245 protein-coding genes, 6 tRNA genes, 1 other RNA gene, 4 pseudogenes, 2 riboswitches and 3 other annotated features (1 of these 261 cut by a window edge) are annotated in these 230,686 nt (G+C 36.9%); of the genes and pseudogenes, 210 read left to right on the top strand and 46 right to left on the bottom strand.

Translation table 11 applies throughout. From position 1 onward, the window contains the following. The 3 genes from clpX to yihA form a co-directional block, all read left to right on the top strand. Window positions 1-602, top strand: the 3' end of a protein-coding gene (clpX, locus tag BLP77_RS06110) for an ATP-dependent protease ATP-binding subunit ClpX (protein WP_093856236.1). It extends 676 nt beyond the left edge of the window; the window shows 602 of its 1,278 coding nt (coding positions 677-1,278); its start codon lies off the left edge, out of view; the stop codon is at window positions 600-602. A 211-nt stretch (window positions 603-813) separates the two neighbouring features. Further along, window positions 814-3,135, top strand: coding sequence for an endopeptidase La (lon, locus tag BLP77_RS06105; RefSeq protein WP_093856235.1), 2,322 nt, complete (start codon window positions 814-816; stop codon window positions 3,133-3,135). A 1-nt stretch (window position 3,136) separates the two neighbouring features. After that, window positions 3,137-3,718, top strand: a complete 582-nt coding sequence (yihA, locus tag BLP77_RS06100) for a ribosome biogenesis GTP-binding protein YihA/YsxC (protein ID WP_093856234.1) — start codon at window positions 3,137-3,139, stop codon at window positions 3,716-3,718. A gap of 66 nt (window positions 3,719-3,784) precedes the next feature. On the opposite strand, the gene BLP77_RS06095 is transcribed toward yihA, so the two are convergent. After that, the gene (locus tag BLP77_RS06095; RefSeq protein WP_093856233.1) at window positions 3,785-4,264 is read right to left on the bottom strand and encodes a LiaI-LiaF-like domain-containing protein; all 480 of its coding nucleotides are present in this window, start codon (window positions 4,262-4,264) and stop codon (window positions 3,785-3,787) included. 196 nt (window positions 4,265-4,460) lie between these two features. Between BLP77_RS06095 and hemA the strand changes: the two genes are divergently transcribed. The 7 genes from hemA (at window position 4,461) to BLP77_RS06060 (ending at window position 11,918) form a co-directional block, all read left to right on the top strand. Continuing rightward, a complete protein-coding gene (gene hemA, locus BLP77_RS06090) occupies window positions 4,461-5,831 on the top strand; it encodes a glutamyl-tRNA reductase (RefSeq protein WP_093856232.1) in 1,371 nt (456 codons plus the stop codon). Between the two features lie 17 nt (window positions 5,832-5,848). Continuing rightward, complete coding sequence (locus BLP77_RS06085; protein ID WP_093856231.1) at window positions 5,849-6,685, top strand: cytochrome C assembly family protein; 837 nt, start codon at window positions 5,849-5,851, stop codon at window positions 6,683-6,685. 2 nt (window positions 6,686-6,687) lie between these two features. Next, entirely contained in the window at window positions 6,688-7,620 is a 933-nt protein-coding gene (gene hemC / locus BLP77_RS06080) for a hydroxymethylbilane synthase (RefSeq protein ID WP_093856230.1), read from the top strand. After that, window positions 7,620-8,402, top strand: coding sequence for a uroporphyrinogen-III synthase (locus BLP77_RS06075; protein ID WP_093856229.1), 783 nt, complete (start codon window positions 7,620-7,622; stop codon window positions 8,400-8,402). The genes hemC and BLP77_RS06075 overlap by 1 nt, the downstream gene beginning before the upstream one ends. After that, on the top strand, window positions 8,395-9,372 hold the full coding sequence (gene hemB, locus BLP77_RS06070; protein WP_093856228.1) for a porphobilinogen synthase: 978 nt from the start codon (window positions 8,395-8,397) through the stop codon (window positions 9,370-9,372). The genes BLP77_RS06075 and hemB overlap by 8 nt, the downstream gene beginning before the upstream one ends. A 14-nt stretch (window positions 9,373-9,386) precedes the next feature. After that, a complete protein-coding gene (gene hemL / locus BLP77_RS06065; RefSeq protein ID WP_093856227.1) occupies window positions 9,387-10,676 on the top strand; it encodes a glutamate-1-semialdehyde 2,1-aminomutase in 1,290 nt (429 codons plus the stop codon). 153 nt (window positions 10,677-10,829) lie between these two features. Beyond that, the gene (locus tag BLP77_RS06060; protein ID WP_093856226.1) at window positions 10,830-11,918 is read left to right on the top strand and encodes a LysM peptidoglycan-binding domain-containing protein; all 1,089 of its coding nucleotides are present in this window, start codon (window positions 10,830-10,832) and stop codon (window positions 11,916-11,918) included. On the opposite strand, the gene BLP77_RS06055 is transcribed toward BLP77_RS06060, so the two are convergent. Further along, a complete protein-coding gene (locus BLP77_RS06055; protein ID WP_093856225.1) occupies window positions 11,915-12,103 on the bottom strand; it encodes a hypothetical protein in 189 nt (62 codons plus the stop codon). The genes BLP77_RS06060 and BLP77_RS06055 overlap by 4 nt on opposite strands. Before the next feature lie 179 nt (window positions 12,104-12,282). Further along, window positions 12,283-12,509: a binding site (T-box leader), on the top strand. Between the two features lie 61 nt (window positions 12,510-12,570). Here BLP77_RS06055 and BLP77_RS06050 point away from each other — a divergent pair. The 30 genes and pseudogenes from BLP77_RS06050 to yajC all read left to right on the top strand — a co-directional run bounded on the left by BLP77_RS06050 (window position 12,571) and on the right by yajC (window position 38,300). Further along, the gene (locus BLP77_RS06050; RefSeq protein WP_093856224.1) at window positions 12,571-15,219 is read left to right on the top strand and encodes a valine--tRNA ligase; all 2,649 of its coding nucleotides are present in this window, start codon (window positions 12,571-12,573) and stop codon (window positions 15,217-15,219) included. 59 nt (window positions 15,220-15,278) lie between these two features. Beyond that, entirely contained in the window at window positions 15,279-16,571 is a 1,293-nt protein-coding gene (locus BLP77_RS06045) for a bifunctional folylpolyglutamate synthase/dihydrofolate synthase (protein ID WP_093856223.1), read from the top strand. A 38-nt stretch (window positions 16,572-16,609) separates the two neighbouring features. Then, window positions 16,610-18,325 (top strand): sensor domain-containing diguanylate cyclase, encoded by a 1,716-nt coding sequence (locus tag BLP77_RS06040; RefSeq protein ID WP_093856222.1) that lies wholly within the window; start codon window positions 16,610-16,612, stop codon window positions 18,323-18,325. Window positions 18,326-18,451: 126 nt separating this feature from the next. Next, window positions 18,452-19,306 carry a hypothetical protein gene (locus tag BLP77_RS06035; RefSeq protein ID WP_093856221.1) on the top strand — a complete coding sequence of 285 codons (855 nt, stop codon included), beginning with the start codon at window positions 18,452-18,454 and terminating at the stop codon, window positions 19,304-19,306. 168 nt (window positions 19,307-19,474) lie between these two features. After that, a complete protein-coding gene (radC, locus tag BLP77_RS06030; protein ID WP_093856422.1) occupies window positions 19,475-20,152 on the top strand; it encodes a RadC family protein in 678 nt (225 codons plus the stop codon). A gap of 201 nt (window positions 20,153-20,353) precedes the next feature. Further along, window positions 20,354-21,388, top strand: coding sequence for a rod shape-determining protein (gene mreB, locus BLP77_RS06025; RefSeq protein WP_093856220.1), 1,035 nt, complete (start codon window positions 20,354-20,356; stop codon window positions 21,386-21,388). Window positions 21,389-21,405: 17 nt separating this feature from the next. Next, window positions 21,406-22,284 (top strand): rod shape-determining protein MreC, encoded by an 879-nt coding sequence (gene mreC / locus BLP77_RS06020; RefSeq protein WP_093856219.1) that lies wholly within the window; start codon window positions 21,406-21,408, stop codon window positions 22,282-22,284. Next, complete coding sequence (gene mreD, locus BLP77_RS06015) at window positions 22,284-22,814, top strand: rod shape-determining protein MreD (protein WP_176752976.1); 531 nt, start codon at window positions 22,284-22,286, stop codon at window positions 22,812-22,814. The genes mreC and mreD overlap by 1 nt, the downstream gene beginning before the upstream one ends. Window positions 22,815-22,850: 36 nt before the next feature. Then, complete coding sequence (minC, locus tag BLP77_RS06010; RefSeq protein WP_093856217.1) at window positions 22,851-23,522, top strand: septum site-determining protein MinC; 672 nt, start codon at window positions 22,851-22,853, stop codon at window positions 23,520-23,522. A 1-nt stretch (window position 23,523) separates the two neighbouring features. Then, window positions 23,524-24,321, top strand: a complete 798-nt coding sequence (gene minD / locus BLP77_RS06005) for a septum site-determining protein MinD (RefSeq protein WP_093856216.1) — start codon at window positions 23,524-23,526, stop codon at window positions 24,319-24,321. Between the two features lie 216 nt (window positions 24,322-24,537). Beyond that, entirely contained in the window at window positions 24,538-25,305 is a 768-nt protein-coding gene (locus BLP77_RS06000; RefSeq protein ID WP_093856215.1) for a M23 family metallopeptidase, read from the top strand. Beyond that, on the top strand, window positions 25,292-26,137 hold the full coding sequence (locus BLP77_RS05995; protein WP_093856214.1) for a M50 family metallopeptidase: 846 nt from the start codon (window positions 25,292-25,294) through the stop codon (window positions 26,135-26,137). Before BLP77_RS06000 ends, BLP77_RS05995 begins: the two co-directional genes overlap by 14 nt. 152 nt (window positions 26,138-26,289) lie before the next feature. After that, window positions 26,290-26,364: a sequence feature (ribosomal protein L21 leader region), on the top strand. A 14-nt stretch (window positions 26,365-26,378) separates the two neighbouring features. Beyond that, window positions 26,379-26,687, top strand: a complete 309-nt coding sequence (gene rplU / locus BLP77_RS05990) for a 50S ribosomal protein L21 (protein ID WP_093856213.1) — start codon at window positions 26,379-26,381, stop codon at window positions 26,685-26,687. 12 nt (window positions 26,688-26,699) lie between these two features. Next, window positions 26,700-27,029 (top strand): ribosomal-processing cysteine protease Prp, encoded by a 330-nt coding sequence (locus BLP77_RS05985; RefSeq protein ID WP_093856212.1) that lies wholly within the window; start codon window positions 26,700-26,702, stop codon window positions 27,027-27,029. Window positions 27,030-27,043: 14 nt separating this feature from the next. After that, window positions 27,044-27,334: a 50S ribosomal protein L27 gene (gene rpmA, locus BLP77_RS05980; protein ID WP_093856211.1), complete on the top strand. Its 291-nt coding sequence runs from the start codon at window positions 27,044-27,046 to the stop codon at window positions 27,332-27,334. Between the two features lie 141 nt (window positions 27,335-27,475). Then, window positions 27,476-27,985: a Spo0B domain-containing protein gene (locus BLP77_RS05975; protein WP_093856210.1), complete on the top strand. Its 510-nt coding sequence runs from the start codon at window positions 27,476-27,478 to the stop codon at window positions 27,983-27,985. 9 nt (window positions 27,986-27,994) lie between these two features. Next, on the top strand, window positions 27,995-29,284 hold the full coding sequence (obgE, locus tag BLP77_RS05970; RefSeq protein ID WP_093856209.1) for a GTPase ObgE: 1,290 nt from the start codon (window positions 27,995-27,997) through the stop codon (window positions 29,282-29,284). A gap of 169 nt (window positions 29,285-29,453) precedes the next feature. Then, window positions 29,454-29,930 carry a DUF2975 domain-containing protein gene (locus tag BLP77_RS05965; protein ID WP_093856208.1) on the top strand — a complete coding sequence of 159 codons (477 nt, stop codon included), beginning with the start codon at window positions 29,454-29,456 and terminating at the stop codon, window positions 29,928-29,930. A gap of 9 nt (window positions 29,931-29,939) precedes the next feature. Next, a pseudogene (locus BLP77_RS16250) lies at window positions 29,940-30,095 on the top strand (helix-turn-helix domain-containing protein). Between the two features lie 112 nt (window positions 30,096-30,207). Continuing rightward, a complete protein-coding gene (locus BLP77_RS05960) occupies window positions 30,208-30,945 on the top strand; it encodes a LysM peptidoglycan-binding domain-containing protein (RefSeq protein ID WP_093856207.1) in 738 nt (245 codons plus the stop codon). Window positions 30,946-31,012: 67 nt separating this feature from the next. Continuing rightward, on the top strand, window positions 31,013-31,771 hold the full coding sequence (gene nadE / locus BLP77_RS05955) for an NAD(+) synthase (protein ID WP_093856206.1): 759 nt from the start codon (window positions 31,013-31,015) through the stop codon (window positions 31,769-31,771). 52 nt (window positions 31,772-31,823) lie between these two features. Beyond that, window positions 31,824-32,333, top strand: a complete 510-nt coding sequence (locus BLP77_RS05950) for a YhcN/YlaJ family sporulation lipoprotein (protein ID WP_093856205.1) — start codon at window positions 31,824-31,826, stop codon at window positions 32,331-32,333. Between the two features lie 56 nt (window positions 32,334-32,389). Then, window positions 32,390-33,145 carry a (S)-benzoin forming benzil reductase gene (locus BLP77_RS05945; protein WP_093856204.1) on the top strand — a complete coding sequence of 252 codons (756 nt, stop codon included), beginning with the start codon at window positions 32,390-32,392 and terminating at the stop codon, window positions 33,143-33,145. A gap of 22 nt (window positions 33,146-33,167) precedes the next feature. Beyond that, window positions 33,168-33,887: a YebC/PmpR family DNA-binding transcriptional regulator gene (locus BLP77_RS05940; RefSeq protein ID WP_093856203.1), complete on the top strand. Its 720-nt coding sequence runs from the start codon at window positions 33,168-33,170 to the stop codon at window positions 33,885-33,887. A 108-nt stretch (window positions 33,888-33,995) separates the two neighbouring features. Beyond that, the gene (gene ruvA, locus BLP77_RS05935; RefSeq protein ID WP_093856202.1) at window positions 33,996-34,604 is read left to right on the top strand and encodes a Holliday junction branch migration protein RuvA; all 609 of its coding nucleotides are present in this window, start codon (window positions 33,996-33,998) and stop codon (window positions 34,602-34,604) included. Between the two features lie 16 nt (window positions 34,605-34,620). Beyond that, window positions 34,621-35,616, top strand: a complete 996-nt coding sequence (ruvB, locus tag BLP77_RS05930; protein ID WP_093856201.1) for a Holliday junction branch migration DNA helicase RuvB — start codon at window positions 34,621-34,623, stop codon at window positions 35,614-35,616. A gap of 2 nt (window positions 35,617-35,618) precedes the next feature. Next, on the top strand, window positions 35,619-35,819 hold the full coding sequence (locus BLP77_RS05925) for a DUF2905 domain-containing protein (protein ID WP_245686815.1): 201 nt from the start codon (window positions 35,619-35,621) through the stop codon (window positions 35,817-35,819). Window positions 35,820-35,836: 17 nt separating this feature from the next. After that, window positions 35,837-36,865 carry a tRNA preQ1(34) S-adenosylmethionine ribosyltransferase-isomerase QueA gene (queA, locus tag BLP77_RS05920; RefSeq protein ID WP_093856199.1) on the top strand — a complete coding sequence of 343 codons (1,029 nt, stop codon included), beginning with the start codon at window positions 35,837-35,839 and terminating at the stop codon, window positions 36,863-36,865. 16 nt (window positions 36,866-36,881) lie between these two features. Further along, window positions 36,882-38,021 (top strand): tRNA guanosine(34) transglycosylase Tgt, encoded by a 1,140-nt coding sequence (gene tgt / locus BLP77_RS05915; RefSeq protein ID WP_093856198.1) that lies wholly within the window; start codon window positions 36,882-36,884, stop codon window positions 38,019-38,021. Window positions 38,022-38,036: 15 nt separating this feature from the next. Then, window positions 38,037-38,300: a preprotein translocase subunit YajC gene (gene yajC / locus BLP77_RS05910; RefSeq protein ID WP_093856197.1), complete on the top strand. Its 264-nt coding sequence runs from the start codon at window positions 38,037-38,039 to the stop codon at window positions 38,298-38,300. Between the two features lie 46 nt (window positions 38,301-38,346). Here yajC and BLP77_RS05905 read toward each other — a convergent pair whose 3' ends face one another. Then, window positions 38,347-38,715 (bottom strand): TIGR04086 family membrane protein, encoded by a 369-nt coding sequence (locus BLP77_RS05905; protein WP_093856196.1) that lies wholly within the window; start codon window positions 38,713-38,715, stop codon window positions 38,347-38,349. 106 nt (window positions 38,716-38,821) lie between these two features. Here BLP77_RS05905 and BLP77_RS05900 point away from each other — a divergent pair, with 106 nt between their 5' ends. Both BLP77_RS05900 and BLP77_RS05895 read left to right on the top strand, forming a co-directional pair. Then, window positions 38,822-40,129 (top strand): ArsB/NhaD family transporter, encoded by a 1,308-nt coding sequence (locus tag BLP77_RS05900; RefSeq protein ID WP_342668918.1) that lies wholly within the window; start codon window positions 38,822-38,824, stop codon window positions 40,127-40,129. Between the two features lie 69 nt (window positions 40,130-40,198). Further along, the gene (locus BLP77_RS05895) at window positions 40,199-40,843 is read left to right on the top strand and encodes a DUF421 domain-containing protein (protein ID WP_093856194.1); all 645 of its coding nucleotides are present in this window, start codon (window positions 40,199-40,201) and stop codon (window positions 40,841-40,843) included. On the opposite strand, the gene spoVB is transcribed toward BLP77_RS05895, so the two are convergent. Beyond that, window positions 40,840-42,381 carry a stage V sporulation protein B gene (gene spoVB, locus BLP77_RS05890; protein ID WP_093856193.1) on the bottom strand — a complete coding sequence of 514 codons (1,542 nt, stop codon included), beginning with the start codon at window positions 42,379-42,381 and terminating at the stop codon, window positions 40,840-40,842. The two genes, BLP77_RS05895 and spoVB, sit on opposite strands and share 4 nt — an antisense overlap. A 120-nt stretch (window positions 42,382-42,501) precedes the next feature. On the opposite strand from spoVB, the gene BLP77_RS05885 reads away from it, so the two are divergent. The 10 genes from BLP77_RS05885 to ssrS all read left to right on the top strand — a co-directional run bounded on the left by BLP77_RS05885 (window position 42,502) and on the right by ssrS (window position 54,914). Continuing rightward, complete coding sequence (locus tag BLP77_RS05885) at window positions 42,502-42,789, top strand: post-transcriptional regulator (protein WP_093856421.1); 288 nt, start codon at window positions 42,502-42,504, stop codon at window positions 42,787-42,789. A gap of 37 nt (window positions 42,790-42,826) precedes the next feature. Then, a complete protein-coding gene (gene secDF, locus BLP77_RS05880) occupies window positions 42,827-45,103 on the top strand; it encodes a protein translocase subunit SecDF (RefSeq protein WP_093856192.1) in 2,277 nt (758 codons plus the stop codon). 117 nt (window positions 45,104-45,220) lie between these two features. After that, window positions 45,221-45,541: a LapA family protein gene (locus BLP77_RS05875; RefSeq protein WP_093856191.1), complete on the top strand. Its 321-nt coding sequence runs from the start codon at window positions 45,221-45,223 to the stop codon at window positions 45,539-45,541. 65 nt (window positions 45,542-45,606) lie between these two features. Beyond that, complete coding sequence (gene recJ, locus BLP77_RS05870; protein ID WP_093856190.1) at window positions 45,607-47,925, top strand: single-stranded-DNA-specific exonuclease RecJ; 2,319 nt, start codon at window positions 45,607-45,609, stop codon at window positions 47,923-47,925. Beyond that, window positions 47,915-48,427 (top strand): adenine phosphoribosyltransferase, encoded by a 513-nt coding sequence (locus BLP77_RS05865; RefSeq protein ID WP_093856189.1) that lies wholly within the window; start codon window positions 47,915-47,917, stop codon window positions 48,425-48,427. The genes recJ and BLP77_RS05865 overlap by 11 nt, the downstream gene beginning before the upstream one ends. Before the next feature lie 137 nt (window positions 48,428-48,564). Continuing rightward, window positions 48,565-50,760 carry a RelA/SpoT family protein gene (locus BLP77_RS05860; RefSeq protein WP_093856188.1) on the top strand — a complete coding sequence of 732 codons (2,196 nt, stop codon included), beginning with the start codon at window positions 48,565-48,567 and terminating at the stop codon, window positions 50,758-50,760. A gap of 15 nt (window positions 50,761-50,775) precedes the next feature. Next, a complete protein-coding gene (gene dtd / locus BLP77_RS05855) occupies window positions 50,776-51,219 on the top strand; it encodes a D-aminoacyl-tRNA deacylase (protein WP_093856187.1) in 444 nt (147 codons plus the stop codon). Between the two features lie 54 nt (window positions 51,220-51,273). After that, window positions 51,274-51,499, top strand: a binding site (T-box leader). Window positions 51,500-51,582: 83 nt separating this feature from the next. Next, window positions 51,583-52,851 carry a histidine--tRNA ligase gene (gene hisS, locus BLP77_RS05850; RefSeq protein WP_093856186.1) on the top strand — a complete coding sequence of 423 codons (1,269 nt, stop codon included), beginning with the start codon at window positions 51,583-51,585 and terminating at the stop codon, window positions 52,849-52,851. 15 nt (window positions 52,852-52,866) lie between these two features. Next, on the top strand, window positions 52,867-54,639 hold the full coding sequence (gene aspS, locus BLP77_RS05845) for an aspartate--tRNA ligase (protein WP_093856185.1): 1,773 nt from the start codon (window positions 52,867-52,869) through the stop codon (window positions 54,637-54,639). A 93-nt stretch (window positions 54,640-54,732) separates the two neighbouring features. Further along, a non-coding RNA gene (gene ssrS / locus BLP77_RS05840) (6S RNA) lies at window positions 54,733-54,914 on the top strand. A 65-nt stretch (window positions 54,915-54,979) separates the two neighbouring features. Here the strand turns inward: ssrS and BLP77_RS05835 are convergent. Then, entirely contained in the window at window positions 54,980-55,609 is a 630-nt protein-coding gene (locus tag BLP77_RS05835; protein ID WP_093856184.1) for an RsfA family transcriptional regulator, read from the bottom strand. Between the two features lie 163 nt (window positions 55,610-55,772). Here BLP77_RS05835 and BLP77_RS05830 point away from each other — a divergent pair, with 163 nt between their 5' ends. From BLP77_RS05830 to BLP77_RS05785, 11 genes are all read left to right on the top strand, one after another. Then, complete coding sequence (locus tag BLP77_RS05830) at window positions 55,773-57,065, top strand: replication-associated recombination protein A (protein ID WP_093856183.1); 1,293 nt, start codon at window positions 55,773-55,775, stop codon at window positions 57,063-57,065. Between the two features lie 93 nt (window positions 57,066-57,158). Then, window positions 57,159-57,578: a cysteine metabolism transcriptional regulator CymR gene (cymR, locus tag BLP77_RS05825; protein ID WP_093856182.1), complete on the top strand. Its 420-nt coding sequence runs from the start codon at window positions 57,159-57,161 to the stop codon at window positions 57,576-57,578. A 72-nt stretch (window positions 57,579-57,650) separates the two neighbouring features. Continuing rightward, on the top strand, window positions 57,651-58,805 hold the full coding sequence (locus BLP77_RS05820; protein WP_093856181.1) for a cysteine desulfurase family protein: 1,155 nt from the start codon (window positions 57,651-57,653) through the stop codon (window positions 58,803-58,805). A gap of 12 nt (window positions 58,806-58,817) precedes the next feature. Then, a complete protein-coding gene (gene mnmA / locus BLP77_RS05815; protein WP_093856180.1) occupies window positions 58,818-59,930 on the top strand; it encodes a tRNA 2-thiouridine(34) synthase MnmA in 1,113 nt (370 codons plus the stop codon). A gap of 87 nt (window positions 59,931-60,017) precedes the next feature. Beyond that, a complete protein-coding gene (locus BLP77_RS05810; RefSeq protein WP_093856179.1) occupies window positions 60,018-60,680 on the top strand; it encodes a tetratricopeptide repeat protein in 663 nt (220 codons plus the stop codon). 23 nt (window positions 60,681-60,703) lie between these two features. Further along, window positions 60,704-62,989, top strand: a complete 2,286-nt coding sequence (gene recD2, locus BLP77_RS05805; RefSeq protein ID WP_093856178.1) for an SF1B family DNA helicase RecD2 — start codon at window positions 60,704-60,706, stop codon at window positions 62,987-62,989. Window positions 62,990-63,103: 114 nt separating this feature from the next. Then, window positions 63,104-63,277, top strand: coding sequence for a hypothetical protein (locus BLP77_RS15790; RefSeq protein ID WP_176752975.1), 174 nt, complete (start codon window positions 63,104-63,106; stop codon window positions 63,275-63,277). 574 nt (window positions 63,278-63,851) lie between these two features. Continuing rightward, window positions 63,852-66,494: an alanine--tRNA ligase gene (alaS, locus tag BLP77_RS05800; protein ID WP_093856177.1), complete on the top strand. Its 2,643-nt coding sequence runs from the start codon at window positions 63,852-63,854 to the stop codon at window positions 66,492-66,494. Between the two features lie 45 nt (window positions 66,495-66,539). After that, entirely contained in the window at window positions 66,540-66,806 is a 267-nt protein-coding gene (locus BLP77_RS05795; RefSeq protein ID WP_093856176.1) for an IreB family regulatory phosphoprotein, read from the top strand. 2 nt (window positions 66,807-66,808) lie between these two features. Continuing rightward, the gene (ruvX, locus tag BLP77_RS05790; RefSeq protein WP_093856175.1) at window positions 66,809-67,225 is read left to right on the top strand and encodes a Holliday junction resolvase RuvX; all 417 of its coding nucleotides are present in this window, start codon (window positions 66,809-66,811) and stop codon (window positions 67,223-67,225) included. A gap of 10 nt (window positions 67,226-67,235) precedes the next feature. Further along, window positions 67,236-67,520, top strand: a complete 285-nt coding sequence (locus tag BLP77_RS05785) for a DUF1292 domain-containing protein (protein ID WP_093856174.1) — start codon at window positions 67,236-67,238, stop codon at window positions 67,518-67,520. Between the two features lie 32 nt (window positions 67,521-67,552). Here the strand turns inward: BLP77_RS05785 and BLP77_RS15785 are convergent, their stop codons facing one another. Beyond that, window positions 67,553-67,699, bottom strand: coding sequence for a hypothetical protein (locus BLP77_RS15785; RefSeq protein ID WP_176752974.1), 147 nt, complete (start codon window positions 67,697-67,699; stop codon window positions 67,553-67,555). Window positions 67,700-67,842: 143 nt separating this feature from the next. Between BLP77_RS15785 and mltG the strand changes: the two genes are divergently transcribed. The 6 genes from mltG to BLP77_RS05755 all read left to right on the top strand — a co-directional run bounded on the left by mltG (window position 67,843) and on the right by BLP77_RS05755 (window position 72,387). Further along, entirely contained in the window at window positions 67,843-68,964 is a 1,122-nt protein-coding gene (gene mltG, locus BLP77_RS05780; protein WP_093856173.1) for an endolytic transglycosylase MltG, read from the top strand. Window positions 68,965-69,076: 112 nt separating this feature from the next. Then, a complete protein-coding gene (locus BLP77_RS05775; protein WP_093856172.1) occupies window positions 69,077-69,706 on the top strand; it encodes an O-methyltransferase in 630 nt (209 codons plus the stop codon). A 5-nt stretch (window positions 69,707-69,711) separates the two neighbouring features. Then, the gene (gene udk / locus BLP77_RS05770) at window positions 69,712-70,341 is read left to right on the top strand and encodes a uridine kinase (protein ID WP_245686814.1); all 630 of its coding nucleotides are present in this window, start codon (window positions 69,712-69,714) and stop codon (window positions 70,339-70,341) included. A gap of 72 nt (window positions 70,342-70,413) precedes the next feature. Next, window positions 70,414-70,890: a transcription elongation factor GreA gene (greA, locus tag BLP77_RS05765; RefSeq protein WP_093856170.1), complete on the top strand. Its 477-nt coding sequence runs from the start codon at window positions 70,414-70,416 to the stop codon at window positions 70,888-70,890. A gap of 81 nt (window positions 70,891-70,971) precedes the next feature. Continuing rightward, window positions 70,972-71,673: a YrrS family protein gene (locus tag BLP77_RS05760; RefSeq protein ID WP_093856169.1), complete on the top strand. Its 702-nt coding sequence runs from the start codon at window positions 70,972-70,974 to the stop codon at window positions 71,671-71,673. A gap of 15 nt (window positions 71,674-71,688) precedes the next feature. Then, complete coding sequence (locus BLP77_RS05755; protein ID WP_093856168.1) at window positions 71,689-72,387, top strand: 5'-methylthioadenosine/adenosylhomocysteine nucleosidase; 699 nt, start codon at window positions 71,689-71,691, stop codon at window positions 72,385-72,387. Between the two features lie 275 nt (window positions 72,388-72,662). Here the strand turns inward: BLP77_RS05755 and sigK are convergent, their stop codons facing one another. The 8 genes from sigK to sda form a co-directional block, all read right to left on the bottom strand. Further along, entirely contained in the window at window positions 72,663-73,382 is a 720-nt protein-coding gene (sigK, locus tag BLP77_RS05750) for an RNA polymerase sporulation sigma factor SigK (RefSeq protein WP_093856167.1), read from the bottom strand. Between the two features lie 219 nt (window positions 73,383-73,601). Continuing rightward, window positions 73,602-73,943, bottom strand: a complete 342-nt coding sequence (gene mnhG, locus BLP77_RS05745; RefSeq protein ID WP_176752973.1) for a monovalent cation/H(+) antiporter subunit G — start codon at window positions 73,941-73,943, stop codon at window positions 73,602-73,604. Next, window positions 73,924-74,229: a monovalent cation/H+ antiporter complex subunit F gene (locus BLP77_RS05740; RefSeq protein WP_093856165.1), complete on the bottom strand. Its 306-nt coding sequence runs from the start codon at window positions 74,227-74,229 to the stop codon at window positions 73,924-73,926. The genes mnhG and BLP77_RS05740 overlap by 20 nt, the downstream gene beginning before the upstream one ends. Continuing rightward, window positions 74,229-74,705, bottom strand: a complete 477-nt coding sequence (locus tag BLP77_RS05735; RefSeq protein WP_093856164.1) for a Na+/H+ antiporter subunit E — start codon at window positions 74,703-74,705, stop codon at window positions 74,229-74,231. The genes BLP77_RS05740 and BLP77_RS05735 overlap by 1 nt, the downstream gene beginning before the upstream one ends. Before the next feature lie 6 nt (window positions 74,706-74,711). Continuing rightward, complete coding sequence (locus BLP77_RS05730; RefSeq protein ID WP_093856163.1) at window positions 74,712-76,199, bottom strand: Na+/H+ antiporter subunit D; 1,488 nt, start codon at window positions 76,197-76,199, stop codon at window positions 74,712-74,714. Then, on the bottom strand, window positions 76,192-76,530 hold the full coding sequence (locus tag BLP77_RS05725) for a Na(+)/H(+) antiporter subunit C (protein ID WP_093856162.1): 339 nt from the start codon (window positions 76,528-76,530) through the stop codon (window positions 76,192-76,194). The genes BLP77_RS05730 and BLP77_RS05725 overlap by 8 nt, the downstream gene beginning before the upstream one ends. After that, window positions 76,531-78,867 carry a Na+/H+ antiporter subunit A gene (locus BLP77_RS05720; protein ID WP_093856161.1) on the bottom strand — a complete coding sequence of 779 codons (2,337 nt, stop codon included), beginning with the start codon at window positions 78,865-78,867 and terminating at the stop codon, window positions 76,531-76,533. Between the two features lie 161 nt (window positions 78,868-79,028). Further along, a complete protein-coding gene (gene sda / locus BLP77_RS05715) occupies window positions 79,029-79,169 on the bottom strand; it encodes a sporulation histidine kinase inhibitor Sda (protein WP_093856160.1) in 141 nt (46 codons plus the stop codon). A gap of 363 nt (window positions 79,170-79,532) precedes the next feature. Here sda and BLP77_RS05710 point away from each other — a divergent pair, with 363 nt between their 5' ends. Genes BLP77_RS05710 through BLP77_RS05675 form a run of 8 tightly spaced genes read left to right on the top strand, consistent with a single transcriptional unit; the run spans window position 79,533 to window position 84,537 of the window. Beyond that, window positions 79,533-80,048, top strand: coding sequence for a YqeG family HAD IIIA-type phosphatase (locus tag BLP77_RS05710; protein ID WP_093856159.1), 516 nt, complete (start codon window positions 79,533-79,535; stop codon window positions 80,046-80,048). Window position 80,049: 1 nt separating this feature from the next. Continuing rightward, window positions 80,050-81,153, top strand: a complete 1,104-nt coding sequence (yqeH, locus tag BLP77_RS05705; protein WP_093856158.1) for a ribosome biogenesis GTPase YqeH — start codon at window positions 80,050-80,052, stop codon at window positions 81,151-81,153. 10 nt (window positions 81,154-81,163) lie between these two features. After that, on the top strand, window positions 81,164-81,970 hold the full coding sequence (aroE, locus tag BLP77_RS05700; RefSeq protein WP_093856157.1) for a shikimate dehydrogenase: 807 nt from the start codon (window positions 81,164-81,166) through the stop codon (window positions 81,968-81,970). A 20-nt stretch (window positions 81,971-81,990) separates the two neighbouring features. Next, a complete protein-coding gene (gene yhbY, locus BLP77_RS05695) occupies window positions 81,991-82,281 on the top strand; it encodes a ribosome assembly RNA-binding protein YhbY (RefSeq protein ID WP_093856156.1) in 291 nt (96 codons plus the stop codon). A gap of 12 nt (window positions 82,282-82,293) precedes the next feature. Next, complete coding sequence (locus BLP77_RS05690) at window positions 82,294-82,857, top strand: nicotinate-nucleotide adenylyltransferase (protein WP_093856155.1); 564 nt, start codon at window positions 82,294-82,296, stop codon at window positions 82,855-82,857. Next, entirely contained in the window at window positions 82,847-83,416 is a 570-nt protein-coding gene (gene yqeK, locus BLP77_RS05685) for a bis(5'-nucleosyl)-tetraphosphatase (symmetrical) YqeK (protein ID WP_093856154.1), read from the top strand. Before BLP77_RS05690 ends, yqeK begins: the two co-directional genes overlap by 11 nt. Window positions 83,417-83,432: 16 nt before the next feature. Further along, on the top strand, window positions 83,433-83,777 hold the full coding sequence (gene rsfS, locus BLP77_RS05680; protein ID WP_093856153.1) for a ribosome silencing factor: 345 nt from the start codon (window positions 83,433-83,435) through the stop codon (window positions 83,775-83,777). Window positions 83,778-83,796: 19 nt separating this feature from the next. Continuing rightward, complete coding sequence (locus tag BLP77_RS05675) at window positions 83,797-84,537, top strand: class I SAM-dependent DNA methyltransferase (protein WP_093856152.1); 741 nt, start codon at window positions 83,797-83,799, stop codon at window positions 84,535-84,537. A gap of 34 nt (window positions 84,538-84,571) precedes the next feature. On the opposite strand, the gene BLP77_RS05670 is transcribed toward BLP77_RS05675, so the two are convergent. Both BLP77_RS05670 and comER read right to left on the bottom strand, forming a co-directional pair. Next, entirely contained in the window at window positions 84,572-85,030 is a 459-nt protein-coding gene (locus BLP77_RS05670; protein ID WP_093856151.1) for a hypothetical protein, read from the bottom strand. Then, a complete protein-coding gene (gene comER, locus BLP77_RS05665; protein ID WP_093856150.1) occupies window positions 84,999-85,832 on the bottom strand; it encodes a late competence protein ComER in 834 nt (277 codons plus the stop codon). The genes BLP77_RS05670 and comER overlap by 32 nt, the downstream gene beginning before the upstream one ends. Window positions 85,833-85,913: 81 nt before the next feature. Here comER and BLP77_RS05660 point away from each other — a divergent pair, with 81 nt between their 5' ends. Genes BLP77_RS05660 through BLP77_RS05650 form a run of 3 tightly spaced genes read left to right on the top strand, consistent with a single transcriptional unit; the run spans window position 85,914 to window position 89,334 of the window. Next, window positions 85,914-86,489: a helix-hairpin-helix domain-containing protein gene (locus BLP77_RS05660; RefSeq protein ID WP_093856149.1), complete on the top strand. Its 576-nt coding sequence runs from the start codon at window positions 85,914-85,916 to the stop codon at window positions 86,487-86,489. Between the two features lie 45 nt (window positions 86,490-86,534). Further along, window positions 86,535-87,104, top strand: a complete 570-nt coding sequence (locus BLP77_RS05655) for a ComE operon protein 2 (RefSeq protein WP_093856148.1) — start codon at window positions 86,535-86,537, stop codon at window positions 87,102-87,104. Window positions 87,105-87,108: 4 nt separating this feature from the next. Then, window positions 87,109-89,334: a DNA internalization-related competence protein ComEC/Rec2 gene (locus BLP77_RS05650; protein ID WP_093856147.1), complete on the top strand. Its 2,226-nt coding sequence runs from the start codon at window positions 87,109-87,111 to the stop codon at window positions 89,332-89,334. An 83-nt stretch (window positions 89,335-89,417) separates the two neighbouring features. Here the strand turns inward: BLP77_RS05650 and BLP77_RS05645 are convergent, their stop codons facing one another. After that, window positions 89,418-89,552, bottom strand: coding sequence for a YqzM family protein (locus BLP77_RS05645; protein WP_093856146.1), 135 nt, complete (start codon window positions 89,550-89,552; stop codon window positions 89,418-89,420). A 317-nt stretch (window positions 89,553-89,869) separates the two neighbouring features. Between BLP77_RS05645 and holA the strand changes: the two genes are divergently transcribed. Further along, window positions 89,870-90,898 carry a DNA polymerase III subunit delta gene (holA, locus tag BLP77_RS05640; protein ID WP_176752972.1) on the top strand — a complete coding sequence of 343 codons (1,029 nt, stop codon included), beginning with the start codon at window positions 89,870-89,872 and terminating at the stop codon, window positions 90,896-90,898. A 58-nt stretch (window positions 90,899-90,956) separates the two neighbouring features. Here the strand turns inward: holA and rpsT are convergent, their stop codons facing one another. After that, the gene (rpsT, locus tag BLP77_RS05635; RefSeq protein ID WP_093856144.1) at window positions 90,957-91,223 is read right to left on the bottom strand and encodes a 30S ribosomal protein S20; all 267 of its coding nucleotides are present in this window, start codon (window positions 91,221-91,223) and stop codon (window positions 90,957-90,959) included. A gap of 204 nt (window positions 91,224-91,427) precedes the next feature. Here rpsT and gpr point away from each other — a divergent pair, with 204 nt between their 5' ends. From gpr to deoC, 13 genes are all read left to right on the top strand, one after another. Beyond that, a complete protein-coding gene (gene gpr, locus BLP77_RS05630; protein WP_093856143.1) occupies window positions 91,428-92,522 on the top strand; it encodes a GPR endopeptidase in 1,095 nt (364 codons plus the stop codon). Between the two features lie 69 nt (window positions 92,523-92,591). Next, window positions 92,592-93,713, top strand: coding sequence for a stage II sporulation protein P (gene spoIIP / locus BLP77_RS05625; protein WP_093856142.1), 1,122 nt, complete (start codon window positions 92,592-92,594; stop codon window positions 93,711-93,713). A 14-nt stretch (window positions 93,714-93,727) separates the two neighbouring features. Then, complete coding sequence (locus tag BLP77_RS05620) at window positions 93,728-94,024, top strand: hypothetical protein (protein WP_093856141.1); 297 nt, start codon at window positions 93,728-93,730, stop codon at window positions 94,022-94,024. A 97-nt stretch (window positions 94,025-94,121) separates the two neighbouring features. After that, on the top strand, window positions 94,122-95,939 hold the full coding sequence (gene lepA, locus BLP77_RS05615; RefSeq protein WP_093856140.1) for a translation elongation factor 4: 1,818 nt from the start codon (window positions 94,122-94,124) through the stop codon (window positions 95,937-95,939). Window positions 95,940-95,989: 50 nt separating this feature from the next. Next, window positions 95,990-97,153 (top strand): radical SAM family heme chaperone HemW, encoded by a 1,164-nt coding sequence (gene hemW, locus BLP77_RS05610; RefSeq protein WP_176752971.1) that lies wholly within the window; start codon window positions 95,990-95,992, stop codon window positions 97,151-97,153. Between the two features lie 76 nt (window positions 97,154-97,229). Continuing rightward, a complete protein-coding gene (gene hrcA / locus BLP77_RS05605) occupies window positions 97,230-98,261 on the top strand; it encodes a heat-inducible transcriptional repressor HrcA (protein WP_093856138.1) in 1,032 nt (343 codons plus the stop codon). A gap of 151 nt (window positions 98,262-98,412) precedes the next feature. Continuing rightward, entirely contained in the window at window positions 98,413-98,982 is a 570-nt protein-coding gene (grpE, locus tag BLP77_RS05600) for a nucleotide exchange factor GrpE (protein ID WP_245686813.1), read from the top strand. Between the two features lie 45 nt (window positions 98,983-99,027). Next, a complete protein-coding gene (dnaK, locus tag BLP77_RS05595; protein WP_093856137.1) occupies window positions 99,028-100,851 on the top strand; it encodes a molecular chaperone DnaK in 1,824 nt (607 codons plus the stop codon). A 154-nt stretch (window positions 100,852-101,005) separates the two neighbouring features. Beyond that, on the top strand, window positions 101,006-102,136 hold the full coding sequence (gene dnaJ, locus BLP77_RS05590; protein WP_093856136.1) for a molecular chaperone DnaJ: 1,131 nt from the start codon (window positions 101,006-101,008) through the stop codon (window positions 102,134-102,136). A 22-nt stretch (window positions 102,137-102,158) separates the two neighbouring features. Continuing rightward, window positions 102,159-103,100 (top strand): 50S ribosomal protein L11 methyltransferase, encoded by a 942-nt coding sequence (prmA, locus tag BLP77_RS05585; RefSeq protein WP_093856135.1) that lies wholly within the window; start codon window positions 102,159-102,161, stop codon window positions 103,098-103,100. 16 nt (window positions 103,101-103,116) lie between these two features. Further along, window positions 103,117-103,878 (top strand): 16S rRNA (uracil(1498)-N(3))-methyltransferase, encoded by a 762-nt coding sequence (locus tag BLP77_RS05580; RefSeq protein ID WP_093856134.1) that lies wholly within the window; start codon window positions 103,117-103,119, stop codon window positions 103,876-103,878. Then, the gene (gene mtaB / locus BLP77_RS05575) at window positions 103,875-105,227 is read left to right on the top strand and encodes a tRNA (N(6)-L-threonylcarbamoyladenosine(37)-C(2))-methylthiotransferase MtaB (protein ID WP_093856133.1); all 1,353 of its coding nucleotides are present in this window, start codon (window positions 103,875-103,877) and stop codon (window positions 105,225-105,227) included. The genes BLP77_RS05580 and mtaB overlap by 4 nt, the downstream gene beginning before the upstream one ends. A gap of 12 nt (window positions 105,228-105,239) precedes the next feature. Beyond that, window positions 105,240-105,914 (top strand): deoxyribose-phosphate aldolase, encoded by a 675-nt coding sequence (gene deoC / locus BLP77_RS05570; RefSeq protein ID WP_093856132.1) that lies wholly within the window; start codon window positions 105,240-105,242, stop codon window positions 105,912-105,914. Window positions 105,915-106,041: 127 nt separating this feature from the next. Here the strand turns inward: deoC and BLP77_RS05565 are convergent, their stop codons facing one another. Next, window positions 106,042-106,962: a Na/Pi symporter gene (locus tag BLP77_RS05565; RefSeq protein ID WP_093856131.1), complete on the bottom strand. Its 921-nt coding sequence runs from the start codon at window positions 106,960-106,962 to the stop codon at window positions 106,042-106,044. 160 nt (window positions 106,963-107,122) lie between these two features. Here BLP77_RS05565 and rpsU point away from each other — a divergent pair, with 160 nt between their 5' ends. The 24 genes from rpsU (at window position 107,123) to guaA (ending at window position 129,011) form a co-directional block, all read left to right on the top strand. Then, the gene (gene rpsU, locus BLP77_RS05560) at window positions 107,123-107,299 is read left to right on the top strand and encodes a 30S ribosomal protein S21 (RefSeq protein ID WP_093856130.1); all 177 of its coding nucleotides are present in this window, start codon (window positions 107,123-107,125) and stop codon (window positions 107,297-107,299) included. Between the two features lie 19 nt (window positions 107,300-107,318). After that, a complete protein-coding gene (locus BLP77_RS05555; protein WP_093856129.1) occupies window positions 107,319-107,762 on the top strand; it encodes a GatB/YqeY domain-containing protein in 444 nt (147 codons plus the stop codon). Window positions 107,763-107,948: 186 nt separating this feature from the next. Next, a complete protein-coding gene (locus BLP77_RS05550; protein WP_093856128.1) occupies window positions 107,949-109,271 on the top strand; it encodes an NfeD family protein in 1,323 nt (440 codons plus the stop codon). A gap of 22 nt (window positions 109,272-109,293) precedes the next feature. Continuing rightward, complete coding sequence (floA, locus tag BLP77_RS05545; protein ID WP_093856127.1) at window positions 109,294-110,292, top strand: flotillin-like protein FloA; 999 nt, start codon at window positions 109,294-109,296, stop codon at window positions 110,290-110,292. Between the two features lie 23 nt (window positions 110,293-110,315). Continuing rightward, entirely contained in the window at window positions 110,316-110,756 is a 441-nt protein-coding gene (locus BLP77_RS05540; protein WP_093856126.1) for a hypothetical protein, read from the top strand. Between the two features lie 119 nt (window positions 110,757-110,875). Next, window positions 110,876-111,163, top strand: a complete 288-nt coding sequence (gene yqfC / locus BLP77_RS05535) for a sporulation protein YqfC (RefSeq protein ID WP_093856125.1) — start codon at window positions 110,876-110,878, stop codon at window positions 111,161-111,163. Window positions 111,164-111,175: 12 nt separating this feature from the next. Continuing rightward, a complete protein-coding gene (yqfD, locus tag BLP77_RS05530) occupies window positions 111,176-112,336 on the top strand; it encodes a sporulation protein YqfD (RefSeq protein WP_093856124.1) in 1,161 nt (386 codons plus the stop codon). Between the two features lie 3 nt (window positions 112,337-112,339). Beyond that, window positions 112,340-113,293: a PhoH family protein gene (locus BLP77_RS05525; protein ID WP_093856123.1), complete on the top strand. Its 954-nt coding sequence runs from the start codon at window positions 112,340-112,342 to the stop codon at window positions 113,291-113,293. A 22-nt stretch (window positions 113,294-113,315) separates the two neighbouring features. Next, window positions 113,316-114,758: an HD family phosphohydrolase gene (locus BLP77_RS05520; RefSeq protein ID WP_093856122.1), complete on the top strand. Its 1,443-nt coding sequence runs from the start codon at window positions 113,316-113,318 to the stop codon at window positions 114,756-114,758. A gap of 5 nt (window positions 114,759-114,763) precedes the next feature. Further along, complete coding sequence (gene ybeY / locus BLP77_RS05515) at window positions 114,764-115,240, top strand: rRNA maturation RNase YbeY (RefSeq protein WP_093856121.1); 477 nt, start codon at window positions 114,764-114,766, stop codon at window positions 115,238-115,240. Continuing rightward, the gene (locus BLP77_RS05510) at window positions 115,227-115,583 is read left to right on the top strand and encodes a diacylglycerol kinase family protein (protein ID WP_093856120.1); all 357 of its coding nucleotides are present in this window, start codon (window positions 115,227-115,229) and stop codon (window positions 115,581-115,583) included. Before ybeY ends, BLP77_RS05510 begins: the two co-directional genes overlap by 14 nt. Window positions 115,584-115,704: 121 nt before the next feature. After that, window positions 115,705-116,610 (top strand): GTPase Era, encoded by a 906-nt coding sequence (gene era / locus BLP77_RS05505; protein WP_093856119.1) that lies wholly within the window; start codon window positions 115,705-115,707, stop codon window positions 116,608-116,610. Window positions 116,611-116,780: 170 nt separating this feature from the next. After that, window positions 116,781-116,930, top strand: coding sequence for a YqzL family protein (locus BLP77_RS05500; protein WP_143001402.1), 150 nt, complete (start codon window positions 116,781-116,783; stop codon window positions 116,928-116,930). Between the two features lie 26 nt (window positions 116,931-116,956). Next, on the top strand, window positions 116,957-117,706 hold the full coding sequence (recO, locus tag BLP77_RS05495; protein ID WP_093856117.1) for a DNA repair protein RecO: 750 nt from the start codon (window positions 116,957-116,959) through the stop codon (window positions 117,704-117,706). 109 nt (window positions 117,707-117,815) lie between these two features. Beyond that, on the top strand, window positions 117,816-118,442 hold the full coding sequence (gene ccpN, locus BLP77_RS05490; protein ID WP_093856116.1) for a transcriptional regulator CcpN: 627 nt from the start codon (window positions 117,816-117,818) through the stop codon (window positions 118,440-118,442). A gap of 13 nt (window positions 118,443-118,455) precedes the next feature. Further along, window positions 118,456-119,256, top strand: a complete 801-nt coding sequence (locus tag BLP77_RS05485) for a pyruvate, water dikinase regulatory protein (RefSeq protein WP_093856115.1) — start codon at window positions 118,456-118,458, stop codon at window positions 119,254-119,256. Window positions 119,257-119,574: 318 nt separating this feature from the next. Beyond that, window positions 119,575-121,395, top strand: a complete 1,821-nt coding sequence (gene dnaG, locus BLP77_RS05480; RefSeq protein ID WP_093856114.1) for a DNA primase — start codon at window positions 119,575-119,577, stop codon at window positions 121,393-121,395. Window positions 121,396-121,428: 33 nt separating this feature from the next. Further along, window positions 121,429-122,553, top strand: coding sequence for an RNA polymerase sigma factor RpoD (gene rpoD / locus BLP77_RS05475; RefSeq protein WP_093856113.1), 1,125 nt, complete (start codon window positions 121,429-121,431; stop codon window positions 122,551-122,553). A 23-nt stretch (window positions 122,554-122,576) separates the two neighbouring features. Next, entirely contained in the window at window positions 122,577-123,119 is a 543-nt protein-coding gene (locus BLP77_RS05470; RefSeq protein WP_093856112.1) for a hypothetical protein, read from the top strand. A 108-nt stretch (window positions 123,120-123,227) separates the two neighbouring features. After that, entirely contained in the window at window positions 123,228-123,593 is a 366-nt protein-coding gene (locus BLP77_RS05465; protein ID WP_093856111.1) for a c-type cytochrome, read from the top strand. Window positions 123,594-123,661: 68 nt separating this feature from the next. Next, window positions 123,662-124,375 (top strand): tRNA (adenine(22)-N(1))-methyltransferase, encoded by a 714-nt coding sequence (locus BLP77_RS05460; RefSeq protein ID WP_245686811.1) that lies wholly within the window; start codon window positions 123,662-123,664, stop codon window positions 124,373-124,375. Then, a complete protein-coding gene (locus BLP77_RS05455; protein ID WP_093856109.1) occupies window positions 124,356-125,468 on the top strand; it encodes a Nif3-like dinuclear metal center hexameric protein in 1,113 nt (370 codons plus the stop codon). Before BLP77_RS05460 ends, BLP77_RS05455 begins: the two co-directional genes overlap by 20 nt. A gap of 345 nt (window positions 125,469-125,813) precedes the next feature. Beyond that, window positions 125,814-127,280 carry an IMP dehydrogenase gene (gene guaB / locus BLP77_RS05450; protein WP_093856108.1) on the top strand — a complete coding sequence of 489 codons (1,467 nt, stop codon included), beginning with the start codon at window positions 125,814-125,816 and terminating at the stop codon, window positions 127,278-127,280. A gap of 16 nt (window positions 127,281-127,296) precedes the next feature. Further along, a riboswitch (purine riboswitch) is annotated at window positions 127,297-127,398 on the top strand. Window positions 127,399-127,472: 74 nt separating this feature from the next. Then, the gene (guaA, locus tag BLP77_RS05445; RefSeq protein ID WP_093856107.1) at window positions 127,473-129,011 is read left to right on the top strand and encodes a glutamine-hydrolyzing GMP synthase; all 1,539 of its coding nucleotides are present in this window, start codon (window positions 127,473-127,475) and stop codon (window positions 129,009-129,011) included. 31 nt (window positions 129,012-129,042) lie between these two features. Here the strand turns inward: guaA and BLP77_RS05440 are convergent, their stop codons facing one another. After that, entirely contained in the window at window positions 129,043-130,008 is a 966-nt protein-coding gene (locus BLP77_RS05440; RefSeq protein WP_093856106.1) for a 4-hydroxy-3-methylbut-2-enyl diphosphate reductase, read from the bottom strand. Window positions 130,009-130,151: 143 nt separating this feature from the next. Between BLP77_RS05440 and BLP77_RS05435 the strand changes: the two genes are divergently transcribed. Both BLP77_RS05435 and BLP77_RS05430 read left to right on the top strand, forming a co-directional pair. Beyond that, window positions 130,152-131,477, top strand: coding sequence for a DEAD/DEAH box helicase (locus tag BLP77_RS05435; RefSeq protein WP_093856105.1), 1,326 nt, complete (start codon window positions 130,152-130,154; stop codon window positions 131,475-131,477). Further along, complete coding sequence (locus tag BLP77_RS05430; RefSeq protein WP_093856104.1) at window positions 131,477-132,373, top strand: deoxyribonuclease IV; 897 nt, start codon at window positions 131,477-131,479, stop codon at window positions 132,371-132,373. Before BLP77_RS05435 ends, BLP77_RS05430 begins: the two co-directional genes overlap by 1 nt. Before the next feature lie 7 nt (window positions 132,374-132,380). Here BLP77_RS05430 and BLP77_RS05425 read toward each other — a convergent pair whose 3' ends face one another. Next, complete coding sequence (locus BLP77_RS05425) at window positions 132,381-132,653, bottom strand: DUF2624 family protein (RefSeq protein WP_176752970.1); 273 nt, start codon at window positions 132,651-132,653, stop codon at window positions 132,381-132,383. Between the two features lie 142 nt (window positions 132,654-132,795). On the opposite strand from BLP77_RS05425, the gene BLP77_RS05420 reads away from it, so the two are divergent. Beyond that, window positions 132,796-133,215, top strand: a complete 420-nt coding sequence (locus BLP77_RS05420; protein WP_143001401.1) for a hypothetical protein — start codon at window positions 132,796-132,798, stop codon at window positions 133,213-133,215. 43 nt (window positions 133,216-133,258) lie between these two features. Here BLP77_RS05420 and ispG read toward each other — a convergent pair whose 3' ends face one another. Continuing rightward, window positions 133,259-134,365 (bottom strand): flavodoxin-dependent (E)-4-hydroxy-3-methylbut-2-enyl-diphosphate synthase, encoded by a 1,107-nt coding sequence (ispG, locus tag BLP77_RS05415; protein ID WP_093856101.1) that lies wholly within the window; start codon window positions 134,363-134,365, stop codon window positions 133,259-133,261. A gap of 249 nt (window positions 134,366-134,614) precedes the next feature. Between ispG and BLP77_RS05410 the strand changes: the two genes are divergently transcribed. The 10 genes from BLP77_RS05410 (at window position 134,615) to BLP77_RS05365 (ending at window position 142,217) form a co-directional block, all read left to right on the top strand. Continuing rightward, window positions 134,615-135,244, top strand: coding sequence for an NfeD family protein (locus BLP77_RS05410; RefSeq protein WP_093856100.1), 630 nt, complete (start codon window positions 134,615-134,617; stop codon window positions 135,242-135,244). A 272-nt stretch (window positions 135,245-135,516) separates the two neighbouring features. Further along, complete coding sequence (locus BLP77_RS05405) at window positions 135,517-137,145, top strand: Na/Pi cotransporter family protein (RefSeq protein ID WP_093856099.1); 1,629 nt, start codon at window positions 135,517-135,519, stop codon at window positions 137,143-137,145. A 181-nt stretch (window positions 137,146-137,326) separates the two neighbouring features. Further along, window positions 137,327-137,401, top strand: a tRNA-Asn gene (locus BLP77_RS05400). A gap of 3 nt (window positions 137,402-137,404) precedes the next feature. Beyond that, a tRNA-Met gene (locus BLP77_RS05395) sits at window positions 137,405-137,478 on the top strand. A 78-nt stretch (window positions 137,479-137,556) separates the two neighbouring features. Then, window positions 137,557-137,632, top strand: a tRNA-His gene (locus BLP77_RS05390). Window positions 137,633-137,651: 19 nt separating this feature from the next. After that, window positions 137,652-137,728, top strand: a tRNA-Ile gene (locus tag BLP77_RS05385). 13 nt (window positions 137,729-137,741) lie between these two features. Continuing rightward, window positions 137,742-137,834 (top strand) — tRNA-Ser (locus tag BLP77_RS05380). Between the two features lie 198 nt (window positions 137,835-138,032). Further along, window positions 138,033-138,644, top strand: a complete 612-nt coding sequence (sodA, locus tag BLP77_RS05375) for a superoxide dismutase SodA (RefSeq protein WP_093856098.1) — start codon at window positions 138,033-138,035, stop codon at window positions 138,642-138,644. Between the two features lie 159 nt (window positions 138,645-138,803). Beyond that, window positions 138,804-140,024: an MFS transporter gene (locus BLP77_RS05370; RefSeq protein WP_093856097.1), complete on the top strand. Its 1,221-nt coding sequence runs from the start codon at window positions 138,804-138,806 to the stop codon at window positions 140,022-140,024. 66 nt (window positions 140,025-140,090) lie between these two features. Then, the gene (locus BLP77_RS05365; RefSeq protein WP_093856096.1) at window positions 140,091-142,217 is read left to right on the top strand and encodes a peptidoglycan D,D-transpeptidase FtsI family protein; all 2,127 of its coding nucleotides are present in this window, start codon (window positions 140,091-140,093) and stop codon (window positions 142,215-142,217) included. 31 nt (window positions 142,218-142,248) lie between these two features. Here the strand turns inward: BLP77_RS05365 and BLP77_RS05360 are convergent, their stop codons facing one another. Both BLP77_RS05360 and rpmG read right to left on the bottom strand, forming a co-directional pair. After that, window positions 142,249-142,821: a 5-formyltetrahydrofolate cyclo-ligase gene (locus BLP77_RS05360; protein ID WP_176752969.1), complete on the bottom strand. Its 573-nt coding sequence runs from the start codon at window positions 142,819-142,821 to the stop codon at window positions 142,249-142,251. A 61-nt stretch (window positions 142,822-142,882) separates the two neighbouring features. After that, the gene (gene rpmG / locus BLP77_RS05355) at window positions 142,883-143,032 is read right to left on the bottom strand and encodes a 50S ribosomal protein L33 (protein ID WP_093856094.1); all 150 of its coding nucleotides are present in this window, start codon (window positions 143,030-143,032) and stop codon (window positions 142,883-142,885) included. 171 nt (window positions 143,033-143,203) lie between these two features. Between rpmG and BLP77_RS15780 the strand changes: the two genes are divergently transcribed. The 7 genes from BLP77_RS15780 to BLP77_RS05320 all read left to right on the top strand — a co-directional run bounded on the left by BLP77_RS15780 (window position 143,204) and on the right by BLP77_RS05320 (window position 149,593). Next, complete coding sequence (locus BLP77_RS15780) at window positions 143,204-143,590, top strand: hypothetical protein (RefSeq protein ID WP_176752968.1); 387 nt, start codon at window positions 143,204-143,206, stop codon at window positions 143,588-143,590. A gap of 28 nt (window positions 143,591-143,618) precedes the next feature. Continuing rightward, window positions 143,619-144,170, top strand: coding sequence for a hypothetical protein (locus BLP77_RS05345; RefSeq protein WP_093856093.1), 552 nt, complete (start codon window positions 143,619-143,621; stop codon window positions 144,168-144,170). 61 nt (window positions 144,171-144,231) lie between these two features. Next, on the top strand, window positions 144,232-145,779 hold the full coding sequence (locus BLP77_RS05340; RefSeq protein WP_093856092.1) for a rhomboid family protein: 1,548 nt from the start codon (window positions 144,232-144,234) through the stop codon (window positions 145,777-145,779). 11 nt (window positions 145,780-145,790) lie between these two features. Continuing rightward, window positions 145,791-145,982 carry a YqgQ family protein gene (locus tag BLP77_RS05335; protein ID WP_093856091.1) on the top strand — a complete coding sequence of 64 codons (192 nt, stop codon included), beginning with the start codon at window positions 145,791-145,793 and terminating at the stop codon, window positions 145,980-145,982. A 134-nt stretch (window positions 145,983-146,116) separates the two neighbouring features. Beyond that, window positions 146,117-148,018 (top strand): LTA synthase family protein, encoded by a 1,902-nt coding sequence (locus BLP77_RS05330; RefSeq protein WP_093856090.1) that lies wholly within the window; start codon window positions 146,117-146,119, stop codon window positions 148,016-148,018. A gap of 85 nt (window positions 148,019-148,103) precedes the next feature. Further along, window positions 148,104-148,805: an ABC transporter ATP-binding protein gene (locus BLP77_RS05325; RefSeq protein ID WP_093856089.1), complete on the top strand. Its 702-nt coding sequence runs from the start codon at window positions 148,104-148,106 to the stop codon at window positions 148,803-148,805. 8 nt (window positions 148,806-148,813) lie between these two features. After that, window positions 148,814-149,593, top strand: a complete 780-nt coding sequence (locus BLP77_RS05320) for an ABC transporter permease (protein WP_093856088.1) — start codon at window positions 148,814-148,816, stop codon at window positions 149,591-149,593. Between the two features lie 28 nt (window positions 149,594-149,621). On the opposite strand, the gene BLP77_RS05315 is transcribed toward BLP77_RS05320, so the two are convergent. Next, complete coding sequence (locus BLP77_RS05315) at window positions 149,622-149,795, bottom strand: DUF2759 domain-containing protein (RefSeq protein ID WP_093856087.1); 174 nt, start codon at window positions 149,793-149,795, stop codon at window positions 149,622-149,624. A gap of 147 nt (window positions 149,796-149,942) precedes the next feature. Here BLP77_RS05315 and BLP77_RS05310 point away from each other — a divergent pair, with 147 nt between their 5' ends. Further along, on the top strand, window positions 149,943-150,563 hold the full coding sequence (locus BLP77_RS05310) for an MBL fold metallo-hydrolase (RefSeq protein WP_093856086.1): 621 nt from the start codon (window positions 149,943-149,945) through the stop codon (window positions 150,561-150,563). An 86-nt stretch (window positions 150,564-150,649) separates the two neighbouring features. On the opposite strand, the gene BLP77_RS05305 is transcribed toward BLP77_RS05310, so the two are convergent. The 9 genes from BLP77_RS05305 to comGA form a co-directional block, all read right to left on the bottom strand. Further along, window positions 150,650-150,892: a DUF2626 domain-containing protein gene (locus BLP77_RS05305; protein WP_093856085.1), complete on the bottom strand. Its 243-nt coding sequence runs from the start codon at window positions 150,890-150,892 to the stop codon at window positions 150,650-150,652. 121 nt (window positions 150,893-151,013) lie between these two features. Further along, window positions 151,014-151,085 (bottom strand) — tRNA-Gln (locus BLP77_RS05300). Between the two features lie 35 nt (window positions 151,086-151,120). Further along, window positions 151,121-151,519, bottom strand: a complete 399-nt coding sequence (locus BLP77_RS05295; protein WP_093856084.1) for a hypothetical protein — start codon at window positions 151,517-151,519, stop codon at window positions 151,121-151,123. Then, complete coding sequence (locus BLP77_RS15775; protein ID WP_176752967.1) at window positions 151,470-151,772, bottom strand: ComGF family competence protein; 303 nt, start codon at window positions 151,770-151,772, stop codon at window positions 151,470-151,472. The genes BLP77_RS05295 and BLP77_RS15775 overlap by 50 nt, the downstream gene beginning before the upstream one ends. 130 nt (window positions 151,773-151,902) lie before the next feature. Further along, window positions 151,903-152,214: a hypothetical protein gene (locus BLP77_RS05285; protein WP_093856082.1), complete on the bottom strand. Its 312-nt coding sequence runs from the start codon at window positions 152,212-152,214 to the stop codon at window positions 151,903-151,905. Between the two features lie 16 nt (window positions 152,215-152,230). Beyond that, window positions 152,231-152,671, bottom strand: a complete 441-nt coding sequence (comGD, locus tag BLP77_RS05280; RefSeq protein ID WP_176752966.1) for a competence type IV pilus minor pilin ComGD — start codon at window positions 152,669-152,671, stop codon at window positions 152,231-152,233. Next, entirely contained in the window at window positions 152,661-152,975 is a 315-nt protein-coding gene (gene comGC, locus BLP77_RS05275) for a competence type IV pilus major pilin ComGC (RefSeq protein ID WP_093856080.1), read from the bottom strand. The genes comGD and comGC overlap by 11 nt, the downstream gene beginning before the upstream one ends. A 14-nt stretch (window positions 152,976-152,989) precedes the next feature. Then, a complete protein-coding gene (locus tag BLP77_RS05270; protein WP_093856079.1) occupies window positions 152,990-154,027 on the bottom strand; it encodes a type II secretion system F family protein in 1,038 nt (345 codons plus the stop codon). Continuing rightward, window positions 153,996-155,000 (bottom strand): competence type IV pilus ATPase ComGA, encoded by a 1,005-nt coding sequence (comGA, locus tag BLP77_RS05265; RefSeq protein ID WP_245686810.1) that lies wholly within the window; start codon window positions 154,998-155,000, stop codon window positions 153,996-153,998. The genes BLP77_RS05270 and comGA overlap by 32 nt, the downstream gene beginning before the upstream one ends. Before the next feature lie 29 nt (window positions 155,001-155,029). Between comGA and BLP77_RS05260 the strand changes: the two genes are divergently transcribed. After that, a complete protein-coding gene (locus BLP77_RS05260) occupies window positions 155,030-155,530 on the top strand; it encodes a shikimate kinase (RefSeq protein ID WP_093856078.1) in 501 nt (166 codons plus the stop codon). A gap of 124 nt (window positions 155,531-155,654) precedes the next feature. Here the strand turns inward: BLP77_RS05260 and BLP77_RS05255 are convergent, their stop codons facing one another. Together BLP77_RS05255 and BLP77_RS05250 are read right to left on the bottom strand one after the other, a co-directional pair. Then, on the bottom strand, window positions 155,655-156,461 hold the full coding sequence (locus BLP77_RS05255) for a YqhG family protein (protein ID WP_093856077.1): 807 nt from the start codon (window positions 156,459-156,461) through the stop codon (window positions 155,655-155,657). Next, a complete protein-coding gene (locus tag BLP77_RS05250; RefSeq protein WP_093856076.1) occupies window positions 156,448-158,070 on the bottom strand; it encodes a DEAD/DEAH box helicase in 1,623 nt (540 codons plus the stop codon). Before BLP77_RS05250 ends, BLP77_RS05255 begins: the two co-directional genes overlap by 14 nt. Before the next feature lie 119 nt (window positions 158,071-158,189). Next, a riboswitch (glycine riboswitch) is annotated at window positions 158,190-158,283 on the top strand. Window positions 158,284-158,432: 149 nt separating this feature from the next. Between BLP77_RS05250 and gcvT the strand changes: the two genes are divergently transcribed. Genes gcvT through gcvPB form a run of 3 tightly spaced genes read left to right on the top strand, consistent with a single transcriptional unit; the run spans window position 158,433 to window position 162,362 of the window. Continuing rightward, window positions 158,433-159,536, top strand: a complete 1,104-nt coding sequence (gene gcvT, locus BLP77_RS05245; RefSeq protein ID WP_176752965.1) for a glycine cleavage system aminomethyltransferase GcvT — start codon at window positions 158,433-158,435, stop codon at window positions 159,534-159,536. A 14-nt stretch (window positions 159,537-159,550) separates the two neighbouring features. Further along, window positions 159,551-160,900 carry an aminomethyl-transferring glycine dehydrogenase subunit GcvPA gene (gene gcvPA, locus BLP77_RS05240; RefSeq protein ID WP_093856074.1) on the top strand — a complete coding sequence of 450 codons (1,350 nt, stop codon included), beginning with the start codon at window positions 159,551-159,553 and terminating at the stop codon, window positions 160,898-160,900. Beyond that, a complete protein-coding gene (gene gcvPB, locus BLP77_RS05235; RefSeq protein WP_093856073.1) occupies window positions 160,893-162,362 on the top strand; it encodes an aminomethyl-transferring glycine dehydrogenase subunit GcvPB in 1,470 nt (489 codons plus the stop codon). The genes gcvPA and gcvPB overlap by 8 nt, the downstream gene beginning before the upstream one ends. Before the next feature lie 94 nt (window positions 162,363-162,456). On the opposite strand, the gene BLP77_RS05230 is transcribed toward gcvPB, so the two are convergent. Then, window positions 162,457-162,849 (bottom strand): rhodanese-like domain-containing protein, encoded by a 393-nt coding sequence (locus tag BLP77_RS05230; protein WP_093856072.1) that lies wholly within the window; start codon window positions 162,847-162,849, stop codon window positions 162,457-162,459. 284 nt (window positions 162,850-163,133) lie between these two features. Between BLP77_RS05230 and BLP77_RS05225 the strand changes: the two genes are divergently transcribed. Next, entirely contained in the window at window positions 163,134-165,692 is a 2,559-nt protein-coding gene (locus BLP77_RS05225) for a vitamin B12-dependent ribonucleotide reductase (protein WP_093856071.1), read from the top strand. 114 nt (window positions 165,693-165,806) lie between these two features. Continuing rightward, complete coding sequence (locus BLP77_RS05220; protein ID WP_093856070.1) at window positions 165,807-166,694, top strand: patatin-like phospholipase family protein; 888 nt, start codon at window positions 165,807-165,809, stop codon at window positions 166,692-166,694. 34 nt (window positions 166,695-166,728) lie between these two features. Here BLP77_RS05220 and BLP77_RS05215 read toward each other — a convergent pair whose 3' ends face one another. Continuing rightward, the gene (locus BLP77_RS05215; protein ID WP_093856069.1) at window positions 166,729-167,070 is read right to left on the bottom strand and encodes an SA1362 family protein; all 342 of its coding nucleotides are present in this window, start codon (window positions 167,068-167,070) and stop codon (window positions 166,729-166,731) included. Window positions 167,071-167,240: 170 nt separating this feature from the next. Between BLP77_RS05215 and BLP77_RS05210 the strand changes: the two genes are divergently transcribed. The 27 genes from BLP77_RS05210 to spo0A all read left to right on the top strand — a co-directional run bounded on the left by BLP77_RS05210 (window position 167,241) and on the right by spo0A (window position 190,169). Further along, a complete protein-coding gene (locus tag BLP77_RS05210; RefSeq protein ID WP_093856068.1) occupies window positions 167,241-167,741 on the top strand; it encodes a YqhR family membrane protein in 501 nt (166 codons plus the stop codon). A 44-nt stretch (window positions 167,742-167,785) separates the two neighbouring features. Beyond that, window positions 167,786-168,235 carry a type II 3-dehydroquinate dehydratase gene (aroQ, locus tag BLP77_RS05205; protein WP_093856067.1) on the top strand — a complete coding sequence of 150 codons (450 nt, stop codon included), beginning with the start codon at window positions 167,786-167,788 and terminating at the stop codon, window positions 168,233-168,235. Between the two features lie 4 nt (window positions 168,236-168,239). Beyond that, on the top strand, window positions 168,240-169,301 hold the full coding sequence (locus BLP77_RS05200; protein WP_093856066.1) for a M24 family metallopeptidase: 1,062 nt from the start codon (window positions 168,240-168,242) through the stop codon (window positions 169,299-169,301). Between the two features lie 23 nt (window positions 169,302-169,324). Then, window positions 169,325-169,882, top strand: coding sequence for an elongation factor P (gene efp, locus BLP77_RS05195; RefSeq protein ID WP_093856065.1), 558 nt, complete (start codon window positions 169,325-169,327; stop codon window positions 169,880-169,882). A gap of 171 nt (window positions 169,883-170,053) precedes the next feature. Beyond that, entirely contained in the window at window positions 170,054-171,046 is a 993-nt protein-coding gene (gene spoIIIAA, locus BLP77_RS05190) for a stage III sporulation protein AA (RefSeq protein WP_093856064.1), read from the top strand. Beyond that, window positions 170,982-171,494, top strand: coding sequence for a stage III sporulation protein SpoIIIAB (gene spoIIIAB / locus BLP77_RS05185; RefSeq protein ID WP_093856063.1), 513 nt, complete (start codon window positions 170,982-170,984; stop codon window positions 171,492-171,494). Before spoIIIAA ends, spoIIIAB begins: the two co-directional genes overlap by 65 nt. 84 nt (window positions 171,495-171,578) lie before the next feature. Beyond that, window positions 171,579-171,803, top strand: coding sequence for a stage III sporulation protein AC (gene spoIIIAC, locus BLP77_RS05180; protein WP_093856062.1), 225 nt, complete (start codon window positions 171,579-171,581; stop codon window positions 171,801-171,803). Continuing rightward, the gene (spoIIIAD, locus tag BLP77_RS05175; RefSeq protein ID WP_093856061.1) at window positions 171,803-172,192 is read left to right on the top strand and encodes a stage III sporulation protein AD; all 390 of its coding nucleotides are present in this window, start codon (window positions 171,803-171,805) and stop codon (window positions 172,190-172,192) included. Before spoIIIAC ends, spoIIIAD begins: the two co-directional genes overlap by 1 nt. A 17-nt stretch (window positions 172,193-172,209) precedes the next feature. Then, window positions 172,210-173,379, top strand: coding sequence for a stage III sporulation protein AE (gene spoIIIAE / locus BLP77_RS05170; protein ID WP_093856060.1), 1,170 nt, complete (start codon window positions 172,210-172,212; stop codon window positions 173,377-173,379). 15 nt (window positions 173,380-173,394) lie between these two features. Then, window positions 173,395-174,006: a stage III sporulation protein AF gene (spoIIIAF, locus tag BLP77_RS05165; protein ID WP_176752964.1), complete on the top strand. Its 612-nt coding sequence runs from the start codon at window positions 173,395-173,397 to the stop codon at window positions 174,004-174,006. Between the two features lie 2 nt (window positions 174,007-174,008). Next, window positions 174,009-174,638, top strand: coding sequence for a stage III sporulation protein AG (gene spoIIIAG, locus BLP77_RS05160; RefSeq protein ID WP_176752963.1), 630 nt, complete (start codon window positions 174,009-174,011; stop codon window positions 174,636-174,638). Window positions 174,639-174,641: 3 nt separating this feature from the next. Further along, window positions 174,642-175,214, top strand: a complete 573-nt coding sequence (locus BLP77_RS05155; RefSeq protein ID WP_093856057.1) for a SpoIIIAH-like family protein — start codon at window positions 174,642-174,644, stop codon at window positions 175,212-175,214. Between the two features lie 195 nt (window positions 175,215-175,409). After that, a complete protein-coding gene (gene accB / locus BLP77_RS05150) occupies window positions 175,410-175,919 on the top strand; it encodes an acetyl-CoA carboxylase biotin carboxyl carrier protein (RefSeq protein WP_093856056.1) in 510 nt (169 codons plus the stop codon). A 14-nt stretch (window positions 175,920-175,933) separates the two neighbouring features. Beyond that, window positions 175,934-177,307 carry an acetyl-CoA carboxylase biotin carboxylase subunit gene (gene accC, locus BLP77_RS05145; RefSeq protein WP_093856055.1) on the top strand — a complete coding sequence of 458 codons (1,374 nt, stop codon included), beginning with the start codon at window positions 175,934-175,936 and terminating at the stop codon, window positions 177,305-177,307. Further along, on the top strand, window positions 177,308-177,706 hold the full coding sequence (locus tag BLP77_RS05140; RefSeq protein ID WP_093856054.1) for an Asp23/Gls24 family envelope stress response protein: 399 nt from the start codon (window positions 177,308-177,310) through the stop codon (window positions 177,704-177,706). A 221-nt stretch (window positions 177,707-177,927) separates the two neighbouring features. Further along, a complete protein-coding gene (nusB, locus tag BLP77_RS05135; RefSeq protein ID WP_093856053.1) occupies window positions 177,928-178,311 on the top strand; it encodes a transcription antitermination factor NusB in 384 nt (127 codons plus the stop codon). A gap of 12 nt (window positions 178,312-178,323) precedes the next feature. Further along, a complete protein-coding gene (gene folD / locus BLP77_RS05130) occupies window positions 178,324-179,172 on the top strand; it encodes a bifunctional methylenetetrahydrofolate dehydrogenase/methenyltetrahydrofolate cyclohydrolase FolD (protein WP_093856052.1) in 849 nt (282 codons plus the stop codon). A gap of 14 nt (window positions 179,173-179,186) precedes the next feature. Further along, a complete protein-coding gene (gene xseA / locus BLP77_RS05125; protein WP_093856051.1) occupies window positions 179,187-180,530 on the top strand; it encodes an exodeoxyribonuclease VII large subunit in 1,344 nt (447 codons plus the stop codon). 3 nt (window positions 180,531-180,533) lie between these two features. Further along, window positions 180,534-180,764: an exodeoxyribonuclease VII small subunit gene (gene xseB / locus BLP77_RS05120; protein WP_093856050.1), complete on the top strand. Its 231-nt coding sequence runs from the start codon at window positions 180,534-180,536 to the stop codon at window positions 180,762-180,764. A gap of 2 nt (window positions 180,765-180,766) precedes the next feature. Further along, window positions 180,767-181,645 (top strand): polyprenyl synthetase family protein, encoded by an 879-nt coding sequence (locus tag BLP77_RS05115; protein WP_245686809.1) that lies wholly within the window; start codon window positions 180,767-180,769, stop codon window positions 181,643-181,645. Between the two features lie 707 nt (window positions 181,646-182,352). Next, a complete protein-coding gene (locus BLP77_RS05110; protein ID WP_093856048.1) occupies window positions 182,353-182,943 on the top strand; it encodes a hypothetical protein in 591 nt (196 codons plus the stop codon). Between the two features lie 29 nt (window positions 182,944-182,972). Next, on the top strand, window positions 182,973-184,865 hold the full coding sequence (gene dxs / locus BLP77_RS05105) for a 1-deoxy-D-xylulose-5-phosphate synthase (RefSeq protein ID WP_093856047.1): 1,893 nt from the start codon (window positions 182,973-182,975) through the stop codon (window positions 184,863-184,865). 2 nt (window positions 184,866-184,867) lie between these two features. Then, entirely contained in the window at window positions 184,868-185,689 is an 822-nt protein-coding gene (locus BLP77_RS05100) for a TlyA family RNA methyltransferase (protein WP_093856046.1), read from the top strand. Between the two features lie 41 nt (window positions 185,690-185,730). Beyond that, window positions 185,731-186,183, top strand: coding sequence for a transcriptional regulator AhrC/ArgR (gene ahrC, locus BLP77_RS05095; protein WP_093856045.1), 453 nt, complete (start codon window positions 185,731-185,733; stop codon window positions 186,181-186,183). Window positions 186,184-186,197: 14 nt separating this feature from the next. Then, complete coding sequence (gene recN, locus BLP77_RS05090; protein WP_093856044.1) at window positions 186,198-187,913, top strand: DNA repair protein RecN; 1,716 nt, start codon at window positions 186,198-186,200, stop codon at window positions 187,911-187,913. Between the two features lie 169 nt (window positions 187,914-188,082). Further along, window positions 188,083-189,162: a SpoIVB peptidase gene (spoIVB, locus tag BLP77_RS05085; RefSeq protein WP_093856043.1), complete on the top strand. Its 1,080-nt coding sequence runs from the start codon at window positions 188,083-188,085 to the stop codon at window positions 189,160-189,162. Between the two features lie 221 nt (window positions 189,163-189,383). Continuing rightward, complete coding sequence (gene spo0A / locus BLP77_RS05080) at window positions 189,384-190,169, top strand: sporulation transcription factor Spo0A (protein ID WP_093856042.1); 786 nt, start codon at window positions 189,384-189,386, stop codon at window positions 190,167-190,169. A 93-nt stretch (window positions 190,170-190,262) separates the two neighbouring features. Here the strand turns inward: spo0A and BLP77_RS05075 are convergent, their stop codons facing one another. Both BLP77_RS05075 and BLP77_RS16115 read right to left on the bottom strand, forming a co-directional pair. Further along, complete coding sequence (locus tag BLP77_RS05075) at window positions 190,263-190,739, bottom strand: HD-GYP domain-containing protein (protein ID WP_245686808.1); 477 nt, start codon at window positions 190,737-190,739, stop codon at window positions 190,263-190,265. Window positions 190,740-190,749: 10 nt separating this feature from the next. Beyond that, window positions 190,750-190,884 (bottom strand): hypothetical protein, encoded by a 135-nt coding sequence (locus BLP77_RS16115; RefSeq protein WP_261753359.1) that lies wholly within the window; start codon window positions 190,882-190,884, stop codon window positions 190,750-190,752. Window positions 190,885-191,202: 318 nt separating this feature from the next. On the opposite strand from BLP77_RS16115, the gene BLP77_RS05070 reads away from it, so the two are divergent. The 3 genes from BLP77_RS05070 (at window position 191,203) to BLP77_RS05060 (ending at window position 195,286) form a co-directional block, all read left to right on the top strand. Next, window positions 191,203-192,561: an aspartate kinase gene (locus BLP77_RS05070; RefSeq protein WP_093856041.1), complete on the top strand. Its 1,359-nt coding sequence runs from the start codon at window positions 191,203-191,205 to the stop codon at window positions 192,559-192,561. Between the two features lie 182 nt (window positions 192,562-192,743). Then, window positions 192,744-194,261: a sodium/proline symporter PutP gene (gene putP / locus BLP77_RS05065; protein WP_176752962.1), complete on the top strand. Its 1,518-nt coding sequence runs from the start codon at window positions 192,744-192,746 to the stop codon at window positions 194,259-194,261. 77 nt (window positions 194,262-194,338) lie between these two features. After that, window positions 194,339-195,286: an agmatinase family protein gene (locus BLP77_RS05060; RefSeq protein ID WP_093856040.1), complete on the top strand. Its 948-nt coding sequence runs from the start codon at window positions 194,339-194,341 to the stop codon at window positions 195,284-195,286. 33 nt (window positions 195,287-195,319) lie between these two features. On the opposite strand, the gene BLP77_RS05055 is transcribed toward BLP77_RS05060, so the two are convergent. After that, window positions 195,320-195,559: a DUF2627 family protein gene (locus tag BLP77_RS05055; RefSeq protein ID WP_093856417.1), complete on the bottom strand. Its 240-nt coding sequence runs from the start codon at window positions 195,557-195,559 to the stop codon at window positions 195,320-195,322. A gap of 143 nt (window positions 195,560-195,702) precedes the next feature. Between BLP77_RS05055 and BLP77_RS05050 the strand changes: the two genes are divergently transcribed. The 14 genes and pseudogenes from BLP77_RS05050 (at window position 195,703) to BLP77_RS04985 (ending at window position 209,493) form a co-directional block, all read left to right on the top strand. After that, window positions 195,703-197,751 carry a sigma 54-interacting transcriptional regulator gene (locus BLP77_RS05050; protein WP_093856039.1) on the top strand — a complete coding sequence of 683 codons (2,049 nt, stop codon included), beginning with the start codon at window positions 195,703-195,705 and terminating at the stop codon, window positions 197,749-197,751. Between the two features lie 134 nt (window positions 197,752-197,885). Continuing rightward, the gene (locus BLP77_RS05045; protein ID WP_093856038.1) at window positions 197,886-198,983 is read left to right on the top strand and encodes a Leu/Phe/Val dehydrogenase; all 1,098 of its coding nucleotides are present in this window, start codon (window positions 197,886-197,888) and stop codon (window positions 198,981-198,983) included. Between the two features lie 75 nt (window positions 198,984-199,058). Then, on the top strand, window positions 199,059-200,480 hold the full coding sequence (lpdA, locus tag BLP77_RS05040; protein ID WP_093856037.1) for a dihydrolipoyl dehydrogenase: 1,422 nt from the start codon (window positions 199,059-199,061) through the stop codon (window positions 200,478-200,480). 20 nt (window positions 200,481-200,500) lie between these two features. Continuing rightward, on the top strand, window positions 200,501-201,505 hold the full coding sequence (locus BLP77_RS05035) for a thiamine pyrophosphate-dependent dehydrogenase E1 component subunit alpha (protein WP_093856036.1): 1,005 nt from the start codon (window positions 200,501-200,503) through the stop codon (window positions 201,503-201,505). Between the two features lie 3 nt (window positions 201,506-201,508). Then, on the top strand, window positions 201,509-202,492 hold the full coding sequence (locus BLP77_RS05030; protein WP_093856035.1) for an alpha-ketoacid dehydrogenase subunit beta: 984 nt from the start codon (window positions 201,509-201,511) through the stop codon (window positions 202,490-202,492). Between the two features lie 28 nt (window positions 202,493-202,520). Next, on the top strand, window positions 202,521-203,792 hold the full coding sequence (locus BLP77_RS05025; RefSeq protein WP_093856034.1) for a dihydrolipoamide acetyltransferase family protein: 1,272 nt from the start codon (window positions 202,521-202,523) through the stop codon (window positions 203,790-203,792). Between the two features lie 181 nt (window positions 203,793-203,973). Further along, the gene (locus BLP77_RS05020; protein ID WP_176752985.1) at window positions 203,974-204,411 is read left to right on the top strand and encodes a BrxA/BrxB family bacilliredoxin; all 438 of its coding nucleotides are present in this window, start codon (window positions 203,974-203,976) and stop codon (window positions 204,409-204,411) included. A gap of 98 nt (window positions 204,412-204,509) precedes the next feature. Continuing rightward, window positions 204,510-205,463 carry an aromatic acid exporter family protein gene (locus BLP77_RS05015; protein WP_093856032.1) on the top strand — a complete coding sequence of 318 codons (954 nt, stop codon included), beginning with the start codon at window positions 204,510-204,512 and terminating at the stop codon, window positions 205,461-205,463. Window positions 205,464-205,792: 329 nt separating this feature from the next. Further along, the gene (locus tag BLP77_RS05010) at window positions 205,793-207,037 is read left to right on the top strand and encodes an MDR family MFS transporter (RefSeq protein WP_093856031.1); all 1,245 of its coding nucleotides are present in this window, start codon (window positions 205,793-205,795) and stop codon (window positions 207,035-207,037) included. Window positions 207,038-207,455: 418 nt separating this feature from the next. Further along, the gene (locus BLP77_RS05005; protein ID WP_176752961.1) at window positions 207,456-207,626 is read left to right on the top strand and encodes an NUDIX hydrolase; all 171 of its coding nucleotides are present in this window, start codon (window positions 207,456-207,458) and stop codon (window positions 207,624-207,626) included. Next, window positions 207,614-207,808: pseudogene (locus BLP77_RS16000) on the top strand (class I SAM-dependent methyltransferase); the annotation flags it as partial. The gene BLP77_RS05005 and the pseudogene BLP77_RS16000, both read left to right, overlap by 13 nt. Before the next feature lie 135 nt (window positions 207,809-207,943). Further along, a complete protein-coding gene (locus BLP77_RS04995) occupies window positions 207,944-208,333 on the top strand; it encodes a hypothetical protein (protein WP_093856030.1) in 390 nt (129 codons plus the stop codon). A 70-nt stretch (window positions 208,334-208,403) separates the two neighbouring features. Then, on the top strand, window positions 208,404-208,910 hold the full coding sequence (locus tag BLP77_RS04990) for a GNAT family N-acetyltransferase (RefSeq protein ID WP_093856029.1): 507 nt from the start codon (window positions 208,404-208,406) through the stop codon (window positions 208,908-208,910). 43 nt (window positions 208,911-208,953) lie between these two features. After that, on the top strand, window positions 208,954-209,493 hold the full coding sequence (locus tag BLP77_RS04985) for a hypothetical protein (RefSeq protein ID WP_093856028.1): 540 nt from the start codon (window positions 208,954-208,956) through the stop codon (window positions 209,491-209,493). Between the two features lie 328 nt (window positions 209,494-209,821). On the opposite strand, the gene nadA is transcribed toward BLP77_RS04985, so the two are convergent. The 3 genes from nadA to nadB are packed head-to-tail and all read right to left on the bottom strand — an operon-like array spanning window position 209,822 to window position 213,324. Further along, on the bottom strand, window positions 209,822-210,922 hold the full coding sequence (gene nadA / locus BLP77_RS04975; protein ID WP_093856026.1) for a quinolinate synthase NadA: 1,101 nt from the start codon (window positions 210,920-210,922) through the stop codon (window positions 209,822-209,824). A 25-nt stretch (window positions 210,923-210,947) separates the two neighbouring features. Then, a complete protein-coding gene (nadC, locus tag BLP77_RS04970; RefSeq protein WP_093856025.1) occupies window positions 210,948-211,778 on the bottom strand; it encodes a carboxylating nicotinate-nucleotide diphosphorylase in 831 nt (276 codons plus the stop codon). Next, window positions 211,759-213,324 carry an L-aspartate oxidase gene (gene nadB / locus BLP77_RS04965; protein ID WP_093856024.1) on the bottom strand — a complete coding sequence of 522 codons (1,566 nt, stop codon included), beginning with the start codon at window positions 213,322-213,324 and terminating at the stop codon, window positions 211,759-211,761. The genes nadC and nadB overlap by 20 nt, the downstream gene beginning before the upstream one ends. 110 nt (window positions 213,325-213,434) lie before the next feature. Between nadB and BLP77_RS04960 the strand changes: the two genes are divergently transcribed. Together BLP77_RS04960 and BLP77_RS04955 are read left to right on the top strand one after the other, a co-directional pair. After that, window positions 213,435-214,574, top strand: coding sequence for an IscS subfamily cysteine desulfurase (locus BLP77_RS04960; protein ID WP_093856023.1), 1,140 nt, complete (start codon window positions 213,435-213,437; stop codon window positions 214,572-214,574). A 19-nt stretch (window positions 214,575-214,593) separates the two neighbouring features. Continuing rightward, window positions 214,594-215,121 (top strand): transcription repressor NadR, encoded by a 528-nt coding sequence (locus tag BLP77_RS04955; protein ID WP_093856416.1) that lies wholly within the window; start codon window positions 214,594-214,596, stop codon window positions 215,119-215,121. 29 nt (window positions 215,122-215,150) lie between these two features. On the opposite strand, the gene BLP77_RS04950 is transcribed toward BLP77_RS04955, so the two are convergent. Further along, window positions 215,151-215,300: a DUF4044 domain-containing protein gene (locus BLP77_RS04950; protein WP_093856022.1), complete on the bottom strand. Its 150-nt coding sequence runs from the start codon at window positions 215,298-215,300 to the stop codon at window positions 215,151-215,153. 163 nt (window positions 215,301-215,463) lie between these two features. On the opposite strand from BLP77_RS04950, the gene BLP77_RS04945 reads away from it, so the two are divergent. The 11 genes and pseudogenes from BLP77_RS04945 (at window position 215,464) to BLP77_RS04890 (ending at window position 224,560) form a co-directional block, all read left to right on the top strand. Beyond that, complete coding sequence (locus tag BLP77_RS04945; protein WP_093856021.1) at window positions 215,464-217,122, top strand: acyl-CoA mutase large subunit family protein; 1,659 nt, start codon at window positions 215,464-215,466, stop codon at window positions 217,120-217,122. Window positions 217,123-217,142: 20 nt separating this feature from the next. Then, window positions 217,143-217,954: pseudogene (mce, locus tag BLP77_RS16245) on the top strand (methylmalonyl-CoA epimerase). After that, window positions 217,955-219,502: an acyl-CoA carboxylase subunit beta gene (locus BLP77_RS04930; RefSeq protein WP_093856018.1), complete on the top strand. Its 1,548-nt coding sequence runs from the start codon at window positions 217,955-217,957 to the stop codon at window positions 219,500-219,502. 18 nt (window positions 219,503-219,520) lie between these two features. Continuing rightward, on the top strand, window positions 219,521-220,654 hold the full coding sequence (locus tag BLP77_RS04925; RefSeq protein ID WP_261753360.1) for a M20/M25/M40 family metallo-hydrolase: 1,134 nt from the start codon (window positions 219,521-219,523) through the stop codon (window positions 220,652-220,654). Window positions 220,655-220,708: 54 nt separating this feature from the next. After that, window positions 220,709-221,941, top strand: a complete 1,233-nt coding sequence (locus BLP77_RS04920; protein ID WP_093856017.1) for a DNA polymerase IV — start codon at window positions 220,709-220,711, stop codon at window positions 221,939-221,941. Between the two features lie 4 nt (window positions 221,942-221,945). Further along, window positions 221,946-222,128 carry a hypothetical protein gene (locus BLP77_RS04915; protein WP_093856016.1) on the top strand — a complete coding sequence of 61 codons (183 nt, stop codon included), beginning with the start codon at window positions 221,946-221,948 and terminating at the stop codon, window positions 222,126-222,128. A gap of 27 nt (window positions 222,129-222,155) precedes the next feature. Then, window positions 222,156-222,563, top strand: coding sequence for an NUDIX hydrolase (locus tag BLP77_RS04910; RefSeq protein ID WP_093856015.1), 408 nt, complete (start codon window positions 222,156-222,158; stop codon window positions 222,561-222,563). A 23-nt stretch (window positions 222,564-222,586) separates the two neighbouring features. Further along, window positions 222,587-222,892: a SurA N-terminal domain-containing protein gene (locus BLP77_RS04905; protein WP_093856014.1), complete on the top strand. Its 306-nt coding sequence runs from the start codon at window positions 222,587-222,589 to the stop codon at window positions 222,890-222,892. Window positions 222,893-222,950: 58 nt separating this feature from the next. Next, on the top strand, window positions 222,951-223,151 hold the full coding sequence (locus tag BLP77_RS04900) for a hypothetical protein (protein WP_093856013.1): 201 nt from the start codon (window positions 222,951-222,953) through the stop codon (window positions 223,149-223,151). Window positions 223,152-223,211: 60 nt separating this feature from the next. Beyond that, window positions 223,212-223,997 carry a class I SAM-dependent methyltransferase gene (locus BLP77_RS04895; protein ID WP_093856012.1) on the top strand — a complete coding sequence of 262 codons (786 nt, stop codon included), beginning with the start codon at window positions 223,212-223,214 and terminating at the stop codon, window positions 223,995-223,997. 20 nt (window positions 223,998-224,017) lie between these two features. Continuing rightward, the gene (locus tag BLP77_RS04890) at window positions 224,018-224,560 is read left to right on the top strand and encodes a hypothetical protein (protein WP_093856011.1); all 543 of its coding nucleotides are present in this window, start codon (window positions 224,018-224,020) and stop codon (window positions 224,558-224,560) included. Window positions 224,561-224,758: 198 nt separating this feature from the next. Here BLP77_RS04890 and BLP77_RS04885 read toward each other — a convergent pair whose 3' ends face one another. After that, on the bottom strand, window positions 224,759-225,133 hold the full coding sequence (locus tag BLP77_RS04885; protein WP_093856010.1) for a hypothetical protein: 375 nt from the start codon (window positions 225,131-225,133) through the stop codon (window positions 224,759-224,761). Window positions 225,134-225,454: 321 nt separating this feature from the next. On the opposite strand from BLP77_RS04885, the pseudogene BLP77_RS04880 reads away from it, so the two are divergent. The 8 genes and pseudogenes from BLP77_RS04880 to BLP77_RS04840 form a co-directional block, all read left to right on the top strand. Beyond that, window positions 225,455-225,963 (top strand): annotated as a pseudogene (locus BLP77_RS04880) (GrpB family protein). Window positions 225,964-226,081: 118 nt separating this feature from the next. Next, window positions 226,082-226,510 (top strand): hypothetical protein, encoded by a 429-nt coding sequence (locus BLP77_RS04875; protein ID WP_093856009.1) that lies wholly within the window; start codon window positions 226,082-226,084, stop codon window positions 226,508-226,510. Window positions 226,511-226,610: 100 nt separating this feature from the next. Then, window positions 226,611-226,802 carry a DUF4083 family protein gene (locus BLP77_RS04870; protein WP_093856008.1) on the top strand — a complete coding sequence of 64 codons (192 nt, stop codon included), beginning with the start codon at window positions 226,611-226,613 and terminating at the stop codon, window positions 226,800-226,802. Window positions 226,803-226,903: 101 nt separating this feature from the next. Beyond that, a complete protein-coding gene (gene cutA, locus BLP77_RS04865) occupies window positions 226,904-227,224 on the top strand; it encodes a divalent cation tolerance protein CutA (RefSeq protein ID WP_093856007.1) in 321 nt (106 codons plus the stop codon). A 179-nt stretch (window positions 227,225-227,403) separates the two neighbouring features. Further along, window positions 227,404-227,832, top strand: coding sequence for an NUDIX hydrolase (locus BLP77_RS04860; RefSeq protein ID WP_093856006.1), 429 nt, complete (start codon window positions 227,404-227,406; stop codon window positions 227,830-227,832). A gap of 790 nt (window positions 227,833-228,622) precedes the next feature. Next, window positions 228,623-229,726: a D-alanine--D-alanine ligase gene (ddlA, locus tag BLP77_RS04850; protein WP_093856004.1), complete on the top strand. Its 1,104-nt coding sequence runs from the start codon at window positions 228,623-228,625 to the stop codon at window positions 229,724-229,726. Between the two features lie 115 nt (window positions 229,727-229,841). Further along, a complete protein-coding gene (locus tag BLP77_RS04845; RefSeq protein WP_093856003.1) occupies window positions 229,842-230,312 on the top strand; it encodes a hypothetical protein in 471 nt (156 codons plus the stop codon). Window positions 230,313-230,409: 97 nt separating this feature from the next. Continuing rightward, window positions 230,410-230,686 (top strand): helix-turn-helix domain-containing protein (locus tag BLP77_RS04840; RefSeq protein WP_143001400.1); only part of this gene is annotated, 277 nt, incomplete at its 3' end.

The raw sequence follows: 230,686 nt of genomic DNA, 5'->3' as shown, positions 1-230,686 counted from the left end.
GTAAACATCCACATCAAGAATTCATCCAGATTGACACAACAAATGTTTTATTCATCGTCGGTGGTGCTTTTGACGGTATTGATCAAATTATAAAACGTCGTTTAGGTGAGAAGGTCATTGGTTTTGGTGCGGAAGCTAAAAATGCTGAAGTACAAGAAGAGGATTTATTAACTAAAGTTCTCCCTGAAGACTTATTACGATATGGCTTAATTCCAGAATTTATCGGTCGTTTACCGGTTATCGGCAGCCTAGAACAATTAGATGAAGACGCATTAGTTGAAATCTTAACGAAGCCTAAAAATGCATTAGTTAAACAATATGAGAAATTATTTGATATTGATGATGTTGAATTAGAGCTTGAGGAAGAGGCTTTACGCGAGGTTTCGAGAAAAGCCATCGAACGTAAAACAGGAGCTCGTGGTTTACGTTCGATTATTGAAGACATTATGTTAGATGTTATGTTTGAATTACCTTCACGTGATGACATTGAGAAATGTATCATTACACGTGATACGGTTAAGTTAGATAACGGTAAACCGAAGCTTGTGATGAAAGATGGTTCGGTTGTGGATCAAAACGAAGAGCCTAAAGAAAGTGCTTAATTTGAATGAATTGTGATTTCACTTAGAGCTCGCCATTTTTTTGGCGAGTTTCTTTATTTCTATAACAAATTTTGTACATACTAATGGTGTGATCTGATTTCATGGAGTATGATGAAATGAAGTCTTACATAAGGCTCACCATTATAACAATTTACAAGTTATTAGTAATTCTATATGATAAGGTTACGGAAAAATATGGAGGTGTTCACCTTTGGATAACGATAAGAAAACAGAAATCCCCCTCCTACCATTGCGTGGTGTTGTTGTCTATCCAGCAATGGTTATGCATTTAGATGTGGGAAGAGAAAAATCAGTTAAAGCATTAGAACAGGCCATGATGGATGACCATCATATACTTTTAGCAACTCAGAGTGAAACATCGTTGGATCATCCATCAAAGGATGACATATATTTAACGGGAACCGTTGCACATATCAAACAGATGGTCAAATTACCAAATGGTACAAGACGTATATTAGTTGAAGGCTTGAAGCGAGCAGAAGTGCAATCTTTCGAAAATGAAGATCCTTACTTTTCGGTTACTTATGAAGAGCTAGAAGAAGAGCATGGAGACGGAGTAGAAGAACAAGCTCTCATGCGGATGTTAATCGATGATTTTCATGAATTTACTAAAATATCTAAAAAGTTAAACCAAGATACTTATAATACCGTTAAGGATATCACCGAACCCGGTCATTTGACTGATATGGTGAGTTCACATTTATCATTAAAAATTCAGCATAAACAACGTATTTTGGAAATTGTATATGTTCCTGAGCGTTTAGACTATATCATGCATCTCATAAAAAATGAAAAAGAAGTTTTAAGCATGGAGAAAAAGCTTGGTCAACGTGTGAAGCGCTCCATGGAGAGAACACAACGTGAATATTACTTACGTGAGCAGCTTAAGGCGATTCAAAAGGAACTTGGTGAACGTGATGGAAAAACCGGTGAGGTAGCAGAGCTTAAAGATCAAATTGATCAAGCTAATATGCCAGAACGAATTGAAAATGTAGCGCTTAAAGAATTAGATCGTTATGAAAAGGTGCCGCAAACCTCAGCCGAGAGTTCTGTTATTCGAAACTATATCGAATGGTTGGTTTCGATTCCATGGACGAAGGAAACGACCGATAACTTGGATATTAATCGGGCGGAAAGAATATTAAATGAAGATCATTATGGATTAGATAAGGTAAAGGAACGGGTGTTAGAGTATCTCTCTGTTCAAAAACTGACTCAATCAATTAAAGGACCGATTTTATGTCTAGTTGGACCACCAGGTGTTGGTAAGACTTCACTTGCGAAATCCATTGCCCGGGCGATTAATCGTAATTTTGTCCGTATGTCATTAGGTGGTGTTAGAGATGAAGCTGAAATTAGAGGTCACCGCCGAACCTATGTCGGAGCGATGCCTGGACGAATCATTCAAGGAATGAAGAAGGCTGAAACGATTAATCCTGTTTTCTTATTAGATGAAATAGATAAAATGGCAAGTGATTTCCGCGGTGATCCATCCTCTGCTATGTTAGAGGTATTAGATCCTGAGCAAAATCACACCTATAGTGATCACTTTATTGAAGAGCCTTATGATCTTTCGAAGGTGATGTTTATTGCGACTGCTAATAATTTAGCAACAATCCCAGGACCATTATTAGACCGTATGGAAGTCATCTCTATTGCGGGATACACTGAAGTTGAAAAGCTTCATATATCGAAGGAACATCTTATCCAAAAACAACTTAAGGAAAACGGCTTAACAAAAGGGCAGCTTCAAATTCGAGATGACGCGATTTTAAAACTAATTAGAATGTATACGCGTGAAGCTGGAGTTCGTAACTTAGAGCGTCAATTTGCTTCACTGTGTCGTAAAGCAGCAAAAATCATTGTTTCTGAAAAACAGAAGCGCGTGGTGATTACGGAGAAGCGTTTAGAAGACTTATTAGGTAAACCTCGTTTCCGTTATGGACAAGCTGAGAAAGATCATCAAACTGGTGCGGCTACAGGGCTAGCCTATACACAGGCTGGTGGGGATACATTATCGATTGAAATCTCATTGGCTAAAGGTAAGGGTAAATTAACACTCACTGGTAAATTAGGGGATGTTATGAAGGAATCAGCTGAAGCGGCATTCAGTTATGTCCGTTCACGTACGGAGGAGCTTAATATCGATTCTGATTTTTATGAGAAATACGATGTTCATATTCACGTTCCAGAGGGGGCCACGCCAAAAGATGGTCCATCTGCCGGTATCACGATCGCAACAGCGCTCGTTTCTGCATTGACGAATCGCCCGGTACGTAAAGAGGTGGGAATGACAGGCGAGATTACATTACGTGGTCGCGTCCTACCGATTGGTGGACTAAAAGAAAAATCTTTAAGTGCGCATCGTGCTGGTTTAACAACAATTATTATACCAAAAGAGAATGACAAGGATTTAGAAGATATTCCTGAAAGTGTACGTGATGACTTAACCTTTATTAAAGTGAATCATCTCGATCAGGTGTTAGAACATGCCTTATTAGAGGAGAATTAGTATGAAAGTTAATCAAGCTGAAATCGTCATCAGTGCGGTTAGTCAAAAGCAATATCCTAATGAAAATCTGCCGGAGATTGCCTTGGCGGGTCGCTCGAATGTGGGGAAGTCTTCCTTTATAAATCGTATGATTCAGCGTAAAAGTTTAGCGAGAACATCTTCAAAGCCGGGAAAAACACAAACGCTCAATTTTTATAAAATCAATGATTCTTTCTTTTTTGTTGATGTACCTGGCTATGGCTATGCTAAAGTTTCCAAAAAAGAGCGTGAAGCATGGGGAAGAATGATGGAAGAATATTTTCAGTTACGTGAAACACTTGAAGCAACTGTCCTATTAACTGATATGCGTCACCCGCCTACCGAAGATGATATTATTATGTATGACTTCTTAAAGCACTTTGAGATACCTGTCTTAGTCGTGGCTACGAAAATGGATAAAGTTAAAAAAGGTAAACGTGACAAACATATTAAAATCATAAAGGAAGCATTAGATATCGAGCCGGAAGATCATCTAGTAACTTTCTCTGCTGAAACAGGAGAAGGTAAAGATGAGGCATGGAAATATATAAGGAAATTTCTTTAGGTAGAGAAGCTGATTCAATGATTGAATCAGCTTTTTCCATATATAATGGTTAATTACTCAAAAACCTTACTTTTTAAAGATTAAGACGGCACCGATGATGATTAAAAGTGCAGGCCAAAAACGTTCTAAATGATAAAAAGCATAATCGAACCAGTAAAACCAACCGGGCATAGCAATGGTTGTGATTGCAATAAATGATATAATTAAAAAAATGATACCGACTAATAGCCCTTGTTTCGTCTTTTGTGACTTCAATAAAAAAGCAAAACCGATAACGAGTGTATACATACCCCAATGATCAATCCACTTTGTACTATGTTCTAAGGCATGAAAATGAATTCCCAAACCTAATAAAATCACACCTGGAAAAATATGATCGTGCTGGTTATTACCATAACCATTGAATAAAAAGGCAATACCTAATATGATTAATATGGTCGGCCAAGTATCAAATCGTGATAAAAAGGGTATGGAATATTGTTGCAATAGAAAATAAATACCGATTCCAATTAGAATAATTCCTAGAAAAGATTTCTGTTGTTTCATTAACTCCGCTCCCAAATCAGTTTTCTTGAAGGCTCGACCTTGATGTGTTATCTTTACAATTAGTTATTAATAATAATTCTAATTTAATATTATCACAAATTTTCATATTATGTTCATGATTACGGGAGTAATAAAATAAGGTCTATTGGTATACTAACATTATAAAGAATGAACGTATAGATAAGGGGTGAAGGGTATGCATGTCATAGTTGTGAGTTTAAACTATCGGACAGCCCCAGTTGAGGTAAGGGAAAAGTTAGCCTTTCCAGAAAAACAAGTAAGTGATGCAATGGTCGCGTTAAATCAGGAAAAAAGCATTCTGGAAAACGTCATAGTATCAACATGTAATCGTACTGAAATATATGTTGTGGCAGACCAGTTACATACTGGTCGTTATTATGTGAAGCGTTTTATGGCTAACTGGTTTAATGAAGAAATTGATTTTGTCACCAATCATGTTGAAATTTTAGAGGATAAAGATGCAATCCAGCGATTATTCCATGTTTCTGCTGGATTAGATTCAATGGTATTGGGTGAAACGCAAATTCTAGGGCAGGTTAAGGATGCCTTTCAAACAGCTCAAGAATATGATGCATCTGGATTAATATTTAATCAATTATTTAAGCAAGTCATTACAACGGCAAAACGTTCCCATCGTGAAACGGAAATAGGAGAACACGCTGTTTCCATCAGTTATGCTGCTGTTGAATTATCGAAAACAATTTTCGATCAGCTTCAAGAACAACATGTCGTCATTCTTGGTGCTGGAAAAATGGGTGATTTGGCTGTTCAAAACTTATACGGCAGTGGTGTTGAGAAAATTACGGTAGTGAACCGTACGTACGCTAAAGCAGAGGAACTTGCCGCACGTTTTTCAGGCGATGCAAAATCATTAGATCAATTCGAAGAGGTCTTAGAAAATGCTGATATACTTATTGCCTCTGCTGGTGCCAATGATTTTGTATTAAATAAAGATCAAGTTGGTCGTGTGTTGAAAAAAAGACATGGCAAACCATTATTCCTTGTAGATATTGCTGTACCTCGTAATTTAGATCCTGAAATTGATGAGTTAGAAAATGTTTTCCTTTATGATATTGATGACCTACAAGGTATTGTCGATCAAAACTTAGAAGAACGTAAGAAAGCAGCGGCAGAAATTGAAACCATGATTTCAGAAGAGATAAAGGAATTTGAAGAGTGGCTAACGACACTGGGTGTTGTTCCAGTAATCTCAGCATTGAGAAATAAAGCGTTGGTGATTCAGGAACAAACAATGGCATCAATTGAGCGTAAAATGCCAGATTTAACCAATCGTGAACGCAAGGTGTTAAATAAACATACAAAAAGTATTATTAACCAAATGTTAAAAGAGCCTATTTTACAAGCAAAAGAAATGGCAGGAGAAGAGCACGCGGATGATATGCTGAAGTTGTTTATTCGAGTGTTTGGTATTGATGAAGAGGTGAAGCAAGAGTTAGAGAAGCAAAGTCAGAAACACCAAAGCCATGAAATGGTTCGACGCTCTCTTCCTGTTAAAAATTTAATTCAATCAATCCAACACAGTTAAGTTAAGGGGAAACTCCTATGAGTGCCTTTGAAGACTTTCGTATTTATGAATTAATCGTCATATTATATGCACTTAGTTTGATTATGTATTTTTATGACTTTGTTAAACAGGACCGGAAGGCAAATCAAATGGCCTTCTGGTTACTTTTATTGGTTTGGTTTTTACAGACCATTTTTTTATTTGGTAATATTTACGTAACAGGACAATTGCCTGTTTTTAGTATAATGGAGGGCTTATATTTTTACGCCTGGCTAATTCTATTAGTATCGATTGTTATTAACTATTTTTATAAGGTTGATTTTCTTGTATTTGTTATAAATGTCGTCGGATTCATTGTCATGATAATTTTCTTAGTGTCGCATTTGACGAATAGCGAAACATCAATAGGTGTTCAATTTATAGGTGAGATGCTCTTGGCTCATATTATTCTCGCGTTTTTAGCCTATACGCTTTACACGCTATCATTTGCCTTTTCAGTCTTGTATCTTTTTCAATTTAACATGCTGAAAAAGAAAAAATGGGGTCAAACATTAAAGCGATTAGGTAGATTGGGCCAAATGGAGAACTTATCGTACTTATTAATGGTATTATCAACTCCATTATTGTTTATTTCCTTGATTTTGGGGATAATTTGGGCATATTCGACAAACGATTTGTTTTATTGGTTAGATGCAAAGACAATCGGTTCGTTTATTGTCTTAGTGATCTATAGTATAATCTTGTATCGAAAAGCCACCAGGCAATCTGTCGGAAGAGATTATGCATTTTCAAATACCATTGCTTTTTCAATTTTGTTTTTAAATTATTTTTTATTCACTTTACTTTCCGATTTTCATTTTAAATTAGGAGGTTAACGATGCGAAAAATCGTGATAGGTTCAAGAAGAAGTAATCTAGCAATGACACAAACCGAGTGGGTGATTGACCAGCTAAAAAAACATACCGATCAATATGAATTCGAAATTAAAAAAATCGTAACAAAAGGTGATAAAATCCAAAACGTGACCTTATCCAAGGTTGGTGGGAAAGGCTTATTTGTAAAAGAAATCGAACAGGCGATGTATGGCCACGAGATTGATATGGCCGTGCATAGCATGAAGGATATGCCATCTCAGATGCCAGATGGTTTAAAGATTGCTTGTGTACCAGAGAGGGAAGATCATCGTGATGCGTTTATTTCAAACGATCATGTTAAATTAAAGGATTTACCGGATGGTGCCGTTATTGGAACGAGTAGTCTACGCCGTGGGGCGCAAATATTAGCTTATCGGCCAGATTTAAACATACAGTGGATTCGTGGAAATATCGAAACACGCCTGCGTAAATTAAAAGAAGAAAACTATGATGCTATTGTACTTGCAGCAGCTGGTATGAAACGTATGGGTTGGTCAACTGAGCTAGTGACTGAATTTTTAGAGCCAGAGGTTTGCTTACCCGCTGTTGGTCAAGGTGCGTTAGCGATTGAATGCCGTGAAGATGACCAAGAATTAGTTGATTTACTAAATGAAATTAATCATGAATATACGGAAACAACGGTAGCTGCTGAACGTAAGTTTCTCGGTATGTTAGAAGGTAGCTGTCAAGTACCGATTGCGGGATATGCGGTAAGAGAAGGTGATGAGATTGTACTAGATGCACTTGTATCATCACCTGATGGAAACGTTTTATTACAAACTCAAAAACGCTCTAAGGATCCAATTCAAGCTGGTGAAGATGCAGCTAATGAATTGATCAAACAAGGTGCTAAAGATTTAGTCGATGAAGCCAAAAGAGAATTGGATGAAAGATAATGTCGTTTCTATTAGATAAACATATTTTTCTTTCGCGGGATGAGGAGAAAGCTTCTGATTTTATTGACCTCCTAAATGAAAAGGATGCTAAAATTTCTGCGTTACCCTTAATTAAGTTTGAAAGTACAGATTTAGACGAGAGTCAAGCATTATTCAATCAATTGAGAGACTTTGATTGGATTGTGTTCACAAGTGCGAATGGTGTTGAGTATTTTTTTCATCACTTAGAGAATCATCGTTTGTCTATTGAACCGTTAAAGCAGCTAAAAATGGCAGTCGTGGGTACAAAGACAGAACAAACGCTTCAGCAGTTTGGTTTTAATGCTGATTTTATTCCTAGTCATTTTGATGCTGAACATTTTAGTCGGGAATTTACCGAACGCTATCACCCCCGTCATGTTTTAATGATTAAAGGTAACCTATCTCGTCGAGTCATTGATGAGGCCTTTGATCGTGTAGGTTGTCATTATGAAAATATGTATGTCTATCGAACGCTGACAAATGCCGAGATACAAAAGCCACTAAATCATTTAGTTGACCAGCAGGAGATTGATGCTTGGGTCTTTACATCACCATCATCAATTGAAGCGTTCTTTAAACTAATAAATCATCGAGGTGCAAGTGTGCTAGGAAAACCTTGTTTTTGTATTGGCCATACGACTGAGATCAAGGCTAAAGAATATCGTTTTAAACATACATTGGTTCCCGATGTTTTTACTCTAGAAGGTTTAGCCTATAAAGTCATAGAGTATTACGCTCGAAAGGAGTCTAAGAATGAGTGATTTACAGTTTGATCGTCACCGACGTTTAAGAATTTCAGAAAATATGCGCGCACTAGTTCGGGAAACACAGCTTCATACAGAAGATTTGATCTATCCGATTTTTGTTCTTGAGGAAGAGGGAAAGAGGAGTGAAGTGCCATCCATGCCAGGGATTTATCAATTATCATTAGATTTACTTCTTGAAGAAATCGAAGAAGTCGTTCAATTAGGCATTCGTTCTGTCTTACTTTTCGGTGTACCAAAGGAAAAGGATGCCGTTGGTTCTGAAGCTTATAATGATGATGGGATAATCCAACAGGCGACACGTTTGATTAAAGAACATTACCCTGATTTAATTGTTGTAGCTGATACTTGCCTTTGTGAATATACGGACCATGGACATTGTGGTGTCATTCACGAGCATTTTGTTGATAATGATGAATCGTTACCGTTATTAGTCCAAACCGCTATTTCACAAGCTAAAGCTGGGGCTGATATTATTGCTCCTTCTAACATGATGGATGGATTCGTAGCTGCTATCAGAAAAGGTCTTGATGATGCTGGATTTGAAAATATCCCAGTCATGTCATATGCGATCAAATACTCATCAGCATTTTATGGCCCGTTCCGTGATGCAGCAGGAAGTACGCCACAGTTTGGTGATCGTAAGACCTATCAAATGGACCCGGCTAATCGACTGGAAGCACAACGTGAAGCGGAATCAGATATTCAAGAAGGGGCAGATCTTCTCATTGTGAAGCCGGCGATGACATATTTAGATATTGTACGAGAAGTAAGAGATCGTTTTAATCTTCCAGTAGTGGCTTATAATGTTAGTGGTGAGTATTCGATGGTTAAGGCAGCCGCACAAAATGGTTGGATTGATGAAAAGGAAATCGTATTAGAAAAGTTGACATCGATGAAACGAGCAGGAGCAGACTTAATAATGACTTACTTTGCTAAAGATGTAGCAAGGTGGATTCAAAATTAAAGGAGGATAATCCGATGAGTAATCATGCAAAGTCTAGGGAATTATTTGATGAAGCTATTGATCTTTTCCCAGGTGGGGTAAACTCTCCTGTCCGTGCCTTTAAATCGGTTAATATGGATCCGATTTATATGAAGGAAGGTAAAGGCTCAAAAATTTATGATGTTGATGGGAATGAATATATTGACTATGTTCTTAGCTGGGGACCATTAATCCTGGGGCACGCTCATGAACAAGTGATCTCGACCTTAAAAAACGTGATGGAAAAAGGGACAAGCTTTGGCGCGAATGTAGAATATGAAAATAAGTTAGCCAAACTTGTTATAGACCGAGTACCGTCAATCGAAATGTTACGTATGGTCAACTCAGGTACCGAAGCAACGATGAGTGCATTACGTTTAGCACGCGGTTATACGGGTCGAGATAAAATCCTAAAATTTGAAGGAAACTACCATGGCCATGGTGATTCTCTATTAATCAAAGCTGGTTCTGGTGTTGCTACATTAGGTTTACCTGATAGCCCTGGCGTCCCATCATCTATTGCACAAAACACGATTACCGTTCCGTATAATGATCAGGATAGCGTGGCCTATGCATTTGAACAATATGGGGATGATATCGCGGCTGTAATTGTTGAACCTGTATCAGGAAACATGGGAGTTGTCCCGCCAATAAACGATTTCTTATCGTTCTTAAGAGACATGACGGAAAAGAACGGGTCACTATTAATTTTTGATGAAGTGATGACGGGCTTCCGTGTTGGATATCATTGTGCTCAGGGTCATTTTAATGTCACTCCCGATTTAACTTGTTTAGGTAAGGTTATTGGTGGAGGCCTACCTGTAGGTGCTTACGGTGGTAAACGTGAGATTATGGAAAAAATTGCGCCTACTGGAGATATTTATCAAGCTGGTACATTATCCGGTAACCCATTAGCTATGGCAGCAGGGTATGAAACGTTAAATCAATTAACTGAACAATCCTACAAAGATATCAGTCAAAAAGCAGATCGGTTAACAGAAGGCTATCAACATGCTGCTGAAAAACACGGTGTGCCACTACAGGTTAATCGAGCTGGTTCTATGTTAGGCTTCTTCTTTACTAATCAAGACGTGATAAATTTTGAAACGGCCCAAACGTCTGACGTTGATTGGTTCGCGAAATATTATCGTTCAATGGCTGATCAAGGCGTGTTTTTACCGCCATCACAGTTTGAAGGTGTATTCTTATCGACGGTTCATACAGGTGAGGATATTGAGCAAACAATTAAAGCCGCCGATCAGGCATTTAACTCATATAATGGATAAAGTTATGGACTCTCACATTTATGTAAGGTGTGGGAGTTTTTTGTACCGTTAATTAATGGTTTTCCTCCCTATGAGATTTCTATAATGAGTTCTTTTTCGATACAAGTTGTCATATATTTAGTGGTAAAAGGACAATTGTGAGGAGGAAGCGCATTGAGTACACAGGAAAACGAGCCAATGTTATTTGACCTGCACGAACAAATTACGTTTCGTCAAGGTGAAGAAATTGATGATTTGTACGGTATATCCATTCAGCCGGATGTTAACGTTATAAAAGAATCTAGTTACATCCAGTTGCGTGGTGTATTAATGGTTTCAGGTGACTATCAATCCTTACCCCGAGAAGAACCAATGCTATATGTTGACAATCATGAAGATGACGAAAATTATGTTCAGCAAGTAAAAGCACTCGATAACGGATTTACGACCTTCCAATATCCAATCCCTGTCGACATTACATTGCCAAGTAATCGTGTCGCTGAGATCAATGAACCTGATGTTGAGGTAGAATACTTTGATTATGAATTACCTGAACCAGGTAGTCTCCATGTTTATACTAAAATTCGATTAATCGGGGTTGAGGTGGCTAAGGAGGAAGCACGGCACGAAGAAACTCATCAAGAAACAGAGGTCAATTATGACTTTGAATTAAAAGAAGTACCTAGCTTTGAAGCTGAGGAGTTAGGTGCGAGTGAACTTGAAACAGATCTTGGTGAAGTACCGGAAGTGAATGTGGAAGAAGAACCAGCTGAAAACGAAGATAAAAAGGGACGTGATTTTTGGAAGAAAGAAAAGTCACAATCTCTAAATGAGTTTTTTAATAAAAAAGAAGATAAGAAGGATTTTAAAGAAGAATATAATGAAGAGTATGACAATGAACAGTATGAAAATGTAGAGTATCAAGATAATATGGATTATGAAGAAGAAGAATACGCTGAAAAAGACGATTATCATGAGCCTGAACAAGAGTATGAAGACGATGGTAAAGAGGATGGTGAAGAAAAGCCTAAGAAAAAGAAAGGCTTTGGTTTAGGCTATTTATCTAGTTTTTTCCGTGAAGATGAACCTGAAAGAGTAAGCGTTAAAATGCGTTTTGTACAAGAGAACGAAACTTTAGAATCGATTGCAAATGCATATGAAGTGTCGGTCTATAATTTAGAACGAATAAATGGACTTGAATCCGGAGACGAACTACACGCCGGGGATGTGTTATACGTTCCTTATGAAAAGAAAAGCAGTTAAATCCATTCTAAGTAAAAGCTAATAAATAATCCGACAAGTAAGCCGGTTAAAAATACATCAAGTGATGTTGGGAATAACAGGGTCCGTACCAATTGAAAAATCATGATTGGTAACGTACATTTTTCAATAATAAATATGCAATGTCTGGCCCAGGGTGGTAGGCGATAACGATAATACCTAGCCATTAGTCTCCTCCTCTCTATTACACGATATGAAGAAGAGGGAAGATGCGTGTTATATTTTAATCTTTTTTCTAAGGTGGATGACGTCAGTCCACCTTTTATTTTTTTAGCCTATTTTATTGAAAATAATTGACTTATTCAGTAAAATACGTATAGAATAAGAGAACAAATCCTATAATGTTTTTAAATGCTTGTAAGAGAGGAGTACAAGTTGGATTCCGACAGAAAGGGGAGCGTTTGCTGAGAGCTTCCTGGGTATGATGGCTTGGAAGGTCGCTCTGAATATGCAGATTCATTGAACGTGTTAGTAGATGAATCCGGGAAAACCGTTAATGTTACAAAGTGCGCAACCACAGCTGTGGTTTGCGAACAAAGGTGGTACCGCGAATACAATCTTTTCGTCCTTTTTCAAGGATGAAAAGATTTTTTTATTTATATGAAGTTAAATAAACGAATAAGGAGGATTTTATATGGCTGACCAGAAAACGTCGATGGCGCCAAAATATCATCCACAAGAAGTTGAAAAAGATCGCTATAATTTTTGGGTAGATGGCAAATTCTTTGAAGCTAAAAATGATCAATCGAAAAATCCGTTTACAATTGTTATTCCACCACCAAACGTAACCGGTCGTTTACACTTAGGTCATGCTTGGGACACCACGTTACAAGACATTATGACTCGTTATAAACGGATGCGCGGTTATGATGTATTATGGTTACCAGGAATGGACCATGCGGGAATTGCGACACAATCAAAGGTTGAAGCTAAATTAAAAGAAAATGGTCAAAACCGTTATGATTTAGGTCGTGAAAAATTTCTTGAGCAAGTATGGAATTGGAAGGAAGAATATGCATCCTTCATCCGTCAACAATGGGAAAAGCTTGGTTTAGGACTTGATTATTCCAAAGAGCGTTTCACATTAGATGATGGTCTGTCTAATGCTGTAAAAGAAGTATTTGTGACCCTTTATGAGAAAGATCTTATTTATCGTGGCGAATATATCATTAACTGGGATCCTAGTACACAAACAGCATTATCTGACATTGAAGTTATTTATAAAGATGTCAAAGGTGCCTTTTATCACATGCGGTATCCATTAAAAGACGGTTCAGGTCATATCGAGATAGCGACCACACGTCCAGAGACGATGCTCGGCGATACGGCTGTCGCTGTTCACCCAGAAGATGATCGTTACAAGCATTTAATTGGTAAAAAAGTCGTATTACCAATCGTCGGTCGCGAAATCGAAATCGTAGCTGATGATTATGTCGATATGGAATTTGGTTCTGGTGCTGTTAAAATCACACCTGCTCATGATCCAAATGACTTTGAGATTGGTAACCGTCACAATTTAGAACGAGTTCTCGTCATGAATGAAGATGGAACGATGAACGAAAATGCTGGTAAATATAAAAATATGGATCGATTTGAATGCCGGAAGCAAATCGTTCAAGATTTACAAGACGAAGGTGTTTTATTCGAAATTGAAGATCACGAGCATTCTGTTGGCCATTCAGAGCGTAGTAATGCTGTTGTTGAACCATATTTATCTACGCAATGGTTCGTCAAAATGGGGCCATTAGCAGAACAAGCGATTCACTTACAGCAAACCGATGATAAAGTTAATTTTGTTCCGGATCGCTTTGAAAAGACTTATCTCAACTGGATGGAAAATATTCGTGATTGGTGTATTTCGCGTCAACTATGGTGGGGGCATCGTATCCCGGCTTGGTATCATAAAGAAACTGGTGAAGTTTATGTTGGTCGTGAGGCACCTGAGGACATTGAGAACTGGAGACAGGATGATGATGTTCTAGATACATGGTTCTCATCTGCCTTATGGCCGTTTTCAACAATGGGCTGGCCAGATGAAAATAGCAAGGATTTTATGCGTTATTTCCCAACAGATGTTTTAGTGACAGGTTACGACATTATTTTCTTCTGGGTAGCACGAATGGTATTCCAATCTAAGGAGTTTACAAATCGTCGCCCATTTAAAGACGTACTCATTCACGGTTTAGTTCGTGATGCACAAGGACGCAAGATGAGTAAGTCACTTGGAAATGGTGTTGACCCAATGGATGTGATTGACCAATACGGTGCTGATTCCTTGCGTTACTTCTTAGCAACGGGTTCTTCACCAGGGCAGGATCTTCGTTTCCAATGGGATAAAGTTGAAGCAACCTGGAATTTCGCTAATAAGATTTGGAATGCATCACGCTTTGTCATTATGAATCTAGAGGACTTTAGATATGAAGACATTGATTTATCAAAAGAAAAATCGTTAGCGGATGAGTGGATTTTAACACGCCTGAATGAAACCGTTGAAAACGTGACTCGTAATATAGAACGATATGACTTCGGTGAAGCGGGCCGTCATTTATATAACTTTATATGGGATGAGTTTTGTGATTGGTATATTGAAATGGCGAAATTACCGCTATATGGAGAAGATGAAGAAGCTAAGCAAACTACGCGTTCCGTTTTAGTTGTCACGTTAGATAGCATTTTGCGAATGCTCCATCCGTTTATGCCGTTTATTACCGAGGAAATATGGCAGCATATTCCACATGAAGGAGAATCGATTGTAGAAACGGATTGGCCGGAAGTAATAAGTGAATATTCTAATGAACAATCGGCTAAAGAAATGCAACGTCTAGTATCCATTATTCGTTCCGTTCGAAATGTTCGTTCTGAAGTCGACACACCAATGTCGAAATCAATTAATATCATTATTAAAGCCCATGATGAATCCGTCGTGAGAGAGCTGCATACGAACCGACATTATTTAGATCGTTTCTGTAACCCAGAACAATTAACGATTGCAACAGATGTTGAGGTGCAAGAACAAGCTAAAAGTGCGGTCGTTACAGGTGCAGAAATTTTCTTCCCGCTAGAAGGTTTAATAAATATTGATGCAGAAATTGAACGTTTGAAACAAGAATTAGAGAAATGGAATAGCGAGGTTGAACGTGTTCAGAAAAAATTAGCAAACGAAAACTTTGTAAATAAAGCCCCTGAACATGTTGTACAAGAAGAACGCGATAAGGAGAAAGACTACCTTGAAAAACAGCGTTTAGTTCAAGAACGAATAAAAGAATTAGAAACGGTATCCTAACCTTTACAAATTGCCTGTCATACACAGGCAATTTGTATTTACATAATGAGGGATTTGAAATGAACGAATCACAAGCAATTGACTGGATTCATAAACAATTAAAATTTGGAATTAAGCCAGGACTCAAACGTGTTCAATGGCTACTGAGTGAGTTGGACAATCCAGATAAGCATTTGAAGATCGTCCATGTTGCGGGGACGAATGGGAAAGGCTCGACAGTCGCCTTTTTACGTCATATTTTACAAGAACACGGTTTTAGTGTTGGGACCTTTACATCACCCTATATTGAAGTTTTTAATGAACGAATAAGCATTAACGGGGAACCCATTAGTGGTGAGGATCTCGTTCAATACGTTACGATGATTAAACCGTTGTGTGAACAATTAGCCAAAACGGACTTGGGTTCGCCTACTGAGTTTGAAATCATTACGGTCATAGCCTTAAAGTATTTTCAAGAAATCGATGTAGAGTACGCCATTTTTGAAGTCGGTTTAGGTGGAAGGTTAGATTCAACGAATGTTATCGATCCGGTTCTATCAGTCATAACGACAATTGGGTTCGACCATACAGACATTTTAGGTGAAACAATTGAAGAAATAGCTTATGAAAAAGCAGGAATTATCAAACAGAAAAAGCCAGTGATGACGAATGTCGTCGATTATAAAGCCCTTAACATTATTGAAAAACAGGCTAAAAAAATGAATAGCCCATTGAGTCAATTAACAGTTGATTTTAACTATCAATGGTTGAAATCTCTTTATAATGGTGAAATATTTTCGTTCAGGTCTAAATGTTTAACCATCGACCGTATCACACTAAATATGAGTGGTCAGCATCAGGTTGAGAATGCGACCTTGGCAATATTTACCTTCAAAAAGTTGTCCGATTTAGAAGGATTTTCAATCTCGATAGAGAAAATAAAAGAAGGTATAAGGAAAACGACGTGGATCGGTCGGTATGAAATCGTTCAGGAAAACCCAACTATTATATTAGATGGTGCGCACAACATTGAAGCTTTAAAACCTTTATTAAAAACGTTGGGGCAACGTTATAGACATGAAAAAGTTGATGTTTTATTTTCAGCGGTTAAAGGAAAGCCTGTCGATCAAATGTTGCAGCTTCTTCAGCGACACTTTGAGACGATTCATTTAACAGCGTTTGACTTTTTTAAAAGTTATAGGCATGAAGAACTATTACAAAAGTTCAGAAAATATGGTATAATAGTATCAAAAAATTGGAAGAACGTTGTAGATGAATTTAATTGTAGTCAAGATTCAGATAGCGTTTTAGTGATAACCGGTTCGTTATATTTTGTATCTGAGGTTAGAAGTTATTTGACGCAGCAGAAATAATTAGAGTTTTTTGCGAGCGTTCACGAAGGGGCTTTTTTATGGCGAAATCAAAAGTATGGACACTATGGATCATTTGGTTGGTAACCTTCCCAGCATTAATGGCTTATTTATTTTTAGAGTTTAGTCCTGATTTTTCTGATTATTGGTTTGACCTACTGGCTTTTGCTATTGTTATTAGTGCAATAGCAATTTTTCCTATTAAAATAGGAAATATTACTGTTTTCTTCGTCAATGGTGTCAGTTTAGCAGCCTTTTTATATTTTGGACTTTTGGCGGAGGTTTTATTAACTCAAATTGCTTTAGTGGCTTTACTCGTTAAAGACAAACTTAAAAAAGATCAATCATATCGAATTGCATCAAACTCCACGATGTTGCTGCTAACATCAATTGCAGCAGCTGGTGTTTATTATGCTTTAGGTGGAGAACATGGTGAGCTAGCGTTTAATTCATTTGAAGAGACCGTACCTTTAATTGGTTATATTTTAAGCTATATCTTAGTTAACCAAATTTTTATTGCGATATTATCAGCTTATTTAAACGGGGAGAACTTGTTTAAATTACCGAGAACTTTATTTATCGATTCAGGAATTACATTACTCGGTTTCCCTTTAGGTTTGGTTTTATATTTAATGTATTTACAAATTGAATCAATCGCTGTCTTTATTGTTGGAATTCCATTTGTCCTGTTATCGACTGTATTTTCCTATTATCATAGTAGTCAACGGGTAAATCGATATTTACATGTAACGAGTGAAATTGGTCATGAGCTATCTAAAAGTTTAAATGTTAAAAGTGTGCTAGATACCTTTTTGAAAGAGGTTAAACAGTTAATACCAGCATCACATATCTATGTTTTTGATATTATACGTGATAGTCATACCATGAGTCTCATTAGGTACTTAGATGATCAAGGTTTAAATTTAAATAAAGATTCCCAACTACGTCGCGGACAAGGGTTTGCAGGTAAGGTATATGAAGAACAAAAAAGTATCATGATTACGCGTAAAAAGGATTTAGAGGAACTTAATCATGAATTACCTGCTAATGCCAAAAGCGCTCTAGGTGTTCCAATCCTAAGAAATAACAAAACCGTTGGCGTTCTATCCGTTGCCTCACGGGAATTTAATGCTTTTGAAAAATATCATTTAATGTTATTAGAAATATTAGCTAACTTTTTATCTGTTGCCGTTGAAAACGCGAGACATTATGAAACAGCTAAAAATCGTAGCCAGAAAGATCAGTTAACGGGTTTATACAATTATCGTTATTTTATCGAGCATATTCACGAATATGCTTCTGACTTAGAAGCAAAAGGTATTGAAGAAAATCTCTCAGTTATTATTTTGGACCTAGACTCATTTAAAGCGATTAATGATCAGTATGGTCATGAATCGGGTAACGAGGTTTTAGCAGAATTAGCAAAACGTTTAAAAAATTTAATAGGAGAACGTGGCACCATAGCACGTTATGGTGGGGAAGAATTCACGATACTAGTCAAAGGAATGACGCATGAAAAGGTTATTGATATGGCTGAAGAGGTTAGGGATGAGATTGCTAATGAGCCTTTTGTTTTATATAAAACGATTAATGGTAATGTCGAGGTTAAAGAAATTAATGTCACAGCAAGTATTGGTGTTGCGACTTATCCTGACCAATGTGAAACACCACAAGAATTAATTAGAAATGCCGATCGCTCTATGTATATAGGTGCTAAGAGAAATGGAAAGAATAAGGTAGCATCCTTAACAGTATAAGAAAACGCTTGAGAAAAACTCAAGCGTTTTTTGTTCGATTTTGACGAAGTCATCTGACAAGATTTAACTTATTTTGCGTTCACTTTGTGCTACGATTTAGTCATCCTAGCATAAGGTGGTTTGAAAATGGACGAGCATAAAAAAGTTCGAGTAACGATGAATCAACAATCGACGAATCATAAGAAAAATGACCTTGAATATTTTTTAACACCTAAATCTAGTAAAAATTCAAAACCTTCATTTTTTCGTGGTCGTTCTATGTACGGAAAAATGGTTAAGCCTGTTGTATTCGCTGTGATTTTAGGTGTTGTTTTTGGTGCAGGATTAATATACTTTTTTTCAGATCTGACTCCATCAGCTATTCCCGTAGCAAGTGTAGATGATGAAGAAAATCAGGCAGAAGAGGAAGGTAACGATGGTGAACAAAGTACGGAGAATCCGTTAGCCTTTAATATTCCAGGTAAGACGCATGATGTGATACAGTTTGGAGTTTTTTCATCAGCAGAAAATGCTCGTGAGTTCATTCAAACACTCTTATCACCTCATGCTATTCCCGCAGTGGTACAAGAAAATAATGGTCAATTTTTCATTATTAGTCACTTAATTTATTCAGAATCTGAGAAGAATCAAATTACTGAATGGCTAGAGTCTAAAGATTTAATTTATATGGAGGATTTTTTATATAAATCTTGGAGCTTTAATCCTGTGGAGGCACAAGTAAGTGAAGAGGAACAAGCGTGGTTAGAACAAGGGTTGGATTTAATTGAGGCCTATCAAAATTCGGATTCTATCGATAACTGGGTTGCCGATAGTTTAGCCTGGATTGATGAACGACCAGAAGCATATCGTAACAATCAAAAATTAATTCAAGCTCATGAGCTATTGGCTGATATACAAGGCGGATTAGATAGTCAACTACAGAACTTTTATACACATACAACCTTATTAAACCTTCAATTATTTTTTTCAAATATAGCCTAATTTAATTATCTCGTTGAAATCAAACCTAAATAATATAAAATTGACCCGAAATCACGGTTTTCCCTAGTGGAAAATCGTGTTTTTTGTGTTTTGTGTCAAACAATTTAAATGGATAAAATTAAATGTGACTACAAAATAATGAAAGGGGTTATTTAATTGGATTCAGAAATGATTTTCATTAAGGATGTTCCGAAAGATGATCGTCCTAGAGAACGCTTAATGCAAGCGGGGCCTCAAGCCTTATCAAATCAGGAGTTAATCGCCATTTTAATTGGGAGTGGTACGAAAGGAAATTCTGCTTTATCACTGGCCACACGTATTTTAGTTCACTTTGAAGGTTTATCGCTGTTAAAAGATTCTACTATTTCAGAGATGACATCTATTAAAGGGATTGGTGAAGCGAAGGCTGTGACGCTAATGGCTGCAATTGAGCTAGGTAAGCGGCTACATAGCTTTCGTGTAGGGGATCGTTATACAATTCGTAGCCCAGAAGATGGTGCTCATTTTTTAATGGAAGAAATGAAGGATTTAAAACAAGAGCATTTTGTTGCTTTATATCTCAATACGAAAAATCAAGTGATTCATCGGCAAACGATTTTTATTGGTGGTTTGAATTCCTCGATCGTCCATCCTCGCGAAATTTTTAAAGAAGCTATCAAACGCTCTGCTGCTTCTGTTATTTGTGCCCATAACCACCCTAGCGGCGATACGGCCCCATCCAATGAAGATATTCATGTCACGAAACGTCTATTTGAATCAGGTAAAGTTTTAGGAATTGAATTATTAGATCACTTAGTGATAGGTGATCATAAATTTACATCCCTAAAAGAGAAAGGGTATTTGTAGTGAAAATAGTTACAATATCTCATATTTTTGCTTCTATAAACTCTATCTATTTTTCTCTTTTTTTCGTATAATGAAATAAGAATAACTTTGAAGCGCCATAAGTCATTTTTTGGACAAAGTTGTGGCGCTTATTCATGTTTCATGATGCCATTACATATTTTTTAGTATACGAATGACAGACAGCAAAGAGAGGAGATTGTAATGGGTGCATCATTATTTAACAAGGATTTTGGAATTGATTTAGGAACTGCGAATACGTTAGTATTTGTTAAAGGAAAAGGCATTGTGTTACGTGAACCATCAGTCGTAGCTGTCAATAATCATACTGGAGAAATTACGGCAGTTGGCATTGAGGCCAAAAAAATGATTGGTAAAACACCGGAATCACTTTCGATTATACGTCCGATGAAGGATGGTGTTATTGCTGATTATGATACGACTTCTGCCATGATGAAATATTATATTGGAAAAATCCAACGTAAAACATGGTTTGGCAAACCGAATGTGATGGTTTGTGTCCCATCAGGTATTACAATGGTTGAGGAAAGAGCTGTGATTGATGCGACAAAACAAGCAGGCTCAAAGCATGTATTCCCTATTTCCGAACCGTTTGCCGCGGCTATTGGTGCTGGGTTATCCGTTTGGGAACCGCAAGGTAATATGGTCGTTGATATTGGTGGAGGGACAACAGAAGTAGCTATTGTTTCGCTTGGTGGAATCGTAACAAGTCAATCCCTAAGAATTGCTGGGGATAAATTAGATGAAGAAATCATGTATTATGTTAAAAAGCATAAGGGGTTAGTCATTGGGGAGTCAACAGCTGAGGATATTAAAATGCAGTTAGGTGCAGCGAAGAAAACAGATGACAAAGAAAGTATGGAAATTCGTGGACGAGATACTGTATTTGGTTTACCTAAAACTGTTGAAATTACAAGTGATGAAGTAGTCGATGCGATTTCAGATACGATTCAATCGATGATTGGTAAGATAATGGAAACGTTAGAGGCTACTCCTCCAGAGCTTTCTGCGGACATCATGGACCGCGGAATTGTTTTAACAGGTGGAGGAGCCATGTTACGTTATCTAGATGAATTGATTAAAGAGCAAACTAAAATACCTGTGTTCGTATCTGAACACCCTTTAGATTGCGTGGCAATCGGTACAGGAAAAGCATTAGATCATATAGAACACTTCAAAAATTCTCCTAACATTGCACGTCGAAATATATTGAACTAAGAGTAGGTGCTAATTTTATGCCTTCGTTTTTAAGAAAGAGAAAGCTAATCGTCTTTTTTACAACTATAATATTACTTGTAGCCATAATCGGATACTCATTAAGAGCAGACGAGCAGTCTAATATTGCAGTACAATTTATTCAAGATACGGTTGGTCTATTTCAAAATATCGTTTATCAACCAGTTAATTTTATTATTGATCTGACAGATAATATACAAGACATTCGTGATGTTTATTCACAAAATGAAGTTTTAAAGGAACAATTACAGGATTATAAATCATTGGCTTTTCAAGTAAATGAGTTGGAAAAGGAAAATGAAGAGCTACGAACAATTACCGAAATGGATAAGGCCATTAGTGATTATTCACCAATTAAGGCAACTGTTATCTCACGAAGCCCCGAGCAATGGTTCAATCAAGTTAAAATCAATAAAGGACGACAGCATGGAATTGAACCGAATATGGCAGTCTCGACTGCTGAGGGTATGATTGGAAAAGTGATCGGGGCTTCTCAGTTAACATCAACTGTTCAATTATTAACTGGATTTGATGTTGATAATCGTATTTCAGTCGTTGTGGATGGTCATGAAGATATTTTTGGATTAATTGAGGGATATGACGAAGAATCTGAGACGTTGCTATTTAGAGAATTGACAGATAGTGGTGATTTAGAAGAAGGACAAACCATTATAAGCTCTGGTATGGGAGGGGTCTTCCCTAGAGGACTATTAATCGGGGAAGTGTCTTCTGTAGAGTTAGATCAATATGGGTTAACTAAAATTGCCCATGTTAAACCGGCAGCTGATTTGTTAAATATTAATCATGTCATGGTCATTAATCGAGATATTTATTCACCCGTTCTTGACGACCAAGATCAATTAGAGGAGGAATCTTAGTGAGATCCCTCTATTTACCGCTTATTTCATTTATATTACTCGTGTTAGAAAGTGTTGCTGTAGGTTTTTTACCTGAAACGATTATGGCATCGGACTTATATTATATTCCTCACTGGATATTAGTATTTTCGTTATTAGTTCTACTTTTCTATGATCAAGAACATACCTACCATGGAATTGTGAACGGCGTCATCTTTGGTTTCCTATTTGAATTAGTATATACTGACTTACTAGGTATCTATATGTTAGCCTATGGCATTGTCTTGTATCTTATTCATCTCTTAATAAAGGTTTTACAACAAAACTTTGCAGTGACATTATTATTGGCTACAATAAGTATTATAGTAGCCGAACTTATTTTATATGCTTTATATTTGATGGTAGGACAAATTGACTTAGCAGTGACTGAATTTATACGATTACGGTTAATTCCTACTGTGTTAAGTAACATATTATTCTTATTAGTGATTTATCCTTTTTTTGCAAAACGTTTAGTCAAATGGCAGGAACAAGACCAGCAAATCAAGTAATCTGTATTTGGTAGAACAAAATCGGGGTGTACCTATATGTCAGAAATGAAACACTATATAACGATGAAGGGTACGAACAAAGGTATTGTAGTTTATTTAGATGATCAATGTTCATTTGAAATATTGCTTCAGGAACTAGAGGATAAAGTCAAAACGAGTGAGTCATCAGGAAAAACCGAGATAACAGTACATAGTCAATATCGCTATTTAACTGATGATCAACGAAAAGATATTGCACAGTTAATTGATCAATATAGTGACATGTCGATAAAAAAAATAGATTCATATGTTTTGACTCGAGAAGAATCATATGAGCTATATGACAATACAACTGTCAAATCAGTGATCAAAACTATTCGTTCAGGACAAGTTCATGAGGTTAAAGGTGATGCACTTGTCATCGGTGATGTCAATCCAGGTGGGACAGTTTTGGCAACAGGAAATATATTTGTGATGGGAAAGCTTAGAGGAATAGCCCACGCTGGTTTTAATGGGGATGAAAGTTGTGTCGTGGCAGCTTCATATATGCACCCTAGTCAAATAAGGATTGCAAACAAGATCAGCCGAGCTCCAGATTATGATGTAGAAGGGTCGCCAAGAGAGTTCGCTTATGTGAATTCAGAAACTGAACAAATCGAGTTAGATCAGCTACAGCATTTACAAAAAATCCGTCCTAATTTACTGGATGTATTTGAAAGGGGATTGTAAAATGGGTGAATCAATCGTAATCACGTCTGGAAAAGGTGGGGTTGGTAAAACAACAACTACAGCTAATATAGGGACCGCTTTAGCATTACTCGATCAAAAAGTGTGCTTAATCGATATGGATATAGGCTTACGAAATCTTGATGTGATTCTTGGCTTAGAAAATCGGATTATTTTTAATTTAATTGATGTACTTGAAGGGCGTTGTAAATTACAATCTGCATTAGTGAAAGATAAGCGCTTTGATTGCCTACATTTATTACCTGCTGCTCAAACCAGTGATAAAAATGAAGTAACACCTGATGGGATCAAAGAGTTAATAGAAGAATTAAAGCCTGATTATGACTATATTTTAATTGACTGTCCTGCAGGGATTGAACAAGGTTATAAAAATGCCGTGGCTGGCGCAGATAAAGCAGTGGCCATCACAACACCTGAAAAATCAAGTGTGCGTGATGCTGACCGGATTATCGGTTTGCTAGAACAAGAAGGGTTAGAGACATCCCCTTATTTGATTATTAACCGTATTCGCAAGCATATGATGGACAGTGGTGACATGCTAAGTGTTGATGACATTGTGTCAACATTATCGATTGAACTATTGGGTATTATCTTAGATGATGAGGATGTCATTCGTGCTTCACATCATGGTGAACCTGTAGCTTTTCAGCCAGACACGAAGGCTTCGATAAGCTATCGTAATATTGCAAGACGAATTTTAGGCGAATCAGTGCCACTGATGTCTTTTGATAATGATCAAGGCTTTATGACGAAAGTGAAAAAATTACTCGGAATGAAATAAGGGACGTATCGCATTAAGCGGTACGTTTTTTATGGATTAAGCCCCTGGGCGAAGATTGCCTTAACCTTTAACGGCAATATTATATCGAATAACGAGACATCATACTTTACTAAAAACTAGCTTATGATTGTGTTAACTATTAAAAATTGTAGAAACAATCATACTTTTATTTATTGATGAATAAGCTAGTACAAATTAAAAAGGGAATGGTGAAGTATGAGTCGTAAATTAAATGAAATCAGGAGTAATATTGCAAAACGTAAAATGAATAGGAACATTAATTTTAAAAATAATCCATCACACAATTCACTATTAGATGATGAAGAAAGGCATGGGTATACGTCATTTCCGAAGGTTGATTTCGATGAAGCTCGATCAAGGAGGTCTTCTTCTTATTTAACTAAGTTTTTAATTTCGACGTTGATCTTATTTTTCACTTTATTCATATACCAAACGCAAATCCCGATTCTAAATGCTGTTAAACCATATGTTCATCAAACATTGACAGAGGATTTACCATTCGCAACTGTACAAGCATGGTATGATGATAACTTTGCAACACCGTTATTGTTATTTGGCCGAGATGAAGAACGAGTTGTAACCAGTTCGCCTGTTAACTCCATTCCTGTTAGTGGAGTGCAAATGGAGAACCTTGAAAATTATGATAAGGGTGTTTATATCGAAGTTACGGAGTCTCAGGATGTCACGCCAATGGCACGTGGAAGCGTCATGTTTGCCGGGAAGAAGCCAGAAACGGGTCAAACAGTTATTGTCCAACACGAGGATGGAACAAAGTCGATTTATGGTCATTTAAATACCATTGACGTCTTTCATTATCAATTTGTATCACCGGGGCAGAAAATAGGTACTGTTGAACCTGATGAGGCAGTCGGATTTACTAACATGTATTTTGCGGTTCAAGAAGACAGTCAATATATAGATCCTGTTCAGTTTATTTTAGGGGAAAGCTATGAGGAGCAATAGCCTAATTCAATTTCATCCATTATTATTACTATTTCTATTGGCCAGTTATTTTTTAGGGATGTTTGTCGAATTAATATGTTTTTTTGTTATTATAACGATCCACGAATTAGGGCATTATCTAGCAGCTAAATACTATAAATGGAACATCACACGATTACTCATTTGGCCGTTTGGAGGTGTGATGGAAACAGAAGATTACTACAACCGGTCAAGTAAGGAAGAACTAATCGTTACGATTGCTGGACCTGCTCAACATATATGGATCTATGCATTACTTGGCTTGTTAAACTTCATCAATGTTCAGCATGTTTTCCTGGATCAACTGTTCATGATTAATACCATTATATTATTGTTTAATTTAATACCAATCCTTCCCCTTGATGGGGGGAGACTGGTTTTTATTTTTTTGACTAGAATTATTGCCTTTCATCAATCCATTATATGGATGGCATTATATTCAATTGCTTTCATTGGTATTGCGAATGTTTTGATGTATGTCATGAATTGGACAAGTATTCATTTAACTTTCTTATCCTTATTTCTATTGTTAGATAATTGGATGCTTTGGCAAAATAAGCACATTTTATTGTTGAAACATTTATTAGCTAGATATTTTATAACAAATGTTGATCGTTCCAACGTTAAATTTTTAAAAGCTTCATCTAGGACACCATTAAGTGAACTGGTAAAGCATTTTAAAAAAGATTGCTATCATTATGTCTACTTAGATCAACGCACTAATCCTATTTCTGAAGACGATTGTTTACAAGCATTATTTACACGAAATGAGCCAGCATTAACCGTAGAGCGTGTTCAGGCTAATGAAGCATAGAAGAATAATTTAAATTATCCCTTTACATGGCTAGACGTGCTATTTAAAATAGATAAGGTAGCGACTTCAGCGGTTTCAACGAATCTAAACAGTGGTTGACAATCTTTTTGCAGTCGTGGTATTATTTATTTTGTTATGCTTAAATGTAGCACCCGTTGCTACAACCGCTCAGAAGAGGTTATAAACTTATGTAGATAAGTACCTCGATGGCGAGTCTTAGTCTAAGAGGAGGTGCAGAAGAATGTACGCAATTATTGAAACTGGTGGAAAACAAATTAAAGTAGAAGAAGGTCAATCTATCTTCATCGAAAAGCTAGATGCTGACGCTGGTGAAGAAGTAACGTTTGACAACGTCCTTTTTGTTGGTGGTGACTCTGTAAAAGTTGGCTCACCATTAGTTGATGGCGCAACTGTTACAGGTAAAGTTGAAAAACAGGGTAAAGGTCGTAAAATCACTGTTTTCAAATACAAGCCAAAGAAAAACTATAAACGTAAACAAGGGCATCGTCAGCCTTACACAAAAGTAACGATTGAAAAAATTAATGCGTAAGGGTCATTAACTATGATTGAGTTGAGAGTATTTCGAAAAAATGATCAGATACAAGGATTTGAGCTGTCTGGGCACGCTAATAGTGGTCCACATGGTCATGATTTAGTCTGTTCGGCAGTATCAGCTGTATCATTTGGTACTGTTAATTCAATTATGAAACTTTGTCAGATCGATCCAGAGATTGAGCAAGGAGCCCAAGGTGGATACCTAAAGATGCTCTTACCTGAAGGCATGTCTGATAAAGCTTATGACAAAGCCCAAACGCTTTTACAAGGAATGCTGGTTACATTCCAAACGATTGAAAGAGATTATCATCAATATATAACCATCATTGAAAATTAAGGAGGTGCATGTCGATGCTACGTCTAGATTTACAATTCTTTTCTCAGAAAAAAGGTCAAGGTAGTACAAAAAACGGACGTGACTCAGAAGCGAAACGTTTAGGTGCTAAACGTGCGGACGGTCAATTCGTAACAGGTGGATCTATTCTTTACCGTCAACGCGGTACGAAAATCTACCCAGGTGAAAACGTAGGCCGTGGTGGAGATGACACATTATTCTCTAAAGTTGACGGTGTTGTACGTTTTGAACGTTACGGTCGTGACCGTAAAAAAGTGAGTGTATACCCAGAAGCTCTAGAAGCGTAAATGTGAACGAAAGCTGACTCCTTAACGAGTCAGCTTTTATTATGCTCATAATGGGTGGTAAAATATGGCTTGTCGTATTCGGCAAGCTTTTCTTTTGTTTTTCGTTTTATGATAGGATAGAGCATAAGGCGGGGTGGGAGAATGAAATTAGATGTTCATGAAGTTTTACAATTAATTCGACTATATCGACATGATTTAATGAATGATTTACAACTTGTTCACGGTTATGCCAGTATGAAACAATATGACGTATCGATGGATAAACTGAATCATCTTATCGCCAAATTAAGTGAAGAACGCACTTTACAGACAATTGATGCACCACAATTTGTTTATTGGTTAATTAAATTTAAATTAGAACATAAAGAAGTTACTCTAGAATTCGAGCTAGATGAGGATAAACAATCCGTAGAACCGTATGATCAAGAGCTTGTAACGGACGCAGAAGCTCTAATCAATACCCTTAGGCACGAGCTTGGTTCTTTAGAAGGTTTACATATCCGAATCGAAATAAAATATGACCATCAATGGCATATTAAGTACCGTGTAATAGGTCATGAGGAATTAAAAAAAGTCAAAATGGATAAACAAGCTAATTTAATGGTTGAACATAAAGAAAATGAGGTATTATTTGTATTTTCATATAAGTAGGTGAGTATGATGTTTATCGATCAGGTAGAGGTCTTTGTAAAAGCAGGTGACGGTGGGAATGGTTTAGTTGCCTTTCGTCGTGAAAAATATGAACCAATGGGTGGCCCAGCTGGTGGTGACGGCGGCCATGGTGGTGATGTCATTTTTGAAGTCGATGAAGGTCTCAACACCTTAATGGATTTCCGTTATCAAAAGCATTTTAAGGCACCTCGTGGTGAAAATGGCATGAGTAAGGGGATGCATGGTAAAAACGCTACCCCATTAGTCGTACCTGTACCACCCGGGACAACGATTCGAAATGCCGAGACTGATGATTTAATTGCGGATTTAACGAAGCATAAGCAACAAGCCATTATTGCCCAAGGTGGTCGTGGTGGTCGAGGTAATATCCGCTTTGCTAATGCACGAAACCGCGCACCAGAGTTAGCTGAAAATGGAGCACCTGGCGAAGAGTTGAATGTCAAAATAGAATTAAAAGTATTAGCCGACGTTGGTTTAGTTGGATTTCCTAGTGTCGGTAAATCAACATTATTATCAGTAGTCAGTGGTGCAAAGCCTAAAGTAGCTGATTATCATTTTACGACACTTAACCCTAATCTTGGTATGGTCCGCACTGAGGATGAGCGAAGTTTTGTGATGGCAGATTTACCGGGACTGATTGAAGGTGCTCATTCCGGTGTCGGCTTAGGTCACCAATTTTTGAAGCATATCGAACGAACACGTGTCATTGTACACATCATTGATATGTCAGGCCTTGAAGGGCGAGATCCTTATGAGGATTTTGTTACGATTAATAAAGAATTAGAACAGTACGATGAAAAGCTACTTGAGCGTCCGCAAATCATCGTTGCAAATAAAATGGATATGCCCGATTCTGAGGCTAATCTTAAAACGTTTAAAGAAAAGATCGATGATGAGTATCAAATATTTCCGCTCTCGACCATTACAAAAAAAGGTGTACGTGAATTATTGTACGCTATTGCTGATATGTTAGAGCAAATTCCTAAGCATCAATTTGAAACCGAGGAAGAAGCACAAACCGAAGAACGAGTCGTCTATAAATTTGAAAAAGAAGACGATGATATCGCAATTACGAGAGATCCTGATGGTGCTTATGTCGTTTCAGGTAAAACGATTGAACGAATCTTTAAAATGACTGATTTTAATCGTGATGAATCCGTTCGGCGATTTGCTCGACAAATGCGTCATTTGGGTGTTGATGATGCATTGAGGAAACGAGGAGCAGAAGACGGTGATACGATTCGTTTATTAGATTTTGAATTTGAGTTTATCGAATAATATGGTTAGAGCATTTCTGTACTTATAACAGAGATGCTCTTTTTTTGAATATGTGACGAGCGAAACAACACAAAAATAGTCATCTTTTTATTTTATTATTAAAAATTAGTAAATTTTTATTGTAATACGATAAATAAATTGTATAATAAAACGTGAGGTGATCATATATATGAAAAAAGGAACGGTAACTTTTTTAATTGCGTCTATTTTTATAATCGGGATGGCTGTTCTAACGCTTTGTATTTTTTGGCTACCATCTCAAGCGATTAGAGCAGCAGAGAATTTTCCAGAGTTTGCTTATTTAAAATATCCTACCCTAATTGGAATATACGCTACGGTAATTCCGTTTTATTTTGCATTGTATCAAGCCTTCAAGCTTTTGAGTTATATTGATCAAAGTAATGCATTTTCAACATTAGCAGTTGAAGCGTTAAGACGTATTAAATGGAGTGCTTTTGTTATTATTGGGATATATATTTTAGGAATGATTGTTTTGATGACTCAAAGTGCTCTTCATCCTGGGATTGCCCTAATCGGTATCATTATTGCGTTTGCGGCATTATTAGTATCACTCTTAGCTGCAACTTTACAAGAATTATTAAAACATGCTTTTAATATAAAAGCCGAGAATGACTTAACGGTCTGAGGTATCAGGATGGGAATTACGATTAATACTAAACAGAAAATGAGTGTAACGGAACTTTAACAAGAGTTGGTATCACGATGGTTAATCAAAAACGGTAAAGCAAAAGCAGTTCGACTTTCAACATTAGATGTACTTCGTAAGGCTTTAGACTGTCAATCTCCTTGAATACAATGATGATGATAAGTAATGTGAATTTCAATATAGGCAAACGCTCAACTTTTATGAACTTTTGCATAATGTGATATTGGGAATATTATCTGAAAGGAGATTTGTCACCATGAGAATACATGTTGTGCAAAAAGGTGAAACAGTTGATTCTGTGGCTAAGAAATACGGCTTATCAGCTGATGAGCTACAGAATATGAATCGACAATTGTCAAGTGTTGATCAATTGTTACCAAAAATGAAATTAAAAGTGCCGATGGAATTTGAAAAACATCAAACAAAAAATGAGGATAAGGTTGAAGAAGTGACACCTGAGAGAGAAACTCAAGATGACAATGCTGAAATTAATCGTGAGGTTGTTGATCAAAGTAAAAATGAGAATGAAGCATTATCAAGTGATCAAAAGAACTTTCAACTTCCACACGATCCGTACCAACCACGAGTATTACCTAGAATTAATGAAGATGAATATGTGATGAGTGATAAAATGATTTCGTCCATTGATGAGGATCAGGAGGATGAATTTATTCAACAATTCTTACCTGATCATGATCATGATTATGATAGTGGTTACCAAGAGCAGCCTTATGAACCTTTTGATTACGATTATGACTACAATTATCCTGTGCAAACCATGACACCTGTATATTATGATTATCGCCATATGTACCCTGATTATGCTTATCCTAACGCTTATTCTTTAATGAATGCTGCCTATCCAAATTATTCGTATTCGAATGATTCTTATTTCAATTATCCATACCCAAATAACACATATTGGAACTACTCATATCCAAATTACGTCTATCCTGGATATAATCCTTGTGGATGCGGAGGCTATTACTACTAATTTTGAGCACCATTGTTAGTTTGTGTTAAAATATTCAGTAGTGAATAAGTCGAAGGGGATATAAAACATGAAGAATCACATCGAACAATTAGTACAATGGTTACAACAGCAAGTTAAAGAAGCGAAAGTTAATGGTCTACTTGTCGGTTTAAGTGGCGGCATTGATTCATCAGTTGTTGCGTATTTAATTAAACAGGCGATGCCTGATCATTCATTAGGTATTATAATGCCCTGTAAAAGCCATGGTCAAGATGAGGATGATGCTCAATTAGTCGCTGAAAGTTCTGGAATTGATTCTGTTACAGTTGATTTAACCGACCAGCATGATCTTTTATTTAATGGCATAAAAACTCAGCTAAAGGATAAAAATGAGTGGAACGAAGAAAAAGAAAGAATGGCTGATGCAAATCTTCGTGCCCGGCTACGTATGAGTACTCTTTATACGATTGCAGCCAATTACAACTACTTAGTGGTCGGAACAGATAATGCTGTGGAATGGTATATTGGATACTTTACAAAATACGGTGATGGTGGCGTCGATTTGGTACCACTTTTACATTACACTAAAACAGAGGTCCGTCAAATAGCTCGAGAGCTAGGTGTTCCTGAACAGATCATTACAAAAGCCCCGAGTGCAGGTCTTTGGGAAGGACAGACAGACGAAAGTGAAATGGGGATTTCTTACGATACGATCGATGCATTTTTGAATGGGGAACAAGTTGATGAAAAAGATGAACAAACAATAATTAACATGCATCAGCGAACGGCTCATAAGCGAGCGTTACCCACATCACCACCGGATTTCCATCATTTCACACTAGAATAAATGAATGTAGAAACACCTCTTATTTCAAACTAATGAAAACGGAGGTGTTTTCATGTTTAAGAAAATAATCTTGTTTTTTAGTATAATATTCCTTAGCGCATGTACTTTCGTCAATCCAGATCGACAAAAAGAAAGTATAAGTGACGGTGAACAAACTACTGAAATTCAGTGGAACCAGGAACAACAAACAACGGATGAGGAGCGTATTCGTTACAATGCTTATCCAAATCCGTATGAATATTATGAACAACGTGAAACTGAAGAATCATTAGGTAATACAGATAATCGTGATAATATTCGAACAGAAGAATTTCGGAGAGAAAATGAACTAAACCGTCAAATTTATTATGAATTGCGTAACATGCGCGAAATTAGAGAAGCTGGCGTATCTGTTCAACAGGATCAAATTTACGTAGCGATAAACTTAGCAAGTCGTGCTGATCGTGATGAAGTCGTTGAAAAAGTTGAAGAAGTCGTTCAAAATATAACTGATAGAACAGATATTACGGTCTATGTCGATATGGAATTTCATAATCGAATTGAAAATCGTAAAAAGGATTAATTCTGAAAAGGAGTTGAACTCCTTTTCAGTTACATAAGAAATTGGGGGAAGAAAATATGAAATTTGCTATTGTGACAGGTGCATCTCGCGGGCTCGGTGAAGAAGTAGCCAAAAATTTATTGAAACAAGACTATAACCTCATGACCATTTCTAGAAAAAGAAAAACCAATGAAATGAAAAATTTAGCAAATGAAAATCGCAAATCTTATTATCATTATTCATGTGACTTAAGTGATTTAGAAAAGCTAAATGACACTCTACATGAAATCATTAGAAAGTTACACGATGAATCAATGGACGAATTACTAATCGTCAATAATGCTGGAATGGTATCGCCAATAGGTCCAGTCGGCACGCTAGAAAACCATGATATTGTTAAGCATGTATCCGTAAACCTTACTGCACTTATGTTGATTGTTAATACAATGAAAAAACATATTACCGCTAACCGGTTGTTTGTAACGAATATTTCTTCTGGCGCAGGTGAGCGTGGCATATATGGATGGAATGCTTATTGTTCAACAAAATCTGCTGTTAATATGTTTACGGAAACAGCTGCAATCGAAGCGGAAGAATTGAATTCAAATGATCTTTATATCGCGTTCAGCCCGGGGATTATGGATACAGATATGCAGAAGGAAATCCGAAGTACAGATGAGGAATCATTTAAAAATGTTGAACAATTTAAACAATACAAAGAAGAAGGTCAGTTAAGAAGTCCAAAAGAAGTGGCAGACATCTTGATGAAATTAATCACGCAACCAGAACAAATTGATAATGGTAAAGTTTATCGGGTATATGATTTAGTTTAATCAGAAAGAGGGAGGAGACAGCATGGCAGGGCATTCAAAATGGCATAATATTAAACATAAAAAGAACGCAAAAGACGCAAAGCGTGGAAAGATTTTTATGAAATTAGCCAAGGAGATTTACGTTGCAGCTAAACAGGGTGGTGACGATTTAGAAACGAATAGTGCATTACGTTTAGCAATCGATAAGGCAAAGGCAAACAATATGCCAAATGATAATATTGATCGTGCAATCAATAAAGCAACCGGAAATTTAGATGGGGAAAACTATGAAGAGATCGTGTATGAAGGTTATGGACCTGGTGGCATCGCGGTCATGGTTGAAACCTTAACCGATAACAAAAACAGAACTGCATCTGAAGTGCGTCACGCGTTTTCCAAAAATAATGGTAACCTCGGTGAAAACGGCTGTGTATCCTTCATGTTCCATAGAAAAGGTTATATCGTGATTAAGCGTGATGATATTGAAGTTGATGAAGATACATTTATGCTAGAAGCCATAGAAGCGGGATGCGAAGAAGTCGAAGCGAATGACGAAGTATACGAAATTTATACAGCAGTTGAGGATTTTGAGGATGTTAAAAACACACTCCAAGAATCTTATCAACTTGAGGTAGCCGAGTTATCGATGTTCCCTGATACGTATACATCGATTTCGGATGATCAATCAGATGATATGGATAATCTGATAGATATGCTAGATGATTTAGATGATGTTCAAGAAGTTCATCATAATATGCAGTAGACCTTCCCTCTCCATTTAGGGGAGGGTTTTCACATTGATAAGGTGATTTAGTCCTAAACATGTTACAATAGTAATAGAACGTTTGTTCATAGGTATAGGAGGAATCACATGTACGCATATATAGATGGGGAATTAATGACGATTAAAGAGGACCATATCGTCATCGATGTATCAGGCATTGGGTATGAGATTTTTAGTCCTAACCCATATCGTTTTCAAGATAAAATTAACGAGCGTGTGAAAGTTTATACATATTTTTATGTTCGAGAAGATACACAAATGATGTATGGTTTTAAAGAGGAAGAAGAGAAGGAATTATTTAAAAAGTTATTAAATGTATCGGGAATTGGTCCGAAAAATGCGCTAAGTATCGTTGGCCAAACATCAGCACATGACTTTGCGATGGCTATAGACCGGGAAGATGACGCTTATTTAACGAAATTCCCAGGAGTGGGTAAGAAAACAGCTAGGCAAATGGTTTTAGATTTAAAAGGAAAAGTAACGGAATGGATGAATGCTCAATCCAGTCAAACGTTAACTGAATCAGTTACACAAGCTACTAGTCATCACATTTATTATGATGAAGCGGTTGAAGCCTTAAAATCTTTAGGTTATTCTGCAAGGGAAATCAACGGCATTTCTAATCAATTAAAAGCATTAGAAGCAAAGTCAACGGATGATGTCATAAAAAAAGGTCTACAATTATTAATGCGATAAAAGTGGGTGAGAGAAGATGGACGACCGTATGGTATCAGGTGAACTTCAGTATGAAGACCATGAAGTCGAACAAAGCTTAAGACCATCGACTTTGTCTCAATATATTGGACAATCGAAAACGAAAGAAAATTTAGGTATTTTTATTGAAGCGGCCCGAATGCGTGAAGAATCACTTGATCATGTATTATTGTATGGCCCACCTGGCTTAGGGAAAACAACATTAGCATCGATTATTGCAAATGAAATGGGTGTGCAATTTCGTACAACATCAGGTCCAGCGATTGAACGTGCCGGTGATTTAGCCGCCATCTTATCATCGTTAGAAGCTGGCGATGTTTTATTTATCGATGAAATTCATCGTTTACCTCGTTCCGTTGAGGAAATTCTTTATCCAGCGATGGAGGACTTTGTTTTAGACATTGTCATTGGTCAGGGCTCTAGTGCACGATCCGTTCGATTAGAGCTTCCGCCATTTACTCTAGTTGGCGCAACAACACGAGCTGGCTTATTATCAGCGCCTTTACGTGATCGGTTCGGGGTACTTAGTCGATTGGAGTTTTATAACGTTGAAGAATTGAGCATGATTATAAATAGGACGGCAGATATTTTTGAAGTGGACATTGATGAAGAGGCAGCAGATGAGATTGCATCACGTTCACGTGGGACGCCACGTATCGCTAACCGCTTGTTAAAACGCGTGCGTGATATTGCTCAGGTTAAGCAAGAAAAAAGTATTACATTTGAAACGACACAAAAAGCGTTATCCATGCTTCAAGTTGATGTAGCAGGGTTAGATCATATTGACCATAAGTATTTGTTAGGCATTATCGATCAATTTCAAGGTGGGCCTGTCGGTTTAGACACGATATCAGCTACAATTGGTGAAGAATCACAAACGATTGAAGATGTTTACGAACCGTTTTTATTACAACAAGGCTTTATTCAACGAACACCTAGAGGTCGAGTCGCAACCTTCAAGGCTTACGAACATTTTGATAGGGAGGTAGAATGACCTTGCCTGGGTTTGGAAAGATCATTATTTTTACAGGTGTTGTTTTAATTATCATTGGCTTAGCTTGGAATTTTATTGGGAAGTTACCAGGTGATATAACCTTTAAAAAGGGTAATACAACCATTTATTTCCCAATTGTGACCTCGATCGTCATCAGTATAATACTTAGCTTAATCTTTTTTATTATCGGTAGGTTTAGATAAAGGGAAGTGAATACGTCATGAATGTAAATGATTTTGATTTTGATTTACCTGAAGAACAGATTGCTCAAACGCCATTAGCGAATCGATCTGACTCACGATTGATGGTATTAAACCGAGAAAATCAAAAGATCGACCACAAATATTTCTATCATATAATCGACTATTTACAGCCTGGGGATTGCTTAGTATTAAACAATACGAAGGTACTTCCTGCTCGGCTTTTTGGACAAAAGGAAGACACGGGTGGCAAGGTTGAAGTGTTACTGCTAACTCAGCAAGAGGGTGACGACTGGGAAGTCCTCGTTAAGCCAGCGAAAAAAGTAAAAATAGGTACCCGGTTATCATTTGGTGATGGACGATTAAAAGCAGTGTGTATTGGTATCAAAGAACATGGCGGTCGTGAAATTCGTTTTGAATATGATGGGATCTTTTTAGAAGTACTTGATCAGCTTGGTGAAATGCCGTTACCACCTTATATTAAAGAACAGCTTGATGATCGTGACCGGTATCAAACTGTTTACGCAGAGGAAGCTGGATCAGCGGCAGCACCGACAGCAGGCCTTCACTTTACAGAGGAGTTATTAGAGCAAATTAAAGCTAAAGGAGTCCATATAGCTAATATCACCCTACATGTGGGTTTGGGAACGTTTCGCCCCGTTCAAGTAGATAACATAGAAGAACACGATATGCATGCTGAGTTTTACCAAATGAATCAAGAGACGGCTGATTTACTCAATCAAGTTAAATCTGATGGGCATAAAATCGTGGCTGTTGGAACAACCTCAGTTCGAACATTAGAAACGATTGCACGTGATGAAAATGGGGTATTTAAAGAAAAAAGTGGCTGGACCGATATTTTTATTTATCCCCCATATAAATTTAAAGCAATTGATGCGATGATTACAAATTTTCATTTACCGAAGTCTACGCTCATCATGCTTGTGAGTGCGTTTTCAACAAAGGATTTTATTTTGAAGGCTTATCAAGAAGCGGTAGTGGAGAAGTATCGATTTTTTAGCTTTGGCGATGCCATGTTAATTTTATAGTAAAGGTGAATCGAACATGACAGCAATAACGTATGAATTGATTAAGACATGCAAACAAACAGGTGCGCGCTTAGGTAGAGTGACAACGCCGCATGGTTCGTTTGAAACACCTGTTTTTATGCCGGTTGGAACATTAGCAACCGTCAAAACGATGGCCCCGGAGGAATTGAAGGAAATGGGGGCGAATATTATATTATCGAACACTTATCACCTTTGGATTAGACCGGGTGAAGATATCGTAGAAGAAGCTGGTGGTCTTCATTCCTTTATGAATTGGGATGGGTCCATTTTAACCGATTCTGGTGGATTCCAGGTATTTAGTTTAAGTGATCGACGTAAGATTCATGAAGAAGGCGTTCACTTTAGAAATCATTTAAGTGGCGAAAAGTTATTTTTATCACCTGAAAAAGCGATGCGCATTCAAAATTCTCTAGGCTCAGATATTATGATGGCTTTTGATGAGTGCCCACCATATCCTGCCTCCCACGAGTATATGGAAAGCTCTGTTAATCGAACAAGCCGTTGGGCGGAACGTTGTTTAGAGGCACACCAAAATAAAGATAAGCAAGGTTTATTTGGAATTGTTCAAGGTGGTAAGTATGAAGATTTAAGAAAACAAAGTGCTCGTGATTTAGTCTCATTGGATTTCCCAGGCTATGCCATTGGCGGATTGTCTGTAGGAGAACCAAAAGATGTAATGAATAACGTATTAGAGTTTACGACACCATTACTACCGTCCGATAAGCCCCGCTATTTAATGGGCGTTGGGTCACCGGATTCATTAGTAGATGGTGCGATACGTGGAGTCGACATGTTTGACTGTGTATTACCGACACGAATTGCCCGCAATGGGACATGTATGACATCCCATGGTCGACTTGTCGTTCGTAATGCGAAATTCGCAAGAGATTTTACACCTTTAGACGAAAATTGTGACTGTTACACATGCCGCAACTATACAAAGGCTTACATTCGTCACTTGATTAAAGCAAATGAAACATTAGGAATTAGACTTACGACTTATCATAACCTGTACTTTTTGGTAAAATTGATGGAGAAAGTGAGAAAAGCCATAAAAGAAGATCGCTTAGGTGATTTTCGAGATCAATTTTTTGATCAATATGGTTTTAATAAACCAAATGCTAAGAATTTCTAGAAAGGAGGGGGATTTGTGGATCTTTTAGGTAGTTTATTACCAATTATTTTATTTATCCTATTGTTCTGGTTGATCTTAATTCGACCGCAACAAAAGCGTCAAAAACAAGTAAGGGAGATGCAATCGAACTTACAAAAAGGAGATCATATTATTACAATTGGCGGCCTGCATGGTAGTGTACATGCTTTAGATGAAGGAACGCTTGTGTTAGAAGTGGAAGATGGAACGAAACTTACATATGATCGTTCTGCTGTACGCGAAGTCGTACAATCAAATTAATCATAAAGAGCCGAACTTAATCAAAGGTTCGGCTCTTTTAATGCATTTATGTCTTCCGTGTATTAACGCCAAGCATGCTGCCGACTGTCGCTGCAATGATAAAAATTAAAAAGTAGAGTAATTGACTATCATACATCCACGTATTTTGTGCTAGAAACTGATAAAGAACGATCCCAATGGTATAGATAACCCCAACAATGACCCCTGTCATCCAACCTTTTTCTTCTGTTTTACGTCCACCGATAAAGCCTCCAATCATTAAAACTAAGACACTCGTAATAAAACTTGTCCACCTAAAAGCTGAATCAGACATACTCGAGAAGTTTACGATTAGTGCGATGATTAAACTGCAAACCAGCATAAAACCTATGATCGCAACGACTCCTACAAGACTCGCTTTCATTCTGTCACCCATTTGCTAAACCTCCTTATTATTAATATCATAACGCCAACCTGGCGAGGATTCTTTAGTATAAAATATGCATGTTTCATAGAGAAAAGACGTATTTATTTCATAAGGGATAATTGCAAAAGGGGATAAAATAATGGAAGCCATATTAGTTATCACGATTTTCGTCATTAGTTACGTCTTTTTATTGTTAGACAGAATTAATCGCGCATTAGTGGCAGCGACGGGTGCAGCTCTTATGGTGTTATTCGGTGTTTTTTCATGGGACGAGGCATTATCATCATACGTCGACTGGAGCACGATTGCGCTGTTATTTTCGATGATGGTGATGATCTCGATAACACAACGGACAGGTATATTTGAGTTTATTGCCCTTTGGATGATTAAAAAAGTAAGTGGCAAGCCTGTTGCATTATTTTTTTGGATTGGCGCTTTAACGGCTATTGGATCAGCCTTATTAGACAATGTGACAACGGTGTTACTTTTAGTACCAGTCCTACTACATATGGTTAAACAACTCAAACTTTCATCGTTTCCATATTTAGTGAACGTTATTATCAGTTCGAATATAGGTGGTACAGCAACGATGATTGGGGACCCTCCGAACATTATGATTGGACAAGCTGTACCCTATTTTGATTTTCTGGATTTTATTCAACATTTAGGACCAGTTGTTGTTATCATTCACGGGGTGACAATGATTTTGCTTTATTTCATGTTTAGAAGGGTACTATTAACAGGTGATACAATTGATGAATCCTTTATACGTTCGTTAAAACCAACTGATTCGCTACGTGTATCACCACTTTTATACCAATCCATTACGATTCTAGTACTGACTATTGTTGCTTTTACCTTTCATGGATTTTTACACGTCGAGCTTACGACCATTGCCATTATATCTGCTTTATTAATGCTACTCATATCTGAAAAGGATGAATCGAGTGAAGTTGTGTTTCAGAAAGTAGAGTGGACGACATTATTTTTCTTTATCGGTTTATTTGTCTTAGTAGGTGGTTTAGAGAAGGCAGGAATTATCGATCGAATTGCTTATACTTTTATTGATTGGACTGAGGGAGATGCCCTAATGTCGTCTGTAGTTATTCTGTGGTCAGCAGGTATTCTATCGGGATTTGTTGATAATATCCCTTATGTTGCCTCAATGATTCCGGTGATTGAAGAGTTTCAAACATTTGGTGTGAGTCCAATTGACCCTTTATGGTGGTCCTTGGCACTTGGGGCGTGTTTAGGTGGAAATGGGTCATTACTTGGTGCCTCAGCTAATGTTGTTGTAGCAGGGATTGCGAGCACGCAACAAGAGAAAATTAGCTTTATTAAATTTATGCTAATTGGACTCTTCATTGTCTTGATTTCATTAATCATCTCAACGATTTATGTATTAACCCGTTATTTTCTTTAAAAGATTCGCTGTATAAACGTGATTCTTGTGGACATATTAAGGGCGAATATATGTAAAGGTTGAGACGAAATGTTTGAAGATATATGGCTTTTAATTATTCGTACGCTTGGTGTTTATATCGCAATTTTTATTGTATTTCGATTAATGGGCAAACGGGAAATTGGTGAATTAAGTGTTATGGATTTAGTCGTCTTTATCATGCTAGCTGAGATCGCCATTTTCTCAATTGAGAATACTGAGGATTCATTTTTCTTATTATTAACCCCCATGCTTGTCTTATTAGTTGTTCAACGATTTACGGCCTTCCTTTCCCTTAAAAGTAATAGATTTAGGGAATTCTTAGATGGAAGGCCTTCTGTTATTATACGTAATGGAAAAATTAATGAACGCGAAATGAAGCGTCAGCGTTATAATATGGACGATTTACTCGTTCAGCTAAGGGAAAATGGGATTATTGATTTAAGAGAGATTGAGCTTGCCATTCTTGAGACGAGTGGCAAGCTTTCTGTCTTTGAAAAAAAGGATCACCCACCGTCTATTATCGAACCAGTGATTATTGACGGTGAAATCCAGCAACGAACATTGGAGAAATACAATTTAACGAAAGAAGAATTAATCAAAATGTTTGAATCACGAGGTGTACATGACTTTAAACAAATTTCACTTGCTCAATTGAATGACGATCATCAATTGTTTATCGATATTAAAAACTAACGACGACTTTTACTCAATTGTTGCCATTCTTCTTTAGATACAATTCGTAAAATGACGAGTCCGATAAAATAAGCGATGCATAGAATCATAATGGCCAAAGCTAAATAAATAATGTTCGGGCTTGCTCCCCAAGTTTCTTGAAGCTTTGAGCCAATGTAATATAGACCCGCCAGAAGACCAACCATTTTAAACAGTAGACCAACTGGTATTTTAAATCCGATTGTTTTATATAGGGTTATAAAATGTAAAGTTGTGACAACAACGACCCCAACAATAATGGCAATGACAACTCCGTTTATTCCAAATGAAGGCTTCGTCGCCAATAGCCATAGGGCAGATAACTTCACAACTGATCCAATTAAGCTATTGATCATGGCTTGCTTGGCATAGTTTAAGGCCTGAAGGGCGGCTTGTAATGGCCCTTGGAAATAAAGCAATAGGAAAAATGGTGCCATAAAGCTCAAAAAGGTTGTCCCATCAACATTGCCGTAAACGATGCTTAGGAGTGGTTGTGCATATAGCATGAACACAATCGTCACTAAGCCACCTGAAGCGTAGGATAATCGCAAAGCTTGTCTAATACGATAATGAACTGAGCCTTGATGATTTAATGCATTAAACTCACTCACAGAAGGAATAAGAGCGACTGATAATGAGTGTGTAATAAAAGTCGGCAGTAATAATAAAGGTAAAACGTAACCCGTTAATTGGCCATAGGCTGAGGTACTTTGTGACACAGTATATCCAGCGATAAACAAACTTTGTGAGACTAAGATTGGCTCTAAAAAATATGTGACAGAGCCGATTAATCGTGTCCCTGCCGTTGGTATAGCAATTTTCATAATATCTGATACGGATTGCCTTAACTGTGGAAACGAGAATTTTGTGAATATGGATACCGGTCTTTGCCAATCTGTTTTAAAACAATAGTACATGTAGCCAAGTGAAGCTAATTCCCCAATCACAACAGCAAACATGGCTCCGCCTGCTGCATAGGAAATACCGAATGGCAGCATAATCTGAATAAATATAAAGACTAAACTGATCCGTACGACTTGTTCAATGACTTGTGCGGCTGCTTGTGGCTTCATATTTTGTTTACCTTGAAAGTATCCGCGGATGACGGCAGAAATAGCGACAATCGGTATAATTGGACTAATCATGAGCATCGGTATATACGTACGCTCGTCCAATAATAAATGATTTGACACAATAGGTGCTAGAGCAATGAATGCCAAAGTCAAGATAACACTTAAAGATATGGTGATGGAAAATGATATAAATAAAATCTTTTTAATACGTTGGGTATCCTTTTGAATACTTGCCTCAGCAACTAACTTGGATACAGCAATAGGTATACCAATTTGTGACAATGTGATCATTAAAAAGAGAGCCGGTAAGGCTAACATATAAACGCCGACGCCCTCATCACCTAGAAGACGTGCCAATACGATACGGTTTACAAAACCTAAAAGACGACTAATCATGCCAGCGACTATTAAAATTAATGCACCTTTGATGAATGTTTGTTTTGTCATTTTTTGAAAGCCTACCTTCTCAAAGAGATGAAAATTCGGTACAATAATGTATATGCTAATAGATGTACAAGTCATGACACCGACTTTCGGTTAATGAAGGAGGAAATTCGCTTGGATCCAATGGTGCAACACGTTGACGTATGGAGACCATATATTAAAGACGTTTTACAAAGTAAAGTAAGCGAGTTAAAATTGTTAGGGTATGATGCCGCAAATGAAACAGAGGTTTGGGAATGCTTAAAGAAGAAAGTTTGGAAAAAGGAACAAGAAAAACCATTGTTCCAAGTTGTACAAGATATATTACATTTAAGTGGAAATATCTATATGAGCTATTTAACTGTACAAAGTCAGCAACACACCGATTTAATGGCTCAAATTGAAGCCTTAACAAGTTCTGAAAAACAATAAAGTCGTGACCAGGAAGGTTTTTAAGGGGGCAGTACATATGGGCAGAAAGGGCAGAATAGTCGCCTTTTTTCTAATTGTAATTATATTGGGGGGTCTAATAGGCTCAACAACAAATTCAGTTGCAAAAGGAATACCACTTGGTTTAGATCTCCAAGGCGGTTTTGAATTACTATATGAAGTAGAACCACAAGGTGATGGAGAAGTTAACGATACACTGTTAGATGCGGTGGTATCTAGTTTATATGAACGTGTCGATATTTTAGGGGTTAATGAACCTCAAATTGATATCGAAGGAGATAACCGGATACGCGTCCAGTTAGCTGGTGTCGAGAACCAGAACGAAGCGAGAGAAATACTCTCGACAACAGCTCAGCTTTCGTTCCGTGATGTTAATGATAAATTATATTTTGATGGATCGGAAATCGTTCCAGGAAGTGCACAACAGGATTTTGGTCCAACGAATAAACCTGTTGTAAATTTGGAAGTCAACAGAAACTTTGAAAATAGTGATTATGAAAATTTTGGAGCCGTTTCGAGGGCTATTGTTGACAATTTTGGTACTAGTGGTCAACTCGTTATTTGGATGGACTATGAGGAAGGCGATTCTTTTGAAGCAGAAATGCAAAAGCCTGAGGAGCAACAGAAAATCATTTCTGCCCCAACATTTAGTAATGGACCAATTGCCAGTAATAATATACAGATTACTAATATGGCATCTATTGAAGAAGCCAAACAGTTAGCTGATTTACTTAATGCAGGTTCTCTACCAGCAGATTTAAATGAAATTTACTCATTTTCAGTTGGGGCACAATTTGGTGAACAGGCGTTAGATAAAACGGTATTTGCGAGTATAATTGGGGTTATTTTAATCTTCCTATATATGATTGTTTATTATCGTTTTCTAGGTGTTATTGCTTCGATTACATTAAGTGTTTACATCTTCTTAATCCTAGCGGTGTTTAACTTAATAAATGGTGTTCTAACATTACCAGGTATTGCTGCACTTGTACTCGGTGTCGGTATGGCTGTTGATGCCAATATTATTACGTACGAACGCATTAAAGAAGAACTAAAAGCTGGTAAAACGACATTATCTGCCTTTAAAGCTGGTAATAAACGTTCACTTGCAACAATACTGGATGCTAACATTACAACGATATTAGCGGCAATCGTACTATTTATTTTTGGTACAAGCTCGGTTAAAGGTTTTGCGACGATGTTAATTATTAGTATTGTGTTAAGCTTTATTACCGCTGTTTACTTAACGCGTTTGTTACTTGGTCTTTGGGTCAATAGTAAATTCCTAAATAAAAGACCGAAATGGTTTGGTGTTAATCCAAAAGAGATTAAAGATATTACAAAAGGTGAAGAGGTTAAACCGCATGTATTTGGAAAAACATTTAATTTTGTGAAGCATCGTAAGAAATTTTTCATGATTTCCATTGGGTTAGTTTTAATAGGTGTCATCTTCTTAACCTTTAGAGGTCTAAATTTAGGCATTGATTTTGTTGCCGGGACACGTGTCGAAGTATTAGGCGATCAGCCACTAACAACTGAAATGGTTGAAGAACAATTCGGCGAGTTAGGTATAGAACCAAAACAAGTCGTGATTGCTGGTGAAGATCAGGACATTGGAATGGCACGCTTTGACACAGTCTTAAGTAAAGATCAAATAGCGGAGGTCAACTCACACTTTAGTGAGCAATATGGTAATGCGCCAAATGTGAGTACGGTCACGCCAAAGGTTGGTCGCGAGCTGGCGATGAATGCCGTAAAGGCTGTCATATATGCATCAATTGGTATCATTATATATGTCGCATTCCGATTTGAACTATTCTTTGCGATCACGGCGATCATTGCACTATTACATGATGCATTCTTTATACTCGCATTATTTAGTGTGTTCCAATTTGAGTTTAGTGTCATTATTATAGCTGCTATCTTAACCATTGTCGGTTATTCGATTAATGACACGATTGTCACCTTTGACCGGATTAGGGAAAATCTCCGGATGGAAAAACGTGTCAAAACCTTTAAGCAACTTGGTCATGTCGTGAATAAAAGTTTAATGCAGACACTGGCCCGGAGTTTCAATACAGTTATTACTGTTGTGTTTGCTGCCTTGATGTTATTTATCTTTGGTGCTCAAGCGATTACCTACTTTTCATTCGCATTAATTGTTGGGTTAACCGCGGGTACTTATTCTTCTCTATTCTTAGCCGCACAACTATGGTTAGTATGGAGAGGTAAAAACATTGACAATAAACCAGTTGACTTTAGAAAGAAACAAAAAACTGACGGACCACAAGTATAAATACAGGCAGACTTAGCCATTTTGGTTAAGTCTGTTTTTGTTTTTCTAATTATCTTGAATTCGCTTTAATTAATAAAGACATAATAAATTTACTAGGTATTGAGAGGAGCTGAGTCAATGAAACAGCAATCATGGATTATTATTTCTATCATCTTTGCGGTCTTAATAGCTATTTTCGCTGTCATTAATGTTGAGGCAGTTGAAGTGGACTTCTTATTCATAACAACAGATGTACCACTGATTCTTGTTATCTTAATATCTGTCTTAATGGGCGCACTCTTAATCGTGGGCTTTAGTTTTTCAAAGATCTATCAACTCCAACGTCAGGTTAAGTCACTAAAAGAAGAGAAGAGACAGATTAATGAAGGACCTGATTCGTACCATTTACCAGACGACGACACAGATGAGCCTCATTCTAACGATTTAAATGGATCTTAATCAACACTACCTCATTGATACCCCTAATAAGCTCTAGTATAATGAGTTAGGTTAGGGGTGAATTTATGCTAGAGAGTAGAATGAATTGGAACATACATAAAGTTGAAGAAACACCCGATATTGATTTACCTTTTTCAAGTTCAAGTGTGATTAAACGAATGTTAGTCAAACGAGGTATACATACATCAGAGGATGCTAATCAGTTTTTACAGGCTGATATAAATGATTTGCACGATCCTTTTTTGTTTCCTGATATGGAAAAGGCTGTTGATAGGGTACAGCGTGCTATTCAAAACGATGAACAGATCCTTATTTTCGGTGATTATGATGCTGATGGGGTAACATCAACCGCAGTTATGATCAAAACATTACGGGATTTAGGGGCTCATGTGAACTATTATATTCCGAACCGGTTTACGGAAGGATATGGCCCTAATGAACAAGCTTTTAGAGAGGCTAGTCAAGCTGGTGTAGATTTAATTTTGACCGTTGATACCGGGATTGCTGCCCCTAATGAAGCCAGGATAGCTAAGCAGCTTGGAATGGATTTAATTATTACGGATCACCATGAGGAACAGGATGAAATGCCTGATGCTTATGCGATCATTCATCCTAGACTTGCGGAGACCTATCCATTTGATAGTCTTGCAGGCGTTGGGGTTGCCTTTAAGTTAGCTCATGCGTTATTAGGCGAGCTACCAAAAGATTTATTAGCATTAGCAGCGATTGGCACTGTGGCGGATTTAGTCCCATTAAAAAACGAGAACCGAATCATAGTAAAAAAAGGCCTTGAAGTTTTAAAACATACAACGGATCCCGGTTTAGTTGCGCTTAAAAAGTTTGGTAAAATAGACGACAATTTAACTGAAGAATCAATCGGATTTATCATAGGCCCTCGCTTGAATGCGGTCGGAAGATTACAGGATGCTTCACTAGCGGTTGATCTATTACTAGAAGACGACGAGTTAATCGCTGTGGATATGGCTGAAGAAATTGAACATATAAATAAAGAACGACAACAAATCGTTGCTTCAATTGTTGATGAAGCGATAGATGAGATTGAAGCGAAGCATAAAGATGATAAGGTCATATTATTAGCAAAAGAAGGATGGAATCCGGGCGTATTAGGTATTGTCGCTTCACGTATTGTCAATCAATACTTCCGCCCAGCGATTGTGTTAGGAATAGATTCGGAAACAAACGAAGCGAAGGGTAGTGCTCGCAGTATTCCATCCTATGATATGTTTAAAAATGGTATGGAATTGCGCCATCTATTTTTACAGTTTGGCGGCCATGCCCAAGCCGCAGGGATGACGGTTGCAGTTGATCATATTGATGACTTAAGACGTGCCTTAAATGAACAGGCAGATGAACGTTTAGATGAAGATGATTTTCAACAAACGTTGGAAATAGAAGATGAGATTAATTGGGATGAGATTGATATTGAATTCCCTAAACAGTTACAATATTTAGCCCCATATGGAATGGGTAATGCTAAACCGTATTTCCAAATGAGTCATTTGACCTTACGTGAGGCTCGTAAAATCGGTGCGAATAAAAACCATGTTAAAATTACAGCGCTTAGTGATGATGAACGAATTGAGATGGTTGGCTTTCAGCTCGGACATGTTGCCGATCAGTTAACTCCCGGTTGTCACATTGATGTTGTCGGTGAAATCGAAGTAAACGAATGGAACGGGCATCGTAAGCTGCAAATGAAAATAAAAGATTTGCGCTGTTTAGAAACTCAGTTGTTTGATTTTCGTGGTCAAAAACAGTTGGATGCCGTTCCAAATGAAGGAGTTGTGGCGGTTACGTTTACAGGTCAATCATCATTTTTAGATTATCCATTGGTTGATTATAATAAGGGTAAACTCCAGTTAAATGAACAATTAAAAGACGTTAAAAAAATCATGTTTATTGATTTACCTCATCAACTAGAATCGATCCAAGAGGTATTATCCATGACGCCATATCATTCCATTTACGCTTGTTTTGAAAACCATAATCAGGAATTTTTTAGTAATCATTGTAACCGTGACCAGTTTAAACGTCTTTACGTTACACTGACACAGCATAAAACTATTAAGGAAGCACAAAAAGGTCAGTTAGCTAAAGCTAAAGGTTGGACGTTAGAGCAGTTAGATTTTATGCTTCAAGTGTTTTTTGAGCTGAATTTTGTTACAATGGAGAATGGTGACATAGTTTTAAAAACCGACGTCAATCAACAACCACTCAAAAATTCGACAAGCTATCAAGAAAAATTACAGCAAATTAAGGTCGAAGAAACTTTGTATTATTCAACAACAAAAGAACTTAAGGATTGGATGTTTGCTCAATTGGAGCCTCATATGAAGGAAGGAGAAATTGTACATGGATTATAAACAGTACATTACCATTGTTGATGATTGGCCTAAAGAAGGTATTAAATTTAAAGATATTACAACGTTAATGGATAATGGTAAAGCTTTTAAATCAGCTGTAGATGATATTGTAGAATACGCTAAGAAAAAAGATGTTGATATCGTTGTTGGACCAGAGGCACGAGGATTTATCGTCGGTTGTCCGGTTTCTTATGCCTTAGGAATTGGGTTTGCTCCAGTGCGTAAGGAAGGTAAGCTTCCGCGTGAAGTAATAAAAGTTGATTACGGTTTAGAATACGGTGAGAATGTTCTTACCATACACAAAGATGCGATTAAACCGGGACAGCGTGTTTTAATTATCGATGACCTATTAGCTACAGGTGGAACGGTTGAAGCTTCCGTTGATTTAGTTGAACAACTCGGAGGCGAAGTAGCCGGTTGTGCCTTTTTAATTGAGTTGTCTTATTTAAACGGTCGAGATAAATTAAAAGGATATGATGTCTTAACGTTAATGGAATATTAATTGTATTCGGCTGGCTCACCAAAAGAGTCAGCCGATATTATAATTAATCAAAAATATTTGACTTAACTTTACAATTTTCTATAAATTATTAATAATATAACAGTGACTTGATTTTATTTGGATGACTAGGTGATTGTATGGCAAAACATCAAACGAAGACAATCGAAGAAGTTTTAGGGGAAGCAAGCCAGTATATAAATGAACAAAATACGGCTTTGCTTCGACATGCTTATGAATATGCAGAACAGGCTCATGAAGGACAAGTACGAAAATCTGGTGAAGCATATATTATCCACCCTGTTCAAGTAGCTAGCATATTAATTAACTTAGAGATGGATCCAGCTACGATTGCTGGTGGGTTCCTTCATGATGTCCTAGAGGATACAGATGTTACATATGACGATTTAAAAGAGGAATTCAGCGAAGAAATCGCATTATTAGTCGATGGTGTCACCAAATTGGGTAAAATTAAATATAAGTCTAAACAGGCTCAGCAAGCGGAGAATCACCGAAAAATGTTTATTGCGATGTCTAAAGATATTCGGGTTATTTTAATTAAGCTAGCTGATCGCTTACATAACATGCGGACATTATCCCATCTTCCGGAGGAAAAACAACGACGCATCGCCAATGAGACTTTAGAGATTTTTGCCCCATTAGCGCACCGGCTCGGAATCTCCACCATTAAATGGGAACTAGAAGATACGGCACTACGCTATATGAATCCACAACAGTACTACCGAATTGTCCATCTGATGAAACAAAAACGAGATAAACGAGTTCAGTATATTGAACAAGTGATTGATGAAATTAACTCTCAGCTTGGGGATGTCAATATAACAGCTGATATTTCTGGACGTCCGAAACATATCTATAGCATTTATCGAAAAATGGTTCATCAGAAGAAAGATTTTAATGAAATTTACGATTTATTAGCGGTTCGGGTGATTGTTAAAAGTATTAAGGAATGCTATGCCGTCCTTGGAATCATCCATACTTGTTGGAAACCGATGCCTGGTCGTTTTAAAGATTATATTGCAATGCCGAAGCCGAACTTATATCAATCACTTCATACAACCGTAATTGGTCCAAAAGGAGAACCGTTAGAAGTTCAAATTCGTACACAAGATATGCACGACATTGCTGAATACGGGATTGCGGCACACTGGGCCTATAAAGAAGGTAAAACAGGAGCCGATCAGCAAAAGGATATGTCACGACAGCTCACTTGGTTTAGAGAAATATTGGAGTGGCAAAATGAAACGAATGATGCAGAAGAATTTATGGAGTCACTTAAAGTCGATTTCTTCTCTGATATGGTGTACGTATTTACGCCTAACGGTGATGTGATTGAGCTTCCAAGTGGGTCCATTCCGTTAGACTTTGCTTACCGTATTCATACGGAGGTCGGTAATAAAACGATTGGAGCAAAAGTAAACGGAAAAATGGAACCATTAGATTATAAGCTTAAAACAGGGGATATAGTTGAAATCCTAACGTCTAAGCATTCCTATGGTCCGTCTGAGGATTGGCTTAAAATTACCCAAACGACACAAGCTAAAAATAAAATTAAACAATTTTTCAAAAAGCAACGACGTGAAGAAAATGTGGAACGAGGCCGGGAAGCTGTCGAAGCTGAAATTAAAAATCTTGGTTTTCAACCGAAGGAAGTGCTCGTTGAGGAAAATATCCAGCTAGCGTTAGATCGCTTTCATTTTAATACAGCTGAGGACCTTTATGCAGCTGTTGGTTATCAAGGTGTCACAGCCCAACAAGTAGCAAACCGAGTGACTGAAAAGCTTCGGGAGAAAGAACGCGCAAGAGATTTAGAAAACTCGATTAAAGAAATGCAGCAAGAGGTTGAAAATAAACGTCGTCGTTCTTCAGGATCAGGGGTTTATGTTAAAGGAATAGATAATTTATTAATCCGTTTATCGAAATGCTGTAACCCAGTACCTGGTGATGACATTGTCGGTTTTATTACACGCGGTCGTGGCGTTTCCGTTCATCGAAGTGATTGCCCAAATATTAAACATGAAGATGAATCAAGACTAATTGAAGTTGAATGGGACAACCTAGAGCAGGAGCGAAAAAGCTATAGCGTTGACCTTGAAGTATCAGGGTTTGATCGAAGTGGATTTCTCAATGATATCCTTCAGGCTATTAATGAAACGAATACCAGCATTACAGCTGTGAATGGAAAATCAGATCGCCACAAAATGGCTACGATTAACTTAACCATTTTGATCCATAACGTCGACCATTTAAAACGAATTGTCGATCGGATTAAAAAAATCCGCGATGTGTTTGCCGTACAAAGAACGTTACATTAAGGAGTTTTGGTTTACATGCGAGCAGTCATACAACGTGTCACAAAAGGAAATGTGGATGTAAAAGAGGAAACAACAGGTGCGATTGAACAAGGGCTAGTCGTTTTAATCGGTGTCACACATGAGGATACTGAAAAAGATGTTGAATTTCTAGCAGATAAAATAACAAATTTGCGTATTTTTGAAGATGATCAGGAAAAGATGAATTTGTCTGTTAAAGATGTTGGTGGAAAAATATTATCGATTTCTCAATTCACCTTGTACGGTGATTGTCGTAAAGGAAGACGACCAAACTTTATGCAAGCAGCCAAACCTGAATACGCTAATGAACTTTATGAAAAATTTAATGAACGGGTACGTGAATTAGGAGTACCTGTTGAGACTGGCGTTTTTCAGGAATATATGAAGGTTTCATTAATTAATGACGGCCCGGTTACATTAATTTTAGATACAGACCAATAATAAGTCTTGACAGATGGAAAAAAGCCATATATGATAAGTGAAACATTTGAATACGAAAAACTGATGAAGGAAAGAGTAATAAAGAATTAACGATTCAGAGAGGGTTTATCATAGGCTGAGAATAAACCTATTCGTTAACTTTATGAAAGACATTCTGGAGGTGCCGCATCGAACCTATAACTTAGTAGGTGCTGGCCGCTTTAAAAGCGTTACATAATGAAGTGAAAGTGATTATCATCACTTTAATCAGGGTGGCAACACGGGTATACTCGTCCCTATCAAAGTTAATATGGCTTTGATAGGGACTTTTTTAATTTTAAAATAATTTTAACGTTGTGACGAACAAAAAAAGGAGGGGCTTTAATGAATATCCATGTTCCTAGAGGGACAGAAGATTTATTACCTGAAACGGCAAAAAAATGGCAAGCAATAGAGGAACAGTTAATCCATTTAGCACAAATCTATCACTATAAAGAGATTCGTACACCGATGTTTGAACGAACCGAACTATTTCAACGAAGTGTTGGGGATTCGACGGATATCGTGCAGAAGGAGATGTACACTTTTCAGGACCGAGGTGGACGAAGCTTAACCTTAAGACCTGAAGGAACAGCTTCAGTGGCACGTGCTTATGTCCAACATAAAATACACGGCTCACCGGAACAACCGACGAAGTTATATTACATGGGCCCGATGTTTCGTTATGAAAGACCGCAGCAAGGACGTACGAGACAATTTACCCAGTTTGGAATAGAAGCAATTGGTAGTGCACACCCTGCCATAGATGCCGAGGTCATGGCCTTCGCAATGGCTTGTTATCAATCGCTAGGATTAAAATCATTAAAATTAGTAATCAACAGCCTAGGTGACAAAGAAAGTCGCGAGGCTCATCGCAATGCTTTAGTTGATCACTTTACACCGGTTAAAGATGAGTTGTGTCAGGATTGCCAAAACCGACTAGAACAAAATCCTTTACGGTTATTGGATTGTAAGGTAGATCGGGATCACGAAGCGATGAAAACAGCACCTTCGATTTTGGACTATCTTAACGAAGAGTCGTCTCGTTATTTTGAACATGTTAAAAAACACCTCGATGCCATGGGGATTGACTACGTCGTCGATGATACGTTAGTGAGAGGATTAGATTATTATACACATACCGCGTTTGAAATTATGAGTGAAGCAGATGGATTTGGCTCAATTACAACGCTATCTGGTGGTGGACGGTATAACGGTCTGATTGAAGAATTAGGTGGGCCAGATATTTCGGGGATCGGCTTCGCCCTAAGTATTGAACGTTTAATTATGGCAATAGAAGCTGAAGGTATTGAACTCGAGTACGATGAGACGGTTGATTGTTATGTCATTGCAATCGGTGAAGATGCCAAATATACTGCTTCAAACGTTGTTTATCAGCTTCGTAAAGACGGAATTAAAACGGATCAGGATTACTTAGATAAGAAAATGAAAGGTCAATTTAAAGCAGCTGATCGAATAGGAGCAGCTTACGTTTGTATCATTGGTGAAGATGAAGTAAACCAAGGTGTTGCAAATGTTAAGAATCAACAGTCTGGTGAACAAAAGACCGTTCAAATCAAGGATATATCAACAGAAATTAAAGCAGGCTTTTAAGGAGGAAACAACAGCATGGAAAGTCGTACACATTGTGGCTTAATTACAAGTGAATTAGTTGAACAGAAAGTATTATTAAAAGGATGGGTTCAAAGACGGCGTGACCTGGGCGGATTAATATTCGTTGATCTACGTGACCGCTCTGGTATTGTTCAGGTCGTCTTCAATCCTGATATTAATCAAGGAGCATTAGAAACAGCAGAAAAATTACGTGGCGAATATGTTGTCACCATTGAAGGAACCGTGAAAAAGCGAGATGAAAATACCGTTAACCCGAAGATGAAAACTGGCGAAGTTGAAGTGGTAGCTGAGCGTGTAGAAATTTTAAATAAATCAAAAGCACTCCCGATTAAAATTGAAAATAAAACGGAAGCTACAGAAGAAATCCGTTTGAAATACCGTTATCTAGATTTACGTCGTGAAGAGATGCAGGAGACGATGAAATTACGTCACCTCATATCACAATCTTTTCGCCACTATTTAAATCATCAAGGCTTTTTCGAGATGGAAACGCCTATGCTGACCAAAAGTACCCCTGAGGGCGCGCGTGACTATCTTGTTCCGAGTCGTGTTCACCCTGGTGATTTTTACGCTTTACCACAATCACCACAATTATTTAAGCAATTGCTCATGATTTCGGGTTACGAAAAGTATTATCAAATTACGCGTTGTTTCCGTGATGAAGATTTGCGTGCTGATCGTCAACCAGAGTTTACGCAACTAGATATTGAAACATCCTTTATGTCACAGGAAGAGATTATGGCTATGACGGAAGAAATGCTTCAATCTGTCGTAAAAGAAGTAAAAGGTGTTGATGTTGCAACGCCATTCCCGCGTATGACCTATGATGAAGCGATGGAGCGTTACGGCTCAGACAAACCAGATACACGATTTGAGATGGAACTGGTTAATGTAAGTGATGTTGTCGCTGATAGTGGATTCAAAGTATTCAAAAGTGCTGTTGAATCAGGTGGAAAAGTTAGTGCCATTAATGTTAAAGGTCAGGCAAACAATTTTTCAAGAAAAGATATTGATAAACTGACAGAATCTGTTTCTGTTTATGGTGCAAAAGGACTAGCGTGGATGAAAGTAGACGGAAATGAATTTTCCGGACCTATTGCGAAATTTTTCGAAACAGATGAAGTCCAAGCGTTAAGTGAAAAGCTAAACGCAACGGATCAGGACCTATTGTTATTCGTTGCTGATAAAGCAAACGTTGTTGCTGATAGCTTAGGAGCTTTAAGGTTAAAATTGGGTAAAGAGCTTGGCTTAATTGATGAATCCAAACTTAATTTCTTATGGGTGACGGATTGGCCACTATATGAATACGATGAAGATGAAGGACGTTACCATGCGGCTCACCACCCTTTTACGATGCCACAGACACAAGATATAGATCGTATTGATGAAGATCCTGCAAACGTTAAAGCACAAGCCTATGATGTTGTATTAAATGGCTATGAGTTAGGCGGTGGTTCGCTACGTATTTATCAAAAAGAGCTTCAAGAACAAATGCTGAAAACGCTTGGATTTTCCGAAGAAGAAGCAGAAGAACAATTCGGTTTCTTACTTGAGGCGCTTGAGTTTGGAGCCCCACCTCATGGTGGAATCGCGTTAGGTTTAGACCGAATTGTGATGATTTTGGCAGGTAAAACGAATTTACGGGATACAATCTTGTTCCCGAAAACGGCTTCAGCAGCCGACTTATTAACTGATGCACCATCACCAGTCGATGGAAATCAGCTAGATGAATTGTATTTAAAACTGCAACAAAAGTCAGATGAGTAATGGAAAAAAATACATCGAAATGACTACGTTATCAGTGTTGAATTGCGTTTATTGATGTGCTATTATTCAATTACACAATTAATTGAGCACAAAACAATCCTAATGTGTTCGTCTATCTTCACATGTTTTGACCGAACACTTATAGAAAAGGGAGTCTGGTGTTTTCATATGGCGTAAATGCCTCATTGAGGACTTACAAAGTATGGAACAGGACACCCACCTGCCGGGAGCGGGTTCAAAACTATAACCAGATGGACGGCACGATTGGGATTGTATACATATTTTAAACGGAAAAAAGGCTATTTGCATGATTAGTGCAAATAGCCTTTATTAATACCATTTATTTTGCGATTTGTCGCAAATTCCCATTTTTCTCCATCTGAAAGGCTGGTGAGGATAGTGATTGATCTTCATCAAGGACAACCATTTTTCGGGCACGATCCATGATCTGAATGAAAGTTTGGTAATCCTCTTGTAAGTATTGATAATCTTGATTTAATTTATCAATTTTGCTTTCTAATTGAGCTTTTTCCTCTTTTAACCTTTCATTTTCTTTTTTTAATTGGACTAACTCTTCAGAGGTAACACGTTGTTCATTAGATTTCAGTTCTTGTAATTGCGCAATAATTGAATCTAGTGTTGTGTGTTCTCCACTTGACTGAGTCTGCGGTTTTGGTTGTGTTTGATTCTGATTAACAGTCTGTAATTTTGATTGTCCTTTTAATTTATGTTTTTCAGCTTGCTTTAATTGTTTACGCTGTCTCTTGGCTAAATCTATCGCTTTTTCATAGTTTCTACGAACTTCTGCATTCCAGCGAAAACCACATGCTGCCGCTGTACGGTTTAATTGATCGCCGACTTCTTCAAATGCGGTTAACTGCGTACTTCCTTCTCGGATATGACGTAATACGGTTTCTGCTAATAATAAATCGTCTTCATGAGACCAAGCGTCTTGTCGAACTTTTACCACGATTTTCATCTCCTTTTTCAAATGATAGTTTTCTATTTCTATCATGTGCAAGATTTTAAAATTATATACATGCAAATTCGCAAATACTACTATTCGCCAATTTGCTTTTTAATATAGTAAAATAGATACTATAGAGTATTGAGCGAAAGAAGGAGTTTTATACATGTTTCATACTGAACCTTTAGCCTATCGAATGCGACCAGAAAGGATAGAAGAAGTTGTCGGACAAGATGAGATTGTGGGCGTTGATACGCCATTATATAAAATGATTCAAAAAGGACATGTTCCTTCAATGCTCCTTTATGGTGAACCGGGTACTGGCAAAACATCATTAGCATTTGCCATATCAGGTTCAACTAACAAAGAGTTTTATGCCATTAATGCGACAACAGCAGGTAAAAAAGATGTTGAGAATATTATTAATGAAGCAAGAATGACAGGAGATGCAATCTTATTCATTGATGAGATTCATCGCTTTAATAAAAGTCAACAGGATTCTCTTCTTAAGGCTCTAGAACAAGGTGTGATTACCTTAATTGGTGCGACAACTGAAAACCCATTTCATAGTGTTAACCATGCGATTCGTTCGAGATGCGGTCAAATTAAACAGTTGAAACCTTTAACAAAGGAAGCGATTATCGAGTTATTAAATCGGGCTTTGTCTGATCAAGAAAAAGGGTTAGGATCATTAAATGTTCATATTGATGATTCACTTATTGAGTTAATTTCGGATACGACTGGTGATGGACGTACCGCTTTATCTCTGCTTGAGGATATTGTTTATGCTTCTGATGAAACCGAAGACGGAATTCAAGTTACAAAGGAAACAGTACAGTATTGTATTCGAAATAAAGGCTTCTCACATGATAATAAAGGTGATATTTATTATAATCTTTTATCTGGACTGCAAAAGAGTATACGCGGTAGTGATGCAGATGCCGCCTTGTATTATCTAGCTCGTTTACTAGAGGGTGGTGATTTAGAAGCCATTTCTAGAAGGCTTTTAGTGATTGCTTATGAGGATATCGGATTAGCGAACCCTCAGTTGTGCGCCCGAGTTCTACCAGCGATTCAATCAGTTGAACGATTAGGGCTTCCTGAAGGTCGAATCCCCTTATCAGTCGTAGCAGTTGAATTAAGTTTATCACCAAAATCCAATACCGCTTACAAAGCATTGGATAAGGCGATTAAACATGTGCAAAAAGGTGTTACCGGTGATATTCCGGTTCACTTAAAGGATGCACACTATCAAGGTGCCAAAGAGTTAGGCCATGGATTAGAATATAAATATCCACATAATTATCCGAACAGTTGGGTTTATCAAGAGTATTTACCTGAATCTATTAGAAATATGAATTATTATCAACCTAAGGAATTAGGAGAGGAAAAGCGTTATAAAAATGTTTATGAAAAATTAGACCATTTAAGACAAGAAAGTCGTAAAAAGCAATCGTAGCTCATACCTGTGCATCTTAAGGTTCTTCATGCTATAATGTCACATGGTTTTAATTCAAAATATAGATAGGAACGTTTAAGGAGGTCCTATAAGTTGAAGATCTCGACAAAAGGTCGTTACGGATTGACGATTATGATCGCTTTAGCTAAAAATTATGGCAATCAACCGTTACCATTAAAGTCAATCGCAAACGAATACGACTTATCTGAACATTATTTAGAGCAATTAATCGCTCCTTTGCGTAACGCTGGTTTAGTCAAAAGTGTACGTGGAGCAAAAGGTGGTTACTTATTAACACGTGAACCTAGATTAATTACCTCTGCCGATATTATCAAGACATTAGAAGGACCCATTCGCCCAGTAGAAGAAATGGACGATGAAGAGCCTTCAAAACGTGAACTATGGAAAAGAATTCGTGATGCTGTAAAGGATGTATTAGAACAAACAACTCTACAGGATTTAATTGAATATCATGACACAAACTATCAAGAAGAGAATATGTTTTATATTTAGATAAATTTTAAAGCTGAGTTATTCATTTGCGAATCTTTACAAATGAGCCTATATTTAAAAGAAGGTGATGAGATGAAACGCATTTATTTAGATCATGCGGCGACGACACCGATTCATCCGTCCGTTAAACAGACGATGAGGGAAGCTATGGAAGAAAGCTTTGGTAACCCTTCAAGCATCCATCATTTTGGTCGTGAAAGTCGAAAAAGATTAGACGAAGCAAGAGCTACCATGGCCAAAAGTATCAATACTAATTACGAATCGATTATCTTTACGAGTGGTGGAACTGAAGCCAATAATTTAGCTATTTTTGGTACAGCCTATGCAAATCAAGATAAGGGTAAACATATCATTACAACACAAATCGAACACCATGCTGTTCTGCATCCATGTGAACAGTTAGAAAAAGAAGGATTTGACGTAACGTATTTACCTGTTGATGAAAATGGCATCATTGATATTATGGATTTGAAAAATGCTTTACGTAAAGATACAATCCTTGTAACCATCATGTTTGCCAATAATGAAACGGGAATGAAACAACCGATTCAAATGATCGGTAACATGCTTGGAAAACGAAACATTACATTTCATACCGATGCCGTACAAGCATATGGTATTGAAGAAATTGACGTGGAACAATTAAGAATCGATCTATTGACTGTGTCCTCTCACAAAATTTACGGCCCAAAAGGGATTGGCTTTTTATATAAACGAGATGGCGTTAATTTAGTTCAGCGATTATATGGTGGAGAACAAGAGCGTACTTGGCGTTCAGGGACTGAGAACACACTCGCTATTGAAGGGTTTAAAAAAGCTGTTGAACTCTTAATGGAAGAACGCAATGGCCGCAATGAGCATTACCAACAGTTATCGGAACGTTTATTACAGACTTTAGATGAACGAGAGGTTGATTATAACGTAAATGGTGAACTTGATTCAGAACATCACGTTCCAAATATCTTAAACCTAAGTTTTTCAGGAATGGATGTGGAAATGTTCTTAACGAATCTGGACCTTTCAGGCGTGGCTGTATCTTCAGGTTCAGCTTGTACTGCGGGGTCCATTGATCCATCTCACGTTATAAAAGCGATGTATGGTGAGGATAGTGAAAGATTACGTAATTCTATAAGGTTTAGTTTCGGAAAAGATAATAATATAGAAGATATGGAACAAGTAGCTGAACGGATTCAATCGATTGTGAACCGCTTAGCATCAAATGTTTAAGGTGGTGAAAATATGAGTGACAATGCAAATACACGAGTTGTTGTTGGAATGTCAGGAGGCGTAGACTCATCGGTTACAGCGTTACTCCTAAAGCAACAAGGCTTTGATGTTGTCGGAATCTTTATGAAAAACTGGGATGATACAGATGAATTTGGAGTCTGTACGGCAACAAAAGATTACGAGGATGTCGTTCGTGTATGTAATCAATTAGACATCCCTTATTATGCGGTTAATTTTGAAAAGCAATATTGGGATAAAGTGTTTACCTATTTTCTAGATGAATATAAAGCCGGTCGTACACCAAACCCGGATGTGATGTGTAATAAAGAAATTAAGTTCAAAGCCTTTTTAGACCATGCGATGTCTCTCGGTGCTGATTATTTAGCGACAGGACATTATGCACAAGTTCGAGAAAAAGATGGTCATGCGGAGCTTTTACGTGGTGTTGATGCGAATAAAGACCAAACGTATTTCTTGAATCAAATACCGAAGGAAATTCTGCCAAAAATAATGTTCCCATTAGGTGGAATGGATAAAAAAGAAGTTAGAGAAATTGCGAAAGAACATGAATTAGCGACGGCAACTAAAAAAGATAGTACAGGCATTTGTTTTATTGGTGAACGTAACTTTAAAGAATTTCTAAGTGAATACTTACCAGCTCAGCCTGGTGAGATGAGAACGCTAAATGGTGAGGTAAAAGGCCAACATGATGGCTTAATGTACTATACGATTGGGCAACGACAAGGTCTAGGCATCGGCGGTTCTGGTGAGCCTTGGTTTGTTGTTGGAAAAAATTTAGATGATAACGTATTATACGTTGGTCAGGGATATAACCAAGACGCGCTCTATGCCGATGGTTTAGAAGCAAATGAAGTAAATTGGTTAGTTGATCAAGATTTTTCACAACCGTTTACTTGCACGGCTAAATTCCGTTACCGTCAAACCGACTGCCCTGTAACTGTTTATCCACAAGAGGATGGGACTCTACTGGTTCAGTTTGATGAAGAGCAACGTGCCATCACACCAGGTCAGGCCGTTGTATTTTACGATGACGAAGTGTGCTTAGGTGGAGGTACGATCGAGCGGGTGTATAAGAATGAGAAAACGGTCAAACATTTAGCTTAAACACAGAAAAGTCAGCACATGACCATGTGGTGACTTTTTCTGCTTTTTACCTTAATATAAAACTAGCTAAGTGGAAGGGGTTATACAATGGATTTAATACAACAAGGACTAGAAGCGATGAAACAAAATAAACTAGACGAAGCAGCAGCTAAGTTCAATCAATTCGTCGAAGAAAATCCCGAAGACCCGGTTGGTTATATTAACTTCGGAAATCTTCTCATTCATATAAAAGAATTTGATCGTGCTACACGTTTCTTTAATAAAGCCTTATCCTTAGACGAATCATTGCCAACAGCACATTACGGTTTAGGAAATGTTTATTTTGAACAAGAAGATTACGCTGAAGCAACACAGCAGTATCAAAAGGCCATCAAGGAAGGATTAGATGAAGCGGATGTATATTTAATGCTTGGAATGTCATTAATGAATCAAGAACAGCCAAAACTAGCTCTTCCCTATTTGCAACGAGCGAGTGAATTGGATTCAGATGATGTCGAAATCCAATTTCAATATGGGTTATCTCTAGCCTATGCTAATCTAATTGAAGAAGCTTTTAAACAATTTAATCACGTATTATCACTAGATGAAAATCATAGCGATGCCCATTATAATTTAGGAGTGACGTTTCTTTATAAAGAACAGCCTCATGAAGCATTAAAGCATTTTGATCGTGCATTAGACATTCAACCCGATCACCTTCTCGCTGGAAATGGAAAAAAACAAGTTGAAGAGCTACTTCATAATCAATAACAATAAAGGAGGCCGAAATTGATATGACAGAAAAAGGATTTGTCAAAGCAAAGTTAAACCATATGATTTTTCATAAAGAAGAGGAACAGTTTTCCATCGCTTCGGTCTCCATTATTGAGTCCAACGAAGAACTCGATGAGGATGAACTTGTTGTCAAAGGTCATTTTCCACCATTAACTCATGGAAATGAATATACGTTTTATGGCACGATGAAAACCCATCCGAAATTTGGTGATCAGTATCAGGTTTTTACATATGAGAAATCTTTACCTAAAACAGAGGATAGTTTAGTTAAGTATTTTGCCAGTGATTTATTTTATGGGATTGGTCAAAAAACGGCCCAAAAAATTGTCGATACACTTGGTATTCAAGCCGTTGATCAAATATTAAGAGACGAATCGGTTCTGGAACGTGTTCCAGGGTTGAATGCAGAAACGAAAAAGCGTTTAATCGGTGACTTACGAATGCATCAAGGCTTTGATCAAGTGACGGTTGAACTAGCTAAATATGGTGTCGGATTACAGCTCGCTCAGAAATTATATGAAGTTTTCCAAGAGAGAACAATCCAACAATTGAATGAAAACCCATATGCGTTTGTGTTTGAAATAGAAGGATTTGGATTTCAGCGAGCAGATGAAATCGCACAAGAGATGGGGATTGAAAAAGATCATCCTAACCGAATAGAAGCAGGTATTTTACACGTGCTAGAGCAAGAATCGACGAATGGTCATGTCTATGTTGATGAGGATTGGCTATTAAATAAGGTTAGTAAACTACTATACCAGCGGCAGCACGTCATTTCCGAGGATGATTTGCAAAATCATTTACAATCATTAGAGGACGATAACCTCATTGTAAAAGAAGACAGACGTGTTTACCTGCCACATCTCTATTTCTCTGAAGAAGGAATCGCCTCGCAAATTAAACGATTAATGGATGTTGAGGAAGATGACACCTTTGAAGAGAGTGAATTATTAAAAATCATTGGAGAAATCGAGGAATCTGAAGGCTTTTCCTATGGCGAAGAACAATTTGAAGCCATTAAAAAGGCCTTGAATGAAAAGGTTTTGATTTTAACGGGTGGTCCAGGTACAGGTAAAACAACGGTCGTAAAAGGAATTATTCACTGCTACGATGCTTTAGTTCGTTCGAGCAAAATGGGAAAACATGATTCCGATTATATTTTAGCTGCACCGACTGGTCGAGCTGCAAAACGCTTATCTGAGGCGACAGGACTTAAAGCTAAGACCATTCATAGTTTATTGGGGTGGTCCGGTGAGGATGAATTCGAATATAATCAGGGTAATCAATTAGAGGGAGAACTGATCATTGTTGATGAGTTTTCCATGGTAGATGTTTGGTTAGCCAATTCCTTATTAAAAGCCATTCCGTCTAATATGAAAATCGTTTTCGTTGGTGATGAAGATCAGCTTCCATCGGTTGGACCTGGACAAGTATTATCCGATTTATTAACAGCCCAGCGAATTCCAACGAGTCATTTATCGGAAATCTATCGTCAAAAAGAAGATTCGTTCATTATCAAATTAGCTCATCACATCAAAAATAATGACATTATTAATATGCCATTATCGAAATCGAGTGATTTTAATTTTATTACCTCTAGTCAAGAAATTACGCTTCCAACCGTGGAGCAGATTGTCCAGCATGCCTTAAATAAAGGATATAAGATGAAGGATATACAAGTCTTAGCACCTATGTATAAGACTGAGGTTGGGATTCACAAGCTTAATCGAACTTTACAGGAAATCTTTAATCCATATCATGAACAAAAGCGTCAAATTCAGCATTTTGACCATATTTTAAGAACCGGTGATAAAGTCATTCAACTTGTTAATCAACCCGATAAAAATGTTTATAACGGTGATATAGGCGAAATAATAGCGATTAAAAAACCAAATGAATCAGAGAGTAAAAAAGATGAGCTCATTATTGACTTTGAAGGCTTACAAGTTTCGTATACGAAACAGGATTTTAATCAGATTATGCTAGCATATGCGATTTCTATTCATAAATCCCAAGGAAGTGAATTTCCGATTGTGATACTTCCAGTTGTCCGAGCCTTTAAACGGATGTTAGTTAAAAAACTGCTTTATACAGCCATTACACGAAGTAAAACGTCATTAATTATTTGTGGCAATTATGAAGCATTTATTGAAGGGGTTCAAAAAGAGAATGCTTATGAGCGTAATACAACATTAGTCGAACGCCTACAAAGTATGTTTTTAGTCGAGCAGATGACGGATGAAGGTGAAGAAGAGAAAGAATTATCACCTTACGATTTCATGTAGTCAATTGTCACATATAGGCGTATAGGACCGAATTAAATCGGGTAACCTTAGGACAAACAATTTTCTCTTTCTATGTTGTTTTAGAATGAAAAGGTGATTAAAGGAGTATGCCCGATGAAATGTCCAAATTGTCAATCTGCTGAAGTGGGAAGAATTGGCGAACAGGAATACTATTGCTGGAGTTGTTTTTTAGAGATGGCATATATAGATGGCCAATTACATGTTCGAGAAATTGAAGAAGACGGTTCGCTCTCTTCATTAGATGATCTGTTTTTTGACGGTAGGTAAGGTTGTCGTTACCCATACTTGGTCAGGGTATGTCACTTAAATCAATCACTATAAAACGGATAGGCTAAAGCTACATCATACAGCGTTAGACTCGGAGTGGATATCGAATGATCAGGATAAAAAGAAGAAATAGAGCGTTTAGAAAAAACGGTTTGATGAAGAGAATTCGAAAAATGAGGAAAAGATTTAGAAGGCGATTTTTTTAGCTGTGATGCTGATTTCTTTTATGATGGAGAAATCAGTGTTACATAATTTATTTGACAGACACACTTTCGTTAAATATAATAACGGCAGATAAATGATTTGAAATCGAAGAAGGAAATGAGTAGATGACAGTCCATTTCTAAGAGAGGTATTTCATTAGCTGAGAGAAATACTAGGTGAAGGGTCATTGAAGCTATTCTGGAGTGTGGTTAATACCCGCCGTCATACACCACGTTACGGTGTTGCGAGCAGATAAGCAACGAGTCGCTTATAATTAGGGTGGTACCGCGGATCCATCGTCCCTACACATATGATGTAGGGGCGTTTTTTATATTTGTTACAATTTATTTAATTAAAGGAGGCCCAAAGAATGACGCTCAAATCGGCTGAAGTTAGACAAATGTTTTTAGACTTTTTTAAAGAAAAAGGCCACGCAATAGAACCTAGCCAATCACTTGTCCCACAAGATGATCCAACCTTGCTATGGATTAATAGTGGTGTGGCAACACTAAAGAAATATTTTGATGGCCGTGTCATTCCAGATAATCCACGAATCGTAAACGCACAAAAATCGATTCGAACGAATGACATTGAAAATGTTGGCTTCACTGCACGCCACCATACATTTTTTGAAATGCTAGGGAACTTTTCAATCGGTGATTATTTTAAAGAAAAAGCGATTGAATGGGCGTGGGAGTTTTTAACGAGTGAACAATGGATCGGATTTGATCCTGAAAAATTATCTGTTACGGTTCACCCAGAGGACGAAGAAGCCTATCAAATTTGGCGAGACCAGGTTGGTGTACCTGAAGAGCGAATAATTCGGATTGAAGAGAACTTCTGGGATATAGGGGAAGGTCCGAGTGGTCCAAATACGGAGATTTTCTATGATCGCGGAGAAGCTTATGGTAATGACCCGAATGACCCAGAATTATATCCAGGTGGTGAAAACGAACGGTACTTAGAAATATGGAATTTAGTCTTTTCACAATTTAACCATAACCCAGATGATACTTATACACCGTTACCAAAGAAAAACATAGATACTGGTATGGGATTAGAACGAATGCTTTCAGTCATTCAAGATACACCTACTAATTTTGAGACTGATTTGTTTATGCCTATTATTAAACAAACCGAAGAGATTAGTGGTAAAACATATGGTGAAAATCAAGATAAAGATACAGCCTTTAAGGTGATTGCCGATCATGTTAGAACGGTATCATTTGCGATTGGTGATGGTGCCCTTCCATCGAATGAGGGAAGAGGATATGTTTTACGTCGCTTACTTAGACGAGCGGTACGCTTTGCGAAAGAACTTAATATCAATGAACCCTTTTTGTATCGATTGGTCGATCAAGTTGCTGAGATTATGAATGATTTTTATACAGAGGTTCAAGATAAAAAGGATTTCATCCAAAATGTTATTAAAACAGAAGAAGAACGCTTCCATGAAACATTACAAGAAGGACTTACGATTCTAGAAAAAGTGATGAATCAGGAAAAGCAAAAAGGCAGTCAGGTATTCCCCGGTCATGAAGTATTCACATTATATGATACGTACGGCTTTCCTAAAGAATTAACGGAAGAATATGTTCAGGCAGAAGGTTTTACCATTGATGAGGCTGGCTTTGAAGCGGAAATGAGTAAGCAACGAGAACGTGCCCGGGATGCTCGTCAAAAAGTTGATTCAATGCAAGTTCAAAGTGAAGTTTTCCAAAATATCCATCACGATAGTCTTTTTATTGGCTATGATCAATTATATACTGAAACAACAACTGAAGTATTAGTTGCTGATCAAAAATTAGTAGAAGAATTAAACTCGGGTGATATAGGATATGTTACTTTGAAAGAAACGCCGTTTTATGCTGAAAGTGGTGGACAGATTGCTGATAAAGGCGTCATAGAAACGGAAACGGGCCGCGCACATATTGTCGATGTTCAAAAGGCCCCTAACGGCCAAAATCTCCACCAGATTGAGGTTGAAGATGGTTCTATTTATCCGCAGCAAGCTGTCAAAGCATCAGTTTTCCGCCATTTTAGAAAACAAATTGTGAAAAATCATACTGCGACACACCTACTACATCAGGCTTTAAAAGATGTTCTAGGTGAACATGTTAATCAGGCAGGATCTCTTGTTGCACCAGATCGACTACGCTTTGACTTTTCTCACTTCAGTGCTGTAAGCCAAGAGGAACTACAGAAAATTGAAGAGATTGTCAATCAAAAAGTATGGGATTCAATTGATGTTGCAGCTAATCATCATACACTGGCTGAGGCTAAAGAAATGGGGGCGATGGCTTTATTCGGTGAAAAATATGGTGATGTTGTCCGTGTTGTCTCGATTGGAGATTACAGTATTGAGCTTTGCGGAGGCTGTCATGTGAATAACACCGCTGAAATCGGTTTATTTAAAATTGTAGCTGAATCCGGTATTGGAGCAGGCACGCGTCGTATTGAAGCACGAACAGGTCATGGTGCATACCAATATTATGAATCACGTGAAAATTTACTCCAAGAAGCGGCATCTCTATTAAAAACGAAGCCGGAACAAATTCCAAGTCGAATTGAGTCACTATATGATGAGATGAAGCAGCTTGAACGTGAAAATGAATCGTTAACCGCTAAAATTGCTAACTTTGAATCGGCTAATATGACAGAACAAGTTGAAACAGTTAATGGCGTTTCATTATTAGCATCCAAAGTCAACGTAACGGATATGAACGCTTTAAGGAATATGGTTGATGAGTTAAAACAACAATTAGATTCTGTTGTGATTTTACTAGCCATGGAGAAGGATGGAAAAGTACAATTAGCTTCAGGCGTTACAAAAGATTTAATCGACAAAGGATTACACGCAGGAAACTTAATTAAAGAGGCTGCAACGCGCTGCGGAGGCGGCGGAGGAGGCCGACCAGACATGGCTCAAGCTGGAGGTAAACAACCAGAGAACATCGATCAAGCAATAGAAGCTGCAAAAGAATATGTACAAACTGTTTTAACTTCATCCTAATTAAGTTTATAATAGGAATAGAAGTGAAACGAGGGGGTATGAAAGATGATGTCGAATGATCACACCATGAAGTTTCAGTTCAACGACGACTCACAAGAACAAAAAGTAAACGAAATATTACATTCAGTGTATCAATCATTAGAAGAGAAAGGGTACAATCCAATCAACCAAATTGTGGGATATTTACTTTCGGGTGATCCCGCTTACATCCCTCGTCATAACGATGCACGGCATTTAATTCGAAAAGTCGAGAGAGACGAAATCATCGAGGAAGTAGTCAAATATTATTTGAAATCGAATAAAGAGGCTTAATAATGAAAATATTAGGTTTAGATGTCGGAGAGAAAACAATTGGTGTTGCTGTCTCCGATGCGTTACATTTCACTGCTCAAGGCATCGAAACAATAAAATGGGATGAATCGGATTATCGTACAGCTCTTCCCAGGTTAAAAGAAATTATAGGTGAGCATGACATTAGTAAAATTGTTGTCGGTCTCCCAAAAAACATGAATGGTACAGAAGGTGAACGGGCCAATTCTTCCCGTGAATTTGCGAGCCATATGGAACATGAGTATGAATTACCAGTTGTGCTATGGGATGAACGGCTGACGACGATGGCTGCTGAACGTGTTTTATTAGAAGCGGATATGAGTCGTAAAAAAAGGAAAAAGGTCATCGATAAAATGGCGGCTGTGATGATTTTACAAAGTTATTTAGATGCCGGTCATTAATTAGGAGGTAATTGAATTGGATGAAAAAGAACGTATTATTATTCCAGATGAAAATGGTGAGGAACATCTATTTGATATTCTCTTCACCTTTGATGTTGATGAAACTCAAAAATCTTATTTAGTTGCGGTACCGGCAGAACAGGCTGAAGAAGAAGAACAAGAAGTCTTTGCATTCAGATTTGAAGAAAATGAAAATAATGAAGATGATTTAACCCTTTATCAAATTGATTCAGATGAAGAATGGGACATGATCGAAGAAATGCTCAATACATTTACTGAACAGGATGAGGAGTAATTAGTTAAAAAGAGGTGCACTTGGCACCTCTTTTATTTATCAGTCCTTTTGGGCTTCTTGCGCTCAGGTATTTTAGGTTTTTGATGGTGTTCAGTAATCTCTTCATTTAATTTTAAGGTAGAATCATCCAAATTGTTATTTAAGGCAGCTTCTTCATTTAATTTTTCTTCTTCCTTCATGACGATACTCCTCTCAAAATAAGAATGTAAGATTTATTTTATCCACTCACTCATAATAAATACTCTATCGTGCCTGAAGAAAAAGATAGAAAAATGATAGAAAATAATTTATAATATTACGGGAGTGGAAGGGGGAAATTCGGATGTCTTCCAATGAACATTCAAATTATAAATCACAACGTATTAAAGAGGCCAGTACGGCTCGTAAGATTATTATTGTTGTTTTGTCTATATTAACGCTTATCGTTGGTATTACGGCTTACAATGCTTATACATACATAAGTGAGGGCTTAAGTCCTGTCGATCCTAACGACAACACCATTATTGAGGTTGAAATACCACTTGGTTCAAGTGTCGATTTAATTGGACAAACACTTGAGGAGAAAAACATTATAAATGATAGTACCATTTTTAAGTATTATATTAAGTTTAAAAATGAGACAGGATTTCAAGCAGGCGAATATAAACTGTCTAAAAGCATGACATTAGATGAAATAATTGAGTCATTAAAAACAGGTAAAATTTTAGTTGATCCGTTATTTACTGTGACAATACCAGAGGGTTCAAGTATTGAGCAAATGGCGGCCATTTATGGCGAGACCACGTCAATTACAGAAGATGAGTTCATTGAGAAAATGAATGATGAAGAATATATAAACTCTCTTATTTCATTATATCCTGATTTACTATCGGATAGAATTCTACAAGAAGGTATTCGTTACCCGTTGGAAGGGTATTTATTCCCAGCGACGTATCCGTTTTATGAAGAAAATCCTACCGTCGAGCAAGTAGTTGAAATGATGCTTCAGCAAACTCGAGAGAGAATTCTTCCTTACATGCAAGATATTGCAAATAGTCAGGATATGAACGTTCATGATGTATTAACGATGGCATCTTTAATTGAGGAAGAGGCTGTTACTGAAATGGATCGTAATAAAATTTCAGGGGTATTTTATAATCGATTAAATAATGAAATGCCACTACAGACAGATCCAACTATATTATACGCTTTAGGCGAGCATAAGGATCGGGTGTTATATGAAGATTTAGAGGTAGAATCTCCGTATAACACTTATCAACACCCGGGGCTTCCGATTGGACCTATTGCCAACTTCCATGAAAATGCCTTGCAAGCAGCTCTTTATCCAGAGGAACACGATTATTTATACTTTGTTGCCGGGTATGATGGAAATGTTTATTATGCTGAGTCCTATGAGGAACATCAAGCTCTTATCCAAGAACACCGTCCACCAGAAGAGCAATAATTGAGCAATTGAATATGAGGGAATGCGTAAAATATTCGCATTCCCCCATTTTTTCATGGTAAAATAACTGAGTTGTTTTAAAGATTAACTGATTGGATGGAGTGTTACGTTCATGACCGATCAAACGAAAGAATATATCCGTCGACTATATCAAGAGAATCATCCATTAATTCTCGAGATGGAGAATTATGCTAAGGAGAACCATATCCCGATTATGGAAAAGGACGGAATTGAATTTTTAAAGCAATTAATTAGATTACATCGTCCGAAACATGTTTTGGAGATAGGCGCAGCAATTGGCTATTCAGCGATTCAAATGGCGATGGCTGATTCCAATGTCAACATTACAACCGTTGAAAAGGATTCAGAACGGTTTAAAGAAGCCCAAAAAAATGTAAAATTAGCTGGATTAGATAGGCGTATTAATATTGTATTTGCTGATGCCAATGATTTTTTAGAAAGTATGAATGAACAATTTGATTTTGCTTTTATTGATGCGGCCAAAGGGCAATATCGACATTATGTTGAAAAAATAGACCCTTATCTAAACCGTGGAGGCTTAATAGTTATTGACAATGTTTTATTTAAGGGTTATGTTTCTAAAGAAGTCCAAGAACGTGAACGCCTAATTAAATTAGGAGAAAAAATCGATTATTTTAATCAATGGCTTATGAAGCACCCCAATTACCAGACAACTATAGTTGCAACTGGAGATGGCGTAGCTATAGCATTAAAGAGGTGAACATCGTGGTTAAGCAAAAACCCATCATTATCGGAGTAGCGGGTGGTACAGGTTCTGGTAAAACAACTGTTACACGTTCTATTTGTGATCATTTTAAAAACACGTCTGTTCTAATGATAGAACAGGATTTTTATTATAAAGATCAATCTCATATGCCTTTTGAAGAACGACTACAAACGAATTATGACCATCCACTTGCTTTTGATAATGATTTATTAGTTGAACATCTAGAAACCTTAAAAAACGGAAAACCAATTGAAAAACCAGTTTATAATTATGAGATGCATACACGTTCAGACGAGACAATTTACACCGAACCAAAAGAAGTTATTATTTTAGAAGGAATTTTGGTCCTTGAAGACGAAAGATTACGTAATATGATGGATATCAAGGTTTTCGTTGATACCGATGCTGATATTCGTATTATCAGACGAATGATGAGAGATATTAATGAAAGAGGTCGAACACTAGAATCGGTCATAAATCAATATATTAGCGTTGTTCGTCCGATGCATCTTCAATTTGTCGAACCAGCTAAGCGTTATGCTGACGTCATTATTCCAGAAGGCGGTCAGAATCATGTCGCTGTGGATTTATTGACAACAAAAATTGAAAGTATTATTAATCAACATTAAACATAATTATACTCAAGATGAACTAATCTTTTAAAAACTGATAACGGAAATAATCAAAGGAGTGTTAGTATTATGGCTCAAGAAAAAAGCTATTATATGACGGAAGAAGGTCTAGAAAAATTACAGCAAGAATTAGAGGAATTAAAAACAGTTCGTCGACCTGAAGTTGTTGAACGTATTAAGGTGGCTAGAAGTTTCGGTGATTTATCCGAGAACTCTGAGTATGATGCGGCTAAGGATGAACAAGCATTTGTGGAATCACGAGTTGCACAGGTTGAACAAATGATTCGTAACGCTGTTATCATTGAAAATAATCAAGAAAGTTCTGATATAGTACAATTGGGTAAACATGTTAAATTTATTGAGTTACCAGATGGTGATGAGGAAGAATATCAAATTGTCGGTAGTGCAGAGGCTGACCCATTTGAAGGTCGTATTTCAAATGACTCGCCTATGGCACAGAGTTTATTAGGTAAAAAGGTGGGTGAACAGGTTTCCGTTCAAACGCCTGGTGGTGAAATAGAAGTAAAAATAGTTGAAGTTTCGTAATTGATTCCATATCTTGTCCTACACGATGTTGTGTAGGACATACTATTATTGAATCATATAGGTCAAAAGGGGTGTAGTTCGATGAGTTATGATTCTTTTGGATCAAGATCTGATCGTTACCAAAAGCGTAGGAAAAATACAAAAATGATTAATACATTAATTGTGATTGCTATTTTACTCATTGCTTTCCTAATCGGAATGTATGTATTTGGTGGTGATGATGGGGAGGAACAAGGCCAAACGGATACACCTAATGCAGAATCACAAGACAATACGAATGAAGATGAATCACCAAATGAAAACAATGAAGAGGATCTAAACGAAGAAGAAGAAAATATGGATCAAGATGAATCACCACAAAGTGATGACAATACAGATACTGAAGAGACCAATGAAGATGAGACTAATAATGAAGAAGAACCGACTGAACCTGAGAATAGTGAAGAGGTTCAAGAGGTGATTGACGGTGAATGGGCACCTTACCCAACAGAGCAGGAAGAACCACATACGATTGAATTTTCTGATGGTTCACAGGACCGAACAGAAATGGAAATGGCGATTTCCGAAGCTATTGATATTCCAAGAGATAATTTAATCTATTGGTGGCTAGAAAGTGGAGGTGTACCTGATCGAATTATTGGGTACGTAGAAGATACGACCAATCAGGAATATTATAGAGTTTATCTTCGTTGGATTACGAATGAAGGCTGGCAACCTCAGCGAGCTGAAGTATTATACGAAAACTTAGGAAAACAAAAATTAGAAGAGAATAGTCAAGATTAAGTGAGGTAACAGTATATGAAATATGGAATCATCGGTGCAATGGAAGAAGAAATTCAATGGCTATTATCTAAAATGGACGTTCAACAAGAATACAACATAGCAAACCGAAAATTTTATGAAGGTAAAATCGCGGATCAAGAAGTGGTACTATTGCAATCAGGTATTGGGAAGGTTAATGCCGCATTAACAACAGCTATTTTACACGAAACATTCAAACCTGATTTTGTGATTAACACAGGGTCAGCTGGTGGAACGGATCCCAATTTAAATGTCGGTGATATAGTTGTCGGGTACAAAATTGTTCATCATGATGCTGATGCAACTGCATTTGGTTATGAGTATGGTCAGATCCCGCAGATGCCAAAACACTTTCAGTCCAATGATGATTTAATTAAGGTATCAAAAAAGGCGATTCAACAAGTAGACGATTCGATTCAAGTTGTTGAAGGGATGATTGGAACAGGGGATTCGTTTATGTCTGATCATAAACGTGTTTCAAACGTGTTAGAACGGATACCTGAAGTAAAAGCCTTGGAAATGGAAGCCGCAGCCATTGCCCAAGTAAGCTATCAATACGACACACCGTTTATCATTATACGGTCACTCTCAGATATTGCTGGTAGAGATTCAGATGTATCGTTTGAACAATACTTAGAAAAAGCTGCGAAAAATAGTGCTAATCTAATTGTGAACATGCTTGAACTAACTTCTTAAACATAAAGGCTACTTATATAAATAATATAAGTAGCCTTCTTTATTTATAAAAATAGTAACTTCCTAGGATTAGGAGCAATAGTAAGGCGACAATTAATATACTATATGCAATGCCATTATTTTTAGGTGGATACGGATAGTAAGGAATTGGAGCAGTATATGGAACGTCATAATAAGGGGGATACATATACATCTAACTCACTCCAGTTTATGATCGTATTACATTTTATGCTGGGCTTTTAATAGTGGTTAGATGAATGCCTATGTTTACGATATTAAGTCTCAGGATTTTTTTTATTTTTTTCATCACGATAGAAAGCATGAAACATCTTCATGAGTGCACGTTTTTCAATTCTAGACACATAACTTCTCGATATGTTTAACTCTTTGGCAATTTCGCGTTGGGTGAGTTCATCTTTTTCATTTAATCCATAGCGTTTTACAATGACTTCCTTTTCCCTTTCATCTAACAAATTGATGTAGCTGAACACCTTTTGGATTTCCATTGAAGTCTGGATTTTTTCAACTAAATCAGGCTGATCAGATTTAAGAATATCAATTAAACTGATTTCATTCCCTTCCTTATCCTGACCTATTGGATCCTGTAAGGACATATCCTTATTACTCTTCTTAGACGATCTTAAGTACATGAGAATCTCATTATCAATACACCGTGCGACGTAAGTAGCGAGTTTCGTCCCTCTCTCACTCGAAAAGCTTTCAACACCTTTAATTAATCCAATTGTACCAATAGAAATTAAATCTTCTTGGTCTTCTTTGTTGTTCTCATATTTTTTTGCAATATGAGCGACGAGACGGAGGTTATGTTCGATTAGCTTATTTCTAGCTTCGATATCCCCGTTTTCCCACCGACGTAGATATTCTTTTTCTTCATCTCGACTTAATGGTTGAGGAAAAGCGTGACCCTTGACGTATGAAGCAAAAAAGTAAAGGTTCTCAAAAAATACCGTGATTAATTTAATTAGAGTGTACATTAATAAACCAACCCCACGTCACAAAATTATAGGTAAATGCCTATATTAAAATGTATGTTGTTATAGGGGATTAAGTGCGTGTACACCCTAAAAAGCGATTAAATGCCTATTTAATTTTGATAAAATGAACAAACTTAAGATTCCTCACAGAAGGGACACCCCCGTAATTAAACTATAAAAAAGCTGATTCAACTTTATGAATCAGCTTAATCTTTTCTCTTAATTTGCTTTTTCTTCTTCTTCTTTTAATTCATCTCGAATACTGTGCTTCCATAATTCAACGCCTGTATTATGGGCGGCTCTTGAAATCATATGACCACTAACTGGCGCTGTAATGAGGATAAAAATGATTCCCAAAAGTAATTTACCACTAATAATACCGTTTTCGATGTAAAGAAATAAAAATGCACCTAATAATACGCCTGCAACACCTAGTGTAGCTGATTTCGTTGCAGCGTGTAATCGTGTATAAATATCAGGAAAACGCAAGATACCGATTGAACCTGAAAGTGCTAGGAAGGTGCCACAAAGCAATAATATACTAATGATTATGTCGATCAATGATAACACCCTTTTCTATAAATTTCGCGGTGGCAATGGTCCCAATAAATAATAATATACCAATTAGCAGCACGACATCATTTAATTTATCAGTAACCAACCCGATTGCTGCAAGTCCTGTAAAGGCCATCATATTAGCACCTATCGTATCAATAGCAACAGCTCTATCAGCATTGGATGGTCCTATAAATGCTCTAATAACGAGTAGAAAAATGGATATAGCAATACCAATGAAGCATATAACAAGAACGATACTTAACATCTGACTCCCAAATTCATCAAGCATTATCGTGTCACCTCCATAATGGCTCGTTCAAAGGTGTTTTTAATATCATTAATCGATTCTTCAACATCTGGCATATCCATGGCATGGATGTAAATTTTTGTGTAATCATCAGAAACAGCCACAGAAAGGGTACCAGGTGTTAATGAGATTAAATTAGCCAATAAGGTAATTTCCCAATTCGACCTTAATTCTGTCGGTAAAGCAAAAATACCTGGCTGGACATTTAATTTAGGTTGATAAGCGATTTTAACCACTGACCAAGTGGATAGGATGAGTTCTTTTATAAATAACAAAATTAAGCTAATTACTTTAAAGAAACGTAACAAATAATACGAATCAGGTACAAAGCGTCTTAAAAAGAAAAGTAACGCCATGCCAATTAAATAACCTGTGAAAAATGTGAGAAAATCGTATGTTTCTTTTAGAAACATCCATAAAATTGCTATAAGAATATTTAAAATGATTTGTAAGGCCATGAATTATTACCCCTTTAAAACAGAAGAGATATATTCTGTTCGATCTAATAGATAATTTGATATTGTCTCAACATAAGGCAGTACATACTCCGCACATACACCGAGGAATATCGATAAAGCAATTAAGAAAACAGCTGGAATGGTTAACGCATGAACTTTTCGAGGATTAGTCGTCATACCTTCCATTTTTTCACCCCAAAATCCTCGAACGAATATGCGCATCATCGATAATAAAATAAGTAAGCTGGATAATAAAGCAATTATCGTTAATAAAACCTCGCCTTGACCTAAGGAACCTTGTAACAGTAGCAACTTGCCAATAAAACCACTAAATGGTGGAATACCCGCAAGCACTAATGATCCAATGAAAAATAGCCAACCGAGAAGAGGGAAGCGTTGAATGACACCACTCATCTTAGAAAGATCCTTCGTGCCTGCAGCTACAACAAGTGCTCCTATGAGAAGGAAAAGTGCTGCTTTGATAATCATATCGTGAATTAAATAATAAGTAGAACCAGCTAAACCTTCTTCGGAATATAACCCAATCCCCATTAAAATAAAACCAATTGCTGGAATAATGTTATATGTAATGATTAGTTTTACATTATTCGTTGAAAGCGCTCCAATTACACCAAAAATCATCGTTAACATGGCCAACCATATAAATAATTGATGGGTTATGCCTGTGTCTTGAACAAAAATTAGTGTGTATACACGGAAAATGGAATAAATTCCGACCTTCGTTAATAAAGCACCAAATAAAGCAGAAACAACTGGATTTGGTACGACATATGAGTTAGGTAGCCAATAATACAACGGAAAGATCGCGGCTTTTACAGCGAATACAAAGAAAAGTAAGATACCTACTGCTGTCAAAATACCCTGTTGTTCAGCAGGAACAGCTTCAACTCGTTCTGCAATATGTGCCATATTAAGCGTGCCTACTAGCGAATAAATAAAGGCCACCGTCGTTACGAACAGCATAGATGAAAACACATTAATAAGAACATATTTTAATGATTCTCTTAATTGAACTTTCCCATTACCGAGTACGATTAGGCCGTATGAAGCCATCAGTAACACTTCAAAGAATACGAAAAGGTTAAATAGATCACCTGTTAAAAATGCACCAGAAATCCCTGATATGAGTAAGAAAAAGAACGTATAAAAGTAAAACATTTCTTGTTTATCTGATAGTGAGTACGGTGCATAGAAAACAGCTGCAGTTGCGATAATATAAGTTGTTAAAACAAGTAGAATCGAAAGATAGTCAGCTATAAAAGTTATGCCAAACGGTGCATCCCATCCACCACCTTGAAGAGTGATAGGTCCATTTGCGAATACCTTCCAAAAAATATATCCGACGATAATTAGGAAAACGACAGTAAAGATTTGTGATAGTTTTCGAACGATATTCAGTTTTTTGGGAATAAAAGCAACAATAACACTTGCTAATAGTGGTAGTATGATCGGTAGTATTGCTAAGTTATTCATTCTCTGCCCCTCTCAATTCTTCCATATTATCCGTCTTGTTAAGTTTATAAGCTCGGTAAGCTAGAACTAATAATAGACTTGTCACACCAAAACTAATAACAATTGAAGTTAATATAAGGGCTTGAGGAAGGGGGTCTGCATAATTCGCAACCCCTTCATCTAAGACCGGTGGTGCCCCGCGTTTTAATTTACCCATAGTTAAAATAAACAAATGCGCTCCGTGAGAAAGGAGAGCTGTACCGATAATAATTCTTAAAAATTGTTTCTGTAATAAATTATAAACTGCTGTTGCAAAAAGGATGGAAGCTAATATGATCATGATAATTTCCATTTATTTCGCCCCCTTATCCTGGCGGAGTTTGATCAAGCCGAAAACGGCAAGGGCTGCTCCAAATAGAACGGCAATTTCAAACAAGGTATCAATACCCCTAAAATCAACTAAAATGACGTTTACGACGTTATCACCACCGCCTAATTTATAAGCGTTGTCCGTAAAGTATGTGGAGATGGTTTCTGCAAAGCGACTATTATATGCTGTCATACCAATCACCATCATGAGTAGACCGTAAGCAATAGAGACGACTATATTGCTTCCTTTATACACAATCGAGCTTGTATCTTTTGTAAGGTTTGGTAAGTGATAAAAACAGAGTAAAAATAGGACAACAGTAACCGTTTCTACAATTAGCTGTGTAAGGGCCAAGTCTGGTGCACTATATAAAACGAATAATAGGGATAATCCATATCCGACGACCCCTAAAATTAATATGGCTGCAATACGGTTTTTGGCAATCGATGCCCCGATAGCCGCAACTGCCATTATAATGGAAATAATGACCTCTGCCGCCGAAATAGATGACACATCACTTATTTCAAAATCACTTCCATTTGTGAAAAGAATAGTTCCAGCCGTAATAAGAATGATTGTGCCCACAATTAAGGTTATATACAAACGTAAAGAACCGGTCATATAAAAGGTAGTAATTTTATTGGAAGCCGATTCAATCTTCTCAACGATCCAATCATAAACTCGGTTCAGATTTAAACGACCTGGGAAGTAGTTGTAAATCGAATCCCATTTTTTCTTCGTTAAATATAGAAGCAATCCTACGCCAACAACGATTAATGACATTTGAAACGCTCTGCTGTTCCATCCATGCCAGAATTTTATATCTTTCGTAACGTCAGCTCCATATACAGCATCAGCTGAATGGGTTATTAATGCTTGGTTAAAGAAGTTGGGGAATAACCCGATCACAATGACACCTATAACGAGTATCATTGGAGGGACAAGCATCATAAAAGGAGCTTCATGCGGTTCTTTAGGCAGTTCATTTTCTTTATATTTACCTCTAAATGTTCCAAAAAATAAGTACATGGAATAAATGAACGTAAAAATACTACCTACGACAGCAATAATCGGTATCGCTGTTACTAAACCTTCAACGAAGCTACCAGAATAACCACCTAAACCTAAGCTTGATTCAAAAAACATTTCCTTACTATAGAACCCATTTAGAAACGGTAATGGTACACCTGCCATTGAGAATGTTCCAAATAACGCTAAAGTTGCTGACATTGGCATAAATGTCATTAAACCACCAAGTTTACGAATATCTCGACTACCCGTTTCATGATCCACGATACCTGCTATCATAAAAAGACTGCCTTTAAATGTGGCGTGGTTTAAAATATGAAAGACTGCTGCAAATACAGCATAAGATGTTCCAAAACCAAGCATTGCCATAATCATGCCGAGTTGACTAATGGTTGAGAAGGCTAGAATACCTTTAAGGTCGGTTTGTCTTACGGCCATATAAGAAGCCCAAGCTAATGTGATTAATCCAAATAGACTTAATAGAATGAAGAAAATAGGTACCTCAGAGAAAATGGGTGAAAAACGGGCCATTAAGTAAATCCCTGCTTTAACCATTGTTGCTGAATGTAAGTAAGCACTTACAGGTGTCGGCGCTTCCATTGCATCCGGTAACCAAATATGAAATGGGAACTGAGCTGATTTAGTAAAAGCACCTAGTAATAAGAAAACTAGAATCAAAAGAAAGTAAGGGCTGTTAACAATGACATCAGCTTGTTCAACCATTCCTCTAATACTTGTTGTTCCTGTCTCGATTGTAAGTAAGATTAATCCACCTAATAAGCTGAATCCACCGAATACTGTAATCAGCATTGATTTTAAAGCACCGTAACGTGATCTCTCACGGTAATGCCAATAACCGATTAATAGGAAGGAGGATAAAGAAGTGAATTCCCAAAACGTATATAGGACAAAGACGTTATCTGAAAGAACAACACCTAGCATGGAGGACATGAAAATAAATAAATATGTATAAAAGTGCCCAATTTGTTCCTCTTTATCAAGATAATAAATCGAATATAAAACAACTAAAGCACCAATACCACTTATTAATAATGCAAATAATAAGCTAAGTCCATCTAAATAAAAGTCGATTGAAATATTTAAAGATGGGATCCAGTCGACCGTTGCAATGGACGTTTTAAAATCGGATCCAACGAATTGTAGGAAGTACACAAAAATAAGTAATGGTACAGGGAGTATGAGCCATCCCGTATGTATTTTATGTTTTAAACGACTCAGGAAAGGGATTATGATTGCAAAGATAAGTGGTGCAAATACGGCATAGACCATATGTATGTTTCCTTCCTTTCATTATGTAAAATAAGCTAGTAAATACAGTAACATTATAACGATAATTATTAATAAATGAAATGAAAAAGAATTGAACAAATATTACATAAAAAAACTGACACAATGAAGTGCCAGTTTAGATTGGGGCCACCTATTTATCTCTAAGACGATTCTTTTAAGTGTTCGTTAAGTCCACGTCTAATTAATTCTTCTTCAATTAATTTAATGAAATCGTGGTTCAAATCTAATTCTCTCGCTTTATTATAAGATTCGACCAGCAGTTGATTGGATAAATGTTCCATATTCGCCCTAGCCTAAAATTGGCTCGCACCTCCTTGAAAGTCGTCCACTTTGTAACAGTTATTATCCTACCATTAATCGAAAGTTTAAACAACACAATTTTGTTGTTGATAACTTGTGAATAACTTGTTAATATTTATCAAAAATAATCGTGAAAATATTGTTACTATAGTGTGTATAATGTTGATAAAATTATCCACAGGTTGAAAAATGAGAGTATTTGTCGAACGATTTTCAACATATCTTAACGATATTTACAATATTATGGTCTTTTAATATTGTTTCATTTAACAAAAATTTCTTTGAAACATTCTATCGAATTGTTTATGATGAGAAATAGCTAATGCTATGTAGAGGTGAATAACTTGCTAAACATTTTTCTACCAAATGATCACGTTAAAACGGTACAAGAAATTACACCAGAATTTTTGAAACAAAAAGGAATTCGAGGCGTTATAACCGATTTAGATAATACATTAGTTGCTTGGGATCAGCCCGATGCAACACCTGAAGTCATAGAATGGTTTAAACAACTTAAACAAGCTGGTATTGAGGTGACGATTATTTCTAATAATACAGAAGATCGTGTTGCCTCATTTTCAGTTCCATTAAATATCCCTTTTATATCAAAGGCAAGAAAACCAATGCAAACGGCTTTTAATCGTGCAAAGAAGACAATGGGTTTACCAAAGAGTCAAATCGTTGTCGTCGGAGACCAACTCTTAACCGATGTATTTGGAGGAAATCGTGCAAAATTATATACCATTTTAGTTGTTCCAATTGTACAAACAGATGGTTTTATGACACGCTTTAATCGAAAAATAGAAAGACGTCTACTAAAATATTTTAAAAGTAAGGGTAAACTTCATTGGGAGGAATAGTATGGAGTATATAATCTGTCAAGGCTGTGGGGCCACAATTCAAACAGAAGATGAAACGAAGGCAGGTTACGCTCCAAAATCTGCTCTTGAACGTGAAGAGGTCATATGCAAACGCTGCTTTAGGCTTAAACATTATAATGAAGTTCAAGATGTAGACATGGATGCGGACGATTTTTTAAATATGTTACATGAGATAGGTCACCATGATGGACTAATCGTCTATATCGTTGACTTATTTGATGTTCATGGCAGCTTCATTCAAGGACTGCACCGATTTGTAGGGCGTAATCCAATCGTTCTAGTTGGTAACAAGGTTGATTTATTACCGAAATCTACAAATTTAAATAAAATCAAACATTGGATGTTTAGAGTTGCTAAAGATTTTGGATTAAAAGTTAAAGATATACATTTAGTCAGTGCTGACAAAGGAATTGGTATGAAAGAGACTGCCTTTGACCTAGAACGCTTCAGGCAAGGAAAAGACACATTTGTTGTCGGAAGTACCAATGTAGGAAAATCAACGTTTATCAATTATTTGATACAACATTCTACAGATGAAGAAGAAGTGATCACGACATCTTATTTTCCAGGAACGACACTTGGTTTTATCGACATTCCTTTAGATGAAACATCATCGATGATTGATACACCAGGTATTATTAATCATCATCAAATGGCGCATTACTTATCGGATAAAGATTTAAAGGCAATCACACCTAAAAAGGAAGTCAAACCTAGAGTTTTTCAATTAACAGAGGGACAAACCTTATATATTGGTGGCTTGGTACGTTTTGATATAGATGTGGCGGATGAAAAAAATGGTTATGTGTGTTATTTTGCAAATGAATTAAACATTCACAGGACTAAACGTGTAAAAGCCGATGAGCTATATGAAAACCATTTAGGTGAACTGTTATCACCGCCAACTGATGAAACTTTAAAAAATTGGCCGGGATTAGAACAGGAGTCTTTTCGTATTAATGGAGGTAAAACAGATGTTGTCTTTTCAGGCTTAGGTTGGATTACGATCCCAGAAGGCACTACATCAATTACCGTTCATGCACCTAAAGGAGTAAAAGTCATGCTTCGCGAAGCCATTATTTAGGGGGAATAGAATGTACCGGTTCGGGCTGATTGGCAATCCGGTCCACCATTCGCAATCACCTCAAATACATCAAAAATTTTTAGATATGATTCAAGCTCATGGAACCTATGAATTGATTGAGGTGAATGAGGAAGACCTGGGTGAACAAATACGAGCATTTAGAAATGGAAGGTTGGATGGATGTAACGTAACGGTACCTTACAAAACGGAAGTCATCCCTTTTTTAGACGAATTAGATGATTTAGCCGTAAAATTACAATCCGTTAATACCATCAAAAGAAAAGGAAATCGATTAATTGGTTATAATACAGATGGAATAGGTTATTTGGAATCACTTAAGCAAGCCTATCCTAACTTTTATCATGAGTTATCTCAAAAAAGAATTTTAATATTAGGAGCTGGCGGTGCAGCGCGGGGTATTTACTACAGTCTACAGATGATGAATCCTAAACAAATCGACGTTGCTAACCGAACGTTAGAAAAAGCAGAAGTTTTAAGTGATGGTTATTCTAATAGTCAATCATTATCATTATCTGATGCAGAACGTCATTTATCACGATATGATTTCGTGATTCAAACGACGACGACTGGAATGTCACCATACGAAGGAGATAAGATTATTTCCTTATCAAATCTTAAGTGTCCTTCTATTGTGAGTGATATTGTTTATAAGCCTAAATGGACTAAGTTATTACGAGAGGCAAATCAGATCGGAGCCGACTTATTGTTCGGTGAAACAATGTTGTGGTATCAAGCCGCGTTAGCATTTGAAATTTGGACAGGTCATTCCATTAAACCTTTTACAAAAATGATGTAAGACAAGAAAGGAGTTTTTCATTGCTTACAGGCAAACAAAAGAGATTTCTTAGAAAAGAAGCGCACCATATGAATCCAATATTTCAGGTTGGTAAAGATGGGGTTAACGAAAATATGATTCATCAAATTAATGAAGCACTTGAAAAAAGGGAGCTGTTAAAGGTTAGTATTCTACAAAATTGTTTTGAGGATAAGCGGAGTGTAGCTGACCAGCTCGTTAACGGTACTGGTGCTGAATTAGTTCAAATCATTGGGAATATTATAGTACTATATAAAGAATCTGAAGAAAATAAAAAACTTGAACTTCCATAAAAGGGTGACATGATGGAGAAGATTGGTCTATTTGGGGGAACGTTTGATCCACCTCATATCGGACATGTTAAGTTAGCTGAAACGGTTCTTCGTGCATTGGAATTAGATGAGGTTTGGTTTATACCGACTTACCAACCACCACATAAACAAAACGCAGCGGCTGATCCTAATTCACGGTTAGAAATGTTGCGGTTAATTCTTAAGGATCAAGAGAACTTTAATATTTCAACCATCGAGTATGAATTAAAAGGAAAGTCATACACCTATCACACCATGGTCAAATTAAAAGAACAATACCCAAGTGCACAGTTTTATTTTATTATAGGTGGTGACATGGTTGACTATTTACCCAACTGGTATCGGATTCAGGACTTAAAGAAAGTTGTTAAGTTCGTTGGGGTTACGCGTAAGGAGTATGAAGATGTACGGGATGAAAATGTGTTAATGGTTGAAATGGAAGACATGCCCATTTCATCAACAGAAATTAGACATCAATTAAAAAAAGGGAACCAACCAGAGGGTTTATCAGAGGACGTTTTGCAATATATAAGGGAGAATCATTTATATGAAAATTGAAGAGGCATTAGAGGAATCTAAAAAGGTTCTAAATTCAAAACGATTTGAACATGTTGAACGTGTTACGGATACCGCTTTTGATTTAGCGGAACGTTTTCAGGGGAATCAACAACAAGTTGGTTTAGCAGCTGCCTTACACGATTATGCGAAAGATATGGAATTATCAATTCTAAAGGATTGGATTATCGCTCATCATGACATTTCTAAGGACTTATTAGCATATCACCATGAATTATGGCATGGACCGGTGGGTGCAAAAATGGCTGAGAAGCTTTTTTTAATTAAGGATGATACTATACAAAATGCTATTTATTGGCATACGACCGGGCGAAAGGGTATGACAAAGACTGAAAAAATTGTGTTTTTAGCCGATTATATCGAGCCAGGTCGCGACTTCCCTGCTGTTTATCAAGCAAGGGAAATCGCTAAAGAAGGACTTAATCAAGCTTGTCACTATGCTTTGACTAATTCGATTCATTTTTTAATGAGTAGACAGCAGCCTATTTATCCTGCGACTTTTCAAGCATATAATGATTTTACAAAGCGATTGTTAAAATAAAAATGGAGGTTTGTCAATGGACAGTAACGAACTTTTACAAATCGCAGCTGAGGCCTGTGATGATAAACGAGCTGAGAATATTGTGGCATTAGATATGCGCGAGGTTTCATTAATTGCGGATTATTTTTTAATATGTCACGGGTCTAATGAAAGACAAGTCGATGCGATTAGTAAAGGCATCAAAGATTCAGTTGAAGAAAAAGGATATCAAGTTAAGAAAATAGAGGGAAGAGATCATTCGCGTTGGGTATTAGTGGACTTAGAATATGTTGTGGTTCATATCTTCCATAAAGATGAAAGAGAATATTATAACCTTGAAAAACTCTGGGGAGATGCTGATCGCGTAACTATAAATATATAACCTTGCTGGAGTTGAAAGAATGTATAACAAAATGGCTGAAGTCTATGATGAACTTATGCGTGATGCCCCATATGATAAATGGCTTAACTTTACCAATAGGATAATTCGAGATATACCTGGTCAAAATGTGTTAGAAATTGGTTGCGGAACAGGTGAAATAGCCATTCGCTTAGCCAATGAAGGATATGAGGTAAACGCATTCGATCTCTCTGATCAGATGATTGAAATCGCTCAGAAAAAAACAAAGTGCGTTATAGGTAAAACTAATTTTTTTCAAGCGGATATTACTCAATTAAAATTAAATCAAAGGTTTGATTTAGCGATTAGCTATTGTGACGTATTTAACTATCTGGTTACGGTGGAAGATTTAAAACAAGCCCTTGCCAATACTTATTATCATTTGAATGAACAGGGTGTTTTTATATTTGATGTTCATAGCCAAGCCTATGTTGATTGGCTCGTTGAACAAGGTATGTTCTCTGAAATTCGGGAGGACATTAGCTATATCTGGCTTTGTGAGCCTGGAGATCATTTTGGAGAAATATTTCATGATTTAACCTTTTTTATTCAAAAAGACGGTGAATTGTACGAAAGACAAGATGAATGGCATGTGCAACGGACTCATTCTGTTCAACATTATAAACAGCTGTTAAAAGATATAGGTTTTAAAAAAATCAACGTTTACTTTGATTTTACTTTCAATATAAAACAAAAAAATGAAGAAGATGCAGACCGGATCTTCTTCGTCTGCTATAAGTAATATAAGTAATATAATGAGGCTAGGACGACAATATCTAGAGGGAGATGAAGGCGAACCATATCATCTCATATAATTGAAAATGAACGAAGTCAAAATGCGAAGACGCCTCGTCGACTAAAAACGGCCACGTCCTGCGCCTGCGGTTACTCGACGCAAACTTACGCAAGGATGTAACGCAAGTAGCATTTGTGGCCAACGCCGACACTTGAACATCCAGTTCTTCGCGGTGACAGCACGAGTCTCGAGACCCCGCAGGCAGCGCTTTTCTGCCGAGGAGGCTTGAGCCGTGCCCGCGGCAAGCGAAGCTTTTTGACGTAGTGAATAACATCTGAACTAATTCATGAATAATTGAATCTAGTTCGGATTTTATGTTTTTAATAAAGTTTTGTCTCAGCCCCATTTTTGCTTTGTCTTCATATTGCTTTTTCTTGAAAAATTGAATAAAATAATAATCAGACAAGCTATTTAACATTAATTTGATTAACAAGCTCATCGATATTATCTTTTTCATGATAGAATTTGTTATGTGTAGCGTTAAACACATCAGTAAAAATATCGTTATACGATTGCTCTAAAGCTTTCATACCTTCCCCAGTAATCCCACCTTTGACCATCACTTTTTCTTTTAAGGACGTAAAATTATAAATATTGTCTTCAAACAGTTTTCCAAAGCCAATGATCATCTGTTCAACTAATGTCGTGGCTTGATCTTTTGGGATACCCGTTTTTTGTTGTGCTGCTTGAATCATATCTTCAAGAAGAAAGCTGAGAAATGCGGGACCACAGGAAACGATATCTGAAGCAATTCTGACGTGCTGTTCTTCAATTTCAACAGGTGTCGAAAATAATTTACAGCTTTGTAATAATACCTCTTTTTTATCTTGATCATAACCTTCAGGGAATGTTAGTAATGTAACCCCACTTAGAGCTCGATTGGTAATACTCGGAATCATACGGGCAACAGAGCATGGCAGGATGCTATCCAAATTTTCAACAGATACGGAACTTGTGATGGAAACGACAAATTGTTCTGGTTTAACAATTGGTTTTATTTTTTTGGCAATTTCTACAATTTGCTTAGGCTTAGCACAAAGTAATATGATATCGCAATCCTTAGCTAGTGTTTCAACCGTTTGAACAACATGAACGTCAGGATAGTTTTCCTTTAAGGTATAAGCTTTCATGAAGGTTCTGTTATATAAATACATATTCTTTTGTGGCACAGCTTGGCTGGAGGTAAGGGCATGAAGTAAAACATTACCCATATTTCCTGTTCCAATAATTCCCCAATTCATGAGTGTACCCCCTTTTAAAAATTATAGTTGATAGACGATAATTACGAACTCACAATATGTATATGAAAGAAGGTTTAAATCATGCCTGTTAATAAAATGTGGTTGTCGATTCCTATTGCATGTATCATGTTGATATTAATTGTTTTGGCTTGGCCTAAATCTCAAAATGATATGGTGATAGAGGAAGATATTCGCCAAAATCTTGCCTTAAACTCTGAAGAAGAACCGATTGTTGAAAGTCAGACCATTTTTATCGATATTAAAGGAGAGGTTATAGATCCAGGTGTATACGAAATGACAGAAGGTGATCGTGTCATTGATGCCATTACACTAGCAGGTGGTTTTAAAGGTGACGCAGACCAAAACAGTGTTAATTTAGCTCAGCTTCTTCGAGATGAAATGGTCATTTTTGTTCCGAAAATCGGAGAAAAAACAATCGAACCAAGTAGCCTAGTTGATGATGGCAAGGTTCGAATTAATACAGCGACTAAGGATGAATTAGTGACGATTCCAGGCATTGGCGAACAAAAGGCCACTAGAATCATTGAATATCGTGAAGCTCATGGACCTTTTAGCCAAAATGAAGATCTATTAAATATCAGTGGAATCGGCGAAAAAACATTAGAAAATATTGCAGAATATATCATTGTCCCTTAAGATTAATGATTAATTACAGTTACTTTAAATACAGGAGGTCAAACAATGGAGCGTATTTCTTGGGATCAATATTTTATGTCACAAAGTCAATTATTAGCGTTACGCAGCACTTGTGAGCGTTTAGCAGTAGGCGCCACAATTGTGAGAGAAAAACGGGTTATTGCAGGTGGTTATAATGGTAGCGTATCTGGTAGTGTTCATTGTATAGATGAAGGTTGTAAGGTAATAGATGGTCATTGTGTCAGAACGATACATGCTGAAATCAATGCCATATTACAGTGCGCTAAATTCGGCGTCCCAACTGAGGGTGCGGAAATATATGTCACCCATTTTCCCTGCTTAAATTGTACGAAAACAATTATTCAAAGTGGTATAAAGAAGATATACTATGCCCATGATTATAAAAATCATCCTTATGCGATTGAATTACTAAAAGAATCAGGGGTTGAGTTCGAACAGGTTGAACTGGATTATTTACATATTGATACGAATACAAAGGATAAGATGTACTTTATATCGACACTACTACAAAGATTAGAGGATAAAGGAATGGACAATGAGGAATTGAAACAATTAAAACAAGAGGCAAACCAATTATTTATGAATGTCGAGTAAGTGAATGATGAAGGGTAAATGGTACATATTGGCGTTAAGTTTTGTATTAGGCTATTTACCATCCGTAATCGGTTTTTTATCAATAATCTTACTATTTATTATCTGGCGAAAAGTATTGATGAAAAATCGATTACTTCTATTCCTTACTCTCATATCCTTTATTAGTTCTTACCTCACAACACCTTCCTTAAATTCTACAGAATTACAACAGCCCATCAACTATGAAGGATGGGTGTCCGTAAAAACAAATCCTGAGCATACGGAAACGGATCTTCGTTTTGTTGCGGAGACACCGGAACTAGGCCAACTATATTTGTTCGCAAACAGTGATTCTAAAACCATTAAGCATGGATCTAAATGTCTGGTTCAAACACAGCTTGAAGAACCTATGGATGCAACGAACCCGGGACAGTTTAGCTACAAAGATTATTTAGCTACATTAGGTATTTTTAAAGTCGGGTTTCAAACTGATATTATTCAATGCCATAACCGTTCAATGTTATCGTACATTTTTGAGTTTAGGGATTCATTGCAACAGCGTTTAAAAAGTGAACTTTCCACAGATACATTTATTTGGTTAAATGCTTTAATTTTTGGTGAACGTGATGGTATTGACGAAGCTACGATTGAACAATTTCAATATTGGAATATCTCTCATATACTTGCCATTTCTGGACTTCATGTTGGAATTGTTATCGCTGTCTTATACGTTGTGTTATTAAACGTAGTTAGAACGACAAAAGAGAGGGCCAAGTGGGTTATTATTTGTTTCATTCCACTTTATATCTTGTTAGCTGATTCTCAACCACCTGTATTAAGGGCAGGCTTAATGGCTACTGGCCTAATGATTTGGAGTCTGTTTAACCAAAAAAAGATGGATGCAGCTGATATATTATCGGTTGTCATGATTATTTTATTATTAACTGATCGATATTTACTATTTCAACTGTCCTTTCAATTTTCATTTGCCGTCACATTTTCACTTATTTTATCTAGAAACCTTTTACAAAATGTCAGTTGGTTCATGCTGTCATTAAGAGTTAGTTTAATCAGTCAGTTAGCCATTTTACCATTACAGCTATACTATTTTTATTTCACAAATGTTTTTTCTTTCTTCATGAATCTAATCTATGTCCCCTATTTCACACTGTTCGTCATTCCACTCCTCATGATAATCATCATATCCATTTATATATTGCCTAAAGCTATGACAGGATGGTTAGACCAAAGCTTTTCCTTTGTACAAAACAAAGCCATACAACTCATTAGTTGGTTTGATGAGCCTGATTTTGCAATATGGATTGTCGGGCAACCACATGTGCTTCTTATGATTGCCTATACGGTCCTATTTTTGTTCATGATGACATATTGGGATTTTCGACGTCATGTCAAGGCAGCCATAATGGGTGTCTTGATGGTTGGTGTGTTCTACGTGCCATTATGGTTACCGTATCTCAATCCGACATACACCATAACGATGTTAGACGTTGGGCAAAGTGATTCCTTTGTGGTTGAACTTCCATATCGTAGGGGCGTTTTTTTGATCGATGCCGGAGAAGAGGTTCAGCCAAATATTGAAGATGTACAAAACGAAAATTTTGAAAATGTCATTAAACCCTATTTATGGTCTAAAGGCATTTCAAGTATTGATGCTGTTTGGCTTTCTCATTTGGATTATGATCATAGTGGTTCAATCGGGCATGTGATTGAAGAATTTAGGCCTGAATATTTATTTACTCATTCTAATATGAAACCATTAAACGTTAAAAGATTAAATCATGTTTTACTTCAACATGGCATGACGGTCAATTATGGGGAAGCTGTTTTTCAAGTTCTTGCTCCGAACCCCGATTTAAATATAACAAAGGAAAACGATTGGTCATTAGTGTTTATATTAAAAGTGGATGATTATGAAATGTTATTTACAGGGGATATAACGAAGCGGATTGAGACGGAAATTATTCAAACAGGAAATTTAGAGTCCGTTGATGTGTTAAAGGTGGCTCATCATGGGAGTAAGAGCTCGACAAGTTCTGAATGGTTAGAACAAGTGGATCCCCAATTGGCCTTGATTTCAGTTGGAGAGCGCAATCTGTATGGCCATCCACATCCTGAAATAGTCGAACGGTTAAACAGTAACGATGTTCAAACCTATAGGACCGATCTACATGGAGCTGTTATTATTAAATATCACGACGGACAAAGCACAATCTACCGCTTTCGACCATAGTGTAAATTAGGTTGAAATTTAAAAAAGAGACTGTTTAAAAACAGTCTCTTACTTTATTTGCCACTTCATCTAATCAATCTTTATTAAGAACTAATAACCTTAAATATTGTTCCAATAAAGAAAATAACCAAGAAGAAAATGAATGACAAACTGAAGCCTTTAATGGAATCGACAACGTCATTGTTTTTTGATTGTACATCATTTTCAAATTCGTTCACGGCTATCCCTCCTACGCTACATTCAAGTATAATCCATCTTAAATAAAAAATCTATGACTTTTTACGTAATTCAAAAAACTGTACCATTTTTTGAACTGTTAAGAGTTAACAGCAATATTATATACCAATTACGCACAAAATAACAAATACCAACGCCGCTAAAAGTAAAATAACCCGGGATTTTATTTTTAGCGTTTATATAGATATTGGGGGGAACGAATCATCTGTTCCCCTCTTTATATTTTTAAATGACAACATTTCTTGTCATTTAATACAGTTCGTTATACGATAAATGGCATAGAAAGGTGTTGAAAATGATGCACGCTCAGCAATTTATACAGAGTCGCTCCATAAAGTTAGCTCCTATTTATGTATTATATGGTGATGAAAACTATTTTATACAAGAAGTGAAAAAGCGGATAGAATCTCATCTAAGTCAGCATGAAGATGAGATGGATCGCAATACATATGATATGGAAAATGTGGCCGTACAAGAAGCCCTTCATGATGCGGAGACGTTTCCTTTTTTTAGCGAGCATAAATTCATCGAAATTCAGCAGGCTTACTTTTTGACAGGTCAAAAGGTTAATACAGATGTTGAACATGACATTGAGGCACTAGAAGAGTATGTCCAACAACCTGTGGAGTTTACAACGCTAATCGTTATCGCGCCTTATGAGAAATTAGACCAACGTAAAAAAGTCGTTAAATCGTTGAAAAAAACAGCGGAGTTTATTGAATGTACGTCACCAAAAATTTATGAAATGGGTCAATTCATTAAAGAGATGGCTCAAAATGAGGGCTTACCATTAAACGAACCCATCGTCGACTTGATGGTGGAACGTGTGGGAGATCACATCGAAGCGGTAAAGCAGGAATTAGAAAAGCTAAAATTATACTTCAAAGATGAACCGGTTACCTATGAGGGAGCGGAGCAAATTATAAGTACTCATGCTGAGGCCAATACATTTTCATTAATCGATCATTTAGTCGATTTGAAGTTAGGCGATGCCATTCAAGTGCTGAAGGCCCTACAAAAACAAAATGAAGAGCCGATTGCCTTGTTGGCATTAGTCAGCCAGCAAATCCGCTTAATCCTACAGGCTAAATTATTAAAACAGAAAGGATATCAGCAACAACAGATGGCCCAGCAATTGCAGGTTCACCCATACGCAGTGAAAATGGCTTTAAAGCGTGAAAATAGGTTTTCCGCTCAAGCATTGAAGGACATGATTAAAGAGGCAGCCTTAACCGATGAAAAAATGAAAACAGGTAAAACTGAGCAATGGCTGGCACTTGAATTGTTTTTACAACAGGTGGTTCAGCGATTAAAACAGGCGAGTTAAAATACAAAAATCCATTTCTACTAGTTAGAAATGGATTTTTTCATGCCTGTATGACTTATTATTTAGCTATTTGTTCAATTTTTGTCATTAAAGTGCTCTTCTTACGATCACCATTATTTTTATGGATGATACCTTTCTGAACTGCTTTATCAATTTTACTAACAGCTTGTGGTAAAGCTTCTTTTGCAGCATCTACATTCTTTTCGTGAACAGCTGTTTCAACATTTTTGATGGCTGAGCGCATATCAGATTTAACGGTTTGATTACGTAAACGAGCATCGTAGTTTACACGAATACGTTTCGTAGCTTGACGAGTATTGGCCACTATTTTTCACCTCCTGATGAAATGTCACCGTGTACATTTATTCTATTTATGGACAAAAGTCATTTTACCAAAGCAAAAGTGAGTTTTCAATAGTTTGCTGTTAAGTTGTTTATCTTGGCAGTAGTTAATCTAAAGAACGTTTTCAAAAGCCTTTCGTTTAATTTAATCGACATCGGAAACAATAAGCTTGATAGGAGGGATTCGATGGATAGAAGAAAGTTCATGCCAAGAACGGACTTAGCTTTAGAAGCTCGTGAAATGTTTGTTGAACAAAACCCGGAAAAAAAACATGAATTAGATGGCATTATCATTAAGGAATATGAACAGGACGAATTTAAATTAACTCGAGTCGAAATCGATGAAAAAGGATCAGAAAGGGTCGGAAAGAAACCAGGTAATTATGTGACGGTTGAATCACAACGATTAAGAAAGATGGAAAAGGAATTTGGTAGAAAATCGGCAACTGTTTTAGCTCAGGAGTTTTCACGTTTAATTGATGAGCATCAAATTCCGAAAGATGCTAGATGCCTAATTGTGGGTTTAGGTAATGGTTATGTAACGCCAGACGCCTTAGGCCCCAATACAGTTAACAAAGTTTATGTAACCTCCCATTTATTTAAACTACAACCGGAAATGCTCGGAGAAGGTGATCGTTCTGTTTCAGCATTTACACCCGGTGTAATGGGGTTAACTGGAATGGAGACGAGTGATATTATTTTCGGTGTTGTTCAAAAGACGAACCCAGACTTTATGGTTGTGATTGATGCATTAGCAGCACGTTCTATAGATCGAGTTAATACAACACTTCAGCTTTCTGATACTGGTATTAATCCAGGATCAGGTATAGGAAACGATCGTAAAGAGGTTAGTCAAGAAACTTTAAATATTCCTGTTTTCTCATTAGGAATACCGACCGTCGTGGATGCTGTCACGATTACGAATGATACGATTGATTATATTTTAAAGCATTTTGGTCGTGAAATGGAAGAAAAAGATCGGCCGAGTAAAGCTTTAGCGCCTTCTGGGATAGATTTTGGTGAAAGGCGAACTTATTCAGAAGAAGACTTACCAGACGAAGAAGCGCGTCAGACGTATTTAGGAATTGTTGGGGCACTAAAAGAAGATGAGAAGCGTCAGCTCATTCGAGAAGTGTTAAGACCAACTGGACATAATTTAATAGTAACACCTAAAGAAGTCGACGAAGTGATTGAATATATGAGTAGCGTGGTCGCTTCAGGTATCAATCAAGCTCTACATGATTCGGTTAATGCAGAAAATGCGAAACATTATTTAAAATAATTGGTTCTACCTTTTCAACAATCTGAATAGAGTTTTAATAGAACTTTAATAGAGAGGTTGGAAAGGTCCATGATGAATAAACTCACATTATATTTGAAGCGTATAAACCAGTTTAAGAAGCATCCTTTTCTCTTGTTTCAAGTGTTGTTCGTTTGTTTAATATTACTTATTCCAATTTTATCGATTAAACCATTTCATGAAGCGTCGACGAATGTCCTCCAAGATTGGGTGAAACATATAGACGGTGCTTCATTTTCATATTTTATGACCATTGATCAACCGATATTAGATGGATTGAATGAACAGCATGATCAGCAATTATCGTTATCGGGATTTGCACTTCCGCTATTAACAAACCTACCTTATCAAGATATTCGCTTATTGTTTGGACATGAATTACCGAGGTTTCCGAACACGAATAGTACGATTGCGGTAGCCGGTGAAGGAACCAATATGTTTACAACGTCTTTTGAAACTGAACCACCTGATTATTTATTTGAAGAAGAAACAGAAGATCCACCGCCACAAGAACCGCAACCAGATGTAAACGATGAATCGGTTTTTATTTATACAACGCATAACAGGGAATCTTTCTTACCACACTTACCGGAAGGAACGAAAACAAATGAAACTTATCATGCTACTGAAAATGTCATGAAGTTAAGTCAAACCTTACATGAGAATTTGGAAAGCTATGGACTAGAGGCTTATGTAGACCAAACGGATTTCTGGCAACTTCTACCACAAGGACAATATGGAAAATCCTATGACATTTCAAGAGAAGTTGTACAAAATGCTTTGAGTGATAACGGTCAAATTAAGTATTTAATTGATATCCACCGAGATTCAAAACCTAGAAGTGAGACTACGACAACGGTTAATGGGCAAACAATGGCTAGATTAATGTTTGTTGTCGGAGGAGAAAATGAATCCCACAAAGAAAATTTACAATTCGCAAATCGTTTGCATCAGATTTTAGAGGAAAAATATCCAGGGCTAAGTCGAGGGGTAGACGTGAAAGCAGGTCCAGGCACAAATGGAGTCTTTAATCAGGACTTATCTGGTCACTCGGTAGTCGTTGAGGTGGGTGGAATTGAAAACAACTTTGAGGAATTAAATTTAAGTATTGATGCACTGGCCGATATCTTCAGCCAATATTATTTCGAACAAGAAGGAGCCGAAAGCCAATAATGGGGGGATTAACCATGCGGGTGTTGTTTTTGGTCGTCGTTTGTTTCTTCATCTTTTACCTAGGGATGCAAACCGCAACCGTAAATCAGACTAATGAAGCTCAAACTACTATCCAAAATGAAGCGGATTTACAGCAATCCAGTATCAGCAGTGACTCATTTGAAGAGCAGCATGAAGCCATCGTTCATGCTGATACCGAACAAAGTACGAGTTCCTTTTATAGTATTGCGGTATTTTTAGAAAAATTTGTGAAGACCGTTTTCTCAGTCGTCTTTCAATTTTTATACCGATTTAGTTCGATGTTCTTTTAACCATTAAAAGCAAGCTTTCATAACATCTGATTGAATATTGGTGAATCAATTGCTATAATCGAGCTAGCGTATTTGGACGTCAAAACAGGAGTGATGAATGTTGACAGAAAATAAACAGAAAAATGTCCGAAACTTCTCGATTATAGCTCATATTGATCACGGAAAATCAACATTAGCTGATCGAATTTTAGAAGACACAAAGGCATTAACACAACGCGAGATGAAGGAACAATTTTTAGATGCCATGGACCTTGAACGTGAACGTGGTATCACCATAAAATTAAATGCCGTTCAGTTAAGATATCAGGCAAATGATGGAGAGGACTACACATTTCATTTGATCGATACACCGGGACACGTCGACTTTACATATGAAGTATCACGAAGTCTGGCCGCCTGTGAAGGGGCATTACTCGTTGTCGATGCGGCACAAGGAATAGAAGCTCAAACATTAGCCAATGTTTACTTGGCACTTGATAACGATTTGGAAATCATACCGGTCATTAATAAAATTGATTTACCTAGTGCGGATGTTGATCGTGTTAAACAAGAAATTGAAGATGTAATTGGGATCGATGCGGATGACGCCATTTTAGCTTCTGCTAAAGACGGAGTCGGAATTGATGAAATATTAGAACGGATTGTTTCGGATATTCCTGCACCAGAAGGAGATCCTGAAGAACCGACCAAGGCTTTAATATTTGACTCCCTTTATGATCCATACCGAGGGGTAATAGCGTATATTTGTGTTAAAGAAGGAAGTATTAAGGTCGGCGATCAAATTAAAATGATGCAGACAGAAAAAACGTTTGAAGTAACAGAGTTAGGTGTCTTTAAACCCAATCCTGTTGCCAAAGACGAGTTAACGGTTGGCGATGTTGGCTTTTTAACAGCATCGATTAAAAATGTTGGTGATTCCCGAGTCGGTGATACGATTACGTTAGCCAACAATCCCGCAGACGAACCGTTATCTGGATATAAACGTTTAAATCCAATGGTTTATTGCGGTTTATTCCCGGTTGATGCGGATGATTATAATGATTTACGTGAAGCACTAGAGCGTTTAGAGTTAAATGATTCTTCCTTACAATACGAACCAGAAACTTCTCAAGCTTTAGGATTTGGTTTCCGTTGTGGCTTTCTCGGGTTATTACACATGGAGATCATCCAAGAACGAATTGAGCGGGAGTTTAATATTGAGTTGATTACGACAGCTCCAAGTGTTATTTATGAAGTCGAATTAACAGACGGTGACGTGATTAACATTGAAAACCCGTCGTTAATGCCAGAAGCGAAAAATATAAAAGAAGTACGTGAACCTTTTGTGCGGGCTACTGTTATGGTTCCCAATGATTTTGTTGGTCCCGTTATGGAAATCTGTCAGAAAAAACGTGGTAACTATGTCGATATGCAATATTTAGATGAAAACCGGGTTAATATCGTGTATGACATACCTCTATCTGAAATTGTTTATGATTTCTTTGACCAACTAAAATCACAAACAAAAGGATATGCTTCGTTTGATTATGAATTAAGTGGCTATCAGCCGTCTAACTTAGTGAAGATGGATATTTTATTAAACGGTGAGACCATTGATGCCTTATCCTTCATCGTTCACCGTGATTTCGCATTTCATCGAGGGAAACAAATTGCAGAAAAGCTGAAAAAACTAATTCCACGTCAGCAATTCGAAGTCCCGGTTCAGGCAGCTATTGGTAATAAAATAATTGCTAGAACGACGATTAAAGCCATGCGAAAAAACGTATTATCAAAATGTTATGGCGGGGATGTTTCTCGTAAGCGTAAGCTACTAGAGAAGCAAAAAGAAGGTAAGAAACGAATGAAAATGGTAGGAAAAGTTGAAATACCGCAAGAAGCGTTCATGTCTGTTTTAGAAATGGATGATGATAATTAAGGGCGGCCAAAAAGGTCAGCCCTTTTATGTTGTGATGAGGAGGTGTCTTGATGGCACAATCAGTTTATATTCATATCCCCTTTTGTCATGAAATTTGTCATTACTGCGATTTTGCCAAGATGTATTACAACCGAGAATTGGCGGATGCTTATTTAGACCATTTACACACCGAAATGAGTCTTTATCTTGGTTCAAAAAAACTCAAAGCTCGTACTGTATATATTGGTGGGGGAACCCCGACAAGTCTTAATGAAAAACAATTAGAGAAACTACTAAAAACAATTAATGAATTTATTGATATTAAAGAGGTAAATGAATTTACGATAGAAGCCAATCCTGGAGAATTTCTCGAAGAGCATGTCAATGTGATGACTAATTATGGAATTAACCGAGTTTCATTAGGTGTACAGGTATTGGATAATGATTTTCTAAACATGTTAAATCGTAATCATGCGGTTGAAGATGTAAATCAAACGGTGAACTTGCTACAACGATACGATTTAACAAATATTAGTATGGATTTTATTTATGCTTTACCAGATCAATCAATTGAACACTTCAAAAAAACACTTAAGCTGGCATTAGATTATAACTTACCGCATTATTCAGCTTACGCGTTACAAATAGAACCAAGGACTGTGTTTCATTTACGACATCAACAAGGGAAGTTAAATAAACCACCTGAAGAAGATGAAGCGGAAATGTTAGAAATGTTAATGGATATGATGGAGCAAGCTGGTAAACGACATTACGAGATTAGTAATTATGCAGATAAAGGGTTTGAGAGTCAGCATAATTTAGCTTACTGGAACAATGAAGAATATTATGCCTTTGGTGCCGGAGCTCATGGTTACTTAAATGAAGAACGTTATATTAATTTAAGACCGGTCAATCATTACAATCAATCCTTAGAAAAAGGAGAGAAACCGGTGTTACACCGTGAGCCGATTACGCTTAAAGAAAATATAGAAGAGGAAATGTTTTTAGGGTTAAGAAAAGCAGAGGGTGTATCCGATTTAAACTTTCAAAGAAAATTTGGTGTTTCATTTTATGAACTGTACAAATCTGAGATAACAAGATTGAAACAAAAAGGCTGGATTAAGGATGAACACAGTCGTATTAGTTTAACAAGAGATGGCCTTATGTTTGGTAACGAAGTGTTTGCATCATTTTTACTTGACGAGCCATCCTATAAACGAGCATTTCGTAATTGACAGCGTCATATGATTTTGATAATTTATTAGTAGAATTAGCACTCGGATGTATTGAGTGCTAACAGGGGTGATAGACATGTTAACGAATCGTCAATTACTTGTGCTAAAGGTGATAATCGATGATTTCATTGAGACAGCCCAACCAGTCGGTTCACGCCATATTGCCAAAAAGGATCAAGTATCATATAGCCCTGCAACCATTAGAAATGAAATGGCTGATCTAGAGGATCTTGGATATCTAGAAAAAACCCATTCTTCTTCTGGTAGAATACCGTCAGAAAAAGGTTATCGCTATTATGTCGATCATATTATGTCACCTTTACAATTATCGAAAAATGAAGTGAACCAAATTAGATATTCCTTCAGCAATCGTATGATGGAGCTTGAACGTGTGATGCAGAACTCTGCCCATATTTTATCAGAATTGACGAGATATACGACCATAGTGTTAGGGCCCCAAGTATATGAGACAAAGCTCAAGCAAATACAAATTGTTCCTTTAAACAACCAGTCTGCTATTGCCATTTTAGTGACGGATAAAGGTCATGTTGAGCATCGTTCATTTGCTATTCCAGGTGATCTTGATCAGTCAGATTTAGAAAAAACGGTTAACATTTTGAATGAAAAACTGGCTGGTGTACCGATTGTGTATCTTAGCCAATTAATTGAAACAGAAGTGAAGTATTTATTGGAAAAATACACGAATGACTATCAAAAGTCTTATGAGTTGTTAAATCAGGCATTTTTTACGGAACAACCGACAAATTTATATGTCGGAGGTAAATCCAATATTTTGGCACAACCTGAATTTACAAATGTTGAGAGGGTTAGGGCGCTCTTTAATATCATGGAAAACGAAGAAGACATAGCACCACTCCTGAAAGCAACAGACGAGGGCTTGCATATATTCATTGGACATGAGAATAAAATCGAAGCGATGAACAAGTGCACATTAATGACAGCCACTTATTCGTTGGGTGACAACCAATACGGAACTGTCGCTTTGTTAGGTCCAACACGTATGGATTATGCTAAAGCGGTGTCCATTTTAGACTTATGGAGTACCCAAATGTCCCAGTCATTACAAAAATGGTTTAATGAACAATAAAAGCGGAAATGCTTATATTGTTATTGAATGAGGTTTAAACTTGGCCAACCCATTTAGCCAAGTTTTCTTACGGTTAAATACTTGTATTTTGTTTCATTCATGATATATTTAACTATTGGAAATTGTCGGTAGAATTTTGGGAGGTGACGAAATGGATGAAAAAACTATGAATCAGGAAAATGACCAACAAGAACAGGTAGATAATGATTCAATTAAGGAACAAGAAGGTAAGGAAACTAACGAAGAAGACTACAATCAAAACAGCGAGCTTAACGAACAACTTGAAAAATTAGAAAGTGAAAAACAAGAATTGCAGGATAAATTGTTGCGTACACAAGCAGATTTTGATAATTTCCGTAGACGTACGCAGATGGAAAAGGAAAGTGACTTAAAATATAAATCACAAGAGTTAGTCACTGAAATTTTACCTGCTTTAGATAACTTTGAGCGTGCCTTACAAACTGAAGTACATGGTGAGGGAGCTCAAGGATTCGTTGATGGTGTGAAAATGGTATATGATCAGCTCCATCAAGCATTAGAAAAGGCTGGTGTTGAAGAAATTCAAGCTGAGAATGAACAGTTTGATCCAAATGTACACCAAGCAGTTATGCAAGTACAAGAAGAAGGTTATGACTCAAATCAAATTGTAAACGTCCTGCAAAAGGGTTATAAACTAAAAGATCGCGTGATTAGACCAGCAATGGTTCAAGTGAATGAATAAATGAACTTATACTTAAACATTGAAGATTAAGGGAGGATTTCAAAAATGAGTAAGATTATAGGTATTGACTTAGGTACAACAAACTCTTGTGTGGCCGTAATGGAAGGTGGAGAGGCAAAAGTAATTCCTAACCCAGAGGGAAGCCGTACCACTCCATCTGTTATTTCATTTAAAAATGGTGAACGCCAGGTAGGTGAAGTAGCTAAGCGTCAAGCCATCACAAACCAAAACACAGTTCAATCGATTAAAAGACATATGGGAACCGATTATAAAGTTAAAATTGAAGATAAGGAATATACACCTCAAGAATTATCAGCGATTATTTTACAACATATTAAATCTTATGCAGAAGATTACTTAGGTGAAGAAGTAACAAAAGCTGTTATTACAGTACCGGCTTACTTTAACGATGCCGAGCGTCAAGCGACAAAAGACGCTGGTAAAATTGCTGGTCTTGAAGTAGAACGCATTATTAACGAACCAACAGCAGCAGCTCTCGCTTACGGGATTGACCAAGATCAGGATCAAACAGTGCTTGTTTATGACCTAGGTGGCGGTACATTTGACGTATCCATCCTTGACATCGGTGACGGTACATTTGAAGTTGTCGCTACTGCTGGTGATAATAAACTTGGTGGTGACGACTTTGACCAAGTGATTATTGATCATATGGTATCTGAATTCAAAAAGGAAAATGGCATCGATCTATCACAGGATAATATGGCTTTACAGCGCTTAAAAGATGCTGCTGAAAAAGCGAAGAAAGATTTATCAGGTGTCGCTCAAACACAAATTTCACTACCGTTTATTACAGCGGGTGATGCAGGACCATTACATTTAGAAATGAACTTAACTCGAGCTAAGTTTGAGGAGTTATCTACTCATCTAGTTGAACAATCAATGAAACCAACGCGTCAAGCATTAAAAGATTCTGATATGAATTCTTCTGAAATTGACAAAGTTATTTTAGTTGGTGGTTCTACCCGGATTCCAGCTGTTCAGAAAGCTATTGAAAAGGAAGTCGGCAGTGAGCCTTCTAAAGGTGTAAACCCAGACGAAGTAGTGGCTTTAGGTGCAGCTATTCAAGGTGGGGTTTTACAAGGTGATGTTAAAGACGTTGTGTTACTGGATGTTACACCACTATCATTAGGTATTGAAACAATGGGCGGTGTTACAACTAAATTAATTGAACGTAATACAACAATTCCGACAAGCCATTCACAAGTTTTCTCAACTGCTGCAGACAATCAGACAGCTGTTGATATTCACGTCCTACAAGGTGAACGTGAAATGGCACAGGACAACAAAACATTAGGTCGTTTCCAACTAACCGATATTCCACCAGCACCACGTGGCGTACCACAAATTGAGGTTAGCTTTGATATCGACGCTAACGGTATTGTTAACGTCCGTGCGAAAGATTTAGGTACAAACAAAGAACAATCGATTACCATTAAATCTTCTTCTGGATTATCCGATGATGAAGTTGATCAAATGGTTAAAGAAGCAGAAGAAAATGCTGAAGCCGATAAAAAACGTCGTGAAGAAGTTGAATTACGCAACGAAGCCGATCAATTAGTCTTCACAACAGATAAAACGATTAAAGATCTTGGTGATAACGTCACAGATGAAGAAAAACAAAAAGCAGAAAATGCTAAAGATGAGCTTAAGAAAGCTCTTGAAGGTGACGACCTAGAAGATATTAAAACGAAGAAAGAAACACTTGAACAAGAAGTTCAAAATCTATCGGTTAAACTTTATGAGCAAGCTCAACAGCAAGCCCAAGACCAAGCTGGTCAAGAGGGTGGCGAAGATGATAATGTCGTCGATGCTGATTATGAAGAAGTTAACGATGATGAGAAAAAATAAGGCTTAACAAAAAGTCAAAGTCAGGACATCCTTGACTTTGACTTTTTTTCAGCAAACTGAAAAAGCTCCCTACATCCGACTTAGGATTGCAGGGACCAATGTAGTAATGTTAATATAAAACTTATGCTAGAAGGTACGGGAGAGTGATCTTCAATTGAGTAAACGAGACTATTATGAAATATTAGGTGTTTCCAAGGATGCATCTAAAGACGAGATAAAAAAAGCCTATCGTAAACTCGCTCGTCAATATCACCCAGACGTAAGCGAAGAAGAAAATGCTTCCGAGAAGTTTAAAGAAGTTAAAGAAGCTTACGAAGTGTTGAGCAATCAACAAAAACGCGAGCAATATGATCAATTTGGTCACGCTGGAGCCCAACAAGGTGCAGGAGCCCAAGGGTTCGGAGGATTTGATGACTTTGGCGACTTCGGTGATATTTTCGACATGTTCTTTGGTGGTGGCGGTAGACGTCGAAGAGACCCAAATGCACCACGACAAGGACAGGATCTTCAATATACAATGGAACTTGATTTTGAAGAGGCTATTTTCGGAAAAGAAACGACTATTCAAATTCCAAAAGAAGAAAAATGTGACACGTGTAATGGCTCTGGTGCGAAACCTGGGACATCTGTAAATACATGTAGTCATTGTCATGGTACTGGCCAGCTTAACCAGGAGCAGAATACACCATTTGGCCGTGTTGTAAATCGTCGTGTCTGTAACTATTGTCAAGGTACAGGGCAACAAGTAGAAGAAAAATGTTCGACTTGCGGTGGAACTGGTAAGGTTAAGAAACGTCAAAAAATTGATATTAAAATCCCTGCTGGTGTTGATGAAGGACAACAAATCCGTGTAACTGGCCAAGGTGGTCCAGGTGTAAATGGTGGACCTCCAGGTGACTTATTCGTCGTCATTCGAGTCAAACGCCATGAATTTTTTGAGCGTGATGGTGACGATATTTTATGCGAATTACCAATTACATTTACACAGGCAGCTTTAGGTGATGAAGTTGAGGTACCAACCGTTCATGGAAAAGTGAAACTCAAAATCCCAGCTGGAACGCAAACGGGAACACATTTCCGACTAAAAGGAAAGGGGTCACCTAATGTTCATGGTTACGGCTACGGGGATCAGCACATTTTAGTTAAAGTTATGGTACCTAAAAATTTAAATGATCAACAAAAAGAACTACTTCGTGAATTTCATGAATTAAGCAGTGATGATGAACTGGATGAACAACAAGATAACTTATTTCAGCGAATGAAGCGTGCTTTTAAAGGGGAATAAACCGTAAAGTGAGTGAATGTGTATGAAGTGGTCTGAATTAAAGGTTCATACAACGAATGAAGCAATTGAACCGGTATCCAATATTTTACATGAATCAGGTGCTAGCGGTGTTGTCATCGTTGACCCGATGGATCTAGATAAAGATGACGTTACCTTATTTGGCTCCGTCTATGAACTCGATCCAACTAATTATCCTGATGAAGGTGTTTATATTAAAGCTTACTTACCGATGAATAGCTTTTTAGGAGAAACAGTAGATGCCATTAAAGAATCGATTAATAACTTAGTTAAATTTGATATCGACATTGGAGAAAATAACATCACCATATCTGAAGTCAATGAAGAAGAGTGGTCAACGGCTTGGAAAAAATATTATAAGCCTGTGAAAATTTCTGAAAAAATCACAATCATTCCAACCTGGGAAGAATACGAACCTGTTAGTAGTGATGAAATTATTATCGAGTTAGACCCAGGGATGGCATTTGGAACAGGCACGCACCCAACCACTGTATTAAGTATCCAAGCATTGGAACAATACGTTAATGAAGGTGATGTTGTTTATGACGTTGGCTCCGGATCCGGTGTCCTAACCATTGCAGCAGCCTTACTAGGTGCTAGCCATATTAAAGCATTTGATTTAGATGAAATTGCCGTCAAAAGCACGACGATCAATGTAAAATTAAATCACGTTCAAGACCGTATGGAAGCAAAACAAAATAACCTATTAAACGGCGTGGAACCAGGCGCAGATTTAATTGTTTCTAATATTTTAGCTGAAATCATTCTACAATTTGTCGATGATGCTTATCACAAACTTAATCCAGGTGGGTACTTTATTACATCTGGTATCATTCAAGGTAAAAAGAATGAAGTGAAAGAACAACTCGAACTGAATGGTTTTGACATAATCGAAGTGAACCAAATGGAAGATTGGATTTCGATGGTGGCAAAGAAACCAGAGTAAAAAAGAGGTATAGATCATGCAAAGATATTTTGTTCCAAAGGAGAATTGGGAGCAAAAAACAGTCAAGATAACTGATGATGACTATCATCATGTTGTCAACGTCATGCGTATGAAAGAAGAGGATGAATTAATTTGCTGTCACCCTAACGGTCAGGCTTACCTCTGTCAAGTTGATTCTATTGCACAGAAGGAAGTTTGTTGTTCTATTATGGAAGAACTAGCGGAAAATAATGAGCTACCAATAGAAATTACAATTGCCCAAGGCCTACCAAAAGGTGATAAAATTGAATTAATTGTTCAAAAGTGCACTGAATTAGGAATGAAGCATTTTGTTCCAATTCAGATGGATCGCACCATTGTCAAATGGGATGATAAGAAAGAAAAGAAGAAACTTAATCGCATACAAAAAATTGCGAAGGAAGCTAGTGAACAATCACATCGGTCATTAGTACCGACAATACATCCTAAACAGACCATTCATACATTATTACAAAATGGTCCTTACGATCACTGTTTAGTAGCAAGCGAATATCTAGCTAAAGAAACGCAACATCAATCATCATTTAAACATGCCATTAAACAAATTTCTAACGGTGATCGTGTACTAATTTTGATTGGTCCTGAAGGTGGTTTTTCGGAAGAAGAGATATTAAATTTAAACGAGCAAGGCGGTTTATCTATTCGTTTAGGGAATCGAATACTTCGGACGGAAACGGCACCCATTTATGTATTATCAGCTTTATCTTTTTATTTTGAAGAATGGAGGTGCGAGGTGTGACGACTGTTGCTTTTCACACTTTAGGCTGTAAAGTCAATCATTACGAAACGGAAGCTGTATGGCAGTTTTTTAAAGAAAATGACTATGAACGTGTTGATTTTAATCAACACTCTGACGTTTATGTCATTAATACTTGTACGGTTACGAATACTGGAGACCGAAAAAGTCGCCAGGTGATTCGTCGTGCTATTCGTAAAAACCCTGATGCGGTTATCTGTGTTACGGGCTGTTATGCTCAAACATCACCAGATGAAATCATGGAGATTCCAGGTGTCGATATAGTCGTTGGGACACAAGAGCGGCGCAAAATGCTTGAATACATAGAGCAGTATAAAAAAGACCGTGAACCGATTAACGGTGTTAAAAACATTATGAAGACACGTGTTTTTGAAGAGATGGATGTTCCACACTTCACAGATCGTACACGTGCTTCACTAAAAATCCAAGAAGGCTGTAACAATTTCTGTACTTTCTGCATTATTCCATGGGCTCGTGGTTTAATGCGTTCGCGTCCACCTGAAGACGTGGTTAATCAAGCCCAACAATTAGTAGATGCAGGCTATAAGGAAATTGTTTTAACAGGCATTCATACAGGTGGATATGGTGAGGACTTAAAAGACTATAACTTAGCTCAATTATTACGAGATTTAGAAGCTAAAGTTGTTGGCTTAAAACGAATTCGAATTTCATCAATAGAAGCAAGTCAAATATCGGATGAGGTTATTGAAGTACTGGATCAATCTGAAAAAGTCGTGCGCCATTTACACATTCCGTTACAATCGGGCTCTGATACGGTCCTTAAACGGATGCGCCGAAAATACACGATGGATTTTTACTTAACAAGAGTTAAAAAAGTTAAAGAGGCTTTACCAGGTCTAGCTATTACATCAGATGTCATCGTAGGTTTTCCTGGGGAAACAGAGGAAGAGTTTATGGAAACCTATCGTTCCATTCAGGAAATTGGTTTTTCTGAATTACACGTGTTCCCATATTCTCAGCGTACAGGAACTCCAGCAGCACGCATGAAAGACCAAATTGATGACGAAACGAAGCATAATCGCGTACGTCGGCTTATTGCATTGTCCAATCAGCAGGCGAAAGAGTATGCCTCACATTACGAAGGCGAAGTACTTGAAGTTATTCCTGAAGAGCCGTATAAGAAAGACCCTTCTAGCGGTTTGTATGAAGGCTATTCTGATAACTATTTAAAAGTTATTTTCCCTTGCTCTCAAGACATGGTCGGTAAGGTTGTTAGAGTAAAAATTACAAAAGCTGGTTATCCTTACAATGAAGCAGAGTTTGTTCGTGTCATGGACGATAACGTTACGAAGGAAGCAGTTAGTCAATAAGGAGTGTGTAATATGACAAATTCCAGTTTAGCTAAAATGATCGATCACACGTTACTAAAACCTGAGACGCAATCTGAACAAATTAATCAAATTTGCGAGGAAGCGAAAGAATACGGTTTTGCATCTGTATGTGTTAATCCGACTTGGGTTACCCATTGTCATTCACTTTTAAAAGATAGTGAGGTCAAGGTTTGTACAGTAATAGGATTTCCGTTAGGTGCAACTACTACAGAAACCAAAGTTTTTGAAACAAAACAAGCTATAGAAAACGGTGCAACTGAAGTGGACATGGTTATTAATATCGGTTCGTTAAAGGATGGCCGTTATGAAGAAGTAGAACGTGATATTAATGAAGTAGTGGAAGCTGCAAAAGATAAAGCTATAGTAAAAGTGATTTTTGAGACTTCTTTATTAACAAAAGATGAAAAAGTTAAAGCATGTGAATTAGCTAAAAAAGCTGAAGCAGACTTCGTTAAAACGTCAACTGGATTTTCAGGTGGCGGAGCAAATGTTGATGACATCCGATTAATGAGGCTTACGGTTGGTCCTGAAATGGGTGTCAAAGCTTCTGGTGGTGTACGCAGCCTTGAAGATACTAATGCGATGATTGATGCAGGTGCTACACGTATTGGTGCTTCAGCTGGTGTTGATATCATTAAAGGGCAAGAATCAAATAGTGATTATTAAAGAAAAGATCGACAGCCTAGGTTGTCGATCTTTTTAGTTCACTTTTATGAATGTTTAATTTCATTAAAGGATATAAGTTAAAACTACTTCCCTGACTTCGCTTTAGGGGTCGTCAATCGACTAGTTTTTATTTTCGATGAACAAAATGCAAAAATTTAATAAAAGGTTTTAAAAAGATGACAAATAATAATCCGATCAATGTATTATAGATCACAGCAACCCAAACAATTTGCTGTTCCGGATCTATCGATAACCACTGTGATATTTGTACTATTGATTCACCAACCACAAGTGGAAAGGCTATGATTCCCGCTAACACATTAATCCAAATATGAGCATACGCTGTTATTCTAGCGTGATAAGGCTGTTTAATTGAAACTAAGAATACAGTAAAGCATGTCCCAATATTCGCACCAAGCAAAACATAATAAATTTGTATTAAAGGAATCGTTCCTTCATGAGAAAAGCTCATTAATGTTCCGGTCACAACGGTAGAGGACTGAATCAGCATCGTTAAAATCATGCCAAATGTTGCTAAGGAAAAAGGTGTGTTATGTGGCGAATTGGCAATCGCTTCAATCCGTTCTGTCGGAATCATATGAATCATGCTCTCAAATCCGTTTAAAGCACTAAAAATTACACCTAACCCGAAAACAATCGCACCTAGTAAAATAGCTCTCGCCCGCGGTACAAACATAACGATAAATCCAACGATCAGAAATAAAAACATTAAGTGTGTTTCGTTCCAAACGAATATTTGCGTAGTTAAGGTTGTCCCAATGTTAGCACCAATTATATAGCAGACAGCAAAGGGTAAGGACATTTTAATCGTAGCCAAAAACGTTACGAGTAAGGCAATTGATGCAGAGCTACTTTGCAAGAGTAAGGTTAAAACGATACCAAATATAAAACCATTAATCGGTGATAGGTCTGGTTTTAGTTTTTCTAGATGACGATAAGTGAGACCTTTAAACCCATAACGCATTAAGGCGATCCCGAATAGAAATATAGCGATAAATAAAAATAACATCATAACAGCTGTGTACATGCTCTAACACCTCAATTTATTGTATGGTGAAATCGATAAAACATGATAAAAGATTAATTGGTTTATTGATTTTTATCTCATTGTTTAATATAATAACTAGAGATGTGTGACCAATCGCACATGGTTTTATTTTGTGTTTTATTCGGAGGGAGGGTTGAGCATGTCAAATACAACTCGCGTTAGAAAGAATGAGTCGATTGAAGATGCTCTTCGACGCTTCAGACGTAGTGTTTCTAAAAACGGAACATTGTCTGAGTATCGTAAGCGTGAATTTTACGAGAAGCCTAGCGTACGTAGAAAGAAAAAGTCAGAAGCTGCTAGAAAACGCAGAAAATAAGAAGAGGGTGTAACATGGAATGACTTTGCTTGAACGTTTGAATGAAGATATGAAACAAGCATTAAAGAACAAAGAAAAAGATCGTCTAGCTGTAATTCGAATGGTTAAATCATCGCTACAAAATGAAGCGATTAAAAAAGGCGAAGAGTTATCAGAGGACGATGAAATGCAAGTTCTAACGCGTGAAGTAAAGCAAAGAAAAGATTCCCTCCAGGAGTTTAAAAACGCTAATCGTGAAGATTTAGTTGAAAAAACTGAACAAGAATTACAAGTTATTCAAGATTATTTACCAGAGCAATTGTCTGATGAAGAATTAGAACAAATTATTGTTCAAACGATTGAAGAAATCGGCGCTTCTTCTAAAAATGAGATGGGTAAAGTGATGAGTGCCGTTATGCCAAAAGTAAAAGGCAAAGCAGATGGCTCTAAAGTAAATAAGATGGTCATGAACCATTTATCATAATTTGATCAATACCTAACGTCATTCATACCCTTACTGATAAGGGCATTGTTTGGGGTTAGGTATTTATTTTTATGTTTTCTAGTTAATACAACCTGAAAAATACAAAAATTATTACATTTTGAAACAAAAAGGGTTGCTTAATCGTATAAACGTCTAGGATAATAATTGATAGAGAGGGGGTATCGCATGAGGAAAAAGTTTTATATGATTACAATCCTATTACTGTCTTTTGTGTGGCTTAATCAGGCTTCCATTGAGGCAGACCAACAGCAAGGAAGTGAACTCATTTATGTTGTGCCTGTTGAAGATGACGTCGAACAGGGATTAGTTGCCTTTTTAGAAAGAAGTGTAAAGGAAGCTGAAGAAAGCTTTGCGGATTATATCGTATTTGAAATTGATTCACCAGGTGGACGAGTCGATTCAGCCAATGAAATTGCGAACATCTTGACTGGAACAGATATCCCTACTGTAGCGTATGTCATTAATCAGGCGGCATCAGCAGGTTCATACATAGCTTTAAATGCTGATGAAATATATTTTAAACCTAATGCTCGAATAGGGGCTGCTGGGGTTATTAATTCTGATGGTACAGCCGCAGATAAAAAAGCTCAGTCTGATTGGATTAAAGCCATGCGAGCAGCAGCGGAAGCTAATAACCGCGATCCATTGTATGCTGAAGCCATGGCAAATGCTGAAGTTGACTTGCCTGAATATGGAGCTCCTGAAGGGGAGTATTTAACGTTAAGTCCTGAGGAAGCATTAGAAGTTGGGTATGCAGAAGGTATTGCAGAGGATCGACGCGAATTATTTAACTTAATGGAAATTAGTCAGCCAGAGGTTCGGGAAATGGAGTTAACCATTTCTGAACACATTGCCAGATTTATAACCAATCCTGTCGTCATTCCAATTTTATTATCATTGGGAAGTATCGGATTAATAGTTGAGTTATATTCCCCAGGATTCGGTATACCTGGTATATTAGGTATAACGGCATTAATTTTGTTCTTTTATGGTCATCTAGTCGCAGGGCTTGCCGGGTATGAATCGATTATACTGTTACTTGTCGGATTAATATGTATCGTATTAGAAATATTTGTCCCAAGTGGTATTTTAGGTATTATCGGTGGTGGTGCGATTCTTGGAGCTCTATTAGTATCTGGTGCCGATATGGGACACATGGCATTTAGTATTGGAATCGCTTTATTAGTAGCCATCATCTTATCAATTGTTCTATTTAGAAAGTTAGACTTTAATAAAGGATTTTTAAGTAACTTTATCTTAACTGAAGCTACGAATACGGAATCCGGTTTTGTATCTAACGAAAATCGTATGGAACTAATCGGCCGTCGTGGTCAAGCGTTAACTTATTTAAGACCATCAGGTACGGGTGTATTTGATGGCGAACGATTAGATGTTGTATCAGAAGGTTCTTTTATTGCAAGAGATGCCAATATTGAAATTGTTAAGGTGGAAGGTTCTCGAATCGTTGTTCGAGAAGTTCATGAATAAACAAAAATGAGGAGGAGTATGAATGGAATTTGAATTATTTCCACTGATTATTGTAGCAGTAATAATTATTGCTATCGCTATTTTATTTACATTTGTACCAGTAGCACTATGGATTAGTGCGTTAGCGGCTGGTGTCAGAATTAGTATTTTCACACTTATTGGGATGCGTTTACGTCGAGTTGTCCCGAGAATGGTCATCAATCCATTAATTAAAGCACATAAGGCTGGCTTGGATCTGCAAACCAATCAGCTAGAGAGTCACTACTTAGCTGGTGGTAACGTTGACCGCGTTGTAAATGCTTTAATTGCGGCTCATCGTGCAAATATTGAGTTAAGCTTTGAACGATGTGCAGCAATTGACTTAGCTGGACGTGATGTTTTAGATGCCGTTCAAATGAGTGTTAACCCTAAAGTAATTGAAACACCTTTTATTGCCGGTGTTGCGATGGACGGGATCGAAGTTAAAGCTAAAGCAAGAATTACAGTCCGTGCTAATATCGACCGATTAGTTGGTGGTGCTGGTGAAGATACGGTTATCGCACGTGTTGGTGAAGGTGTTGTTAGTACAATCGGTTCTTCCAAGAGCCACGGTGATGTACTAGAGAATCCAGACCTTATCTCACAAAATGTTTTATCTAAAGGTTTAGATGCTGGTACCGCTTTTGAAATTCTATCCATCGATATTGCTGATGTTGATATCGGTAAAAACATTGGTGCAATTTTACAAACGGACCAAGCTGAAGCTGATAAAAACATCGCACAAGCAAAAGCAGAGGAACGTCGTGCAATGGCGGTTGCACAAGAACAAGAAAACATTGCTAAAGTCGAGGAAATGCGTGCACGCGTTGTGGAAGCAGAGGCAGAAGTACCACGTGCATTAGCTGAAGCGTTACGCAGTGGTAATATGGGTGTTATGGATTATATGAATTACCAAAATATTTTAGCTGACACTGATATGCGTGACATGATTAGTAAATTAAATAAAGACGATTCCGATGATTCACCAGATGAACATAAATAATCCCGAATGGTTAGGTGATAAGAATGGGATTTTTTGATGCAATTTTTAGCAACTTTTTTGTTTTACTTGCTATCATAGCAGCAATTTCAGGTCTTTTTAAACGGGGGAGTGACCAGGAGGGTGAAAACCACCGACCTACTCCCCAAAGAAGGCCACAACAGTCGGAAACGCGACCTAAAACCGTATCAGTTGAGCCTGCTTCGACCATTTCAAAAGCTGAAGATATTGAAATAGATGCTGCTAATGAGTGGTATGAACAGCTTGAAGAAACTAAGAAACGTCGCCAAGAAAGCCATACAAATCAAAATTTAGATACAATCAAACGACAATCACTTTATAAAAAAGACCGAGCTGTTGCTGGTCTAGAGATTAAGAAAAATCTAAAAGACAAACGTTTAGTTGAAAGTCTTGTCATGAGTGAAGTTTTAGGTAAACCAAAAGCTAAAACAAATAGAATACGATAAATATTAACAGGATGGAAATTTTCCATCCTGTTTTTTTATGCAATTTTATGAACGATTCAAGTATGTTGTGATACATTCTTATCTTCATTCATAAATTGGTGATGATAGGAGGATTTAATATGAGACGAGTTCGCAAACAAGTTAACCATTGGCTAACAAGACAGCTTAATTTACCTGCCGATGTTATTTACGATTATCCTCGAATTACCTTAATCGGTGATATCCATTTATATATTGAAAATCATCACGGATTATTAACATTTGAATCAAATGAAATTAAAGTTAAACAACAAAACAGCGTCATTCATGTTCGTGGTCAAGATTTGGTCATTAAAAACTTATTAAAAAAAGAAATTGTCATAGAAGGCAAAATTGATTCGATTCATAGAGAGATGTTAAACGGTTAGGAGGGAGAAACCATTAAAAAACAATTTTTATTAAACGGATATGTAGATGTCACTATCACAGGTCGTACACCAGAGCAAATGATCAACTATTTAATTCAACATGATATTGAATTTTACGACGTTCGTAGAATGAGTAATCAGCATATTAAACTTCGAATGAAATATCGTGATGCGTTTTCATTGAAACACGTCCGAAAGCGTTATGGTTGTAAAGTAAAATTTGAAAAAAGGGGAGGACCACCTTATTATTATCAAAAGCGAAAAAAATGGCTCCCAATTTTGTTTAGCTTGATTTTTGTCATTGGTTTTATTTTCGTTTTATCAAATATGATTTGGAAGGTTGATATTAATGGGGGGACCCAAGAGGTAAGGTATGAGGTTCATGAACTGATTGAATCATTAGGATTAAGTCGCGGATCATTTATTCAAGAAATGGATAGTATCAGTCAAATTGAACGAGAGATTATGAATAATATCGAAGAAGTCTCTTATGTGGGAATTAAACGGACAGGCACGTCATTTAGTATCACGATTGAAGAGAATAAAGAAATGATGGATGAAGAAAATGAACAACCGAGCAATTTAATTGCATCAAAAACAGGAACGATACAAAAAATATACGTAACAAATGGACGACCTGTCGTTCATGTGAATGACTTTGTACAAAAAGGGGATCTCTTAGTATCAGGTCAACTTGATGAAGGAAATGATGATGTTTATACGCATTCAGAAGGGGAAGTCATTGCGGAAGTTTGGTATAATATGACTGGAAGTATTGATTTAGCAACGGAAAAAATGAAGTTAGTAGATGATGTCAATGAGCAATATTCGATTAAATTTGGTGATTTCGAATGGTTTCCAACGAGGCCTGAAGACTTGAGATTGTTAAATGAAGAAAAGAAACCGATATACTTTTTGTTTTGGGAAACCCCAATTTCTATTCAGAAAAAATATTTTTACGATGAAAGTGAATGGACTGATGAATATAATGAAGAAGAATTGATTTTACAAGCGGTTGATGAGTTACTCAAACGAAAGCTAGGACAATCGATTGATGTTGTCTACCAAAAAGTTTTGCACGAGGATAGGGACAGTGATACAGTAAAAATAGAAATGTTTGTTAAAGTATTAGAAGATATTTCTCAAGAACAAATACTGAATCAAGGAGATTGATGTATGGCAGAAACCAATAAAACGATTGACTTACACACCGAAGATCATTCAGATACGCTAAATTTATTTGGTACAAATGATCGCAACATCAAACAAATTGAACAATTCATTCCTGTTAAAATATTAACACGTGGTGGACAGATCAAAATTACTGGCGAAGAGTCGGATGTTGAAGCTGTTCACTCGCTACTTGAGTCAGTGTTAAAAGTTATAAAAAAAGGTATTACAATTACCGAACGCGATGTGATTTACGGTTTAGAGTTAGCCAAAGAAGGAAAAATTGAACAGTTTGAAACTCTTTTTGAGGATGAAATTACAAAAAACCAACAGGGTAAACCGATTCGAGTTAAAACCCTAGGTCAACGCGATTACGTTGCATCGATGAAAGCAAATGATTTAGTGTTCGGCATTGGTCCTGCTGGCACTGGTAAAACATATTTAGCCGTTGTCATGGCTGCCAAGTCTCTTCGTAACGGTGAGGTTAAACGATTAGTCCTTACACGGCCAGCAGTTGAAGCAGGTGAAAGTCTAGGTTTTTTACCTGGCGATTTAAAAGAGAAGGTCGATCCATATTTACGACCACTGTATGATGCCTTACACGATGTGATTGGTGCGGAACACACGGTTCGTTTAATGGAAAGAGGCACGATTGAAATCGCACCACTTGCCTATATGCGTGGTCGAACACTAGATGATGCGTTTGTTATATTAGATGAAGCACAAAACACAACCCCCGAACAAATGAAGATGTTTATTACTCGATTAGGTTTCGGCTCTCAAATGGTCATAACGGGTGATATTACCCAAATTGACTTGCCTAAAGGGGTTACGTCAGGTTTGAAGGTAGCAGCAGAACGTTTAAGTGATATTAAAGGCATCTCATTTAATTATTTAAAAGGGACTGACGTAGTCAGACACCCATTGGTCACTAAAGTTATTGAAGCATACGAAAAATAACGGTTTGAGTTGGTGTTTTTAAATGAATGTGGTGAAGGAAAAATATTCAGTTCCGATTTATAATGTTAAGCAGGTTAATATTCAATCGATAATGGCATCATTGGTCACACCAACTATGTTTATCAGTTTGGTACTAGTTCGCTTTTTCCAACAACAAATGTCATTTAATCAGCTACTATTAATGTTTTGCTTATTTCTTTTATCTTGTATTTTAACCAATATCGAAATTATCCGACATCCCAATTGGACCTCGCAAATGACAATTACATTTTCATTTCTCGGTTCATCGATGCTGTTATTAATTTACGCTCTACAAAGCCTTAGCCCTGGTATCGCCACGATTTTTTATGTGACGCCTATTGCGGCATTTTCGATGCTGATTAAGCATTTTATTAGTGAACGCTTCGCCATGATGTGTTCCGTTTTGATGGCCATATATGGCAGTTTTTTATTTAGTTTTCATGAAGTTAATATTTATTCAATTTTTTTATACTTATTACTTTCTCAGTGGTTTGCTATTTTTCTTTATCAATCTATAAAAGACCGTAAAACGTTATTAAAAACGTCCATGTCATTACTTTCAATCCATTTCTTACTCGTCTTTGTTTTTGAATTAAATCATTTGAACATGCTTACGACATCAGACATTTTGTTTTCGTTACTTTTTTCGCTCTTATCCGTTTTATTTGCATCTATTTTATTTTTAGGTATTTTACCGATTTTTGAGGCTGGATTTAATATGTTAACTGAATCAAAGCTGCTAGCCTTATCAAACCCTAACCATGCGTTATTAAGAAAAATGCTAGTAGAGGCTCCCGGTACATATCATCACAGTGTTATGGTTGCGAATTTAAGTGAGTCAGCCTGTGAAGCAATTGGAGCGAATGGTTTATTAGCGCGTGTAGCGGCCTATTATCATGATGTCGGTAAAGCGATTAAACCGCATATGTTTATAGAAAACCAACATAAAAAGAATCCACATGATTCCTTACCACCTGAGGATAGTGCACGGATTATTTTACAGCATCCTTATGATAGTGCAAGGTTACTAAAAGAACATAAATTACCAAAGGAAATAATTGATATTGCTGAACAGCATCATGGAACAACACTGTTAAAATATTTTTATTATAAAGCAAAGGAACGTCAACCAGGCGTTGATGAGGTAAAATACCGATATAGAGGGCCCATACCACAAAGTAAAGAAGCGGCAGTGATCAATATTTGTGATTCTGTTGAAGCGGCTGTTCGTTCTAAGAGTAACCCGACAAATGAGGAGATTTTAAAAATTGTTCGATCGATTATTTATGATCGACTTATGGATGGTCAATTAAATGACAGTCATTTAACATTAAACGACATACTTGTGATTGAAAAGGATATATGTGATATGTTGAATGGAATTTTTCACTCTAGAATAGAGTACCCTAATGATATCTTGGTTCAACAGGCATCAAGGAGGTAAATGAATTGATCATTGATATAACGGATGAAACAAATCAGACGACTGATGAACAATCTGAATTACTAAAACAATTATTGGATTATGCTGGGCGGATGGAAATGGTTAATGAAGCGGCTGAACTTTCTGTCACATTGGTTCAAAATGAGACAATTCAAGAAATAAATCGTGATTACCGCGGAAAGGACAAGCCGACGGATGTAATATCATTTGCGTTAGAAGAGCAGGGTGAAAATGAATTAGATATTGTTGGGGAAGACTTACCCGAGCACTTAGGTGATATCATCGTCTCGGTTGAACAAGCCCAAGACCAGGCTGAAGAGTATGGTCATTCTTTTAACAGGGAATTAGGTTTTTTAGTCGTGCACGGCTTTTTGCACCTATTAGGTTATGATCATCAAACCGTTGAGGAAGAAAAGGAGATGTTCGAGCGTCAGGAACACATTTTACAAGAATTTGGATTGAAAAGAAATGAGATTCGATAAAATTGGTTTAAGACATGCTGTGAATGGCCTATTTACAGCATTACGCATCGATCGGAACGTGAGAACGCACTTTGTTTTTATGATTATTGTTTTAAGTTCGGGGATATTATTTAAAGTAACGCTTATAGAATGGCTGTTTTTATTGACGGCAATAGCTTTAGTCATCATTACTGAGTTAATCAATACCGCTATAGAGATTATATCGGATCAAATGTATCCCGATTACAATGCGTATGCCAAACAAATTAAAGATATTAGTGCTGCGGCAGTTCTAGTCGCAGCTATATTTGCCATCATTGTTGGGTTTATTATATTTGTTCCAAGGATAATTAGTATTTTTTAAGAAAAGAGTATTCGGGGATAACGGATACTCTTTTGTCTTTTAATTAAATCTTTTGTCGAACGTATGAAAAAACCTATGCTTTATAGTAAAATAAGATACAAACAAAAATAGGAGAATGAATATGCAAGACAACTTTAGATCAGGTTTTATTGCAATTATTGGACGACCAAATGTAGGGAAATCAACGTTTATGAACCGTGTATTAGGCCAAAAAATAGCTATTATGAGCGATAAGGCTCAAACGACTCGTAATAAAATACAAGGTGTTTATACAAAAGATACAGCACAATTTATCTTTATTGATACACCAGGTATTCATAAACCGAAACACAGACTTGGAGATTTTATGGTTCAATCATCGATTAATGCATTGAACGAGGTTGATTTAGTCATTTTCATGATAAACGCCAAGGAAGGTATGGGAAAAGGTGATCAATTTATCATGGAGAAGTTGAAAAGCGTTAATCAACCAATTTTTTTAGTGATGAATAAAATTGATGAGATCCATCCTGATGAATTATTGCCGTTAATTGATCAGTATAAAGATGAACTAAATTTTGAAGAAATCATTCCAATTTCAGCTTTAAATGGCAACAATGTTAATCATTTAATGGACGTAATGGAACACCATTTACCTGAAGGGCCACAATTTTACCCGGAGGATCACATTACTGATCATCCAGAGCGTTTTATCATCAGTGAATTAATTCGTGAAAAAGTATTACACCATACAAGAGAAGAAATCCCACACTCAATTGCGGTTGTGATTGAAGGTATACAAGGTGATGAAGACTCCGGTTTGATAGATGTACAAGCAACTATTATCGTTGAACGGAATTCGCAAAAAGGGATTATCATCGGGAAACAAGGACGAATGTTGCGTCAAATTGGTATTGAGGCGCGTAAAGATATTGAAAACCTTCTGGGATCTAAAGTATATTTGGAGCTTTGGGTAAAAGTTGAAAAAGATTGGCGTAATCGGATACATCAACTACGTGAATATGGATATAACGAAGAGGATTATTAAATATAACTGGTAATTTTTTTAACTTATGAACTTAGAGAAACAGCAAAAGATATGAATATAGAAAAATGTTTTCATACTGATTGAATTCACGAGCAAGTATTATTGCAGATGTGTGTCAACAGCGTGGACATTTGTTTTATGATCAATAAATCTGAAAGGTGGAGATGATCATGATCGATTTACCTTGGAAAGTTTTTAGTAAAACTGGAAGTATTGAAGCGTATTTATTGATGAAACAAATGGAAGAAACCAACCGTAGCGCGCACCAAAAAAATAATGTGGAAGAGATGAAAACGACGTTAACCAATAATCGTCAATAAGTTAAAAAAGAAAGTTAGGGAATTTTATGATCGAAAAAGTACAGGGGATTGTGCTTCGAACTCGAGACTATGGGGAAACGAATAAAATTATTACATTATATACAAAAGAATATGGTTTAATCAGCGCTGTTGCAAGAGGCGCTAAGAAAACAAAAAGTCGAATGGCTGCTATTACGCAGCCATTTATATATGGATTATTTTTAACCCAAATAGGAAAAGGATTAGGTACCATCCATCAAGGTGATATTCTAAATAGCATGCGAGGGATTAGAGAGGATATTATTAAAACGGCCTATGCCTCTTATATGTGTGAATTGGTCGCTAAAATGGTAAATGAAAAAGAACCCAATTCGGCATTATTTGATGAGCTTAATATAAGTTTAGAAAGAATGTTAGATGACGAGCCACCTGAAGCCATTTCCATTATGTTTGAGCTTAAAATGTATCATATTGGGGGTTTTGCTCCTGTTGTACATAACTGTGTCAATGGACATGACGACAGACCAATTACAGCCTTCTCAGTTGTTGATGGGGGCGTTGTTTGTGATATGTGCCAGTCAAGTTCCGAATACACCATACCATTACCTGCCCATGCCTATAAGGTTTTACGACAAATGAGCCTAACAAGTATTAAACGTATTCGAAATATATCCATAAAGCATGATACATTAAAACTATTACGTCATATTCTTGATCAATATTATGAACGTTATGGTGGGATGACAATCAAATCCAAACGCTTTCTTGATCAAATGCATTTATTGGATCATGATTAACAGGATGACAAACTTCTGAAAATTTGTCATCCTTTATTTAATTTATGGTTAAAATAATATATAATATTTGATTGTAGTATGTCTGAATGAGAATGAGGTGAAGAAAGCAATGGAATTAACTCACCGGCAAGAACAAATTATTGAAATTGTTAAGGAAAATGGCCCCATTACGGGAGAAAATATAGCAGATAAATTAGATCTAACTCGGGCTACGCTAAGGCCGGACTTAGCCATATTAACAATGGCTGGTTTTTTAGATGCTCGCCCAAGAGTTGGCTATTTTTATACGGGAAAAACTGGGTTTGAATTATTGTCTGACCAATTGAAGAAATTAATCGTGCGTCATCACCACTCAGTTCCTGTCGTTGTCAACGATCAAGTATCAGTGTATGATGCGATTACAACGATGTTTTTAGAGGATGTCGGAACGTTATTTGTGGTCAATGATCATTCGCTTCTAGTTGGTGTTTTATCAAGAAAGGATTTACTTCGAGCGAGTATGGGAAATCAAGACTTATCAGATGTACCAGTACATATCATCATGACAAGAAACCCTAAAATAAAGGTTTGTGAAAAAGATGATTTATTACTTGATGCGGCAAATAAATTAATCGAAAATCAAATTGATGCCCTTCCCGTTGTAATTGAACGTGAAGATGGTTTAGAAGTTGTCGGACGATTGACGAAAACGAATATTACAAAAGCTTTTGTAGAATTAGTAAAGGAAGATGTTTAAAGGAGGAGGTTAAATGGATCATTCGAAATTATATGTGTTGTCTGATTCAGTTGGCGAAACCGCTGAGTTATTAGCCAAAGCCGCTTTAAGTCAGTTTTCTCATACAGATATGAAAATACAACGAATCCCATATGTAGATGATGAAGCAACAATGGTTGATGCCTTTCAATTAGCTAAGGAGAATAATGGTTTGATTGCTTTCACATTAGTTAAGCCTAATTTTAGAAAGAAAATGCTAGAGCTTTCTCAACAATATAATGTGACTGCCATTGATGTCTTAGGTCCGTTACTAAATGAACTTGAAGGTCACCTACATGAAGAACCGCGTTTGGAGCCAGGCTTAGTTCATAAATTAGATGAGGATTATTATAAACGAGTTGAGGCCATTGAATTTGCTGTAAAATATGATGATGGTCGCGATGCGAAAGGTATATTAAAAGCTGATCTCGTATTAATCGGGGTATCCCGTACCTCCAAAACACCATTGTCACAATTTTTGGCTCATAAACGATTAAAGGTAGCCAATGTCCCAATTGTTCCTGAAGTTGAGCCGCCAGAGGAATTGTTTCAAGTTCCTGCAGAAAAGTGTATAGGATTAAGTATTAGCCCTGAAAAATTAAATCATATTCGTACGGAACGATTAAAAGCTTTAGGACTTGATGGCTCAGCCAATTATGCTAAAGCGGAACGAATCAAACAAGAGATTGATTATTTTAATAAAGTGATAGAAAAAATCGGTTGTGATTTAATTGATGTGTCGAATAAGGCGGTTGAAGAAACAGCCAATGTCATCTTAAGAAAATTGAAGAAGTAATCATATAGCTGTTAGTTCTAAACTAGCAGCTTTTAATTTTTTACTAACATATTTTTCAATCAATTTTTAATATTAAGACTTAAAACAAACTGTTCGCATAATTTTCTCTAATCCGTTATAATCGATACTTGTGGAAGATGATAGAATAATAGAATGTAAAGATTTAACGATAGTTTGCCTGTCATTTTGACAAGGTATACATTTAAAAAAATGAATAATTATTATGAATTTATGACAATTTTTTGTCATACAAAATTTTATGTCGATATTTGCAGGTGTTTTGCAAAAAATATCGAATTAAATCACATGGTGATGTAGATGGTAAATAAAATTTCACAAGAAACTATTGATCAAATCACAGATAACAACAACATTGTTGATGTGATTAGTGAGTACATCAAGTTAACTAAAAGAGGACGGAACTACTTTGGTCTTTGTCCTTTTCATGGTGAGGATACGCCATCTTTTTCAGTATCACCAGAGAAACAAATATTTCATTGCTTCGGTTGTGGAAAAGGTGGTAATGTCGCCTCCTTCATGATGGAGATTGAGCAAATTTCCTTTACGGAAGCGTTGAAAAAGTTAGCTGACAAAAGTGGGGATCAGTTACCTCAAGAATGGTTATCTCAAAATCAAGATCGGCAATATTCATCTGATCAACACGATGTATTGCAGGCTTATGAATGGTCAACAAAATTATTTCACCACGTATTAAAGCATACAAAAGATGGAAAAGATGCCCTTAATTATCTAAAAAATAGAGGATTTTCCGAAGAGGCCATCGAACACTTTCAATTAGGATTTTCACCAAGAAAAGATCAATTTTTAGCTAAATTTTTGCAAGGAAAGGGCTTCAAGCCTGAAAAATTGCAGGAATACGGTTTAATAAATAGTCGAGATGGGAATACCTTTTTTGACAGATTTCAAGGAAGAGTTATATTTCCAATCCATAATCACCAAGGTAAAGTGGTGGGGTATGGCGGAAGGTCGATGGTTGATGATGAACAGCCCAAATATTTAAACAGTCCTGAATCAACCTTATTTCAAAAGGGCAAAATTCTTTATAACTTTCATCAGGCGAGAAAGCATTTTCAAAAATCGAATACGGTCGTTTTATTTGAAGGATATGCTGATGTCATAAAAGCACATCAGGCTGGTGTCTACCATGCTGTTGCAACTATGGGGACAAGCTTATCAGACACACATGTCAAAATTCTAAAACAGTACGTGGATGAAGTCATTATTTGCTTTGACGGTGATAAAGCAGGGAAAAATGCCAGTTATCGTACAGCAAATATGTTAAAAAAAGCAGGATTAAACGCACGAATAGCGAATGTACCTAATGAGATGGATCCTGATGAATACATTGAAAAGTTTGGTTCCGAACCATTTCGTAAACAAGTTATTGAATCAGCAGAGAGCTACGTTGCTTTTGCTTTACAGTATATTAAGAAAGACTATAACTTAAATGTTGATCATGACCGTGTTCAATACGTTGAGAAGTCGTTAGACATCATTGCTACAGTCAATCAAGCTGTGGAAAGAGATTTTCACTTAAAAGAGCTTGAAGAGACCTTTAATTTAGATCGTAATACACTAAATCAAGAAATTGAGATCCGCAGAAGAATAATGCGGCGCACAAAAGATAATGATATACATGTTAGGAAATCTAACGTTCATCAACCTAATTGGAATCAAAATCAAAAAATATATAGTGCATATGAAAATGCGGAAAGGCATTTAATAGCCCATATGCTTCAAGATGCGTATATATCTAATCGGGTTCAACAACGATTAGGATCTGTTTTTAACATTGAAGAACATCAAGTGTTAGTCACGTATCTATACGCATATTATGAGGAAGGGAACGAACCGAATGTCAGTCGACTTATAGAACGTTTACCCGAAGACTCTATAAAACAATTGGCTACTGAGCTTGCGGTTTTACCTATAAATGAATCGTTAAATGATCAGGAACTTGAGGATTATTTCATAGCGATCCAAAAGGAACATGAATGGAGCAAAGAAATACGTAAGTTAAAACAGATGCTGAAACAGGCAGAAAAAGAAAATGATCCACAGTCTGCAGCAAGAATTGGCATGAAAATAATTGAGTTAAAAAAGAACAGCATCAATTGACTTACAGCGACCAGTTTGGAAGGAGGGGTATAGATGGCTAATAAGCCAGTTGATCCAAAACAAGAGTTAGAAGAACAGGATCTAACGTTGGACCAAGCGAAAGAACAGCTATTAGAGGTTGGGAAAAAACGAGGCGTTCTTGTCTATGAAGAAATAGCCGATAAGCTTGGACATTTTGAATTAGATTCAGAACAAATGGATGATTTTTATGAAACTCTCGCTAATGAAGGAATTGATGTAATTGGGGAAAATGATGACGACCCCAATATGCAAAAAATTGAAAAAGAGGAAGAGTTTGATTTAAATGATTTGAGTGTACCTCCAGGGGTGAAAATTAATGACCCTGTTAGAATGTATTTAAAAGAAATCGGCCGTGTTGACCTGTTAACAGCTAATGATGAAATAGAATTAGCTGAACGAATTGAAAAAGGCGATGAGATCGCTAAACAAAAATTAGCAGAAGCAAACCTAAGGCTAGTCGTAAGTATTGCTAAGCGTTATGTTGGAAGAGGTATGCTGTTCCTTGACTTAATCCAAGAAGGTAACATGGGCTTAATTAAAGCTGTTGAAAAATTCGATTACCGTAAAGGATTTAAATTTAGTACGTATGCGACGTGGTGGATACGCCAAGCAATCACACGTGCTATCGCGGACCAAGCTAGAACAATCCGTATCCCCGTGCATATGGTTGAGACAATTAACAAATTAATTCGAGTACAACGCCAACTACTACAGGATTTTGGTCGTGAACCAACCCCAGAAGAAATTGCTGAAGAAATGGATTTAACACCGGATAAAGTTCGAGAAATACTGAAAATTGCACAAGAACCTGTTTCATTGGAGACTCCGATTGGGGAGGAAGATGATTCACATCTTGGAGACTTTATTGAGGATCAGGATGCACAATCACCTTCAGATCATGCTGCTTATGAACTTTTAAAAGAACAGCTCGAGGATGTTTTAGACACATTAACAGACCGTGAAGAGAACGTATTACGTCTACGTTTTGGTTTAGACGATGGAAGAACAAGAACGCTTGAGGAAGTGGGTAAAGTCTTTGGCGTTACCCGCGAGCGTATTCGTCAAATTGAAGCAAAAGCTCTACGTAAATTAAGACATCCGAGCCGAAGTAAACGCCTTAAAGATTTCTTAGAATAAGTAAAGGTCTGTTGGAGTACAAAATGGGAAATGAGAGAAAAGAAATAATTCTCGACGAGATAAAATATTGGAAACAATCTAAACTCCTTCCGACAGAATACTGTGATTTCCTAATTATGTTATATACAGAGGGTGAAGGGGTTACAGAAAAGACAGAAAGCAAGCGAAAGCAACGTGGAAGTTTAAGACGAATATTAGATATAATCTTCCTGTTGCTTTTGATTCCTGTTTTTATTTATGTCATTTTATTTTATGACTTGTCAATTGATGTCAAAATGTTAATAACGCTAGGTATGCTCATTTTGACAGGAATACATTATTATGTTTATAAAAAATCCAATACCGTTTATGTACATCTTCCTATTATATTATTTTTCTTAGTATTGTTAGTGGGAACTTTTGCATTTGTTCAATCCGTTAGCGATTCTAGCCTTTTTATACAATTAACCATCTTACTTCATTGCTTTATTTGGTTAATGTTTGGTTATTGGAAACGATTATACTATTTAATTGCTTCAGGTATCATAGGCGTTATATTATTAATGGTAAGTTATATTGTTATATAAATATTCACAATTTCTCTCTTTCAGTTTAAACGGATTTCGAGTAAAATAGGTTATAGTTTGGAAATTATACGTTTGATACATATAGGCAACGAAGGAGGTCATATTGACATGAAAAAGAATCCAGTTATTCCTTTTGGATTAATTGCTGTACTAGGTATTTTAGCGATCATTATAATGGGAGGAGTTGGCGTTTCGCAGGTGCAACATGCTGAAGGTGAAGGAGAAAGTGAAGAGGCAACTATGGATCCTGCGTCGCTTGTCGAGAATAATAACTGTATATCGTGTCATGGCGGAGATTTAACAGGTACAGGTACGGCTCCTGATTTAACAAATTTACAGGATAAGTATTCAATGGATGAACTTGTTGATATCATTAATAATGGTGTTGAAGGTAGTAACCTTATGACTGGCGATTATGCTAATGCCGAAGAAGCAGAAGTTATCGCTGAATGGCTATTAAATGGCCAAGAGTAAAGTCACATAAGTCCAGGAGCAATTTAGGTTGTTTCTGGATTTTTTATTTATAAATAAGGAAGATGTTTATGAATGACTTAATATTATCGAATCGGTTGCAGCTAGTGGCAGACCAAATCCCTGACGACATACATAAATTTGCCGACATTGGTTCAGACCATGCTTACTTACCTTGCTATGTATGTAAGCAACAAGCTAGCATTCATGCAATAGCTGGTGAGGTCAATGAAGGACCTTATCAGGCAGCGGTTAACCAGGTTGAAAAATACCAGCTACTAGACCAAATTGAAGTTCGATTAGGCGATGGACTAGCTATATTACAAGAAAATGAAGTTGATTGTATTACTATCGCTGGGATGGGCGGAACCTTAATCACTCATATTTTATTAGAGGGATTAAACAAACTCGGACGTGTTAAACGATTAATCTTACAGCCCAATATTGATGCTTTTTCAATTCGACGATTTGCCGTAGATCACCAGTACCGAATTATTCATGAAGACATTATCAATGACGAGGGTTACATTTATGAAGTGCTCGTTTTAGAGCCTAGTGATGAACCCGTTCAATATTCGGAAAAGGAATTATACCTTGGCCCGATTTTACTAGGAAACAGAAATGAAGTCTTTTATGAAAAATGGGGCCATGTCTTTAACAAGAAACAAAAGATTATTAACCAAATGCAAAACGCCAAAGCGGTTGACGACGATAAGCTTAATTACTTTATTAAACAAACGCAATGGATTGAGGAGGCGATCGATTATGACTCAAACAACGGTTAAAGATGTCATTCGAGTACTTGAGGATTTTGCACCACCTGAATTAGCCTTTGAAGGGGATAGAATTGGCTTACATGTTGGTAGTATGAATGCAAAGGTTAACAAGGTGATGATTGCTTTAGACGTTTTAGAAGAGGTTGTGGATGAAGCAATCAAGAAAAACGTTAATCTTATTATCGCTCATCACCCATTAATTTTTAAACCCTTAAAATCAATTGATTTGAATAGTGATAAAGGTCGAATTATTCAGAAACTCCTACAACATCAAATCTCTGTTTATGCAGCGCATACTAACCTTGATATCACATCTGGTGGTGTCAACGATATGCTCATGAACCAATTGGGGATTGAGCTTACAGATGTTTTAGTGGAAACCGGTGAAGAGAAACTATACAAACTCGTCGTATTTACCCCAGAAACACATGAGAATGAATTAAGGGATGCGTTGTCTGAAGCTGGCGCTGGTCATATTGGCGATTATAGTCATTGCACGTTTATGACACCTGGAACAGGTACGTTTAAACCACTCATTGGAACGAATCCATATATTGGATCTCAGGGAGAGTTAGAAAGAGTATCAGAGGTTCGGATGGAAACCATTGCACCAGAGCATTTATTAAAACGTGTCATTCATGCAGCGGAAGAAGCACACCCTTATGAAGAAATGGCTTATGATGTTTATCCGGAGAATATCACCGGTTCTAAACACGGATTAGGTCGAATTGGTGAATTAGAAAATAAGATTACATTAAAAGAATTGTGTCAGCATGTAAAACAGTCATTTAATGTTCCATTTGTACGAGCAGTCGGAGATCCAAACAAAAAAGTAAAAAAAGTTGCGATCATCGGTGGTGACGGAAATAAATTCATCAACCAAGCTAAAATTAAAGGTGCTGATGTGCTGATTACAGGGGATGTTTATTATCACACCGCTCATGATGCTTTAGGGATAGGTCTACCTATGATTGACCCAGGTCATCATATCGAAAAAGTTATGAAAACAGAATTAGCTAAAATATTGCAAGAAAAGACAACATCACTTGATGTCGATATCGTCTCGTCAGAAACTGTAACAGAGCCTTTTCAAGTATTTTAAAAACCAGAATTGATGTTCTGGTTTATTTTTTTAAGTACTTATGTGGACAAATAAACTTACACGTTAGCCACGTCCAGCGACGCACAGGACGTGGCGTTTGCCATTGACCGCAAACACCCAGCGACTAGTGAGACTTCCCTCAGCTCCGTACGATAAGTCAACATCGACTCGTAGCCTCGTCGTGTTCCTTTATCTCCTGCGGATCAGTCCAGTCCATACGTCGCTAAACGGGCGCTTGCGCTTTTGTTTATATTTTGAAAATTTTTACTTATCGATGTCTTGTTGACATAATACGGTCTCGTTGATAATCTTATTTAAAATAAAAGGAAAGGGGAGTTTCGGTTAATGGTTTGGGAGCAAAAGTTTCAAAAAGAAGGTCTAACGTTTGATGATGTTCTATTGATGCCAGCTCAATCTGATGTATTGCCACGTGAGGTTGATATCCAGGTTGCTTTAACAGATTCATTAAAGCTTAAAACACCTATAATCAGTGCTGGTATGGACACCGTTACTGAGGCGGATATGGCTATTGCGATGGCACGACAAGGTGGACTAGGTGTCATTCATAAAAACATGTCCATCGAAGAACAAGCTGATCAAGTGGATAAAGTAAAGCGCTCAATCAGAGGGGTTATAACAAATCCATTTTTCTTAACACCGGAACATCAGGTTTTTGATGCTGAGCACTTAATGGGAAAATATCGTATATCAGGTGTTCCAATTGTTAACAATGAAGTGGACCAAGAACTCATTGGTATTATTACTAATCGTGATTTACGCTTCATAGAGGAATATTCTTCTAGAATTTCGGAAGTTATGACAAAGAAAGACCTAGTGACAGCACCTGTTAATACATCTTTAGAAGAGGCTGAACGTATTTTACAACAGCATAAAATCGAAAAGCTTCCTTTAGTTGATGATGACAATAGGTTAAAAGGACTCATAACGATCAAAGATATTGAGAAGGTTATTGAATTTCCAAATACGGCAGTTGACGCAAAAGGACGTCTATTAGTTGCTGCTGCAATTGGTGTCACTGCAGATGTGATGCTAAGAGCGGAAAAATTAATAGATGCTGGTGTTGATGCGTTAGTTGTTGACACAGCTCACGGCCATTCTCAAGGCGTTCTTGACACGATTAAACGTTTAAAAGAGGCTTATCCTAGTGTTGATTTGATTGCCGGGAATGTTGCGACTCCTAAAGCGACGCGTGCCTTAATTGACGCTGGCGCAGATGTCATTAAAGTTGGCATTGGCCCGGGATCCATTTGTACGACTCGTGTTGTTGCTGGTGTAGGGGTACCACAAATTTCAGCAGTTTATGATTGTGCTACAGAAGCGAGAAAACATGGTGTTGCGATCATTGCAGATGGTGGTATTAAATTCTCTGGCGATATTGTAAAAGCTTTAGCTGCCGGAGGACATGCGGTCATGCTTGGAAGTATGTTTGCAGGAACTTCTGAAAGTCCTGGAGAGACTGAGATTTTCCAAGGCCGACGTTATAAAGTTTATCGTGGCATGGGATCAGTTGGGGCTATGGAAAAAGGAAGTAAGGACCGCTATTTTCAAGAAGATAACAAAAAGTTTGTTCCAGAAGGTATTGAAGGTCGAGTCCCTTATAAAGGCCCATTAGCTGAAACGATATATCAATTAACAGGAGGACTAAGATCTGGCATGGGATATTGTGGCGCCGAAAACTTAGAAAAGTTACGCGAAGATGCCCAATTCGTTAAAATTACCAATGCAGGTCTAAAAGAAAGTCATCCACATGATATTCAAGTAACAAAAGAAGCTCCTAATTATTCATTATAAATAATAACCGAACCCTTTTCAAAGAACGGAATACTTTCATATATACTTACCAATATGGGGTGAGAGTCTCTACCGGGTTGCCGTAAACAACCTGACTATGAAGGTTAGAATTTTAGTAACTAGAATTCTGCCTTTATAGCCAGAGGCGGAATTCTAGTTTTTTGTTTAAGGGTTCGTTGTGAGGTGAATAGAATGAACGCAATGGATGAAAAAATTATTGTATTAGATTATGGAAGCCAATATAATCAGCTGATTACAAGACGCATCCGTGAGCTAGGCGTATTTAGTGAACTGCATCCAAATGATGTGACCGCCGAGGAAATAAAAGAAATGAATCCATCCGGTATTATTTTATCAGGTGGTCCTAATAGTGTTTATAGTGACGATGCCTATACGATTGATCCAGAAGTGTATGAACTAGGAATACCTATTCTCGGTATTTGCTATGGCATGCAGTTAATGGCTTACAATCTTGGTGGTTCAGTTAAAAACGCTGGAAAAAGAGAATACGGAAAAGCAGACATTGAGGTTGAAGCATCATCATCGCTATTTACTGCTCTACCAGATCATCAGCAGGTTTGGATGAGTCATGGCGATCATGTCAACCAGGCTCCGCAAGGCTTTACAGTTGATGCTACCAATCCTTCATGTTCGATAGCGGCGTTCAGTGATGAAAAGCGTCAATTTTACGGTGTACAATTCCACCCGGAGGTTAATCATTCTGAGCATGGTCAAGAAATATTAAAGAATTTTGTCTATAATATTTGTCAATGTTCTAACCAATGGACGATGGAAAACTTTATCGACTTAGAAGTTGAGAAAATCCGAGAACAAGTTCAAGATCGTAAAGTATTATGCGCTCTAAGCGGTGGCGTAGACTCATCGGTTGTTGCTGTTTTATTGCATAAAGCTATTGGTGATCAGCTAACATGTATTTTTGTGGACCATGGATTACTCCGAAAAAATGAAGCCGATGACGTTATGAAGATGTTTCAAGATGGTTTCCACATGAATGTCATTAAGGTAGATGCTCAAGACCGATTCTTAAATAAATTAAAGGATGTTACCAATCCTGAACAAAAGCGAAAAATAATCGGAAACGAATTTATTTATGTTTTTGAAGACCAGTCATCCAAACTACAGGATATTGATTATTTAGCTCAGGGAACGTTATATACTGATATTATTGAAAGTGGAACTAAAACAGCGCAAACGATTAAATCGCATCACAATGTTGGTGGATTACCTGAGCATATGGATTTTAAATTAATCGAACCTTTAAATACTCTATTTAAAGACGAGGTAAGAAAATTAGGAGAAGAATTAGGAATTCCGAAACACATCGTTTGGCGTCAACCTTTTCCAGGTCCGGGCTTAGCTATTCGTATTTTAGGAGAAGTAACGAATGACAAGCTTGAAACTGTTCGAGAATCAGATGCTATACTACGTGAGGAAATTAAACAAGCTGGACTGGAACAGGATGTTTGGCAATACTTTACGGTGCTACCTAACATTCAAAGTGTAGGCGTGATGGGAGATAAACGCACGTATGATCACACGATTGCGATACGTGCTGTAACGTCTGTTGATGGTATGACCTCTGATTGGGCTAGAATTCCATTTGATGTTCTAGAAACTATTTCAACTCGAATCGTCAATGAGGTTAGTGGTGTCAATCGCGTCGTTTATGATATAACGAGTAAACCGCCATCAACGATTGAATGGGAATAAAAAAAGGGCTGATTAGCTTCAGCCCTTTTTGTTATGCCTGTTTCCTTTTCTTTGGTTTAACCTTTGGAAGGATTTTATTATTGGTCACAAGGCTTTCTTTACGCCATGTTGACTCATCTTTAGAATCATAATTCTCAATGAATTTAATGACTTCTTTAGTAATCGGCGTGGGTGTTGAAGCTCCTGCTGTAACAGCAACTTTTTCAACATTCTCAAGCCATTCCAAATTAATTTCTGAAACATTGGCAATACGATATGCTTCTGTTTTTGCGATTTGTTTAGAGACTTGCGCAAGTCGGTTAGAGTTATTACTCATTGGGTCTCCAACCACTAATGTTAGATCGGCATCTTTAGCCTGTTCAGCGACTGCTTCTTGTCGTACTTGAGTAGCCATACATATTTCTTGAACCATTTCGGTTTGTGGGAACAGTTCCTGAACTTTGAGCATAACATCGTAAACATCCCACTGACTCATTGTCGTTTGATTAGTAACAATTATTTTGGCATCATCTTCAAAATTAAGCTTTTTAGCATCTTCTTCAGTTGTAATTAAATGAACATGATCCGGAGCTACACCTACGGCTCCTTCTGGTTCGGGATGCCCCTTCTTACCGATATACACGACTTCATACCCTTCAGCTACCTTCTCGCGAATTAAATCGTGTGTACGTGTTACATCAGGACATGTTGCGTCTAAAACCGTTAATCCTTTATCTTCAGCAATTTTCTTGACTTCAGGTGATACGCCATGAGCCGTGAAAACAACAGTACCTTCATTAATATCTTTTAATAATTCAAGTCTACTTTTTCCTTTTTGGTCCAATGTAATTATGCCTTCATCTTCGAATGCATCAGTTACATGACTATTGTGAACGATCATACCTAAAATATGAATAGGTCTAGGTAAATTAGGATCTTTTGCCGCATTGCTTGCGATAACCATGGCGTCGACTACACCATAGCAATATCCCCTCGGAGCAATTTTAATAACTTCCATGTTAAAATGGCCTCCCCATTTATACTCTCTCTATATATTATAAAGCCTATAGCCATGATTGACAAAATGTTTATCATAGTAGCAATTCATTCAAGACTCATTTATAATGAAAAATGTTAGGCATAAAAGGAGATTGAGTCCATATGAATCATTACTTTCAATCGTATCAACTAAGTGAAGAAATGTTAAATATTATTCAACAATTACACTTTAAACAACCAACTGTGATCCAGCATCGTGTTATTCCATCAGCCCTAAGAGGTGAAAATATTATCGGTCAATCCCAGACTGGAACAGGGAAAACTCACGCTTATTTAATTCCTATGATCAATCAATTGAACTTAGAAGAACAACGAATTCAAAAAATGATTATTGCTCCAACGCGTGAGTTAGCGATGCAAATTTTTCATGAAGTAAAAAAGATGAAAGAATATGCCTCTCATGACTTTACCGCTCGACTCGTTATTGGAGGTACAGATAAAGAAAGAGAATTACAACGGTTTAATCAACAGCCGCATGTTGTCGTCGGAACGCCAGGACGTATTTTAGATTTTATTAATGAAGAAGCCATCCAACCTTCTTCTGTTACAAGCGTTGTGATCGATGAGGCTGATTTATTGATTGACCTTGGATTGATTGCAGAGGTTGACCAGATTCTTTACCGTATGTATGAGGACGTTCAAACATTAGTTTTTTCTGCAACTATTCCGAAAAAATTACAGCCATTCCTTAAAAAGTACTTGGTTAACCCGAATCATATTGTGATTGATGATCAATCAAATCCTATAAATTTGGAACATCGATTAGTACCGCGTAGACATCGAGAACTAGCGGATCTCATTGTAGAAACATCAAAATTAATTCATCCTTATATTGCCTTAATATTTGTTAATAAAAAAGAGCACGCAGATGAATTAAGAGAGGAACTGTTGAAGAAGGGTTTAGAAGCAGGTGTCATTCATGGTGGTTTAAAGCCAAGGGAACGTAAACGGATGCTAAACGATTTACGTGCTTTAAAATATCAATATATTGTTGCCACTGATTTGGCCTCACGTGGGATTGATATTCCAGGTGTGAGTCATATATTTAACGCAGAGTTTCCGATCGATGTTGAGACTTATACGCACCGGGTTGGAAGAACAGCCCGTGCTGGTAATAAAGGAACAGCAGTCAGCTTTTATGAGGAAAAGGACATGCCGTTAATTGAGAAGCTCGAACTGACAGGTATTGAATTCCAAAATTACGATGTCAAAAGGGGCGAGTGGGCTCCTGTTAAGGAATGGAATAACCGACGGAAACGTCAAGCACAAGAAAATGAATTAGAAAAAGAGGCTTGGAAAAAGGTAAGAAAGCCTAAAAAGGTGAAGCCGGGTTACAAAAAGAAAATGAAACAAGAAAAAGAACAAATTAAAAAACAACTTAAGAAGGACAAATTCAAACGAAAGTACAAAAAGGGGAGAAAATCATAATGACATTAAAGATTGGTTCACATGTCTCGATGAGTGGGAAGAAAATGCTGTTGGCGTCTAGCGAGGAAGCTGTTTCATATGGAGCAAATACGTTTATGATTTATACAGGCGCTCCGCAAAATACGAGAAGAAAAGCGACTGAGGAGTTGAATATTGAAGAAGGCCAGGAACATATGAAAGAAAATGGGATTGATGAGTTCATCGTTCATGCACCATATATTATCAATATTGGGAATACACAAAAACCAGCGACCTTTGAACTCGGTGTAAACTTTTTACAATCAGAAATAGAGCGAACTGAAGCGTTGGGTGCAAAACAGATCGTTTTACACCCTGGGTCACATGTTGGGGCAGGTGCTGAAAAAGGCATTCCAAAAATTATTGAGGGATTAAATGAAATTTTACAAAAGGACCAAAATGTTCAAATTGCTTTAGAAACAATGGCAGGTAAAGGTTCGGAATGTGGCCGTACCTTTGATGAAATTGCGGCGATTATCGATGGCGTAAAATATAATGAACATTTATCAGTTTGTTTCGATACCTGTCACGTACATGACGCAGGCTACGACATTGTAAATGATCTGGACGGTGTTTTAAAAGAGTTTGATGATATTATTGGATTAGGTCGCTTAAAAGTCATCCATATTAATGACAGTAAAAATGAACGCGGAGCTCATAAAGACCGACATCAAAACATTGGATTTGGACATATTGGCTTTGATGCAATTCACCGTGTTGTCCATCACCCTGACTTAATGCACTTACCAAAAATACTTGAAACACCGTATGTCGGTGAGGATAAAAAGAATAAAAAACCGCCATATAAATTCGAAATTGACATGTTAAAAGGTGGCGAATTTGTTCCTGAATTAAAAGAACAAATTATGGAACAATAATATGGGATTACAGTAAGTGGTCTAAATTGTATTGCTTGGCTAGTTGTTTGAGCAATTGATCTGCTTGTTGAGCTTCTTTTTGTCCAATTGTTTTTTCAACGTATTTAAACGTTAAGGATCGATCGCGCTCTGAGAATGGGTCGATCGATTCTTTTTTTATAAAAGCTAATAAACGTTCAGCCTGCCCGCGAGATATTTGGACTCCATATTTACGGCCATACTGCACAACTTCTTCTGGTGATGATGAATACAAACGACTCCGAATAAGTTGTTTTAACATAAATGTACTCCTCTCATTGACATTCACCGATAAGTATATGCCCCGACATAGAAAATGTGCCCCCTTTTCCATAAATTACTCTCGTAAAATAAGAAATTCCTCACACAATAAGAGTATCACGGTGGAAAGTGAGGTAAGTGCAATGACAGATCAAGAAAACAACTCCCCTAACAGCTATAACGATGATCAAGATTATTTTAATCAACAAAATAACCAAAAAGTATATACAAACTTTAATGAATATGATGCAAGAGACACGGGTGATGATACAGAATTTGCAAGTGAGACAGCAACGTTAAACCCTAATGAGTTAGACCGTGATAAACTAAAGAAAGAAGAAAAAGAAGCCCATTATGAACAGCATGTTGACGCTGGTTGGGGTTGGATAGCTTTAGTCGTGTCACTGTTATCCTTTTTTGTATGGACCTTATTATTTGCGGTGGTTGGTGCAGTGATCGGGATCTATGCTAAAAGACGTGGCGCCGATACGTTAGGTAACATTGCAATCGGTTTAGCCATTTTAGCAGTGGCAGTTAGATTATTCGTCTTCCCGATTATGTAGAAAAAATCCCTTATTGTCAGTTGGCAATAAGGGATTTTATAATTTAAGCGTTTTGTTTTTCTTCTTCCTGTTTTTTATAATGTTCTTCCGCTAACTTGTCGACTTCTTTTTTCAGTTCATCAACCATAATTTCCTCAGGTACTTTACGAATGATTTCCCCATGTCGGAATAATAAACCTTCACCTCTAGCTCCAGCGATTCCAATATCGGCTTCACGTGCCTCACCAGGACCGTTTACGGCACAACCAAGGACCGCAACTTTAATAGGAGCTTTAATTTTCTGGATATACTCTTCTACTTCATTTGCAATACTAATTAAGTCGATTTCGATACGTCCACAAGTAGGACATGAAATTAGTGTAGCAGCATTTGAAGCAAGACCGAATGATTTAAGCAATTCCTTTGCAACTTTAACCTCTTCAACGGGATCAGCACTTAAAGAAATGCGAAGTGTGCTTCCAATTCCTTTACTTAAAATAGCGCCTAACCCAGCTGCACTTTTAACCGTACCGGCAAATAATGTTCCTGATTCGGTAATACCTAAGTGAATCGGGTATGATATGACTTCCGCAGCTTTTTCATAAGCTTCGATGGCTAACTTAACATCAGAGGCTTTTAATGAGACAACAATGTCATGAAAGTCAAGATCCTCTAAAATTTTAATATGACTAAGTGCACTTTCAACCATTGCATCAGCTGTTGGATAGCCATATTTCTCAATTAAATGCCTTTCTAATGAACCTGCGTTAACGCCAATTCGGATTGGGATTCCTTTTTCTTTTGCTGCATTAACAACAGCTTCGACACGTTCGCGTTTACCAATGTTACCTGGGTTAATACGAATTTTATCGGCTCCACCTTCAATTGCTTTTAAGGCATAGCGGTAATTAAAGTGTATATCAACCACGAGTGGGATATTTATTCGTTTTTTGATTTCAGGAATAGCATCGGCAGCACGATCGTCCGGACAAGCTACACGTACAATTTGACATCCGGCTTCTTCCAAACGGTGTATTTCATTAACAGTTGCTTCCACATCATGTGTTTTTGTTGTAGTCATGGATTGAATAATAACTTCATCTTTTCCTCCAACAACAACGTTACCAACACGAACAGGTCTCGTATCTTTGCGGTGAATAATCGTAGACATGCTACAACTCCCCTTTTGTCTATATAAAATACTAAAATTTAATTCTAACTTAGATAATAACATAAAATTAAATAATTATGCTATTAGAACAACTGTTATAATAATAAATATGCCGTAATATTTCAAAAAGAAGTTTATGTCATTGTTTTTAACATTTTAAAGTTATTAGGTTAAATTATAAGAAATACTAAAGCTTTCGCCATTAAGTCTTGGTGATAAGCCAAGTTTTTCTTTAAAGGGGAGAGAAGAATGATTCTTGAAAGTGCTTTAGGGGTTTTTGTCATCACATTTTTAGCCTTATTTTTTTTAATTGGAGAAATGTTAGTTAAATTAAAAGGAATTGGTATTGTTCTAGGTCTTGGGTTCATGGGTTTTTATTTCACAGCCCATTTATCTTCATTAGGCTTATTCTTAATATCAGGCGCCTTTATTTTTGGTATTTTACTAATTATTTTAGACGGAAAACTGATTAACGATGGTACAATTGCGGCTGTCGGATTCATTATCATTTTGATTTCCGTAGCATTTGCAGCTTCGAGTTGGACATTAGCTCTCTATAGTGCCACGGGAGTTATCCTTGGTACTTTTTCAAGCTTTTTTCTTATTAAAGTCTTACCCCGGAGAGAGATGTGGACTAAAGTCGCTTTAATGGATCAATTGACTAGTGATCGTGGCTACAACTCCATGAACCAATCCTATGGAAATTTGCTACACAAAGAAGGGGTAACTGTAACCGTATTAAGACCCTCAGGGACCATCAAAGTGGATAATCAAGAAATTAGTGCCGTATCACGGGCAAAATGGATTGAAAAAGGAAGTCACATTAAAATCGTTACAGTTGATGGAACAAAAATAGAAGTGGAAGAGATTGACCAATGAAAAGAATAATGCAAGAGCATTATCTAATACTAAAATATAAGGCTCTTTAAGTGAGCCATTTTTTATCCTTTTAAGATGTTTAATTTCTTATAAAATGTTTGAGTGCCTCTTTGATTCTCACTTCGTCTAAAGGATTGTAAACTGGGCGGTTTTTTTAATCTAAAATGATGGAATGTAAAGTTTTTGTAAATTTTATGTTAAGCCTTTACTAATCCTTTTAACCCCCATACAATTGTATTCGGCTTACGTAATTTCTTAATAGAGGTGAAACGATGGACTTACAAGAAATGATATTTTTATTCATTGGTGGTTTAGGTATTTTCCTTTTTGGAATTAAATATATGGGGGATGGTCTTCAAAAGTCTGCTGGGGATAAATTAAGAGACATTTTGGATCGCTTTACGACTAATCCATTTATGGGTGTTTTAGCTGGGATAGTCGTAACCATACTTTTACAAACGAGCTCAGGTACTACTGTTCTGACAATTGGTTTGGTGAATGCTGGATTCATGACACTTAGACAAGCTATAGGTGTTATCATGGGGGCTAATATAGGTACCACTGTAACGGCATTTATTATTGGTATTGAAATAAAAGAGTACGCATTACCTATTTTAGCGCTTGGTACTATTATGATTTTTTTCTTTAAGAACAAGAGAGTTAATTATATAGGTCAAACGGTTTTTGGTTTCGGTGCATTATTCTATGGGTTAAAACTAATGGGCGATGGTATGAAGCCTTTAAGATCATTAGATGCTTTTCAAGAGCTAACAGTTAGCATGAGTGATATTCCACTTTTAGGTGTTGCTATTGGAACGATCTTTACTGTGATTGTCCAAAGCTCTTCAGCAACGATTGGGGTTTTACAACAACTATTTGCTGAAGGAGCCATTAGTTCATTGGATGCAGTGTTACCAGTTTTATTTGGTGATAATATCGGTACGACGGTTACAGCTGCAATCGCAGCTATTGGCGCAAGTGTGGCTGCTAAGCGCGCAGCCTTAACCCACGTTATCTTTAATTTACTGGGTACGACAATATTTCTAATCTTGCTTCCTCTATTTACAGTGTCTGTCGAATGGATTAGAGATACCCTTATGTTAGAGCCGAAAATGACCATTGCCTTTGCACATGGTATGTTTAATGTTACTAATGTCATTATTCAATTCCCATTTATTGCCTTTTTAGCATTGATGGTAACAAAAATTATTCCTGGTCAAGATAATGTCATTGATTCTAAGCCTAAGCATTTGGACCCAATATTTATTGAACAGTCACCATCAGTAGCTGTAGCTCAGGCAAAAGAAGAATCTATTCACATGGGAGAAATCGCTGTTAAAGGATTAGAAGAAACTAGACAATTTTTAAATAATAATCAATTAAAGCATGCTGAAGTAGCTTATCAATTAGAGGATGCCTTAAACAATTTAGATAAGAAAATCACAAATTACTTAGTTCAAGCATCAGGATCAATATCTGAGGCCGAAAGTAGTTCACACTCTTCAGTCGTTGATATTGTAAGGGATATTGAACGCATTGGAGACCATTTCGAAAATATAATCGAACTTATTGAGTATCGCATTACAAACAAAGTTCAAATGACAGATAAAGCCTATGATGACATGAATACAATGTTTGACTTGACTATCGAAACGGTCTCTCAAGCTATTGACGCCTATAATAATATGGATGAAGAACTAGCTAAAGAGGTTATTCAAAAAGAGGAAGAAATTGACTCAATGGAGCGTAAATTCCGTAAGAAGCACATTATACGTTTAAATGAAGGGCAGTGTTCAGGATCTGCTGGAATTGTTTTTGTAGACATTATTAGTAATTTAGAACGTATTGGAGACCATGCGTTAAATATTGCGCAAGAGGTCGTTGGAAAAAAAGATGAGTAGAATTTGGATTACCAAGAAAATTCATATATAATCATGAATGATGATGGCTTGTCGCCAAGGTTTTTGACGGCAAGCTCTAATTTTTATATAGTATGTCATATTGGTGTTGACAAGTTACCAGTATCATGATAAATTATATCTCGTCGTCATAATTAGTTTGAATTAAAAAGGCTTTTCACATTCCAGCGTAGCTCAGTGGTAGAGCCACCGGCTGTTAACCGGTTAGTCGCAGGTTCGAATCCTGCCGCTGGAGCCATATGGCGGTGTAGCTCAGCTGGCGAGAGCGTACGGTTCATACCCGTGAGGTCGGGGGTTCGATCCCCTCCGCCGCTATTACATAATTTGAATACCGGAGCTAAAAAGCTTTGGACCGTGAAAATAAATACATAGTCAGACTACTTTATTAACATGGCGGTCGTGGCGAAGTGGTTAACGCACCGGATTGTGGCTCCGGCATTCGTGGGTTCGATTCCCACCGATCGCCCCATCCATTATTTAATATTATCGGACCCTTAGCTCAGCTGGTTAGAGCTATCGGCTCATAACCGATCGGTCGCAGGTTCGAATCCTGCAGGGTCCACCACTTTTTTAAATACGGAGGAGTACCCAAGTCCGGCTGAAGGGAGCGGTCTTGAAAACCGCCAGGGGCTTCACGGCCCGCGGGGGTTCGAATCCCTCCTCCTCCGCCATACATAATTGACTTGAACAAGCTAAAAACTTAGCTTGTTTTTTAATGTTTAAAATGTCGAATTAAAGGTTATTGTAGTAACGAAAAGATTTTAGTAATTTTAAGCAAAAGTGTTGCATGCTTTGGGAAGCATTGGTAATCTTTTAATTGGATGGGGTAATTATTATCCTCATGATAAAGTTTAAGGAGGAATTTCGTTATGGCTAAATTTGAACTACCAGAATTACCTTATGCATATGATGCATTAGAACCACACATTGACAAAGAAACAATGAACATTCACCACACGAAACACCACAATACTTATGTTACAAAGCTTAACGCAGCGTTAGAAGGTCATTCAGATCTTCAAGATAAGAGTCTAGAAGAACTTGTAGGTAATTTAGATGCATTACCTAGTGACATTCAAACTGCCGTACGTAATAACGGTGGTGGCCATGTTAACCATAGTTTATTTTGGACTATTTTATCTCCAAATGGTGGAGGAAACCCAACTGGTGAATTAGCAGATAAAATTAATGAAGCGTTTGGAAGCTTTGACGAATTTAAAGAAAAATTCGCAGCAGCTGCAGCTGGACGCTTTGGATCAGGTTGGGCTTGGTTAGTTGTTAAAAACGGTAACCTTGAAATTACATCAACACCTAATCAAGACACACCACTAATGGAAGGCGTGACACCGATCCTAGGCTTAGATGTTTGGGAACACGCTTATTACTTAAAATATCAAAACCGTCGTCCAGATTATATTTCAGCATTCTGGAATGTTGTTAACTGGGATGAGGTAGCAAAACGTTACGAAGAAGCTAAGTAATAATTTTCACATAGGAACCGGCCTTTATTAAAGGGTCGGTTTTTTGTATTTAGGAAATTATAATATTTAGGTTCTATTGTTCAATTAATGTAAGGATTGAAATAAACGTATAGACCGCGCCGTTTTGCAAAAAATATTGGTTAGGAAATGAGGGATAACATGTTTTCTAACCAGTTGTCTGGTGTTAGCCATAATGAGAAAAAGAATTTAGGGTTATTGTTGGTTATTGGATTACTGTATACGCTCGGTATAGCACTTTCAAATATATTCGTTAACATCTTTTTGTGGAAACAATCAGAAGAACTTTATATCTTGGCTTTGTATAACCTAACCACCTATATTACACAAGGTTTAATCTTTATACTGTTTGGTAAATGGGTCAAACGAATAGATCGCGTTATTATTTTAAGGGCTGGTATTTTTGTAATTTCAGTCTTTTTTATTTCTGTTTTACTTTTGAGTACAAAAGCCTCAGATTATTTCTATGTGCTAGGTATTTTAATTGGTGCAGGTTATGCCCTATTCTGGTTAGCTTATAATATTTTAATTTTTGAAGTGACTGAACCATATACGCGGGATTTCTTTAATGGCATGTTTGGGGCACTTCAATCAATCAGTGGAATGGTTGGCCCTGTTACGGCAGGTTGGATTATTACGGTATTAACAGGGTTTAAAGGGTATTTAACCATATTTTTTATATCATTTGTATTGTTTATTATAGCGATTATTTGCAGTATATTTTTGGAAAGGCGTGAAGTATCAGGTTCATATCATATTAAAGAAGTGATTAAGGAAAGGAAAAATAATAAACATTGGCGACAAATCTTAAACGCCCACTTTTTCCAAGGCATGCGAGAAGGTGTTTTCTTATTTCTAATTGGACTATGGGTTTACTTAGGAACACAAAGCGAATTAATTGTCGGGATATACAATGCGATTTATGCTGTCGCATCGCTAATCATGTATCAAATTATTACTCGATTCGTAAAACCTGAAAACCGCAAAATTTTAATTACGGTTGGGGCTATCTTTTTGTATATAAGTGTTATTTGGCTTGTGTATTCCGAATCATCCTTAGATTATTATATTTATGGAGGCGTATTAGGTATCTTTATCCCCTTATTTTTAGCCCCTTTATTATCAGTCTCTTATGACATTATTGGCAAAGCTAAAAACGCACGAGATTATCGTGTGGAATATATCATATTCAGAGATATTATATTAAATATGGGGCGTGCTTTATCATTAATATTATTTTTAATTGGTTTAGCCATATTCACTGAAGAACAGTGGATGATTTACTCTGTCTTAACATTCGGGGTTGGTTATTTTTTTACAGCGATGATCATCATAAATATTCATAAAAAAGATGAAACATGACCTTCAGACGTGACCTAAAAGGTGCTATAATAAATATAGAGACTAGAAGAGGGGGAGGAGAAAGTTTTGGGGAAAAAGAAACAAAAATCACATTTACCTCTTCGATTAAATGTATTATTTTTTGTTATATTTTTGCTGTTTTCAATCTTAATTTTACAATTAGGTGTTGTACAAATATTGTATGGGGAGGATGCGCAGGCAGAAATTGATCGTACGGAAAATGTCACATCAGAAATCCCTACACCCCGAGGGAAGATTTATGATCGTAATGGGAATGTTGTCGTGGACAATAGCTTGAAATACGCCATTACGTATACCCCACAAAAAAATGTACAGCCTGAAGATAATCTAAAGGTTGCCGAGCAATTATCTCAATACATGAAGATGGAACCTGATTCTGTGACAGAACGGAATATGAAGGATTATTGGATTTTAAAAAATCGTGACGAAGCTTATTCACGCTTAACAGCTGAAGAGAAGACACTTGGTGATTTAGAGCAATATTATGCTATGTTAGAAGATATTGATGAATCAGATCTAAGTAGTATTTCCGAAGCTGAAATGGAAGTTATTGCGATAAAACGTGAGCTAGATCAAGCGATTCAATTAACGCCACATGTTATTAAGAGTGGAGAAGATGTTACGAAGGAAGAATACGCAGTCATTGCTGAACATGCGTATGAATTACCCGGTATAAGTGTTTCGACAGATTGGAGTAGGGAAAACCTTTTTGCACCAACACTTTCTTCTTTTATAGGTGGTATTTCTGATCGAAATAGCGGCTTACCTAAAGATAAGCTAAATTATTATTTAGCTCGTAACTATAAATTAAACGATCGTGTTGGAGAAAGTGGAATAGAGGAAGAGTACGAATTATATCTTCAAGGTAAGAAAGAAATTAGACAACACGTTACAAATTCAGACGGAGAAGTCATCAAAAGTGAGCTTATTCGTGAAGGTGAACGCGGTAAAGATTTAATGCTGTCAATCGATATGGAAATGCAGCAGGCATTAGATCAGATTATACGTGAAGAAATGGAAAAGGTTATTTCTGAAAAGCCACAGGTTAATCGTCATTTTGATAAGGTGATGGCCGTCATGATGGATCCTAATACCGGTGAAATCATTGCCGTTTCTGGTCACCGTTACATCCGTGGTGACGAGGAAAATGCACCACGTTTTAGAAATGAAGCGTATCGAGCACTTTACGATGCACATCTACCGGGTTCAACCGTAAAAGGCGCCACAATCTTGTCAGGTTTGGATTCTGGTGTCATTGAACCAGGCACACAGTTTAATGACCACCCACTGCAGTTTGCTGGTTCACCAGATAAATCTTCTTGGACTAGTACAATCGGCGTCGTAGATGACATAGCAGCTTTAAAAGAATCATCAAACGTTTATATGTTCCGGACGGCTATGAGACTTGGTGGTCATTGGGATTACGTTCATAATAACCGGTTAAGGTATAATGGAGAAGGTTATTCGATCCTTTCAAATTATTTCAGACAATTCGGTTTAGGTGTTCACACTGGTGTTGATTATCCGTTTGAAGAAAATGGCTTTTTAGGTGATGATGATACTAAAGGTTATGAAGTTTTAGACATGGCGATTGGGCAATTTGAGAACTATACGACGTTACAACTTGCACAATATGTATCAACAATTGCCAATGGTGGATATCGATTAGAACCACATCTTGTTAAACAAATTCATAATCCATCTGATACTGAAAGTTTAGGACCTATTTATAAAGCTAATGAACCGACCGTTTTAAATAAAATTGACATGGACCAAGACTATTTGGAAAGGGTTCAAGAAGGATTCCGCCAAGCCTTTCAGGAGCCAAGAGGTACAGCCTATTACAAGTTCGCCGATGCCCCATATAATCCGGCCGGTAAAACAGGTACAGCAGAGAGTGCTATTTACCCTGGAGATGGAACAAAAATTGACACCATTAATTTATCACTAGTCGGTTACGCACCTTACGATAATCCGGAAATTGCCTTTGCGATTGTCGCACCACATTTGGGTGAGAGTGATTCTCATATCAATAACGAAATTGGACGTCGCTTGTTAGATACTTATTTTGAATTAAAGGAAAAACGTCAACAAGGTGAAACCGAATCTGATCCGAATAGTGAAGAGGAAACGGAGAATGTAGAAGAAAACACTGAAACAAGTGAAGAATAAACTAAAACAGCTATGAGGACCATAGCTGTTTTTATATATCAGGATTTTTGTATATGTTTTTTTCAGTAATCACAGCATCAACAGGAAGGTCGAAAACTTCATGTGGTACATGTTTAACTAACTGTAGTTCCATCGCGATTGAGATTTTATCTTGATTATAACTAGTTAAGAAACGATCGTAGTACCCACCACCGTAACCAATTCGATAACCTTGGTAATCAAATAGAAGACCAGGAACGATGATTAAATCGATGTCTTGTGACGATACGAGTTTTTTCGGGTCTTCTTTCGGTTCATATAAATCTAAAAAGACATTTTCAAGTTCATTTTTATTTGTGAATTGATAAAAACGCATGGTGTTATCTTCATCAGGGTAGCATTTAGGAATGACAACTGTTTTATCCTGTTTCCAAGCCTTTTCTATTATGGGCATCGTATCAAGTTCAATCTCTCTCGCAACCGTGATAGCGATTACTTCAGCACGAACCCACCATTCCGAAAGTAATAATTGGGTTGTAATTTCTTCAGCATATTGCTTTTTCTCTTGCTTTGGAATATGCTTTAATATTCGTTTGCTAAGGACTCGAAAAGTATCTTTGTACATTCCTATCATCTACTCCCCCGAATAATTTCATAACAAAAAAACAGCAGGTAATCCCTACTGCTTATTTTGTCTCACGGTGTAGCGTATGAGTTTTCTCTCTTGGGCAATATTTTTTCATTTCAATACGTTCAGTATTCGTCCGTTTATTTTTAGTAGTGTCATAATTACGATCACCACATTCAGTACATGCTAACGTGACTTGTACACGCATGTGACTCCCTCCATTTCTGCATTACAATCAATTTTGACTACATCATCATACCAAATGTCGACTAATTATTCAAGAACGAAATCGCCATGAATATGTAAAATAAAAGCATTCTCTTTCAAAATAGTTAATGTTAAACTATTTACTAGAATGTTGGTTGAGAGGTGAAAAACATTGATTTATGTTATAACATCATTATTTGTCGTTGGGCTCGTTTTATTCATCATATCATTTTTCTTACATAATCGGTTTGACGAATTAGAAAAACAGATTGACCAGTTGTCCATCTCGACGTTACAGGATGGTTATGTTCTCAAAAATAAAATAAAAGTATTAGAGGAAGAATTATTAACAGACCCGATGGATTTAACAAATTTACGACAACATATGAAGGAGCAACAACAAAAAGAAGCTGATAAAGAACCAGCGATAGTTAAAAATGTTAAGGCGTTATATGAGCAAGATTATACACTGGATCAAATTGAAGAGAAAACAGGGTTGAGACAAGAAGATATACGTGTGATTGTTAACCAAAGAAACAAAAATGAATCATTTAAGTAATCAATGATTAAAAAGGGGAATATACAGCATGCGAACTGTTGTACAATCTTTTGCTTTAGGAATACTAACGACTACAACCATTATCGGTATAGTTTTTTTTATAGGGAATAGCGAACCAGTCCAGAGCGAATCAGCCAATGAAGAATCATCATCTTTAACGGTTGAAACAGCTCAAGCCTTTTTAGAGGAAGAAGACTATGCCGTTGTAACTTCAACGAGTTATGAAGAAATACAGGTTGAGAATAAGCAGCTTCAAAATAAAGTTGAACAACTTCAAAGTCAATTAGAAGAGCAGGAAGAACAAGAAGTCGATGATGAACCAGAAAATACAGAGCAAGATGAAGTAGAAGATCTAGATCAGAATACTGAAACAACGCATACATTTACTCTTATAATTGAGAGTGGTATGACATCTATTGATATTGCTAATGAATTGGCAGAAGCGGATATTATATCTAATGCAGACGAGTTTAATCAGTTTTTAGAACAGAATCGTTATAGTCGAGACATACAATTAGGAGAATATGACTTAACTAGCCAATTAAATTATGAAGAGATTGCTCATATCATAACGAATTAAACGACATATTGATAATAAATATGTATGTAGGTTGTGTTGAACGCGAATAGGAGTTGTTATTTTGTTTGTCACTGAACAATATACATTATTAAGCGCTGTTAATCATTATATCGAACAACACCGATATGAGGTCATATATATATCAAAAAATCGTGATGAATATATTCTGCAAAAATATGAAAACCGGGTGAATCGTGTTTTGCGTTTCAAACGCCAAACATTTGACTGGTCTAATCATTTAAAACGTGATATTGAACAACGTGTATCATCTTTACTACGTCAAAGACAATTGATGAAAGGTAAAGAGGTTCATATTCATTTTATTTATATTTCTGATTTAGTCCCTGTTGATGATTGGGAGCGTTTTAAAACAACAACACCTATCAAAAGTAAAAAAGCTGTAGACGTTGCTATTTATTATTTGGATCAACATGAACGAGAGAATGAATGGAATAGGTTAATTCAAAATATCAACGAGGGGAATCCGGATTTATTATCTAAACATCCATCGATTGATGAGCAAGAACGTCAAACCATGTATTTGGAGCAAAAAATACAGGCTGATTTATATAAAAAGCAGCGAGAGTTTCGTGATGTTTTTCAACGCGGAAAGCCGCGTTTGACCTACCTATTACTCGGGATTAATGTATTGGTTTTCTTGTTATTAGAAATGAACGGTAGTAGTACGAATGTTCCCAATTTAATTGAATGGGGGGCTAAATTTAACCCTGCCATTGCAGATGGTGAATGGTGGAGAATTATCACCTCCATGTTCTTGCATATTGGATTCCTTCACATACTGATGAATATGGTTGCGTTATATTATCTCGGCGATTTAACCGAGCGAATATATGATACGCCACGTTTCTTTTTTATTTATATGGTTGCAGGTATATTTGGTGGGTTAGCCAGCTATGCAACAAACGATTCAGTTGCAGCTGGTGCATCGGGTGCTATATTTGGTCTATTTGGTGCTCTTTTATTTTTTGGTATGCATCATAAGGAAATATTTTTTCGAACAATGGGAGTCGACGTCCTTGTTGTCATTGGGATTAATATTGTGTTTGGATTAATGGTTCCTCAAATTGATAACGGTGCCCATATTGGTGGTTTAATTGGTGGATTTATAGCATCGCAAATCGTTCATTTGCCTAATAAAAGGGCCATGTTTAAGCAAGGTATTGCTTTTATCCTAATTTTGATATTGATGGGGAGTATGTTTACGATCGGTACTAAACAAGCCCATTCTTCAGCAAACCCAGAAACACTTGGGAGTTTATCATATCACTATTTAGAAGAGGGAGAATACGATAGGGTATTGGATATACTTGAAAAACCTCTTCAATCAGGCCTGGAAAAGGATTATTTGTTCTTTTATCGTTCGATAGCTCATATTCGACTTGCAAATATAGATTCTGCGAAGGAGGATTTAATCCAAACGATTGAGATTAATCCAAATTTCACAGATGCCTATTACAACTTAGGGATTATCTATATCAAGGAAAACAATTTGAAACAAGCTAAAACGCATATACAAAAAGCCTTTGAACTTGCACCAGACAATCAGCAAATTAAGGACATGTATCAGGAATTGAACGATTTGTCATAGTGGGTGAAAATATGCAAAATATATTGGATGTAAGACATTTATTAAAACGATTTGGTGTATTTGTCTATGTCGGTGATCGATCCTCAGATTTATTATTAATGGAGGAAGAATTAAAATCATTATTTGAAAATCGACTGATTAGTGGGGAAGAATATAAGCAAGCACTTCTTATTATAAAAAAAGAGAAAAAAGACCTAGTATAAAAATGAAAAATAGGCGTTATAATACATTGTTTTAGGGGTATGTTTTATAATAATATGTTTTTATTGAAACTTTTCTTTCTCGTAAACGTCTAATAATGGGAGAGAGAGAATGAATATAAATGGAGGACCATAACATGGAACGTTTAAAACGTGTACCATTGTTTATCATAGCAGCTGTATTAGTTGGCTTGAAAACATATATGGTGTATCGGTTTTATTTTAATTTATCAATTGAATCGTTATTTCAGGAAATCATCCTTTTTATAAATGCTTTCGCCTTTAGCTTTTTTATTTTTTCAATTGCGGCTTGGTTGAAAAGTAAAAGGCAAAGGAAATTTATATTAATAACCTCAGTCGTTTTAACGTTTATTTTACTTGCTAATTTAATGTATTACCGTAATTTTACAGATTTCATAACGTTACCTACATTGTTTCAAGTGAATAACGCTGGTGACTTGGGTACAAGTTTAATTTCGCTTGTTAAATTTGTTGATATCTTTTTGATCTTAGATGTCATCTTAATCTTTGGTTTAAGTAAGAAGGAAATATTTTCGATTAAAAGCTATTCTAAAGTTTTTAAACGACGAATTGCTTTAGTGGCATGTTCTGTGTTAGTGCTAAATTTAGCTTTAGCCGAAATTGAACGACCACTTTTATTTAAGCGCGGTTTTGACCGAGAATATTTAGTTAAAAACGTTGGAATATATACTTTTCATGCTTATGATGCGTTCATAACAGCATCAACTCAATCAAAACGTATTTTTGCGGATGGTTCCGAATTTAGTGAAATAGAAAAATACGTTAAAAGAAGCGTTCAGGATGAACAAAAGCAAAAACCTGATGAACCAATTAATTTAGAGGGTATTGCTGAGGGAAAAAATATTGTTCACATTTCGGTGGAGTCTCTACAAGACTTTGTCATTAATCGGACGCTACATGGTGAAGAGGTGACACCATTCCTGAATGATTTAATTAAAGATAGTTATTACTTTGATAATTATTATCACCAAACAGCTTTAGGCAAAACCTCAGACCATGAATTTTTAATGGATAATAGTTTATATCCTTTACCTAACAGTGCAGCGTTTTTCACACATGCACAAAATGAATATTTTGCGTTACCTGAAATTATAAAGAATGAAAAGGGATATAACTCTTATGTGTTCCATGCTAATAATGCTAGCTTTTGGAACCGTAATGTGATGTACGAAACACTGGGATATGATGAATTTTTCGATGTCGAATCGTTTGAGTTCGAGAAAGAAGATGTTATCGGTTGGGGTCTTAATGATAAGATGTTCTTCGATCAATCAATTGATATCCTTAAGGAGCAAGAAGACCCTTATTATGCTAAATTTATCACATTAACGAATCACTTCCCATTCGATATACCAGAAGAGGAAGCAACGTTAGAACCATATGAATCTGATTCAAATACGTTAAATCAATACTTCCAAACCGTACGTTATTCTGATGAAGCTGTCGAACAGTTTATGAAAAAAATGAAACGAGAAGGCTTGTATGATGATACCATTTTCATTATTACTGGAGACCATTACGGTGTACCGTCTTATCATAATGAAGCTTTAGGTGAATATTTGGGTAAAGAAATTACAGCATATGATGATGCATTACTCCAAAGAGTGCCATTGTTAATTCATATTCCAGGACATGAGGATGATCGCACGATTTCGACATTAACAGGTCAAATTGACTATAAGCCAACAATATTAAATTTCTTAGGTATTGAAAAGCAAGAGGATATTATTTTCGGTAATAACTTGTTTGCTTCAGAAGAGGATCGTAAAGACTTTATCGCCTTTAGAGATGGTCGGGTCGTCGGCAAGGACTATGTTTATGCTGCTGGTGTTTGCTATGAGCATGGCACTGGAGAACAAGTTGACGAAACGAAATGTGATCCAATTAGAGAAAAAGCCATGAAAGAGTTAAATTATTCTGATGAAATTATTTACGGCGATTTATTAAGATTTTACGATTTCGAGAGTGGCGAAATTAAAAAAGAGGAAGATGAGTAAATAATACTGGAGAGCTGCGAGTTGAGTAGCTCTCCTTTTTTTAGTATGTTTACTTATAAGAAACTTAAGCATTGGAGCGACTATAATGGCGGAATCAATTTTCGATTTAAAACATGTGAGAAAACGGGTTTTAAAAGATATTAATTTATCGATTCAAAAAGGCGAACGAATCATGATATTTGGTCCTTCGGGCTCTGGAAAATCAACCTTGCTCCATTTATTCAACCGTTTAGAAGACCCAGACAGTGGGCAGATTTTTTACTATGGTGAGCCGATTGATTCTTATGATATTCCGCAGCTACGTAAAAAAAATGGAATTGTGCTTCAGTATCCCTATTTGTTTCCTGAAACGGTGTTGGACAACCTCAAATATGGGCCTTCACTTTTTGATGAATGGCAGAGTGGGAATGAAGATAAGCTTTTAGATTATGTCAATTTACCGAAAGAATACTTAGATAAACCTGTTGATGATTTATCAGGGGGGGAAAAGCAAAGAGTCTCCCTGGCTCGAACCTTAGCGAATCAACCTGAAATTTTATTATTGGATGAGCCTACAAGCGCTTTAGATGATCAAAATATTGAATCAATTGAAGAAGATTTGATGACATTAATGGATAGTAAAGCCTTAACAACTATTATGGTTACGCATAACTTACATCAGGCCAAAAGACTGGGTACGAGAGGGCTCTTTTTAGCAGATGGCATGATAAAAGAAGAGGGAGATTTGCCAGGTATGTTTGACCAACCAAAAACTGACGAACTACAAAAATTTATTAATGTAAACTAGGAGGTTTTATGGAACGCGACGTTTCAAACTTTTCATTACTTGTCCTAATTGTCTTTGTCATGATTCCATTCACGATTTCATATTTTTATCAATTAGGTTTAAAAAAGGATATCCTTTGGTCTTCGATTAGAGGAGCAATCCAATTATTCCTAATCGGCTTAATACTAACGTATTTATTTAATTTAAAGCCACTCATAGGTATACCGATTATGCTAAGTGTCATGATTACGATAGCGACTTTCCACGCACGAAAAAAAGGGAAGGAATTGCCCAATGTTTTTATGACGGTTTTGGTCGGGTTAATAACGATAGAAATTATTGTACTGGCACTGTGGTTGAGTTTTGATATGGTGTCGTTTACGCCTGAAGAGATTATTCCAATGAGTGGTATGGTTATTGGAAATAGTATGGTTGCGATGGGATTGTCTCTTGAGAGAATGAAATCAGAATTTGAAACCAATCATGGTAAAATTTTAGCTGCTTTATCTTTAGGGGCAACACCTAAACAGGCCTCTCATTTAACGGTCAGGCGAACGCTGAATGCAGCTTTAATACCAAATATTGATCAGTTGAAGACGATTGGCCTCGTGCAACTTCCAGGTATGATGACAGGCTTAATATTAGGTGGGATAGAACCGATTGTAGCCATTAAATATCAACTCGTTATTTCAATTAGTATTTTCTCATCCGTGTCACTTAGCGCAATCATAGTGTCGATGGTGATGTATCGATTTTTCTATAATCAAAACATGCAGTTAGTTGATTTTCAAAAAATAAAGAACGGTTAACTCAAATGATGTTAACCGTTCAAGTAACTTAAAATGAATCTGGGAACAATGCATGCATAATAGTCATGACTGAAAACCATCCAAATACAGCAGTTGATGCGCCTGCAAATAGAATAGCTAAGACATTACGATTTTTAAGCTCTCTAAATACAGCAAATAAACTCAATATCGCCACAAAGAAAAGAATAATACCTAGTACCATATGTTGTTGCCTCCTTGAATTATGTTATCCTTCCATCATACATGTTTGTTATTATTTGACGTATCATACTTAGTATATTTTATACAAAAAAAATAATACTGTCGAGTGATTTAAAGAAAAATCAAATGCGAAAAGGGGGAACTTTTTGTGAACATTCACTCTCTTAACCTAGGTATGCTTGGAACGAATTGTTACATATTATCCGCCCAAAGTAAAGCATTAATTATCGACCCGGGCGGGGATGAAGAAGTGGTGCAGCAATATTTAGAGGAAACTCAAATACAGCCTGTAGCGATTGCGCTGACACACGCTCACTTTGATCATATTGGGGCTGTAGATGGTTTGCGTCACCATTATGACATTCCTGTTTATATGCACGAAACGGAGCAGGATTGGCTGACAGATTCATCATTAAATGGCTCAGAGCTCTTTGGTGTAGGGGAAATTGCCTCATCTAAGCCTCCAGAGTATACCTTAGAAGAAGGCAAACATGATATCAGCGGTTTTGAATGCGACATTCTATATACGCCAGGTCATTCACCGGGAAGTATTTCATTTTGGTTTAGTCAAGACAAGATGCTTATCGCAGGAGATACATTATTCCAAAGAGGGATTGGCCGTACAGATCTACCGTTTGGTAACCATGAAGAACTGTTAGAAAGTATCGAAAACAATATTTTATCACTTCCGGATGAGACGATCGTTTATCCTGGCCATGGCCCGAAAACCACAGTCAAAGAAGAAAAACACCTCAATCCATTCTTATAAACAAAAAGGATGACTCGCGTTTGAGTCATCCTTTTTCGATACGTTTACTATGGCACTATGTAAGCTTAGCCATTTAGTAAGTTTCATTAATGCGCAAAACCTGGTTCTAAGAGGAATGTTACATAGTAAGTAAATCCGACCATAAAAACGGTTAAGTATGCGCCAAAAATATACATATAAAGACGTTCGGACAGATTTAAGTATCCAATTCCTAAAAAGAAAACTGTTTGCGCTAAAAATAATAGGGATAGTTCTATCATACCACCTGCGTAGAACATAGCCGTAAAGATTCCTGTCCAAAATGCTAAACCTCGAAACACTCGTGGCATGTCTTTCTCCTCCTTTTTGCAGGAACATTATCAACCAACATTATATATGAATCCAAAATAATTGTAAATGAACAAATTATGTACATTAGAAACATTTACCTAAAGAAGTATATGTATGTTACTGGGCCAGCTGGATTCGAACCAGCGCATGACGGTACCAAAAACCGTTGCCTTACCGCTTGGCTATGGCCCAATAACAGTTATTATTATAAGGCATTCATGCCCTTTTTATACATCGATTTGCGTAAGAAATTTAAATGGCTTCGTTTGATTTTGAGTGGTATAAACATCAATTTGCAATTCAATCGACGTTTCATTAACTAGTTGATATTTCACCACGGTATGACCGGTTTCATATTCGAACTCGATGGTTTGCTCGTCTTCTATTAATATTAAATCATTTTTTATCATGTTAAAATCATGGACCGTGATTTGAATTAAATTTTGAATGGTCATTTGTTCCTTTAATATTTTGGTCTGTTGTAAATTATAACGTTCCTGATCAAGTGATAGCAATAAGAAAGCAGATATTAAAATTAAAATAGAAAGTAAATACGGAAATAGGATTCCTCGTTCATCATGGATTCGAAGCAAAGTCGTTATAGAAATAGGTTCTTTGAAACGCATGTTGATCGCCTCTTATTATTTTAATGACAAAAATATCGTCTGTCTGTGGAATCACTTCATAGTGACTGACATTCCTAAGAAGAATTTCATGACCCTGATCATTTACTCGCCTTCTGATTATATGGTTATACCTCTCATAGGTCACCTTAATTCCATCTTGCTGGATAAAATGTATGCCATTTTCTTCAAGCTGAACTTGTATGGATTGGTTTAATGCTTGGTCGACAAAGAAATGAAATTGTCTTAGTTCCATGTCTGAAAGTCCATGCTGCGGTTGAAGCGGTACGACAAGCTTTATGAAAGACAAAAGAAGGGGAGAGATGATTATAAATATGGACAAAGTCACTAATAAGCTTATTAACGTGTATCCTGATTGGTTATCTTTAGCCCGTAGGTACATAACGACACAGTCTTTCTTCTTCATCTTTTGAGTTAAACCAAGTTATACAAACGAAATACTTGTGATTCAATGGGTATACTTTAAAGTTGAACGTTTTATTTTGAACGCCAAAGGAGTAATCAATATGGTGTTCAGGTTTTGTTGGGGTGAAATGATCAAGTAATTGCCTATTAAGCTGTTCCTGAGCAATTAAATATGAATCAAGATCCTCCTGTAATTCCCCAACGTTGATGATGAACGGTGTCAAAATCGTTATCATAAGAATTAAACAGCTTATCGATAACAACAGATCCATGAGAATATACCCCTTATCAGAGTTCAGTGACATAAAATCGCCCTTTCCCAAACGGAAATGTAACTTTATAGTGTTTTTCGTTATAGGTCAAAATAAATGACCCAGGATTAATCGGCACACCAGATGATCGGTAATGAAGTGGATTGTTAATGGAAGTTAAATCAAGTTGAAGCCTATGGTCGTAGTCTCGCTTCAGTATGGCTGGGTTTAGTGGAGAATCGTAAATCATATAATAGTGTTCATTTAAATGAAATAGTAAGGATAATTGCTTTTGCTTAGTCATTGCTTGTTGCTGCATCATGAAAATATCCTTCTCTAATTGTTCCAGGAAGTCTTCTAAGGGATCATTTGTGGTGGATTTGACCATTTGATTCATGGAAAATGTCGTTATCATAAGAATAATCGTTAAGACGATCAACATCTCAATTACTGTAAAGCCAGCTTGTTTATTCCCCATTTTCTGTTTCATCCTCAACGACTATGACATTACCATTTTCGTCAATCATAATGTCCTCAAAGCAAGTTAATTCCTCCTCATTATCTACAGAATCTAATTGACCTATGTCTGTCGGATATTCATCGTATTCAATTTTATATAATTGGACCTCAGTTTGTAGTAAGTCTAAATATGCTTCACAGCCTTTGTCTTCAGCAACATCATTGTATTTCGTTATGTTTGGAATCGTTAAAATTAACAAAACCGAAATGATTAAGAGCACAATGAGCATTTCGATCAAGGTAAAACCGCGTTCACTTTTCATGTTTTCCACTCCTTTTATATTTGCTGCATTAACTGATAAATTGGAAATAACGTAAAAATATAAATCGCTACAATCAACACACCCATGATGAGATAAAATATAGGTTGTACCCACAAAATGGATTGCTTAGCTTTATGTTCAATCGTTTCAATTAATAGCTGGGAATAGGTTTGAAGGTCCTGTGAAAGCGTTCCCTCTTGGTCACTCCTTTTAATGAGCCATTTTAAATCTTCTTGAACTAATTCAAGCACATCAAAGGATTCAAATAAGGATCTCCCTTGTGCTAATTGATTTATTAATAACCGTGCGTAATGCTTTACAATTTTGAGTTCATTTTGTTCGTTTAATAGCTGCAAAGCTTCGCGAATTGTTTTCCCACTATCAAGTATTGCAAAGATCTGGTAAGAGAGTTGCATACTGACTAACAATTTATAAATATTGCTCAGGTAAGGGATCTGGCGAATCATTTTTATTTTTTTCTCAATTTCTAGTCGACGTACATATAACAGGATAACTAAAACGATGGCGACAACCATCATCACCCCTATAAAAAGATAATTAAAAATGTTGATGATGAGTTCAAACGATTTTAAAGATTCAGTTTGGCCAAAGCTTTCAAAGGTATTCGTAAAAACAGGTAATAAATAAACATTCATACCGATAAAAACGAACACACTCACGATGGATAGAAGGAGAGGATATCTTGATACACGTTTGAGCTTATTTTCAAGATCCTCTTTCATTTTTAAAATTTGAGCACAGCTCATTAAATGTTCGCTGATGTGACCAGATTCTTTTGAAAAGCTCATAAAGGCTATAACCAGTGGGTGAAAGTAAGTAAGCTTAAAGCAATCATCAATCGAGCGACCGTTTTGAAGAAAATCAAAGAATGAAAATGCGATATTTTTGAGTTGAGGGTCATAAAGCATAAATTCTAATGCTTGTTTCATGGTATATTGTTTCATTAAGAGTTTAGCTAAGCGGTTAAGAAAAAGAATTTGTTTCGCTATAGGTAATGATTTACGACGAAAGGTGAGTGTAACCAAGGGCATAGGCTTTCCTCCTTAACATCGCAAACGTTTGGTAGCTGTGATTGCTCTCTGGCGGGAACCCATTAATTGCTTGATCTAAATTATTACCGGTTAATAACTCGGCAATAGCCGCTCTTCGTCCAATATCTTCGCTCGAAGAAATCGAGATATTAATCAGCTGTTGTGAGGCAATACCTATAATTGATTGACTTAAATCTGATTTATGAAGTCCCATTTCGTTGAGACGAGAAAGGGTACCAAAAGCGTTTTTAGCGTGTACGGTGCTGATCACAAGGTGTCCCGTTAAGGCAGCTCTAAAAGCAAATCTTGCCGTTTCTTCGTCTCTTATTTCACCAATCATGATCATGTCCGGATCATGTCTTAATGCTGCCTTTAATCCAACGTCGTAATTGAATCCAGCCTTTTCATTTACTTGTACTTGGAGTAAGTTTTGAATCGATTGCTCAACAGGGTCTTCAAGTGTAATCGCTTGAAATTTATATGTTTCTATTGCTTTTTTAACGAGGGCATACATCGATGTCGATTTACCAGAACCTGTTGGACCCGTGAATAATATAATCCCTGCTTGCTGTTGTACCCATTCCATTAGTTTGAGAGCCTGTTTAGGGAAGATAAATAACTGTTCTAAATCTGGAAAATAATCTTTTGGCAGTATTCTTATGGCGAGACTTTCGAGGTTTTGCGTTGGTAGTGTTGATAAACGTAAATCATAAGTATGTTGATTGAGTTGATACAGCATCGTCCCGTTCTGAGGGAGTCTTTTCTCTGCAATATCCATACCAGAGACGAACTTATAATAACTCATTAAACCATGATATACTTTAAATGATAGATTCTGATAGAACCAACGATAACCATTAATACGAAAATATATCAATACGCTTTCATCTATCGGTATGAAATGGATATCAGTCGCCCTTTTTCGAAGGGCTTCATTCATAATCCGATTTGAAAATTGTTCGGGGTTATTCACATCTAGCCCTCCTTAAAGTAGGTGATAAAATGAAACCAATCGCATTAATCGGTTTTATGGGATCAGGTAAAACTACCGTGGGACAAGCATTATCAAATGAATTAAACCATACATTTTTAGATACCGATCGTTTGATTGAATCACATACGAAAAAGTCGATTCCACAATTATTTGAGACGTATGGTGAAGCATTTTTTAGAGAACAGGAAACAGAGACTCTAAAAAATCTCTCTTCTAAACATTTGATCGTTATCGCCACTGGTGGTGGAATAGTTGAAAGAGAAGAAAACCGGTTATTACTACAAGAGGAATTCCTCACCATCTTTTTAGAAACACAGTTCGAGTCAATTGTGAAACGTATTGGGGAAGATTCATCAAGACCTTTGTGGCAACAATCATTGAAGGAACGTCAGTTGATGTTTGATAAACGTCAGGAGCTTTATCGGCAATCAGCCTCATTAAGCATTTCAACCGATGGAAGATCGGTTCAAGAGGTCGTTCAACAAATTATGTTACACATAAATTTATAACGCGATAAAATTGTTGTGTCAATGGATAGAAAAATGCGTTTTCTGCCCGTAAAAAATTAGTTTTCTCACCGAAAATAGAGCATTTTTATAAATATTAGGTGAGAAAACTAAAATAATGCATAATTTAAGAAACGTTTAATAATTTTTTTGACCTGCTTTCTGTTAAATAAAACAATCCGCAATTAATTAGTGATAGGTCTACTTTTGGGTATAAACGATCATATATTTGTTGTTCGATATTTTCCTTTAATAAATCGATATCATCTTCCCGACCTTGAAACAGTTCTTCGGTCATGTTTTTTTCTTTTTGATAAAGCTCAAAGGATTCGTATTCAAAATTGGTTGAACGCTCAGAGATTCTATGCTGCAACTCTCTATTAATTATTTGAATCGCTCGAATGCGATTAATAATAGGAGGAATTTTATAACAGTAATCAGGGATGACTTCATTAAATTGATGATTAATGATCTCGTCCATCATTCGAAAACGCATGGCACCATTAATGAGATAGACACCAACACTAACCATTTCGTCATGGGTGTATGCGCCTCGATAACGCACGAGCATATTACAAATAAACCAAGGATGAAAGGCGTGCCGTTCATCCTGATTGATCTGTTCATAGAGCTCAGCATATTTTCCCTCATCTAAAATCATCTGAAAAAGCTGTTCGAGTCGTGGTGATCCATAATGAATCCATTCGCCTGCTTCACCTTTTTTCTGTTTATCAGATATAAAGGTGACCGACATCGGATCGCCTTTGTAACCTAACTTTTTAACATATTGCCAATAAAATGGCCGATTCATTAAGCGTTGATCCAGATCTTCAGTTAATTTGATTTTTAATAAGCCGGGCTCATTATGTTCAAAGGTTGCTTGACGCTTTTTAAAAAAATTAACGAGAAATTGATGAATTTCAGCTTGATTCATTGGCGATGTTCCTTTCCTCTACATGACTATCACTAATGACTGAAAACAAATGGTCGACCTTAATAGAAGCTTCTTTCTCAGAACGAGAATCCCGAACGATTTCTTCAATTTCATCTTCAAGGTTTTGAATACCAAGCTGGCTCAATATTTGATCTAACTCACCTATCACATCTTTAAATAAATCTAATTTGTCATATAGTAAATCAAGAATACGTTGATCAATCGTATTTCTTAACACCGTATAATAAATATTGACATCTTTTGTTTGACCAAAACGGTGGATACGGCCAATACGTTGTTCAAGCTTCATTGGATTCCATGGTAAGTCATAATGAATCATGTGGTTACAAAACTGTAGGTTCAACCCTTCACCACCCGCATCCGTCGCAATTAAAACCTGCGCGTTATTTTTAAAGAGTTGAATCATCCATTCTTTCTTACTTTTGCGGAATCCCCCGTTATAGGTAACCGACAGAATACCGTTTTGATGTAACAACCATTGTAAATAAATTTGTGTTGATTTATATTCTGTAAAAATGATACATTTTTCATTTAATGATTTAACAAATTCAACGGTTTTTAAGGCTTTGGCATGGTGTGGCAGCTGTTCGATTTGTTGCATTAAGTCCTTCTTAAATTCATCATTCCAGTTTGATTGACCTATTGATTGATAGCAGGCCTCTCGACTTGAGCAAATTTCGCGCTGTAAAGTTAAGGCAGTAAAGGAATGCATGCCATCGAGTGACTCTAAATGTTTATAAAACTCCATTTCCTCATCCGTAAAGTCAACATAAATCGTATCAATATCGCGTTTAGTCCAATGATTAGTTGTTTCAGATCTTCTGTTTCGAACCATCGATTGTTTGACTAATGTTTGGATCGCATTGCTATTGTCATCCTTTCGTTCTTCTCTAACGGTACGCTTAAATGATTGTTTATCTCCGAGTAAGCCCGGGCGCACAATCGACATTAAATAGTAAATCTCATCTATTTTATTTTGGATGGGTGTTGCTGTTAACAATAGGCAATAGGTTGATCTGATCTGTTTGACGAATTGATAGTTTCTCGTTTTTGGGTTTTTTAAACGATGTGCTTCATCGACAATAAGCATGTCATATTCTTCGTTTAAAATATCACTAGAATGCGGATCCTTTTTAGCTAAATCAATGGATGAAATAACGATATCATACGCTTGCCAAGGATAAGAACGATGTTTCGCTTTAGCCGGGATATAGAACATTTTATTAAGTTCACTTTCCCATTGACGAATCAACGATGAAGGAACTAGTATGAGCACTTTTTTGACTAATCCTTTAACCATTAATTCTTTAAGGATTACGCCTGCTTCAACCGTTTTACCTAAACCAACCTCATCGGCGAGAATGGCTCGACCGTGCATTTGATGTAATACCTTTTTAACCGCATCAAGCTGGTGCGACATAAGCTCTAAATGAGGCAAGTACTGCATACAAGTTAAAGCATCTTTATGATTCATTTTCATCTGGCTTAAGGTATAAGCTTGTTTAAAAGTATCCCAATCACTTGATTGATAATGATCAAGATTGTTAGAAAGTAAGTCAAGGTCATGATCGTCGATAACTAATTTCATCGGTCATGCTCCTCTCTATAAATAAATCAATGTGACGCTTACACAATAGAGACACATATGCTATAATGTGTCACAAGAATAGTCATATTATGTACATAAAATAGAATATCATCTGGCGAATGATTATAAGGGGAGAGACCACACACGTGGCGCCGACGGAGCAAGTACGTTATGACGTATGAATCTCTCAGGCAAAAAGACTCTTGTATGACGCTACTCTGGAGAGTGTTCATGTGATATGAACCACCAAAGATGCAAGTAATATCATTGAATATTACGAAACTTTCAGGTGACAGGACAGAGAATTCCGAATGTTAATTTGGTATTCTCTTTTTTAATGTTTAAAAATTGGAGGGATGAAAGTGGGAGAATTAAAGCGGACACCATTATTTCCTGTTTATCAGGATTTTAATGCCAAAACAGTCGATTTTGGCGGATGGGAAATGCCAGTTCAATTTGTTGGGATTAAGGATGAACACCATACAACACGAGAAAAAGCTGGTTTATTTGATGTCTCTCATATGGGAGAAATATTAGTAGAAGGCCCAGATAGTGAAGCTTATCTACAAAAAATGCTAACGAATGATTTATCTAAAGCCTCTATAAACCAAGCGCAGTACACGATTATGTGTTATGAAGACGGTGGTACGATTGACGACTTATTAGTATATAAGCTTGATGAGAGCAAGTATTTTCTAGTCGTCAATGCAGCCAATACGGAAAAAGATTATGACTGGTTGAAGGAGCATGCAGAAGGTGATGTGACCGTTCGTAATGTCACACCCGATTATGTTCAGATTGCACTTCAAGGACCTAAGGCTGAAACCATTTTGCAACAATTAACAGAAGAAGATTTGAGTGAAATCAAATTCTTTAGATTTAAACAAGATGTTCAATTAAATGGCATTGAACATGGTGCGATCATTTCACGTACAGGTTATACAGGTGAGGATGGTTTTGAGATTTACATCAACCATGCTAGTGGCGTTGAGCTATGGAGAGCTATTCTTAAGGCTGGTGAAGCCCATGGTGTTACGCCAGTTGGCTTAGGTGCTCGTGATACATTGCGCTTTGAAGCTAATTTAGCCCTTTATGGTCAGGAGCTTTCAAAAGATATTACACCTGTTGAAGCCGGCTTAGGTTTTGCCGTGAAAGCGAAAAAAGAAGCAGACTTTATCGGGAAAGAGGTATTAGCTGAGCAAAAAGCTAATGGACCTAAACGAAAACTAGTAGGTCTTGAAATGATGGATAAAGGCATTCCACGTCATGGTTATGATGTATTGAAAGATGGGGAAAATGTCGGTTTTATCACGTCTGGTACTCAGTCGCCAACATTAGGAAAGAATGTTGGGTTAGCCTTAGTGCAAGCTGAATATGTCAATGAAGGAGAAACGTTAGAAGTTCAGGTTAGAAAACGAACATTAGAAGCAAAAATCGTTCCTACACCATTTTATAAACGAAAATAAGAGGGGTGATCATCATGCAACATCGTTATATTCCAATGACGGAAGAAGATAAAAAAGCTATGCTAAAAACGGTTGGTGTGGATTCAACAGACGACCTATTCGCAGATATTCCAGAAGAGGTTCGCTATAATGGTGATTTAAACATCAAACCAGCTAAAAGTGAATATGAGCTTAAAAAAGAATTAGCAGAGCTAGCTAATCAAAATGTTAATTTACAAACTCACACGTCATTTTTAGGGGCAGGGGTTTATCAGCATTATATCCCGTCAATTGTCGACCATGTTATTTCGCGCTCAGAATTTTATACCGCTTATACACCTTATCAACCTGAAATATCACAGGGTGAATTACAAGCTATTTTTGAATTCCAAACGTTGATTTCAGAACTTACAGGGATGGACGTTGCTAACTCCTCGATGTATGATGGCGGAACAGCACTGGCTGAAGCGGTAAATTTAAGTGCTGGTCAAACTCGTAAGAAAAAAGTACTAGTCTCTAAAGCTGTACATCCTGAGTCCATGGAAGTCATTAAAACTTATGCAAAAGGACCAGGTTTAGATATTGTTGAAATCGATGTAAAGGATGGTTTAACGGATCTTAGTCAGCTAGAGGCTGAGCTAGATGAGGATACGGCAAGCGTTGTTTTACAATATCCAAACTTCCTAGGTCAGGTGGAACCACTACAGGAAGTGAATGAACTACTTGCTAATCAAAAGAAAACGATGATGGTCGTTTCAAGTAATCCATTGGCACTTGGTTATTTAACACCGCCAGGAGAATTTGGTGCCGATATCGTTGTTGGGGAAGCACAAGTATTTGGCATCCCAGCTCAGTATGGCGGACCGCATTGTGGTTATTTCGCAACAACGAAAAAATTAATGCGTAAAGTTCCAGGTCGTTTAGTCGGTCAAACGGTTGATGAAGAAGGTCAACGTGGTTTTGTTTTAACGCTACAAGCGCGTGAACAGCATATTCGTCGAGATAAAGCAACATCTAATATTTGTTCTAACCAGGCGCTAAACGCACTCGCATCATCTGTTGCCATGACGGCACTTGGTAAACATGGTGTAAAAGATATGGCCATTTTAAATATGAAAAAAGCACGTTATGCTAAGAAGAAAGCTGAAGATACAGGATTAGAAGTCGTTTACAGTGGACCGTTCTTTAATGAGTTTGTTGTAAACGTTAAAGGTGATGTTGCTTCCATTAACAAACAATTACTAGATAAAGGCTTTATCGGTGGTTTTGATTTAGGCAAGGTTAGTGATGATTGGAAAAATCATATGTTAATGGCTGTAACTGAGATTCGTACAAAAGATGAGATTGATCAATTTGTAAAAGAATTGGGTGATATTAATGGCTAATCTTAAAGATTTCCCAGTTATTTTTGAATTAAGTAAAGAAGGACGAAAAGGGTATAGCTTACCTGAACTGGATGTACCAGATATCGATGTCGATCAAGAATTTGATGATGCTTATATTAGAAAAGAAAACCCTGACTTACCAGAGGTTAGTGAACTACAAATTATGCGTCATTACACCGCGCTTTCAACTCGAAATCACGGGGTTGATTCCGGTTTTTATCCATTAGGTTCTTGTACGATGAAATACAATCCAAAAATAAACGAGGATGTTGCTCGTTTTCCTGGTTTTAGTCAAATCCATCCTTACCAGGAAGAAAATACAGTTCAAGGTGCTTTAGGATTAATGTATGATTTACAAACAACGTTGGCTGAAATTACAGGGATGGATGAAGTAACCTTACAACCAGCTGCTGGCGCCCAAGGTGAGTGGACCGGATTAATGATGATTCGTGCTTTTCATGAGGAAAATGGTGATTACAATAGAACGAAGGTTATTGTACCTGACTCGGCACACGGAACTAATCCAGCATCAGCAACTGTAGCAGGCTTTGAAGCGGTAACCGTAAAATCAGATGAACGAGGCTTAGTCGACCTTGAAGATTTAAAGCGAGTAGTAGATGAAGATGTAGCCGCCTTAATGCTGACCAACCCGAATACTTTAGGGTTATTTGAAGAACATATCGTCGAGATGGCCAATATTGTTCATGAGGCTGGCGGTCGCCTGTATTATGATGGTGCAAATTTAAATGCGATTATGGGGTATGCTCGCCCAAGCGATATGGGCTTTGACGTAGTCCACTTAAACTTACACAAAACATTTACAGGACCACATGGTGGTGGTGGACCAGGCTCAGGTCCGGTCGGTGTAACGAAAGAAATGGCTAAATTTTTACCTAAGCCTGTTTTAACGACTGATGGCGATCAGTATTACTTTGACCATGATCGTCCGCATTCGATTGGTCGAGTCAAACCCTATTACGGTAACTTCGGAATTAATGTTCGTGCTTATACGTATATTCGTTCAATGGGACCAGATGGTTTGAAACAAGTTAGTGAAAATGCGGTGTTAAATGCTAACTACATGATGCGCCGTTTAGAGGAAGAATATGAATTACCGTTTAAACAGCATTGTAAACACGAATTTGTTTTATCAGGTAAAAATCAAAAGAAACTCGGCGCTCGTACACTAGATATTGCGAAACGACTATTAGACTTTGGCTACCATCCACCAACTATTTATTTCCCACTAAATGTTGAGGAAGCGATGATGGTAGAACCAACAGAGACCGAATCAAAAGAAACATTAGATGAATTTATCGATGCGATGATTCAAATTTCCAATGAGGCAAAAGATGACCCAGAAATTATTCAAGAAGCACCTCATACAACGGTCATTAGTCGACTAGATGAAACGCAAGCGGCCAGAAAACCTGTTTTGCGTTACTATAAAAATGAAGAGTAAAGCTTTAGCGACCTTTCTTTAAGGAGGGTCGCTTTTTATGGCTTTATAAAAAAGAAACCCTCACTCGATTAATGTTCGAGTGAGGGGAGTTTGCTTAATAAGCTTTCTTTTTAACCTTAATTTTTCCATTCCATTTACGGAAACCACCTTTTAAGTGGTTTAAATCTTGATAGCCATTTTTGTGAAGTAATGTAGCCGCACGTGTTGAGCGTTGGCCACTTTGACAATATAAATAAACTGGTTTATCAGGACGAACTTCTTGTAAACGTTGTTTCATTTGGGATAGTGGTATATTTCTTGCTCCTAATATATGACCACGTTCAAATTCATGCGGTTCACGAACATCAATTAGTTGAGCTTTACGATAGCCTTCAACAAATTGAGCTTCAGTTAAGGTTTTTAAAAAACGCTGCGTTCGAATATAGCGAAATACGCCAAATAATATTAAAGCAGCTAACACGATTAAAATAGATAACAGTATGTCCATCTATATCCCCTCTCTTATCTTTCTAGGTTCAATTATATAGGCGATTCTAACAAGTTTCAAAGAAAATAATTGAGTGATTATACATGTGATACTAAATGATTTTACACTATTCGACAAGCATTTGCATTGACATTAATCGATTATTATGCTTGTTTTACAATATCTAGTGCATAAATAAAAATTCTAATACTATATATTGATTTATCTTATGGGTTCTGTTATCTTTAATTCAACAACAATTATTATAATTGAATATTTTGTCGAATAAAAGGAGTGACATTTTAATGTTAGGTGTTAAAACCCGGGAAAACCAGATTGATGTGGATCGTTTAAATGAGGATATTAAACAATTTCCACACGTGCACCCGATCACTTCCGAGATGAACACAACACATAAAGGTGTATCCCGCTTAGTTATGCTGGACCGATACGCTTTTAAAGACACAGAAAAGAAAACATTAAAAGAAGGAGATTTCGTCGTCTTAACTGTTAAGGAAGACCCGAAATTTCCTGCTAGAGGTACAGGATTCATTGTATCAATTAATCACGAATCGCAAAAGGCAAAGATTAAAATTGAAGATGATTATGTTCATGTTCTTGAAAAAGAAGAGGAACAGGAAACCGGAATCATTGAACGTCCTATTAGTGTCATAGACAAGCCTTTAGAAATCTTCTATGAACAAATTGCACAACGAAATGCAACAGGTTTAGCCGAAGTCGAGCGGTCACCTGAGAAACGACAAGAATGGTTCGAAAAATTTAAAGAAGAGTTATCAAGTTTGAACTTCATTCCTGCTGGTCGTGTTTTATACGGAGCAGGTTCTAACACAGACGTAACGTATTTTAACTGTTATGTGATGCCATTTATAAAAGACTCACGCGAAGGCATTAGTGACCACCGTAAACAAGTAATGGAGATTATGTCACGAGGTGGTGGTGTAGGTACCAATGGTTCAACCTTAAGACCTCGAAATGCATTGGCTAGAGGAGTTAATGGGAAATCATCAGGTTCTGTTTCATGGCTTGATGACATTGCAAAGCTCACACACCTCGTTGAGCAGGGTGGATCGCGCAGAGGTGCGCAAATGATCATGTTAAATGATTGGCATCCAGATATCATAGAATTTATTATTTCGAAAATGCAAAACCCAAGAATTTTACGATACTTAATTGAAAATATTGAGGACGAAACGATCCAGCAATTAGCAAATGATAAACTAAAATTCACACCACTAACAACCGCTGAAGAACAAATGTATCAAGGTATTGTGAATTATAAGCACATACCTGGTCAAGGTGGCTTTTCTGAAGAAAACATTCGCGATGCTGAGAATAAATTACGTGACGGAGGTACTTACAGTGTTCATAATCCAGAATTTTTAACAGGTGCGAACATATCCGTATGTATCACGGACGAATTTATGGAAGCTGTTGAAAACGATGACGTTTATGAGCTTCGTTTCCCTGATGTTGAAAATTACACAGAAGAAAAAATGGCGTACTATAACGAGAATTGGCATGAGTACGGTGATATACGCGAATGGGAGAACTTAGGTTTCGGTATTAAAGTTTATAAACAAATTAAAGCAAAAGAACTTTGGAATTTGATTAATATTTGTGCAACCTATTCAGCAGAACCTGGAATTTTCTTTATTGATAATGCGAATAAAGAAACGAACGCAAAAGCTTATGGACAGAAGGTCGTTGCAACTAACCCATGTGGAGAACAACCTCTCGCTCCATATTCTGTCTGTAATCTCGCAGCAGTGAACTTAGCAAACATTGCTGATAAAGAACGTAGACAGCCTGACTTTGACAAACTAAGAAAAACGGTTGAAGTAGGCGTCAGAATGCAAGATAACGTAATTGATGCGACACCTTATTTCTTAGATGAAAACCGTAAGCAAGCGTTAGGAGAACGTCGTGTTGGTCTGGGTGTCATGGGACTACATGACTTATTAATCTATTGCGAAACGGAATACGGTTCAAAAGAAGGAAATGAGCTCGTTGATCAAATCTTTGAAATCATTGCAACAACCGCTTATCGTGAATCGATTGAACTTGCGAAAGAGAAGGGAAGCTTTCCATTTTTAATTGGTGAAACAGATGAAGAAACACAAATGCTTCGTGAACGCTTTATCGGCAGCGGTTATATGCAAAAAATGCCTGAGGATATTAAAGAAGGTATTTTAAAATATGGTATCCGTAACTCACACCTATTAACGGTTGCACCAACCGGATCTACAGGTACAATGGTTGGAGTTTCAACAGGATTAGAGCCGTACTTCTCTTTCACCTATTACCGAAGTGGACGTTTAGGTAAGTTTATTGAAGTAAAGGCTGATATTGCCGAAGAATATTATCGATTAAATCCAGATGCATCAGAGGATGAGCTTCCAAACTGGTTTGTCACAGCTATGAAGTTATCGCCTGAAGCTCATGCGGATACACAGTGTGTCATTCAGCGTTGGGTGGATAGTTCGATTTCTAAAACCGTTAATGCACCAAAAGGCTACTGTGTCGATCAAGTAGAAAAAGTTTATCGTCGTCTATATCGCGGTGGTGCTAAAGGTGGTACGGTGTATGTTGATGGAAGTCGTGATACGCAAGTCCTTACCCTTAAAGCTGAAGAAAATGATTTCTCTGAACAACAGGAATTATTTGAAGAAGAAGAAAAGAAAGTTGTGTTAATGGACACGGTTCAAGAGCTAGATAAGACTGATGTCACAATTGGATCTGAAATCGGTGATACATGTCCAGTTTGCCGTAAAGGTAGTGTTGAAGACGTTGGTGGATGTAATACGTGTACCAATTGTGGCGCACAACTCAAATGTGGATTATAAATCATAAAGGGTTTGGCTATTTTGTAGCCAAGCTCTTTTTCTTTTCATAGTTCTAATTGGTGTGTCTTATTCATAAAATGATATGCATATCATCATGAATAGGGCGGGGATAACATGGAAGTCGATGGGGTTTTCTCAGGTGGTGGCATTAAAGCATTTGCATTTTTAGGTGCTTTAGAAGTCTGTGAAAAGCGTGGGATAACCTTTAATAGAGTGGCAGGAACTTCAGCAGGAGCCCTAATTGCATCTTTAATTGCTGCAGGATACCGACATGAAGAAGTCAGGCAAATATTAAATGCGCAAGATACAGGGAATTTCCTCGATCCACACCCTTTTGCTAAAAAGCTACCTTTCTTAAAATGGTTGTCACTTTATTTTAGATTAGGTTTATATCGTGGTGAATATATTGAAAAATGGATTGACCGACTCTTAGCTCAAAAAGGTGTTCGAACGTTTGGTGACTTACCAGATAATCTATTTATCATAGGCACTGATATAACAAATGGCCGGTTAGCTGTCTTTCCCGATGATTTAGAACCTTATTATGGGATAAAACCTTCGAATTTCCCGGTTTCTAAAGCCGTACGTATCAGTATTAGCATTCCTTATTTTTTTCAACCAATCAAACTATTAACTAAATCCAATTACCTAAGCCTGTTTATTGATGGTGGGACATTAAGTAATTTTCCTTTCTGGATTTTTACTAGCGAGGAAAACACTAAAGTAAGACCAACACTTGGGATTAAGTTAAGTGCAAAAAAGTCGTCATTACCAAAACAGAAAATAGATAATGCAGTGGATATGTTACCTGCTATTATATGGACGATGATCCAGGCTCATGATTCCCGATATGTTTCAGAAGAGACGGCAAAGGATATCATGTTTATTCCAATTAATGATATTAGTGCAACAGATTTTGATTTGGATGCAGAAGAGAAGCGATATTTATTTGAAATTGGAAGGCTAAAAGCAGAGTCTTTTTTTAGGAAATGGAGTGGATAAATAAACAGGCTGGATTCTAGTGACTTAGATCCAGCTATTTTTTATTGCCTTTTATCACTGTTAAATGTGGACTTTTCTTTGATGTTTTTTGCATGCGACTTGGTTTATTGCCCATAGATGAAAATGCAGCTTTTTCTTGACCTCTTCCGTATTTTTTTTTCGATTGCTTGACCGCTTTTTTGTACTTGGCATGCTGATGACCTTTACGTCGACCAATCAAGAAATAATAAATGAGTCCTCCAAGAACGACGGCGAATCCGACCATCATTAATAAGCTCTTAAAAAATGAGACGGGACTATTAATTAATTGACTCAATAGTCCAATAGCTGCTAGAACAAACAATCCGTATATGAGGAATCTTCCATTTCGGCCCATGATAAACCCCTTTCAGACAAATCTTATAACTTATTAATATCATGCCAAAAATGTCATGTTATATACGCTATTATATTGATATTTTACTAAAAATAGTCTGAAACGTACAAGAAAATGTTTGGTATGAATCCGTTTAAATAGCTAACACTACATGTTGAAAGGGTGATTCTATGGCTGAAAAAGAAAGACAAGAAGAAAGTCAAACTTCCGTATTTTTAAAGAGTCTGTTTTGTGGGGCTGTTGGAGGTTTTATTTGGGGATCGGTAAGTTCTATTGCTTACTTTTTTTCATTTTCTAATGTCTCACATGCGTCATTTACATTACGATCATTCTTTTCTGGGAGTTGGACAGAGGGGCTGTCAGGTGAATTAATAAGCCTTGTGATTGTAACTATTCTAGGGATCATCCCGGCATTAGTTTACTATTTATTCTTTAAAAAATTTAACGGCATCACACCAGGTATTTTATATGGCATTGGATTATGGGTCGTTATCTTTATAGTGTTTAACCCTATGTTTTATTATGTACCTCCATTTAATGAGATGGATTACGATACCATCGTCACGACGGTTTGTCAATTTATCTTATATGGTGTTTTTGTCGGTTATACGATTTCATATGAGCATCACGAACGTCGGATTGTTCCGAAAAATTCCCAAAAAGAAGCATAATTATGATAAACTAGTTATTGGACAAAATTTAAGGGGAATTGAAGATGGCAAAGATACTATTGCTCAATGGGCCTAATTTAAATCTATTAGGAAATCGAAATCAAGACGTGTATGGATCCAATACATTAGCTGACATTGAGCGGAGTGTTTCTGATTTATTACAGCGTCATCAAATACAGACTGAGGCTTATCAATCCAATCATGAAGGGCAGTTGATTGACCGATTGCATAAAGCCAATCAAAAATGCTCCGGTGTCATTTTGAATCCCGGAGCATTCACGCATACGAGTGTTGCACTTCGAGACGCCGTTGAGGCTATAGATATTCCAGTTATAGAAGTGCACCTCTCGAACATACATAATCGTGAACCATTTCGTCATCAGTCTTATATTGCACCAGTAGCTGCTGGGCAAATTATTGGGTTGGGTCCAACAAGTTATTTAGCGGCTGCTTATTCGCTAATCCAAATTATACAAAAAAGGGGAGAGTCATAAACTTATGTTGAAATTAGACAAATTACGTCAAAAGTTAACTGAAAAGGATTTAGATGGGTTTTTAATCACGAATGGTCAAAACAGAAGGTATATGACAGGATTTACAGGTACGGCCGGCGTGGTTCTAGTCACAAATGATGAGTCACTTTTCATCACAGATTTCCGTTATACTGTACAAGCCAATGAACAAGTTAAAGATTTTAAAATTATTGAACATAAGGGGCCTATTCATCTTGAAGTCGCAGAGCAAGCCAAACGTTTAGGCATTAAAAGACTTGGATTCGAAAAAGATAGCATGACATATGCACTTTATGAAACGTATGAAAAAGAGATTTCGAGTGAATTTATACCGACATCAGGATTAATTGAAACATTAAGACTGATAAAATCAGAAGATGAAATTAAAGTATTAAAAGAAGCTGCGGAGATCGCTGATGCGGCGTTTGACCACATTCAAACTGTGATTAAGCCGGGTGTGAAAGAAATCGATGTTTCTAATGAATTAGAATTCTATATGCGCAAACAGGGTGCAGCATCTTCATCATTTGATATTATCGTGGCATCAGGATATCGTTCCGCTTTACCACACGGTGTTGCTTCTGATAAAGAGATTCAATCTGGTGAGTTAGTCACATTAGATTTTGGTGCTTTATATAATGGCTATTGTTCTGATATCACACGTACGTTAGCGGTCGGTCAAATAAATGATCAATTACAGGAAATTTATGATACGGTGTTACAAGCTCAACTAAAAGGAATGGAAGGAACCAAATCAGGGATAACGGGTAAAGAAGCAGATGCCCTAACGCGTGACTATATTAAGGAAAAAGGCTATGGTGAATACTTTGGCCATTCAACAGGACACGGTCTTGGAATGGATGTACACGAAGGGCCAGGATTATCTTACCGATCTGACAAAGTATTAGAACCAGGTATGGTTGTCACGATTGAACCTGGAATTTACGTGCCAGATGTCGGTGGATGCAGAATTGAGGATGATATAGTGATTACTGAAAATGGGAATGAAACGTTAACATTCTCTCCAAAAGAACTAATCACGTTATAACGGTCACAAAGGAGGAATTTTAAATGATTTCAGTAAACGATTTTAAAACAGGATTAACGATAGAATTAGATGGTATGATATGGCAGGTCATGGAATTCCAACACGTTAAGCCAGGTAAAGGTGCTGCATTTGTGCGCTCAAAGCTTCGTAATTTAGAAAATGGTAGTATTCAAGAAAAAACATTCCGTGCAGGCGAAAAAGTTAATAAAGCACATTTAGAACGTCGAAAAATGCAATACTTGTATGCAGACGGTGATAATCACGCTTTCATGGATTCTGAAACATTTGAACAAATCGAAATTCCATCTGGTACAATCGAAAATGAATTACAATTTATGAAAGAAAATATGGAAGTCTCCGTCCTTATTTATGATGGCGATACACTAGGGATTGAGCTTCCTAAGAACGTAGAGCTAGAGGTTGTTGAAACTGAGCCAGGCATTAAAGGGGATACAGCCAGCGGGGGAACAAAACCAGCTACGCTAGAAACAGGTTATGTCGTTCAAGTACCGCTCTTTGTGAACCAAGGAGATGTCTTAGTAGTCAGTACAACAGATGGCAAATACGTATCTCGTGCATAAAACAAAATAGACCAATTTTTATCGTGTTAAGAAGTGCAATGTGATTGCGCTTCTTTTTTTATGCTCAAATGTCTGAAATGAATCATAACGATTTCTATATAAATCTATATCCTTTTTCATATTCAACCAATAGCGTTCATAGAATAGTGATATCAATAGGAGGATGTACAAATGAAAGAAATATTAGAAGTGCTTCCCAATCATATTGAACATGACATTTTGACGATAACTAGTAGTTTAGAAGATTTGGAAGAAATTCGTTTAAGGATTAATAAATCTGTCGAATTAGTTTTTCATTCGCATAGTTACTTTTTGGACAAGCATTTTTTTACTGAACAAGATGCGAAAGAGTTTTTAGGTAAAATCAGCCAACATTCAGTATATCGCATGGAAGAAGAACTAAGAAATGGCTATATCACCATTCATGGTGGTCATCGTATTGGGATATCTGGAAAAGTGACACTTACGAATGGACAGGTTAAGGCTATTACCCACATTTCCTCATTTAATATCCGTGTAGCAAAAGAGCATAAGGGGACGGCGAAAGCCATCATTCCATATGTATATAATAAACAATCCGAAAAAATGTTTAACACCATGATGATAGGTGCTCCTAAAAGCGGTAAAACAACATTATTACGTGATTTGATTCGATCAATAAGTGATGGGCTGTATGGTATTAAATCGGCAAGAGTATCGCTAATAGATGAACGCTCAGAAATTGCAGCACCTTTTGAAGGGGTTCCGCAGCATGATGTTGGTCGAAGGACGGATGTCATGGCTGATTGTCCTAAAGCAGAAGGTATGATGATGATGATTCGTTCTATGTCTCCCGAGGTTTTAGTTGTTGATGAGATTGGAGATGAAAAGGATGTTAAAAGCTTAAAAGAAGCGGTCCACGCTGGGGTTCAAGTGATTTGTAGTATTCATGGCTATTCATTGGAGGAAATCAGAAAAAGGCCATCATTAGCACCATTATTTCAAGATCATGTCTTTCAAAGATACATTCTTCTTGATCATTTACAATCTCCAGGGAAAATCGAGCGTGTATATGGTGAAACGTTCGATTCATTAACGAATAACATAAGGGGAAATCGCTATGAAATGGATCGGAGCCATTCTGATACTGTTCACGTGCACGTGGGTCGGAATCGATATCGCTAAAAACTATACAAAACGACCAAAGCAAATTCGTGAATTATTACATGCTCTTCAAATTATGGAAGCTGAAATGGTTTTTGGACAAGAACCGATTCATCACGTGTTGCATAAATTATCAAAGCAATTATCCCCACCTATGAGTTATATCTTCTATGACATCTCTGAACATTTATTGAAAAGTCGTGAATCCTTACAACACATTTGGCAACAAAACTTAGAACGGAAATGGCATCATACTGCGATGAAAGAAAGGGAAAAAGAAGTATTTATACAATTTGGACAAACATTAGGGATTCATAATTTAGAACAACAGCAAAAGCAAATTCATCTAACTAAAGTACATTTACAGCGGGAATTAAACGATGCTGCTGAAGATGAAAAGCGCTTTTCAAATATGTTTCGCGCGCTAGGCGTTTTATCTGGTCTGTTGCTAACACTAATATTTTTGTGATTCGTAAATCAGAAGCGGGTGTACTAATGCAGGTATCGGCTTTAGCTTACTTACCTGTCAGATCGAGTAGGAGGGTTAAGATAGATGACCGATGTATATTTACTTTTTCAAGTTGCTGGCATAGGGATTGTCGTCGCTATGATTCATACCATCTTAAAACAAATGGGGAAAGAAGATATGGCTCATTGGGCTACACTAATAGGTTTTATTATCGTACTTGTTGTTGTAATTGATCATCTATCTCGACTGTTTGATCAGATCAGATCTGTCTTTTTATTACAAATGATATTTAGAGGGTTCTTCATGTAATGCAAATGCTACAGATTTTGATGGTTGTCATTGTGGGCGCCTTACTCATTATTCTAGTGCGTGAGAAGCATGAAACAATAGGCTTTCTATTAATTGTTATAACCGGTGTTATCGTCTTTATTTTTATATTAGATAAAGTTGCACAGCTATTCGATGTCGTTCAGCAGATTGTTTCTCGCTTTAATGTATCACTTCTTCATCTAGATACCATCTTCAAAGTGATTGGTATTGCCTACATCACAGAATTTACGTCTCAACTCCTAAAAGATGCAGACCTAGAAGCTATCGCCATAAAAGTAGAATTGGTTGGAAAAATATTTATTTTACTATTTGCTCTACCTATATTCATAGCGGTATTGGAAACGTTAATGAATTTTATTCCGAACTAGTGAAGAAGGGATCATCCATGTTAAAAAAAATCTTTATATCTATTATCTTTTTCAGTATATTGCTGAACCTAAACTTCATAGAATCAAATGCCACAACTAATGATCAATTATTTGAAGCACCAAAAGAATGGGTTGAAAGTGAAGAAATGCAAGCCCAGTGGCAACAAATCCTTAGTCGATATCGGGAGTATTTACCGGTTTCGTCGGATGACCATTGGTTAGATTCTGTACGGGATGGTTCTATTTTTTCCTTAAAAAACTGGATATCCGGGATCATGAATTTTTTTATCGATGAATGGATTGTTAATGGCAAGCTTTTAGGCATGTTGATTTTCTTAACTCTATTAAGTGTTTTTTTAAAGCTATTAATTGGTTCATTTGAAAATGAATCCGTATCGAAAGTTAGTTATCTCGTGATATTCGGTGTTTTATTAACGATTGCAATTACAAGCTTTCAACAAGCTGTTTCCTATACAACAGGGGCCATCGATGGAATGGGGAACTTTATGCTTGCCCTTTTACCATTAATGTTAAGTATGATGGCGGCTTTCGGAAATGTGGCATCGGTTGCATTCTTTCATCCATTATTGCTCGTTTTCGTACAAGTTAGTGGCGTTTTAATAAGTAAAATCGTGCTCCCCTTATTCTTTTTATCTGCGATTTTAAACATCGCAAGTACGATTAATAAAGAATATAACGTTAGTCAATTAGCGAATCTTATGAAGCATGCCGCATTTGTGATATTAGGAATATTTTTAACCTTATTTTTATCTGTGATGTCTTTACAAGGCGTTAATGCAGCAGTTGCAGATGGTGTTGCCATACGAGCGGCAAAATTCGTCACGAGTAACTTTATACCCGTCATTGGTCGGATGTTTACGGATGCAACGGATACCGTGTTTTCTGCATCAGTATTATTAAAAAATTCTATCGGTTTAGCCGGTGTCGTACTCGTTATGATCATTACATTGTTCCCCGCATTAAAAGTCTTAGTACTAGGGTTAATTTTCCGATTATCTTCAGCTTTACTTCAACCTGTTGCAGATGGGCCGATTGTCGATGCGATTGAAACGATGGGCAAGCATATCTTGTATATTTTAGCAGCGTTATTAGCTGTTTCCATGATGTTTTTCTTTGCATTAGTCATGCTCATCATTGTAGGAAATATGACTTTGATGGTTCGTTAAAAGGTGTGAGAGATGATGAATTTTTTAACCGATTGGATTACGCAAATCGTCTTTTTTATATTTTTGGCGACAATTATTTCACTTTTAATTCCGACGACCTCTCATCAAAAGGTAATTAAGCTTGTGTTTGGTCTCGTTATATTTTTATTGTTTCTTCATCCATTGACTGAACTTTTTGGGATTAATCCCGATCAAATCGTTCAGTCATGGCAGGTGTCATTAGAGGGTTTAACGGAAGAAGATTTAGAAGAACAAATAAATAACAAAAAAAATGAAATACAAGCCTCACAAGATGCATATATATTAGAACAGTTACAACAAGATATCAAAAGTTTATTAGAAGAGGATTTAATGAATCAGTACCAAGTTGCGATTAGAGACATCTCAATCAGCCTGAATGATGAAGCTGCGGAGGGTTCCACAGAAGAGGTTGTTCAAAATTTCGAATCCATTACGTTTCGACTTGAGAAACAATCGGACAACCGTATTAATGAAGTTGAAGATGTAACGATTCCAACTAAACCAGAACCAAATACTCATGATGAAGAAGATGCGATTAAGCAAACGATTGCCAGTAAATTAAACGTATCAGCTGAACAAATTAAACTTGTATGGGGAGGAGCGTGACGATGTTTCAACAATTAAAGGATCTTCTCAAAATGAAAAATGACACTGACCGACCCACAAAACGATCCTACATTATATTAATTGGATTAATCGGGTTGCTCTTTTTAATTGTTTCTAACATTTTCTCAAGTGATACTAACCAAAACGAACCAACAGAACTAGAGCAGGAAGAAGTATTTTTAGATAAAAATGAAGATGGCGATAGCGTTTCTGAGGAAGAGGCAGCGAGTGAGATTAGACAGCAGATGCAAAAAGATTTATCAAAGGCGATTGAGACCATCGAAGGAGTTTCTAATGTACAAGTTATGCTACAGTTAGAGGCTTCCTCGTTAAAAGTATATGAAAAAAATACTATTACAGGGCATCAGCGAACGAGTGAAACTGACCAGAATGGCGGAACAAGAGAAGTAGAGGATGAAACAATAGAAAATCAAACGGTTATTCTGAGGAAAAACAATTCAGAAAAGCCATTACTCATTCAGGAAAAAAATCCGTCCGTTCGAGGTGTCCTAATCATTGCGGAGGGGGTTGATAATCTTCAGATTAAACAGATGGTCGTTGAATCAGTCTCAAGATTATTAGATGTTTCAACGCACAGAATTGCAGTAATGCCAAAAGATGAGGAGGAATAATTAATGGTATTGAAAAAACAAACAGTTTGGTTAATTACAATGCTAAGCTTATTAATTGTATTAAGTGTGTATTATATGACGGCTCCTGATAATGTCGCTGTGATGGGGAATGATGATGAAGAACAAACCGAAGAAGACAATAAAGAAGGAACTGATGAAGGTACGGAGGATGGAACTGAAGGCGAGACCGGAAGTAACGTAGATGTATCAGGTATGAATGTCGATGAAGTCTTTGCGACAATTCGAATGGAGAGAGATGATACACGTGGTGAGCAAATTGAATCCTGGAATAATGTAGTTGCTTCTGAAAATGCAACGGCAGAAGAAAAGAGTGAGGCCAGGGATAAAATTCATGAGCTTCAAACGATAGCTCAAAAGGAAACGATTCTTGAAGAAACGATTCAGTATGAGAAAGAGTATCGCGATGTATTAGTTCGAAATAATGAAGAAGTCGTACAAATTACGGTTATTGCAAATGAATTATCAAAGACGGATGCAAATGAATTAATGCAAATGGCACGTGATGAATTTGGTCAAAAAGAAGTCCGTGTCAAACTACAAGAAGATGATGTATAAACCAAGACCCTTTTCATCCCATATCGATACGGTATGGGATATTATTATGTTTAAAAGGAAGTCATATGGTGTTCAGCTATTTAAAAAATAAATCTATTTCTATAAGATTGAGTTGAAGTTTATAAGTTGTTTATCGTACAATATTTAGTAGGAATTATTAGTACCTGTTATTAAAATAAAAGGAGTGCCAAGGATATGCTAAAAGTACAAGAAATACGTGAACTGATTAAATTAATTGATGAGTCATCGATTTCTGATTTTACTTATGAATCAAACGGTACAAAAGTAACGTTAAAAAAAGAAAATGGTGATGTGGTCACTGTAGCCAAACCAAGTCCTGCACAAACTCAAATTCAGGAGGTACAAGAACAGGCTCCTAATCCAACGGTTGAAAAGCAGCCGGTAGTAAAAGAAGAGGTTAAACAAGAAACGAAAGAAGAGACAACTAATGAAAATACTGATTTTAATTATGAAATCGTTTCCCCTATGGTCGGAACGTTTTATGCTAAACCTACACCGGATGATGATCCATATGTACAGGTAGGAGATTCAGTAGACACCAGTTCAGTTGTTTGTATTGTAGAAGCAATGAAATTATTTAATGAAATTGAAGCAGAAGTTAAAGGTAAGATTGTTGAAATATTAGTCGATGATGGTGAATTAGTTGAATACGGACAACCACTATTCAGAGTGAAGAAACAATAAGGGAGGGAATGTCCGTGATTCAAAAAATATTAATAGCTAATAGAGGCGAAATCGCAGTACGAGTAATACGTGCAGCTAAAGAATTAGGAATTGAAACGGTTGCGATTTATTCTGAGGCCGATAAAGATTCATTACATGTTCAACTAGCAGATGAAGCTTATTGTGTTGGTCCTACATTAAGTAAAGAAAGTTATTTAAATAAAACAAATATCATGAGTTTAGCTAAACTAACAGATTCAGATGCCATTCATCCAGGATATGGCTTTTTATCGGAAAACGCAGACTTTGCAGAGATGTGTGAAGCTTGTAATGTCACGTTTATTGGACCTAGCGCTGATGCCATATCAAGAATGGGTACCAAAGATGTCGCGCGTGAAACGATGGACCAAGCAGGCGTTCCAATTGTTCCTGGATCTGATGGTATCATTGATGGTGTTGAAGATGGTAAAAAAATAGCTGACGAGATCGGATATCCAGTCATTATTAAAGCTACCGCTGGTGGAGGCGGTAAAGGAATTCGAGTTGCACGAAATGAAGAAGAACTTGAAAAAGGAATACGAATTACACAAAATGAAGCTGAAACAGCGTTTGGAAACCCAGGCGTATACTTAGAGAAATTCATTGAAGATTTTAGACACGTCGAAATTCAGATCATTGCTGATACGCATGGCAATACAGTACATTTAGGTGAACGTGATTGTACGATTCAAAGACGTTTACAGAAATTAATCGAGGAAACACCGTCACCAGCTATTAATGATGAGACCCGGCAAAGAATGGGTAAAGCTGCAGTCAAAGCAGCTCAGGCTGTTAATTATGTTGGTGCGGGGACGATTGAATTTATTTATGATCGTCAGCAAGATGAGTTTTATTTTATGGAAATGAATACCCGTATTCAGGTTGAACACCCTGTTACCGAAATGGTTACCGGAATTGATTTAATTAAAGAGCAGATTAACGTTGCTAATGGTCATGAATTATCCTTTAAACAAGATGAAGTAACCTTTGAAGGTTGGGCCATTGAATGCCGAATAAATGCAGAAAATCCTTTCCGTCAATTCATGCCTTCAGCCGGAAAAATTGATATGTACTTACCGCCTGGTGGTTTAGGTGTTCGTGTGGATTCAGCCGCTTATACTGGTTGGAATATACCGCCATATTATGATTCCATGATTGCAAAATTAATTACTTACGGTAATACTAGAGATGAAGCTGTGCAACGGATGAATCGCGCACTAGATGAATTTGTCATTGAAGGTATTTATTCGACTGTTCCATTCCACAAACGAATGATGAATCATCCGGTCTTTGTTGGCGGAGAATTTAACACGAAATTCCTTGAAGAGTATGATGTATTATCGGATGAAACGGCTAAAGAGGTGAAATAGATGGAAGACAAACAATTATTAAATGTGAGCGATGATCAAACATTAGGTAAGGTGGAAATTGCACCAGAGGTTATTGAGGTTATAGCTGGAATAGCAGCAAATGAAGTTAGTGGCGTTGCTAATATGCGAGGTAATTTAGCTTCTAATGTTACCGAACGGTTTGGCAAAAAGAAACATGGTAAAGGAGTCAAAGTCGATCTTTCAGAAGAAGGTATTGTTATTGATGTCTTTACTGACCTAGATTATGGTGTATCAATTCCAACTGTGGCGCAAAAAATTCAAGACAGCATTCGTTCAACTTTAAAAAACATGACTGCTTTAGAAATTCTAGAAATTAATGTCCATGTGGTTGGTATTCAAATTGAAGATCGAACAGAGGGAATTAAAGAGAATGATTAATTTTTATAAGGACTTGCAGGGAATTATACCTTGCAAGTCTTTATTTCGTTTACATCTTTTTTCATTGTCATGGTTTTCGTGGTAAACTTACGGTGTACGTGGTAGGATATATAAGGATATTTTGTTTTTACACATAAAGAATGTTTTAAAGTTGTTATAGGTTTAAAGTAAAATAATTTGCCATTAAGATTTGACGATAAGTTCTTTAAAGGAGCACAGACATGAAAGAGCGAAAACACGCCAGGGAAAAAGCTTTTCAGGTTTTATACCAAATTGATATTAATAAAGATGTAACAAGTGAACATTTAATCCAATCGATTGATGAAAATGTCAATCCTTATGCCAAAACGCTAATCCAAGGTGTTTTAAATTATCGAAATGAGCTGGATCAGGCCATTGATCAAAAACTAGAAAAATGGTCATTTTCACGCATTGGTACGGTAGAAAAAACCGTATTAAGGATTGCTGTTTATGAATTGTTATATGAACAACAAATACCAGAGAAGGTAGCAATTAACGAAGCCGTTGAATTAGCCAAAAGGTTTAATGAGGATCAGTCAGGGAAGTTCATCAATGGAGTATTATCTAAATTTATGAATGAGTAAGGTGGGGGATTTATGTCCACAACGATTATGTACGGGAATACATTGGCCAAAAAAATGAGTGCCGAATTAAAAAAAGAGGTTGAGCAATTACACGATGTTGACATCTACCCAACCTTAACTGTTTTAATTATAGGCGATAATCCTGCTTCAAAAACCTATGTTCGAATGAAACAAAAAGCTTGTGAAAAGATTGGTATTCAATCAAACGTCGTTGAGCTTCAGGATGATATATCAGAATCAGAGCTATTAGGTAAGATTAATCAATTAAATCAAGATCCAACTGTACACGGTATTTTAGTCCAATTACCGCTACCTCAACACATTAACGAAAAAAAGGTATTAGAATATATTCATCCCCAAAAAGATGTTGATGGCTTCCATCCGATTAATGTCGGGAGGTTAGCTATTGGCCATGATGCTTTAATTCCATGTACACCAATAGGCATTATCAAACTATTAGAGTCTTACAATGTTGATATTCAAGGTAAACATGCCGTCATCATTGGAAGAAGCAACATTGTCGGGAAGCCAATCGGTCAATTATTATTGAATCAAAATGCAACGGTTACTTATACACACTCAAAAACAAATAATCTTTCACACATGACTCGCCAAGCTGACATATTAATTGTTGCAGTCGGTAAAGCTCAATTTATTTCCGAGGACGATATCAAGGAAGGAGCTGTAATTGTAGATGTCGGTAACACCTTTTTGGAAAATGGTAAAGTCGTAGGGGATGTTGATTTTGAATCCGTTAAAGAAAAGGCAAATAAAATTACACCAGTTCCAAAAGGGGTAGGACCAATGACGATTACAATGCTTTTACATAACACAATTAAAGCAGCTCGGAACACTGTTTAAGGGGAGTATAAAAGTTGGAGAAACAATATTTAACCGTATCGGCATTAACCAAGTATCTCAAACGGAAATTTGATACAGATCGACACTTAAAGAATGTATGGCTACAGGCGGAAATATCAAATTTTAACCACCATTCACGTGGGCACATGTATTTTACTTTAAAGGATGAGAATGCTCGTATTTCTGCTGTCATGTTTGCTAGCCATAATCGGCAATTAAAATTTAGGCCAGAGAATGGCATGAAAGTGTTGATACGTGGAGATATTTCCGTATATCCACCTCAGGGACAATACCAAATCTATGTTCAAAGTATGCAACCCGACGGTATCGGAGCATTATTTTTAGCTTATGAAGACTTAAAAAAGAAATTAGATTTAGAAGGTTTATTCCAACCTGAACGAAAAAAAACAATTTCCAAATTTCCCAGTCGGATTGCCATCGTAACATCACCTACTGGAGCCGCCGTTAGAGACATCATCACAACATTAAAACGCCGGTTTCCATCCGTTAAACGCACGATTTTACCAGTATCGGTTCAAGGTGAACAAGCAGTTCCTTCAATTGTTAAAGCGATAGAATATGCGAATAAAATCGGAGACTTCGATACCATCATAGTCGGTCGAGGTGGTGGCTCAATTGAGGAGTTGTGGGCTTTCAATGAGGAACAGGTAGCTAGAACCATTGCAAACTCAACCATCCCCGTGATTTCTGCTGTCGGTCATGAGACAGATTTTACAATTAGTGATTTTGTAGCAGACTTAAGGGCTCCCACCCCAACAGCAGCAGCTGAACTCGCTGTACCATCGTTGATTGATCTAAAACAGCAATTAACAGGAATGACTCAACGTTTACATCAAAGCGTTCAGCATCGATTAAAATCAAATCGTGATAAGCTTCAATCATTAAGCCAGGCTTATGCCTTTAAATACCCAATTCATTTAACGCGACAAAAAGAACAAGACTTAGACCGAATCGTGATTCAATTAAACAAGTATACAGAGCGATATTTATTTGAAAAACAAGCTGAACAACGAAATTTACAACAAAGATTATTCAGGAATAACCCAAAACGTATAGTTCGAGATGAGGAGAAGGCTTTACAATATCAACGGGCTCGCCTACAAACATCAATACAAAATATTAAGGACAAAAACATTGATCGTTTTCAAAAGCAACTTGAAAAACTATCAATATTAAATCCGTTGGAAACCATGAAAAGAGGATATTCGATTACGTATAAGGAAGGTAATATTGTTAAGTCGATCAAGCAGGTTAACTCAGGTGATATCTTAAAGATATCATTAAAAGATGGTCAGTTAGATAGCCACGTTTGGGGAATTGAAGAAAAGGAGGATTAACGGATGGCTAATCAAGAGGAATTAACGTTTGAACAAGCGATGAAAAACCTAGAGGATATAGTTGATAAACTAGAAGAAGGAGATGTCCCTTTAGAAAAGGCTATTGAGTATTATAAAGAAGGGATGAAACTTTCAAAGTTTTGTAATGATAAGTTGAAATCTGTTGAAGATGAAATTACGGAAATTATGAACGAAAATGGTGAAACTGAGTCTTACATTGTGGAGGAAGAATAGGTGTGATCAATCAATATATTCAAGAAAAACAAAATGAAATTAATCCATTAATAAAGGATGAATGCCAGTCACTCAATTTACCGGAACGATTGAAGCAACCTTTAATCTATGCGGTTGAAGCAGGAGGTAAAAGATTAAGACCGATTTTGATGATGGCATCATTTGAAGCTTTTCAGCCGAAATCGACTGATAAAATTATTCATCCAGCTTTGGCTTTAGAGATGATTCATACATATTCATTAATTCATGACGACCTACCAGCTATGGATGATGATGATTTCAGGCGAGGACGATATACCATTCATAAGGCATACGATGATGCGACAGCGATTCTTATAGGTGACGGTTTATTAACTTATGCTTTTCAAGTTGTAAGCAGGTCGAATCAACTAGAAGCGGAAGAAAAAATTTATGTGTTACAGCAATTAAGTCAGGCAAGTGGTTTAGAAGGTATGATTGCTGGGCAGTTTTTGGACCTACAAAGCGAAAACCAAAACCTTCAGGAAGAAGAATTGAACAATATTCATCAGTTAAAAACAGGTCAATTAATTAGGGTGGCTATCAAAATTGGAGCATATTTAGGAGGAGCAACTCCACCACAAATAGAAGCGCTGGACGAATTTGGAAGATATTTAGGTCTCGTTTTCCAAATCCAAGATGACATATTGGATGTAAAAGGGAATAAGGATGATATTGGGAAGCCAGTAGGTAGCGATGAAGAAAAGAACAAAAGCACTTACCCAAAGGTTTTGGGTTTAAATCAAACAAATGAAATCAAGAAACATTACATGCAACAGGCTAAGAAAAAGTACGATGATGCCCGTATCAATCAACCGAGATTATTAGAACTATTACAAATATTCGGTGAAAGGACTTCCTGACTCTAATACAATTGTTTGTCATTTATAAATATGATAAAATAGTACTTGTACGAGGGATGGTGCAGTATTCTAGTCGGTCCTCCACTTCTGAAGGCGGGCCTAAAAATCCGCCAAAGGGCACATCGATGAAGTTTCTGGTGTTGGCTTGAGGCGCCCAGCCTTGGGTCAATGCTGGGAGTTAAGGTCGTAGGGCGATCCACAATGGCATGTGGGCGTTGACCCTGCTTCCGCGGAGGCCCATTATTGTGCCCCATTAATCGCGCTTAATGGGGTACGAAATGGGGTATGAACCTGCATTATAAGGGCTAATACCTCTTATTTGCAGCGTAGCCTGCCTTGAGTGGTGTTTAGGGGATTACAATTTTTAACGTTAAAGCGGAATGGCCACCGTGAACACGTTGTCAGTATTGTATGAAATAAACACTGCAAAAGAGGCTAGGAAGTGGCTAAAGACTGTCGAGGAAAACTCCTAGACTGCTCGTTGGACACTTAAAAGGGATTGTAGTGCGGACTTAGTGGTAATCCAGTCTAACTGTGGTGACGCAGTTAAGATCGTTTTAAAGGGGAACCGCCGTTGTGGCAACACATGGTAACGATCTGGGAAAACCTACTGGACCTATGCCGCAATATTTATCTTTTAAGTGACCATCCCCAGCATTACATATTGAGTGTTATGACACATATTTTGAGCCATAACGAGGGAATTTATGAATAAAAATACGATAAAAAAATCACTGCGATTCAGTATAAGTATAGCCGTTATCACTTTAGTGTTAGCGGCAATTTTTTCAATTGCATCGACTTCGGTACTAAGTGGTACAAGTTGGGCAATTGGGTTAATCATTGTTTTTATCATTGTATTTATTGGGGTATTTTTTGATATGATGGGAATTGCAGCGGCTGCTGCTTCTGAGACACCTTTTCATTCCATGGCAGCTGAAAAGGTGCCCGGTTCTAAACAAGCTATTATCATTGTGAGAAATGCTGACCGATTTGCATCGTTTTGTAATGATGTAATCGGTGATATAGCTGGGATCGTAAGTGGAGCTGCATCAACACTCGTTGTGATTCAATTGGCAGCGGTTATAAATACAAATGGTGTTGATTTACAATCTGTATTAAATATTATTTTAACAAGCATTGTAGCAGCCTTAACGGTGGGTGGAAAAGCGTTTGGTAAAACATTAGCAATGACTAAATCCACCGAAATTATATTGATGGCAGGTAAAACGGTTTCTTTTGTGGAACGTAACTTGCATATACGTCTTTTACCTGAATTAAAAAAGCAAAAGAAATAAATATATCGAATAAAGGTGAGTGATCCACTGTGGATCTAAATGAGATTAAACATCCAAATGAATTAAAGGATTTATCCATTGAAGAGTTAAAAACGTTAAGTGAACACATCCGTTCATTTTTAATTGAACAGCTTTCAGTAACGGGAGGTCATTTAGGCCCTAATTTAGGTGTAGTAGAGCTAACACTAGCTCTTCACCAAACATTTGACAGTCCAAAAGATAAATTAATTTGGGATGTTGGGCACCAATCTTATGTTCACAAAATACTTACCGGTAGAACTAATGCGTTTTCAACACTTCGAAAATATAAAGGATTATGTGGTTTTCCTAAACGTAATGAAAGCGATCACGATATTTGGGAAACGGGTCACAGTTCAACTTCATTATCTGCCGCAATGGGTATGGCGATTGCGAGAGATATAAAAAAAGAAGATCACTCAGTCGTACCAATCATTGGTGATGGTGCTCTAACTGGTGGTATGGCACTTGAGGCACTGAACCATATTGGAAGCGAGAAGAAGAACGTGATTGTCATTTTGAATGACAATGAAATGTCTATTGCACCAAATGTTGGGGCTCTTCATAATATTTTAGGCCGACTAAGAAGTGGAAATAAATACAATTGGGTTAAAGATGAAATAGAATGGGTAATGAAAAAGATTCCAGCTGTTGGCGGACGTATTGCAACAGTGGCGGAACGTGTCAAAGACAGTATGAAATATTTAGTCGTTCCGGGCATGTTCTTTGAAGAATTAGGGTTCACTTATTATGGACCAGTTGATGGTCATGACTTTGAAGATTTATTTAAATCCATAAATTATGCGAAAAAGACAGAAGGACCAATCTTGATTCATGCGATTACGAAAAAAGGTAAGGGTTATAAGCCTGCTGAAACTGATAAGGTCGGAACCTGGCATGGTGTCGGTCCTTACAAGATTGAATCAGGAGAAGGCTTGAAAAAAGCTTCCAATGGTCCCGGTTGGAGTAAAATCGTAAGTGATACCTTAACGAAAGTGGCTGAAAAGGATGAAAAAGTTGTCGCCATTACGCCAGCAATGACAGTTGGTTCAAAATTAGAGGATTTTAAAAAGAAATTTCCTGACCGATTATTTGATGTCGGTATTGCTGAACAGCATGCGACGACACTCGCGGGTGGAGTCGCTACACAGGGCATGAAACCTTTTCTTTCGATATATTCTACATTCCTACAACGTGGATTTGACCAAGTCGTACACGATGTCTGTCGTCAGAACTTAAACGTTGCGTTTGGAATTGATCGTGCCGGATTAGTCGGGGCAGATGGTGAAACGCACCAGGGTGTATTTGATATTTCATTTCTACGTGATTTACCAAATATGACGATTATGATGCCAAAAGATGCGAATGAGTGTCAGCATATGGTTTATACAGCATTAGAGCATTCAGATGGTCCAATTGCAGTAAGGTATCCAAGAGGAAATGCTAAAGAGGCACCAAGTGATGAATCACTAAAAAAAGTACCAATCGGAACTTGGGAAGTAATAAGAGAGGGTAATGATGCTGTCATTTTAACCTTTGGTACAATGATAGACAAAGCATTAGAAACTGCAGATCAGTTAGAAAAAGAAGACGTTTCGGTAAAAGTTGTCAACGCTAGGTTTATTAAACCTTTAGATGAACAAATGCTTAGTGAAATAGCCAATTTAAATCTTCCTGTTTTAACTTTAGAAGAGCATGCTTTGCAAGGTGGCTTTGGAAGTGCTGTATTAGAGTTTTTCGAATCGCATAATATACCATTCCCATTTATCAAACGAATGGGCATTCCAGACCGATTTATTGAGCACGGTAGTGTCGATGAGTTATTAGAGGAAATTGGATTAACGACTGAACAAATAACGCAAACTTTAAAAGAAATGGTACCATCTAAAGAGAAAAGAGCTTAAAGATGAAAAAAGTAAGATTAGACACATTACTGGTTGAAAAAGGATTTTTTGAATCACGTGAAAAAGCAAAACGTTCAATTATGGCGGGTTTAGTTTTTCATAAACATGAAAGGCTTGATAAACCTGGTATAAAGATTGACCCAACTTATGACATTACAGTTAAAGGTAAAGCGATTCCTTATGTTAGCCGTGGTGGATTAAAATTGGAAAAGGCTTTGAATGTTTTTGACGTCGACGTCAAAAATCATTTGGTTTTGGACATTGGTTCTTCTACAGGTGGCTTTACTGATTGTGCATTACAAAATGGTGCACGTAAGGTTTATGCTATTGACGTGGGTTATAACCAGTTAGATTGGAAATTAAGAAAAGACCCGAGAGTTCATGTCATGGAAAGAACCAATTTTAGATATGTGACACCTGAAGATCTTAATTACGGTTTACCAAGCTTTGCAGTGACAGATGTGTCATTTATTTCGTTAAAGCTCATTTTTCCAGTGCTCAAGCATTTATTAAAACCAAACTCCGATTCTATAGTCTTGATTAAACCCCAATTTGAAGCAGGACGAGACCAGGTTGGTAAGAAAGGAATAGTTCGTGATCCTCAGGTACATCAGCAAGTGGTATTAGACATCACACAATTTGTTTTTAATGAGGGCTATGACATTGTTGATGTCAGTTTTTCACCCATTACGGGTGGTGATGGTAATATTGAATTTCTATTGCATGCAAGATGCTCTGAAGGAGAAGCTGTCAATCATGTCACTGAACCATACATTACCAAAGTTATTCAGTCAGCACACGAAGAATTTCACAGGCAAAAATAAGGGAACGTTCTATAAAAGAAACCAAGTTGGTGATGACTAACGTGAAGAAAGCACAACGTTTAATGAAAATACGAGAACTTATTACAAATGAAAACATTGAAACACAGGATGAAATGGTGTCCAGGTTTCATGAACTAGGCTATCCCGTGACTCAAGCAACCATCTCACGTGATATTAAGGAATTACAATTAGTCAAAGTGCCGACACATGACGGCTCCTATAAGTATAGTCTGCCTCAGGATCAACGTTTTAACCCTATTCAGAAATTAAAACGTATGCTGACGGATAGTTTTGTGTCGATTGATCATGCAGACCATTTTATTATTTTAAAGACGATCCCAGGGAATGCTCAGGCGGTTGGAGCATTATTAGATCAATTAGAATGGGAAGGCTTAATGGGGACCATATGTGGTGATGACACATGCCTTATCATCTGCAGGTCTCCGAAAAATTGCCAGAATGTATTTGTAAGCTTTAACGATATGCTTGAATAATCGAGGTGTCTAACGTGTTAGCTCAAATCAATATCAAAGACTTTGCTATTATCGATGATATTAGTATTGATTTTAAAGAAGGTTTAACGGTTTTAACAGGTGAAACAGGAGCAGGTAAATCGATTATTATCGATGCGATTCAGCTACTTGCTGGAGCACGTGCTTCCGTTGAATTTGTTCGTCATAAGGCCGAACAAGCTAATATAGAAGGTATATTTTTTATTGATGAGCCAGACCATCATGTTTATGAGGTGTTGAATCAGTTTGATCTACCTGTCGATGAAGAAGGTAGTATTATTTTGCAACGCCAAATTACGGCTAAAGGTAAGAGTATTTGTCGTGTTAACGGTAAGCTGATTACGTTAGGCATCTTAAAAGAAATCGGACAGACGATCATCGATATACATAGTCAACATGAAACACAATCCTTAATGCAGTCAGAAAAACATATTCAATTGTTAGATCAATTTGATCAAACAACCATTCAAGAATCCATGCAATCCTATGATGAGTTATTCGGTGAATATTCACGTCTTAAACAGCGATTTAAGGATTTATCAGAAAACGAACAAGAGATTGCTCAAAGAATTGATTTATTAAAATTTCAATTAAGTGAGCTTCAAGAGATAAAGCTTGAAGTTGGAGAAGACGAACAATTAGAAGAAGAACGCCACAAATTAGCGAATTTTGAGCGGATTTATGACGGCTTACAAACGACTTATTATTCTTTATATGGAGAAAATAAAGGACTTGATTTTTTAGGACATGCCATGACATCACTTGAACAATTAGAAGATGTGGACGAAACGTTTCGCAGCTTATCGGAACAGCTTAAATCCAATTTTTATGCCATTGAGGAGCTATCCTTCGATTTGCGTAATCGTTTAGATGAAATGGAATTTCAGCCTGATCGTTTAAATGAAATTGAAAAACGTTTGCATGAAATCAATCGATTAAAGAGAAAATATGGGAAAAGCGTTGAAGAAATCGTTAATATGATGATCCACATGGAAGAAGAATTAGAACAGCTCGAAAACAAAGATACACATCTTCAAGCACTTGAAAAACAGATAATAGAAGTGGAAAAGGATACGTTAATGGAAGCTGAACAACTTCATCGTATTAGAACAAGCATAAGTCAGAAGCTTAAGACGGCTATTCAGCAGGAATTAATGGATTTATATTTAGAAAAGGCCTCATTCAACGTATCTTTTTCCACCGTTAGTGGCGATGTAAGATGGAAGGATTCTTCAGTTAAATTATTAAAGAATGGTATGGACCAAGTTCAATTTATGATTAGTACAAACCCTGGTGAACCAGAAAAGCCATTACAAAAAGTCGCATCAGGAGGAGAGATTTCAAGAATAATGCTGGCTTTAAAACGTATATTCTCTGAACATCAAAACGTGACGAGTGTCATTTTTGATGAAGTGGATACAGGCGTAAGCGGACGTGTTGCCCAAGCCATTGCCCAGAAAATACATGACATATCCAAACAATCTCAAGTCTTATGTATTACGCATTTACCACAAGTTGCGGCAATGTCTGATCAGCATTTATTAATTGAAAAGGACCAAGATAATAAAAGCACTACAACGAACGTTAAACAGTTAAGTCAAAATGAAGCGGTTGAAGAAATTGGTCGAATGATCTCTGGTACTGAAGTAACGGATACGACAAAACAACATGCTGAAGAATTAATACAGCAAGCTAAAAGTGTCAAATCTTAACGAGTAATCGCCTAAAATTAAGTAGTTTTTAGGCGTTTTTTTATACCTTTAAATAAATCGAAATGTAGGAAAAGATAAACTGTATTGCATGTGTTTTAATCGTTTAAAAACGACCTCAAATGCTCAAATTAAGCTTACAGCTTCAAAAAAGAAATGAGGAGTGTCAATCATGAAAAAGTCTCGCCATTCAATACATTTCATTCTCCTTGTTTCGTTTTTTATTCCATTCCTACATGTCAATGCTGTTTTTGCACAAGAAACTGTAAGTGAAGTTATACCTGGAGGACAATCCATTGGAGTAAAATTGCACACTTCAGGGGTAGTCGTTGTAGGTTTTAGCCCAGTTAATACGGATGATGGTAAAGTCTCTTCCGCAGAGAAAGCAGGCGTAGAAATTGGGGATATTATTTTACAGGTTAATGGTGAAAAAATTAAAGATATGGAAACATTTATTGATAAAATTAAAGGTATTGAACAGGAAAATGATCCGGTTCAATTGTTAATTAAACGTCAAGAACACATCTTTCCTTTATCCTTTCAACCAGTGTATGATTCCAAGGACGAAGCTTACCGTCTTGGACTTTTTATTAGGGATGCATCAGCTGGTATAGGGACACTAACCTTCTACGATCCAGAGTCAAAGAGTTACGGTGCTTTAGGCCATATTATTATGGACCATCAGACGAAAAAGCCAATTGATATTTACAATGGTAAGATTGTGTCATCTGATATCACATCGATAAACAAGGGTCAAAACGGGGCACCTGGTGAGAAAAAAGCCCGTTTTTCTATGGATGATAAAAGCTTAGGAACTATTCAAAAAAATAGTGAATATGGCATATTTGGAAAATTAAAGAATCCTTCTTACTTTAATGACTTACGTGATCCAATTCCTGTTGCTAAGGCAAACGAAGTTAAAGAAGGTAAAGCTAAAATTTTAACCGTTGTTAAAGATGATAAGATTGAGGAATATGATGTTGAAATTATTAATAGTGCCCCGAGTAAAAATCCAGAAACTAAGGGTATGGTGATTAAAATCACCGATAAAGAATTATTAGATGAAACAGGTGGTATTGTTCAGGGGATGAGTGGAAGCCCGATTATTCAAGATGGGAAATTGGTAGGTGCTGTCACTCACGTCTTCTTAAATGATCCGACAAGTGGCTATGGTGTTCATGTAGAATGGATGTTAAATGAAGCAGGATTAGAAATAGAAACAGATCAAGAAACCGAAAAAGAAGCAAGCTAATGAAAATTTCCCAATGTCATCCAAGAAAGGTGGCATTGGGATTTTTAATTAAGGTCGACAAAAATTTTTAAAAAATAAAGAATCATGTCGTAATATGAAGAAATAAAAAGAAATTGTATAAAAAAATAAATATTATAAAAAAATTTCGGATAAAAGAAGGATTTTTACGATTTAAATGGAATAGAGATTAGTGTGGAAAAAGAAAATCTAGGAGGTTCACAATGGAAAAAGTAAGTTTAGGGATTGCAGATGACAATCGAGAATTGGTTGCTATGTTAGAGAATTATTTTGGTGAGGAAGACTCAATTAATGTTGTGGGTTCAGCCTATAACGGTAAAGAATGTTTAACGATGATTGAAGACACCAATCCGGATGTACTCATCTTAGATATTATCATGCCACATGTTGACGGATTAGCTGTTTTAGAAAAAATGCGCCATTTGAATGTAGATATGCCTAATGTCATTATGTTAACGGCGTTTGGTCAAGAGTCCGTAACCAAAAAAGCAGTTGAATTAGGGGCTACATATTATATGCTGAAGCCTTTTGATTTGGAATTGCTAAAAGAACAGGTGTTACAAGCTGCTGGTGCCGCTCAACATTCGCCGATTAAAGTAGATGAACAAATGAGCCAATTTAAAGGAACGCCTAAAATTGATTTAGATGCTAATATTACATCGATTATTCATGAAGTCGGTGTTCCAGCTCACATTAAAGGATATTTGTATTTACGTGAAGCCATTTCAATGGTCTACCATGATATTGAACTTTTAGGATCCATTACAAAAGTTCTTTATCCGGATATTGCTAAAAAATACAATACAACAGCTTCACGTGTTGAACGTGCTATTCGTCATGCGATTGAAGTGGCTTGGAACCGTGGAAATATTGATTCGCTCTCATCCATTTTCGGTTATACCGTTAGTGTTTCTAAAGCCAAGCCAACGAACAGTGAATTTATCGCCATGATCGCAGATAAATTACGTTTAGAACATAAAGTTGGGTAAAACGAAGCCTTCTTTAAATTGTACAACAATTTAAAGAAGGCTATTTTTTAGATTATAAACTTGACGAAAAGCAACGTTTTTCTTTACAATAAGTCAGTTGGTATAAAGGTTTTCGATGAATTTCGAATCAAATTGATCATACCAAGAATCGGGTAATTCAATCTCAATTAATAACGAAATGAAATCTTGAACTAAATTGCCGTCAAAGTCAGTCCATGAACACCTTTCTAATTCATCAAATGCTTCTTTATATGACAATTTCGTCAGTTTATAATTTCTTAAGTCATATGTCATTGTGTCAAATGAATCACATATCCTAATGATTCTTCCCTGTATTGAAATATCTTCGCCAATTAATCTCCGAGGATAGCCTGTCCCATCCCAATTTTCATGGTGTTTTCTAATAAATTCAGCTGCACGAGTTTTTCCAAGTTCTCTGCGTACAATTAAATTACCGACGTGAGAATGACTTTTAATAATGTTTTTTTCCAAACTATTTAATTTCTTATCTTTAAATAATATTTCTTTTGCAATCCCAACCTTCCCAATGTCATGTAACAAGGCCGCCACTTGTAAATCTTCATCGTAGTCCGGTTTTTTTAGCCAACATAGAAGATAAGTACATCACTCTATAGGAATGATGTTGGAATTGTTGTAAAACTTCACTGTCTTGAGCAATTTCACCGAACAGTGACTCCGGCATTCTTTTTGACATAGTTAGCCCCCTATTGTTTGACGACTTACAAAGTTCGTCAATCGAAGAGTTTTCTTTGTCATTAATTATAGAGATTTCCGAATAATCGTACAAGATTAAAATAAGTTATATATTTTAAAAAATAATCTGCTATTTCTAAATATTGATTTATTAGAACCTCATACCATACGGTGTTATTTTTTTGGTTAATTGTGTCCTACAATTTAAATTGCTTTGTCTAAGCGCTGTACACTCGGAAGTACTCGCTCAAGCACAGTTTCATTAATTTTGATGAAAATGATAAAATTTATAACGTATTAAAACAATGGAGGTATTCAGATGAAAGTCGCCAAATTTGGGGGAAGCTCTGTAGCAAATGCAGACATGCTTGAGAAAGTTGCAAATATAATTAAAGATGATCCAAAACGGAAGTTTATTGTTGTCTCTGCCCCTGGGAAACGATTTGAAGATGATATTAAAGTTACGGATTTATTTATTCAGCTTGGAGAAAAATATACAAGTGGACAAGAGATTGATGAGATATTAAATAAAATTACGGATCGATTTTTATCGATTACACAGGATTTAGAATTAAACGGTGAGGTTGTTCAGCGAATTAAGGATGAAACGAAACGACTATTAAACGATACGAAAGAAGAATCAAATCTAAAGGATTCATTAAAAGCTATGGGTGAAGATTCTTTAGCACGTGTATTGAGTGCTTATTTAAACAAAATAGGATTGAAAGCATCATATGTGAACCCAAGGGATGCAGGTATTTTTGTCAGCGATGAGCCAGGTGAAGCTCAAATTCTTGATATGAGTTACGAAAAAATTTATCAATTGAGAAAAAGAGAAGGCATCATAGTGATACCAGGGTTTTATGGGTATACAGAAAAAGGGGTTTTAATGACATTTCCTAGAGGTGGATCTGATATCACCGGTTCAATCATTGCAGCGGGTATTGATGCTGAGTTATACGAGAACTTTACGGATGTAAGTTCAGTTTATTGTGTTAATCCAACTATTATCGATGATCCAAAGGAAATTAAGTCGTTAACATATAGGGAAATGCGTGAGTTATCGTATGCTGGTTTTTCAGTGTTTCACGATGAAGCCTTAATTCCTGCGTTTAACCAAAACATTCCAGTTTGTATTAAAAATACGAATGAACCACAAAAGCCGGGAACGATGATTTCAGCAGAAAAACAGCATCATAATGGACCAATTGTCGGTATAGCTAGTGACAAAGGATTCTCAAGTATTTATGTCGGTAAATATTTGATGAACCGAGAACTTGGTTTTGGTAAAGGTTTATTAAACATACTAGTCGAAGAAGATATTTCATTTGAACATGCACCATCTGGTATTGATAGTATGTCGGTTATTGTGCGTTCTGATCAATTAAATAAAGGTAAGGAACAAAGGGTCATTAAGCGTATAAAAGAAGAGTTGCAGGTTGATACTATTTCAATATCCCATGGACTTGGAATCATTATGATTGTTGGCGAGGGGATGAGCAGTCGTGTGAATGTTGCAGCTATTGCGACAACGGCTATTGCAAAAGCTGGCGTTAACATCGAAATGATTAACCAAGGATCTTCTGATGTATCTATGATGTTTGGGATGCAAGAAACTGATATTAATCGAGCTGTACAAATGCTCTATCATGACTTTATCGAACTATCCGAATTTTAATACTTGCTATATTTATCTTATTTATCAGACAATAGTATTAAATCTAATTCTTAAGGGGGACGGACAAGTATGGAGATTTTGTCAATTACAGCTGGAACCTGGTTTTGGTTCTTTGTTCCGATACCGCTATTAGTGGTTTGGGCAATCATTACTTTTATTAAAGAGGGGAGAGAAGAAGAATAATGGATATCAACCCGACTTACTTAACGTTTATATTATATTTAGTTATGTTGATTGTTATCGGTTTTATTACTTACCGCATGACGAATACTCTCTCCGATTATATCCTAGGTGGCCGTAAATTAAACAGCTGGGTCACAGCGTTTTCTGCACAGGCTAGTGATTTTAGCGGTTGGCTGTTACTCGGATTACCCGGTGCGGCATATGCTGCTGGTTTTGGGCAATGGAGTTTATGGATTGCAGTCGGTTTAGCAATCGGTGCCATGGTAAATTGGCAATATGTGGCGAGACGTTTACGCGTTTACACAGAATACTCTAATGATGCCATTACATTACCAGAGTTTTTTGAAAATCGCTTTCGTGATCGTTCGAATTTACTAAGAATTATCGCTGCAGCATTTATTTTAATTTTCTTCCTATTTTATACTGCCTCTGGGTTAGTAGCAGGAGCAAAATTGTTTGAAGGAACGTTTGGTTTTGAATATCATACAGCATTACTTATTGGTGCGACTGTTATTGTCGGATATACATTCCTTGGAGGATTTTTAGCTGTTAGTTGGACTGATTTTATACAAGGATTCTTGATGTTTTTAGCTTTAGCAGTAACAGCTATATATGGTCTATATGAAATAGGTGGTTTTGGCGCATTATTTGATGAGCTAGCGTCAGTAAATTCAAGCTTAACCGATGCTTTTGAAGGGACTAGTTATGACCATGAGAAAGGAATCTTTTGGGAATCAGCTGGTGCAATTGGTTTTCTAGGCATCATTTCTGCATTAGCATGGGGATTAGGTTATTTTGGACAACCACATATTTTAGCCCGATTCATGGCGATTCGTGATCGCAAGGAAATTCGTAAAGCTCGGTTGATTGCGATGACAATGGGGGTTGCTATCCCACTTTACGGTTCCTTACTTGTTGGTATGTTGGGTTCCGTTACCATTGCAGAACCATTGTCTGATCCAGAGCAAGTATTCATCGTTCTAGTCGAAATGACATATAACCCATGGATTGCTGGCGTTTTATTAGCAGCAGTATTAGCCGCGATCATGAGTACGGTTGACTCTCAATTACTTGTATCCTCGAGTGCCTTAACTGAAGACTTTTACCGTAAGTTTTTCCGAAAAGAAGCATCCGAAAGTGAATTAGTTTGGATCGGACGTGTTTCGGTTATGGTCATTGCTCTTATCGCATTGGGGTTAGCCTGGGGTGAAGAAAGTTCAGTTCTTGAACTCGTATCTTACGCTTGGGCTGGATTTGGTGCAACGTTTGGACCCGCTGTTTTATTCTCGTTATTCTGGAAAAGAGCAACTCGAAATGGCGTTTTAGCAGGCATGCTTGTCGGTGGTATTACGGTATTCGTTTGGGGATTTAACGAGACGTTAGCTGGAATATTATATGAACTCGTTCCCGGGTTCCTTCTTTCATCTATCGCGATTGTCATTTTTAGTTTAATGGATCGGAAACCTTCAGAGGATATTATTGAGGAATACGAAAAGGTTGTTAAAGAAGAAAAATAGGTATAGACTAAAATTATTTAGAGAGGTTTGGGGAATGCCCAAGCCTCTTTGTTATGACAGTAAAGAGGAGGTATAACATGACAGATAAAATTTATGGAAACACCCCTTGTTTTCTTAGTAGCAAAAAAGTAACTTTTGACTCGAAGGATTTAGATGAAAAAGATGTCTTAATCTACGGCGTACCTTGGGAAGGCGCTGTAACATGGGGAGATTATACGGGAGCAGAATTAGGTCCTAAAGTTATTCGTTTAAGCTCTGCTCGCTATAGTGGTTATCTCCCTGAGTTAAATGACATCGATGTTTTCGAGCATTACAAGTTAGGTGATTTAGGTGATGTTGATGTTGTCCCAGCTGATGTGATTGAGACAATGAAACGAATTGAAGGCTTCTCTGGTAAAGTGTGGGATACAGGGAAGTTCCCTGTTGCCTTTGGTGGTGATCACGGCATTACTTATCCAATCGTCAAAGCTTTAAGTGATCGTGTTGACGGAAAGGTTGGTATTATTCATTTGGATGCACACTACGATAATATGCAACACCATGAAGGGGATAAATATGCACGTTCTACCCCATTTGCTCGATTATACGAAACGGAAGCTGTTCGTAATGAGAGTATTGTCCATATGGGAATTCACGGGCCGCGTAATAAGCCTGAGAGTGGCCGTTATGCGAAAGAAGCTGGTGCGACAACCATCACATCTCGTGAAATTAGACAATCCGGAAACATTCAAGAGATGGCAGATCGCGCTTATGCTCAAGCTAGTGAAGGAACAGAGGCCGTATATCTTTCGATTTGTAGTGATGTGTTAGACTTTGCGTTTAACCCTGCAGGCCCAGTTGACGGCAATGGTTTGACATCATATGAATTAGTTGAGCTTGTTCACTCGTTTACTAAAAAAGGCGTCAGTGGAATGGATTTAGTAGAAATCTATCCTATTCAAGACCAAAACGATTTCTCATCTCATTTAGCTTCAACCATTGTTCTTTATGCTTTAGCAGGTAACATTTTAAATCAACAACAATAAACGAAAATAACCTGGCTCAAATTAAGAGTCAGGTTATTTTTTATCGGTAAATCGTCCTTTTGTTTTATTTTTCTTCCGATCTCGATGTAATAAAAAGCCGCCAATAAATCCAATTCCCATGCCCGTAAAAATAAATCCAGCCAAAAATTGAATTATCACATTGATAAACACCGGATTTACTAAGCCAAAGAACGAATCCCGTATCAGTTTGATGCCATAAACGGCTAGTATACCTGGGAGTAATAACATTAAAAAAGCAATCAATCGAAGCATTTCTAACACGACCTTATCTCTTCCTTAATCCTTAAGTAGTATATCATTAATCGTATTAATAAAAAATGAAAAAAACTTGCAAAAATAAAGCGCTTTCATTATGATGGAAGTGTGCAAAAAATTGCAGGGTGTAGGTGTAAAGTATGCAAAATGTTATAATTGTTGGAGCAGGTAATGGTGGAAGCGCGATATTAAAGTTGTTTGATCAAGCTGAAATGCTGAATATAACTGGTGTTGCAGATATTGATTCACATGCACCTGGTATTAAAATAGCGCAATCATTAAACATACATACTTATCGCAATTATCGTCAAGCTATTGATGATTCAATAGATATCTTAGTGGAAACGACTGGGGATCAGGAAGTTTTCCATGATTTGATGGCGATTAAACCAAAACACTGTGTACTAATTCCTGGGACAGTAGCTCATGTGATGTTTGAACTGTTAAATGAGAAGGAGTGTCTACTGGAACAGATTCAAAAGAACACCAAAAAGCGTGATATGGTACTGAATTCTATTCATGATGGTTTAATCGTTATTGATCCTAATGAAACGATTACGATGGCAAATGAATCGGCCAGTAAAATTCTAGAATTTCCCGTTGAGAAGATGATTCTGCGAAAAGTTTTAGATATTATACCTGATTCGAAGCTCCCTAAAATTTTTGAAACCCGGGAGCAGGAAGTTAATCAACGTCTAACATTGAATAATGGCAAAAAAATCATTACGACAAGGATTCCATTAATCAGTGATTCTGGTGAAGCATTAGGTGCTTTTGCTGTTTTTAAGGATATTACAGACGTCGTCAGCTTAGCCGAAGAAATTACAAACTTAAAAGATATTCAAGTCATGCTCGAAGCAATTATCCAATCAAGTGAAGAAGCTATATCAGTTGTAGATGAATCGGGTAAAGGGATCATGATTAACCCCGCGTATACGAAAATCACGGGTTTATCTGAGAAAGATGTCATCGGTAAACCAGCAACAGCTGATATATCTGAGGGCGAGAGTATGCACATGAAGGTACTACAAACAAGGCAAGCAGTGCGCGGAGCACGAATGAAGGTAGGACCGCATAAACGAGACGTATTAGTTAATGTCGCACCGATTATTGTGGACGGCAAACTTAAAGGAAGTGTCGGTGTCATACATGATTTATCTGAGATTGAGTCGTTAACTTCTGAGCTAAAACGAGCGCGACAAATCATTCGTGACCTTGAAGCGAAGTATACCTTTGATGACATCGTAGCTAAATCAACTGATATGATACTAGCCTTAGAACAAGCTAAGCTCGGAGCGAGAACACCAACGACGGTATTGTTGCGGGGAGAATCTGGAACAGGGAAAGAGTTAATTGCTCATGCCATTCATAATGAAAGTAAGCGTCAACATATGAAATTTATTCGGGTTAATTGCGCTGCTTTCGATGAAGAGGTGTTAGATCGATTATTATTCGGAGATGAAAGAGGCTCACCTGAGCAACAAATCGGTTATTTTGAAGAAGCACATCAAGGAAGTATTTTTCTAGATGAAATTGGCGACTTATCAAAAGACCTCCAAGCTAAGATATTACGCGTTCTTGAAGATCAAACCATTATACGTGTTGGAGGTTCTGAACCTATTTACGTAGATGTTCGAATTATCGCTGCAACGAATGTCAATTTGGAACGAGCTATTATGTCCGGTGAATTTCGCGAAGATTTATATTACCGATTAAGTAAATTTCCAATTAACATTCCACCTTTAAGAGAGCGAATGGAGGACCTTTATCCGTTAGTTCATTATTTAATCAGTCAGTTAAATGAAAACTATGGTCGAAGTGTCGAAACCATATCCGATGAAGCCTTAGAGAAGTTAAGGAAATACAACTATCCCGGTAATGTAAGAGAGCTTGATAACATTATCGGCCGCGCTATGATCAACATGGAAATTCAGGATGAAATCATTAGAGGAAAGCATCTGCCACCTTTAAGAAAGACATCGTTTGATGATTTAGACATCATGAATGGTTCATACGATGATGAAGTTATTTCATTACAGGCAGCGCTAGATGAATTTGAGAAACAACTTCTAATTGAAACATTAGAAAAAAACAATTTCATCAAATCCAAAACAGCTAAACAACTAAAGATTTCGATCAGGAATCTTTATTATAAGATGAATAAATATAACCTAGGCAAAGACACATGACAATCTCAGAAATAATGAGTAGAGGTAAAATTTATAGAGTAGGTTGAAGCCAGTATATTAGCCTCTCGCGCCAAATACGGCTGAGAGTAAAATTATACAGTATGATCATCTTGAAATTTAGGGAGGAATAAAAAATGGAATTATTTAAGTATTTAGGGGAGCACGATTACGAACAGGTTGTCTTTTGTCATGACGAAAACTCAGGCTTAAAAGCAATCATAGCCATCCACGATACAACGTTAGGACCAGCCTTAGGTGGTACGCGTATGTGGACCTACGATTCAGAGGAAGATGCCGTTGTTGACGCTTTACGTCTAGCAAAAGGAATGACCTATAAAAACGCAGCAGCTGGATTAAATTTAGGTGGCGGTAAAACGGTTATCATTGGGGATCCGAAAAAGGATAAGAACCCAGAGATGTTTAGAGCATTTGGTCGTTATATCCAAGGATTAAACGGTCGTTATATTACTGCAGAAGATGTGGGTACGACGGTACATGATATGGACACGATTTACACGGAAACAGATTTTGTAACAGGTATTTCACCGGAATTCGGTTCATCAGGTAACCCATCTCCAGCAACAGCTTATGGTGTTTATTTAGGCATGAAAGCTACAGCCAAAGAAGCTTTTGGCAGTGATTCACTAGAAGGTAAGACGGTCGCTGTTCAAGGTGTCGGTAATGTTGCTTATAATACGTGTAAGTATCTCCACGAAGAGGGTGCGAAATTAATTGTAACAGACATTAATAAAGAAGCTGTTAAACGAGCTATGGAGGACTTTGGAGCTAAAGCAGTCGATCCTGATGATATATATAGTGTTGACTGTGACATTTATGCACCATGTGCCTTAGGTGCAACCATTAATGATGAGACCATTCCGCAATTAAAAGCAAAAGCTATCGCAGGCTCAGCGAATAACCAATTAGCTGAACCACGTCATGGTGAAAAATTAAATGAATTAGGTATTGTTTTTGCACCAGATTATGTCATTAACTCTGGTGGTGTGATCAATGTGGCTGATGAATTAAATGGTTACAATAAAGATCGTGCATATAAACAAATTGAACAAATTTATGATAGTTTAGGTAAAATCTTTGAAATTTCTAAACGAGATAACATTCCAACCGATCAGGCTGCAGATCGTATGGCAGAAGAACGCATCGAGAGTGTGAACCGCTCGAGAAATACATTTTTAAGAAATGAACACAACATTATCTCTAGACGAAACTAGTTCTTCGTCAAGGTTGTTAGACTGGATTGTTAATGTATTAGCGTTATAAAAAAGGAATAGAGAGGAGATTGATTCATGGCCTTAGAATATGATCTCGTTGTTCTAGGGGGAGGAACAGGCGGTTATGTGGCAGCCATCCGAGCCAGTCAACTGGGACTTAAAGTAGCCATTGTTGAAAAAGGAAAGCTTGGTGGCACTTGCTTACATAACGGATGTATCCCTTCGAAATCTTTACTTCGCAGCGCAGAAGTTTTCAAACAAACAAAAGAAGCTGAGCAGTATGGTATAACAACAGAAAATACATCATTGAATTTTGTTAAAGTCCAGGAAAGAAAGCAAGGAATCATAAACCAACTCCATCAAGGTGTTAAAGGTTTAATGAAAAAAGGAAAGATTGACGTTTTCGAAGGCTTTGGTCGTATATTAGGGCCAAGTATTTTTTCACCGACAGCTGGGACTATTTCGGTTGAGCGTGATGATGGTGAGGAAAATACCATGATTATTCCTAAAAACGTCCTTATTGCAACAGGCTCAAAACCAAAATCATTACCAGGTCTAGAGTTAGACGGTGACTTCGTTATGTCATCTGACCACGCACTAGACATGGAAACACTTCCAGATTCAATCATTATAGTCGGTGGCGGTGTTATTGGTATTGAGTGGGCATCGATGCTAGCTGATTTTGGGGTTGAGGTAACCGTATTAGAGTATTTGAATCGTATTTTACCTACAGAAGATGAAGCCGTTTCTAAAGAAGTAGAAAGGCTTCTAAAGAAAAAAGGCATTCAGTTTGTTACGGGTGCTAAAGTCATGCCAGATACGCTCAAAAAAGAAGGAAATGTTGAGATTCAAGCCGAATTAAAAGGTGAGAAACAAACATACAAGGCTGATCAAATGCTCGTTTCAGTTGGCCGTGCTCCTAATGTTGATAATATCGGGCTGGAAAATACCGATATTGTGGTTGAAAATGGTGCCATTAAAACGAATGAGTTTTATCAAACAAAAGAATCACATATTTATGCCATTGGTGATGTCATTGGCGGTATGCAGCTAGCTCATGTTGCTTCACATGAGGGTATGGTTGCGGTTGAACATTTAGCGAATGAAGATCCAATGCCAATCAATTATGACCATATCCCAACATGTATTTACTCAAATCCTGAAGTGTCTAGTGTAGGGTTAACCGAAGCTCAAGCTAAGGATCAAGGCTATAATGTTAAAGTTGGCAAGTTCCCGTTCCAAGCAGTTGGGAAGGCTCTAGTGCACGGTGAAACAGACGGATTTGTAAAAGTTATAGCAGATAAAAGTTCTGAGGACCTATTAGGCGTTCATATGGTTGGTCCTCACGTAACGGATATGATTTCAGAAGCAGGATTGGCTCAAGTGTTAGATGCGACACCGTGGGAAATTGCGCAATCTATCCACCCACATCCAACCTTATCCGAGGTTGTAGGTGAAGCGGCTTTAGCAGTCGACGGAAAACAAATTCATGGATAATAACAAGGGGAGGTAGAATTATGGCGAAAAATCGTCATCAGGAACTAGGTTTAGCTGATGAACAGGTAATTGAAATGTACCGCACGATGTTACTCGCACGTAAAATTGATGAAAGAATGTGGTTACTTAACCGCGCGGGGAAAATTCCATTTGTTATCTCGTGTCAGGGACAGGAGGCTGCACAAATTGGAGCAGCCTTTGCTCTAAACCGTACCGAAGATTATATAGCACCCTATTATCGTGACATGGGAGTCGTCCTAGCCTTTGGTATGACGACAAGAGAGCTATTTTTATCCGCTTTTGCAAAGGCTGAAGATCCGAACTCAGGTGGTCGTCAGATGCCGAGTCACTTTGGACAGAAGAAGAATCGTATTTTGACAGGTTCTTCACCGGTGACAACTCAATTACCACACGCAGTCGGCGTAGCCTTAGCAGGAAAAATGGAAAAGAAAGATTTTGTTTCGTTTGTCACATTAGGTGAAGGCTCTTCTAACCAAGGTGATTTTCACGAAGGTCTAAACTTTGCTGGTGTTCACAAGCTACCAGTCATTACAATGGTTGAAAACAATAAATATGCCATTTCGGTTCCATTAGATCGTCAGGTGGCATCTGAAACGGTTGCTGATCGTGGTCAAAGCTATGGCATGCCAGGCTACCAAGTTAATGGAAATGATCCACTAGAGGTCTATAAAGTTATGAAAGAAGCGAGAGAGCGTGCCGTAAATGGTGAGGGGCCAACGTTAATTGAGGCACTCACAAACCGTTTAACAGCACACTCAAGTGATGATGATCATACAGCTTATCGTGATCAAGAGGAAATTGAAAAAATGAAGCAAGATGACTGTGTTAACTTTTTTTCCGATTATTTAAAAGGTAGTAAAGTTCTTACAGAAGAGCAAGAAGAAGAAATCATTAAAGACATTGATAAAGAAATCAATGATGCAACTGAATATGCAGAAAATGCACCATATGCTGAAGCTGAGTCTGCGTTAAAGCATGTGTATGCGGAAGAAGGAGGGGAATAAACGATGCCAGTAATGTCTTATATTCAAGCCGTTACACAAGCCATGAAAGAAGAGATGGAACGTGATGAGAAAGTGTTTGTTTTAGGGGAAGACGTTGGTAAAAAAGGTGGAGTCTTTAAAGCAACGGATGGTTTATATGATCAGTTTGGTGAAGAGCGTGTCATTGATACACCGCTTGCTGAATCAGCCATTGCCGGTGTCGGAATCGGTGCAGCGATGTATGGAATGCGTCCAATTGCGGAAATGCAATTCGCAGATTTCATTATGCCAGCTGTAAACCAAATTATATCTGAAGCAGCTCGTGTTCGGTACCGCTCGAATAATGATTGGAACTGTCCAATTACAATTCGTGCACCATATGGTGGGGGTGTACATGGAGCGCTTTATCACTCTCAATCCGTTGAAGCCGTTTTTGCGAATCAGCCAGGACTAAAAATTGTGATGCCATCTAACCCGTATGATGCTAAGGGTTTACTAAAAGCAGCCATTCGCGATGAGGATCCCGTTTTATTCTTTGAGCATAAACGTGCTTATCGTTTAATTAAAGATGAAGTACCAGAAGATGATTATGTATTACCAATTGGTAAAGCAGATGTTAAGCATGAAGGGGACGACATTACAGTTATTACTTACGGCTTATGTGTTAATTTTGCCCTTCAAGCTGCTGAAAAATTAGAAGAAGAAGGAATGTCTGCTCATATACTAGATTTAAGAACGGTATATCCATTAGATCAAGAGGCCATTATAGAAGCAGCTAAGAAAACAGGTAAGGTCCTATTAATTACTGAAGACAATAAAGAAGGAAGTATCATGAGCGAGGTAGCTGCAATTATATCTGAGCATTGTTTATTTGACCTTGATGCACCTGTACAACGATTAGCAGGCCCTGATATACCAGCGATGCCGTATGCACCTACAATGGAAAAATTCTTTATGGTTAACCCAGATAAAGTTGAAGAAGCGATGCGTGATTTAGCTGAATTTTAATCGATAAGAAAAGGAGGTTGAAAAATAGATGAGTGTAGAAAAAATCACGATGCCACAGCTAGGAGAAAGTGTAACTGAAGGTACGATTAGTTCCTGGCTCGTAGGTGTTGGTGATCAAGTGAATAAATATGATCCCATTGCTGAAGTTATGACGGATAAAGTTAACGCTGAAGTTCCGTCCTCATATACAGGGAAAATTACGGAGCTTGTGGCCCAAGAAGGCGACACGATTGAAGTCGGAGAATTAATCTGTTACATCGAAGTTGAAGGCGGAGATCGTGACGAAGCTAGTGAAGCCTCAACTGAAACGACGACAGATGACCAACAAAAAGAAACTTCAGAAGCGAAAGATCAATCGATGAAAAAGCGTTATTCACCTGCCGTTTTACGTTTAGCGCAGGAGCATGATATTGACCTTAATCAAGTTGAAGGGTCAGGTCGAGGCGGACGCATAACACGTAAAGATCTAGAGAAGATCATTGATTCTAGTCAAATTCCACAAGCAGGAGAAGCAAAAGCCGCAGAAACACTAAAAGCTGCTCAACCTGAGGTGGCATCACCACAGCCAAAAGCACCAGCTGAAATGCCGACGACTGAAGCTGGGGATGTTGAAATCCCGGTTACAGGTGTGAGAAAAGCTATTGCTCAAAATATGGTGAAATCGACAACAGAAATACCTCACGCCTGGATGATGGTAGAGGTTGATGTTACCGATCTTGTCAACCTACGTGATGAATTAAAGGACGATTTTAAACGTAAAGAAGGCTTTTCCTTAACATATTTCGCCTTCTTCGTTAAAGCTGTTGCACAAGCACTTAAAGAGTTCCCAGAGCTAAACAGTACTTGGGCAGAAGATAAAATTATTCAGAAGAAGGATATTAACCTATCGATTGCGGTTGCCAACGACAATCAACTGTTTGTACCTGTCATCAAACATGCAGACGAAAAGAGTGTTAAAGGCATCGCTAAAGACATCGTTGATTTAGCTAATAAAGCAAGAGCTGGAAAATTAACGAATGATGATATGCAGGGCGGCACGTTTACGGTAAATAACACCGGTTCATTTGGTTCCGTTCAGTCAATGGGTGTGATTAACCATCCACAAGCGGCTATTTTACAAGTAGAATCAATTGTGAAAAAGCCTGTTTACATGAATGGTATGTTTGCTGCACGTGATATCGTTAATTTATGTTTATCACTTGACCATCGTATTTTAGATGGATTAGTCTGCGGCAATTTCTTAAAACGAGTTAAAGAGATACTAGAGAATATGTCGCAAGAGAATACATCAGTATATTAAATTAATGATTAGCTTTAGAAACGTCCTAATTTACTTACAATTTAGGGCGTTTTTTGGCTGCATCACGCCTAATAATAGGAAACGATGCTGGCCTTGTTGGTTGCAATATAATTGAAAGAAAGCCTAATTATTGATAGGATAATAATAAATACTTAAATCTTTTTATAAAAAAGGGGCTAAAATTGACATGGATTTTAACATTTATATGCAAGATTTTGTGAACCAGGCAAGAACGGAAATTAACGAAGCTGGTTTTGAAAATCTAACGACACCTGAAGAGGTAGAAGAAGCGTTTGATAGAAAAGGTACAACGCTTGTTATGGTCAATTCAACTTGTGGTTGTGCAGGTGGAGTAGCACGACCTGCAGCTTCTAATTCTGTACATCATGACCATCGCCCAGATCATTTAGTTACAGTTTTCGCTGGACAAGATCGTGAAGCTACAGAAAGAGCTAGAGAATACTTTGAAGGATATCCACCATCTTCACCATCATTTGCGTTAATGAAAGATGGAAAAATTCAAAAGATGGTTGAACGTCATGAAATTGAAAGCTCAACACCAATGGAAGTTGTTCAACAACTACAATCATTATTTGATGAATACTGTGAAGAATATTAATTTTAGATAAAGGTGGTTTTAACCACCTTTTTTGTTTGCCATAATGACCATATAGGCTATAGTAAAAATAAATAATATTGTGAAAGAGGCTTTGCCGTATGTTTCGAATTGGTTCACGAACGATTAAGACAGCCATTGGTGCACCTATATCAATATTCATTGCACAACTGATCGGGTTAGATAATTTTATTTCAGCTGCGATTTTAACGATTTTATGTATTAAGGTGACGAGAAGAAAGTCAATATTAAATGCCTGGTATCGCTTTGCTGCCTGTATCATCGGAATTGCTGTTTCAGGTATTGTTTTTGAAACCCTTGGTTATATGCCAATCGCTGTTGGTATCGTTTTAATCATATTTATTCCGATTACGGTTAAATTAAAAATTACTGAAGGTGTTGTGACAAGCTCGGTTATCATCCTTCATGTTTATGGATCAAACCAAATAACACTTGATCTTATTATTAACGAGATTGTTCTATTAATAGTTGGATTAGGTGTAGCACTAATTCTTAATTTATATATGCCAAGCTTAGAGTCCAATTTAGAAGATGTTCAAAAAGAGGTTGAGAAAAACTTTTCAATTATATTAAAGGAAATTGGCCACTTCTTAAAAACTGGAGATCATTCATGGACTGGGGCTGAATTAACAAAAGTAGCTCAATTGCTGGATCAAGCAAATGAACTGGCCTCTCGAGATGTTGAAAACCATTTATTAAGAAGTCATCACCCTTATCATCACTATTTTCACATGCGGCAAAAACAATTTGAAATCCTTGAAAGAATGTTACCTTTAATTAGTCGCATTCAAGCAAGTAGAGATGAATATGAGTACATCGGTGAGTTATTTGAAGATTTATCAGAAAATGTTCAACCGAAAAATACGGCTGTTAAGTATTTAGAAGAATTAAATCAGATACGGCAACAGTTCAATAAAGAAGAACTTCCAACTGAACGGATAGCATTTGAAGAGCGAGCGAATTTATATATGTTACTTAATGAAATCGAGCAATATTTGATTTTAAAACGTTCTTATAAAAAAAGTGATATATGATGTATTAAGGCGGATTCAAAAAGGATTCGTCTTTTTTTGTAGTAATAAATAACAAGATGAAACTTATTCATTAGCTATTAAAAAGCAATAACCTAAACTAAAAACTCCTCTAACCAAATTTGGAATAGAGGAGATCATTTATGATTTAGCAATAGAAAACCCAGAACCTATGTTCGGTGTTTGGAGCAGTTAAATTAGAGCCATATATTGGCTGACATCCATAATATTAGTATAACTGATGATTAAATATAAGTCTATATTTTTTTGAAAAATTAAATTATTGTAAGAATATCTAGTTAGGATTCTCAGGTGAAAGGGGATAGAAATTCTTGCAATGGTTTTCATGGGATATTAATTTAAAAATTAGGCTTATTGGAGAAACTCTATTTAATATGCTATTTTGGATGTATTTTCCTTTTATTACGATTTACTTTAGTGAAGCTATAGGGTCAGCTGAAGCAGGAATCATGATGACGGCTCCGTCCATTATTAGTATTTTTGGAGGTATGATCAGTGGCTATATTTCGGATCAATATGGAAGACGAACGATTATGCTTATCGGTTCATTCATGCAAGCTGTATTTTTTGCACTGTTCGCTCTTTCTGTTTCTCATTGGGTTGATTATTTTGCATTTCTTGGAATTAGTTTAGGGAAATCATTCTATGGGCCAGCGAGCACGGCAATGGTGGCTGATTTAGTACCTGATGAAAAGAGAAGGGGTGTCTTTGCTACGTTTGCATCAGCCAATAACATCGGTGCAGTCTTTGGTCCAATAGTTGGTGCAGTCTTATTTTTTCATTATCGAAGCGAATTACTATGGACCTGTACTTTTGTTACGTTACTATACTCGATAACTATCTTGTTAATAGTTAGGGAAACAATGCCTGAAAGAGAGCGAGAAAAGGAAATTGATCATTCAATCGTGAAAGTTTTAAAAGAACAGTGGATTAGCTATTTTGAAATTTTGCGTGATAAAGTATTTTTCCTATATATTTTTGGAGGTATTTTAATTACAATTTCTATTATGCAATTAGATCTTTATTTGGCAGTATACGTTCATAACTTCGTGACTACACAACCATTGTTAGCAATTGGAGAATGGTCAATTAAGCTTACCAGTGAGCAAGTATTTGGATGGATGATTGGATTGAATGGGCTTTTATTTGTACTTTGTATTATTCCGATTACAAAGATATTTGAAAAATGGAATGACCGAAATACACTTATACTGGCTGCTTGTTTATCTGGTTTGGGTATGTTTTTAGTTGGATTAACGACAAGTGCCTGGTTATTGTTTGGAATGACTATCATTTTAACATTAGGAGAAATAATCCATGCTCCAGTAGTCCAAAATTTTGTAAGTAAATATGCACCTAAGAATGCGAGAGGTCAATATTTTGGAGCATCTGATCTTCAGTTTTCAATTGGGCGATTTATTGCACCTATTACTGTCATCCTATCAGCATCTTTGTCACCATTATGGGTTTTTGGGTTCATTCTTTTATGTGCTTTGGCGAGTGCATTTATTTATGGATTAATGTTTAAGAGATTATCCCAGAAAACTATGGTGTAAAGGCTTAGACTAAACTTCGAATTAAAATCAGTTAAAGACTAAAAGAGGTTAGTAATTAAAGGCTTATTACAGAGTTATAAATTCGTTCAGAATATTATGATTACAGATCGTTTGTTGTTGGAATTTTATGTTAGTATAGAAGTGTGTTGAGTATCATTCTTAGTATCAAATAAACCGAGGTAAACCCAAAACTAATTCATTATTAGATGATACGTAGTACATCAATCTTAAGGAGTACTTCATCTTTTGAAGAAGTGCTGAAACGGTAACAGGTTGAGTCTCATGATAGTGAGATTAATCATCAGATTGAAGATGAAGCGGATTATTTTTTTGACATAAAAAGCTCCAAGGAAGTTCAATCAATTTGTTTGGAAATCGTTAATCTAGCTGAAAGGGTTAAGAGTTGAGGAGGAAACGATTGCGTACAATTAAGAAAGTCTATGGTTATGTTACAAGAGTTTTTGAAGGGAAGCCTCAAGTATTAGTTTTCCTGCATTCAAATCCCAAAGCTGGAATTCAGATTCCCAAAGGTACTGTGGAGGCTAATGAAGATACATTTCATGCCGTAATTAGAGAACTACATTTCTAGCTGATCATGTTATAAAATATCATCGCACGATTTCCACATATATAAATGACTTACTTGAAGCGGGTTTTAGTATTCAAGCAGTCGAGGAACCTATCCCTTCAGAAGAGATGTTAAACCATGACCCTGGAATGAAAAATGAACTGCGAAGACCAATGTTTTTAATAATTAAAGCGAAAAAATAATGGAACCAAATAACCGTAATCACAAAGTATTTTCTGCAATATAGATATTAGTTCTTGCAAGAGATTTTAAAGGACTATTATTAGATTTAACAACAGGTGTCATAGATTTGATAATTGGTTTGAGGGAGATTAAATATGAACTTAATAAAAGTGGGATTATTCATATTAAGTCTACTGTGTCTAATCGGATATACGCCTTCTTATGATGCCAATGACGGCTTTAAAGAATCAACAATCCAAAGTGATATCCCTGTGCCAGTTCATGCACAAGCAAATGATGTCAATATTAATAATCCCAATATTAAAAAAGGTAAGAAGTATAATTTAGAAAATATAGGTGGGGAAAATGGACTTTATCGCCCACAAGAGTATTTTCAGGAACTAGAAAATTGGGGATGGCAAGAGTTGAAAGTTAATCAAATGGGGCATGTTCATTTCTTTAAAAAAGGAAAAATTATCATTTCCATAGTGATAAAAGAGGATAATTTCAATTTGTTCGTTATGAAGGAAAATTTCCAATTCTGAATTAAATGGATCTTTATCTAATCAGAGGAATATTACAAAGTCAATATTAGGGGAAATAGGAGAGATTTTATTGAATATTAGAGAAATAAAAACTTCGGATGCAGAAAATTTTATCGATTTATCCGTACAAGTTGAAGCAAGCTCTTCATACATGCTCTGGGAGACTGGTGAAAGAAAAATACAGCTCGAAGACCAACGTAAAATGATAAAAAACTTAGGGGATAGCAATAACTCTACAATACTTGTAGCTGAAAATAATAACAATGAAATAGTTGGTTATTTAATGGCCATCGGTGGTAATTCAAATCGTAATAAACACTCTGTGTATATTGTTATCGGAATCTTAAAGGAATACAGGGGACAAGGAGTAGGATTTAAATTATTTGAATATCTAGAAGAATGGGCAAAAAAACATTTTGTCCATCGTTTAGAATTAACTGTCGTAACTCGAAACGAACCTGGTATAGCTCTTTATAATAGAGTTGGATTTGAAACTGAGGGAATAAAGAGAGATTCTTTACTTATAGACGGTGAATATGTAGATGAGTACTATATGTCAAAACTTATAAAGGTTTGAGTTCTATGAGAAAAACTGATGTGAGTTAGTTGGGGTGAAAGTATTGAAGCGGACTATAATTATTTTATCAATCTTATTAATAGCAAGTGCCTGCTCAACAATAAGTGACGATGAAAAGGATATTTTATATATACGGAAAAATCCAGATGGCTTTCAAGCTAAAACTATTCCTTATCAAGGTAATATAGTATTCACATTGAAAACCGATGAAATATTAAACGGAATTAATGAACCACAAAAAATAACCCGGATTGAAGATACTGAAGTTTATCTTACGGAATTAAGAGAAAAGGAAAATGAAATATTTGTAATTATTGAATTCGATGGTAACTTTAATCCAGAAGGTGGTACAATGCTCAGCCTTTTTCGTTTGAGCGATAATAATAGTCATGCAAATACTGTAACTCTACAATCTTACAACGACAACGGAGAAAGAATAGGTTTTGTTCGTGGAAGCGGAGATGGTGGGAAACTGTATGGACAACAAGTTCATTATAGACTCATAATGGATAAACTTGTTAAAAGTGATGAGTGGACTTTCGAAATCAGTGATATGCATTTGTTGAATTATAGTAAGAGCTAGTTTTATGAAAAAACAGTTAAATACAATAGAAACAGTTTTGCTAGAATTAACTAGATAATATTACAATTGGTAGAGGAATACTGGGAGAGGATCTAATTATGAATATAGTTGTTATTGTATCAGTTTTACTTACCATTCTATGTTTTTACTACACTCTTACATTTATTGAGAACCTGCAAAAAGGTGATGAACGTGTAACTAATCAGTCAAAAATGGCAGCTATAATATGTTTTGCTTTAGCTTTTATTATACCTGCCTTTTACTACTTGATAACGTTAGGTTAAAACAAAATAGAGGTACACCTAATGGTACCTCTATCCACCTCTGCTTAAAGACTAAGCATTCGGTTTAGCGCTGTACGGGCCCAGTGAGCAGTGTCTTCATCAACAATGATCTCATTAATCGGTTGATGGTTTCTAATTGCATCTAAGCTCCATGCTAGGTGTGGTAAATCAATCCGGTTCATCGTTAAGCACGGGCACATATGTGGATTTAAGGAAATGATCTCTTTATCGGGATTTTCTTGTATGATTCGTTTAACGAGATTCATTTCTGTTCCAATCGCCCATTTAGATCCACTAGGCGCTTGTTCAATGGTGTCAATTATTGACTTCGTTGAACCACTATCATCTGAAAGTTCAACAACCTCGCGGCGACATTCTGGATGAACGATGATTCTCATGTCCGGGTGCTGCTCCCTAGCCTGGTGAACATTGTATTCCGTAAAGTTTTCATGAACAGAACAATGGCCTTTCCAGAGAATCACCTTAATATCCTCTAATGGACAATCATAAAATAGTTTTTCTAGAATGGGATCCCAGACAGCCATTTCATCTAATGGCATGCCTAGTTCATAAGCTGTATTACGTCCGAGATGCTGATCTGGTAAGAAGAGAAGGCGTTGTTTTTGAGTGAAAGCCCATTCCATCACACGTTTTGCGTTTGACGACGTGACAGTTGTGCCGCCGTTTTGACCGACAAAGGATTTGATGGCTGCCGTTGAATTGACATAAGTCATCGGTAAAATGGTATCGCCTAAAAGCTCAGTTAATTGATCCCATGCGACTTCTGTTTGCTGCATATCGGCCATGTCTGCCATCGAACAGCCTGCACGTAAATCTGGTAAATAGACCGATTGTTCATCAGTTGAGAGGATATCGGCGGTCTCAGCCATAAAATGAACACCACAAAATACGATATATTTGGCACTTGTTTCAGAAGACAGCTGGGCTAGCTGTAGAGAGTCACCTCTTGCATCCGCAAACTGAATCACTTCATCTTTTTGATAGTGATGCCCCGGAATGAATAGGTCATCCCCGAGTTCATTTTTAATGGACTGAACCAAACTCTTAAGTTCATTCTCACTCATGCTCTTATACTTATCAGGAATCGATGAGATGGAGCTTTCCATTTTTTCTAACAAATTCATTTTAAAAACCCCCATTTTGTAAAGTTTAAAGGTTAACTTCAACACTTATATCCAAAGCTTCAATTTGGTGCGTTAAGCAGCCAAGGGAAATAACATCTAAATCTAGATTAGTGTACTTAGGTAGATCTTCTAATGAAATACCTCCTGATGCTTCAGTTAGGATTGATTCCGGGATCAGTTGAAGCAAGTTCGGTAAATCATTTGGATCCATATTGTCTAATAAAATACAGTCAACTTCTGCTTCAATCGCTTCTTTAACTTGTGGTTCATTTTCGGCTTCAACCTCAATCTTAACCATATGGCCAACATTTTCTCGGACTTTTTTTACTGCCTCGGAAATGGACCCACAAAAATTGATATGATTGTCTTTGATCATGACGGCATCGTCTAATCTAAACCGATGATTGATACCACCACCTTGTGTCACGGCATATTTCTCAAGCATTCGTAAACCAGGCGTTGTCTTTCGAGTATCACTTATTTTCGTATGCTGACTATTCAAAAGCTGAACAGCAATTTTAGTTTTGGTGGTAATCCCACTCATACGCTGAACTAAATTTAAGACCACCCGCTCAGCCTGTAACAAGTCTTTAATTGGACCTTTGGCATGAGCAAGTGTTTGCCCTTGATTAATGGGATCACCGTCTTGGACAGATAATTGGACTTCAATTTGTGGATTCATTGTATGAAAGCCTGTTTTGATCACATCTTGACCACAAAAATAACTGTCAGACTTTGAGATGAATTTAACTTCTCCCAAGCGATTGTCAAAGATGGAATCCGTTGTTAAATCACGATACCCCAGGTCTTCAATGAAAAAGTGCTCTAACTGTTTTTTAAGTTGTAATCGGTTCATCATTAGCCCTTCTTTCTTGATTATATTGATAAGTAAAATGCTGACTAAGATAATCTTCATGTTCAAAAGCATAATCCGCTCGGTGGTGTGCTCCGCGACTTTCTTTTCTAGCTAAAGCTGATTTGGTAATTAGTAAGGACAGGTTGTAAGTTAAAATCCGTTCAATTTCTTTTCGATTAAATTGACCTAAATCATCATTTAAATAGCGCTCAACATGAAGTTGATAGAACCAATTGAGCTGTGATAATAGTTGTTTTTCATCTCTTACAATACCGACATAATTCATCATCGAAGTTCTCAGCTCATCTAAACTTGGTAGATTCATAGAGTCAGAAGATGTAGCGTTCTTTTCCGAAACTATACTTAAGTTCTCATCTTCAGATTTATCGTGATTAAGCTTTTGAGCTAAAAGCTTACCCATGACTAATCCTTCCAATAATGAATTGCTCGCTAAACGGTTTGCCCCATGAAAACCGGTATTTGTTACTTCACCTATTGCATATAATCCTTTAACAGAGGTTGAACCATCGATCGATGCCGTAATGCCTCCCATCATGAAATGTGCACCTGGTGCAACAGGTATTAATCCATCATTTAAATTAATGCCGTGTCTCTCGCAAAGCATGGCAATCGTCGGAAAACGTTGTTTAAACTGATCAATCATGGCAATATCAAGATATACAGATTGGCCACGATTTAAATACTGATAAATCGTTTGAGCAACGATATGACGCGGTGCTAAGTCATTTAAAGGGTGAACATCTTCCATTATTCGTTTTCTTGATTCCGTTACTAAGGTCGCACCTTCACCTCTAACCGCCTCGGAAATTAATCCACGGCTTTGGTTATTCACATAAAGGAGGGTCGGATGAAATTGGATAAATTCTAAATCAGACACCTCAGCACCGGCTAAATAGGCAAGCATGACGCCATCGCCTGTCATACCTTCACCATTAGAGGTTAAACGGAATATTTGACCACAGCCGCCAGTAGCTAGAACAATATGTTTCCCGTAAAGTATGTGATTTTTTTCACAAAAATCTTTAAACTTAACACCGTAGCAGGTATTGTCCGTCGTTAACATTTCATAAACAAATGCATTTTCCACGATTTGAATATTTGACGATAATTGGTTTATGAGTGTATCAACGACAAAGCGTCCTGTTTGATCACCGCCGGCATGAATAATTCTTCGATGACTGTGTGCCCCTTCTTGACCAAGTGCGATATGTCCATTTTCGTCTAAATCAAATGCACATCCTTGCTGGTTTAATTCCTCGATAATCGATGGCGCCATATTCGTCATGTTTTGTACGACTTTAGGGTTATTAAAATACCTTCCAGCCTTTAATGTATCTTCTGTATGTAAATCAGTGTGATCGTTTGCATCTATTACAGCTGCAATACCACCTTGTGCTTGATTTGAATTACTCGTTTTTATTGAATGTTTCGTTAAGACGGTAACGCTTAACTCGGGTTTAAGTTTAGATGCCAATTGCAATGCCGCTAAACCACTACCGATGATAATGACATCTGAATCGATCATGTCAACCTCCTAAATTAACATGTGTCTTGACATATATATTTACATATAATTTAATGAATGACAAGAGGAGTGCTTCTTTTTTTAAATAAACTAAAGGGATGAATTGACGAATGAGATATTTTGATTATGCTGCAACAACACCAATGAGTACTGGTGCTATTGAGGCTTTTGAAAATACCGCTAAAAAATATTTTGGTAATGCCAACAGCTTACATGACTACGGTGCTGAAGCCGATCAATTACTCTCGCAATGTAAATATCATTTATCACAAATTATTGGAGGTAAGCCTGAGAATATTTATTTTACAAACGGTGGAACAGAAGCGAATATATTAGGCATTAAACAACTATTATCCAAACGAACAGGGAAACATATTATGATTTCAATGGCGGAGCATAATTCCATTCAGCAGTTGTGCCATACTTTGGAATTAGATGGATATGAGATTAGTTATTTACCATTTAACGAAAACGCGCAGATTGATGTTGAACAATTAGAATCCATGATTAGACAGGATACCACAGTCATAAGTGTTCAGCATATAAATGGAGAGATTGGAGCGATTCAACCGATTGAGGAAGTGGCACAAATATGTCGTAAGCACGATGTCGGTTTACACGTAGATTGTGTTCAAAGCTTTGGAAAAATGGAAATTAGCCATGTGATCGAACAGGCTGATAGTTTATCGGTATCTAGTCATAAAATCTATGGACCTAAAGGCATCGGTTTTCTTTATATGAAAGATATTGATCAACATAGTTTTGAATATTTACTACTTAAAGGTAACACGATGGATTTACCGAGTATTGCTTCATTTACGGTTGCGGCACATGAAGCCACTGAACGTATGCAAGAAGAAAGTGTTAGAATGAAAGAATTAAGAGAAATATTCTTACAGGAGCTTAAACCCATTAAACAATCTTTAACGGTGTATGAGGCGAGGTCACATCATCAGATGGCATCAGTGATAGGAATGGGTATTCACGGTGTTGAAGGTCAATGGGTTATGCTAGAATGTAATCGACAAGGCTTTGCAATTTCAACTGGCAGTGCATGTGATGTAAAATATAATCAAATACCGAATACATTAAAAGCATTATCAGTGAGACCAGAGAAAGCGAAGGCCTTTTTTAGAGTGTCATTTGGAAAAGAAACAACCGTTCAAGACGTCGAGGACCTTGCTAGATTTTTAATTAATATGACCTTTAATTATAAAAAAGCGATTAATGTTAGTGTAGAAGGAGGTTGATCATGTGACGAAGCATAAGATGACAGCTGATGAACGACGCCATTATATCCTTCAATTATTAATGGAAGCGAAAGAGCCAATTTCAGGTCGAGACATATCTGTGCGTGTTGGTGTCAGTCGACAGGTCATTGTCGGTGATATGGCATTATTAAAAGCGAAAAATGAGCCAATTTTAGCAACCAGCCAAGGCTATATTTATATGTCAGATCAACAACAAGAATCGGGTATAGAGCGAACGATTGCGTGCTACCATACGCCAGAGAATACAGCAGAGGAATTAAATATTTTAGTGGACCACGGTGTGTTTGTGAAAGATGTCACGGTTGATCATCCAGTTTATGGCGAATTTAAAGCACAGCTTAGAATATCTAATCGAAAAGAAGTTGAACGCTTCATCGATCAAATAGAATCATCAAGCGCTTCTTTACTACTTGAATTGACGGATGGGATTCATTTACATACGATTGTGGCCCAATCTGAAGACTTATTAGATGAAGCGGAAGAAGCATTAGGCGAAGCGGGATTTCTAGTAGATAAAAAGGTATGAGTGAACGGCACTCATACCTTTTTTCATCATTATATAAACATCGCAGCTGAGAATGTAAAGACAGATAATAACATGGCGATAATCATTAACCAAATGACAATGGTTGTCATTTTATTGCGTTTTCTTTTTGGCGTTGAAAAAGGAGCTTGAGACTGCTTTTTCTTTTGATTTTTTGACACGACGGATTCCTCCCTTACAATAACACTATTAATTATTGTAAAAGAAAAAGTTTGATTGGACAAGATTAATCTTTCCTTTAAAATAGTAATAGGAGAGAATTTTCTTAAAAAACATAAAATAGCAAATGAACTGTGAATTATTTTCGAAGGGAGCTTGTCAGGAATGGGGAATGATTTTAATACGGCCCAAAAGCAGTGGCAGGAAAAAATGAAAAAAACTCAAGTACGTTTTCCTGAAAGAAAAGAGACATTTGTTAACAAATCCGATTTAGAAATTGACCCGATGTATTTACCTCAACATGAGGCTTTACATGATGAATATATGGAAAAGTTAGGGTTTCCAGGACAGTATCCTTATACACGTGGAATTCAACCTGGCATGTATCGCAGCCGTTTTTGGACGATGCGTCAATATGCTGGTTTTGGTTCAGCAAAAGAAACAAATCAGCGTTTTAGATATTTATTAGACCAAGGTCAAACAGGTCTATCTGTTGCTTTTGATTTGCCGACACAAATAGGATATGACTCTGATGATCCAATGGCAGAAGGAGAAGTTGGGAAAGTCGGTGTCGCAATTGATTCATTAGAGGATATGGAAATCTTATTAGATCTTATTCCGCTCGACAAAGTTAGTACGTCGATGACGATTAACGCTCCTGCATCTGTTTTACTATGCATGTATATAGCAGTTGCGGAGAAGCAAGGCGTACCAAAAGAAAACATTACGGGAACGATTCAAAATGATATATTAAAAGAATATATCGCACGTGGGACTTATATTTATCCACCTAAGCCATCGATGCGTTTGATTACCAATATTTTTGAGTACTGTGCAGAAGACGTACCAAAGTTTAATACCATTAGTATTTCGGGTTATCACATCCGTGAAGCTGGCTCGACGGCTGTTCAAGAGGTGGCCTTTACATTAGCGAATGGCATGGCTTATGTTGACGCGGCTATTGAAAGCGGTTTAAAAGTTGATCAATTCGCACCTCGATTAGCCTTCTTCTTTAATGCGCATAATAATTTCTTTGAAGAAGCGGCAAAATTCCGTGCCGCTAGACGAATTTGGGCACACTTAATGAAAGAAAAATATGGTGCTGAAAACGAAAAAAGCTTACGTTTACGTTTTCATACTCAAACAGGTGGTTCAACATTAACGGCGCAACAGCCAGATAATAATATTGTGCGAGTAGCACTACAAGCTTTATCAGCTGTCATGGGTGGGACGCAGAGTTTACACACCAACTCACGTGATGAAGCTCTAGCTTTACCAACTGAGGAATCAGCTCGAATAGCGTTAAGAACACAACAGATTATCGCTCATGAAAGTGGCGTAGCCGATACAGTTGACCCATTAGCTGGTTCTTATTACGTCGAAGAGATGACAGATCGAATTGAACAAGAGGTATGGTCTTATTTGGATCGAATCGAAGAAATGGGCGGTGCGGTTCAAGCAGTTGAAGATGGATATATGCAACGCGAAATCCATCAGGCAGCTTATGAAGCCCAGAAAAAAATTGAATCAAAAGACGATATTATCGTGGGTTTAAATGAATTTCAAATCGATGAAGAATTAAATGCAGACTTGTTAAAAGTTGATGAACAGCTTGAGAAGGATCAAGTGAAGCAAGTGCAACAAGCGCGTGAGAAACGAAATCAAGCTGTTGTTGATGATATCTTGAATCAGTTACGAGAAGCGGCAAAAAATCCAGAGACTAACGTCATGCCATATATTTTAGAATCCGTTAAAGCATATGCCACAGTGGGCGAAATTTGTAACATACTACGCGATGAATTTGGAGAATACACTGGAGCTTAAAGTCATTGGAGGTAAAAGAGATGGAACAAAAGATTAGGGTATTAATCGCGAAACCAGGACTAGACGGCCATGATCGCGGTGCTTTAGTTATTGCGCAAGCCTTAAGAGATCATGGAATGGAAGTTATTTATACAGGGCTGCGACAATCTGCACCACAAATTGCACAAGCCGCGATTCAAGAGGATGTTGATGTCGTTGGTTTGTCTTCATTATCTGGTGGACATAAAGCCTTATTTCCGAAAGTTGTTGAAGAATTAAAAAATAGAGGGGCAGATGATATTCCGGTTATTGGTGGAGGTGTCATCCCAGAGGAGGATATTAGCTTTTTAGAAGAAAAAGGTATTCATAAGATTTTTACTTCTGGGACAAAAACGACGGAATTAGCCCAATATATACAAGGTTTAATACGAGGTGAGCAGGTATGAACAAGATTGCTCATATTGGAATAGCTGTTAATAGTTTAGATGACATGATCCCGTTTTACCGCGATGCATTAAACCTCACCTTAAAAGGGATTGAGGAAGTGCCATCTGAACAGGTTCGTGTTGCGTTTTTTAATATTGGTGAAAGTGCTATCGAGCTGCTTGAACCGTTAAATGATGATTCACCTATTGCGAAATTCATTGCTAAAAAGGGCGAAGGAATCCATCATGTAGCACTTGATGTTAATGATATAAAAGCAAGACTCGACTCTTTAAAAGAACAGGGAATTCGTCTAATTCACGAGCAACCAAAAGAAGGCGCTCACGAAAGCCAGGTCGCATTTTTACATCCAAAGGCAGCAAATGGCGTACTATTCGAACTATGTCAGCAGAAACAGGAGGATGCTTAAATGGATATTTATGATAAAATTAACGAACTCTACGATAAACGCCGCAAAGTTGAACTAGGCGGTGGCGATGAAAAGATTCAAAAACAACGCGATAAAGGGAAAATGACCGCGCGTGAACGAATTGAGTATTTACTAGATGAAGGATCATTTGTCGAGTTAAATCCTTTTATTGAACATCGCGTGACCGATTTTGGTATGAATGGAAAAGAAGTACCTGGTGAAGGCGTCGTCACGGGATATGGTACAATTAATCAGAGGCCCATATACTTATTTGCGCAAGACTTCACCGTTTACGGTGGAGCGTTAGGTGAAATGCACGGTAAAAAGATTGCCGCTGTCATGGATTTGGCTGCTAAAAATGGAACACCTTTTATTGGGTTAAATGATTCAGGCGGCGCACGTATTCAAGAAGGTGTCGCATCACTCGACGGGTACGGTCACGTCTTTTATCGAAATTCAATTTATTCTGGTGTTATTCCGCAAATTTCTGTTATCATGGGTCCATGTGCAGGTGGGGCAGTCTATTCACCAGCTATTACGGATTTTGTCATCATGGTTGAGGAAACCTCGCAAATGTTCATTACAGGACCAAAAGTAATCGAAACCGTGACAGGCGAACAAATCTCATCTGAAGATTTAGGTGGGGCGGATGTACATAATCGTAAAAGTGGTAATGCTCATTTAAAGGCTAAGACGGAAGAGGAAGCATTAGACCAAGTGAAGCAGCTGCTTCAATATCTTCCACAAAACGCTGATGAAAAACCACCTACTGCAGAATATCAATTTAAAGAAGATTTTCGTGGGGATTTAACTGATTCAATTCCATTTGATGCTATTCGTCCTTACGATGTTCGAACGATTATTAAAGAAGTCGTTGATGCAGATTCATTTTTTGAGATCCATCCTGATTTTGCGAAAAATGTGGTCGTTGGATTCGCGACAATCAAAGGGGAGAATGTCGGCTTAGTTTGTAACCAACCGAAGCATTTAGCTGGAGGATTAGATATTGATTCAAGTGATAAGGCATCACGTTTTATTCGTTTATGTGATTCGTTTAATATCCCAATTGTGACGTTTGAGGATGTGACAGGCTTTTTCCCAGGCGTTAAGCAGGAACATGGTGGTATTATTCGCCACGGGGCGAAAATTTTATATGCTTATTCTGAGGCAACAGTTCCGAAAATTACCGTCATCACGAGAAAAGCATATGGCGGTGCTTATGTCGCGTTAAATAGTAAATCAATTGGCGCTGATTTAGTCTTTGCTTGGCCAAATGCTGAAATTGCGGTGATGGGACCAGATGGAGCGGCTAATATCATATTCGCTAAAGACATCAAAGAAAGTGACCATCCAGAGGAAACGAGACAACATAAAATTAGCGAATACCGCGAAAAATTTGCGAATCCATATGTCGCAGCTGGCTTAGGCATGGTTGATGATGTTATCGACCCTAGGGAAACAAGAATTAAATTGTCACAAGGATTAAATATGTTAAGAAATAAAAAAGAGGAACGCCCCAATAAGAAACACGGTAACATTCCTTTATAATCATCGGAGGTGCACAATTTGCAAGAGATACAGATTAATGAGCAACGTTTAATCGATGAATTTATGGAACTCGTACAAGTCGATTCAGAAACAAAACATGAAGAAAACATCTCAAAGGTTTTAATAGAGAAATTCAAAGCGCTAGGTCTTAGCGTTCAAGAAGATAACGCCAAAGAAGAAACCGGTCATGGCGCTAATAATTTAGTGTTTACGTTAAAAGGTAATAAGAAAGGCGCAGACCCAATTTATTTTACTTCCCACATGGATACCGTTGTCCCAGGTAATGGAATCAAGCCATCCATTGAAGGTGATTATATCGTCTCGGATGGGACAACAATTTTAGGTGCGGATGATAAAGCGGGTATTGCATCAATGCTTGAAGCGATTAAAACATTAAAAGACAATAATCTGGAACATGGTGATGTCCAATTTGTTATTACCGTTGGTGAAGAGTCGGGATTAGTTGGTGCTAAAGCATTTGACTCCAATTTGTTAGATGCTAAATACGGTTACGCTGTCGATAGTAATGGGAAAGTCGGTAATATTATTGTCGCGGCTCCGACTCAGGCTAAGTTATGGATTACCTCACGTGGTAAATCTGCTCATGCCGGTTTAGCTCCAGAAAAAGGGATTTCCGCTATTACGCTAGCGGCAAAAGCCATTGCTAGGATGCCGCTCGGGCGTATTGATGACGAAACAACTGCGAATATCGGACGCTTTGAAGGTGGGAAAGCGACGAATATCGTAAGCGATGAAGCGTTTATTTTAGCTGAGGCACGCTCATTAAATCCTGAAAAATTAGATCGGCAAATAGATAAAATAAAACAAGCTTGTCAAGAAGCTGAAAAAGAACTCGGTGGTTCCTTGGAAGTGGACGTTGAAATCATGTACCCTGGATTCCGTCATGAAGAAGGGGATCAAGTTGTGGAAATCGCCAAAGCCGCGGCGAAAAATATTGGTCGTGACAGCCAATTAGAAAAAAGCGGTGGCGGAAGTGACGCCAACATTTTTGCCGGATTAGGTGTGCCAACAGTCAATCTTTGTGTCGGTTATGAAAACATTCATACGACAGATGAACGTATGCCTGTCAATGAACTCATTAAGGTATCTGAGCTTATCACGTCAATTGTTGTAGAAGCGTCGAACTCATAATATTCAAAAGTGCTTGGTGTCTCTAACATCAAGCACTTTTACGTAGGTGGTCATATGAAACGTAAAGGAAGAATTATATACCATGTGGATATGAATAGTTTCTACGCCTCAGTAGAAATGGCTTATCGCCCTGAACTGAAGGGGAAGCCAGTAGCCATTGCTGGTAACCCTGAAGAGCGACGTGGAATTGTTGTAACAAGTAGTTATGAAGCACGGGCCAAAGGGGTGAAGACCACCATGCCTTTATGGCAGGCTTATGATCACTACCCAGAGTTAATTGTATTAAAACCAAATTTTGATCGTTATCGTGAAGCATCCCGCAGCATGTTTTCAATTCTTTCTAAATTTACGCCAATCGTCCAGCCAGTTTCCATTGATGAAGGCTATATGGATGTGACCGACTATGTCGGTAATCGGAATCCGGTTGAATTAGCTAAAAGCATACAAAAACGGATTCTTGATGAGTTAGATTTACCTAGCAGTATTGGAATTGCACCAAACAAATTTTTAGCTAAAATGGCTTCAAACATGAAGAAACCCTTAGGCATAACCGTCCTTAGAAAGCGTGAGATTAAGGATAAACTGTGGAATCTGCCAATCGGTGAGATGTATGGCGTCGGACAAAAGACAGAGGAGAAGTTAAGAAAAATTGATATTGAAACCATTGGTAACTTAGCACAAAAGGATGTTCTGACATTAAAAAATTTACTTGGTATTAACGGTGAACGATTACATCAACGTGCTAATGGGATTGATGACCGACCGGTTGATCCCGATGCGGTTAATGAGTTTAAAAGTATAGGTAATTCAACGACTTTACCTTACGATATGACAGACCAAACTGAAATTAATAAAGTTTTCATGCAGCTGTCAGAAAAAGTAGCTGCACGGATGGACCGAAAAGGAGTCGTATCCGAAAATATACAAATTATGATCAGATATCATGATCGGAAAACGATTACCCGAAGTAAACAATTAACCCAATTTGTTGAAACAACCAATGAAATCGTGACAATCGCTAAGCAGCTATTTCAACAACATTGGAATGAAGAGCCCATAAGATTGCTGGGAGTAACCGCACAGCATTTAACACCTAAAGATGAAATGGCTAAGCAGTTAGATTTATTTAATTACGAAAAAGATGCTGAAAAGGAAGAGCTTTATTTAGCTGTTGACAAAATTAAAGAGAAATATGGAAAGGATGCTTTTATAAAGCCGAAGGACCATCAAGCAGAACTAAACACATCCTTTCAGAAAGATTTTTTAAATGAATATAAGGAGAAATAAAAGCGTGGAAAATGGTGACGGAGAAAATGTGGTTCAAATAAGATTAATAGATTGGTGTCTAGAACTAAAAAAAATAATGCAGTTTATGGGATGCAAATGGCATCCTATTTATTTTTTCAATCAAGCAATCTATAAAATTAGTCATATCCAATGGAATTTTATGTTAACATTAGGATTAAGTTACTAGACTTGATTAGAAAAGAGGGATACATATATGACTACACCGAAACACATTGTATCAGCAGCTGCTATTGTGTTAAACAACAAAAAGGAAATTTTATTGATTAAAGGTCCACGTAGGGGATGGGAGATGCCAGGTGGACAAGTTGAAGAGGGCGAATCATTGAAGGATGCTGCCATTAGGGAAACGAAAGAGGAATCAGGAATAGATATAGAGGTTACCAAATTTTGTGGAATCTTTCAAAATGTAGAGCAATTAATTTGTAATACACTATTCTTAGGGAAAGCAATCGGGGGAGAACCAACGACAAGCCCTGAGAGTTTAGAAGTCGGATTTTTTCCAATAAAGCAAGCATTGGATATGGTTACCTGGAAAAATTTTAGAGAGAGAATTGAATACTGTTTAGATGAAAACACTCAACCTTTTTATATTGATTTTTAATTGAGTTTAGGATGGAGGTTATAATGGTAGCTCTTGAAAAATTTATTAGTTGTTTCATTTTAATAGGCATAAGTTTAATAGTAGGATGTTCAGATACAACTGAATATGATCATGATGACGTTGCTGCCATTGTAAGAGGAGAAGAAATAACGGTGGGTGACATTCGCTTTTTTTCTGAAGTTGAAGACGAAGAAATACCGAATGTCATTCAATCGAAAATTAAAGATACTTTAATTATACAAGAGGCTAAGAAAATGGGAATCGAAGTCTCCAAAGATGATATAGAGGGGACATGTAGAACTTTTTGCTCGCTTTCCATTCGAAGGTGAAGATAGAAGAGCCAAGGAAGAGCGAGAATTTGTTGAGGCTCAAGCTGAGATATTTGATATGGATGCTCAAGAATATTATAAGGAGTATCTTAGGAGAAGTGCTAAGAGAAGCATATACATAAGTGAATTCTTCAATGAACATTTAGATGGTAAGCCTGAAACAGAAGAAGAAGTAAAGGAAATGAATGATAAAGCACAACAAATAGTAGATGAATTGTTTAGTGAATATGAAGATGAGATTGAAATACTAATCAATTAAATTATTAACTATAGCTGAGTAGAGTCGATCATATTTAATAAAGTAAAAGGATGAGATCACATGTTTTCGTTATATGATCATATAGGCTTAACATATGACACTACACGTAAGGCCGACCCTGAGATTACACGACGATTAAGGAAACATTTGCAAGTACCTAATCATCATGAAGTACTTGATATCGCATGCGGAACAGGTAACTATACAGTATCCTTAGAGAAATCAGGGTTAGAGATGACCGGTTGTGATATATCTCAAGAGATGCTAAATAAAGCAAAGCGGAAATCAAATTCCGTTCAATGGGACCAGGCCAATGTAAACCAATTACCTTACGAGCGTGATACTTTTGACGGAATAGCCTGTATCATGTCAATCCACCATTTTGATCAACTATTAACGCCATTTCAGGAAGCTTATAGAGTCCTTAAAAAAGGAAGATTCGTAATTTTTACAGCGGCACCTGAACAAATGAACTGTTACTGGCTTAACGAGTATTTTCCAAAGGCTATGGAGGATTCTGCCAAACAAATGCCTACTTTTTCATTAGTTAATAAAAAGCTAAAAGAGGCAGGGTTTAGGATTATCGGACATGAGACATTCTTAGTACAGCCAGATTTACAAGATTTTTTCCTATATAGTGGAAAATATGATCCCAAAATGTATCTAGATGAAACTGTACGTTCTGGTATTTCAACCTTCTCAAATTTAGCCTCACCGGAAGAGGTTGAAGAGGGGTGTCAAAGGCTAAGAGAAGATATCAGAACTAATAAAATAGATGAAGTCATAAGTCGATACAGTAGTAATCATGGGGATTATGTTTTTGTAATTGCAGAAAAGAAAATTTGAATAGTTTATTGGGGGACAGTATGAGAAAGTTACTTATCATTTTAAGCTTACTTATCATAGCTAGCTGTTCTAATGATCAGACATATGAGAATGAAGATGTGGTGGCAATTGTAAGAGGCAAAGAAATTACGATGGGTGATTTACGTTTTCGTTCGGAAGCAACTGATAAAGTATTATTAGAGAATATCGATGAATTTCTTACAGAAGAAGTCATTATTCAAGAAGCAAAAGAAATTGGGTTGGATGTTTCTGAAGAAGTGGAAAAACAAATGGGAGTGTTCGGTCGGTATCCTTCTGAAAATAATAATACAAAGAAAGCAAACGAAATCAAAGCATTTTCAGAAAAACAGGCTAAGCGATTTGATATGGACGTAGAAGAATATTACCAGGAATATCATGAACGAACTGTAGAAAGAAGTGCCTATATAAATGGATACATAAATGAAATGCTTGGTGATATACAGGATGCACCTGACAAAGATCAATATGCTAAAGATGCTGATGCCCTAATCGACGAATTATTAAAAGAATATGAAGATGAAATTGAAACTCTCATTGATTAGACAATAGGGGAAACGGGATTGGAGGCTTTCAATGATTGGGGTTCTTTTTAGACCGTGATGGAACAATTGGAGGAAATGGTGGCGGAGTACATCCGTTCTTTTTTACACTATATGATTTTTCAGGGAAAGCAATTCTTCTTGTACCAAAGTGGGCGTATCTTTAGGGAAGATAATTGCAATATTTATTATTTTAAATTCTCATTTGATCTTTTGAATATTAATTAATAAAAATAGTACTGCTGAAGTTAGATACAAATATAGAGGAAAATGAAGAGTTTTTATCGTTATATACTCACCTACTGGTAGGCTTAATAAAAAAGCTATAAATAACAAATATGATTTTCTAATAATTGAACCTATAAAAGAAATACAAGCAGGAACAAAAAATAGAATAAGATATGCCATTTCAGTTTGTCTGTAGTGAGCTTTCCTCGAAACATGGTCTGTTTCATTTAATGACCAAAATTCTGGAATGTGAAAATTCCACCAATGGTAAGCCCCAATGAATGAACCTATAATACCTAATACTATTGCAAGACCACGAATAACTGTTGGGTTTAATTTAAATTGCACTTAAAATTCCCTCCATTCCTATTTATACATTATTATTCATAGTAGAATAGTATATTACCACCTGTTTAATTAATGGGGACTGTAGCTATAGAAGGCGATCATTAGATTCTCTTATAAATGATGACGACTCATTGGTTTTTAAAACATTGGAAGAAGTTCAACCTTATCATTGGTCACATGCATACACAGATGAAGATTTATTCGAATAACGGGGATATTGCTCAATAAGTGCGCTTGCTCTTGAGTTAATGGGTAGTGTGTTTGAATAAGAAATTATTATCTTCTTCATATAATCCTAAAAAAAGGGGGGAATGCAAAAATATGAAAGTAAGGCTTACAGACTTCAATGAAAATTGGTCTAGAATGTTTCTGAATGAGGCGGAGTTTCTTAAAAAAATTTTGGCGATGAGATTATCAAATGTGAGCAATTTGGGAGTACCTCAGTTAAGGGAATGAAGGCAAAGCCTGTAATTGATATGATGTGTATCGTCAAAAACATAGATAAGATTGATTTATTCAATAACCAAATGGATTCACTTGGATATGATGTTGCTGGGGAATGGGGTATTACAGGTAGAAGGTTATATAGAAAGGGTGGGGATAACAGGACTCATCATATTCATTTTTACCAATTCGATAACCCTGAAATTGAACGGCATTTAATTTTTCGAGATTATCTAAGGTCTCATCCTGAAGAAGTAGCTAAGTACAGTAGCTTTAAAGAAGAGTTGGCTCAACGTTTCCATACTACAAGTGAATATAGTCCAGCAAAAAAGAAATTTGTAAGTGAGATGGAACAAAAAGCACTCCGTTGGTTTTCGGAAAAATAGAGCAAATTCTTGTGGAAAGGTGTACTTAAAGGAATGGGGGCGATTGTTCAATAGGAGCAAATCGCTCTTAAGAAGCATGGTTAAAGAAAGTTCAAGGATTTAAGAGGGGGGAAATCTATTGGATCCAATATCCATAATAGAAATCTCAGCTTCAATATTTTTTGTTATTGTTATTTTTGTTATCGCATTATTATTACCAAGTAAAGTAAGGAAGCTTAGTTTAGTTATAGCCTTTTCTTTAACTTTACTATTGCTTTTATTCTTTGCAATTCGCCCCTTTTGGGTTGACTATCAGGTCTCAGTAAAAACAGAACAACTGAATCAGTATTTAGAGGGTAAATATCCTAATCAAGAATGGGGAATTAGCCGAGAAGTTGGAAGACGATACAATCCCTATGATTTAGAAGTTATATTTGAAAAAGAGCAAGGCTGGACTTATACATATTTAGTCGTAAATGAAACAAATATTTGCCAAGTCGGTTGGTCACCTCCAGAAGGAAAATTCCCCAATGAAGGAAAATATTTTGAGGATAATGATTGTGAGTAAACTCCGTGTAACTAATGGGGTCAGAGTTGTGAAAGGAAAGAGTAAAAACAGTTAAGCTCGTAATGGATTAACTGAGATTAAAATTTAGGGGGGGATTATTTTGCATTTAATAGCAACAGCAAGCTTAAATACGGGTGATATGATTGCTCAGTTAATAATGGTTTGCATTATTTTGGCTATTATAACGGGAATTATCTTGCTAATTTTTGTTTTTAGAAATAGAAATAATAGATTAAAACGTGTTGAAGATAAACTGGACAAAATTTTAGAGGAAAACGAAAACAAAAACTAGTAGGTTTTATGCTGCTATGGTGAGCGATGTTCAATAAGAGCGATCGCTATTGAGCTGACGGGCAGATTAGTAAAATAACAAAAACGGAGTTGAGGGAATAAATGGAGTTTGTATTCGTAAAAGGAGAAGTGCTTTTACCAGAAGAATATATAGAAAAGTTAAGAAATAAGCTAAATGATATTGGTATTTTAACGGTGGGTGATTACGATAATGTTGTTTCATATTCTGTCGTAAAAGGATACTGGAGACCCTTTGGAGAGGCCAACCCTTTTAAAGGTACAAAAGGAGAAATTTCCTATGGGACCGAATGTAAAATGGAATTCAGGTGTTTAATGAAGAGAATTGAAGAAGTAAAAAGACTGATTAAAAATGTTCATCCTTATGAAGAACCTATTATTAACGTAATACCAATATTAAGCTAACAAGGGCAATGTTCAATAGGAGCAATTGCTCTCGAGCTGACAGGACCCTTGAATATGCGTATTGGCGCTATTAAGCTATTGGGTCAGAATATGTGATTTTTATGACTTGCTTATGGAATATGTCAGAAAAAGAGATGCTAAACTATACTGAATGTCGGCTGTTATAAGGAGAATGATTTATGTTTATTGTTAACGTTGAAGGCGCTATTATTAGTAATGGCAAATGGTTAGTAATAAAGCGAAGTGAAAAGGAAGAACACGCTGGAGGCTTACTCTCTCTTGTTGGAGGAAAGGTAGAATACGAAGGAAATTCTAATGATATTTTAGAACGAACTCTACAGCGTGAGATTTTTGAGGGAGTGGGAGTTACTGTTTCAAATCTGAGATATGTTAATAGTTCTTCCTTTGTTACTGAATCTGGGATGAATGTTGTTGATATCGTATTCCTCTGTGACTGTCAATCGGGTAAACCTCATGCTAAAAGCCCTGATGAAGTTGACGAAGTGACTTGGATGACGACGCAAGAAATTATAAGTAATCCAAAGGCACCTATTTATTTAAAGAAAAATATTAATCTTGCTGACAGTCTATTAAAGATAAATACATAAGGTACATAAAATTAACTACTGCTGTTCACTAACTGGACTGTTTAGTGAAACAAGAAGGATTCGGAAAAGGGAAGGTTACTATGAATTATAAATTCTTAATATTTTTAATAGGCTCATATTTATTGGCTTTTCCAGTAAATTTAATGCCTTCCATAAAGCATCCAGATTTGAATGTGGATGTTTTCAATTTAATTGTAACTTTAGTGTTTATGTTCTTACTATTAATGTACTCTAAAAAAGGAAGTAAGATTGATATTATTTTCATTTTTAGGAGTTATTTCAGGTGTACTTGTATTCGTCATCACAAAATTTGAACACGCTATGTTTGATAATATTATTTTAGATTCAATAGCATCATTACAGCATCCTTTTTATCTAATTTTTACTACACCAGTATTTGGTGGCAATATATTATTCGACCTAAGTTACGGGTCGTATTCATTGTTGATGTCACTTTTCTATGGAGTTGTATATGGTTTGACAATTTATTTTAAAAAGAATGATGCAATATCTGATTAATCTTATTGCACTCCCGTGGTTCAAAATACTAACTTATTCGTAGGACTATAACCGTATCTACTAGTTTTTAAGGTATAATAAAATAAAGGAGATACTGTTTCATTCTAATTATTTCTATATATTTTCCATACTGCCCTACGGAGGTGGCAGAATAATTGAAGAAGTTTCTATAATGCTTTTTTGGTAATTGAGATTTCTGTATCAAATGCGATATGACTAATTTAACAACTTCATATACATATTGTGATCGACTATTTTTTTTAAGGGAGAAATGACTTTGAAGAAAAAAGTAGGAATTATTTTCGGTGGTAAGTCTACTGAACATGAGGTTTCGTTACAATCTGCTAAAAATATTGTTGAGGCAATTGATAAAACAAAATACGATGTGTTTTTAATGGGGATTGATAAAGAAGGAAAATGGCACTTAAATGATCATACTCATTATTTACTTAATGAAGAGGACCCTAAATTAATTGCATTAAATAAAACAAATGAAAAGGTTGCTTTTGTACCAGGTGAATATGAAAATCAATTATTGAATACTAACAGTACAGAGGCTTTTGCTCAATTAGATGTTGTCATCCCAATTTTACATGGAACATTGGGTGAAGACGGAAGTATACAAGGATTACTTCGAATGGCCAATATTCCATTTGTTGGTTCAAGTATTTTAGGGTCTGCAATAAGTATGGATAAGGATATTGCTAAACGACTACTGATTGACGCGGGATTAAATGTTGCAAAGTCATTTACGTTTACTAGAACAACAAAAGATAAAATTGATTTTAAAAAAATAACTTATGAATTAGGGTTACCGTTATTTATTAAACCTGCGAATCAAGGTTCTTCAGTAGGGGTTAGCAAAGTTAATACTGAAATAGAGTTTATTGATGGTATTGAAGATGCATTTAAATATGACCATAAGATTATAGTTGAAGAGGCTATCAATGGTCGTGAAATTGAATGCTCAATTTTAGGAAATGACAATCCAAAATCATCAATACCTGGAGAAGTGCTGCCTACAGGAGATTTCTATTCATATGAGGCTAAGTATATTGATGAAAAAGGGGCAATATTAGAAATTCCCGCTAAATTAAACAAGGAAATTACTAATAAAGTTCAGCACACAGCTATACAGGCATTCAAAGCCTTAAATTGTGAAGGCATGGCCAGGGTTGACGTTTTTATAGATCATAACGAAGATGTAATAGTCAATGAAATTAATACTATTCCAGGATTCACTAAAATAAGCATGTATCCAAAATTGTGGGAGATTAGTGGGGTATCTTATAGCGAGCTTATTGAAGAGTTAATTGATTTGGCCATTGAGAGATATCAAAGGGACCTATCCTTAAAAAGTTCATTCGATGGTTAATAAGAATTAAAATCGAAAATGCGGACTCTGATACTCCATAAATTGGAAATTAAATTAATAAGAAAGTGATGCTAAAATTACCCTAGGAATGAAACACACCTATGGAGTTGTTCAAATGAAGAAAAAGAGAAGCTTATTCGTTATCATATTGCTAATCATTACGATTATTTCTTGTTATGTCATAGATGTAGCAATCCAAAAAAAGTTAACTAGAAAAGATGCTGAGACGGCTGGAATAGAACTTTTTTATAAACAAGTAGAATTGACGACCAATCAAGTAGATTCTTTTATAGATGGCAAAGTATCGAGGGATGCAGTACAATCTGGCGTGGACTATTTATTAAATGCGTACGATCAATATACTGTTCTTACTTACAGTCTGGATTTGGAGGATTCTAGACACTATCAAGATGTAAAATATTCTTTTTGGCATCAATATTGGAACACGGTAACAAATACTGATTTATCAGGTGATGACCTTATGAAGTTAGAAAGTCTGGAAAAGAATTTAAAAGAAATTTTAAATGAAGTAAGTTCTGAGGAAGCTAAATTGAAGGAGGAAATAGCGAAATATTGGGTGAGATAATAATAAAACCAAATATTGATATAACATTAAAAAGAGCATCGAAGGTACTGCACCCCAAAAGTTAGAGTAAAAAATCTAACTTTTGGGGTGTTTTTATATGGCAAAATATAGTAAAGAGTTCAAAATGAAAATTGTAAAAGAATACTTGGAAGGTCCATTGGGTTCCACTTCGCTGGCTAAAAAATATGGTGTTCCCAATCAGGAGCAAGTAAGAAGGTGGGTGAATGCTTATAAGGTTTTGGGTGAGGAAGGTTTAATGAGAAAGCGTTCAAAAACAGTTTACCCTGTTCAATTTAAGCTAAATGTATTAAACTTTATGAAACAAACGGGCGCTTCTTATCAAGACACGGCCACGGCTTTTAAGATGAACCAAC

It is taken from the genome of Tenuibacillus multivorans, assembly GCF_900103915.1.
GTDB classification, from domain to species: Bacteria; Bacillota; Bacilli; order Bacillales; family Alkalibacillaceae; genus Tenuibacillus; species Tenuibacillus multivorans.
Note: the sequence above shows the minus strand (reverse complement) of the source record. Positions and strands in the feature narration are given on the sequence as shown.

Coding starts and splice junctions, on each gene's coding strand:
- yihA (WP_093856234.1), top strand. CDS start 3,137: ATGAAAGTTAATCAAGCTGAAATCGTCATCAGTGCGGTTAGTCAAAAG.
- BLP77_RS06095 (WP_093856233.1), bottom strand. CDS start 4,264: ATGAAACAACAGAAATCTTTTCTAGGAATTATTCTAATTGGAATCGGT.
- hemA (WP_093856232.1), top strand. CDS start 4,461: ATGCATGTCATAGTTGTGAGTTTAAACTATCGGACAGCCCCAGTTGAG.
- BLP77_RS06085 (WP_093856231.1), top strand. CDS start 5,849: ATGAGTGCCTTTGAAGACTTTCGTATTTATGAATTAATCGTCATATTA.
- hemC (WP_093856230.1), top strand. CDS start 6,688: ATGCGAAAAATCGTGATAGGTTCAAGAAGAAGTAATCTAGCAATGACA.
- BLP77_RS06075 (WP_093856229.1), top strand. CDS start 7,620: ATGTCGTTTCTATTAGATAAACATATTTTTCTTTCGCGGGATGAGGAG.
- hemB (WP_093856228.1), top strand. CDS start 8,395: ATGAGTGATTTACAGTTTGATCGTCACCGACGTTTAAGAATTTCAGAA.
- hemL (WP_093856227.1), top strand. CDS start 9,387: ATGAGTAATCATGCAAAGTCTAGGGAATTATTTGATGAAGCTATTGAT.
- BLP77_RS06055 (WP_093856225.1), bottom strand. CDS start 12,103: ATGGCTAGGTATTATCGTTATCGCCTACCACCCTGGGCCAGACATTGC.
- BLP77_RS06050 (WP_093856224.1), top strand. CDS start 12,571: ATGGCTGACCAGAAAACGTCGATGGCGCCAAAATATCATCCACAAGAA.
- BLP77_RS06045 (WP_093856223.1), top strand. CDS start 15,279: ATGAACGAATCACAAGCAATTGACTGGATTCATAAACAATTAAAATTT.
- BLP77_RS06040 (WP_093856222.1), top strand. CDS start 16,610: ATGGCGAAATCAAAAGTATGGACACTATGGATCATTTGGTTGGTAACC.
- BLP77_RS06035 (WP_093856221.1), top strand. CDS start 18,452: ATGGACGAGCATAAAAAAGTTCGAGTAACGATGAATCAACAATCGACG.
- radC (WP_093856422.1), top strand. CDS start 19,475: ATGATTTTCATTAAGGATGTTCCGAAAGATGATCGTCCTAGAGAACGC.
- mreB (WP_093856220.1), top strand. CDS start 20,354: ATGGGTGCATCATTATTTAACAAGGATTTTGGAATTGATTTAGGAACT.
- mreC (WP_093856219.1), top strand. CDS start 21,406: ATGCCTTCGTTTTTAAGAAAGAGAAAGCTAATCGTCTTTTTTACAACT.
- minC (WP_093856217.1), top strand. CDS start 22,851: ATGTCAGAAATGAAACACTATATAACGATGAAGGGTACGAACAAAGGT.
- minD (WP_093856216.1), top strand. CDS start 23,524: ATGGGTGAATCAATCGTAATCACGTCTGGAAAAGGTGGGGTTGGTAAA.
- BLP77_RS06000 (WP_093856215.1), top strand. CDS start 24,538: ATGAGTCGTAAATTAAATGAAATCAGGAGTAATATTGCAAAACGTAAA.
- BLP77_RS05995 (WP_093856214.1), top strand. CDS start 25,292: ATGAGGAGCAATAGCCTAATTCAATTTCATCCATTATTATTACTATTT.
- rplU (WP_093856213.1), top strand. CDS start 26,379: ATGTACGCAATTATTGAAACTGGTGGAAAACAAATTAAAGTAGAAGAA.
- BLP77_RS05985 (WP_093856212.1), top strand. CDS start 26,700: ATGATTGAGTTGAGAGTATTTCGAAAAAATGATCAGATACAAGGATTT.
- rpmA (WP_093856211.1), top strand. CDS start 27,044: ATGCTACGTCTAGATTTACAATTCTTTTCTCAGAAAAAAGGTCAAGGT.
- BLP77_RS05975 (WP_093856210.1), top strand. CDS start 27,476: ATGAAATTAGATGTTCATGAAGTTTTACAATTAATTCGACTATATCGA.
- obgE (WP_093856209.1), top strand. CDS start 27,995: ATGTTTATCGATCAGGTAGAGGTCTTTGTAAAAGCAGGTGACGGTGGG.
- BLP77_RS05965 (WP_093856208.1), top strand. CDS start 29,454: ATGAAAAAAGGAACGGTAACTTTTTTAATTGCGTCTATTTTTATAATC.
- BLP77_RS05960 (WP_093856207.1), top strand. CDS start 30,208: ATGAGAATACATGTTGTGCAAAAAGGTGAAACAGTTGATTCTGTGGCT.
- nadE (WP_093856206.1), top strand. CDS start 31,013: ATGAAGAATCACATCGAACAATTAGTACAATGGTTACAACAGCAAGTT.
- BLP77_RS05950 (WP_093856205.1), top strand. CDS start 31,824: ATGTTTAAGAAAATAATCTTGTTTTTTAGTATAATATTCCTTAGCGCA.
- BLP77_RS05945 (WP_093856204.1), top strand. CDS start 32,390: ATGAAATTTGCTATTGTGACAGGTGCATCTCGCGGGCTCGGTGAAGAA.
- BLP77_RS05940 (WP_093856203.1), top strand. CDS start 33,168: ATGGCAGGGCATTCAAAATGGCATAATATTAAACATAAAAAGAACGCA.
- ruvA (WP_093856202.1), top strand. CDS start 33,996: ATGTACGCATATATAGATGGGGAATTAATGACGATTAAAGAGGACCAT.
- ruvB (WP_093856201.1), top strand. CDS start 34,621: ATGGACGACCGTATGGTATCAGGTGAACTTCAGTATGAAGACCATGAA.
- queA (WP_093856199.1), top strand. CDS start 35,837: ATGAATGTAAATGATTTTGATTTTGATTTACCTGAAGAACAGATTGCT.
- tgt (WP_093856198.1), top strand. CDS start 36,882: ATGACAGCAATAACGTATGAATTGATTAAGACATGCAAACAAACAGGT.
- BLP77_RS05905 (WP_093856196.1), bottom strand. CDS start 38,715: ATGGGTGACAGAATGAAAGCGAGTCTTGTAGGAGTCGTTGCGATCATA.
- BLP77_RS05895 (WP_093856194.1), top strand. CDS start 40,199: ATGTTTGAAGATATATGGCTTTTAATTATTCGTACGCTTGGTGTTTAT.
- spoVB (WP_093856193.1), bottom strand. CDS start 42,381: ATGACAAAACAAACATTCATCAAAGGTGCATTAATTTTAATAGTCGCT.
- BLP77_RS05885 (WP_093856421.1), top strand. CDS start 42,502: ATGGTGCAACACGTTGACGTATGGAGACCATATATTAAAGACGTTTTA.
- secDF (WP_093856192.1), top strand. CDS start 42,827: ATGGGCAGAAAGGGCAGAATAGTCGCCTTTTTTCTAATTGTAATTATA.
- BLP77_RS05875 (WP_093856191.1), top strand. CDS start 45,221: ATGAAACAGCAATCATGGATTATTATTTCTATCATCTTTGCGGTCTTA.
- recJ (WP_093856190.1), top strand. CDS start 45,607: ATGCTAGAGAGTAGAATGAATTGGAACATACATAAAGTTGAAGAAACA.
- BLP77_RS05865 (WP_093856189.1), top strand. CDS start 47,915: ATGGATTATAAACAGTACATTACCATTGTTGATGATTGGCCTAAAGAA.
- BLP77_RS05860 (WP_093856188.1), top strand. CDS start 48,565: ATGGCAAAACATCAAACGAAGACAATCGAAGAAGTTTTAGGGGAAGCA.
- dtd (WP_093856187.1), top strand. CDS start 50,776: ATGCGAGCAGTCATACAACGTGTCACAAAAGGAAATGTGGATGTAAAA.
- hisS (WP_093856186.1), top strand. CDS start 51,583: ATGAATATCCATGTTCCTAGAGGGACAGAAGATTTATTACCTGAAACG.
- aspS (WP_093856185.1), top strand. CDS start 52,867: ATGGAAAGTCGTACACATTGTGGCTTAATTACAAGTGAATTAGTTGAA.
- BLP77_RS05830 (WP_093856183.1), top strand. CDS start 55,773: ATGTTTCATACTGAACCTTTAGCCTATCGAATGCGACCAGAAAGGATA.
- BLP77_RS05820 (WP_093856181.1), top strand. CDS start 57,651: ATGAAACGCATTTATTTAGATCATGCGGCGACGACACCGATTCATCCG.
- mnmA (WP_093856180.1), top strand. CDS start 58,818: ATGAGTGACAATGCAAATACACGAGTTGTTGTTGGAATGTCAGGAGGC.
- BLP77_RS05810 (WP_093856179.1), top strand. CDS start 60,018: ATGGATTTAATACAACAAGGACTAGAAGCGATGAAACAAAATAAACTA.
- recD2 (WP_093856178.1), top strand. CDS start 60,704: ATGACAGAAAAAGGATTTGTCAAAGCAAAGTTAAACCATATGATTTTT.
- BLP77_RS15790 (WP_176752975.1), top strand. CDS start 63,104: ATGAAATGTCCAAATTGTCAATCTGCTGAAGTGGGAAGAATTGGCGAA.
- alaS (WP_093856177.1), top strand. CDS start 63,852: ATGACGCTCAAATCGGCTGAAGTTAGACAAATGTTTTTAGACTTTTTT.
- BLP77_RS05795 (WP_093856176.1), top strand. CDS start 66,540: ATGATGTCGAATGATCACACCATGAAGTTTCAGTTCAACGACGACTCA.
- ruvX (WP_093856175.1), top strand. CDS start 66,809: ATGAAAATATTAGGTTTAGATGTCGGAGAGAAAACAATTGGTGTTGCT.
- BLP77_RS15785 (WP_176752974.1), bottom strand. CDS start 67,699: ATGAAGGAAGAAGAAAAATTAAATGAAGAAGCTGCCTTAAATAACAAT.
- mltG (WP_093856173.1), top strand. CDS start 67,843: ATGTCTTCCAATGAACATTCAAATTATAAATCACAACGTATTAAAGAG.
- BLP77_RS05775 (WP_093856172.1), top strand. CDS start 69,077: ATGACCGATCAAACGAAAGAATATATCCGTCGACTATATCAAGAGAAT.
- greA (WP_093856170.1), top strand. CDS start 70,414: ATGGCTCAAGAAAAAAGCTATTATATGACGGAAGAAGGTCTAGAAAAA.
- BLP77_RS05760 (WP_093856169.1), top strand. CDS start 70,972: ATGAGTTATGATTCTTTTGGATCAAGATCTGATCGTTACCAAAAGCGT.
- BLP77_RS05755 (WP_093856168.1), top strand. CDS start 71,689: ATGAAATATGGAATCATCGGTGCAATGGAAGAAGAAATTCAATGGCTA.
- sigK (WP_093856167.1), bottom strand. CDS start 73,382: ATGTACACTCTAATTAAATTAATCACGGTATTTTTTGAGAACCTTTAC.
- BLP77_RS05740 (WP_093856165.1), bottom strand. CDS start 74,229: ATGCTTGATGAATTTGGGAGTCAGATGTTAAGTATCGTTCTTGTTATA.
- BLP77_RS05735 (WP_093856164.1), bottom strand. CDS start 74,705: ATGGCCTTACAAATCATTTTAAATATTCTTATAGCAATTTTATGGATG.
- BLP77_RS05730 (WP_093856163.1), bottom strand. CDS start 76,199: ATGAATAACTTAGCAATACTACCGATCATACTACCACTATTAGCAAGT.
- BLP77_RS05725 (WP_093856162.1), bottom strand. CDS start 76,530: ATGGAAATTATCATGATCATATTAGCTTCCATCCTTTTTGCAACAGCA.
- BLP77_RS05720 (WP_093856161.1), bottom strand. CDS start 78,867: ATGGTCTATGCCGTATTTGCACCACTTATCTTTGCAATCATAATCCCT.
- sda (WP_093856160.1), bottom strand. CDS start 79,169: ATGGAACATTTATCCAATCAACTGCTGGTCGAATCTTATAATAAAGCG.
- yqeH (WP_093856158.1), top strand. CDS start 80,050: ATGGAGTATATAATCTGTCAAGGCTGTGGGGCCACAATTCAAACAGAA.
- aroE (WP_093856157.1), top strand. CDS start 81,164: ATGTACCGGTTCGGGCTGATTGGCAATCCGGTCCACCATTCGCAATCA.
- BLP77_RS05690 (WP_093856155.1), top strand. CDS start 82,294: ATGGAGAAGATTGGTCTATTTGGGGGAACGTTTGATCCACCTCATATC.
- yqeK (WP_093856154.1), top strand. CDS start 82,847: ATGAAAATTGAAGAGGCATTAGAGGAATCTAAAAAGGTTCTAAATTCA.
- rsfS (WP_093856153.1), top strand. CDS start 83,433: ATGGACAGTAACGAACTTTTACAAATCGCAGCTGAGGCCTGTGATGAT.
- BLP77_RS05675 (WP_093856152.1), top strand. CDS start 83,797: ATGTATAACAAAATGGCTGAAGTCTATGATGAACTTATGCGTGATGCC.
- BLP77_RS05670 (WP_093856151.1), bottom strand. CDS start 85,030: ATGAGCTTGTTAATCAAATTAATGTTAAATAGCTTGTCTGATTATTAT.
- comER (WP_093856150.1), bottom strand. CDS start 85,832: ATGAATTGGGGAATTATTGGAACAGGAAATATGGGTAATGTTTTACTT.
- BLP77_RS05660 (WP_093856149.1), top strand. CDS start 85,914: ATGCCTGTTAATAAAATGTGGTTGTCGATTCCTATTGCATGTATCATG.
- BLP77_RS05655 (WP_093856148.1), top strand. CDS start 86,535: ATGGAGCGTATTTCTTGGGATCAATATTTTATGTCACAAAGTCAATTA.
- BLP77_RS05650 (WP_093856147.1), top strand. CDS start 87,109: ATGATGAAGGGTAAATGGTACATATTGGCGTTAAGTTTTGTATTAGGC.
- holA (WP_176752972.1), top strand. CDS start 89,870: ATGCACGCTCAGCAATTTATACAGAGTCGCTCCATAAAGTTAGCTCCT.
- gpr (WP_093856143.1), top strand. CDS start 91,428: ATGGATAGAAGAAAGTTCATGCCAAGAACGGACTTAGCTTTAGAAGCT.
- spoIIP (WP_093856142.1), top strand. CDS start 92,592: ATGATGAATAAACTCACATTATATTTGAAGCGTATAAACCAGTTTAAG.
- BLP77_RS05620 (WP_093856141.1), top strand. CDS start 93,728: ATGCGGGTGTTGTTTTTGGTCGTCGTTTGTTTCTTCATCTTTTACCTA.
- lepA (WP_093856140.1), top strand. CDS start 94,122: ATGTTGACAGAAAATAAACAGAAAAATGTCCGAAACTTCTCGATTATA.
- hemW (WP_176752971.1), top strand. CDS start 95,990: ATGGCACAATCAGTTTATATTCATATCCCCTTTTGTCATGAAATTTGT.
- hrcA (WP_093856138.1), top strand. CDS start 97,230: ATGTTAACGAATCGTCAATTACTTGTGCTAAAGGTGATAATCGATGAT.
- grpE (WP_245686813.1), top strand. CDS start 98,413: ATGGATGAAAAAACTATGAATCAGGAAAATGACCAACAAGAACAGGTA.
- dnaK (WP_093856137.1), top strand. CDS start 99,028: ATGAGTAAGATTATAGGTATTGACTTAGGTACAACAAACTCTTGTGTG.
- prmA (WP_093856135.1), top strand. CDS start 102,159: ATGAAGTGGTCTGAATTAAAGGTTCATACAACGAATGAAGCAATTGAA.
- BLP77_RS05580 (WP_093856134.1), top strand. CDS start 103,117: ATGCAAAGATATTTTGTTCCAAAGGAGAATTGGGAGCAAAAAACAGTC.
- deoC (WP_093856132.1), top strand. CDS start 105,240: ATGACAAATTCCAGTTTAGCTAAAATGATCGATCACACGTTACTAAAA.
- BLP77_RS05565 (WP_093856131.1), bottom strand. CDS start 106,962: ATGTACACAGCTGTTATGATGTTATTTTTATTTATCGCTATATTTCTA.
- rpsU (WP_093856130.1), top strand. CDS start 107,123: ATGTCAAATACAACTCGCGTTAGAAAGAATGAGTCGATTGAAGATGCT.
- BLP77_RS05555 (WP_093856129.1), top strand. CDS start 107,319: ATGACTTTGCTTGAACGTTTGAATGAAGATATGAAACAAGCATTAAAG.
- BLP77_RS05550 (WP_093856128.1), top strand. CDS start 107,949: ATGAGGAAAAAGTTTTATATGATTACAATCCTATTACTGTCTTTTGTG.
- floA (WP_093856127.1), top strand. CDS start 109,294: ATGGAATTTGAATTATTTCCACTGATTATTGTAGCAGTAATAATTATT.
- BLP77_RS05540 (WP_093856126.1), top strand. CDS start 110,316: ATGGGATTTTTTGATGCAATTTTTAGCAACTTTTTTGTTTTACTTGCT.
- yqfC (WP_093856125.1), top strand. CDS start 110,876: ATGAGACGAGTTCGCAAACAAGTTAACCATTGGCTAACAAGACAGCTT.
- BLP77_RS05525 (WP_093856123.1), top strand. CDS start 112,340: ATGGCAGAAACCAATAAAACGATTGACTTACACACCGAAGATCATTCA.
- BLP77_RS05520 (WP_093856122.1), top strand. CDS start 113,316: ATGAATGTGGTGAAGGAAAAATATTCAGTTCCGATTTATAATGTTAAG.
- BLP77_RS05510 (WP_093856120.1), top strand. CDS start 115,227: ATGAGATTCGATAAAATTGGTTTAAGACATGCTGTGAATGGCCTATTT.
- era (WP_093856119.1), top strand. CDS start 115,705: ATGCAAGACAACTTTAGATCAGGTTTTATTGCAATTATTGGACGACCA.
- BLP77_RS05500 (WP_143001402.1), top strand. CDS start 116,781: ATGATCGATTTACCTTGGAAAGTTTTTAGTAAAACTGGAAGTATTGAA.
- recO (WP_093856117.1), top strand. CDS start 116,957: ATGATCGAAAAAGTACAGGGGATTGTGCTTCGAACTCGAGACTATGGG.
- ccpN (WP_093856116.1), top strand. CDS start 117,816: ATGGAATTAACTCACCGGCAAGAACAAATTATTGAAATTGTTAAGGAA.
- BLP77_RS05485 (WP_093856115.1), top strand. CDS start 118,456: ATGGATCATTCGAAATTATATGTGTTGTCTGATTCAGTTGGCGAAACC.
- dnaG (WP_093856114.1), top strand. CDS start 119,575: ATGGTAAATAAAATTTCACAAGAAACTATTGATCAAATCACAGATAAC.
- rpoD (WP_093856113.1), top strand. CDS start 121,429: ATGGCTAATAAGCCAGTTGATCCAAAACAAGAGTTAGAAGAACAGGAT.
- BLP77_RS05470 (WP_093856112.1), top strand. CDS start 122,577: ATGGGAAATGAGAGAAAAGAAATAATTCTCGACGAGATAAAATATTGG.
- BLP77_RS05465 (WP_093856111.1), top strand. CDS start 123,228: ATGAAAAAGAATCCAGTTATTCCTTTTGGATTAATTGCTGTACTAGGT.
- BLP77_RS05460 (WP_245686811.1), top strand. CDS start 123,662: ATGAATGACTTAATATTATCGAATCGGTTGCAGCTAGTGGCAGACCAA.
- BLP77_RS05455 (WP_093856109.1), top strand. CDS start 124,356: ATGACTCAAACAACGGTTAAAGATGTCATTCGAGTACTTGAGGATTTT.
- guaB (WP_093856108.1), top strand. CDS start 125,814: ATGGTTTGGGAGCAAAAGTTTCAAAAAGAAGGTCTAACGTTTGATGAT.
- guaA (WP_093856107.1), top strand. CDS start 127,473: ATGAACGCAATGGATGAAAAAATTATTGTATTAGATTATGGAAGCCAA.
- BLP77_RS05440 (WP_093856106.1), bottom strand. CDS start 130,008: ATGGAAGTTATTAAAATTGCTCCGAGGGGATATTGCTATGGTGTAGTC.
- BLP77_RS05435 (WP_093856105.1), top strand. CDS start 130,152: ATGAATCATTACTTTCAATCGTATCAACTAAGTGAAGAAATGTTAAAT.
- BLP77_RS05430 (WP_093856104.1), top strand. CDS start 131,477: ATGACATTAAAGATTGGTTCACATGTCTCGATGAGTGGGAAGAAAATG.
- BLP77_RS05425 (WP_176752970.1), bottom strand. CDS start 132,653: ATGTTAAAACAACTTATTCGGAGTCGTTTGTATTCATCATCACCAGAA.
- BLP77_RS05420 (WP_143001401.1), top strand. CDS start 132,796: ATGACAGATCAAGAAAACAACTCCCCTAACAGCTATAACGATGATCAA.
- ispG (WP_093856101.1), bottom strand. CDS start 134,365: ATGTCTACGATTATTCACCGCAAAGATACGAGACCTGTTCGTGTTGGT.
- BLP77_RS05410 (WP_093856100.1), top strand. CDS start 134,615: ATGATTCTTGAAAGTGCTTTAGGGGTTTTTGTCATCACATTTTTAGCC.
- BLP77_RS05405 (WP_093856099.1), top strand. CDS start 135,517: ATGGACTTACAAGAAATGATATTTTTATTCATTGGTGGTTTAGGTATT.
- sodA (WP_093856098.1), top strand. CDS start 138,033: ATGGCTAAATTTGAACTACCAGAATTACCTTATGCATATGATGCATTA.
- BLP77_RS05370 (WP_093856097.1), top strand. CDS start 138,804: ATGTTTTCTAACCAGTTGTCTGGTGTTAGCCATAATGAGAAAAAGAAT.
- BLP77_RS05360 (WP_176752969.1), bottom strand. CDS start 142,821: ATGTACAAAGATACTTTTCGAGTCCTTAGCAAACGAATATTAAAGCAT.
- rpmG (WP_093856094.1), bottom strand. CDS start 143,032: ATGCGTGTACAAGTCACGTTAGCATGTACTGAATGTGGTGATCGTAAT.
- BLP77_RS05345 (WP_093856093.1), top strand. CDS start 143,619: ATGCGAACTGTTGTACAATCTTTTGCTTTAGGAATACTAACGACTACA.
- BLP77_RS05335 (WP_093856091.1), top strand. CDS start 145,791: ATGCAAAATATATTGGATGTAAGACATTTATTAAAACGATTTGGTGTA.
- BLP77_RS05330 (WP_093856090.1), top strand. CDS start 146,117: ATGGAACGTTTAAAACGTGTACCATTGTTTATCATAGCAGCTGTATTA.
- BLP77_RS05325 (WP_093856089.1), top strand. CDS start 148,104: ATGGCGGAATCAATTTTCGATTTAAAACATGTGAGAAAACGGGTTTTA.
- BLP77_RS05320 (WP_093856088.1), top strand. CDS start 148,814: ATGGAACGCGACGTTTCAAACTTTTCATTACTTGTCCTAATTGTCTTT.
- BLP77_RS05315 (WP_093856087.1), bottom strand. CDS start 149,795: ATGGTACTAGGTATTATTCTTTTCTTTGTGGCGATATTGAGTTTATTT.
- BLP77_RS05305 (WP_093856085.1), bottom strand. CDS start 150,892: ATGCCACGAGTGTTTCGAGGTTTAGCATTTTGGACAGGAATCTTTACG.
- BLP77_RS05295 (WP_093856084.1), bottom strand. CDS start 151,519: ATGCGTTTCAAAGAACCTATTTCTATAACGACTTTGCTTCGAATCCAT.
- BLP77_RS15775 (WP_176752967.1), bottom strand. CDS start 151,772: ATGGAACTAAGACAATTTCATTTCTTTGTCGACCAAGCATTAAACCAA.
- BLP77_RS05285 (WP_093856082.1), bottom strand. CDS start 152,214: ATGGATCTGTTGTTATCGATAAGCTGTTTAATTCTTATGATAACGATT.
- comGD (WP_176752966.1), bottom strand. CDS start 152,671: ATGGGGAATAAACAAGCTGGCTTTACAGTAATTGAGATGTTGATCGTC.
- comGC (WP_093856080.1), bottom strand. CDS start 152,975: ATGAAAAGTGAACGCGGTTTTACCTTGATCGAAATGCTCATTGTGCTC.
- BLP77_RS05270 (WP_093856079.1), bottom strand. CDS start 154,027: ATGCCCTTGGTTACACTCACCTTTCGTCGTAAATCATTACCTATAGCG.
- BLP77_RS05260 (WP_093856078.1), top strand. CDS start 155,030: ATGAAACCAATCGCATTAATCGGTTTTATGGGATCAGGTAAAACTACC.
- BLP77_RS05255 (WP_093856077.1), bottom strand. CDS start 156,461: ATGAATCAAGCTGAAATTCATCAATTTCTCGTTAATTTTTTTAAAAAG.
- BLP77_RS05250 (WP_093856076.1), bottom strand. CDS start 158,070: ATGAAATTAGTTATCGACGATCATGACCTTGACTTACTTTCTAACAAT.
- gcvPA (WP_093856074.1), top strand. CDS start 159,551: ATGCAACATCGTTATATTCCAATGACGGAAGAAGATAAAAAAGCTATG.
- gcvPB (WP_093856073.1), top strand. CDS start 160,893: ATGGCTAATCTTAAAGATTTCCCAGTTATTTTTGAATTAAGTAAAGAA.
- BLP77_RS05230 (WP_093856072.1), bottom strand. CDS start 162,849: ATGGACATACTGTTATCTATTTTAATCGTGTTAGCTGCTTTAATATTA.
- BLP77_RS05225 (WP_093856071.1), top strand. CDS start 163,134: ATGTTAGGTGTTAAAACCCGGGAAAACCAGATTGATGTGGATCGTTTA.
- BLP77_RS05220 (WP_093856070.1), top strand. CDS start 165,807: ATGGAAGTCGATGGGGTTTTCTCAGGTGGTGGCATTAAAGCATTTGCA.
- BLP77_RS05215 (WP_093856069.1), bottom strand. CDS start 167,070: ATGGGCCGAAATGGAAGATTCCTCATATACGGATTGTTTGTTCTAGCA.
- BLP77_RS05210 (WP_093856068.1), top strand. CDS start 167,241: ATGGCTGAAAAAGAAAGACAAGAAGAAAGTCAAACTTCCGTATTTTTA.
- aroQ (WP_093856067.1), top strand. CDS start 167,786: ATGGCAAAGATACTATTGCTCAATGGGCCTAATTTAAATCTATTAGGA.
- BLP77_RS05200 (WP_093856066.1), top strand. CDS start 168,240: ATGTTGAAATTAGACAAATTACGTCAAAAGTTAACTGAAAAGGATTTA.
- efp (WP_093856065.1), top strand. CDS start 169,325: ATGATTTCAGTAAACGATTTTAAAACAGGATTAACGATAGAATTAGAT.
- spoIIIAA (WP_093856064.1), top strand. CDS start 170,054: ATGAAAGAAATATTAGAAGTGCTTCCCAATCATATTGAACATGACATT.
- spoIIIAB (WP_093856063.1), top strand. CDS start 170,982: ATGAAATGGATCGGAGCCATTCTGATACTGTTCACGTGCACGTGGGTC.
- spoIIIAC (WP_093856062.1), top strand. CDS start 171,579: ATGACCGATGTATATTTACTTTTTCAAGTTGCTGGCATAGGGATTGTC.
- spoIIIAD (WP_093856061.1), top strand. CDS start 171,803: ATGCAAATGCTACAGATTTTGATGGTTGTCATTGTGGGCGCCTTACTC.
- spoIIIAE (WP_093856060.1), top strand. CDS start 172,210: ATGTTAAAAAAAATCTTTATATCTATTATCTTTTTCAGTATATTGCTG.
- spoIIIAF (WP_176752964.1), top strand. CDS start 173,395: ATGAATTTTTTAACCGATTGGATTACGCAAATCGTCTTTTTTATATTT.
- spoIIIAG (WP_176752963.1), top strand. CDS start 174,009: ATGTTTCAACAATTAAAGGATCTTCTCAAAATGAAAAATGACACTGAC.
- BLP77_RS05155 (WP_093856057.1), top strand. CDS start 174,642: ATGGTATTGAAAAAACAAACAGTTTGGTTAATTACAATGCTAAGCTTA.
- accB (WP_093856056.1), top strand. CDS start 175,410: ATGCTAAAAGTACAAGAAATACGTGAACTGATTAAATTAATTGATGAG.
- BLP77_RS05140 (WP_093856054.1), top strand. CDS start 177,308: ATGGAAGACAAACAATTATTAAATGTGAGCGATGATCAAACATTAGGT.
- nusB (WP_093856053.1), top strand. CDS start 177,928: ATGAAAGAGCGAAAACACGCCAGGGAAAAAGCTTTTCAGGTTTTATAC.
- folD (WP_093856052.1), top strand. CDS start 178,324: ATGTCCACAACGATTATGTACGGGAATACATTGGCCAAAAAAATGAGT.
- xseB (WP_093856050.1), top strand. CDS start 180,534: ATGGCTAATCAAGAGGAATTAACGTTTGAACAAGCGATGAAAAACCTA.
- BLP77_RS05110 (WP_093856048.1), top strand. CDS start 182,353: ATGAATAAAAATACGATAAAAAAATCACTGCGATTCAGTATAAGTATA.
- BLP77_RS05100 (WP_093856046.1), top strand. CDS start 184,868: ATGAAAAAAGTAAGATTAGACACATTACTGGTTGAAAAAGGATTTTTT.
- spoIVB (WP_093856043.1), top strand. CDS start 188,083: ATGAAAAAGTCTCGCCATTCAATACATTTCATTCTCCTTGTTTCGTTT.
- spo0A (WP_093856042.1), top strand. CDS start 189,384: ATGGAAAAAGTAAGTTTAGGGATTGCAGATGACAATCGAGAATTGGTT.
- BLP77_RS16115 (WP_261753359.1), bottom strand. CDS start 190,884: ATGTCAAAAAGAATGCCGGAGTCACTGTTCGGTGAAATTGCTCAAGAC.
- BLP77_RS05070 (WP_093856041.1), top strand. CDS start 191,203: ATGAAAGTCGCCAAATTTGGGGGAAGCTCTGTAGCAAATGCAGACATG.
- putP (WP_176752962.1), top strand. CDS start 192,744: ATGGATATCAACCCGACTTACTTAACGTTTATATTATATTTAGTTATG.
- BLP77_RS05060 (WP_093856040.1), top strand. CDS start 194,339: ATGACAGATAAAATTTATGGAAACACCCCTTGTTTTCTTAGTAGCAAA.
- BLP77_RS05055 (WP_093856417.1), bottom strand. CDS start 195,559: ATGCTTCGATTGATTGCTTTTTTAATGTTATTACTCCCAGGTATACTA.
- BLP77_RS05050 (WP_093856039.1), top strand. CDS start 195,703: ATGCAAAATGTTATAATTGTTGGAGCAGGTAATGGTGGAAGCGCGATA.
- BLP77_RS05045 (WP_093856038.1), top strand. CDS start 197,886: ATGGAATTATTTAAGTATTTAGGGGAGCACGATTACGAACAGGTTGTC.
- lpdA (WP_093856037.1), top strand. CDS start 199,059: ATGGCCTTAGAATATGATCTCGTTGTTCTAGGGGGAGGAACAGGCGGT.
- BLP77_RS05035 (WP_093856036.1), top strand. CDS start 200,501: ATGGCGAAAAATCGTCATCAGGAACTAGGTTTAGCTGATGAACAGGTA.
- BLP77_RS05030 (WP_093856035.1), top strand. CDS start 201,509: ATGCCAGTAATGTCTTATATTCAAGCCGTTACACAAGCCATGAAAGAA.
- BLP77_RS05025 (WP_093856034.1), top strand. CDS start 202,521: ATGAGTGTAGAAAAAATCACGATGCCACAGCTAGGAGAAAGTGTAACT.
- BLP77_RS05015 (WP_093856032.1), top strand. CDS start 204,510: ATGTTTCGAATTGGTTCACGAACGATTAAGACAGCCATTGGTGCACCT.
- BLP77_RS04995 (WP_093856030.1), top strand. CDS start 207,944: ATGAACTTAATAAAAGTGGGATTATTCATATTAAGTCTACTGTGTCTA.
- nadA (WP_093856026.1), bottom strand. CDS start 210,922: ATGAATTTGTTAGAAAAAATGGAAAGCTCCATCTCATCGATTCCTGAT.
- nadC (WP_093856025.1), bottom strand. CDS start 211,778: ATGAACCGATTACAACTTAAAAAACAGTTAGAGCACTTTTTCATTGAA.
- nadB (WP_093856024.1), bottom strand. CDS start 213,324: ATGATCGATTCAGATGTCATTATCATCGGTAGTGGTTTAGCGGCATTG.
- BLP77_RS04960 (WP_093856023.1), top strand. CDS start 213,435: ATGAGATATTTTGATTATGCTGCAACAACACCAATGAGTACTGGTGCT.
- BLP77_RS04955 (WP_093856416.1), top strand. CDS start 214,594: ATGACAGCTGATGAACGACGCCATTATATCCTTCAATTATTAATGGAA.
- BLP77_RS04945 (WP_093856021.1), top strand. CDS start 215,464: ATGGGGAATGATTTTAATACGGCCCAAAAGCAGTGGCAGGAAAAAATG.
- BLP77_RS04930 (WP_093856018.1), top strand. CDS start 217,955: ATGGATATTTATGATAAAATTAACGAACTCTACGATAAACGCCGCAAA.
- BLP77_RS04920 (WP_093856017.1), top strand. CDS start 220,709: ATGAAACGTAAAGGAAGAATTATATACCATGTGGATATGAATAGTTTC.
- BLP77_RS04910 (WP_093856015.1), top strand. CDS start 222,156: ATGACTACACCGAAACACATTGTATCAGCAGCTGCTATTGTGTTAAAC.
- BLP77_RS04905 (WP_093856014.1), top strand. CDS start 222,587: ATGGTAGCTCTTGAAAAATTTATTAGTTGTTTCATTTTAATAGGCATA.
- BLP77_RS04900 (WP_093856013.1), top strand. CDS start 222,951: ATGGATGCTCAAGAATATTATAAGGAGTATCTTAGGAGAAGTGCTAAG.
- BLP77_RS04895 (WP_093856012.1), top strand. CDS start 223,212: ATGTTTTCGTTATATGATCATATAGGCTTAACATATGACACTACACGT.
- BLP77_RS04890 (WP_093856011.1), top strand. CDS start 224,018: ATGAGAAAGTTACTTATCATTTTAAGCTTACTTATCATAGCTAGCTGT.
- cutA (WP_093856007.1), top strand. CDS start 226,904: ATGGAGTTTGTATTCGTAAAAGGAGAAGTGCTTTTACCAGAAGAATAT.
- BLP77_RS04860 (WP_093856006.1), top strand. CDS start 227,404: ATGTTTATTGTTAACGTTGAAGGCGCTATTATTAGTAATGGCAAATGG.
- ddlA (WP_093856004.1), top strand. CDS start 228,623: ATGACTTTGAAGAAAAAAGTAGGAATTATTTTCGGTGGTAAGTCTACT.
- BLP77_RS04845 (WP_093856003.1), top strand. CDS start 229,842: ATGAAGAAAAAGAGAAGCTTATTCGTTATCATATTGCTAATCATTACG.